This window comes from Aquirufa sp. HETE-40SA, from assembly GCF_054558635.1.
In genome coordinates this window covers 112,837-343,522 of sequence record NZ_JBPXKN010000002.1, presented here as the reverse complement: position 1 = coordinate 343,522, position 230,686 = coordinate 112,837, and the positions used below count along the sequence as shown (strand labels likewise).

General features: G+C 41.8%; 216 protein-coding genes, 1 tRNA gene, 1 pseudogene and 1 riboswitch (2 of these 219 running past the window's edge). Of the genes and pseudogenes, 112 read left to right on the top strand and 106 right to left on the bottom strand.

Going from position 1 to position 230,686, the window contains the following annotated elements:
- Positions 1-234: the start of a F0F1 ATP synthase subunit A gene (atpB, locus tag ACRZ9O_RS06885; protein ID WP_459457658.1), read on the bottom strand. Its footprint begins 819 nt before the window's first position; 234 of the gene's 1,053 nt are visible here — the first part of the coding sequence; it begins with the start codon at positions 232-234; the stop codon falls past the left edge of the window.
- Between the two features lie 510 nt (positions 235-744).
- Positions 745-862: riboswitch (SAM riboswitch) on the top strand.
- 9 nt (positions 863-871) lie between these two features.
- On the opposite strand from atpB, the gene ACRZ9O_RS06880 reads away from it, so the two are divergent.
- Positions 872-1,972 (top strand): homoserine O-acetyltransferase family protein, encoded by a 1,101-nt coding sequence (locus ACRZ9O_RS06880; RefSeq protein ID WP_459457656.1) that lies wholly within the window; start codon positions 872-874, stop codon positions 1,970-1,972.
- Positions 1,956-2,741 carry an SDR family oxidoreductase gene (locus tag ACRZ9O_RS06875; protein WP_459457654.1) on the top strand — a complete coding sequence of 262 codons (786 nt, stop codon included), beginning with the start codon at positions 1,956-1,958 and terminating at the stop codon, positions 2,739-2,741. Before ACRZ9O_RS06880 ends, ACRZ9O_RS06875 begins: the two co-directional genes overlap by 17 nt.
- Here the strand turns inward: ACRZ9O_RS06875 and ACRZ9O_RS06870 are convergent.
- Positions 2,728-3,924 carry a nucleoside permease gene (locus ACRZ9O_RS06870; RefSeq protein ID WP_459457652.1) on the bottom strand — a complete coding sequence of 399 codons (1,197 nt, stop codon included), beginning with the start codon at positions 3,922-3,924 and terminating at the stop codon, positions 2,728-2,730. The genes ACRZ9O_RS06875 and ACRZ9O_RS06870 overlap by 14 nt on opposite strands.
- Before the next feature lie 293 nt (positions 3,925-4,217).
- Between ACRZ9O_RS06870 and ACRZ9O_RS06865 the strand changes: the two genes are divergently transcribed.
- Entirely contained in the window at positions 4,218-4,682 is a 465-nt protein-coding gene (locus ACRZ9O_RS06865) for a DUF3592 domain-containing protein (RefSeq protein ID WP_459457650.1), read from the top strand.
- A 48-nt stretch (positions 4,683-4,730) separates the two neighbouring features.
- Positions 4,731-5,558, top strand: coding sequence for an inositol oxygenase family protein (locus tag ACRZ9O_RS06860; RefSeq protein ID WP_459457648.1), 828 nt, complete (start codon positions 4,731-4,733; stop codon positions 5,556-5,558).
- 370 nt (positions 5,559-5,928) lie between these two features.
- Here the strand turns inward: ACRZ9O_RS06860 and ACRZ9O_RS06855 are convergent, their stop codons facing one another.
- Complete coding sequence (locus tag ACRZ9O_RS06855; RefSeq protein WP_459457647.1) at positions 5,929-6,453, bottom strand: nuclear transport factor 2 family protein; 525 nt, start codon at positions 6,451-6,453, stop codon at positions 5,929-5,931.
- Between the two features lie 11 nt (positions 6,454-6,464).
- Positions 6,465-7,691 carry a serine hydrolase domain-containing protein gene (locus ACRZ9O_RS06850; RefSeq protein ID WP_459457645.1) on the bottom strand — a complete coding sequence of 409 codons (1,227 nt, stop codon included), beginning with the start codon at positions 7,689-7,691 and terminating at the stop codon, positions 6,465-6,467.
- On the opposite strand from ACRZ9O_RS06850, the gene yidD reads away from it, so the two are divergent.
- The 4 genes from yidD to ACRZ9O_RS06830 all read left to right on the top strand — a co-directional run bounded on the left by yidD (position 7,676) and on the right by ACRZ9O_RS06830 (position 15,528).
- A complete protein-coding gene (gene yidD, locus ACRZ9O_RS06845) occupies positions 7,676-7,987 on the top strand; it encodes a membrane protein insertion efficiency factor YidD (protein ID WP_459457643.1) in 312 nt (103 codons plus the stop codon). The genes ACRZ9O_RS06850 and yidD overlap by 16 nt on opposite strands.
- Before the next feature lie 219 nt (positions 7,988-8,206).
- Positions 8,207-11,506, top strand: coding sequence for a VCBS repeat-containing protein (locus ACRZ9O_RS06840; protein WP_459457641.1), 3,300 nt, complete (start codon positions 8,207-8,209; stop codon positions 11,504-11,506).
- 282 nt (positions 11,507-11,788) lie between these two features.
- Positions 11,789-13,576 carry an acyl-CoA dehydrogenase gene (locus tag ACRZ9O_RS06835; protein ID WP_459457639.1) on the top strand — a complete coding sequence of 596 codons (1,788 nt, stop codon included), beginning with the start codon at positions 11,789-11,791 and terminating at the stop codon, positions 13,574-13,576.
- Positions 13,577-13,584: 8 nt separating this feature from the next.
- Positions 13,585-15,528 carry a M1 family metallopeptidase gene (locus tag ACRZ9O_RS06830; protein WP_459457637.1) on the top strand — a complete coding sequence of 648 codons (1,944 nt, stop codon included), beginning with the start codon at positions 13,585-13,587 and terminating at the stop codon, positions 15,526-15,528.
- Between the two features lie 33 nt (positions 15,529-15,561).
- Here the strand turns inward: ACRZ9O_RS06830 and ACRZ9O_RS06825 are convergent, their stop codons facing one another.
- The 4 genes from ACRZ9O_RS06825 to hemA all read right to left on the bottom strand — a co-directional run bounded on the left by ACRZ9O_RS06825 (position 15,562) and on the right by hemA (position 19,472).
- The gene (locus ACRZ9O_RS06825; RefSeq protein ID WP_459457635.1) at positions 15,562-16,419 is read right to left on the bottom strand and encodes a prephenate dehydrogenase; all 858 of its coding nucleotides are present in this window, start codon (positions 16,417-16,419) and stop codon (positions 15,562-15,564) included.
- Entirely contained in the window at positions 16,406-17,584 is a 1,179-nt protein-coding gene (locus ACRZ9O_RS06820; protein ID WP_459457633.1) for a pyridoxal phosphate-dependent aminotransferase, read from the bottom strand. Before ACRZ9O_RS06820 ends, ACRZ9O_RS06825 begins: the two co-directional genes overlap by 14 nt.
- Before the next feature lie 150 nt (positions 17,585-17,734).
- Positions 17,735-18,187: a regulatory protein RecX gene (locus tag ACRZ9O_RS06815; RefSeq protein WP_459457631.1), complete on the bottom strand. Its 453-nt coding sequence runs from the start codon at positions 18,185-18,187 to the stop codon at positions 17,735-17,737.
- A gap of 10 nt (positions 18,188-18,197) precedes the next feature.
- Complete coding sequence (gene hemA / locus ACRZ9O_RS06810) at positions 18,198-19,472, bottom strand: glutamyl-tRNA reductase (RefSeq protein ID WP_459457629.1); 1,275 nt, start codon at positions 19,470-19,472, stop codon at positions 18,198-18,200.
- A gap of 109 nt (positions 19,473-19,581) precedes the next feature.
- Here hemA and ACRZ9O_RS06805 point away from each other — a divergent pair, with 109 nt between their 5' ends.
- From ACRZ9O_RS06805 to ACRZ9O_RS06775, 7 genes are read left to right on the top strand one after another with little or no spacing between them, the layout of a single operon-like run.
- A complete protein-coding gene (locus ACRZ9O_RS06805; protein ID WP_459457627.1) occupies positions 19,582-20,406 on the top strand; it encodes an SDR family oxidoreductase in 825 nt (274 codons plus the stop codon).
- The gene (locus ACRZ9O_RS06800) at positions 20,406-21,362 is read left to right on the top strand and encodes a YheT family hydrolase (RefSeq protein WP_459457625.1); all 957 of its coding nucleotides are present in this window, start codon (positions 20,406-20,408) and stop codon (positions 21,360-21,362) included. The genes ACRZ9O_RS06805 and ACRZ9O_RS06800 overlap by 1 nt, the downstream gene beginning before the upstream one ends.
- Before the next feature lie 11 nt (positions 21,363-21,373).
- Positions 21,374-23,284 (top strand): phosphoglycerate dehydrogenase, encoded by a 1,911-nt coding sequence (gene serA / locus ACRZ9O_RS06795; RefSeq protein ID WP_459457623.1) that lies wholly within the window; start codon positions 21,374-21,376, stop codon positions 23,282-23,284.
- 1 nt (position 23,285) lies between these two features.
- The gene (locus ACRZ9O_RS06790; RefSeq protein WP_459457621.1) at positions 23,286-24,362 is read left to right on the top strand and encodes an aminotransferase class V-fold PLP-dependent enzyme; all 1,077 of its coding nucleotides are present in this window, start codon (positions 23,286-23,288) and stop codon (positions 24,360-24,362) included.
- Between the two features lie 16 nt (positions 24,363-24,378).
- The gene (locus tag ACRZ9O_RS06785) at positions 24,379-25,374 is read left to right on the top strand and encodes a Gfo/Idh/MocA family protein (RefSeq protein WP_459457619.1); all 996 of its coding nucleotides are present in this window, start codon (positions 24,379-24,381) and stop codon (positions 25,372-25,374) included.
- Positions 25,367-26,023: a GDSL-type esterase/lipase family protein gene (locus ACRZ9O_RS06780; RefSeq protein WP_459457617.1), complete on the top strand. Its 657-nt coding sequence runs from the start codon at positions 25,367-25,369 to the stop codon at positions 26,021-26,023. Before ACRZ9O_RS06785 ends, ACRZ9O_RS06780 begins: the two co-directional genes overlap by 8 nt.
- Complete coding sequence (locus ACRZ9O_RS06775) at positions 26,013-26,759, top strand: NUDIX hydrolase (protein ID WP_459457615.1); 747 nt, start codon at positions 26,013-26,015, stop codon at positions 26,757-26,759. Before ACRZ9O_RS06780 ends, ACRZ9O_RS06775 begins: the two co-directional genes overlap by 11 nt.
- Before the next feature lie 6 nt (positions 26,760-26,765).
- On the opposite strand, the gene ACRZ9O_RS06770 is transcribed toward ACRZ9O_RS06775, so the two are convergent.
- A complete protein-coding gene (locus ACRZ9O_RS06770) occupies positions 26,766-27,482 on the bottom strand; it encodes a YebC/PmpR family DNA-binding transcriptional regulator (protein WP_459457613.1) in 717 nt (238 codons plus the stop codon).
- 118 nt (positions 27,483-27,600) lie between these two features.
- On the opposite strand from ACRZ9O_RS06770, the gene ACRZ9O_RS06765 reads away from it, so the two are divergent.
- The 7 genes from ACRZ9O_RS06765 (at position 27,601) to accD (ending at position 35,786) form a co-directional block, all read left to right on the top strand.
- Positions 27,601-29,829, top strand: a complete 2,229-nt coding sequence (locus ACRZ9O_RS06765) for a DUF5916 domain-containing protein (RefSeq protein ID WP_459457611.1) — start codon at positions 27,601-27,603, stop codon at positions 29,827-29,829.
- A gap of 20 nt (positions 29,830-29,849) precedes the next feature.
- Positions 29,850-30,359 (top strand): DUF2911 domain-containing protein, encoded by a 510-nt coding sequence (locus tag ACRZ9O_RS06760; RefSeq protein ID WP_459457609.1) that lies wholly within the window; start codon positions 29,850-29,852, stop codon positions 30,357-30,359.
- A 121-nt stretch (positions 30,360-30,480) separates the two neighbouring features.
- A complete protein-coding gene (locus ACRZ9O_RS06755; protein ID WP_395616991.1) occupies positions 30,481-30,849 on the top strand; it encodes a response regulator in 369 nt (122 codons plus the stop codon).
- Positions 30,850-30,853: 4 nt separating this feature from the next.
- Positions 30,854-31,624, top strand: coding sequence for an MBL fold metallo-hydrolase (locus ACRZ9O_RS06750; RefSeq protein ID WP_459457607.1), 771 nt, complete (start codon positions 30,854-30,856; stop codon positions 31,622-31,624).
- Between the two features lies 1 nt (position 31,625).
- Positions 31,626-32,273, top strand: a complete 648-nt coding sequence (locus ACRZ9O_RS06745; RefSeq protein WP_459457605.1) for an HAD family hydrolase — start codon at positions 31,626-31,628, stop codon at positions 32,271-32,273.
- Complete coding sequence (locus tag ACRZ9O_RS06740; RefSeq protein ID WP_459457603.1) at positions 32,270-34,888, top strand: T9SS type A sorting domain-containing protein; 2,619 nt, start codon at positions 32,270-32,272, stop codon at positions 34,886-34,888. The genes ACRZ9O_RS06745 and ACRZ9O_RS06740 overlap by 4 nt, the downstream gene beginning before the upstream one ends.
- Positions 34,889-34,943: 55 nt before the next feature.
- Positions 34,944-35,786, top strand: a complete 843-nt coding sequence (gene accD, locus ACRZ9O_RS06735; protein WP_459457601.1) for an acetyl-CoA carboxylase, carboxyltransferase subunit beta — start codon at positions 34,944-34,946, stop codon at positions 35,784-35,786.
- 43 nt (positions 35,787-35,829) lie between these two features.
- On the opposite strand, the gene ACRZ9O_RS06730 is transcribed toward accD, so the two are convergent.
- The 3 genes from ACRZ9O_RS06730 to ACRZ9O_RS06720 form a co-directional block, all read right to left on the bottom strand.
- Positions 35,830-36,456, bottom strand: a complete 627-nt coding sequence (locus ACRZ9O_RS06730) for a hypothetical protein (protein WP_459457599.1) — start codon at positions 36,454-36,456, stop codon at positions 35,830-35,832.
- Positions 36,457-36,570: 114 nt separating this feature from the next.
- Positions 36,571-37,389: a zinc ribbon domain-containing protein gene (locus ACRZ9O_RS06725; RefSeq protein ID WP_459457598.1), complete on the bottom strand. Its 819-nt coding sequence runs from the start codon at positions 37,387-37,389 to the stop codon at positions 36,571-36,573.
- A 37-nt stretch (positions 37,390-37,426) separates the two neighbouring features.
- On the bottom strand, positions 37,427-38,518 hold the full coding sequence (locus ACRZ9O_RS06720) for a Nif3-like dinuclear metal center hexameric protein (protein WP_459457596.1): 1,092 nt from the start codon (positions 38,516-38,518) through the stop codon (positions 37,427-37,429).
- Positions 38,519-38,590: 72 nt separating this feature from the next.
- Between ACRZ9O_RS06720 and ACRZ9O_RS06715 the strand changes: the two genes are divergently transcribed.
- Positions 38,591-39,028, top strand: coding sequence for an NUDIX domain-containing protein (locus tag ACRZ9O_RS06715; protein WP_459457594.1), 438 nt, complete (start codon positions 38,591-38,593; stop codon positions 39,026-39,028).
- Here the strand turns inward: ACRZ9O_RS06715 and ACRZ9O_RS06710 are convergent.
- Entirely contained in the window at positions 39,009-40,385 is a 1,377-nt protein-coding gene (locus ACRZ9O_RS06710) for a high affinity choline transporter 1 (RefSeq protein ID WP_459457592.1), read from the bottom strand. The genes ACRZ9O_RS06715 and ACRZ9O_RS06710 overlap by 20 nt on opposite strands.
- A gap of 51 nt (positions 40,386-40,436) precedes the next feature.
- Between ACRZ9O_RS06710 and ACRZ9O_RS06705 the strand changes: the two genes are divergently transcribed.
- Positions 40,437-41,684 carry a D-alanyl-D-alanine carboxypeptidase gene (locus ACRZ9O_RS06705; RefSeq protein WP_459457590.1) on the top strand — a complete coding sequence of 416 codons (1,248 nt, stop codon included), beginning with the start codon at positions 40,437-40,439 and terminating at the stop codon, positions 41,682-41,684.
- A gap of 69 nt (positions 41,685-41,753) precedes the next feature.
- On the opposite strand, the gene ACRZ9O_RS06700 is transcribed toward ACRZ9O_RS06705, so the two are convergent.
- Both ACRZ9O_RS06700 and ACRZ9O_RS06695 read right to left on the bottom strand, forming a co-directional pair.
- A complete protein-coding gene (locus ACRZ9O_RS06700) occupies positions 41,754-43,067 on the bottom strand; it encodes an APC family permease (protein WP_459457588.1) in 1,314 nt (437 codons plus the stop codon).
- Positions 43,057-44,175 carry an endonuclease/exonuclease/phosphatase family protein gene (locus ACRZ9O_RS06695; RefSeq protein ID WP_459457586.1) on the bottom strand — a complete coding sequence of 373 codons (1,119 nt, stop codon included), beginning with the start codon at positions 44,173-44,175 and terminating at the stop codon, positions 43,057-43,059. The genes ACRZ9O_RS06700 and ACRZ9O_RS06695 overlap by 11 nt, the downstream gene beginning before the upstream one ends.
- Before the next feature lie 119 nt (positions 44,176-44,294).
- On the opposite strand from ACRZ9O_RS06695, the gene rpmB reads away from it, so the two are divergent.
- Both rpmB and ACRZ9O_RS06685 read left to right on the top strand, forming a co-directional pair.
- Positions 44,295-44,534 carry a 50S ribosomal protein L28 gene (rpmB, locus tag ACRZ9O_RS06690; protein ID WP_130894998.1) on the top strand — a complete coding sequence of 80 codons (240 nt, stop codon included), beginning with the start codon at positions 44,295-44,297 and terminating at the stop codon, positions 44,532-44,534.
- A gap of 64 nt (positions 44,535-44,598) precedes the next feature.
- Positions 44,599-45,309 carry a HesA/MoeB/ThiF family protein gene (locus ACRZ9O_RS06685; RefSeq protein WP_459457584.1) on the top strand — a complete coding sequence of 237 codons (711 nt, stop codon included), beginning with the start codon at positions 44,599-44,601 and terminating at the stop codon, positions 45,307-45,309.
- On the opposite strand, the gene rimO is transcribed toward ACRZ9O_RS06685, so the two are convergent.
- Positions 45,299-46,621 carry a 30S ribosomal protein S12 methylthiotransferase RimO gene (gene rimO, locus ACRZ9O_RS06680; protein ID WP_459457582.1) on the bottom strand — a complete coding sequence of 441 codons (1,323 nt, stop codon included), beginning with the start codon at positions 46,619-46,621 and terminating at the stop codon, positions 45,299-45,301. The two genes, ACRZ9O_RS06685 and rimO, sit on opposite strands and share 11 nt — an antisense overlap.
- A 112-nt stretch (positions 46,622-46,733) precedes the next feature.
- Here rimO and ACRZ9O_RS06675 point away from each other — a divergent pair, with 112 nt between their 5' ends.
- Positions 46,734-47,441: a 3-keto-disaccharide hydrolase gene (locus ACRZ9O_RS06675; protein WP_459457580.1), complete on the top strand. Its 708-nt coding sequence runs from the start codon at positions 46,734-46,736 to the stop codon at positions 47,439-47,441.
- Positions 47,442-47,487: 46 nt separating this feature from the next.
- Here ACRZ9O_RS06675 and ACRZ9O_RS06670 read toward each other — a convergent pair whose 3' ends face one another.
- Positions 47,488-48,495 carry an SMP-30/gluconolactonase/LRE family protein gene (locus ACRZ9O_RS06670; RefSeq protein WP_459457578.1) on the bottom strand — a complete coding sequence of 336 codons (1,008 nt, stop codon included), beginning with the start codon at positions 48,493-48,495 and terminating at the stop codon, positions 47,488-47,490.
- A gap of 49 nt (positions 48,496-48,544) precedes the next feature.
- On the opposite strand from ACRZ9O_RS06670, the gene prmC reads away from it, so the two are divergent.
- Genes prmC through lpcA form a run of 5 tightly spaced genes read left to right on the top strand, consistent with a single transcriptional unit; the run spans position 48,545 to position 51,800 of the window.
- Positions 48,545-49,390, top strand: a complete 846-nt coding sequence (prmC, locus tag ACRZ9O_RS06665; RefSeq protein WP_459457576.1) for a peptide chain release factor N(5)-glutamine methyltransferase — start codon at positions 48,545-48,547, stop codon at positions 49,388-49,390.
- 51 nt (positions 49,391-49,441) lie between these two features.
- Positions 49,442-50,035, top strand: a complete 594-nt coding sequence (locus ACRZ9O_RS06660; RefSeq protein ID WP_223131202.1) for a LemA family protein — start codon at positions 49,442-49,444, stop codon at positions 50,033-50,035.
- A 2-nt stretch (positions 50,036-50,037) separates the two neighbouring features.
- Positions 50,038-50,460 (top strand): TPM domain-containing protein, encoded by a 423-nt coding sequence (locus tag ACRZ9O_RS06655; protein ID WP_459457573.1) that lies wholly within the window; start codon positions 50,038-50,040, stop codon positions 50,458-50,460.
- 7 nt (positions 50,461-50,467) lie between these two features.
- Positions 50,468-51,214 carry a TPM domain-containing protein gene (locus tag ACRZ9O_RS06650; protein ID WP_459457571.1) on the top strand — a complete coding sequence of 249 codons (747 nt, stop codon included), beginning with the start codon at positions 50,468-50,470 and terminating at the stop codon, positions 51,212-51,214.
- 13 nt (positions 51,215-51,227) lie between these two features.
- The gene (gene lpcA, locus ACRZ9O_RS06645; RefSeq protein WP_459457569.1) at positions 51,228-51,800 is read left to right on the top strand and encodes a D-sedoheptulose 7-phosphate isomerase; all 573 of its coding nucleotides are present in this window, start codon (positions 51,228-51,230) and stop codon (positions 51,798-51,800) included.
- A 1-nt stretch (position 51,801) separates the two neighbouring features.
- Here lpcA and ftsA read toward each other — a convergent pair whose 3' ends face one another.
- From ftsA to rplM, 10 genes are all read right to left on the bottom strand, one after another.
- A complete protein-coding gene (ftsA, locus tag ACRZ9O_RS06640; RefSeq protein ID WP_459457567.1) occupies positions 51,802-53,148 on the bottom strand; it encodes a cell division protein FtsA in 1,347 nt (448 codons plus the stop codon).
- Between the two features lie 45 nt (positions 53,149-53,193).
- Positions 53,194-53,967, bottom strand: coding sequence for a cell division protein FtsQ/DivIB (locus ACRZ9O_RS06635; RefSeq protein WP_459457565.1), 774 nt, complete (start codon positions 53,965-53,967; stop codon positions 53,194-53,196).
- Positions 53,968-53,981: 14 nt separating this feature from the next.
- Positions 53,982-55,358, bottom strand: a complete 1,377-nt coding sequence (gene murC / locus ACRZ9O_RS06630) for a UDP-N-acetylmuramate--L-alanine ligase (protein WP_459457563.1) — start codon at positions 55,356-55,358, stop codon at positions 53,982-53,984.
- On the bottom strand, positions 55,355-56,437 hold the full coding sequence (gene murG, locus ACRZ9O_RS06625; protein ID WP_459457561.1) for an undecaprenyldiphospho-muramoylpentapeptide beta-N-acetylglucosaminyltransferase: 1,083 nt from the start codon (positions 56,435-56,437) through the stop codon (positions 55,355-55,357). Before murG ends, murC begins: the two co-directional genes overlap by 4 nt.
- Positions 56,437-57,612 carry an FtsW/RodA/SpoVE family cell cycle protein gene (locus ACRZ9O_RS06620; protein WP_459457559.1) on the bottom strand — a complete coding sequence of 392 codons (1,176 nt, stop codon included), beginning with the start codon at positions 57,610-57,612 and terminating at the stop codon, positions 56,437-56,439. Before ACRZ9O_RS06620 ends, murG begins: the two co-directional genes overlap by 1 nt.
- Positions 57,605-58,930, bottom strand: a complete 1,326-nt coding sequence (gene murD, locus ACRZ9O_RS06615; RefSeq protein WP_459457557.1) for a UDP-N-acetylmuramoyl-L-alanine--D-glutamate ligase — start codon at positions 58,928-58,930, stop codon at positions 57,605-57,607. The genes ACRZ9O_RS06620 and murD overlap by 8 nt, the downstream gene beginning before the upstream one ends.
- A gap of 151 nt (positions 58,931-59,081) precedes the next feature.
- Positions 59,082-59,915 carry a translation elongation factor Ts gene (tsf, locus tag ACRZ9O_RS06610; RefSeq protein ID WP_459457555.1) on the bottom strand — a complete coding sequence of 278 codons (834 nt, stop codon included), beginning with the start codon at positions 59,913-59,915 and terminating at the stop codon, positions 59,082-59,084.
- An 11-nt stretch (positions 59,916-59,926) separates the two neighbouring features.
- Positions 59,927-60,736 carry a 30S ribosomal protein S2 gene (gene rpsB / locus ACRZ9O_RS06605; RefSeq protein WP_459457553.1) on the bottom strand — a complete coding sequence of 270 codons (810 nt, stop codon included), beginning with the start codon at positions 60,734-60,736 and terminating at the stop codon, positions 59,927-59,929.
- 78 nt (positions 60,737-60,814) lie between these two features.
- Positions 60,815-61,204: a 30S ribosomal protein S9 gene (gene rpsI, locus ACRZ9O_RS06600; protein ID WP_130895016.1), complete on the bottom strand. Its 390-nt coding sequence runs from the start codon at positions 61,202-61,204 to the stop codon at positions 60,815-60,817.
- Positions 61,205-61,218: 14 nt separating this feature from the next.
- Positions 61,219-61,662, bottom strand: a complete 444-nt coding sequence (rplM, locus tag ACRZ9O_RS06595; RefSeq protein ID WP_459457550.1) for a 50S ribosomal protein L13 — start codon at positions 61,660-61,662, stop codon at positions 61,219-61,221.
- A 227-nt stretch (positions 61,663-61,889) separates the two neighbouring features.
- Here rplM and ACRZ9O_RS06590 point away from each other — a divergent pair, with 227 nt between their 5' ends.
- The gene (locus ACRZ9O_RS06590) at positions 61,890-63,251 is read left to right on the top strand and encodes a hypothetical protein (protein ID WP_459457549.1); all 1,362 of its coding nucleotides are present in this window, start codon (positions 61,890-61,892) and stop codon (positions 63,249-63,251) included.
- Positions 63,252-63,300: 49 nt separating this feature from the next.
- On the opposite strand, the gene accC is transcribed toward ACRZ9O_RS06590, so the two are convergent.
- The 7 genes from accC to ACRZ9O_RS06555 all read right to left on the bottom strand — a co-directional run bounded on the left by accC (position 63,301) and on the right by ACRZ9O_RS06555 (position 68,546).
- Positions 63,301-64,644 carry an acetyl-CoA carboxylase biotin carboxylase subunit gene (accC, locus tag ACRZ9O_RS06585; protein ID WP_459457547.1) on the bottom strand — a complete coding sequence of 448 codons (1,344 nt, stop codon included), beginning with the start codon at positions 64,642-64,644 and terminating at the stop codon, positions 63,301-63,303.
- A gap of 3 nt (positions 64,645-64,647) precedes the next feature.
- Positions 64,648-65,118, bottom strand: coding sequence for an acetyl-CoA carboxylase biotin carboxyl carrier protein (gene accB, locus ACRZ9O_RS06580; RefSeq protein WP_459457545.1), 471 nt, complete (start codon positions 65,116-65,118; stop codon positions 64,648-64,650).
- Between the two features lie 35 nt (positions 65,119-65,153).
- Entirely contained in the window at positions 65,154-65,717 is a 564-nt protein-coding gene (gene efp, locus ACRZ9O_RS06575) for an elongation factor P (RefSeq protein ID WP_459457543.1), read from the bottom strand.
- Positions 65,718-65,723: 6 nt separating this feature from the next.
- Complete coding sequence (locus ACRZ9O_RS06570; RefSeq protein ID WP_459457541.1) at positions 65,724-66,725, bottom strand: beta-ketoacyl-ACP synthase III; 1,002 nt, start codon at positions 66,723-66,725, stop codon at positions 65,724-65,726.
- A gap of 5 nt (positions 66,726-66,730) precedes the next feature.
- Entirely contained in the window at positions 66,731-67,675 is a 945-nt protein-coding gene (plsX, locus tag ACRZ9O_RS06565) for a phosphate acyltransferase PlsX (protein WP_459457539.1), read from the bottom strand.
- Between the two features lie 125 nt (positions 67,676-67,800).
- The gene (gene rpmF / locus ACRZ9O_RS06560) at positions 67,801-67,992 is read right to left on the bottom strand and encodes a 50S ribosomal protein L32 (protein WP_130895023.1); all 192 of its coding nucleotides are present in this window, start codon (positions 67,990-67,992) and stop codon (positions 67,801-67,803) included.
- Positions 67,993-68,006: 14 nt separating this feature from the next.
- Positions 68,007-68,546 (bottom strand): YceD family protein, encoded by a 540-nt coding sequence (locus tag ACRZ9O_RS06555; RefSeq protein WP_459457537.1) that lies wholly within the window; start codon positions 68,544-68,546, stop codon positions 68,007-68,009.
- An 88-nt stretch (positions 68,547-68,634) separates the two neighbouring features.
- On the opposite strand from ACRZ9O_RS06555, the gene ACRZ9O_RS06550 reads away from it, so the two are divergent.
- A complete protein-coding gene (locus ACRZ9O_RS06550; RefSeq protein WP_459457535.1) occupies positions 68,635-69,252 on the top strand; it encodes a phosphatase PAP2 family protein in 618 nt (205 codons plus the stop codon).
- Positions 69,230-70,843, top strand: a complete 1,614-nt coding sequence (locus tag ACRZ9O_RS06545; protein WP_459457533.1) for an ArnT family glycosyltransferase — start codon at positions 69,230-69,232, stop codon at positions 70,841-70,843. Before ACRZ9O_RS06550 ends, ACRZ9O_RS06545 begins: the two co-directional genes overlap by 23 nt.
- A gap of 3 nt (positions 70,844-70,846) precedes the next feature.
- Here the strand turns inward: ACRZ9O_RS06545 and ACRZ9O_RS06540 are convergent, their stop codons facing one another.
- Positions 70,847-71,257: a nucleoside-diphosphate kinase gene (locus ACRZ9O_RS06540; RefSeq protein ID WP_459457531.1), complete on the bottom strand. Its 411-nt coding sequence runs from the start codon at positions 71,255-71,257 to the stop codon at positions 70,847-70,849.
- A 70-nt stretch (positions 71,258-71,327) separates the two neighbouring features.
- Here ACRZ9O_RS06540 and ACRZ9O_RS06535 point away from each other — a divergent pair, with 70 nt between their 5' ends.
- The 10 genes from ACRZ9O_RS06535 to ACRZ9O_RS06490 all read left to right on the top strand — a co-directional run bounded on the left by ACRZ9O_RS06535 (position 71,328) and on the right by ACRZ9O_RS06490 (position 81,463).
- On the top strand, positions 71,328-72,356 hold the full coding sequence (locus ACRZ9O_RS06535) for a DHH family phosphoesterase (RefSeq protein ID WP_459457529.1): 1,029 nt from the start codon (positions 71,328-71,330) through the stop codon (positions 72,354-72,356).
- A gap of 10 nt (positions 72,357-72,366) precedes the next feature.
- Positions 72,367-73,206 carry an FKBP-type peptidyl-prolyl cis-trans isomerase gene (locus ACRZ9O_RS06530; protein ID WP_459457527.1) on the top strand — a complete coding sequence of 280 codons (840 nt, stop codon included), beginning with the start codon at positions 72,367-72,369 and terminating at the stop codon, positions 73,204-73,206.
- 4 nt (positions 73,207-73,210) lie between these two features.
- Positions 73,211-74,056: an FKBP-type peptidyl-prolyl cis-trans isomerase gene (locus ACRZ9O_RS06525; protein ID WP_459457525.1), complete on the top strand. Its 846-nt coding sequence runs from the start codon at positions 73,211-73,213 to the stop codon at positions 74,054-74,056.
- A 2-nt stretch (positions 74,057-74,058) separates the two neighbouring features.
- Positions 74,059-74,943 (top strand): FKBP-type peptidyl-prolyl cis-trans isomerase, encoded by an 885-nt coding sequence (locus ACRZ9O_RS06520; protein ID WP_459457523.1) that lies wholly within the window; start codon positions 74,059-74,061, stop codon positions 74,941-74,943.
- Positions 74,943-75,542 carry an RdgB/HAM1 family non-canonical purine NTP pyrophosphatase gene (gene rdgB, locus ACRZ9O_RS06515; RefSeq protein ID WP_459457521.1) on the top strand — a complete coding sequence of 200 codons (600 nt, stop codon included), beginning with the start codon at positions 74,943-74,945 and terminating at the stop codon, positions 75,540-75,542. Before ACRZ9O_RS06520 ends, rdgB begins: the two co-directional genes overlap by 1 nt.
- 55 nt (positions 75,543-75,597) lie before the next feature.
- Positions 75,598-78,117: a DUF5686 and carboxypeptidase-like regulatory domain-containing protein gene (locus ACRZ9O_RS06510; RefSeq protein ID WP_459457519.1), complete on the top strand. Its 2,520-nt coding sequence runs from the start codon at positions 75,598-75,600 to the stop codon at positions 78,115-78,117.
- Positions 78,118-78,220: 103 nt separating this feature from the next.
- Positions 78,221-78,865: a glycerol-3-phosphate 1-O-acyltransferase PlsY gene (plsY, locus tag ACRZ9O_RS06505; RefSeq protein WP_459457517.1), complete on the top strand. Its 645-nt coding sequence runs from the start codon at positions 78,221-78,223 to the stop codon at positions 78,863-78,865.
- A gap of 20 nt (positions 78,866-78,885) precedes the next feature.
- Positions 78,886-80,256, top strand: coding sequence for a dipeptidase (locus ACRZ9O_RS06500; RefSeq protein WP_459457515.1), 1,371 nt, complete (start codon positions 78,886-78,888; stop codon positions 80,254-80,256).
- A gap of 1 nt (position 80,257) precedes the next feature.
- A complete protein-coding gene (gene murQ, locus ACRZ9O_RS06495) occupies positions 80,258-81,082 on the top strand; it encodes an N-acetylmuramic acid 6-phosphate etherase (protein WP_459457513.1) in 825 nt (274 codons plus the stop codon).
- A gap of 57 nt (positions 81,083-81,139) precedes the next feature.
- Positions 81,140-81,463: a c-type cytochrome gene (locus tag ACRZ9O_RS06490; protein WP_459457511.1), complete on the top strand. Its 324-nt coding sequence runs from the start codon at positions 81,140-81,142 to the stop codon at positions 81,461-81,463.
- Positions 81,464-81,514: 51 nt separating this feature from the next.
- Here ACRZ9O_RS06490 and ACRZ9O_RS06485 read toward each other — a convergent pair whose 3' ends face one another.
- The 3 genes from ACRZ9O_RS06485 to yihA are packed head-to-tail and all read right to left on the bottom strand — an operon-like array spanning position 81,515 to position 83,142.
- Positions 81,515-81,991 carry a GNAT family N-acetyltransferase gene (locus tag ACRZ9O_RS06485; protein ID WP_459457509.1) on the bottom strand — a complete coding sequence of 159 codons (477 nt, stop codon included), beginning with the start codon at positions 81,989-81,991 and terminating at the stop codon, positions 81,515-81,517.
- Between the two features lie 5 nt (positions 81,992-81,996).
- Positions 81,997-82,494 carry a DUF5606 family protein gene (locus ACRZ9O_RS06480; protein WP_459457507.1) on the bottom strand — a complete coding sequence of 166 codons (498 nt, stop codon included), beginning with the start codon at positions 82,492-82,494 and terminating at the stop codon, positions 81,997-81,999.
- Between the two features lie 33 nt (positions 82,495-82,527).
- On the bottom strand, positions 82,528-83,142 hold the full coding sequence (yihA, locus tag ACRZ9O_RS06475; RefSeq protein ID WP_459457505.1) for a ribosome biogenesis GTP-binding protein YihA/YsxC: 615 nt from the start codon (positions 83,140-83,142) through the stop codon (positions 82,528-82,530).
- Positions 83,143-83,312: 170 nt separating this feature from the next.
- Between yihA and ACRZ9O_RS06470 the strand changes: the two genes are divergently transcribed.
- Both ACRZ9O_RS06470 and hemE read left to right on the top strand, forming a co-directional pair.
- Positions 83,313-83,681: a four helix bundle protein gene (locus ACRZ9O_RS06470; RefSeq protein WP_459457503.1), complete on the top strand. Its 369-nt coding sequence runs from the start codon at positions 83,313-83,315 to the stop codon at positions 83,679-83,681.
- A 120-nt stretch (positions 83,682-83,801) separates the two neighbouring features.
- Positions 83,802-84,830: a uroporphyrinogen decarboxylase gene (gene hemE / locus ACRZ9O_RS06465; protein WP_459457501.1), complete on the top strand. Its 1,029-nt coding sequence runs from the start codon at positions 83,802-83,804 to the stop codon at positions 84,828-84,830.
- 48 nt (positions 84,831-84,878) lie between these two features.
- Here hemE and guaB read toward each other — a convergent pair whose 3' ends face one another.
- Entirely contained in the window at positions 84,879-86,348 is a 1,470-nt protein-coding gene (gene guaB, locus ACRZ9O_RS06460; RefSeq protein WP_459457499.1) for an IMP dehydrogenase, read from the bottom strand.
- A 152-nt stretch (positions 86,349-86,500) separates the two neighbouring features.
- On the opposite strand from guaB, the gene ACRZ9O_RS06455 reads away from it, so the two are divergent.
- Genes ACRZ9O_RS06455 through ACRZ9O_RS06410 form a run of 10 tightly spaced genes read left to right on the top strand, consistent with a single transcriptional unit; the run spans position 86,501 to position 94,222 of the window.
- Positions 86,501-86,869, top strand: a complete 369-nt coding sequence (locus tag ACRZ9O_RS06455; protein WP_395617049.1) for an NADH-quinone oxidoreductase subunit A — start codon at positions 86,501-86,503, stop codon at positions 86,867-86,869.
- Positions 86,869-87,417 carry an NADH-quinone oxidoreductase subunit B gene (locus tag ACRZ9O_RS06450; RefSeq protein WP_459457496.1) on the top strand — a complete coding sequence of 183 codons (549 nt, stop codon included), beginning with the start codon at positions 86,869-86,871 and terminating at the stop codon, positions 87,415-87,417. The genes ACRZ9O_RS06455 and ACRZ9O_RS06450 overlap by 1 nt, the downstream gene beginning before the upstream one ends.
- Before the next feature lie 2 nt (positions 87,418-87,419).
- Complete coding sequence (locus ACRZ9O_RS06445) at positions 87,420-87,917, top strand: NADH-quinone oxidoreductase subunit C (RefSeq protein WP_459457495.1); 498 nt, start codon at positions 87,420-87,422, stop codon at positions 87,915-87,917.
- A gap of 9 nt (positions 87,918-87,926) precedes the next feature.
- Positions 87,927-89,162 carry an NADH-quinone oxidoreductase subunit D gene (locus ACRZ9O_RS06440; protein WP_459457493.1) on the top strand — a complete coding sequence of 412 codons (1,236 nt, stop codon included), beginning with the start codon at positions 87,927-87,929 and terminating at the stop codon, positions 89,160-89,162.
- Positions 89,163-89,165: 3 nt separating this feature from the next.
- On the top strand, positions 89,166-89,651 hold the full coding sequence (locus tag ACRZ9O_RS06435) for an NADH-quinone oxidoreductase subunit NuoE family protein (RefSeq protein WP_459457491.1): 486 nt from the start codon (positions 89,166-89,168) through the stop codon (positions 89,649-89,651).
- An 8-nt stretch (positions 89,652-89,659) separates the two neighbouring features.
- Positions 89,660-91,000 carry an NADH-quinone oxidoreductase subunit NuoF gene (nuoF, locus tag ACRZ9O_RS06430; protein WP_459457489.1) on the top strand — a complete coding sequence of 447 codons (1,341 nt, stop codon included), beginning with the start codon at positions 89,660-89,662 and terminating at the stop codon, positions 90,998-91,000.
- Positions 91,001-91,020: 20 nt separating this feature from the next.
- Complete coding sequence (locus ACRZ9O_RS06425) at positions 91,021-92,052, top strand: NADH-quinone oxidoreductase subunit G (RefSeq protein WP_459457487.1); 1,032 nt, start codon at positions 91,021-91,023, stop codon at positions 92,050-92,052.
- Positions 92,053-93,177 carry an NADH-quinone oxidoreductase subunit NuoH gene (nuoH, locus tag ACRZ9O_RS06420; RefSeq protein ID WP_459457485.1) on the top strand — a complete coding sequence of 375 codons (1,125 nt, stop codon included), beginning with the start codon at positions 92,053-92,055 and terminating at the stop codon, positions 93,175-93,177.
- Positions 93,178-93,181: 4 nt separating this feature from the next.
- A complete protein-coding gene (locus ACRZ9O_RS06415; protein WP_459457484.1) occupies positions 93,182-93,700 on the top strand; it encodes a NuoI/complex I 23 kDa subunit family protein in 519 nt (172 codons plus the stop codon).
- 6 nt (positions 93,701-93,706) lie between these two features.
- Positions 93,707-94,222: an NADH-quinone oxidoreductase subunit J family protein gene (locus tag ACRZ9O_RS06410; protein ID WP_459457482.1), complete on the top strand. Its 516-nt coding sequence runs from the start codon at positions 93,707-93,709 to the stop codon at positions 94,220-94,222.
- Between the two features lie 277 nt (positions 94,223-94,499).
- Here the strand turns inward: ACRZ9O_RS06410 and ACRZ9O_RS06405 are convergent, their stop codons facing one another.
- On the bottom strand, positions 94,500-95,177 hold the full coding sequence (locus ACRZ9O_RS06405; protein WP_459457480.1) for a hypothetical protein: 678 nt from the start codon (positions 95,175-95,177) through the stop codon (positions 94,500-94,502).
- A gap of 154 nt (positions 95,178-95,331) precedes the next feature.
- Between ACRZ9O_RS06405 and ACRZ9O_RS06400 the strand changes: the two genes are divergently transcribed.
- Both ACRZ9O_RS06400 and ACRZ9O_RS06395 read left to right on the top strand, forming a co-directional pair.
- Positions 95,332-96,387 carry a sensor histidine kinase gene (locus ACRZ9O_RS06400; protein ID WP_459457478.1) on the top strand — a complete coding sequence of 352 codons (1,056 nt, stop codon included), beginning with the start codon at positions 95,332-95,334 and terminating at the stop codon, positions 96,385-96,387.
- Between the two features lie 10 nt (positions 96,388-96,397).
- Positions 96,398-97,105, top strand: a complete 708-nt coding sequence (locus ACRZ9O_RS06395) for a LytR/AlgR family response regulator transcription factor (RefSeq protein ID WP_459457476.1) — start codon at positions 96,398-96,400, stop codon at positions 97,103-97,105.
- On the opposite strand, the gene ACRZ9O_RS06390 is transcribed toward ACRZ9O_RS06395, so the two are convergent.
- The 8 genes from ACRZ9O_RS06390 to ACRZ9O_RS06355 form a co-directional block, all read right to left on the bottom strand.
- The gene (locus ACRZ9O_RS06390) at positions 97,089-98,990 is read right to left on the bottom strand and encodes a TonB-dependent receptor (protein ID WP_459457474.1); all 1,902 of its coding nucleotides are present in this window, start codon (positions 98,988-98,990) and stop codon (positions 97,089-97,091) included. The two genes, ACRZ9O_RS06395 and ACRZ9O_RS06390, sit on opposite strands and share 17 nt — an antisense overlap.
- 1 nt (position 98,991) lies before the next feature.
- Positions 98,992-99,762: a hypothetical protein gene (locus ACRZ9O_RS06385; RefSeq protein WP_459457472.1), complete on the bottom strand. Its 771-nt coding sequence runs from the start codon at positions 99,760-99,762 to the stop codon at positions 98,992-98,994.
- A gap of 20 nt (positions 99,763-99,782) precedes the next feature.
- Positions 99,783-100,547: a glycosyltransferase family 2 protein gene (locus tag ACRZ9O_RS06380; RefSeq protein ID WP_459457470.1), complete on the bottom strand. Its 765-nt coding sequence runs from the start codon at positions 100,545-100,547 to the stop codon at positions 99,783-99,785.
- Positions 100,534-101,739 (bottom strand): glycosyltransferase, encoded by a 1,206-nt coding sequence (locus ACRZ9O_RS06375; protein ID WP_459457468.1) that lies wholly within the window; start codon positions 101,737-101,739, stop codon positions 100,534-100,536. Before ACRZ9O_RS06375 ends, ACRZ9O_RS06380 begins: the two co-directional genes overlap by 14 nt.
- Complete coding sequence (wecB, locus tag ACRZ9O_RS06370; protein WP_459457466.1) at positions 101,739-102,857, bottom strand: non-hydrolyzing UDP-N-acetylglucosamine 2-epimerase; 1,119 nt, start codon at positions 102,855-102,857, stop codon at positions 101,739-101,741. Before wecB ends, ACRZ9O_RS06375 begins: the two co-directional genes overlap by 1 nt.
- A 168-nt stretch (positions 102,858-103,025) precedes the next feature.
- On the bottom strand, positions 103,026-104,243 hold the full coding sequence (locus ACRZ9O_RS06365; RefSeq protein ID WP_459457464.1) for a glycosyltransferase family 4 protein: 1,218 nt from the start codon (positions 104,241-104,243) through the stop codon (positions 103,026-103,028).
- A complete protein-coding gene (locus tag ACRZ9O_RS06360; RefSeq protein WP_459457462.1) occupies positions 104,240-105,736 on the bottom strand; it encodes a lipopolysaccharide biosynthesis protein in 1,497 nt (498 codons plus the stop codon). Before ACRZ9O_RS06360 ends, ACRZ9O_RS06365 begins: the two co-directional genes overlap by 4 nt.
- A gap of 49 nt (positions 105,737-105,785) precedes the next feature.
- Complete coding sequence (locus tag ACRZ9O_RS06355; RefSeq protein WP_459457460.1) at positions 105,786-106,880, bottom strand: glycosyltransferase; 1,095 nt, start codon at positions 106,878-106,880, stop codon at positions 105,786-105,788.
- A gap of 71 nt (positions 106,881-106,951) precedes the next feature.
- Between ACRZ9O_RS06355 and ACRZ9O_RS06350 the strand changes: the two genes are divergently transcribed.
- Positions 106,952-107,878, top strand: a complete 927-nt coding sequence (locus ACRZ9O_RS06350; RefSeq protein ID WP_459457458.1) for an NAD-dependent epimerase/dehydratase family protein — start codon at positions 106,952-106,954, stop codon at positions 107,876-107,878.
- Here the strand turns inward: ACRZ9O_RS06350 and ACRZ9O_RS06345 are convergent.
- Together ACRZ9O_RS06345 and ACRZ9O_RS06340 are read right to left on the bottom strand one after the other, a co-directional pair.
- On the bottom strand, positions 107,865-108,566 hold the full coding sequence (locus ACRZ9O_RS06345) for a class I SAM-dependent methyltransferase (RefSeq protein WP_269001521.1): 702 nt from the start codon (positions 108,564-108,566) through the stop codon (positions 107,865-107,867). The genes ACRZ9O_RS06350 and ACRZ9O_RS06345 overlap by 14 nt on opposite strands.
- Positions 108,556-109,668 carry a hypothetical protein gene (locus ACRZ9O_RS06340; RefSeq protein WP_459457456.1) on the bottom strand — a complete coding sequence of 371 codons (1,113 nt, stop codon included), beginning with the start codon at positions 109,666-109,668 and terminating at the stop codon, positions 108,556-108,558. The genes ACRZ9O_RS06345 and ACRZ9O_RS06340 overlap by 11 nt, the downstream gene beginning before the upstream one ends.
- Before the next feature lie 82 nt (positions 109,669-109,750).
- On the opposite strand from ACRZ9O_RS06340, the gene ACRZ9O_RS06335 reads away from it, so the two are divergent.
- From ACRZ9O_RS06335 to ACRZ9O_RS06310, 6 genes are read left to right on the top strand one after another with little or no spacing between them, the layout of a single operon-like run.
- Positions 109,751-110,992, top strand: a complete 1,242-nt coding sequence (locus tag ACRZ9O_RS06335; RefSeq protein ID WP_459457454.1) for a M16 family metallopeptidase — start codon at positions 109,751-109,753, stop codon at positions 110,990-110,992.
- Positions 110,989-111,468, top strand: coding sequence for a 2-C-methyl-D-erythritol 2,4-cyclodiphosphate synthase (ispF, locus tag ACRZ9O_RS06330; RefSeq protein ID WP_459457452.1), 480 nt, complete (start codon positions 110,989-110,991; stop codon positions 111,466-111,468). Before ACRZ9O_RS06335 ends, ispF begins: the two co-directional genes overlap by 4 nt.
- 1 nt (position 111,469) lies before the next feature.
- Entirely contained in the window at positions 111,470-113,722 is a 2,253-nt protein-coding gene (locus ACRZ9O_RS06325) for a RelA/SpoT family protein (protein WP_459457450.1), read from the top strand.
- A 47-nt stretch (positions 113,723-113,769) separates the two neighbouring features.
- Positions 113,770-114,255, top strand: coding sequence for a Fur family transcriptional regulator (locus ACRZ9O_RS06320; RefSeq protein WP_130895069.1), 486 nt, complete (start codon positions 113,770-113,772; stop codon positions 114,253-114,255).
- Between the two features lie 9 nt (positions 114,256-114,264).
- Positions 114,265-115,545 carry an adenylosuccinate synthase gene (locus ACRZ9O_RS06315; protein ID WP_459457448.1) on the top strand — a complete coding sequence of 427 codons (1,281 nt, stop codon included), beginning with the start codon at positions 114,265-114,267 and terminating at the stop codon, positions 115,543-115,545.
- 9 nt (positions 115,546-115,554) lie between these two features.
- A complete protein-coding gene (locus tag ACRZ9O_RS06310; protein WP_459457446.1) occupies positions 115,555-116,043 on the top strand; it encodes a hypothetical protein in 489 nt (162 codons plus the stop codon).
- A gap of 115 nt (positions 116,044-116,158) precedes the next feature.
- Here the strand turns inward: ACRZ9O_RS06310 and tsaD are convergent, their stop codons facing one another.
- Positions 116,159-117,157 (bottom strand): tRNA (adenosine(37)-N6)-threonylcarbamoyltransferase complex transferase subunit TsaD, encoded by a 999-nt coding sequence (gene tsaD, locus ACRZ9O_RS06305; protein WP_459457444.1) that lies wholly within the window; start codon positions 117,155-117,157, stop codon positions 116,159-116,161.
- Positions 117,158-117,189: 32 nt separating this feature from the next.
- Between tsaD and ACRZ9O_RS06300 the strand changes: the two genes are divergently transcribed.
- A complete protein-coding gene (locus ACRZ9O_RS06300; RefSeq protein WP_459457442.1) occupies positions 117,190-121,671 on the top strand; it encodes a translocation/assembly module TamB domain-containing protein in 4,482 nt (1,493 codons plus the stop codon).
- Between the two features lie 47 nt (positions 121,672-121,718).
- Here ACRZ9O_RS06300 and ACRZ9O_RS06295 read toward each other — a convergent pair whose 3' ends face one another.
- Positions 121,719-122,663 (bottom strand): hypothetical protein, encoded by a 945-nt coding sequence (locus ACRZ9O_RS06295; protein WP_459457440.1) that lies wholly within the window; start codon positions 122,661-122,663, stop codon positions 121,719-121,721.
- Between the two features lie 118 nt (positions 122,664-122,781).
- Here ACRZ9O_RS06295 and nadB point away from each other — a divergent pair, with 118 nt between their 5' ends.
- On the top strand, positions 122,782-124,362 hold the full coding sequence (gene nadB / locus ACRZ9O_RS06290; protein ID WP_459457438.1) for an L-aspartate oxidase: 1,581 nt from the start codon (positions 122,782-122,784) through the stop codon (positions 124,360-124,362).
- On the opposite strand, the gene udk is transcribed toward nadB, so the two are convergent.
- Together udk and ACRZ9O_RS06280 are read right to left on the bottom strand one after the other, a co-directional pair.
- Positions 124,345-124,968 carry a uridine kinase gene (gene udk / locus ACRZ9O_RS06285; protein ID WP_459457436.1) on the bottom strand — a complete coding sequence of 208 codons (624 nt, stop codon included), beginning with the start codon at positions 124,966-124,968 and terminating at the stop codon, positions 124,345-124,347. The two genes, nadB and udk, sit on opposite strands and share 18 nt — an antisense overlap.
- A gap of 60 nt (positions 124,969-125,028) precedes the next feature.
- The gene (locus ACRZ9O_RS06280; RefSeq protein WP_459457434.1) at positions 125,029-125,532 is read right to left on the bottom strand and encodes a hypothetical protein; all 504 of its coding nucleotides are present in this window, start codon (positions 125,530-125,532) and stop codon (positions 125,029-125,031) included.
- A gap of 45 nt (positions 125,533-125,577) precedes the next feature.
- Here ACRZ9O_RS06280 and ACRZ9O_RS06275 point away from each other — a divergent pair, with 45 nt between their 5' ends.
- From ACRZ9O_RS06275 to ACRZ9O_RS06265, 3 genes are read left to right on the top strand one after another with little or no spacing between them, the layout of a single operon-like run.
- Positions 125,578-126,078 carry a gamma carbonic anhydrase family protein gene (locus tag ACRZ9O_RS06275; protein ID WP_459457432.1) on the top strand — a complete coding sequence of 167 codons (501 nt, stop codon included), beginning with the start codon at positions 125,578-125,580 and terminating at the stop codon, positions 126,076-126,078.
- Complete coding sequence (locus tag ACRZ9O_RS06270; protein WP_459457431.1) at positions 126,078-126,527, top strand: SixA phosphatase family protein; 450 nt, start codon at positions 126,078-126,080, stop codon at positions 126,525-126,527. Before ACRZ9O_RS06275 ends, ACRZ9O_RS06270 begins: the two co-directional genes overlap by 1 nt.
- A complete protein-coding gene (locus ACRZ9O_RS06265; RefSeq protein WP_459457429.1) occupies positions 126,524-126,670 on the top strand; it encodes a hypothetical protein in 147 nt (48 codons plus the stop codon). The genes ACRZ9O_RS06270 and ACRZ9O_RS06265 overlap by 4 nt, the downstream gene beginning before the upstream one ends.
- 207 nt (positions 126,671-126,877) lie before the next feature.
- Here ACRZ9O_RS06265 and ACRZ9O_RS06260 read toward each other — a convergent pair whose 3' ends face one another.
- Genes ACRZ9O_RS06260 through ACRZ9O_RS06235 form a run of 6 tightly spaced genes read right to left on the bottom strand, consistent with a single transcriptional unit; the run spans position 126,878 to position 133,178 of the window.
- Entirely contained in the window at positions 126,878-127,405 is a 528-nt protein-coding gene (locus ACRZ9O_RS06260) for a YfiT family bacillithiol transferase (protein ID WP_459457427.1), read from the bottom strand.
- Entirely contained in the window at positions 127,398-129,098 is a 1,701-nt protein-coding gene (locus tag ACRZ9O_RS06255; protein WP_459457425.1) for a D-alanine--D-alanine ligase family protein, read from the bottom strand. Before ACRZ9O_RS06255 ends, ACRZ9O_RS06260 begins: the two co-directional genes overlap by 8 nt.
- A 7-nt stretch (positions 129,099-129,105) precedes the next feature.
- Complete coding sequence (locus ACRZ9O_RS06250; RefSeq protein WP_395618640.1) at positions 129,106-129,348, bottom strand: NifU family protein; 243 nt, start codon at positions 129,346-129,348, stop codon at positions 129,106-129,108.
- A gap of 1 nt (position 129,349) precedes the next feature.
- Positions 129,350-130,432: an Mrp/NBP35 family ATP-binding protein gene (locus ACRZ9O_RS06245; protein ID WP_459457422.1), complete on the bottom strand. Its 1,083-nt coding sequence runs from the start codon at positions 130,430-130,432 to the stop codon at positions 129,350-129,352.
- Positions 130,433-130,455: 23 nt separating this feature from the next.
- Entirely contained in the window at positions 130,456-131,418 is a 963-nt protein-coding gene (locus ACRZ9O_RS06240; protein ID WP_459457420.1) for a GSCFA domain-containing protein, read from the bottom strand.
- Complete coding sequence (locus ACRZ9O_RS06235; RefSeq protein WP_459457418.1) at positions 131,418-133,178, bottom strand: DUF885 domain-containing protein; 1,761 nt, start codon at positions 133,176-133,178, stop codon at positions 131,418-131,420. The genes ACRZ9O_RS06240 and ACRZ9O_RS06235 overlap by 1 nt, the downstream gene beginning before the upstream one ends.
- Before the next feature lie 88 nt (positions 133,179-133,266).
- On the opposite strand from ACRZ9O_RS06235, the gene ACRZ9O_RS06230 reads away from it, so the two are divergent.
- Positions 133,267-135,906 (top strand): MGH1-like glycoside hydrolase domain-containing protein, encoded by a 2,640-nt coding sequence (locus tag ACRZ9O_RS06230; protein ID WP_459457416.1) that lies wholly within the window; start codon positions 133,267-133,269, stop codon positions 135,904-135,906.
- Positions 135,893-136,366: a RidA family protein gene (locus tag ACRZ9O_RS06225; protein WP_459457414.1), complete on the top strand. Its 474-nt coding sequence runs from the start codon at positions 135,893-135,895 to the stop codon at positions 136,364-136,366. The genes ACRZ9O_RS06230 and ACRZ9O_RS06225 overlap by 14 nt, the downstream gene beginning before the upstream one ends.
- Here the strand turns inward: ACRZ9O_RS06225 and nadA are convergent.
- Both nadA and nadC read right to left on the bottom strand, forming a co-directional pair.
- Positions 136,363-137,349 carry a quinolinate synthase NadA gene (gene nadA / locus ACRZ9O_RS06220; RefSeq protein WP_459457412.1) on the bottom strand — a complete coding sequence of 329 codons (987 nt, stop codon included), beginning with the start codon at positions 137,347-137,349 and terminating at the stop codon, positions 136,363-136,365. The two genes, ACRZ9O_RS06225 and nadA, sit on opposite strands and share 4 nt — an antisense overlap.
- Positions 137,346-138,200: a carboxylating nicotinate-nucleotide diphosphorylase gene (gene nadC, locus ACRZ9O_RS06215; protein ID WP_459457410.1), complete on the bottom strand. Its 855-nt coding sequence runs from the start codon at positions 138,198-138,200 to the stop codon at positions 137,346-137,348. The genes nadA and nadC overlap by 4 nt, the downstream gene beginning before the upstream one ends.
- Before the next feature lie 83 nt (positions 138,201-138,283).
- Here nadC and ACRZ9O_RS06210 point away from each other — a divergent pair, with 83 nt between their 5' ends.
- From ACRZ9O_RS06210 to ACRZ9O_RS06195, 4 genes are all read left to right on the top strand, one after another.
- On the top strand, positions 138,284-138,613 hold the full coding sequence (locus ACRZ9O_RS06210) for a hypothetical protein (RefSeq protein WP_459457408.1): 330 nt from the start codon (positions 138,284-138,286) through the stop codon (positions 138,611-138,613).
- 135 nt (positions 138,614-138,748) lie between these two features.
- Positions 138,749-141,679 carry a protein translocase subunit SecDF gene (secDF, locus tag ACRZ9O_RS06205; protein ID WP_459457406.1) on the top strand — a complete coding sequence of 977 codons (2,931 nt, stop codon included), beginning with the start codon at positions 138,749-138,751 and terminating at the stop codon, positions 141,677-141,679.
- Positions 141,680-141,745: 66 nt separating this feature from the next.
- A complete protein-coding gene (locus ACRZ9O_RS06200; RefSeq protein WP_395618630.1) occupies positions 141,746-143,194 on the top strand; it encodes an amino acid permease in 1,449 nt (482 codons plus the stop codon).
- A 106-nt stretch (positions 143,195-143,300) separates the two neighbouring features.
- Entirely contained in the window at positions 143,301-144,893 is a 1,593-nt protein-coding gene (locus ACRZ9O_RS06195) for a peptide chain release factor 3 (protein ID WP_459457404.1), read from the top strand.
- Here the strand turns inward: ACRZ9O_RS06195 and ACRZ9O_RS06190 are convergent.
- The 7 genes from ACRZ9O_RS06190 to ACRZ9O_RS06160 form a co-directional block, all read right to left on the bottom strand.
- Positions 144,885-146,081, bottom strand: a complete 1,197-nt coding sequence (locus ACRZ9O_RS06190) for a Gfo/Idh/MocA family protein (protein WP_459457402.1) — start codon at positions 146,079-146,081, stop codon at positions 144,885-144,887. The genes ACRZ9O_RS06195 and ACRZ9O_RS06190 overlap by 9 nt on opposite strands.
- Positions 146,081-146,896 carry a phytanoyl-CoA dioxygenase family protein gene (locus tag ACRZ9O_RS06185; RefSeq protein ID WP_459457400.1) on the bottom strand — a complete coding sequence of 272 codons (816 nt, stop codon included), beginning with the start codon at positions 146,894-146,896 and terminating at the stop codon, positions 146,081-146,083. The genes ACRZ9O_RS06190 and ACRZ9O_RS06185 overlap by 1 nt, the downstream gene beginning before the upstream one ends.
- 202 nt (positions 146,897-147,098) lie before the next feature.
- A complete protein-coding gene (locus ACRZ9O_RS06180; RefSeq protein ID WP_459457398.1) occupies positions 147,099-147,281 on the bottom strand; it encodes a hypothetical protein in 183 nt (60 codons plus the stop codon).
- A complete protein-coding gene (locus tag ACRZ9O_RS06175; RefSeq protein WP_459457396.1) occupies positions 147,278-147,727 on the bottom strand; it encodes a PIN domain-containing protein in 450 nt (149 codons plus the stop codon). The genes ACRZ9O_RS06180 and ACRZ9O_RS06175 overlap by 4 nt, the downstream gene beginning before the upstream one ends.
- A gap of 227 nt (positions 147,728-147,954) precedes the next feature.
- Positions 147,955-149,691, bottom strand: coding sequence for a phospho-sugar mutase (locus ACRZ9O_RS06170; RefSeq protein ID WP_459457394.1), 1,737 nt, complete (start codon positions 149,689-149,691; stop codon positions 147,955-147,957).
- Position 149,692: 1 nt separating this feature from the next.
- A complete protein-coding gene (dapF, locus tag ACRZ9O_RS06165; RefSeq protein ID WP_459457392.1) occupies positions 149,693-150,466 on the bottom strand; it encodes a diaminopimelate epimerase in 774 nt (257 codons plus the stop codon).
- A gap of 8 nt (positions 150,467-150,474) precedes the next feature.
- A complete protein-coding gene (locus ACRZ9O_RS06160) occupies positions 150,475-151,002 on the bottom strand; it encodes a DinB family protein (protein WP_459457390.1) in 528 nt (175 codons plus the stop codon).
- 75 nt (positions 151,003-151,077) lie between these two features.
- On the opposite strand from ACRZ9O_RS06160, the gene ACRZ9O_RS06155 reads away from it, so the two are divergent.
- Positions 151,078-151,154, top strand: a tRNA-Asp gene (locus tag ACRZ9O_RS06155).
- Positions 151,155-151,724: 570 nt separating this feature from the next.
- Here the strand turns inward: ACRZ9O_RS06155 and ACRZ9O_RS06150 are convergent.
- Positions 151,725-152,636 (bottom strand): helix-turn-helix domain-containing protein, encoded by a 912-nt coding sequence (locus ACRZ9O_RS06150; protein ID WP_459457388.1) that lies wholly within the window; start codon positions 152,634-152,636, stop codon positions 151,725-151,727.
- A 150-nt stretch (positions 152,637-152,786) separates the two neighbouring features.
- Here ACRZ9O_RS06150 and ACRZ9O_RS06145 point away from each other — a divergent pair, with 150 nt between their 5' ends.
- Genes ACRZ9O_RS06145 through ACRZ9O_RS06125 form a run of 5 tightly spaced genes read left to right on the top strand, consistent with a single transcriptional unit; the run spans position 152,787 to position 156,901 of the window.
- Positions 152,787-153,236: a nuclear transport factor 2 family protein gene (locus tag ACRZ9O_RS06145; protein ID WP_459457386.1), complete on the top strand. Its 450-nt coding sequence runs from the start codon at positions 152,787-152,789 to the stop codon at positions 153,234-153,236.
- 5 nt (positions 153,237-153,241) lie between these two features.
- Positions 153,242-153,691: a nuclear transport factor 2 family protein gene (locus ACRZ9O_RS06140; protein ID WP_459457384.1), complete on the top strand. Its 450-nt coding sequence runs from the start codon at positions 153,242-153,244 to the stop codon at positions 153,689-153,691.
- 45 nt (positions 153,692-153,736) lie between these two features.
- On the top strand, positions 153,737-154,195 hold the full coding sequence (locus tag ACRZ9O_RS06135; RefSeq protein WP_459458023.1) for a (2Fe-2S)-binding protein: 459 nt from the start codon (positions 153,737-153,739) through the stop codon (positions 154,193-154,195).
- Positions 154,192-156,432 (top strand): xanthine dehydrogenase family protein molybdopterin-binding subunit, encoded by a 2,241-nt coding sequence (locus tag ACRZ9O_RS06130; RefSeq protein ID WP_459457382.1) that lies wholly within the window; start codon positions 154,192-154,194, stop codon positions 156,430-156,432. Before ACRZ9O_RS06135 ends, ACRZ9O_RS06130 begins: the two co-directional genes overlap by 4 nt.
- A 7-nt stretch (positions 156,433-156,439) precedes the next feature.
- The gene (locus ACRZ9O_RS06125) at positions 156,440-156,901 is read left to right on the top strand and encodes a cupin domain-containing protein (RefSeq protein ID WP_459457380.1); all 462 of its coding nucleotides are present in this window, start codon (positions 156,440-156,442) and stop codon (positions 156,899-156,901) included.
- 330 nt (positions 156,902-157,231) lie between these two features.
- Here ACRZ9O_RS06125 and ACRZ9O_RS06120 read toward each other — a convergent pair whose 3' ends face one another.
- From ACRZ9O_RS06120 to ACRZ9O_RS06105, 4 genes are all read right to left on the bottom strand, one after another.
- Positions 157,232-157,888: a nucleotidyl transferase AbiEii/AbiGii toxin family protein gene (locus ACRZ9O_RS06120; protein ID WP_459457379.1), complete on the bottom strand. Its 657-nt coding sequence runs from the start codon at positions 157,886-157,888 to the stop codon at positions 157,232-157,234.
- Positions 157,854-158,375 (bottom strand): helix-turn-helix transcriptional regulator, encoded by a 522-nt coding sequence (locus tag ACRZ9O_RS06115; protein WP_459457377.1) that lies wholly within the window; start codon positions 158,373-158,375, stop codon positions 157,854-157,856. The genes ACRZ9O_RS06120 and ACRZ9O_RS06115 overlap by 35 nt, the downstream gene beginning before the upstream one ends.
- A gap of 52 nt (positions 158,376-158,427) precedes the next feature.
- Positions 158,428-160,614 carry a B12-binding domain-containing radical SAM protein gene (locus ACRZ9O_RS06110; RefSeq protein WP_459457375.1) on the bottom strand — a complete coding sequence of 729 codons (2,187 nt, stop codon included), beginning with the start codon at positions 160,612-160,614 and terminating at the stop codon, positions 158,428-158,430.
- 210 nt (positions 160,615-160,824) lie between these two features.
- Positions 160,825-166,506, bottom strand: coding sequence for a T9SS type A sorting domain-containing protein (locus ACRZ9O_RS06105; protein WP_459457373.1), 5,682 nt, complete (start codon positions 166,504-166,506; stop codon positions 160,825-160,827).
- 128 nt (positions 166,507-166,634) lie between these two features.
- On the opposite strand from ACRZ9O_RS06105, the gene ACRZ9O_RS06100 reads away from it, so the two are divergent.
- Positions 166,635-167,507, top strand: a complete 873-nt coding sequence (locus tag ACRZ9O_RS06100) for a PIG-L deacetylase family protein (protein ID WP_459457372.1) — start codon at positions 166,635-166,637, stop codon at positions 167,505-167,507.
- Here the strand turns inward: ACRZ9O_RS06100 and ACRZ9O_RS06095 are convergent.
- Positions 167,504-168,202, bottom strand: a complete 699-nt coding sequence (locus ACRZ9O_RS06095; protein ID WP_459457371.1) for an alpha/beta hydrolase — start codon at positions 168,200-168,202, stop codon at positions 167,504-167,506. The genes ACRZ9O_RS06100 and ACRZ9O_RS06095 overlap by 4 nt on opposite strands.
- Positions 168,202-169,512 carry a flavin-containing monooxygenase gene (locus tag ACRZ9O_RS06090; protein ID WP_459457369.1) on the bottom strand — a complete coding sequence of 437 codons (1,311 nt, stop codon included), beginning with the start codon at positions 169,510-169,512 and terminating at the stop codon, positions 168,202-168,204. The genes ACRZ9O_RS06095 and ACRZ9O_RS06090 overlap by 1 nt, the downstream gene beginning before the upstream one ends.
- Before the next feature lie 312 nt (positions 169,513-169,824).
- Between ACRZ9O_RS06090 and ACRZ9O_RS06085 the strand changes: the two genes are divergently transcribed.
- The gene (locus ACRZ9O_RS06085; RefSeq protein ID WP_459457367.1) at positions 169,825-170,811 is read left to right on the top strand and encodes a sterol desaturase family protein; all 987 of its coding nucleotides are present in this window, start codon (positions 169,825-169,827) and stop codon (positions 170,809-170,811) included.
- On the opposite strand, the gene ACRZ9O_RS06080 is transcribed toward ACRZ9O_RS06085, so the two are convergent.
- Positions 170,802-173,180 (bottom strand): zinc-dependent metalloprotease, encoded by a 2,379-nt coding sequence (locus ACRZ9O_RS06080; RefSeq protein ID WP_459457365.1) that lies wholly within the window; start codon positions 173,178-173,180, stop codon positions 170,802-170,804. The genes ACRZ9O_RS06085 and ACRZ9O_RS06080 overlap by 10 nt on opposite strands.
- Before the next feature lie 60 nt (positions 173,181-173,240).
- Positions 173,241-174,191, bottom strand: a complete 951-nt coding sequence (locus tag ACRZ9O_RS06075) for a phytanoyl-CoA dioxygenase family protein (protein WP_459457363.1) — start codon at positions 174,189-174,191, stop codon at positions 173,241-173,243.
- Between the two features lie 115 nt (positions 174,192-174,306).
- Here ACRZ9O_RS06075 and ACRZ9O_RS06070 point away from each other — a divergent pair, with 115 nt between their 5' ends.
- Positions 174,307-175,152 carry a helix-turn-helix domain-containing protein gene (locus tag ACRZ9O_RS06070; RefSeq protein WP_459457361.1) on the top strand — a complete coding sequence of 282 codons (846 nt, stop codon included), beginning with the start codon at positions 174,307-174,309 and terminating at the stop codon, positions 175,150-175,152.
- On the opposite strand, the gene ACRZ9O_RS06065 is transcribed toward ACRZ9O_RS06070, so the two are convergent.
- Positions 175,144-176,100, bottom strand: a complete 957-nt coding sequence (locus ACRZ9O_RS06065; RefSeq protein WP_459457359.1) for a Fic family protein — start codon at positions 176,098-176,100, stop codon at positions 175,144-175,146. The genes ACRZ9O_RS06070 and ACRZ9O_RS06065 overlap by 9 nt on opposite strands.
- Positions 176,101-176,329: 229 nt before the next feature.
- On the opposite strand from ACRZ9O_RS06065, the gene ACRZ9O_RS06060 reads away from it, so the two are divergent.
- Entirely contained in the window at positions 176,330-176,821 is a 492-nt protein-coding gene (locus ACRZ9O_RS06060) for an ester cyclase (RefSeq protein WP_459457357.1), read from the top strand.
- A 22-nt stretch (positions 176,822-176,843) separates the two neighbouring features.
- Here ACRZ9O_RS06060 and ACRZ9O_RS06055 read toward each other — a convergent pair whose 3' ends face one another.
- Positions 176,844-178,025 (bottom strand): helix-turn-helix domain-containing protein, encoded by a 1,182-nt coding sequence (locus tag ACRZ9O_RS06055; protein ID WP_459457355.1) that lies wholly within the window; start codon positions 178,023-178,025, stop codon positions 176,844-176,846.
- Between the two features lie 50 nt (positions 178,026-178,075).
- Here ACRZ9O_RS06055 and ACRZ9O_RS06050 point away from each other — a divergent pair, with 50 nt between their 5' ends.
- Positions 178,076-179,425: a 3-oxoacid CoA-transferase gene (locus ACRZ9O_RS06050; RefSeq protein ID WP_459457353.1), complete on the top strand. Its 1,350-nt coding sequence runs from the start codon at positions 178,076-178,078 to the stop codon at positions 179,423-179,425.
- Here the strand turns inward: ACRZ9O_RS06050 and ACRZ9O_RS06045 are convergent.
- From ACRZ9O_RS06045 to ACRZ9O_RS06035, 3 genes are all read right to left on the bottom strand, one after another.
- Complete coding sequence (locus ACRZ9O_RS06045) at positions 179,422-180,816, bottom strand: Gfo/Idh/MocA family oxidoreductase (RefSeq protein WP_459457351.1); 1,395 nt, start codon at positions 180,814-180,816, stop codon at positions 179,422-179,424. The two genes, ACRZ9O_RS06050 and ACRZ9O_RS06045, sit on opposite strands and share 4 nt — an antisense overlap.
- Positions 180,817-180,860: 44 nt before the next feature.
- Positions 180,861-181,787 carry a sugar phosphate isomerase/epimerase family protein gene (locus tag ACRZ9O_RS06040; protein WP_459457349.1) on the bottom strand — a complete coding sequence of 309 codons (927 nt, stop codon included), beginning with the start codon at positions 181,785-181,787 and terminating at the stop codon, positions 180,861-180,863.
- 151 nt (positions 181,788-181,938) lie between these two features.
- The gene (locus tag ACRZ9O_RS06035; RefSeq protein ID WP_459457346.1) at positions 181,939-182,991 is read right to left on the bottom strand and encodes a helix-turn-helix transcriptional regulator; all 1,053 of its coding nucleotides are present in this window, start codon (positions 182,989-182,991) and stop codon (positions 181,939-181,941) included.
- Positions 182,992-183,076: 85 nt separating this feature from the next.
- On the opposite strand from ACRZ9O_RS06035, the gene ACRZ9O_RS06030 reads away from it, so the two are divergent.
- Entirely contained in the window at positions 183,077-183,352 is a 276-nt protein-coding gene (locus tag ACRZ9O_RS06030; protein ID WP_459457344.1) for a hypothetical protein, read from the top strand.
- Between the two features lie 176 nt (positions 183,353-183,528).
- Entirely contained in the window at positions 183,529-183,879 is a 351-nt protein-coding gene (locus ACRZ9O_RS06025) for a hypothetical protein (RefSeq protein ID WP_459457342.1), read from the top strand.
- Positions 183,880-184,019: 140 nt separating this feature from the next.
- On the opposite strand, the gene ACRZ9O_RS06020 is transcribed toward ACRZ9O_RS06025, so the two are convergent.
- From ACRZ9O_RS06020 to ACRZ9O_RS06005, 4 genes are read right to left on the bottom strand one after another with little or no spacing between them, the layout of a single operon-like run.
- Positions 184,020-184,739, bottom strand: a complete 720-nt coding sequence (locus tag ACRZ9O_RS06020) for a hypothetical protein (RefSeq protein ID WP_459457340.1) — start codon at positions 184,737-184,739, stop codon at positions 184,020-184,022.
- Positions 184,736-185,272: a YceI family protein gene (locus tag ACRZ9O_RS06015; RefSeq protein ID WP_459457338.1), complete on the bottom strand. Its 537-nt coding sequence runs from the start codon at positions 185,270-185,272 to the stop codon at positions 184,736-184,738. The genes ACRZ9O_RS06020 and ACRZ9O_RS06015 overlap by 4 nt, the downstream gene beginning before the upstream one ends.
- Positions 185,269-186,180, bottom strand: coding sequence for a DUF5777 family beta-barrel protein (locus tag ACRZ9O_RS06010; protein ID WP_459457336.1), 912 nt, complete (start codon positions 186,178-186,180; stop codon positions 185,269-185,271). Before ACRZ9O_RS06010 ends, ACRZ9O_RS06015 begins: the two co-directional genes overlap by 4 nt.
- The gene (locus ACRZ9O_RS06005; RefSeq protein ID WP_459457334.1) at positions 186,180-186,611 is read right to left on the bottom strand and encodes a Rieske 2Fe-2S domain-containing protein; all 432 of its coding nucleotides are present in this window, start codon (positions 186,609-186,611) and stop codon (positions 186,180-186,182) included. The genes ACRZ9O_RS06010 and ACRZ9O_RS06005 overlap by 1 nt, the downstream gene beginning before the upstream one ends.
- A 133-nt stretch (positions 186,612-186,744) precedes the next feature.
- Between ACRZ9O_RS06005 and ACRZ9O_RS06000 the strand changes: the two genes are divergently transcribed.
- Together ACRZ9O_RS06000 and ACRZ9O_RS05995 are read left to right on the top strand one after the other, a co-directional pair.
- On the top strand, positions 186,745-187,341 hold the full coding sequence (locus ACRZ9O_RS06000; protein ID WP_459457332.1) for a DUF4956 domain-containing protein: 597 nt from the start codon (positions 186,745-186,747) through the stop codon (positions 187,339-187,341).
- A 16-nt stretch (positions 187,342-187,357) separates the two neighbouring features.
- Complete coding sequence (locus tag ACRZ9O_RS05995) at positions 187,358-189,448, top strand: TonB-dependent receptor domain-containing protein (RefSeq protein WP_459457330.1); 2,091 nt, start codon at positions 187,358-187,360, stop codon at positions 189,446-189,448.
- 290 nt (positions 189,449-189,738) lie between these two features.
- On the opposite strand, the gene ACRZ9O_RS05990 is transcribed toward ACRZ9O_RS05995, so the two are convergent.
- Together ACRZ9O_RS05990 and ACRZ9O_RS05985 are read right to left on the bottom strand one after the other, a co-directional pair.
- Positions 189,739-192,168 carry a TonB-dependent receptor gene (locus ACRZ9O_RS05990; protein ID WP_459457328.1) on the bottom strand — a complete coding sequence of 810 codons (2,430 nt, stop codon included), beginning with the start codon at positions 192,166-192,168 and terminating at the stop codon, positions 189,739-189,741.
- Between the two features lie 381 nt (positions 192,169-192,549).
- Complete coding sequence (locus ACRZ9O_RS05985; protein ID WP_459457326.1) at positions 192,550-193,953, bottom strand: PQQ-dependent sugar dehydrogenase; 1,404 nt, start codon at positions 193,951-193,953, stop codon at positions 192,550-192,552.
- Positions 193,954-194,030: 77 nt separating this feature from the next.
- Here ACRZ9O_RS05985 and ACRZ9O_RS05980 point away from each other — a divergent pair, with 77 nt between their 5' ends.
- From ACRZ9O_RS05980 to ACRZ9O_RS05970, 3 genes are read left to right on the top strand one after another with little or no spacing between them, the layout of a single operon-like run.
- Positions 194,031-196,679 (top strand): M14 family metallopeptidase, encoded by a 2,649-nt coding sequence (locus ACRZ9O_RS05980; RefSeq protein WP_459457324.1) that lies wholly within the window; start codon positions 194,031-194,033, stop codon positions 196,677-196,679.
- Positions 196,663-197,592 (top strand): alpha/beta hydrolase, encoded by a 930-nt coding sequence (locus ACRZ9O_RS05975; RefSeq protein ID WP_459457322.1) that lies wholly within the window; start codon positions 196,663-196,665, stop codon positions 197,590-197,592. Before ACRZ9O_RS05980 ends, ACRZ9O_RS05975 begins: the two co-directional genes overlap by 17 nt.
- Before the next feature lie 38 nt (positions 197,593-197,630).
- The gene (locus ACRZ9O_RS05970; RefSeq protein WP_459457320.1) at positions 197,631-199,229 is read left to right on the top strand and encodes a carboxylesterase/lipase family protein; all 1,599 of its coding nucleotides are present in this window, start codon (positions 197,631-197,633) and stop codon (positions 199,227-199,229) included.
- Positions 199,230-199,279: 50 nt separating this feature from the next.
- On the opposite strand, the gene ACRZ9O_RS05965 is transcribed toward ACRZ9O_RS05970, so the two are convergent.
- Positions 199,280-199,543: a heavy-metal-associated domain-containing protein gene (locus ACRZ9O_RS05965; protein WP_459457318.1), complete on the bottom strand. Its 264-nt coding sequence runs from the start codon at positions 199,541-199,543 to the stop codon at positions 199,280-199,282.
- A 74-nt stretch (positions 199,544-199,617) separates the two neighbouring features.
- On the opposite strand from ACRZ9O_RS05965, the gene ACRZ9O_RS05960 reads away from it, so the two are divergent.
- The gene (locus tag ACRZ9O_RS05960) at positions 199,618-200,235 is read left to right on the top strand and encodes a flavin reductase family protein (protein ID WP_459457316.1); all 618 of its coding nucleotides are present in this window, start codon (positions 199,618-199,620) and stop codon (positions 200,233-200,235) included.
- A complete protein-coding gene (locus tag ACRZ9O_RS05955; protein ID WP_459457314.1) occupies positions 200,219-200,674 on the top strand; it encodes a DinB family protein in 456 nt (151 codons plus the stop codon). Before ACRZ9O_RS05960 ends, ACRZ9O_RS05955 begins: the two co-directional genes overlap by 17 nt.
- Here ACRZ9O_RS05955 and ACRZ9O_RS05950 read toward each other — a convergent pair.
- Both ACRZ9O_RS05950 and ACRZ9O_RS05945 read right to left on the bottom strand, forming a co-directional pair.
- Positions 200,649-201,875, bottom strand: coding sequence for a BaiN/RdsA family NAD(P)/FAD-dependent oxidoreductase (locus tag ACRZ9O_RS05950; RefSeq protein WP_459457312.1), 1,227 nt, complete (start codon positions 201,873-201,875; stop codon positions 200,649-200,651). The two genes, ACRZ9O_RS05955 and ACRZ9O_RS05950, sit on opposite strands and share 26 nt — an antisense overlap.
- Positions 201,872-202,207 carry a cupin domain-containing protein gene (locus tag ACRZ9O_RS05945; protein ID WP_459457310.1) on the bottom strand — a complete coding sequence of 112 codons (336 nt, stop codon included), beginning with the start codon at positions 202,205-202,207 and terminating at the stop codon, positions 201,872-201,874. Before ACRZ9O_RS05945 ends, ACRZ9O_RS05950 begins: the two co-directional genes overlap by 4 nt.
- 70 nt (positions 202,208-202,277) lie before the next feature.
- On the opposite strand from ACRZ9O_RS05945, the gene ACRZ9O_RS05940 reads away from it, so the two are divergent.
- The gene (locus ACRZ9O_RS05940) at positions 202,278-203,177 is read left to right on the top strand and encodes a PIG-L family deacetylase (RefSeq protein WP_459457308.1); all 900 of its coding nucleotides are present in this window, start codon (positions 202,278-202,280) and stop codon (positions 203,175-203,177) included.
- A gap of 70 nt (positions 203,178-203,247) precedes the next feature.
- Here ACRZ9O_RS05940 and ACRZ9O_RS05935 read toward each other — a convergent pair whose 3' ends face one another.
- From ACRZ9O_RS05935 to ACRZ9O_RS05910, 6 genes are all read right to left on the bottom strand, one after another.
- Positions 203,248-204,471, bottom strand: a complete 1,224-nt coding sequence (locus ACRZ9O_RS05935; protein ID WP_459457306.1) for a serine hydrolase domain-containing protein — start codon at positions 204,469-204,471, stop codon at positions 203,248-203,250.
- Positions 204,472-204,481: 10 nt separating this feature from the next.
- Positions 204,482-205,744 (bottom strand): prolyl oligopeptidase family serine peptidase, encoded by a 1,263-nt coding sequence (locus ACRZ9O_RS05930; protein ID WP_459457304.1) that lies wholly within the window; start codon positions 205,742-205,744, stop codon positions 204,482-204,484.
- Positions 205,745-205,840: 96 nt separating this feature from the next.
- Positions 205,841-206,566: a bacteriorhodopsin-like gene (locus ACRZ9O_RS05925; RefSeq protein WP_395618453.1), complete on the bottom strand. Its 726-nt coding sequence runs from the start codon at positions 206,564-206,566 to the stop codon at positions 205,841-205,843.
- Between the two features lie 105 nt (positions 206,567-206,671).
- A complete protein-coding gene (locus ACRZ9O_RS05920; RefSeq protein WP_459457302.1) occupies positions 206,672-207,514 on the bottom strand; it encodes a Brp/Blh family beta-carotene 15,15'-dioxygenase in 843 nt (280 codons plus the stop codon).
- Positions 207,511-208,614 (bottom strand): lycopene cyclase family protein, encoded by a 1,104-nt coding sequence (locus ACRZ9O_RS05915; protein ID WP_459457300.1) that lies wholly within the window; start codon positions 208,612-208,614, stop codon positions 207,511-207,513. The genes ACRZ9O_RS05920 and ACRZ9O_RS05915 overlap by 4 nt, the downstream gene beginning before the upstream one ends.
- A gap of 63 nt (positions 208,615-208,677) precedes the next feature.
- Positions 208,678-208,869, bottom strand: coding sequence for a hypothetical protein (locus tag ACRZ9O_RS05910; RefSeq protein ID WP_459457298.1), 192 nt, complete (start codon positions 208,867-208,869; stop codon positions 208,678-208,680).
- A 63-nt stretch (positions 208,870-208,932) separates the two neighbouring features.
- Here ACRZ9O_RS05910 and ACRZ9O_RS05905 point away from each other — a divergent pair, with 63 nt between their 5' ends.
- The gene (locus ACRZ9O_RS05905; protein WP_459457296.1) at positions 208,933-209,775 is read left to right on the top strand and encodes a sugar phosphate isomerase/epimerase family protein; all 843 of its coding nucleotides are present in this window, start codon (positions 208,933-208,935) and stop codon (positions 209,773-209,775) included.
- Here the strand turns inward: ACRZ9O_RS05905 and ACRZ9O_RS05900 are convergent.
- From ACRZ9O_RS05900 to ACRZ9O_RS05880, 5 genes are all read right to left on the bottom strand, one after another.
- Positions 209,747-210,766, bottom strand: a complete 1,020-nt coding sequence (locus ACRZ9O_RS05900) for an endo-1,4-beta-xylanase (RefSeq protein WP_459457294.1) — start codon at positions 210,764-210,766, stop codon at positions 209,747-209,749. The genes ACRZ9O_RS05905 and ACRZ9O_RS05900 overlap by 29 nt on opposite strands.
- A 53-nt stretch (positions 210,767-210,819) precedes the next feature.
- Positions 210,820-213,069, bottom strand: a complete 2,250-nt coding sequence (locus tag ACRZ9O_RS05895) for a glycosyltransferase (protein ID WP_459457292.1) — start codon at positions 213,067-213,069, stop codon at positions 210,820-210,822.
- Positions 213,070-213,073: 4 nt separating this feature from the next.
- Complete coding sequence (locus ACRZ9O_RS05890) at positions 213,074-214,099, bottom strand: glycoside hydrolase family 130 protein (protein WP_459457290.1); 1,026 nt, start codon at positions 214,097-214,099, stop codon at positions 213,074-213,076.
- A gap of 152 nt (positions 214,100-214,251) precedes the next feature.
- Positions 214,252-215,256, bottom strand: coding sequence for a proline iminopeptidase-family hydrolase (locus tag ACRZ9O_RS05885; protein ID WP_459457288.1), 1,005 nt, complete (start codon positions 215,254-215,256; stop codon positions 214,252-214,254).
- Between the two features lie 121 nt (positions 215,257-215,377).
- The gene (locus ACRZ9O_RS05880; protein WP_459457286.1) at positions 215,378-216,103 is read right to left on the bottom strand and encodes a hypothetical protein; all 726 of its coding nucleotides are present in this window, start codon (positions 216,101-216,103) and stop codon (positions 215,378-215,380) included.
- A 127-nt stretch (positions 216,104-216,230) separates the two neighbouring features.
- On the opposite strand from ACRZ9O_RS05880, the gene ACRZ9O_RS05875 reads away from it, so the two are divergent.
- From ACRZ9O_RS05875 to ACRZ9O_RS05865, 3 genes are all read left to right on the top strand, one after another.
- On the top strand, positions 216,231-217,397 hold the full coding sequence (locus ACRZ9O_RS05875) for a helix-turn-helix domain-containing protein (RefSeq protein ID WP_459457284.1): 1,167 nt from the start codon (positions 216,231-216,233) through the stop codon (positions 217,395-217,397).
- 82 nt (positions 217,398-217,479) lie between these two features.
- Positions 217,480-218,133 carry a glycosyltransferase family 2 protein gene (locus ACRZ9O_RS05870; protein WP_459457282.1) on the top strand — a complete coding sequence of 218 codons (654 nt, stop codon included), beginning with the start codon at positions 217,480-217,482 and terminating at the stop codon, positions 218,131-218,133.
- A gap of 2 nt (positions 218,134-218,135) precedes the next feature.
- Positions 218,136-218,870 (top strand): hypothetical protein, encoded by a 735-nt coding sequence (locus ACRZ9O_RS05865; protein WP_459457280.1) that lies wholly within the window; start codon positions 218,136-218,138, stop codon positions 218,868-218,870.
- 2 nt (positions 218,871-218,872) lie between these two features.
- On the opposite strand, the gene ACRZ9O_RS05860 is transcribed toward ACRZ9O_RS05865, so the two are convergent.
- Positions 218,873-220,015, bottom strand: a complete 1,143-nt coding sequence (locus ACRZ9O_RS05860; protein WP_459457278.1) for a dipeptidase — start codon at positions 220,013-220,015, stop codon at positions 218,873-218,875.
- A 237-nt stretch (positions 220,016-220,252) separates the two neighbouring features.
- On the opposite strand from ACRZ9O_RS05860, the gene ACRZ9O_RS05855 reads away from it, so the two are divergent.
- The 10 genes and pseudogenes from ACRZ9O_RS05855 to ACRZ9O_RS05810 all read left to right on the top strand — a co-directional run bounded on the left by ACRZ9O_RS05855 (position 220,253) and on the right by ACRZ9O_RS05810 (position 229,114).
- On the top strand, positions 220,253-220,396 hold the full coding sequence (locus ACRZ9O_RS05855; protein WP_459457276.1) for a hypothetical protein: 144 nt from the start codon (positions 220,253-220,255) through the stop codon (positions 220,394-220,396).
- A gap of 10 nt (positions 220,397-220,406) precedes the next feature.
- Positions 220,407-220,616: pseudogene (locus ACRZ9O_RS05850) on the top strand (4a-hydroxytetrahydrobiopterin dehydratase); the annotation flags it as partial.
- 16 nt (positions 220,617-220,632) lie between these two features.
- Complete coding sequence (locus ACRZ9O_RS05845) at positions 220,633-221,076, top strand: hypothetical protein (RefSeq protein ID WP_459458029.1); 444 nt, start codon at positions 220,633-220,635, stop codon at positions 221,074-221,076.
- A gap of 5 nt (positions 221,077-221,081) precedes the next feature.
- Complete coding sequence (locus ACRZ9O_RS05840; protein ID WP_459457275.1) at positions 221,082-222,296, top strand: serine hydrolase domain-containing protein; 1,215 nt, start codon at positions 221,082-221,084, stop codon at positions 222,294-222,296.
- 95 nt (positions 222,297-222,391) lie between these two features.
- Positions 222,392-224,485 carry a PQQ-dependent dehydrogenase, methanol/ethanol family gene (locus tag ACRZ9O_RS05835; protein ID WP_459457274.1) on the top strand — a complete coding sequence of 698 codons (2,094 nt, stop codon included), beginning with the start codon at positions 222,392-222,394 and terminating at the stop codon, positions 224,483-224,485.
- Positions 224,486-224,506: 21 nt separating this feature from the next.
- Positions 224,507-225,709: a serine hydrolase domain-containing protein gene (locus ACRZ9O_RS05830; RefSeq protein WP_459457272.1), complete on the top strand. Its 1,203-nt coding sequence runs from the start codon at positions 224,507-224,509 to the stop codon at positions 225,707-225,709.
- Positions 225,710-225,716: 7 nt separating this feature from the next.
- Positions 225,717-226,997 carry a serine hydrolase domain-containing protein gene (locus tag ACRZ9O_RS05825; protein ID WP_459457270.1) on the top strand — a complete coding sequence of 427 codons (1,281 nt, stop codon included), beginning with the start codon at positions 225,717-225,719 and terminating at the stop codon, positions 226,995-226,997.
- A 200-nt stretch (positions 226,998-227,197) separates the two neighbouring features.
- Positions 227,198-228,412 (top strand): glycoside hydrolase family 71/99 protein, encoded by a 1,215-nt coding sequence (locus ACRZ9O_RS05820; protein ID WP_459457268.1) that lies wholly within the window; start codon positions 227,198-227,200, stop codon positions 228,410-228,412.
- 163 nt (positions 228,413-228,575) lie between these two features.
- Positions 228,576-228,806, top strand: coding sequence for a hypothetical protein (locus ACRZ9O_RS05815; protein ID WP_459457266.1), 231 nt, complete (start codon positions 228,576-228,578; stop codon positions 228,804-228,806).
- The gene (locus ACRZ9O_RS05810; RefSeq protein ID WP_459457264.1) at positions 228,806-229,114 is read left to right on the top strand and encodes a type II toxin-antitoxin system RelE/ParE family toxin; all 309 of its coding nucleotides are present in this window, start codon (positions 228,806-228,808) and stop codon (positions 229,112-229,114) included. The genes ACRZ9O_RS05815 and ACRZ9O_RS05810 overlap by 1 nt, the downstream gene beginning before the upstream one ends.
- Positions 229,115-229,131: 17 nt before the next feature.
- Here the strand turns inward: ACRZ9O_RS05810 and ACRZ9O_RS05805 are convergent, their stop codons facing one another.
- Positions 229,132-229,512, bottom strand: a complete 381-nt coding sequence (locus tag ACRZ9O_RS05805; RefSeq protein WP_459457262.1) for a PH domain-containing protein — start codon at positions 229,510-229,512, stop codon at positions 229,132-229,134.
- Positions 229,513-229,572: 60 nt separating this feature from the next.
- Positions 229,573-230,686 carry the 3' portion of a Gfo/Idh/MocA family protein gene (locus ACRZ9O_RS05800; RefSeq protein ID WP_459457260.1) on the bottom strand. It continues 224 nt past the right edge of the window, so only the last 1,114 of its 1,338 coding nucleotides appear in the window; its start codon lies off the right edge, out of view — the gene reads right to left on this strand; its stop codon occupies positions 229,573-229,575.

The following is a 230,686-nucleotide window of genomic DNA, read 5'->3' as shown; positions in this document are numbered from 1 at the left end:
ACAAGGCAAAGGTAGCGTAGCATGAAAATGACCCACAGTGAAGAAGTGCCATTCGTGTTCATCTGCGATGTGGTGAAGAATTAATTTACCTGGATCGAATTTCTCTGATTTAGCCTCAGCTGGAGCAGCTGTTTCTTTCACCTCAGAAGTAGGAGCTGCAGCGGGTTCATTTGCGAACGCCGATAAGCTAATAAAACTAAGGAATAGCCCTAGTAGGATATTCGAAAAGTACATTTTTTGTATTGAAGTCTTAACCTGCATCTGAAATATTAATCTTGCTATTTTCTAAAAACGTCGCAAGTTACGAAGCAAACCAAAAATTTCAAAATTTGTGCAACATAAATAGAGTACAAAAAAGTTGCTGGCGAACAAGACCATGTTTGGGGTGTGGATATAGGCGAAATATCCAATGAAAACGACGCTTAAAATAAATCGAATAGAGAGGGTAAGCATTTGAAATGGAATGTATTTCTCCCCGTCGTTTTTCGACCCCAGATTGGCGAGGTTAAATGTTAAATAGGTTTGGAAAAATTGAAAGACAAAGATGAATTTCAGCTCAGGGTGAAGGTAGGGTAGCAAGGACGTTTGAGCTAAAGCCCAAAGAATACCCCCTAAAATCCCATAAAAAACGGCCATTTTTAACATAGGGCAAATATCGTCAGAAAGGAATTAATGGGCAAAGTTTTTGGAAAAAAGCGATTTCGGCTGTTACTTGCAAGTTCAAATCAAAAAGCCTCGCTGATTGATTTATAAAGAAGAAGGGAGAGACTAGGCTCAATGAACTTCTGGCAACCCGTCTGCAAATGTAGACCCCGGTGCTAATTCCTACCCCAGGCGGTGCCTGTTTAGGGAAATATAAACCATTTTGTGCATGCAAGCTGAGTTTCATCATTTTCATTCTGCGTCCCCATTTGCCCTTGAATTAGGGGGAGAATTACCTGCATTAGATTTAGCATACCAAACCTGGGGCAAAATCAACGCAAAAAAGGACAATGTCGTGTGGATTTGCCATGCCTTCACTGGAAGTCACGATGTGGCAGAATGGTGGCAAGGCCTAGTGGGCCCGGGTAAACTGTTCAATCCAGAAAATAATTTAATCGTCTGTGTCAATATTTTAGGTTCGCATTACGGTTCTTCAGGTCCCTTAACGGTGGATCCGAGAACGTGCATGCCTTATTTTCACTCCTTTCCGGATGTAACGATTCGTGATGTGGTGTCGAGCTTCGAGATCCTTCGCAAGGAATTAAAAATTAATCGCATCAAAACGTGCATCGGTGGATCTTTGGGTGGCCAGCAAGCCGTGGAATGGGCGATTATGAATCCAGGTTTGATCGAAAATTTGATTTTAGTGGCAACGAATGCGATTCATTCGCCTTGGGGCATTGCCTTTAATGAGTCCCAAAGAATGGCCATCGAAGTCGATCCAACTTGGAAAGAATCGCAACCTAAGGCCGGCTTAGAGGGTATGAAGGCCGCACGCGCGACAGCCCTTATCTCGTATCGTAATTACGAAACTTACCTGATTACCCAAGCCAGAAAGGAGAATTCCTACGGTTCCTCTTTGCGCGCGGTTTCCTATCAGCGCTACCAAGGCGAAAAATTAGCCCAGCGTTTTAATGCCTTTTCGTATTTCCAATTATCAAAGATGATGGATACGCAAGATGTGGGTCGAAACCGCGGTGGTGCTATCGCCGCATTGAAACTGATTCAGTCTAAAACGCTCGTTATCGGCATTAAATCCGATGCCTTGTTCCCCATCGTGGAGCAAGAGTTTTTAGCCAAATACATTCCTGGTGCCTCTTTCCAAGTCATCGATTCCTTGTATGGACACGATGGATTCTTAATTGAAAGTGGATTAATGACCAAAGCCGTTCGTTTATGGCAGAAATTACAACGCCTCGAAGTGAATCCGATGGCCGATTTCTTCCAAGCCTTAGAAGCAAAACTCGCATCCCATGAAATTTCACAATAAAGTTGTTTGGATTACGGGCGCGTCGTCCGGAATTGGTGAGGCGTTAGCCTATGCTTTTGCTGCAGAAGGCGCGCTTTTAGTGTTATCTGCTCGAAGAGAAGAAGAGTTGCAGCGAGTGGCCAAAGCCTGCGGCAATGCCTACGTGCTTCCGTTCGATATGCTTTCATTATCAGAGCACGCTGATCGCGTGCAAGATGTGATTCAAACCTATGGTCGCATTGATTATTTGGTTTTGAATGCCGGGGTTTCTCAACGGTCTTTTGTGAAAGACACGGAATTCGACGTCTATCGACGCCTTTTTGAGGTGAATTTCTTCTCGATTGTCTCCTTAACACAGACTGTTTTGCCTGTCTTTACTGCTCAACAATCGGGTGTTTTCGTTCCGATTGCCTCGGTTGCTGGACGAATTTCTACTCCACGCAGGGCCGCTTATGGTGCGACGAAACACGCGTTAATTGGATTCTTTGATTCCGTTCGGGCGGAAGTTTTCAATGATGGGATTCGCGTGACCACGATTTTGCCGGGTTACATCAAGACGAATATCTCCCTTCACGCGATGAACGAGAAAGGGGAGGCTTACGGAAAGATGGATCCGAATCAGGCCAAAGGCTTAGATCCTAACTTCACCGCACAGAAAATCTTGCAAGCTATTCTAGCTCAGAAAAACGAATTCTTTGTAGGCGGTTTCCTCGAAGGTTTTGGCCTATTTATGAAGCGCTTCTTTCCTTCGATCGTACCTTTTATGCTGCGGAAGATTAAGAATACGTAGGTTTTGCTTTGTTTTCACTAAAGAAGAATACGAACAGTAATAATACCACACCAGCAATGGCAGCTGGGACCATCCAAACCGCTTGCCAATCCTTCACGTCATTCACCGTATAGTAATCGAGAACGATGCCTGAAAGCTTCGAACCGATACCCATACCGATTCCATAAGTCGCGAAAGTGATTAAGCCTTGCGCTGAGTTTTTAATTTTCTCGCCCGCTTTTTGGTCCGTATAAATTTGTCCCGTCACAAAGAAGAAATCGTAACAAACTCCGTGTAAGATAATTCCGATGTACAAGATCCATTCGCTCGAAATTCCATCACCGTAACCGAAACAAAGGAAGCGAATAATCCACGCAACCAGTCCCACAACTAGCATCTTCTTCACCCCTAAGCGCGTAAAGGCTATCGGAATCAACAACATAAAAATCACCTCAGATGCCTGTCCTAAGGACATTTTATTCTCCACATTGCTCATGTGCGAATCCGTTAAGGATGGATTTGCCATTGCATAATAGAACGACAAAGGAATGCAGATCAAAATGGAAGAGATAAAGAAAATCAAGAAGGAGCGATCTTTGAACAATTTCAACGCATCTAATCCTAAAATCTGTGCCACTGACGCATTTTTATCGGCTTTAGGAGGGGTATTCGGTAGGGTAAAAGAGTAGATTCCTAACAGGAAGGACGTGTACATCGCAATCTCAAATATGGCTACCTTGTCTCCCAAAGCATAAAAACCGATGATATTTGTCACCACAATCCAAGCGATAGTTCCGGTCACCCGAATGCTCGGAAATTCTTTCTCCGGATTAGACATCTGGTTCATCGCAATCGAATTCGATAAGGCTAAATTAGGGGCAAAACAAAGTGTATAGGCCAAAATATACCAAAAGAAGGTCTCTGGATCCCTCTCTAAACTTAAAAAATAAAGGATAACTCCACCCAGAATATTCAAAAAGCCCATCACTTTTTGGGCTGCGAAGAATCGATCAGAAATTAAGCCCACAAAAAAGGGGGCGAAGATGGAGGCGATGGCAAAAGTGGTGTAGGCGTTTCCCACTTGGTCGCCTGTTGCATGTAAATTATCGAGTAAGTATTTACTCATTTGGCCGTACCAGGCGCCCCATCCGAAGAACATCAGGAACATCATGGACATGAGTTGGAATTTTACGCTACTTTTCATCTTTTTTGAGGTTTAGAGAGACCAAAAATACAAATTTGTCTGATATTTAAAATTTTCTGAAAATATATTTTTAGGCTATTTTGTCGATTTTCTACTACTTGTTTTTAGTAATTCTACCATTTTTTTCAAAGATCAGTCTGTTTTTGAATCATGTTTTTTCAAATAATATAAAAATCTTATTTTATCCTATTAAAATACAACTTGAACACTAATTTGAAGTAAACTCTACTTATTTGATAATCAGTATTATTTGTCGTTTTTTTGAATGTTGAATTGTTTTCAGCACCCCTGTTATGTTTGGAATCTTATTAATATCAGCTCGGCCTACTGGCGAATTTCACGGATCGATGCCCTTGTTCTTGGGTGCGTTCACGGTGATCTCGTTGGCGTTGATTGGTTTTGGTATTGTCCTTTTCAAAAAGCGTAAAGAGTGGGTGCACAATTCTAAGATGACCTACGGTAAAATCGTTGAAATCTCGAAACGTTATTCACGTGATGACCACAGCGGCCGATTCCCCATCTATTTCCCCATCGTCTCTTACTATGTGAATGGATTAGAATTTAGGCGTGAAGCGGATAAAGGTTTGGCCAAAACCTGCGAAATAGGACAAGAAATCCCCGTTCGTTACCTTTCAGAGAACCCCTACGAGGCATCTTTAGCCGAAAATACGGTACCGGGATTAAATCCATCTATCTTTTTTGTGATGGGTCTTTTAATGTTAGCAAGTGCGATCATTCTATTAATCCTGAAGGCATAATTTTATTTTTCCATCGCTTTCAGTAAATTAGTTCCAAAATCTAGGACTATGGAAACCCCTGTTAAAGAAAAAGAGCAATTCAGAAATTACGATCAAGGTGATATCACCGCCGCCGTAAAAGAGCACTACCGTAAAATGCGCTCCCGCCAAACATACGAATATGTTCAACGTATGAAGGCTAAATACCTCACTTTCGAACGCCCTATGGACCTTTGGGAAATGATGGAGCGCTTAAACGTCCTCATCGATGTTTCCGATCCAGATTTAAACCTCCCTAACATCATTCACCTCTTGCAATCTGCCGAAGGCATGCGCGCGGATAATCGCCCTGATTGGATGCAGTTAGTAGGTTTAATACATGATTTAGGAAAAGCGATGTACCTTTTCGGATCTGACGAAGACGGCACCTCACAAGCGGAGCAATGGGGATTAGTAGGCGATGTATTCGTCGTAGGTTGTAAACTACCAGACTCTTGTGTCTATCCAGAATTTAACGCATTAAATCCGGACATGCAAGACCCACGTTACAATACCGAATTAGGTATTTACGAAGCGGGCTGCGGTCTTGATAATGTCCACCTCGCTTGGGGACATGATGAATATTTATTCCAGGTATTAACTAATCACAAAGAAAACACCATCCCAGAAGCAGGAATGGCCATGATTCGCTACCACTCCTTCTATCCATGGCACTCAGGCGGCAGCTACAAAGCTCTATTGAACGATAAAGACGCACAATATCTCGAGTGGATTCGCGATTTTAATCAATACGATTTGTATACCAAATCCCCGGTGATCCCGGTGTATGAGGAGTTGAAGGCATATTATAAGCCGATTGCGGAGAAATATCTCGGCAGTGGTCCTATTTATTGGTAGTTCTTGAGAGGCTCCTGAAAAACGTCGCTAGCAAATGTTTTTTGCGGAGCCTCTCAAGAACTATCCAAAATAAAAAGGGCTCTTTGCCTCGATTCTCTTTTACTGTATAAAACTAAAATGCCCCTTGAAAACGGCGCGAGCACATGTTTTCTACGGGGCATCTTAGTTTTATTCTCTTTCCAGAGATAAATCTTCTTCTCCCTGCTACAAAACATGTGCTTGCGTCACAAAAAAAAGTGCTCCTTGAAAACGGCGCGAGCACATGTTTTCTGCGGAGCACTTTATTTTTATTCTCTTTCCAGAGATAAAACAATTTAGGGGTTCAGAAATCATGTGCTTGCGCCGTTTTAAGAACCCCTAAATTATTTTATCACCATCCATCATCCTTCTTCGGCTTCACCGCCGCCGAATTCGGTTTCTTCGCTGCTGGTGCTGGAGCAACTTTAGTGGATACACTTTTCGTACCCTGGCTACTCGCAACAGACACATCTAAACCCACCCGGCTGTAGACACGGCAAACGATTTTCCATTCTTCGTTAATTTTCATCAGACTTAACAAGTCTATGTATTTAAAGTCATCGAACTTGAATTCCACTGTAGCGATAGCTGAAGTTCCAGCATAAGAATAGTTTACGAGTGCTCCAGTGGCTTTTGCTCCACCTGCAGGCATGCCAGAGATAAATTTGCGCAAGGGCGTATCTGCTATTTTTCCAGTGGATGTATTCAAATTTCTTAGTAAGGCATTGCTCGCAAAAGCACGCCCTAAACTAGCCGTATCCCCTTTAGTGAAACCTTCTGTGTAAGAATTGATGGCGGATTTGATTCCTTCATCTTCTGATTGAGCGAATGTGGATAAACCCACGAGGCAAAAAAGTGCAACAAATATATTTTTCATAGTATGTTAATTTAGTTTCCTCCTGATGCTTCGTTCTCAGCTGGGAGATTTTCTCCTTTTAAGAAAAACTTTGCTTTTTCAGGATATAATATAGATTGTACGATATTGACTTTGGCCAAAGAATGATTCGCCATATTGCCCAAAATAATAATGGCTGAATTATCTTTTTGATTATGCAAGTAATAGTTTTTAAATCCGTGCCACCAACCGGTGTGGTAAGTTAGCCATTCGCCATTTTCTAGTTGTTTTAAACGCCAACCTAATCCGTAGTTTGTGGTTAAAACCTTTGGCTTTGTGTGCTGCGGGGTGAATGCTTCAGCTAAAGAACTTAATTTGACGACTGTTTCTGAATTCAATGCCTGATCCCAAAGAAACATGTCCTCAACCGTTGAATAGATTCCTTTATCACCCGTTACGCCATCTAAATGATCGAATCCGACCACCGCAAGTCCCGAACGTTTCGGTTGATATCCGGTAGCGGACGTTTTTAGTAATTCAGGATGCAGTGGATCATAAACAAAAGACTCGGTCATGCCCGCTGGTGTAAATATATTTTCTTTCACATATTCTCTAAAACCTTTGCCACTTAATCGCTCTACGATGTAGGCAAGTAATATGTAATTGGTATTGTTATAGTGAAATTGGCGATTCGGGTGGTAATCTATGCCTGGTTTTATTTTAATAAATAGTTCAACGACTTTAGCATTCGTTAATGGAGCTTTCTTATCATAATATTTGTCTAAACAATAAGCATAATTAGCAAGTCCAGATTTGTGAGTCAATAAACTGCGAATGGTGATACTGGAATCGTATGGAAAGCCTGGGATGTGTTGTTCCACTCGATCATCCAGCTTCAGTTTTCCTTGTTCCATTAATTGCAGGATAGAGACAGCGGTGAATTGCTTCGAGACAGAAGCTAATTGAAAGGGCGTACGTGTATTTAGTTGTGCTTTTGTGAAATTATTAGCAATGCCAAAAGCTCTTTTGTAAATGATTTTGCCGTATTGGGCGACTAAAACCGTTCCGTTAAAACCGGTATTTTTCTGAAGCGTTTTGAAGAAGGTGTCTAACTTAATCGCTTTTTGTTGGGCGATCTTAGGGTCAAATAATCGAGCGATGCTGTCGTTTCTCTTTTCTACGGCACTGTTTTTGGTAAAAAAATGACCTGGAATATTATTGCAGGAGGCCATGCAGAATAAGGTTGCGAAAATACCAAGAGCCAATGACCTACGATTCATATGCGAAATTGCGAAATGTATTTGTTAAATTTAAAAGCAATTTAATCAGAAAAGGCCTTATTTCAAACCCCATGTTCCAGCGGATATTTGTTTTCTTTTTTCTTGTCCTTATCCGAATTTACCAGGGTATGATTTCCCCCTTTCTGCCTAACTCTTGTCGCTATACTCCTACCTGTTCAACCTATGCGAAAGAGGCTCTTCAGAAACATGGATTAGTCAGGGGATTGCAGCTGACATTCAAACGAATTTCTAGTTGCCATCCTTGGGGTGGGAGCGGGCATGATCCGGTACCCTAATCGTAAATTAACTGTATAAGACCGTAGGGTTTTTATAATTGCTATTATCATATGATTTGTTGATAGTATTAGATTCTACCAAAAGTTATTTTTCAAAAAAAACAATATTGAAAAAACACAATCGAATGTGCGCTGTTTTAGTTATTTGGGGTCAGTCATTTTGTATTATATACTCCCTGTATTATGTATTTTTGTGTCGCACTAAATCCAGCTTTTAGGATGAAAAATGTACGTATTATCACCCTACTTTCCCTTGTTTTATTCTCCTGTTCTACTAAGGAGGATACCCTTTTCGAAGAGTTGTCCCCAGGGCAAACAGGTATCGATTTTGTGAACCGAAGTTTAGAGAAAAAAGAGTTTAACATTTTCAATTACCGAAACTTTTATAATGGAGGTGGTGTGGCGATAGGAGATGTGAATAATGATGGTTTATCCGATCTTTTTGTGACCTCAAATTTCGAAGACAATAAGCTGTATTTGAATAAAGGGGAGATGAAGTTTGAAGATATTACCGTGAAGGCAGGTATTGTGGAAAAAAAGTTTTGGTCTACAGGTGCAACGTTTGCAGATGTAAATGGGGATGGCTTGATTGATATCTATGTGTGTAATTCAGGCTCTCGTGACCAAAGAGGGAATCAATTGTATATTAATCAAGGAATAAAAGGGGGAGTGCCTACATTTAAGGATCAGGCTAAAGAAGCTGGTTTAGTGGATGGCGGTTTTTCTAACCATGCAGCTTTCTTTGATTACGACCGAGATGGTGATTTAGATATGTATTTATTGAATAATAGTTTTAATCCGATTGATAAATTAGGGTATAAAAACTTACGTCAAGAGAGAGATAAGTTAGGTGGGGATAAGTTGTTTAGAAATGATAGCAAAGACGGGAAAGAGCTTCATTATACAGATGTGTCTGAGTCTGCGGGGATTTACGGTAGTTTGATTGGTTTTGGATTAGGAATTACAATAGGCGATGTGAATAATGACAACTGGCCTGATATTTATATTTCGAATGATTTCTTCGAGCGGGATTACTTATATATTAATCAGCAAAATGGAACGTTCAAAGAGGATTTAGAAAATGAAATGCCGCATGTTTCGCTGAGCTCGATGGGGGCTGATATGGCCGATTTGAACGATGATGGCTTTATGGACATCTTTGTTTCAGATATGTTACCAGGAGATGATCGTCGGTTGAAGACGACGTCCGTTTTTGAAGGGAATAATATTGTAGAGTTAAAGAAAAAGCGCGGTTTTTGGTATCAGTACATGCGCAATAACTTGCAATTGAATAATGGTGATGGAACATTCTCTGAAGTAGGACAATTAGCCGGTGTGCATGCGACTGATTGGAGTTGGGGTGCCTTGATTTTCGATATGGACAATGACGGCAGGAAGGATATTTTCGTAGCGAATGGGATTGCTAAAGATTTAACAGATCAAGATTTCGTAGATTTTTTAGGAGATCCCCATACAATGCAACAGATGCTGGACGGAAAAAAATTCGATTATAAGGAGTTTACAGACAAAATCTCTTCAGTACCTATTCCGAATTATGCCTATAAGAACGAGGGGGATTTGAAATTCACGAATCAAGTCAAGGCTTGGGGTTTAGCTGGTCCAGGTTTTTCAAATGGTTCAGCTTATGGGGATTTAGATAACGATGGCGATTTGGATTTAGTGGTAAATAATATCAACGCCCCCCTATCAGTTTTTAAGAATAAGACAAATGAGAAATTAAAGAACCATTTTTTGACTGTGCATTTAAAAGGAGTTAGTCGTAATTTAAATGGGATTGGAGCACGAGTAACGGTTTATCAAAAAGGTGGAATGAAAGTCTTACACCAAATGCCTAACCGTGGTTTTCAGTCATCTAGCGACCATCAAATGGTATTTGGCTTAGGCGAAAATGGGGCGATAGATTCCTTAGTTGTTTTGTGGCCAAACGATAAGATGGAAACGATTAAATCACTTAAATCAAATCAAGTGATTACGCTTAAGCAGGAAAATGCTAAAGAGATTTTTCATTTTAATAAGTTGAATCAGTCATCGATTTTTACAGATGTAACTTCTGGTGCTTTGAATTATTTACACGTGGAAAGTAAGTTTAATGATTACGACCGGGATGTGTTATTAAAACAAAAGTATTCCACGCAAGGCCCTGCTCTTGCGGTAGGAGATGTAAATGGAGATGGCTTAGAAGATCTTTATTTAGGAGGTGCGGCTGGTCAAGGTAAGCACTTATTTATTCAAAAGGCAGGAGGTAAATTTGTGAATTCTCCTCAAGTTGATTTTAGTTTAGACCAAACGGCAGAAAATACAGATGCGATTTTTTTCGATGCGGATAATGACGGAGATTTAGACTTGTTCGTGGTGACGGGAAGTAATGAGTTCAAAGAAAATGCACCTGAATTACGGGACCTTTTATACTTAAATGACGGCAAAGGAAATATGAAACGAGATGTTCGTTTTCCACTGATTTATGAGAATGGGTCGAGCGTTTCTGCCGCTGATTACGACAAGGATGGCGATCTCGATTTATTTGTGGGTACTCGCATGGTGAATTCGAAGTATGGCCAAAGCGCACAAAGTCATTTGTTTATTAATGACGGAAACGGTGGCTTTAAAAATCAAACAAAGCGCTTTATGCCACAAGTGAACGAGCTTGGAATGGTGACTGATTCCGAATGGTCAGATGTGAATGGGGATGGATATCTCGATTTAGTAGTGACACAAGATTGGGGACCAGTGGTTGTATTTAAAAATGAAAGAGGCAGAAAATTAACGAAGCAAAAGCCTGTGGCTGGATCTGAAGGACTTTGGTCTTGTGTAAAGCCGGCGGATATTGATGGCGATGGTGATATGGATTTTTTACTCGGAAACTTTGGCCTAAATACAAAAATTAAAGCCTCCGCTGCATTTCCAGCTTACCTGCATGCAGGAGATTTCGATAAAAATGGCTCTATTGAGCAACTGATTTCGAGTGTGACCGAGGATGGCAATACCTATCCGATGGTGTTAAAAGGAGAATTGCAACGAGCTCTTCCGATGATAAAAAAGAAATTTATCAAGTACAGTGATTACGCGAACAAAACGGTGGATGAACTATTTACGGAGGAACAACGTAAAGGGGCGACTATTCGTCAAATTACCACGACTCAATCTTCTTTTATGATCAACGATGGTAAAGGAAACTTCACCTTGCAGGCAATGCCATACCAGGCGCAATATTCGCCAATTAAAGCCATCGAAACGGGGGATTTTAACAAAGATGGGAAGCTTGATATTTTATTAGCAGGCAATTTCTTTGATTCGCTACCAGAATGGGGGCGTTTCGACGCAAACTATGGAATCATGCTTGAAGGACTAGGTAAAGGTAAGTTCACAGTGAAATTATCTAAGCAAACTGGATTTAGAACTTTTGGTCAAGTCCGTCATATTTCCCTCGTAAAAGGGGGCAAACGTACGTATGTGGTGTTAGCTAAAAACGGTGACAAAGCCCAACTATTTAACTATTAGAAAAAAGTATATTACTAATTTTCCTCTGTTATTTATGAAAAGATGTTTTGCTTTATGAAAAAAAAGTAGCAGAAAAGGCCCACATCTACTTCTCCATTAACATGACAAAAATCAAGTATTTCAAAAACCTTGATTACCTCTATTTTTATTACATTAAGGGGTTTTCGCTAGTGTCAATAGAGTGATAACTTCTGGGATATTCCTTCCCTTCATTATAAAACTAGTATGCTTGCATAATAAATTTTTTCTCTGCAAATTTGTTCCAACCTAAACGTTATAACAATGGCAAAAGAATACGATCGTCGCAACCTAGACTTTATTTTAAACGAAGTTTTTGATACTGCTTCTCTGTGTAATTATCCTCGTTACGCAGATTATACCCCAGACATGTTTACTATGGTATTAGACTCAGCGGAAGCCATTGCTGAGAAATACTTGCGTCCTATCTACGTAGATTCAGATCGCAAAGCAGCTGAATTAGTGGATGGAGTCGTACAAGTTCACCCGGGAATTGAACCTTATATGAAGGAGATGGGCGAATCGGGTATGATCGGCTGTACGTTTGACATAGAACATGGAGGTCAGCAAGTACCTTCGATGATCGGTGGGGCACACGAATTCATTCGCGGTGCTGCTCATAATTCAGCAGTGATGTTTACGGGATTATCCCATGGGGCAGCACATCTGATTGCCTCTTTTGGTTCGAAGGAATTAGCTGATACCTATGTTCCTAATATGCTTTCGGGCAAGTGGGCGGGCACGATGTGTTTAACCGAGCCTCAGGCTGGAAGCTCCTTGAATGATGCATCTACTTCTGCTAAAGATTTAGGAGATGGAACCTATGCCATTAAAGGTCAAAAAATATTTATTTCAGGAGGGGATAATCACTTCTCTGAAAATATCATACACTTAGTGTTAGCCCGTTTAGAGGGTGCTCCTGCAGGAACGAAAGGGATTTCCCTTTTTGTAGTTCCTAAGAAGCGCATCGAAAATGGTGCATTAGTGAATAACGAAGTGGTTTCTTTAGGCGTTTATCATAAGATGGGCCAAAAAGCCACTCCAGCCCTTCACCTTTCTTTTGGTGATAAAGGCAATTCAATCGGCTATTTAGTGGGCGAACCGAATAGAGGTTTGTCTTACATGTTCCAAATGATGAACGAAGCCCGCTTAGGTGTGGGTATGGGTGGAGCCTACATTGCTTCAGCTGCGTACCATGCTTCGAAGCAATATGCGAACGAGCGCGCTCAAGGTCGTTTATTAACAAACAAAGACCCGAATACACCTCCTACGTTGATCAAAAATCACCCAGATGTACAGCGCATGTTGTATTTCCAAAAAGCGATTGTGGAAGGATCCATGGGTCTTTTATTCCAATGCTTTATGTGGGATGATTTAGCAAAAAGCTTAGAGGGCGATGAGAAAAAAGAAGCCCAAATGATGCTTGACTTAATGACCACGGTAGCAAAAACGTATCCAGCCGAAATGGGAACCTTAGCCGTGAATCAAGGATTGCAAGTTTTAGGAGGCTACGGTTATACCGAAGACTTCCCATTAGAGCAAATGGCGCGCGATGTGCGGATTATGTCCATCTATGAAGGTACCACAGGAATTCACGGATTAACCTTATTAGGTCGTGGTATTCCAGCAAACAATGGAGCGGCCTTGCAGACTTTAGGAAAATTAGTTTTCGCAGATATCGCGGTGGCTAAAGGACACGAAAGTATAGCAAAATATGCAGCCATGTTAGAGAAGGAATTAGCCAATTTAACTTCGGTGACGATGCACAAATTAGGATTCGCTATGAAAGGTGAAATCGACGTATTCTTAGCAGATTCTACTTTGTATATGGAATTGTTTGGCCTAATTACGGTGGCTTGGCAATGGTTAAAGCAAGGTCACGTGGCAGCGGCTGCCCTGGCTAAAGGTGGCTTGAGCAAAGAGGATGAGGCGTTCTATACAGATAAGATCCATACGATGAAATTCTTCTACCACTACGAGGTGCCTAAGGCTTTAGGTTTATCGCAACGTTTGATGGATGAAGAAGTATTAACTATTTTTGATAACAAATAAGAACTAAAATGTTTAAAAAACACGTATTTCTGGGCCTAGCGCTGTTATTATCGACTGTGGCATTAGCTCAAAGCAAGTATTCCGCGTATGAATTATTTCACCCGCTTTGGAATTATGGACCTGTTTCCCCGATGCGTTCTGCAGCGGGTGTTCCAGGCCCAGGTTACTGGCAAAACTCTGCTGATTATAAGATTGCCGTTTCATTAGATGATGTGGCAAACAAAATCACGGGGGATGTGGAGATTACTTACAAGAATAATTCGCCAGATAAATTGCCCTTTTTGTGGTTGCAATTAGACCAAAACAGCTTCAATACCCAGTCTCGCGGAGGCAAGACGACGCCTATTTCGGGTGGACGTTTTGGGAATTTAGCGTTTGATGGTGGTTACAAAATCGAGAGTGTTACAATCGATGGCAAGCCGGCTAATTTCATCGTAGAAGACACACGGATGCAGATTCGTCTTGTTTCTCCTCTAGCGGAAAAAGTGGGAACGGCGAAAATCAAAATTGCTTATTCATTCACTTCTCCGGAGAATGCTTCGGATAGAATGGGTATTCAGCAAACCAAAAATGGTGCGATCTACACGGTGGCGCAGTGGTTCCCACGTGTTTGTGTGTACGACGACATCGAAGGATGGAACGTATTGCCTTACTTGGGTGCGGGCGAGTTCTATTTAGAATACGGTAATTTCGAGTATTCCATCAATGCGCCTGCTTCACACATTGTGGTGGGTTCAGGTGAATTGTTGAATCCAACGGAAGTTTATACGGCTGATCAGGTGAAGAAATGGGCTGCTGCAGCTAATTCAGAGACCACCGTCGTGATACGTTCAGCGGCTGAAGTGACGGATCCCGCTTCTCGTCCGGCGAAAGATCGTTTGACGTGGAAGTTTAAGTGTACTAATGCGCGTGACGTGGCTTTTGCTTCATCTAAGGCGTTTATCTTAGACGCTTGCCGCATCAATTTGCCAAGTGGCAAGAAGTCGATGGCCGTTTCTGTTTATCCGGTTGAGTCAGACGGGAAAGATGCGTGGGCACGTTCATCGGAATATGTAAAAGCATCCATTGAGCATTATTCAAATTGGTTATACGAGTATACTTATCCTGTGGCGACTAACGTAGCCGGTATTGTTTCTGGAATGGAATATCCAGGCATCATTTTTTGTGGATACAAGGACAAGACCGCTTCTTTATGGGGCGTGACGGACCATGAATTTGGCCATAACTGGTTCCCGATGATTGTGGGTAATAACGAGCGTAAATTCGCTTGGATGGATGAAGGGTTCAATACCTTCATTAATTTCTACTCAACAGATGCCTTTAATAAAGGAGAATACAAGAACCGCAAATTTGATATGCACGCGATCGCGAAATCCATGTTCCGCGAAACAGCAGATCCGATTATGTCGATTCCAGATGTGATCCAAACGCGTAATTTAGGCTGGGAGGCTTATAATAAGCCAGGTTTTGGCTTACGCATCTTGCGTGAAAATATCTTAGGAGCTGATCGTTTTGATTATGCTTTTAAAAATTATATCAACAAATGGGCGTTCAAACACCCTACACCTATGGATTTCTTCCGCGCAATGGAAGATGGAGCTGGGGAGGATTTAGGATGGTTCTGGAAAGCTTGGTTCTATGAGCTTTGGAGACTTGACCAATCAGTGAAAGATGTGGATTATGTAGAGCAAGATCCTGCTAAAGGTGCTGTGATTACGATTGAAAACTTAGACAAGATGGCGATGCCAGTTGTGGTGGAAGTGGAATTAACGAGCGGAGAAAAAGAACGCTTTACGTTCCCGGTAGAGATTTGGCAGAGAGGTTCTAGCTGGACGTTCCGCACTTCAACGAAGCTGCCAATTAAATCGGTGGTGGTTGATCCAGATCATTCCTTCCCGGATATGGATTCCAAAAATAATACCTGGAAGCCGATGAGTATTCGCACTAGATAATGAAAAAGCCCTTGCAGTTTGCAAGGGCTTTTTTTATCCTTTTAAGATTCGTCCGATATCATTCGCCTTTCCTAATTCCTGCTTTAGCTTATCGTAGCTGCCAGAAAGCATCAGGCCTTTGTATTTCAACAGGGTGTTGATGTATTCGTCCAAAACGTCCAGCAAGTTCTCTTGGTTCTGGTGGAAAATTTGGCTCCAGGTTTCTGGGGAAGATTTTGCCAAACGCACAGTGGATTCGAAACCGGTGGAGGCTAGTTCGAAAATGCGGGCTTCGTTCTTCTCTTTCTCTAATACCGTGTTCGCTAGGGCGAAAGAACAGATGTGAGAGATGTGCGAAATATAAGCTGTGTGCATATCATGTTCGATAGAACCCATATAGATGAGGTTCATCTCTAAGCCGCTGCGGTATAAATCTTCGATTAAGGCAACGGCAGCGGGGTCGCTGAGTTCTTTGTCGCAAATAACACCCCGTTTACCCACGAATAAGCCTTGGACGGCCGCCTCAGGACCAGAGAATTCGGTTCCGGCCATTGGGTGGGTGGAAACGAATTGTGCTCTTTTGGGGTGGTTTTGTAAAGCCTCGAAAACCGGGGTTTTAGTAGAACCTACCTCAATGATCACTTTTCCAGGTTTTAGCGCATCTAATACCGATGGAATCAGCGCCACTAACAGGTCAACTGGAATCGCGCAAACGAAGACGTCCACTTGGTCGATGGCCTCTTGCCAAGTGGCGATGCGGTCGACTAGTCCAAGCTCTAATGCTTTTTTCTGGTGTTCGGGATTGGTATCGATACCGACGATTTCGGAGGCCCAGCCACTCTTGCGAAGACCGAGTGCGATGGATCCTCCAATTAATCCGATACCGATGATGCCTACTTTAGGAGATGCCATTGCTGTGGTTTTTGATGCGATCAATCGCTTGTGAGAAAACGGATTCTTGTGCGCAAAGCGAGATGCGGATATAGCCGTCGCCTTGCGTTCCGAAGATTCCACCCGGCGTAATAAACACCGCGTTTTCGTCTAAAATTTTATCTGATAATTCGTAGCCAGAGGCGAATGAAGCTGGGATTTTGGCCCAAACAAACATCCCCGACTGTGCCGGATCATACACGCAATCGAGTAAGTCTAATAGTTCAAATACGAGTTTTTGGCGCGAACGGTAAATGCGGTTTTGATTCTCAAACCACGCGCTGTCCGCAGAAAGAGCTTTAACTGCCGCTTGCTGCAAAGGCAAGAACATCCCAGAATCCATATTAGATTTGAACTTCAATACTGGGGCTAAAAATTCTGCTTTCCCAAAAGCCGCCCCAATTCTCCATCCCGCCATATTGTGGGACTTCGAAAGGGAATTTAATTCGATCGCGACATCTTGCATCCCCGGAATCGAAAGCATGCTCATCGGTTTTTCGTTCAGGATGAAGCTGTAGGGATTGTCGTTCACTAATAAGATCGAATGGCGAATAGCGAAATCGCGCAACTCGGTGAAGAATTCCACCGTTGCTTGCGCTCCGGTAGGCATGTGCGGGTAGTTGACCCACATGATTTTGACTTTGGAAAGATCACGCTTTTCTAACGCCTTTAAATCAGGTAACCAACCCGTGGAGGCAGATAATTCATAGCTTTCTACCGTCGCACCGGCTAAAGAACAAGCCGCCGAATAGGTAGGGTAGCCTGGATTGGGGATCAAACTCACGTCACCCTTTTCTAGATAGGCCATGGCGATGTGCATGATCCCTTCTTTGGAACCAATCAAGGGTAAAATTTCTGAAGAGGGATTAACTGTTACGCCGTAATGGGTAGCGTAAAATGATGCGAAAGCCTCGCGCAAAGCAGGAATACCTTGGTAACCTTGGTAGGCATGGTTGGCTGGATTTGCCGCGCTCTCCGTTAAAGCCGCGATGGTCTCAGAAGACGGCGCTAAATCAGGAGATCCAATACCTAAGTTAATGATAGGTACGCCGGATTCCTTTAAAGCCGCGATCTGCTTCAATTTCTTGGAGAAATAGTATTCCTCCACGCTGTTTAAGCGGCTCGCCGCTGTGATGTGTAAGCTCATAAAACAAAAAACCGACGTAAAGTCGGCTGATATAATTGACAAAAAACTATATAACCGATTAGGCAGCGTTGTAATAACCTGCGTAATAATACCCTGCTAAATAGTTGATTGCGTGTGAATGCATATGCCAAAGGTAGGAAAAAATTACTTTTATGCAAATAGAGGCTTCAATAGCTCGCGAATGAGGGAGGATTCGTAGCCTTTGGATAGCCCAAAGTTATAACACTTTTGGTAGCGCTGCGGGGAAGTACCCGTTTTAATCTCGTCCCTTTTTTTCTGTAAGATAGCACGGGCTTTCTCGATGTAATCCGCATCATCGATGCCATCCCAGGCAGAAGCTAAAAGTGAGGCTGAGATGCCTCGCTTGCGTAGTTCGTAGTTGATTTTCGTGCGACCCCAGCTTTTTTGATTGAACTTCGAGCGGACAAAGATTTCGACAAAACGCGCCTCATTCAGGTAGTTGTTTTCGCGAAGCCACGTTAAATACGAAGGGTAATCAGAGTGCGAAACCTCGAAAGTCTTCATCTTCTGCTCTAATTCTAGGACGCATCTTTCCTGGTAGGCGCAATAGCGGGCCAGCTTTTGGAGAATCTCGCTATTCATAAGGGAAGATTTAAGATTCGATTTCTTCGAAACTCTCAAGGTTGAACAGGTCGTTCAGGACATCCACCATTTTGTCTGAATCCCCACGCTTGCAAGCAGCTTTTAGGTGGATGATGGGTTGTTTGATGATTTTTTGGACTAAACCAGCCGTGATTTTCTCCAGCTTCTCGGTCTCTTCTTTCGTCAAACCTTTCATGTGGCGGTTCATCTCCTCCTTACGGATTTGCTCCAGCGCATTTTTCAATTTGTGGATGGTAGGCGAAACCTCCATCTCTTTAGACCAATCATTAAAGCTAACAATGCTCTCTTCGATGATGGTACGTACATCCGGAATAGAGGCTAAGCGAGTGGCCAAAGCCTCATCCGCACGCTCCTTCAAGGTGTCAATATTGTATAAAAGGACCCCATTAATCTTCTCGATGCCATCTTCGATGCTACGCGGCACAGAAAGGTCGATGAAGTATTTAAAGGATAATAATTGCAATTTCTTAATCTCTGCCTGCGTGATCATCGGGCTATCCGTGCGAACAGACGAGATAATGATGTCAGCTGCGGCGATTTCTTTCCACAAGTCAGCGATAGGAGCGACTCTGAAAAGCTCTTTTCCAGCGGCAATCTTCTCTGCTTTTTCGATCGTACGGTTCATAATGGTGAACTCAGCAAAATCCTTTTCTTCCATATTTTTGCACACATCTAAACCGATTTCTCCTAATCCTAGGATTAAGACTTTCGGGTTTGGAAGGGCTTGAGAAAGTTCTTCAGCTAAGGCTACGGTGGCATAAGAGACAGAGGCCGCTCCATCGCGGAACGAAGTTTCTTGGGCTACGCGCTTGTTAGAGTAGAAGATGGTATGCATCAAACGGTGTAAATATGGACCAGCCATATTTAAATCTGCCGCTTGTTGGTAGGCTTTCTTGATTTGGTTCGGGATTTGTAAATCCCCCACTACTTTTGACTGCAAGCCGGTCGCTACTTCGAATAAATGGCGCAGAGAATCCTCTGTTTCGTCCATTTGCTTGAAATAACCTAGGTATTCGGCGGTGTTCGTTAAGCCTTTTTCGATTAAGAAAGCTTTGATTAAGTCGGTCGAGATATCGCGATCAGACGTATAATAGAACTCCGTGCGGTTGCAGGTAGAGACAATTAATAATTCATTTAGGCCAAAAAGATCCTTGCACTTCACATAAAATCCTTTGCTCTCGTCTTCGTTCAACGCTAACATCTCGCGGATGGCGAGTGGCGCAGTACGGTGTGAAAGGCTGACGGATTTAAAAGGTAAAATCATTTATGTCTTAAGCGTGATTATTAATTCACAAAAGTACAATGCAAAAGTTTAAAATGTATCTGTCTTTGAAAGAAAATCGTAATTTAGATGAAGAAAAAATAAGAACTATATGCACTTCAAAAATAAGACGGTCTTTATCACAGGAGGATCCCGCGGAATTGGATTAGAGATTGCAAAAAAATTAGCTTCAGAGGGCGCAAACATCGTTATTGCGGCTAAAACTTCCGAACCACATCCTAAATTGCCAGGTACGATTCACACGGCGGCGGCTGAAATTGAGGCGGCTGGCGGAAAGGCTTTGGCCTGTATGGTAGACATTCGTGACGAAAATCAGGTTTTAGCAGCGGTGAAATTAGCCGTCGAGACCTTTGGAGGCATTGATATCCTGATCAACAACGCATCTGCGATTCAGCTCACGGGTACTTTAAGTACCGAGATGAAGAAATATGATTTGATGAATCAGGTCAACACGCGCGGAACGTATTTGTGTGCTCAGGCTTGTTTACCTTATTTGTTGAAATCTGATAATCCGCACGTTTTAACGCTTTCTCCTCCTTTAAATGTGGAGGCGCGCTGGTTTGAGAATCATGTGGCGTATTCGATTGCCAAATTTGGGATGTCTCTATGTACCCTCGGAATGGCGTCGGAGTTTAAAGGGAAAGTTGCCTTTAATTCACTTTGGCCTAAAACCATTATTGCGACTGCTGCCATCGAATTCGCGGTGGGTAATGCGTCTATGATGCAATTAGGGCGCAAGGCTAGTATTATGGCGGATGCGGCTGCGGCGATTTTACAGAAGGATGCGAAGACGGTTACAGGAAATTTCTATATTGATGAGGATGTATTGCGCGCTGAAGGAGTAACCGATTTTGCTGAATACCGCGTGAATCCGAATACACCAGAAAATCAATTATTGCCTGACTTTTTCATTTAATGTTAGAAAATTACACCCCGCCACTTTGGTTACCGGACGGGCATACACAAAGTATTTATCCCTCCCTTTTTCGGAAAGTGACTCTTTCGGAAACGCCACGGCGCGAACGGTTGACGACTCCAGATCAAGATTTCTTGGATGTCGATTGGTATGGTGGTCCGCTTTCAGAGAAACCTCTATTAATTGTGTCCCACGGTTTGGAGGGATCAAGCGATCGCCAATATGTGACAGGTTTGATTCACAAGATGAAAGGGATGAACGCGCTGGCTTGGAATTACCGAAGCTGTTCAGGCGAGCCCAATAAGAATCTACGTTTTTACCACAGTGGGGCGACGGATGATTTGGACTTCATTATTAAGTTAGCGATTGAACGCGGGGCAAAAGATATCTATCTCGCTGGATTTAGTCTAGGGGGCAACTTAACCTTGAAATGGTTAGGCGAACAGGGCAAAAATCCTCCCCCAATGATTCGAAAAGCTGTCGCATTTTCCGTACCTTTGCACCTTTCGTCGAGTAGCAAACAGTTAGCTAAGCGAGAAAACAGACTCTACACTCATCGATTTCTACAAACTCTCATTAAAAAAGTCAAGGAAAAGTCCGCGCGCTATCCTCAGGATATTACCGTGGAGATGATTGATTCGATAAAGAGTTTAGTGGATTTTGACGATGTGATCACAGGGCCTTTACACGGGTTTAAAGACGGGGAAGACTATTACGAAAAGAGTAGCTCCTTGTATTTTTTGGATCAGATTAACGTACCCACTTTAATCGTGAATGCAAAAAATGACCCATTTTTATCGGCGGAATGTATTCCGGAATCTTTTGTGAAGACCTTGGACTTTGTCCAATTAGACGCACAGGAAAAAGGAGGGCATTGTGGTTTTTATCCGAAGAATTACCAGGGTTATACTTGGTCGGAAAATCGCGCCGAAACTTGGTTTAATAAAAGCGTTTAGAAAATAATAACATGCCTACAGCTCAAGCAGAACCTTTAAAAATTGTCATTGATTTCGATAGCACGTTCACGAAAGTGGAGGGGCTCGATGAATTAGCGAGAATCGCGCTTCAGGGAAATCCGAAGCAGGCGGAGATCGTGGGAAAGATTAAGGATATCACCGACCAAGGAATGGTAGGGGCCTATTCTTTCGCCGATTCTTTACGTGATCGCGTCGCTTTATTGCCGGCGAATCGCTCGCACGTGGATCAATTGATCGTCTTTTTAAAAGGTAAAATCTCGGAGTCATTTAAGCGCAACAAGGATTTTCTAGAAGAAAATGCCGCACAAATTTTAATCGTTTCCTCAGGTTTCAAAGACTTTATCGTTCCCGTGGTGAAAGAGATGGGCATCCCAGCGGAGAACGTATACGCGAATACGTTCTCGTATGATGCGGAAGGAAATATTACTGGTTACGATGCGGACAATTTATTGTCTCAGGATAAAGGTAAAGTTCGCTTATTGCAATCATTGCAATTAGAAGGCGAGGTTTACGTGATCGGTGATGGTATCACGGATTACGAATTACGTGAGTCAGGTTTAGCAAATAAATTCTTTGCGTTCACGGAGAATGTTTCGCGCAAGGCGGTGACGGACAAAGCGGATTACGTAGTTCCATCTCTAGATGAGTTCTTGTATATCAACGGTTTAAGCCGTGCGCAATCGTATCCTAAATCAAGAATCAAAGTTCTTTTATTAGAAAACGTGCACCCTGGTGCCGTGCAAGCTTTCAAGAAAGAAGGTTTCCAAGTGGAGCTTTTGAAAGGCGCTTTGGATGAGGATGAATTGATCGAGAAGATCAAGGACGTGTCCATCTTCGGTTTGCGTTCGAAGACGAATTTGACGAAAAAGGTATTAGAACATCCCAATGCCTCTCGTTTGATGTGTGTGGGTGCTTTCTGTATAGGTACGAACCAAATTGATTTAGTAGAATGTGAGAAACGCGGAATCGCGGTGTTTAATGCGCCGTATTCGAATACGCGTTCGGTAGTGGAATTGTCGATCGGTTTGATGGTGATGTTAACGCGTAATATCTTCGAGAAATCGACGAAAATGCACGTGGGTGTTTGGGATAAATCAGCGACGAATTCGTACGAGATTAGAGGTAAGAAAATTGGTTTAGTGGGTTATGGAAGCATCGGTACGCAGATTTCCGTGATTGCGGAGGCGCTGGGTATGGAGGTTTACTTCTATGATATCGTCGATAAATTAGCCTTAGGTAATGCCAAAAAATGCAAAAGCTTACAGGAATTGTTGTCCCAAGTGGATTTTGTGAGTTTACACGTGGACGGCCGCAAGTCGAACACGAACATTATCGGCAAAGAGCAATTCTCTTGGATGAAAGACAATGCCATTTTCTTGAATTTGTCGCGTGGGCACGTGGTCGAAATTCCGGCTTTAGTGGAGGCGATCAAGTCGGGTAAAGTGTGGGGCGCAGCGATTGACGTATTCCCGTATGAGCCGAAGACGAATGACGAAGAGTTTTTGAACGAATTGCGCGGTTTGCCTAACGTGATTTTGACGCCGCACATCGGTGGTAGCACAGAGGAAGCGCAGCAAAATATTGGGGAGTTTGTTCCAGCGAAGTTATTGCAATTCATTAATAATGGTAGCACGTATGGTTCGGTGAACTTCCCTGAATTGCAATTGCCGCCGTTAGAGGATGCGCACCGTTTGTTGCATATTCACCACAATGTACCTGGGATTTTGGCCCAAATCAACCAAATCTTCGCTAAATACCACGTAAACATTATTGGTCAATACTTGAAGACGACAGAAAATACGGGTTATGTGATTACGGATGTGGCCAAAGAATACTCGGATGAAATCGTGAGTGAATTGAGGCTGATCGATAACACCATTAAGTTTAGAATGTTATATTAATATGAGCACTTTTTTCACCCCAGGCCCTGCGGCCTTGTTTCCTACGGTTCAGTCCCATTATATGGAGGCTTTTCGTTTAAACCTCGGTTCGATTTCCCATCGTTCTGCGGCTTTCCGTAAGATCTACCAGCACGCAGACGAGCAATTGCGCGAATTATTCGCCTTGCCTAAGAGCCACGCGGTCTTGTTTACGGGATCTGCGACGGAGGTGTGGGAGCGTATCATTATGAATACAGTAGAACACGAGAGTTTTCACCTAGTGAATGGCTCGTTCTCGAAGAAGTTTTTCGATTTTTCTAAAGACCTGCACAAGTATGCGAATTCGATTCACAAGCCGTTTGGCGAGGGTTTCGATGCTTCAGAGGTGGAAGTTCCGGAATATGCGGAATTGATTTGCTGCACAGCGAACGAAACGAGTTCTGGTGTGCAGATGAAGGCTTCAGAGATTCACAAGATTAAAAAAGCGAACAAGGATAAGTTTGTGGCGGTGGATATGGTTTCCTCTGCGCCTTACCCAAATTTAGATTTTGGATTAGTAGACTCAGCCTTTTTTAGTGTCCAAAAATCATTCGGAATGCCTGCCGGTTTAGGTGTTTGGTTTGCGAATGAGGCGATGCTAGAGAAGTCAGAGCGTATGAAAAAACACGAGGGTATTGTGGGGACGTATCACTCGTTGCCAAGCCTTTGGGAAAATTACAAGAACTTCGAAACGCCAGAAACTCCTAACGTGATGGCGATTTATGTGTTAGGCAAAGTGGCGGAGGATTTTAACCGAATCGGTGTGGAGAATTTGCGCAAGGAGACGGATAAAAAAGCGAAAGCTTTGTATGATTTTGCGAAGAAATCGGATAACTTCGAAATATTCGTGGAGAACGAAAATCACCGTTCGGCGACCGTTGTGGTATTAAATTGCAAGGAAGGCTCGTCTAAAGTGATCAATACAATTAAAGAAAGAAGCGATATGATTATAGGGGCTGGATATGGCAAATTGAAGGAAACCCAAATTAGAATCGCGAATTTTCCAGCAGTAAATTTTGACCAAGTTCAGGCTTTAATAACTGAATTAGGTTCACTTTAATAATAAACCTAGGACTATGAAAAATGGAACACCCATTCGTTGGGGTATATTAGCATGCGGCGGTATAGCCCGCAAATTTGCAGACGATTTAGCCTTTGTTAAAGATGGTTATTTAGCGGCTGTTTCCTCCAGAGATATTTCCCGTGCAGAAGAGTTTGCCTCCCATTATGGGCCAGATGTAAAATGCTTTGGTTCGTATGAGGCGATGTTGTCAAGCGGCGAAATCGATGTGGTTTACATTGCCTCTCCGCACGGATTGCACCACGAGCACACGCTTTTGTGTTTGAATGCGGGACTTCCTGTCTTGTGTGAAAAAGCCTTTGCGATCAATTCGAAGCAAGTGGCAGAAATGATTCAGACGGCGCGTGATAAGAAGATCTTCTTAATGGAGGCTTTGTGGACACGTTTCCATCCCTCTATCGTGAAACTGCAAGAGATTCTAGCTTCGGGTGTGATCGGAGATATCGTTCACCTAGCAGCAGACTTTGGTTTCCATGCACCCTACGATGCGGAGGCACGTTGGTTTAATCCAGCGTTGACCGGCGGGTCTTTATTAGACATCGGTATTTACCCTTTATTTATCTCCAAATTCGTGTTAGGAAATCCTTTAGAAATGAAGGCGACTGGCGTAATGGCACCTACTGGAGTGGATATGAATACGTCCATCGCTTTGAAATATAGTTCAGGAGTGACTGCTACCTTGTTCTCCACCTTTGCCACGAAGACGGATACGACCTGTGAAATTCACGGAACAAAGGGTAAAATCCACATGCATTCGCGTTTCCATGAGACGAAAGGTATTACCGTAACGATCCATGAAACAGAGCAAGAGACGTTCTATGAAACGGAGCGTTTAGGCTGGGGATATAGCTACGAAGCGGAGGCAGTTCAATCTGATTTACGCGCGGGTCGTACGGAAAATGCCTTGATGACGCATGCTTTCAGTACGGAATTAATGGCTTTATTAGATGAAATTCGTTCTCAAATCGGTTTAAAATATCCAAATGAATAAGATCCTTCTTTTCCTATTATTGTCTTTCGGCGTTTTCGCGCAGAAGCCTCTAGACCGTTTTGAAAAAGAAATTATAGCTTTTGAAAAGCTAGATTCTATTGCCATGCCGGCCAAAGGAATGAAATTATTCATCGGCTCTTCTAGTTTTCGTTTGTGGAAAAGCTTTGATACGGACATGAAGGGGATGAATGCGCTTAACCGTGGTTTTGGTGGGAGTACCTTGAAAGAAGCCTTGTTTTATTTCGATCGAATGGTGGCGAAATACCAGCCTTCTTGGGTGTTTATGTACGAAGGTGATAATGATATTACCTCTGGTACGAGTCCAGAAGAGATTGTATCGCAATTCGAAGAGTTTTCTGCCCGTTTAGCGAAGCAGGTTCCAGGGGCGAAACTCGTTTTCGTTTCTGCCCGCCCTAGTTTAGCTCGCGAGGCATTGAAGGCGAAACAACAGGATTTAAACCAGCGCATCGTTAGCATCGCGGCAAAAAAGAAAGGGCATTATGTCATCGATATGCACTCACCATTTTATAATCCGGACGGTACTTTGATGCAGGATATTTTTGTGGCAGATCGTTTACACCTGAATGAAAAGGGGTATGTGATTTTTGCGAAACAAATACAAAACTTTCTTCAAAAGTATGCCAAATAGGGACGTACTAAAGGGGGATTGGTTGCCGAATATATCGGTCGATTGCGTCATTTTTGGATTTCAAGAGAATCAATTAAAGGTACTTTTGTTGAAGTTTAGAAACAATGAAGTTTGGTCATTGCCAGGTGGATTTATTGGTAAAGAAGAGGATGCAGATGATGCCGCCAAGCGCGTCTTGTGGCAGCGTACTGGTTTAGAAAATATCTATTTACAGCAATTCTACACCTTTGGCGATCTGAAAAGAAACATCGGTGCCATCGAGAAGCACGAGGAGATTAATCTCGCTATGGGGCGCTCATTAGAAGATTTAAAATGGTTATCTAATCGCTATATCACCTTAGGCTATTATGCCTTAGTCGAATACTCAAAAGTAAGGGTCACCCTGAATGATGTGTCAGATGATTCCGCTTGGATGGATGTCGATCAGATCCCTTCTTTGTTTTTAGATCACAATGCGATAATTAGTAAGGGATTAGCCCATTTGCGTACTTCGATTGATTCGCATTTAGCCGCCTTTAATTTATTGCCGGAGACATTCACGATGTCTGAATTACAACAGGTCTATGAGACGATTCTAGGAAAAGTGTTAGTGCGTACGAATTTCCAACGCAAGATGTTGAGCTTGGATATTTTAGAACGTATTGAAAAGAAATATACGGGAGGCGCTCACAAGGCCCCTTATTTGTATCGTTTGGACAAGAAAAAAGCGGAGGCTTTTTTGTCCTCCGCTTCTTAATTTAGATTAACCCATATTGTGGTAGACGTTCTGCACATCATCATCTTCCTCTAGACGCTCGATGAGCTTTTCTACATCGGCTATTTGTTCCTCTGTTAGTTCTTTTGTCTCATCTGGAATCCGTTCGAAATCGGCTCCCATTAATTCAAATCCTTTTTCCTCTAGGAATTTTTGGATAGCACCAAAAGCTGTGAACTCCCCATAGATATTAATTTGATTCGTCTCCTCATCTAAGAAAACTTCATCACCCCCTAAGTCAATTAGGTCGAATTCTAATTCTTCTAAATCGATTTCCGGTTTAGCCGCGATTTTAAATACGGATTTACGGGTGAAGATGAAATCTAACATCCCTGTCGTCCCTAAGCTTCCGCCACATTTTGTGAAAGACGACCGAATATTCGCTACCGTACGGTTGATATTATCTGTTGTTGTTTCTACTAGGATGGCGATACCATGTAGCGCATATCCTTCGTATACGATCTCTTTGTAGTCCTCTTGGTCCTTAGAAGTCGCGCGTTTGATAGCCCGCTCTACGTTTTCCTTCGGCATATTCACTGCCTTCGCGTTTTGGATGATCGCACGTAAACGAGAGTTTGACGTGGGATCACCACCTCCAGATTTTACAGCAATCACAATATCCTTACCGATTTTGGTAAAGGTTTTGGCCATTTGACCCCAACGTTTGAATTTTCTCGCTTTTCTAAATTCGAAGGCTCTTCCCATAGTTCATTATTTTGAAATGCAAAAATAAAACAAGCTGATGGAATTATGCTATCGATTCAAAAAAAAATCCCCCTACAGCTCCTCACTGATAGCTAAGAAATTTGTCTAAATTGCAGGAATGAAAAAATATATCTGGTTCTTTTTTATTTTGTTTTCTACTTCGCTATTTGGCCAAAAGAAGAACGAAAACTTTCAAATGCTCATCAAAAAAACCACGGGTCCCATTAAAGTGGATGGAATCATCGATGAAAATGCGTGGTTTCAGTCCGCGGCTGTGAGTGATTTTATGATGTGTAATCCCTTTGATTCACTTTGTGCCCAAGTACGTACAGATGTAAAGATGACTTATGACGATAAATACATTTATATTTCTGCAGAGTGTTTTTTGAAAGAACCTGGCGCCTTTGTAGTGGAATCCATGAAACGAGATTTTGGTTTTGGCGTAAATGATAACTTTTTAGTTTTTATAGATACGTTTGAAGATAAGACCACTGGATTTGCTTTTGGGGCGAATGCTGCGGGTGCTCAATGGGATGGCCAAATGTCTGAGGGATCTAAGGTTAATTTGAATTGGGATAATAAATGGGAATCAGCTACGACTTACAAGCGAGATTCATGGATTTTCGAAGCCGCAATTCCTTTTAAGTCCATTCGCTATAAAGGAAATGTGAGTCGCTGGGGAATTAATTTTTCTCGCTATGATTTAAAGGCGAAAGAAAAGTCTGCCTGGGCTCCCGTGCCTCGGCAGTTTCCGACGGCTTCCTTAGCCTTTGCTGGAGTTCTGCTTTGGGATACTCCACCGCCTACGCCTAAAAAGAATATCTCTTTGATTCCTTATGTATTATCAGGTGGGACAGCAAATTATGAGTCTAAAGACCCAGCTTCCATGCGTAATCAGATAGGGGGAGACATTAAGGTCGCGATTAATTCTGGTTTAAATTTAGATATGACCTTGAATCCAGATTTCTCGCAGGTTGATGTAGATAGGCAACAGACGAATCTGGATCGATTTGAGCTTTTTTATCCGGAGAAAAGACAATTTTTTATTGAAAATTCTGATCTCTTTGACGGATTTGGTATAGAGAGCATTCGGCCCTTCTTCTCTCGAAGAATCGGCATTGCTTTGAATCCTAAAACGGGAATTTACGAGCAAACTCCCATTACCTATGGAGCCCGTTTGAGTGGTAAATTAAACCAAGATTGGCGGATTGGGGTTTTGAATGTGCAGTCTGAGCAGAATGTGGAGAAGGGGGTACCTACCCAAAACTATTCCATGGTTGCTCTACAACGCAAGGTATTCGCGCGCTCTAACTTTGGGGCTTATATGGTCAATAAACAATCGTTTATTAATACAGATTTGCAGCGTTCAAATGGCTTCCAAGCCTATAATCGAGATCTTGGGTTTGAGTATAATTTGGCATCTGCAGATAATTTTTGGACAGGAACGCTTTTTTATGCGAACACGATTAGTCCTTTGCAAAAGGATAGGAGCTTTGCTCAAGCGGCTTCTTTAGCCTATAAAGACAATAACTGGGCATTTGGAATTAAAGAATCCTGGGTAGGGGAGAATTATAATCCTGAAACAGGCTATGTGCCTCGGGTGAATTTTTTACAAACACAGCTCGATGCTGCCAAGAATTTTTATCCTAAAAACAAATCAACCAACCTTTTTTATACCACACTTTCAGCCATGAGTATGGCTTATTGGAATAACCAAGGTACTTTTACAGACAATACAAGCTATGTTGCGTTTGAGGGAACGATGAAGGATCGTTCAAATTTTGGCACCTATCTTTCATATGATTATGTGAAATTATTATATGATTTTGATGCGACTCGGATGGGGAATACCGCCATAAAAAAGGGGACAGAACATGACTGGTACGCATTGAATCTACGCTATATGTCTTCTCCCATTAAATTATTCACCTATACGCTTAGCTCCCGTTTTGGAGGGTATTATGGGAAAGGATGGCGTACTGGAATTACGGCTGATATTGGCTATCGATTCCAGCCATATGGAAGCGTTTCTGTCGCATTAGATTATAATGATATTGTGGACGTGGAGATTCCAGGAACAGAAGCGATGGCAGCGAAGAAAGTATCCTCTAATTTTTGGATTATTCGACCTAAAATTGATATCACTTTCACGAACAAATTATTCTTTGCGACCTTCTTTCAAATTAACCAGCAAACAAAAAATGTCAATTTAAATGCACGTCTTCAATGGCGATATAAGCCAGCATCTGATCTGTTTTTAGTGTATACTGACAACTATTTTCCGGAAATTATGCAAATTCGCAACCGCTCTGTGGTGTTGAAATTGAATTATTGGCTTAATTTGTAATCAAAATAAAAAAATAAACTATGAAGAAGTACTTATTACTATTGACTTGCTTGGTGTCTTTCAGTGTTTTAGCACAGAAAGCAGTTCCATCACCTCCTGCCGTTGCTTCACAAAAAGTGGGTAATACGGAAGTAATGATTAAATATGCACAACCTTCGACGAAAGGCCGTTTGGTTTTCGGTAAAAAAGAGGCGAAAGCATTAGTGCCTTATGGTGAAGTTTGGAGAACAGGAGCGAACGATGCGACTACTTTCGAAATTTCAAACGATATCACGGTTCAAGGGAAAACTTTAGCTAAAGGCATTTATTCTTTATTCTCGATTCCAGGTGAGTCAGAATGGACGATCATCTTTAACAAAGAAGCTAAAATGTGGGGAGCCTATACCTACAAAGAAGCAAACGACGTTCTTCGTGTAAAAGCTCGTGTTAGTGAGCATGCGCATACAGAAAAATTCACAATCGGAATTACGGCTGCTGGCCAAGTGACTTTAGATTGGGATAAATCATCTGTTTCTTTTTACTTGAAATAAAATCAAGAAGTTGATAAAAAAGCGGTTCAGAAATGGGTCGCTTTTTTTATTGCCAAAATTCGTTTGAAATACACATTCCTTTGGCTATTTTTACTCGCAATTGACGATAAATAAAGAATATATGAAAAAGGTATTGATAGCGGAAGATAGCTCAGTAATCCAAAATTTAGCGAAGAAGATTTTAGAATTTCAAAATTTTGAGATCCACGCCGTGAAAAACGGACAACAAGTATTAGATGAATTAGCGAAAGCTGAATTCGATATTATCTTACTTGATATCAATATGCCTGTAATGGATGGTATGGATTGTGCTCGTTCTGTACGTGCGCTAGCGGATAAGAAAAAGGCTGCCATACCCATGATCGCGATTACAGGAAATGCGCGCAATTACTCAATGGATGATTTCAAAGCGGCTGGATTCAATGATTTCTTAGCTAAACCCTTGAACTTCGATTCATTGGTTTCTCAGGTGAAAGCCTTAACGGAATAAGCTGATGTCCCCTTCTAAAGTAACGTTTTTAGGAACGGGAACTTCGCAGGGGATTCCGATGATTGCTTGTAACTGTTCAGTTTGTCAGTCTACAGACGAGCGAGACAAGCGCCTACGTGTTTCGATTCATGTCGAAATAGGTGGTAAGAGTTTTATCATTGATACGGGTCCTGATTTTCGTCAGCAGGTACTTCGGGCCGGAATTAAGCGTCTGGATGCCGTACTTTATACACATGAACACAAAGATCATACTGCAGGAATGGATGATGTGCGTGGATTTAATTTTCACCAACAATCTTCGATTCCCTTGTATGCACGCGCTCAGGTCATAGCACAGTTGAAGCAGGAGTTTGCCTATGCTTTTGGAGATAATAAATACCCGGGTGTACCAGAAATTGATGTCTATGAAATCGATGGTGAGCCATTCACTGTGCAAGGAATTGATATACAACCCGTATTTGTAAAGCATTATTATTTAGATGTGCTTGGCTTTCGTTTTGGGAATTTCGCCTACGTAACAGATGCGAATTCCATCGAACCGAAGGAGCAGGATAAATTACGTGATTTAGATGTCTTAGTTATTAATGCCTTGCGCAAGACCTCCCACATCTCTCATTATACCTTAGCAGAAGCGCTAGAATTGATCGCTGATTTAAAGCCTAAAAAGGCCTACATAACACACATTAGCCATCAAATGGGGCTACATGCTGAAGTAAATAAAGAGTTGCCACCTAACGTTTCATTAGCCTATGATGGGCTTATTTTAAACTTATAATATGTCATTGAAAGCTGTTTTGTTCGATATGGATGGCGTAATCGTAGATAATCTACCTTTTCACGTAGAGGCATGGTTGCTTTTTTGCGAGCGCAATGGTATTCCATTGACTCGCGAAGTGTTTTATAAAGAGCTGAATGGGATGAATTCGAAGGATACTTTTGAATGGTTCTACAAAAAGGAGATGACGCGTTCCGAGGTGGAAAAGTTAGAGGAAGAGAAGGAATTACTTTACCGCGGATTTTATGCTGCGCATAGAAAGCCAGCGGAAGGACTAGTGTCTTTTTTACAGGATTTGCGATCAAGAGGTATTAAAACAGCCTTGGCTACCTCAGCGGGTCCTGGAAATATAGATTTTATTGTGGATGGCTTAGGTATTCGAGATCAGTTTGACGCTATAATTGGTGGGGCGGAAGTCAAAAAAGGGAAGCCTGATCCAGAGATATACGTGAAAGCGGCATCGCTTGTAGGTGTTGCACCGGAAGATTGTTGGGTGATTGAGGATTCCCTTCAAGGGATTGCCTCTGGACTTGCCGCCGGTGCCCGTGTGGTCGGAATAACGACTTCCCATACTGCGGAGGAATTAGCTCATACACAGGTAATAGCCTCTAATTTTGTTGGTTTATATGAAAAAATAGCAGCCTTATGAGAATTCTGTCAGTTTTATACTTGTGTATTAGTTTTGCGGCTTTCTCTCAAAAGGGACGTCCTAAGATGGAAATGGTACCTGGCATCATGATTAAGGAATATACCCCTGAATTCATGGGCTTGAAACGCGATTTGCCAGAAGGATATACGGAATCAATGCGCGCAATTTTAGCTCAAGCAGAGGCGATTAAACTCGAATCAACTTCTCAAACCAAGGCCTCGGCAACCATTAATTTAACTTTTGAAACACCTCCTCCTGCAGATATAAAAGCTGTTTTTGAAAAAGCAGCGACCACCTGGTCAACTGTATTTTCATCAGATATACCCATAAATATTTATGTAAAATGGGCACCATTAGCAGCCAATGTATTAGGAAGTGCGGGGACCACAGCCAATATTCGAAATTTTGTGGGGGCTAATCGTTTAAATACATTTTATCCCATTGCCTTAGCAGAGAAAATGGCGCATAAAAACTTGAATGGGACGAATGCTGAAGTTGTGGCAACCTTTAATTCTGACTTCAAAGATTGGTATATTGGAACGTCTGGAGTACCTGCAACCACCCAAATCGACCTTTATTCAGTTGTTTTACATGAGATTGGTCACGGACTAGGCTTTATTGGTCAAATATCTGTTGAGGATGGTAAGGCAGGTTACGGTTATCCGGGAATTTTTGACCAATATTTGATTAACTCTGCAAAAGCTTCATTAACGGATACCACTAAGTTTAAAAATCCATCAACGGCGCTCTATAGTCAAATTATTTCTAATGATATTAGTTTATCCTCTCCTTCCATTTTAAACGCGAATGGGGGCGTAGCTAAAATGTATGCTCCCACTACTTATAAGGAAGGGTCTAGTATTTACCATGTGGACCAAGCGACCTACGGCGTAACAAGTCCTAATGCCTTAATGACACCTGCTATTGCGCGAGGTGAGGTTACCCATACGATAGGCCCTATTGTCAGTTCTGCCTTTAATGATTTTGGGTGGTATTCATCTAATTTGATAGGGGAGGAATATAGTGATACAGAGGATCAAGCGACTGATAAAATTTTTACTGTGAAAGTGTATTCGGATACGCTTTGGGATGAATCCTCTTTAAAGCTTTATTTGGCCATTAATTCGAATACATTTAATCCCATTTCTGCATTTTCAAAATCAGGAAATACCTATTCCTATACCTTGCCTAAAAGTACTACACCTCGAAATATCAAGTATTACTGGTATGCTCAGGAAAAATCTGGCAAGAAATTTGTTACCCCAGCTGAAGCGCCACTCATAACGGGAACACCTTATGGCAGTTATTTTGAGTTCAATATAGCGCCGGACACGACTAAACCAGAGGTGGTATATACTAACTCATTGAAATATGTATTCAGCTCACAAAATGTAATTCCTTTGCCTACTCTGCTAGCTGCCGATAACATTGGCATTGATACGGTTTACATGGAGTACGCTATCAATAATGGAGCCTTGATTCGAAAAGGGTTCAAGAAAGTTGCTGGATTTTCTTATAGTTATTCGAATAGTTTTGATTTTGCGGCAGGCTTTTTGAAAGCAGGTGATGTGATTAAATACCGAATTATTGTAAAGGACAAGGCAAAAACCGCTAATATTGTCACGCTTCCTGCTAACGGCACTTTCGATTTTACGGTCCTTAGTTTGCAAGCTCCCGCGGCGAGTTATAGTCAAAACTTTGATTCAACTCCCTCTTCCGATTTTTATTTAAAAGGCTTTAGTTTTGTAAAGCCGACTGGTTTTTCATCTACAGGATTGCATAGTGAACATCCATATGCGGATGGGACCGAGGAATCCTATGATGGTGCTGGGGGATCAGATCAGTTCACTAATAGCGATGCCATCTTGTTGAAGCCAATTACGGTTCGAGCAGACTCGGCGAAAATTTCTTTTGATGAAGTGGTATTGGTAGAACCTGGAGAAGAAGGAGCTTCCTTTTTAAATATAAATGGAACCGTTAATCGAGAATTTTTTGATTATGTGACGGTGCAAGCTTCAAAAGATGCGGGCAAAAATTGGTTTAATTTAATCAATGGCTGGGATTCGAATCATTCCCCACTTTGGTTAGGCGTATATAATTCTGGTACTGATGCAAAAGGGAATTCAACAGGATTGGGTACATCTACTTTGGTTATAAAAAGGGAAATTGACTTGCTTTCCTCTGGCATAATTAAAGCAGGAGATCAAGTAGTCTTTCGTTTTCGATTACATGCGGATGTAGGTGCACATGGCTGGGGATGGGCGATTGATAATTTAACTATTCAAGGAGAAGTAGCTTCGCCGCCACCTCCGCCGCCGCCACCACCATTGGTTTTAGCGACTGAGCCTGTTGCGTATTCTGCTGAATTGCAGGTAACACCTAATCCATCATCACAGGTTATTCGGGTGAGATTAAGCGTAGGTTCTAAAGATGAGCAAATACAAGCTGGGATTCTAAATGCTTCAGGACAGTGGGTTCAGCAAGAAAGCTTACAATTGAAAGGCGGAATGTTAGATAAGCAATTTGACATTTCGACTCTGCCAACTGGAATGTATTTTGTTCAGGTAATCGTGAATAGAAGCGTATATTATAAGCGAATTATTGTGGTTCGCTAAGGCCTACCAAAGCTTTTTACTTATCTTTGTAGTCTTAATCATTAAAATTAGCCCTATGTCTTGGTTTTCAAGAAAAGAAAAAGGAATTGTTACCCCCACCGCTTCTAAGTTAGATGCTCCGGATGGTTTATGGTACCAGTGTCCTTCTTGTAAAAAAGCGATTCATACGCGCGAACACCGCCTGTTTGCCTATACTTGTTCGGGTTGTAATTACCACGAAAAAATAGGTTCTCAAGACTATTTCGAGTTATTATTTGATAATTCTCTTTATACCGAATTAGATCCCATGATGGGTTCTGGAGATCCCTTGGAGTTTACGGATACAAAAAAATACACGGATCGAATTAAGGCAACAGAATATAGCACGGGCTTGAAAGATGCGGTTAGAACAGCTCACGGAGAAATCAACGGTTTGCCTATCTGTATTTCAGCGATGGACTTTAATTTCATTGGTGGATCGATGGGATCCGTGGTGGGAGAGAAGATCACACGCGGAATGCGCCATTCGTTAGAAACAGGCAAGCCATTCTTAATGATCTCTCGTTCCGGTGGCGCCCGAATGATGGAGGCTGGTTTCTCTTTAATGCAGATGGCCAAAACCTCTTCTCTAATCGCCCTCCTGGCAGAAGCTAAAATTCCTTATATCTCCTTGATGACCAATCCGACCACCGGTGGTGTGACGGCATCCTTTGCGATGCTAGGTGATTTTAATATCGCCGAGCCAGGTGCTTTGATTGGCTTTGCTGGCCCACGTGTTATCAAAGAAACCATCGGTAAGGATTTGCCTAAAGGATTCCAAAGTTCTGAATTCGTCGAAGAGCATGGCTTCTTAGATTTCATCGTAGATCGCAAAGATTTAAAAGACAAATTGAGTTCCTTATTGGGGATGTTGAAATAAAGAAAAAGCCAGCTGTTTAGCTGGCTTTTTTGTTGTAGATCCTTTATGCGTTTTTTTCATGTAACCAATTCAGGTATTCTTCCTGCGAATTAAAGGCAATCATATTTATCTCCTCATTAAGCACTTTTTTCCAACAATTTTTATAGATGGAAAGTAAAACCAACATATTTTTAGAATAGGGCTCATGAATGGTTAGTTTGCCTTCTTTTGAATTAATATTTATTCTCATGGAAGATTCACCTTCCTCTACTAACTCGATATCTTCTACTGAATCCCAAGAGCAAATCAGGTGCAATTCACTTTTTTCTTGGTAGTTACTATATAATCCATCCCTATTTACGTACAAGAAGCCAGATAATTCTTTGTCAGATACGTCGACTAAAGAGGTGAAAAAGAAAGGGTTGTGATTATCCGTTTCGTACCCTAATTCACTTAAGGCAGTTTTTATATATACTAAAGAAGCTAAGGCGTTTTCGTTCTTTATTTTCGCGGAAGCAGTGGCTACTAACTCATCTTTATCTAAGTCAAAATCTTCCAAATTAATTTCAGTAGAGTCAGAATCGTCAGCCATGACAAAATCAGCCCAATTGATTTCAGGGGAGTTAGAATTAGTATCTATTTTGATGTTTTGGTCCCCTAATTCAGTTTTTTCTTTTTTCGTCGGACTCATTTTTGCTTATATTCTGAATTCATAGCATTTAAGTTAGTGACAAAAATGATTGATTTTACCCACAAAAAAAAGCCCGCTATCTCTAGCGGGCTTTTTCATCTAAAATGGTAAAGACTATTCTTCGATCACTGCTGCGGCTACCGCTGCAGCCGGTGCTGCTTTCGCACGAGATTTCTTTTCTTTTTCTGGAGCTGGGATTACATCTTCAACACCTGCGAATACGCGTCCACAATGCTCGCAAACTAAGATTTTCTTCTTGTCTTTGATATCTGTTTGACGTTGCGGTGGCACAGAGCTAAAACATCCACCACAAGCACCACGCTTCACTAAAACAACTGCAAGGCCGTTACGTGCGTTGTCGCGTAATTTTGTGTATGATTTTAACAAGCGCTCGTCTACCGTTTTCACTGCTTTCTCGCGATCTTTTAATGATTTCTGCTCCTCTTCCTCGCTCTCAGCAATGATTACTTGTAATTCATTTTGCTTGATCTCAAGATCTTTTTTGCGTTCGAACAAGTTCGATTCTACTGAAGCGATTTCGTCGTTTTTGTTCAAAACTTTAAAATCGATTTCTTTAATACGCTTATCTGCAATTTCCATCTCGATTCCTTGCAATTCAATTTCTTTAGAAATTGCATCGAATTCGCGGTTATTGCGCACATTCATTTGTTGTTCCTTGTACTTAATGATTAAGTTATCAGAGTTTTTCTTTGCGATTCTGTAGTTAGCGATTTGCTCTTCAAAATCAGCTATGTCTTGTTGGAATTTAGCCAAACGAGTTTCTAAACCCATGATCTCATCTTCTAAATCACGAACTTCTTCCGGTAAATCACCGCGTACTTTCTTGATATTATCTAACGTTGAATCAATGGTTTGAAGCTTTAAAAGGGCCTCTAACTTTTGGGCAATCGTTGTTTCGGTAACTGTAGCCATTATTCTAATTTATTTGAATTGTCTAACCTCTCTCGTTTTAAGCGAAACGTACCGGATTGGTATTGGTTTCACTTTTCAGAACGGCAAAATTACTAATTTTTTTTGATAAATAATCATGTATCGCCTCAATAATCATGACTTCAGATTCGTAATGCCCCACATCGAGGAGTAAACATTGATTTTCTGCGTCAAAAAATTCATGGTACTTGATATCTGAAGTGATATAGGCATCACAACTTTGTTTCATCGCCTCTTTGATTAAGAAACTTCCTGCGCCACCACAAACTGCCACTCTTGAAATAGGTCCCTTAGGTAAAGCGGTATGCTTCAGGGCTTGAAGTCCTAAGCGCTTTTTGACAAATACTAAAAACTCTTTCGGCGAAAGCGACTTTTCTAAATTTCCTACAAAGCCAGAGCCCACATTTTCCCAGGAATTATTAAGAGAATAAATGGAATATGCGACCTCCTCATACGGATGAGCTGATTTTAAAGCCGTCAAAATAGCACTAGTTAGGTGAGTAGGAAAAATCATTTCTATCTTTACTTCGTTTACCTCAGATAAAACATTAGCTGTTCCCGTGTGTGGATTCGCTTCCGTCGATGGTTGAAAACGACCCAAACCTTCAGATGTAAAGCTGCAAGAAGAATATTCACCAATGTTTCCTGCTCCAGCTGTATGCAGCGCCTCCCTTACGGAGTGTTCATGTGTTGCTGGAACATAATAATGCAGAGCCTTCAAGGCATCGCGCATCGGTTTTAGCACTTGCCCTTTGATACCTAATTTACCAGCTAAATGATAGCTAACACCCAGTGGAGCATGATCTATATTTGTGTGTGAGGCGTAGAGAGCAATATTATTCTGAATGGCTTTAATGACAGTTCTTTCGACATACGAAGCGCCGGTGATTCGTTTTAAACCGGTGAAAATGATGGGGTGGTGGGAAATGATCAGGTTGCAACCTTTATTGATGGCCTCTTCTACTATATCTTCCGTACAATCTAGGCTGATTAATACGCCTTTGACTTCGGAAGAAGCATCACCCACTAGTAATCCTGCGTTATCATAGGATTCTTGCCAGGCTAGAGGTGCCCAAGCTTCCATCTTCTGACAAATTTCTCTTATTTGCATGCTATACGTTCATTTTGACTGCAATTTAGGAAATCTAATGGTATATTTATCTTTTCAAATTTTGTAAATCTCATGCGAATTAGACCAGCTGCCCTCATCATCGAAAATAATCACGTGCTTTTCATGCGCTATGATTATCCGGGAGGGAGCAAGTTTGCTTTACCAGGTGGGAATGTGGATGCTGGAGAGACCTTTCCAGTCACTATAGCCCGCGAGTGCGAAGAAGAACTCGGCATAGAGGTGGAAGTGCATGATTTGCTTTTTACAGGTCAGGTGCATGCCACAGATGATTACAGTGCGTGTTTACATCTTATTTTCGAAGGAGATATTGTAGGAGGCATCCCGCTCATTCAAGCGGGTGAAACAACGGCTGATGATCTAGTATGGGTGCCCGTGGATAAAATCGCAGAATTAACTATTTATCCTTCTATCAACGACGCAATCCTAGATTATGTGCATACCGGAAAGAAAGGGCAATATCTGGGCACGCTTAAACAGATTTGGCTTTAATTTGGTTTCCTAGCAGTAAACCGATGAGTCCTGCAGCTAATCCATACCAAACTGCTGGAATTTCCGATGGGCTGATAAAGTGAAAATATCCCCAAAAAACCAATCCCAACACCATACTCAAATGACTTCCCCAGGGAGTCGTACGTTTCCACCAGAGACCGGCATTCAGTGGTATAAAGAGGGAAACAAGACTGAAGGCTGAGGCTTCTCCTACTAATTCGAAGATATTTTGACGTTCAATGGCCATAATGATGCAGGCTAATGTCACCAGCACTAGGGAAATCCGAATAAATAATAACACGATTTTATCTGATGGACGCTTCATTAAAGGTTTCAATATATTTTCCCCTAATACGGAAGCGGGAGCTAAAATAGCCCCGGAAGTGGTACTCAATAAAGCGGATAAAAGAGCCCCTAAAAACAATACCTGCATGGCTCTTGGCGTAAATTTCATCACTAAGGTGGGGATCAATAATTCATCTTCTGAAAGCAAAGTAGGATATAATCGAACGGCAATGAATGCGATTAATAAGGGTAAGAGAGCCACCGTCAAATACATCGCACCTGCAGCAATGCTGGCTTTTGCAGCGATTTTCTCATTCTTGGCAGACATCACCCGCTGGAAAATATCTTGCTGCGGAATAGAGCCAAAACCGATAGTGATCCAAGCTGCGCCATACACAAGCCAATCTTTCCAGGTATTTTCTATAGGAATAGCTCGGAAGAAATTTTTCGGTTGTGTAGAGATGAGTTGATTGAAATCTGGGACTTTGGCCCATAACAAATAGGCTAAAAATAAGAGCCCAACGATTAGGATTATGTTGTGAAAAAAGTCCGTCACGGAGATCGACCACATGCCTCCTAGCAAGGTATAGGCCATGACTAATAAGGCGCCAATGATAATGCCTGTTTCAACTGAGATGGGCAATAAAAGATGCATGGTCAACCCTAAAGCCACTAATTGTGCTGAGATCCAGCCGAAATACGACGGAATCATAATGATCGCCGAAAGCTTTTCTGAGAAGGCCCCAAACCGCAAACGGAAGTAATCACTAAAGGTCAAAACTGGTAGAGGATACAGTTTTCGAGCATAAATGGCTCCCACTAAAAATAGGCCGAGAGCAGCTCCAAACGGTTCTTCAATAATAGCTAAAACACCACCATGAACGAATTCTTTAGGAGCTCCCAAGATGGTTTCGGACCCAAACCAGGTCGCAAAAGTCACCATCGTGGCTAAGGCAAAGGGTAAGGAACGTCCCGCTAACACGAAATCCTGCGTAGAGTGCACCTTTTTGCTGGCCCACCAGCCAACGGCCAGGTTCAGCGCAAGGTAAAAAATGACAAAGCCTACCAGCATTCTTTTGATTAAATTGAGCTCAAAAATACGAAAACCTTTTACCTTTAGTGTATGAAAAATTTCGCCTTTATATTCCTGCTGGCTTTGGTAGGTTGCCAAAGCTCCCATTTGCAGATCGCCTACACTGAATCTAGCCTAGCTCAGCGGGCCAGTGGCGTCATGATTAAGGACCTCGCGACCGGTAAAGTGCTTTTCGAGAAAAACGCAGATCAATACTTTATGCCGGCTTCTAATATGAAGCTACTGACCTTTTTACAGGCAAATCGAATATTAGGTAGCCAAATACCCTCCTTCAAATACCGCGAAACAAAAGATACCCTCTTTTTTTGGGGAACAGGGGACATTTCTAATCTTCATCCCACGATCAAAAATACCGCTTTACGCGATTTCTTAGCTGCCTCTTCGAAGGTTTTAGTCTATGGTTCTCCCTTAAAGCAGATTCCAGTGATGGGTTCTGGATGGGCTTGGGATGATTACAATGACCATTATTCGGCGGAGATTTCGGATATGCCCTTGTATGCAAACCTGGTGAATTTTTCGGCAGCAGCTAAGAGATGGCGAATAATGCCGGATGCTTTTGAGGCAGTTTCTAAGACGGGATCGACACAGGAGGTAAGAAGAAATCGCCTAAGTAATCAGTTTGAGTTGCCGGTAGTACAGACCCAGAAATATCCATCTCAAGATGTGCCATTCATTACTTCCCCTGAAATGACGGCCTTTCTTTTGACCGATACTCTACATAAATCAGTAGAGACGATGCCACTGGCAGTTCATCCAGATGCGCGGATTTTCTATGCTGGGAAGATGGATAGTTTATACCTGCCTATGTTGCACGAAAGTGATAATTCAGTGGCTGAGCAGTTGCTCGTGATGATCGCCGCAGAGAAAGGTTGGGATCCGACAAAAGTAATTGAAAATTTAAAGAAAGAGCCTGGTAATGAATTTTTGAAGGATATTCGCTGGGTCGATGGATCCGGATTATCGAGGTATGATTTAGTAAGGCCAAAGGATTTCATCTACATTCTAGAGACGCTAGCTAAAGAAGTTGCTCCTGATCGATTGTATACTTTGCTGCCGGAAGCGAGTAAGACCGGAACCATGCGCAATGTGCAAGATCTGAATCCGGGTGTTCGCATTTGGGCGAAATCGGGTTCATTTGGGAATACCTATGACCTTTCTGGTTATTATCTGACCAAAGAAGGAAAAACACTCGCCTTCTCCATATTATCTAATTTAGGTAATAGCCCAGTTAAGGATATAAAGAATTCGGTGGTGGAGTTTTTGAAAGCCATTCACTAAAATAGAGTAGAGATAATAGAGTATAGAGAAGAGATAAAATCTCGAGTTAAACCATCTATAATCTCTACTCTATACTCTATTATCTCTACTCTCCATTCTTCGGTAAACTAAATAGCTCACCCCCACAAACCCCACCACATACACCACACTACCCAGATTCGTCACCAAGGTTCCGATCAAAAAAAGGCATGAAATGATGACTAATATCCAAGGCAACACTGGGTAGCCCCAAGCTAGATAAGGTCGTTTTAAGTTCGGTTCAGTCGCGCGAAGGCGCAATAAGGAGGCGAATCCGGCTAAATAACTAGCCACGAAAAAGAAGGTTGCGATATCAGAAAGGCGTTCGTTTATTTCCTTGCCTGCTAATAAAAAAATACAAGCGGAGAAAACGGTTAAATGGGTCGCTGTCGTAGGGGAGCCTGCTGAGTTCACTTTTTCGGCTTGTTTAAAAAATAGACCATCACGGCTCATGGAATAAATAACGCGCGGGGCAAACATCACTTGCGTGTTTAAAATACCTAAAATGCTGAGCATTAAAAAGACCGTAATCCAACGACCCATATCTGCTCCAAATAACAACTTCATGGCATCTGCTGCCGCTAATTTACTCGTTGAAAGTGTTTCAAGGGGTAGGCTGTACAGGATGCCGACGTTGATTAATAAATAGATTACAGCGACGGTGATGACGCCAATAAACATCGATTTTGGCATCGATTTAACAGGATCTTTATTCTCTTCTGTGAAATAACTGGCTGTATGCCAGCCGTCAAAAGCGTAAAAAATCGATAAGAGGGCTGTCATGATTCCAGTCGTTAAAGGTAATCCCGTGGGTGCTGTAGTTTTCTGCAAGAAAACGCCACCATCACCGTATGCAAAACAGATGGCTATGAAAATCATCAAGGCGACAGCTTTAATGCCGCTGAGCCATTCTTGGGATTTGCCAGCCATGACGACGCCTAGTTGATGGAAAAACCACAACAGAGCAAGAATTCCGATGGCACAATAAACTAAATAGGGGCTTAAACTGGGGAAAACGATGATGAGGTATTCACTGAAAGTATAGGATCCGAAGCCTAAGGCGGTGACGGTTCCTAGCCAGCTCGTGAGGCCCACTAAGAATCCTATGTAGCGGCCAAATGCACGTTCTGCATAGCCATACCAGGAACCTGCTTTGGGAATCGATAAGCTTAACTCCAAAAGGCAACTTACACCTAGTAAAGCATAAAGGGCTACTAAGGCCCATAAACTAAGAATTAAGGCGGGATCATGCAAAGAGGCAGCAATGGGCCCTGGTTTACGCAAGATGCCGGTTCCAACGGTTCCGCCGAGTGTGACAGCGACGCCGAAACCTGTGCCTAAGACTTTCCAGAGCTTATTTTCCATTCAATATGTATTGACCTACGGTAGGGAAGTGGTCGGAGTATTTTATGTTTCGCAGGGTTTGGAAATTGACAGCTTTCCATTCGTCTGAGAAGAATTGATCGTCAATGCGAACTAAATAGGGGCTGCGATTTAAGGTAAAACCAAAGCCGGATCCCGCTTCTTCAAAGGAATTTTTCAAGCGTTCTCGAATCGTTCCATAGGCCCAGCCAGATGGCGTTTCATTTAAATCACCTACCACTATGATGGGATAGGGGCTTTTTTGGATAAGGCGATTGATCTGATCCATCTCCTTTTTGTGCTCAATAAAGCCCTTGCGGAGTGAGGAAATGATACCGCGTCCTTCTTTTTTCGCATCCGTATAATCTTGTAAACGAATCTTCGAGGTCATCTTATTCACCCGAATGCCCATGGACCACAGCTGTAAGTTGATCACCCGAATGGTGTCTTGATCCTTCACAATATCAGTTAACAGATATCCGTTCGCTGAATTATCAAATTGCACACCTTCTTCATGGATGATGGGGTATTTTGAAAATACGACAAGCCCCATTTTTTCGTGGGTATCAAATAATTGCTTTTTCAGTGGAATGAAGGCGTAGTGTGGGTATTTTTCCTTCAAGAAAGAGACCGTGTGGTATGCCTTGCGATCCGAATGGGAATAGAATTCCTGAAAACATTTGATGTCCGCATCGTAATCACGGATGAATTTTTTGAGATCTTCTAGCTCTTCTTTTTTGGCCTCATACTCATTTGAATACATGCCAAAAACATTATAACTCATCACTGTCAACGGTTTTTGTAAGGTGGCCACCGTTGAATTGAAACTAATCGTTCTCCCGATAAATCCATAGCCGAGCAACAGGACGATCAAGGGTAAAAGCGCTCGCTTCGCTCGCTGAAAAACCCAATAAATCAACGAGAAGAAGCACAATAATTGCGCGTATGGCATGGTCATCATGATAAAGCCGGCAAACCAATGCTCTACGATGAGAGAATAACTTAATAGATAGGTCAAAAGCGTGTAAAGGCATAATGGCAGGGTGCCTAACCAGATCAAGGAAGAGATGATTTTTTTCTTTAACGGTGCCTTCGTATTTCGCTTAGCCATGTCCAAAGATACACATTGTCTTGCATTTTATAAATTTTCAAAAGAGGTTTGGGTTATTTCAAAATATTTTCTAATTTTGCAATCCCTTTAGGAAAGAACAATTTTAAATACTAGATACGATGGCAAAGGTTTGTCAAATTACAGGACGCAAAACTCAAGTAGGAAACAACGTTTCTCACGCTAATAACAAGACTAAGCGTAAGTTCTACCCGAACTTACAGACGAAGAAATTTTTCTTAGAGTCAGAAGGTGTTTGGGTTCGTATGAAAGTTTCTGCGAAAGCAATTCGCACAATCAACAAGAACGGTTTCGAAAAAACTTTAATCGCTGCAGCTCGTAAGGGTACGTTAAGCGTTTAGTTTTCAAAATAATTATCGAAATTAGCCTTCCTGAAATTCAGGGAGGCTTTTTTTATTTACACCTATGCTATCTGATTTAGAATTCGAACGCTACCGCAAACAGCTGAATCTGCCGGAATGGCGGAAACAGCAACAGATGCGCTTAAAAGAATCGAAGATTCTTGTCGTGGGAGCGGGAGGTTTGGGCTGTGGAGCTTTGCCTTTTCTAGCGGCGGCTGGCGTGGGATCAATCACGATTCTAGATGCGGACGTAATTGAATTATCAAACCTAGCCCGTCAAGTATTGTATAAGACGGATGATGTAGGTGCCTCGAAGGCCTTGAAATCAGCAGAGGCATTGCAAGCCTTGAATCCAACCATCACCATCCAGGGAATCGCAGAGAATTTAACGCCAGATAACGCGCGCGCGAACATTGCACAACATACTTTAGTGATCGATTGCACGGATAATTTTAAAACACGTTATTTAATTAATGATACATGCGCGGGGTTGAAGAAGCCTTTCGTTTATGGGGCCATTCATGCTTGGGAAGGTCAATTTGCGGTATTTCATCCGGCTGGTCCTTCGTATCGTTCGCTGTTTCCAGTGGAACCTAGTCCACAAGAAATACCGTCCTGCGATGAAGTAGGGGTGTTAGGTGTATTGCCAGGAATCATTGGTTTATTGCAGGCTAAAGAAGCCATCTTCTACCTCGCTGGCTTTGAATCTCCTGCTCAAAAAGGTTTGATGACTTTAGATCTGCGCGACATGCGCCTGAGTTCTTTTACGCTATAATATCGCCGTATAAGTCGAACTCTTCGGCTTTATTAATCTTCACGTTCACAAAATCACCCAATCGCGCGTATTGTTCAGCAGGGATTAAGACTTCATTATCCACTTCGGGAGAATCGAATTCGGTGCGTCCTACGAAGTAACCGCTTTCTTTGCGGTCTACCATCACTTTCAGTGTTTGGCCTACTTTCTCTTGATTTAACTCCTCAGAAATTCCTTGCTGTACCGCCATAATCTCGTCTGAACGGAATTGCTTCACCTCTTCAGGCACATCATCGTTCACGAGGTAAGCATGCGTATTTTCCTCGTGGCTATAATTAAAGATACCTAAACGGTCGAAACGCATACGCTCCACGAATGAATAGGTTTCCTCGAAGTCCTCTTCCGTTTCGCCCGGATAACCTGATATCAATGTCGTTCTCAGGGCGATCCCTGGTACTTTCTCGCGAATGGTGTGAATTAATTCCTCCGTTTTCTCACGCGTGATTCCACGGCGCATGTGCTTTAACATCGCATCTGAACCACTTTGGAGTGGCATGTCGAGGTATTTACAGATGTTGTCGCGCTCCGCCATCGTGTCCAGAATTTCCAGAGGAAAACCAGCCGGGTAGGCGTATTGCAAGCGGATCCATTCGATGCCATTGACATCCGATAAACGCTCTAAAAGTTCTTTTAATTTTCTGCCAGATTTCCCTTCACCTTTCAGGTCTAAGCCGTAGAAAGTGAGGTCTTGGGCGATTAATATCAATTCTTTAGTGCCTTTCTTTGCTAAGGAGTTAGCTTCCTTCACTAATTCCTCCATCGGTGTCGAAACGTGTTTTCCACGCATCAAGGGAATCGCACAGAATGAGCAAGGGCGATCGCAGCCTTCCGCAATCTTTAAATAAGCATAGTGCGCTGGGGTCGTCAATAAACGCTCACCCACTAATTCATGTTTATAATCCGCTTTTAGTGCCTTTAATAAACGAGGTAATTCATTTGTTCCAAAGAAGGAGTCCACCATCGGGATTTCTCTCTCTAAATCATCTTTATAGCGGTGTGATAGACAACCGGTTACGTATAATTTGTCGATTTTACCCGCTTCTTTCGCGTCTGCATAGCGCAAGATGGTATCGATCGACTCTTGTTTGGCATTATCAATAAACCCACATGTATTAATCACGACGATGTTTGCCTTGTCCTTTTTCGCTTCATGCGTTACCTCTAAACCATTCCCTTTTAATTGGGTGTAGAGTACTTCAGAATCGACTAGATTCTTAGAACAACCGAGGGTGATGATGTTGATGGAGGGCTTTGGGGCTACTTTGGTCTTCATGGATTTTTATATCAGCCCGCAATTTACAAAGATTTGGAGCTAAAATTACGCGCACTAGATACAATTGTTAAAGACTTTTAGTAGTATTGTAAAAATCATAAACCTAATTAACATGAACAAAATAGTTTTAACCTGCGCAGCTGTCTGCTTCGCATTTGTGTCTTTTAGCCAAGGAATGAATGAGCTAACTAAGGCAGAAAAGAAAAATGGCACTCAATTACTTTTTGATGGTAAAACCTTCACAGGCTGGCATAGCTTCGGTAAAGGTGAAAAAGTAGGCTCCTCTTGGACCATTGAAGATGGTGTGATTGGTTTTGATGCTGCGAAGAAAGATGGTGGTGATTTAGTGACTAACGAGTCTTTTGATAATTATGATTTCACTGTTGATTGGAAAATTTCTGTCAATGGTAATTCAGGCATTATTTTCAACGTGAATGATGATTCGAAGAAATACCATGCGACGTATGTAACGGGTCCAGAAATGCAGGTTTTACACGATGAAGGCCACCCAGATGGAAAAATCAATAAACACAATTCAGGTGATTTATATGATTTGATCAAATCATCCGTAAATGTGACGAAGCCTGTGGGTGAGTGGAATACCGCGCGAATTGTTAATAATAGAGGCTTATTGCAACTGTATTTAAATGGATCTAAAGTAGTGGAGACTCGTACGGATGATCAAAATTGGAAGGATATGATTGCTGGATCTAAGTTCAAAGGAATGACAGATTTTGGCAAGGTGATGAAAGGACATATTGCTTTGCAAGATCACGGAAATAAAGTGTGGTTTAGAAACATTAAGATTAGAAAGTTATAAGAAAATGAAAGGCCTCGATTTTGCGATCGAGGCCTTTTTTATGGGCTTAATGAAGTCCTTTCGTCTTCGTCTTCACCCTCAACAGATTCATCTTAGAGGTAATAAACAAGGTCGAACCATCTTCCCCAAAATTGACATTCGAATTCGGATTCCCCGTCTCAATACGTCCCAGTAATTTACCAGCCGGACTAATGATCAAAATTCCTCCTGGACCTGTCGTCCAGATGTTCCCTTGTTGATCCAATTTCATTCCATCGTAACCTCCTCGGATTCCTTGTTTAGCAAGTTCTGCGGCATCAAAAAACACGGATGGCTCGCCTAGGTTCCCTTTTTGATCTACCGGAAAGGCTAGAATATGGGATTCTTTCGGTTCTGAGGATCCTACATAGAGGATACTTTCGTCTAGATTCATTGCGAGGCCATTCGGTCTGGCCATCTGGTCGTATTGCAAGCTCAATTCGCCTTTTTTAGCTATGCGGTACACGCCTTGATAAGCTAATTCCTTTGCCGGTTCTTCTTTCCCACGACCTGGCAGGCCATAGGGAGGATCGGTGAAATAATAGTCACCGTTCTTTGCTTGGATGACGTCGTTCGGGCTGTTGAGTTTTTTACTATCCCATAATCCGGTGAGGGATTTTTTTGATTCGGGTTTTCCCAAAGGCATTTCAGCAATTCTACGATTCCCGTGTTCGGCTGAAACTAGGTTTCCTTTTTGGTTTATAATCAAGCCATTCGCGCCAGGTTCATATGAATAATAGGTAGAGCCTGAGTAACCAGATGGCGTTAAATAAAGCACAGCCCCTTTGTCTGCCGTCCATTGGTAAATCTTATTTTCAGGTACATCGGAGAATAATAGATATCCACCTTTCTTCACCCAAACCGGACCTTCGGACCAAGTATAGCCCTCAGCTACAATTTCAATTGGTGAGGAGGGGTCGATTAAGGTTTTTACTGATTCATCGTAGACATGAATCTTCCCAATTGTTTTGTATTGCGCTTGCACGGTTGCCTGTATTCCTAGGATTGTGATGAGCGGTAGTATTAATTTTTTCATAGCGTTTTCATCGGTTTATAATTTGTAAATTTACCCAAATTCTCCACAAATGAAATTGATTGCCAGTCCTATTCTAATCCAACAAATAACCGATGCAATTTCTACGCATTATGAGCCTTCCGAGGCCCGTGCGATTGCCTTTCGTTGCCTTGACTTGGGATGGAATTTAAGTTCGATGGATATTATTTTGAAAAAAGAGGTGGACTTGCCGGAGGATTGGTCATCGCGTTTAGCGCGTCTGGCCGCTGGCGAACCCTTGCAATACGTGATGGGCAAGACCTATTTTCGAGATCATTTATTTTCCGTTAATTCAGAGACCTTGATTCCAAGACCGGAGACGGAGGAATTGGTCGATCTCGTTTTAAGTCGTGCTACAGAGAATGCCTCGGTTTTAGATGTGGGGACAGGATCTGGTTGTATACCCATTTCCTTGAAATTAGAAAGGCCGTCTCTACAGGTAGAGGCTTGGGATATTTCCGAAGGAGCATTGACGATGGCACGCCAGAATGCAAACGCCTTACAAGTTGAAGTAGAATTTAAACAGCATGATATTTTCTCCTGGCCTACCTCGGCAGGCTCTTGGGATGTGATTGTTTCCAATCCTCCCTATGTGACGGAAGAGGAGAAAAAGGAGATGGCGAATCATGTGTTAGCACATGAGCCCCATTTGGCCTTATTTGTACCGAATGACGATGCGTTGAAATATTATGTGGCGCTGGCTGATTTTGCTCAGGAGCGTTTGCGGGCTGGGGGTTATCTATTTCTAGAAATTAACCAGTATTTTGGAACTCAAACGGTAGAGCTCTTGTTTAGCAAGGGTTTCCAAGAAGTCAAGCTATTGCAAGACTTCAAGGGGAATGACCGGATGATTGTGGCGCAAAAATCAGGTCTTTAAAATTTAAATAGTATTTTTGTTTCAGCTTAAAACCAATTAAAATTTATCAAGATGAATAAGACAGTATGGATTGTTTTGGGAGTAATTGCTCTCGTAATTTTTTGGGGTGTAGGTTCACGTAATAGTATGGCTACATCAGATCAGGACGTGAAAGCTAAATGGGCTAATGTGCAAAGTGCATACCAGCGTCGTGCGGATTTAATTCCGAACTTAGTGAAGACAGTACAAGGTGTGGCGAATTTCGAGAAATCAACGTTAACAGCGGTGATCGAAGCGCGTGCTAGTGCAACACAGATGAAATTAGATTCAAAGGATTTAAGTCCAGAGAATTTGCAAAAATACCAAGCGGCTCAATCTTCTTTAGGAGGTGCTTTATCGCGTTTGATGGTGGTAGCTGAAAACTACCCACAATTAAAGGCAACAGAGAACTTCTCTGAATTGCAAGCGCAATTAGAAGGAACAGAAAACCGTATCAAAGAAGAGCGTGATAATTTCAACACGGCTGTTCAAGGTTACAATACCTTAATCGTTACTTTTCCCAATAACTTAATCGCTTCTTTCTCCGGATTTGCAGAGAAAGGATTCTTCCAAGCGGAAGCTGGTTCAGAGAAAGCACCAGAAGTTAATTTTGACGAGAAGAAATAAGGATGTTGTCAATAGAGCACCAAAACCTGATTTTGCAAGCCATCCACGACGCTGAATTACAGACGTCTGGAGAGATTCGTGTACACGTAGAAAGCCATTGCGCCGGCAATCCGATTGATCGGGCGACGGAGGTATTCTTTCAGCTAGGTATGCAGAAGACGGATTTGCAGAATGGGGTTTTGGTGTATCTGGCCATCAAAGACCGCAAGTTTAGTATCATTGGGGATAAAGGAATCGATGCGAAAGTGCCAGCGGAGTTTTGGGAAACGATTCGCGATGAAATGCGTGCTTATTTAATTAAGAATGAATTCGGGGCTGGCCTAGCTCACGGTGTAAGGCGCACGGGAGAAGTTTTGAAGGCCTTTTTTCCCTATGAAAAGGGAGATGTCAATGAATTGTCCAACGAAATCTCTTTTGGCATCTAATCTCATTATGCGGAAAATCGTCCTACTTTTATTGCTATTTAGTTCTTTTGCCTACGCTCAAGAAGGCATTCCTGCAAAACCGAATGGTTACATTCTAGATGAAGCAGGGCTATTAAATCCAGAAGAGGAGAATGCACTCGAGCAGAAAATGCGTGGCTATGCAGACTCTACTTCTACTCAGTTTGCCATCGTATTAGTCAATTCAACGAACGGACGCGATCCTTACGATTACGCAATCGATATTGGTAAAGGCTGGGGTGTTGGCCAAAAAGGTAAAAACAACGGCGTAGTCATCCTTGTAGCTATGCAAGATCGCAAGCTGCGTATTGTGACTGGTCGTGGCATTGAAGATGTCTTACCGGATGCTGTTTGCAAAAGAATCATTAATCGGATTTTAAAACCCACTTTCAAGGCAGGTGTCTATTACCAGGGCTTAGATGAAGCGACCACCGAAATGATGCGTCGAGCAAGTGGGGAGTTTAAGAATGAGGACAGTGGGGAAGGAGAACAAGGAATTCCTCCCGTCTTACTTATATTCTTGTTATTTCTCATCATTGCCATCATTAATGCGGTTCGTAATCGCGGAGGCAAAGGAGGTCCAGGTTCTCGCGGAGGCGGAATGTTTTTCCCACCTATCTTCTTAGGTGGTGGAGATTATGGTCGCGGAGGCTCTGGTGGTGGAGGCGGAGGATTTGATTTCGGCGGCTTTGGCGGAGGAGACTTCGGCGGAGGCGGTGCAGGAGGCGATTTTTAATTATCTTTGCACTATGAATAATCTGATTACCCAATCCCTGCAAGAGTCTCAACAAGTTTTAGCTGATTTTTTAGCGAACCCTGCGAAGATAGAAGCCATTGAAAAGGCGGCTGATGTATTAGTGGATGCCTTGAAAAAGGGGAATAAAATCTTGTCTTGTGGAAACGGAGGGAGCCATTGCGATGCGATGCATTTCGCAGAGGAATTATCAGGACGTTACCGGGAGAATCGCCCGGCTTTAGCAGCGATGGCAATTTCAGATCCTTCACATATTTCTTGTGTGAGCAATGACTTTGGATATAACTATATCTTTTCTCGCTTCATCGAAGGCTTAGGAAACAAAGGTGATGTACTAGTAGGTATTTCAACCTCCGGAAATTCAGCGAATATTATGGAGGCAGTGAAAGCTGCTCAAGCGAAAGGAATGGAAGTTATTCTCTTAACGGGCAAAGATGGCGGACAATTAGCTGCCTATGGTTGCCACGAAATACGAGTGGACCACTTCGGTTACGCGGATCGCATTCAAGAAATCCACATCAAAGTGATCCACATATTGATTCAATTGATTGAATCTAAGTTATTCTAGCTTAATACGAGGCGTCTCCACCCTCATCATCACCCATCACCACATCCACCATTTTGCGGAATAGGTCGCCGATACGCGGCGCAGGTTTTGACGATTTAGATTCACTATACCCCGTTTCTTTAGCCATCTCTTTTATAGGAGCGCTTGCCATTGGGGCATCTTCAGCTTCAGCCGTTTCTTGCTGATCATAATATACCTGAACTAAGCCAATTACTGTAGCATAAGAAGGATCTTTGATCTCTGTCGCTATGGCTGGGTTAGCTGAAGTGGCATTCGGATCTCCGATGCGGGCGTCCAAACCCGTGAATTTTTGGAACAATTCATCGATATACGGAAGTTGTGCTCCGCCACCCGTTAATACTAAGCCTGCTTTCAGGTTCTTGATATCTGTTTGTTTTGAAATTTCAGCCACTAGAATGGCTGCTAATTCTTTCAATCGCTCCTCTATGATAATAGCCAAGTTCTTCACAGAAACAGGTGTAGGCTTACGACCCGCAATACCTGGAATCATTACGACTTCGCTTACTGGAATGTCTTTTTGAATGGCTGAGCCAAAACGGACCTTTAAGGTTTCCGCGTGATCACGGGAGATATCTAATCCCGATTGAATATCATCTGTTAGTAAATCGCCTCCCCAGTTTAATACAGTGGCATGCTTTAAACGGTTGTTTTGAAAAATACTGATCTCCGTAGTTCCACTTCCTAGATCCACTAGGACAACTCCTTCTTGCTTCTCTTCTTTATTTAAAACCGAACTTGCCGTCGCTAAAGAACTGAAATAGACATTTCCTTTCTTTAAGTGCTTTGTCTCTGCAGATTTCAAACATTGCGTTAACAAGTCATTCTTGCTTGGATTAGCAGAGATGAAGACGAAATAGGCTTGAATTTTTTGGCCAATTTGTCCGATAGGATCCAACGTTTCTGGCAAATTGCCTACCTTGAAACCAATCGGTAAGGTATGTAGAACACAGGGGTTTTTATCTGCAAAAGTACGTTTAGCTTCCTCAAAAAGGCTCATCACCTCGTTGTTAGATACCGCTTCTCTTTCGTTTTTACGTATTTTAGACAGACTGAAAGGCTGGACTTTAATGTGTGATCCTGACAAGTTCGATGCAAAGAAATGTTCCGAATTCTTTCCGTCTAAGACGTGCGAAATTTGGTCCATTGCCTCTGAAATCGCTGCAGTTGTTTTATTGATGTTGACAATCTCTCCATTCAACACATTGTTGCTATTTATGGAAGATCCTGTGGCTAAAATCTCTAATCGGCCTCGGTCGTTTTGCTTACCTGCGATCGCTCTGACGTGAGAGCTACCAATATCTAAACCGATAATTAAGTCGTTACGCATTATAGTTTTTTTGTAGAACGGGTATTAAATTAAAACATTTGGTCATTATTCGCAAATAAGCTGATTCTTATATTTCAGCTGCACCCAGCTGTATTTATTCCAGCCTTTATTCGGGATAATTTTTTGATAGAATATGAACAATTTTTTAAACTTGTTTTCAATATTGATGGGTAGTCCAAAATCAATTCTTGTCGTTCCTATGGTCGGAATTAACACGATTCCACCGTCTTTAGCGACAATGATTTGAGAGATCTGAGCTTTCCAAAATTCATTATTTTCAATGAATTGAAAAAATGGAATTAACGTTTTTCCTCGCTTGTCCTGCAAGTCCCGCTTGCCATCGAAGTAAGCACCTCCAGTGACTATAATTCGGGGAGTAAATAATGGACTGGTACCGATGAATTTTCCATCCTCTGATATGTATTGATCTGGATAAGGGGAAGTTCCTACGGTGGAACGTACGATTCTGGCGATGGGTTTATACTCTTTTACTGAAACAGAGATGACTCCGCTGAAATCATGGTGTGCTTCACAGGATTTCACCAGGGGTATGCGTTTAATTCGTTCCTCTATTTTACGCAGGGAGATTTGGGTAATTGGTTTGTCTAAAAAGTACTCCGTCCCTTGCTCAGATACCATTAATTTGATGTCTTTCTTGCTTAAAAGGGCCTTTTCGTTTTCAGAGTCAAGTGTGATTTCTACTCCTTTGCAAACGACTTCATTAAAACTGATCTCCGCAAATACGACAGCAGATAGCACCAGGGTGAATAGAATTACCATCCCGATTACTTGCTTGATTAACGCCGCGTTTGCCTTCATTTTAAAAAATTATACTAAGATAAGCTCAATTTTAAATCATTCAAAAGAAGATCGATATCTCCTGCACCCATCGTTACTAATAATTTCGGTTTTTTAGCGTCGATCACTTGTAATAAGTCCGTTTTAGAGATAACCTGTTTATTTTTTAAATCGATTTTGCCTAATAACCAATCCGATGTAACGCCTTCCATAGGCAATTCGCGTGCTGGATAAATATCCAATAAATAAACTTCATCGGCGATGGCTAAGCTTTTGGCAAAGTCATCAATAAAGTCTCTCGTTCTAGAGAATAAATGCGGCTGAAAAACGGCCGTTATTTTTTCTCCCGGGTAAAGTGCCTTAACCGAGTTTAGACAAGCTGCTATTTCTGTAGGATGGTGTGCATAATCATCGATCATAACGTGCTCATCTGATTCTACATGGTATTCGAAGCGGCGTTTAACACCTAGGAAAGAAGCAATGCCTATTTTGATCTCTTCACCAGTTACACCTACCTGCATCGCTAAAGCAGCGGCGGCTAAGGCATTTTCGATGTTGTGAAATCCCGGAATACGCATCGGTATATTAAGCACCTCGCCTCCAGGGTAGCTCATGTCAAAAATCATTCGGTGATCTTCGATCCGGATGTTATGCGCCTTGAAGTCACCTGTATCAATTCCAAAAGTGGTGTCTCCTAATTCAGAATGCAAAGTCAAGCCCTTTTTTTGGATGAAAAAGCCTTCTGACTTGATTTGGTTGACAAACAATTGGAAACTCTCTAAAACGGAATCACCATCTCCATAGATGTCTAGGTGATCCGCATCTGTCGAAGTGACTACGGCAGCTTGTGGATGCAAGGTCAGGAAAGATCGGTCGTACTCATCTGCCTCGACCACACACACGATATTTTCTTTAGAGTGGTTGGGGATGAAGTTAGTTCCATAATTCACTGTAATCCCTCCTAAAAATGCAGTTACATTTTTCTTAGCGCTGATTAACAAATGGGTTAAAAGCGACGAAGTCGTCGTTTTTCCATGGGTTCCAGCTACCGCGAGGGTAGGGATCTGTTGGGTAATCCAACCTAAAATTTCCGATCGCTTGTAGAGGCGGATACCTTTGGAAAGTAAATAATTCATCTCCACATGATCTTTCGGAATCGCTGGAGTATAGATAAACAAGCTATGCTCCACATCTTCTAGGCATGCTGCGGGAATTAAATCGATAGCGTCTTCATAGTGAATTACCATGCCCTCCTCCGCTAATTTCTTCGTCAAGGGACTCTCTGTCTTATCGTAACCTGCTACCGGAAATCCATTGTGCAAGAACCAGCGCGCGATCGCTGACATACCGATTCCACCTATTCCTAAAAAATAGACTTGTTTTAAATCGCTTAGGCTTAACTCTTTCTTCATGCGTGTAAAATGGATTGGGCAATTTCGTGGGCTGCGTTTGGCTTAGCTAAACGAAGACTATTTTTTTCTAGGGTAGTCAAATCTGATTGAAGTGCTGTTAACGCCTCTGTGATTAAATTTTCTTTCACTTCTGCGTCACGCACAAGAATGGCTGCGTTTTGTGAAACGAGGCTTTTCGCATTCTCGGTTTGGTGATCTTCTGCGGCACTCGGAAGTGGGACTAGGATACTCGCTTTGCCGATCAAGCAAATTTCAGAGACTGAAGAGGCTCCGGCTCTGGATATGACTAAATCGGCCATGGCATAGGCTAGATCCATTTCGTAGATAAAAGCAGATACGTAGGTATTTTTATGTCCACTAGCAGCTTGCTTGGCTGTAGATTCAAAAGCAATACCAGTCTGCCAAATTACTTGCACCCCAGCATCTGTTAATCGGTCTAAGCCAGCTAGGATTCCTTGGTTGATCGTGCGTGCTCCTTGGCTACCACCGATGATTAAAATCGTTTTTTTGGAAGGGTCTAAGCTGAAATGCACTGCTGCCTGTGCTTTTTTGCCTGCAGCATCGATTAAGTCCTTGCGAACAGGATTCCCACTGAGCGTAATTTTATGCGCAGGGAAGAATTTTTCCATGCCTGGATAAGCCACAAAAATATGCTCCGCCTTCGCTGCCAATGCCTTATTGGTAATACCGGCGAAGGAATTTTGTTCTTGAATGTAATAAGGGATACCTAAAAACCGCGCAGCTAATAAGAGCGGACCAGAAGCATAACCTCCTACGCCTACAGCGACATCTGGCTTGAAATTTTGGATGATTCTAAGGGATTTCCAGAGGCTCATGAATAACTTGAAAGGGAAGAATACATTCTTCCAAACCTGCGTTCGTTGGATGCCTACAATGGGAAGACCGATGATTTGAAAGCCAGCTTTAGGTACTTTCTCCATTTCCATTTTTCCTTCAGCCCCTACGAACAAGAATTCCAAAGAAGGGTCGATTTCCTTCATCGCATTCGCGATCGAAATGGCTGGGTAAATATGTCCCCCCGTTCCTCCTCCTGAAATGATGACGCGTTTAATAGGCATTAGGCGAGGGCAGAGGGTTGAGCAGGTTCCGGATCTTTATCCTTACTAACGGCTAAAATCAGGCCAATAGAAATAGCTGTAAATATCAATGAGGTTCCCCCGGCTGAAATCATCGGCATCGGTTGGCCTGTAACTGGACCTGCATCCACAGCCACCAGCATATTAATGAAAGCCTGGAAGACGATGGAGAAGGTTAATCCGGCAGACAATAAGCCTCCAAACGGTTTATTACTATACTGAATGGCCTTCGCCCCTCGGTACATAAAAATCAGAAACAAGAGCGGAATAGCGAGCCCTCCGACAATCCCATATTCTTCAATGATAATGGCATAAACGAAATCGGATTCTGCCTGGGATAAGATATACCGCTGCTGGCTTTTTCCTGGCCCTTTGGGATGAATCGCACCGGTCGCAATGGCGTATAGACTTCGGGTGATTTGGTAATCCTCGTTCTTTGCCTTATTTGCCTTGGTTTCATTTTTGCCAATACTTTGGACATAGTTTTCAATCCTGGTTTTTACCGTTTGGGCTCTTTGACCAATTCCTAAGGAAACCACCGTTATTCCAATGATGGCAACAGCTGTGATAATTAAAACAATTTGTTTTGCAGGAACTCGCCCAAAGAACATCAGGATGATACTTGTTAAGAAAATCAAAACGCTTGTCGAAAAGTTCGAAAGCATAATCAAAAAGCAAGAAATTCCAATCTTGAATAGCATGCGAATAAACATCACGGTGTTATAAGATTCCGGGTCAGCCTGTTTAGAGGAAAAGTCTTTTGCTAAGCTCGTAATCAGGCATAATTTAACCATATCCGAGGGCATAAATGAAATAGGGCCTAACTGAACCCAGCGGTTTGCACCTCCTTTTGTGGCTCCAAAAATATAGGCGACCATCACGAGGCCCCAAGATAAGAACAAGGCTAAATCGCTAAACTTAGCCACCCGGCTATAGTTTGATTTAGAGAAATAGGACATTAAATAGAACGAAATGCCTAAAATAACCAAGGTTTTAATGAAACTCGAGAGTGGCTCAAAAGGTCCATCCATCGTCAGCTTCGCCTTCGCAGAGAACTGAATCAATAATCCAAACGCATTTAAAATAAATACGATCAACCAAATCTTATAATCCCCTTTCAGGTGCTCTTGAAAAAAGGCTCTGATTTTACTATCCATGGATCAAACGTTTAACAGTGCTTTTAAATTGATCTCCTCGATCTTCATAATTTTTAAATAAATCGAAACTAGCACAGGCAGGAGAGAGCAAAACTACATCACCAGAGGTAGCCCATTCCATTCCTTTTTTTACAGCGTTTTCTAAAGAGTCTGTTGCAAAAAGTTGTGGAACCATGCCGCCAAAATGAGTCTCTAACTTCGCATTATCTGTTCCTAAGCAAATGAGCCCTTTGACTTTTTCCTTCACTAGTGGATCTAAAACTTCATATTCATTTCCTTTGTCCACTCCTCCCATAATCAAGATTAAAGGTTGTTTATAGCTATTTAAGGCATAATAAACCGCATCGACATTCGTTGCTTTGGAATCATTGATGAATTCAACTCCATCCCAGACACCACACGATTCTAAACGATGCGGTGCATTTTCGAAGGATGCTAAGGAATGTAGCATTTGTGTAAATGATACACCTGCCTCGTGTGCCGCTAACATAGCGACTGCCATGTTGATGGCATTATGCGGACCTTTCAGTGGAGCATCTGCTAAATTGAGCTCAGTTCCTTCGAATTGAATTTTGTCCGCCGTAATATAGGCGTCTGCTTTTGTGTTGAAACTAACCGTTTTTACACGCGCACTTGCTGAAATATAAGCTAGGTTTGCCTTTAGCACTTCGTCATCTGCCCAAAATACGCAACTTGTATTAGCGTCCGCATTTTGGAATATCCGAAACTTAGAGGCAATATAATTTTCAAATTTGTATTCGTAGCGATCTAGGTGATCCGGAGTAATATTTAATAATACGGCTACATCTGGTTTGAATTGGAAGCAGCGATCTAATTGGAAGCTGGAAATTTCTAGGACATACACCTCGTGCTGATCTTCCATCACTTGCTTCGCGAAACTCTGGCCGATATTACCTGCTAAACCTACTTTAAGGCCCGCTGATTTCAAGAAATGATACGTCAGCAGGGTAGTGGTCGTTTTTCCATTCGATCCCGTGATGGCTACGATTTTGGCCTTCGTATAACGGGCAGCAAATTCTATTTCTGAAACTAAAGAAATTCCTTTTGCCTTGATGGCCTTAACAATATCTGTTTTCTCTGGAATACCGGGGCTGATAATGATCTCGTCCGATGTTAAAATACGGTCTAATGAGTGAGTTCCGGTCTCGAATTCAATCTGATTTTCACGAAGTGTCTCTTGATAGGTCGACTTCAGCACTCCGGAGTCAGACAAGAATACATCAAACCCTTTTGATTTAGCCAATAGAGCGGCTCCTACACCACTTTCTCCTCCACCTAAGATGCTGATTAATGCCATTCGTGCGTTGAAATTTTCAGAAATTAAATTCAACTACAAGTTAGAAAATGTCCCGCATTCTATCAACCCCAAATGTGCTTCCAGTGGATTTTTTCTAACAAAAAAAAGACCCACCGTTTCGGGTGGGTCTTTCCAATAAATTCTCGAGGAATTAAACCAAAGAGATACGTTTGAACGATGAAATCGTTAAACCTTTCTGTGTTTGCTCTAATAGTTGACGAATCGTGATCGATGAGTCTTTTACGAATTGTTGGTTTAATAAAGTAGATTCTTTGTAGAACTTCTCTAATTTACCAACCGCAATTTTCTCTAGCATCGCCTCAGGCTTACCTTCTTGACGTGCTTGATCTTTTCCGATTTCGATTTCTCTTTCAATCGTTTCTGCATCTACGCCATCCTTGTCTAAAGCGACAGGTTTCATAGCGGTGATTTGCATGGCGATATCTTTACCTACTTCAGATACATCTACTCCTTGAACGTTTTCGAATGCTACTAAAACACCGATTTTGTTATTTGAGTGAATGTAAGAAACCACTTTCTCCGCTGATACGTTTTCGTAAGCGGCTAATGTGATTTTTTCTCCAATTTTACCTGTTAGCTCGATGATGTGACCTTCTACTGAACGTCCATCTGCTAATGGCTCAGCTAATAAATCATGCGCTGAAGGAGCGTGAGACGCTGCTGCTTTGTCAATGATTGTTTTCGCTAAGTTATTGAAGTCTGCTACTTTAGAAACTGGTTCAGTTTCGCAAGCTAAAGCAATTAATTTACCATTTGAGTGATCCGCATTAAGTGCTACTAAAACAACACCTTCATTTGTTTCATTGTCCGCACGTTTCGCTGCTACTTTTTGACCTGCTTTACGAAGGATATCTACTGCTGCTTCGAAGTCACCATCGGCTTCAGTCAAAGCTTTCTTGCAATCCATCATTCCTGCGCCAGTCATTTGGCGTAACTTATTAACGTCTGCTGCTGTAATTGACATGTTATGAATATTTATTCTTGTTCTGCTTCTTTTTCGTATTTCGCCGCTACCTTAGCTGCCTCTTGTGAATCGTCGTCCGCTGCTTTTTTAGCTTCTACTTCTTCCGCCTCACGAGCATCATCCTTATCTTGCTTTCTTTCAGCTAGACCTTCTTCGATCGCTTTAGAAATAGCTGTGATGATGATAGAGATAGACTTGTAAGCATCGTCATTCGCTGGGATAGGATAGTCAACTAAGTCTGGGTTAGAGTTTGTATCACACATAGCGAAAACTGGGATACCTAATTTCTTAGCCTCAGAAACCGCAATGTGCTCACGCTTAACGTCAACAATGAATAAAGCCGCTGGAAGGCGAGTTAATTCAGTGATACCGCCTAACACACGCTTTAATTTTTCTTCTTCACGAGTTAACATTAAACGCTCACGCTTAGCGATTGTCTTTACGATAACTTCGTCTTTTAACATTTTATCAATGCTAGACATCTTCTTGATAGACTTACGTACAGTCGCGAAGTTAGTCAACATACCACCTAACCAACGGTCAGTTACGTACGGCATTTTTAATTTATCTGCCTCTGTCGTCACAATTTCTTGTGCTTGCTTCTTCGTTGCAACGAACATCACCTTACGGCCTGAACGTACAATAGAACGAAGAGCTGCTGAAGCTTCTTCTAAGGAAGAGATAGTTTTATTAAGATCAATGATGTGGATACCATTTTTCTCCATAAAGATGTATGGAGCCATTTTAGGATCCCACTTACGAGTCAAGTGACCGAAGTGAACGCCTGCGTCAAGCAAGTCGTTGTAGCTTAATTGTGCCATTTTGGTTGTTTAAATGTGTGAATAATAAAAAGGTGGAAAAGGCATCGGCAACAGACAAGCCTTTTCCACGAACAAATCTTAACGCTTAGAGAATTGGAATCTCTTACGAGCTTTCGCACGTCCTGGTTTCTTACGCTCCACCATACGTGGGTCACGAGTTAAGAAGCCTTCTTTTTTCAAAGGAGAACGTAATTCAGCATCTTGCGTTTGAAGTGCACGTGAAATCGCCATACGAAGCGCTTCAGCCTGTCCTTTGATTCCACCGCCATCTACGTTAGCTGTTACATCAAATGAACCTACTGTGTTCGTTAAAGCGAAAGGTTGATTAACAACAATCTGAAGAATTTCAGATGGGAAGTAATCAGCTAATACACGGCCGTTGATTTTAATCTGGCCTTTACCTGGTGTCATCGAAATACGCGCTACTGCCGTCTTTCTTCTACCGATTTTACTTGTTATTTCTGCCATTTTCTTAGTGTCCGTTAAAAGGTAAGTGCTTTAGGTTGTTGAGCTGCGTGAGGATGTTCTGGTCCTGCATAAACGAATAGGTTGTTGAATAATTCACGACCTAAACGATTTTTAGGTAACATACCTTTCACCGCTGATTCTACAACACCTCTTGGGTTTTTAACTAAAACCTCACGTGGAGTTGCGAAACGTTGACCACCTGGGTAACCCGTGTGACGGATATACACCTTGTCTGTCATTTTCTTACCAGTTAAGCGAATTTTGTCCGCGTTGATAACGATCACTTGATCGCCGCAATCAACGTGTGGAGTGTAAGAAGGCTTGTGCTTTCCACGAATAATTTTCGCAATTTCAGAACAAACACGTCCCAAAACTTGATTTTCAGCATCTACAACAAACCAAGCTTTCTGTACAGTAGCTTTGTTTGCGGAGATGGTTTTGTAACTTAAAGTATCCACTTGTTTATAATTTAACTGTTTGAATCGTTTCCACCTAGACCACGGAATTTGTCTAAAGGAATTGATTATGACCTATTTTATCTTTCAAACGGGCATTCAATCGAAAAATGGGAGTGCAAATTTATAAAATCTTCATTTGATATGCAAGTGTCTAATTTAAAATGTTTTGCGCAAAGGAATTAATTGAAAAATAACGAACTTTATAACCTTTTACAGTTCTATTAGTCATGAAGAAAATTACGGTCTACTTATTCCTTACACTTTTGTCCTGTCAGGCTTTGGTAGCACAGGTTCATTTCGCAGGAATGATGTCGACGAAACGGGTGGGAATGTTTAATGCAGCCTACAATCCTGCTGAATTAACGAATTTGACCAATAAGGTAGAATTCAATTTATTAGGGACCTCTCTTTCCTTTGGAAATAATAAGATGTCGATTTCGGATATACGAAGTGGAAAGTCGGCGCAAAGTGCCCTTTTTTCCTCTGGTACACCCTTGGCATTAGATGTTAACGTTGAATTTTTAGGCCCAAGTGTAGGATTTAGATATAAAAAATGGGGTTTTGGGGTACTTACTAAAGCATTCCTTAAAGCCAATATTATCGATTTAGATGTGGATTTAATGAATTCAATTTATAGTAATGCCCTATTGACCTTAGGGACATTTCCCTTGTCGAATCGATACAATCAACGCATTAACTCCTCGAGTTGGGGACAAGTTAATTTTGCTGCTTCTCGGAAGATTGTAGATAAGGCAAATCATCAATTGAGCGCAGGTTTCGCCATGTCGCTTCTCTTTCCGGCTTCTTATGCGAACATCGGGCTTACTAAGTTTTCTGGAACCATTAAATATAATTTATTTCCACCACAGGCTAATTTGATAAATACATCTACTAAGTTGAATTTAGCCTATACGAGTAATTTTGCCAAAAGCTTTGCGAATCCAAGTGATTTCACCAGTGCGATTTGGGGTGAATTTGGTGGCGTTGCAATTGATTTTGGATTGTCTTATCAATATCTGAATGACAAAAAAGTTCCCCTTATTAGTGTGGGGGCATCTGTTAAGAACTTAGGAAGTTTAGTTTATCAGGCTAAAAAGATTAATTCGGTAGACTACACTGTTAATATTCCAGCTCCCACTACGGCTAAACCTGGATTTAATTTATTCAGTCTGGCAACTATTTCTAGCTTAACCCAACTAGAGGGGCTTTTGATTTCAAGTGGTTATATGACGAAAGAAGGTCAATCCAATTCAGATGTTCCGATAAAATTGCCTACAACTGTGCAAGCTTATGCCTCTATTCGGGCGCTTAATCGATTGAATCTAGATGTGAACGCACAATACAACGTTAGGCAAGGGGAAGGAAATAAAGAGATTACGAGTCCTAACACCTTTACTGTCATTCCCCGTTTTCAGACAAAATATTTTGAAATTTATACACCCTGGACTAACCATGAGGTGACAGGAATTAATGGTGGATTGGGAATTCGAGTAGCTGGTTTTTACTTAGGTTCAGGTTCTATCATCACGGCTTTGCAGAGCAATAGCAAACAGATGGATGTCTTTGCCGGCTATCAAATAGGTTTCTAATAAAAAAGGGAGACCTTTTGGGCCTCCCTTTTCTTTTTAATACGGAAAATTATAAGTCACTCAAATCGAAACTTTCCATGAAAGCCGTCGTGAATTGACCCGACTTAAACGTAGGGTCATCCATTAACTTGATGTGGAAAGGAATCGTTGTTTTGATACCTTCGATCACGAATTCTTGCAAAGCACGCTTCATGCGAAGAAGAACTTCTTCACGGCTTTGGCCCGAAACAATCACTTTCGCAATCATGGAATCGTAATTCGGTGGAATCGTATAACCTGAATAGACGTGAGAATCAATGCGAACGCCGTGGCCGCCTGGAAGGTGAAGATTCGTGATCTTACCTGGCGATGGACGGAAACCGTTCGCTGGATCTTCTGCATTAATCCGGCATTCTAGAGCGAATAATTTAGGGAAGTAGTTTTGGCCCGAAATCGGAATACCTGCTGCTACCTTGATTTGCTCCTTAATTAAATCGAAATCCGTAACTTCTTCCGTGATCGGGTGCTCTACTTGGATACGGGTATTCATCTCCATGAAGTAGAAATCTCCGTTTTTGTCCACTAAGAACTCAATAGTACCCGCGCCTTCGTAACCGATGGCTGTAGCACCTGCAATTGCTGCCTCACCCATTTTCTTGCGCAATTCTTCCGAAAGGGCAGGGGATGGAGTTTCTTCGCACAATTTTTGGTGACGACGCTGAATCGAGCAATCGCGTTCTGATAAGTGACATGCTTTGCCAAACTTATCTCCCACAATCTGAATCTCAATGTGACGAGGCTCTTCCACGAATTTCTCCATGTACATCGCATCGTTTCCAAAAGCCGCCGCTGATTCCATCTTCGCATCTTCCCATAATTTGTCAAATTCTGACTCCTCCCGGATGATACGCATTCCACGGCCACCACCACCCGCCGTAGCCTTGATGATTACTGGGTATTTAATGGCTTTTGCTAATTCTTTTGCTTCTTCTACGGTGTCGATCAAGCCGTCAGAACCGGGAATAACCGGAACTCCTGCCTTCTTCATCGTGTCTTTCGCTGTGGCTTTGTCCCCCATCGAATTAATCATGTCCGCCGAAGCGCCGATGAACTTAATCCCATGTTCTGAACAAATACGCGAGAATTCCGCGTTCTCAGAAAGAAATCCGTAACCCGGGTGTATCGCATCTGCTCCAGTTACTTCTGCAGCCGAAATGATCGCGGGAATACTCAAATAAGATTGTCTGCTGGGCGGCGGTCCGATACAAACGGCCTCATCCGCAAAGCGAACGTGTAAACTGTCGCGATCGGCGGTAGAGAAAACGGCCACCGTTTTGATGCCCATCTCCTTACAAGTCCGAATAATACGCAAGGCAATTTCCCCGCGATTCGCTATTAATATCTTTTTAAACATAGATTACGCTTTTTCAACCACGAATAAAGGCTGATCAAATTCTACTGGACTCGCATTATCAACTAAGATCTTAACGATCTTTCCAGAGATCTCTGAATCGATTTCGTTAAATAATTTCATCGCTTCGATCACACACAAGGTCTTCCCAGGAGCGATTTCTGATCCTACTTCTACGAAATTATCTTTATCTGGACCAGCTGCGCGGTAGAATGTACCGATCATAGGTGATTTAACTGTGTATAAGTTATCTGCCACGGGAGCCGGTGCTGCTGCAACTGGAGCCGCTGGTGCTGCCGCCGCCGGAGCTGGGGAAACTGGAGCCGCCGCTGGTGCTGCTGAAACCACACTAACTACCGGTGCTGCTTCTCCGTGTTTCTTAACAGAAACTTTTAAACCTTCTGTTTCGATGCTAACCTCAGCTAATGGAGATTTAGCGATATAATCGAGTAATCGTTGAATTTCTTTAGTATCCATTCTTTTTGTTAATTAAACGCTACAAAGGTAGCTAATTATTTTACACGCTCAGCGTATGAATAGGTTCTTGTATCTACTTTAATTACTTCATCTTGTCCGATGAAAATAGGCACGGTGATCGTTGCTCCTGTTTCCACCGTGGCTGGTTTTTTAGGAGAGTTAGCCGTATCGCCACGAACGCCTGGCTCCGTGTAAGTTACCTTCAATTCTACGAATGGAGGCAATTCACAAGATAAAGCGGCATCGTTTTCTGTATTGATCAAAATCTCTACTTCTTGTCCTTCTTTCATCAAATCTGCCATTACACAAAGGTTTTCACCTAATAGGATTTGCTCAAAAGATTCTTGGTCCATGAAGTTATAGCCAAACTCATCTTTGTAGATGAATTGGAATTTTCTGCGCTCCACACGTACAGGATAAATGTTTACCCCTGAGTTAAAGGTATTATCGATTACTTTCCCTGAAGTTAAAGAACGTAATTTAGTCCGAACGAATGCTGGGCCTTTTCCTGGTTTTACGTGAAGGAATTCAATGATCGAGTATAAGTCGTCATTGTATTTAATCACCATGCCATTTTTAATGTCTGCTGTAGTTGCCATTTCTTATTATTTAGGGTCGTATGCCCATTTAACGTAAGCTGATCCCCATGTGAAACCTCCACCGAAGGCCGCTAAGATCAGATTATCTCCTTTTTTTAGTTTGTTTTCGTAATCCCAAAGACAAAGCGGAATTGTCGCCGCCGTCGTATTTCCATATTTCTGGATGTTCAACATCACTTTATCATCACTCACACCCATGCGATTTGCTGTCGCATCAATGATACGTTTGTTCGCTTGGTGCGGAACTAAGTATTTAATATCATCACCCGTTAAGTGATTGCGCTCCATGATTTCTGCCGAAACATCTGCCATACGCGTCACCGCAAATTTAAATACGGATTGCCCTTCTTGGCGAATGTAATGCCATTTTGCTTCCACTGTTTCCACTGTAGGAGGGTAGGCGCTACCGCCGCCTTTTTGCATTAAGGACTCACATCCTTCTCCATCAGATTTCAAGATAAAGTCTTGTACGCCTAAACCTTCGAAATTCGGTTCTAACATCACCGCTGCCGCGCCATCTCCAAAAAGAATGCACGTCGTACGATCCGTATAATCCACAATCGAAGACATTTTGTCCGCACCCACTACCACGATTTTCTTGTAACGACCTGATTCGATGAAGGCGGTACCTGCACCTAAGGCGTTCAAGAAACCAGAACAAGCTGCTGCTAAGTCAAAGGAAGCCGTTTCACGGATGCCTACTGCCTTGCAGATCAAGTTCGAAGCGGAAGGGAAAAAGTAATCTGGAGTGACCGTCGCGCAGATGACCATATCTACCTCTTCGGGTTTGGTATTGGTTTTCTTCAAGAGATCCTCTACCGCTTTAGCCCCCATAAAAGACGTTCCCAGGCCTTCGCCTTTCAATATACGTCTTTCTTTGATGCCGGTGCGAGAAGTGATCCACTCGTCGTTTGTATCAATAATTTTTTCTAATTCTTGATTCGTCAGCACATAATCCGGTACATATCCTGCGACTCCGGTGATGGCTGCACTTATTTTTTGGCTCATAATGATTATATGTTCTCGATGGCGGCCTTAATCTTTCCGCAAACATCTGATTCTACGACGGATCTACATAATTTGATCATGTTTTTGATTGCCAAAGGACTCGACGCCCCGTGCGCAATAATCACATTCCCGTTAATCCCGATAATCGGGCTACCGCCGTATTTTTCGTAATTCGTATTTTCCACAAAGTCATTCGTGATTCCTTGGTCTTTCATTATTTTGTACAGGGATTCGCCCATCTTCAAAATAATGTTTCCCGTAAATCCATCCGTCACAATCACATCTGCTTTGTTCTTAAAAAAGTCTTTTCCCTCTAAATTTCCAATGAAGTTGATCTTCTTGTTCTCTTTCAAAAGGGCATGGGTTGCAAGTGTAAGGATACTTCCTTTCTGCTCTTCTTCACCTATATTCATTAAACCTACGCGCGGGGCTTTCTTGCCAGTCGTTGCTTCAAAGTATACCGATCCTAAAAGAGCGAATTGATCTAGCATCTCAGGCTTGCAATCTGCATTAGCGCCAATATCTAGCATTAGAGCATAGGTGCCGTCCTCTTGTGGAACGAAACCAGCAATCGCTGGGCGAGAAATTCCTTCGATGGTTTTTACAGAAAATAAAGATCCGACCATCATCGCGCCGGTATTTCCTGCTGAAGCAAAGACGTCTGCTTTGCCTTCTTTTAAAAGATGAAACCCAACTCCGATGCTGGAATTGGGTTTTTGAGATAGTGCCTTAGTCGGATGTTCACCCATTTCAATTACTTGATCTGCAGGAATGATGACAATTTGCTTGCCAGCATACCCGTGTTTCGCTACTAATTGCTCAATGGTGTCCTGAGGACCTACGGCTAATATGGTGTCGTCGTTTGAAAGACTTGGTAACGCTAAAAGTATTCCTTCTATTACAGCTTCTGGAGCATAATCCCCACCCATCACATCAACGGCTATTTTCATTTAATTATGTTTAATTACTAAAGCTTTTGGCAAAAATAGCATTAAATTTAGTCAAAAAATAGCATTTTAACGGGATTTTTTCAGGTTCTCTGAAAAAAGGTGTAAAGCTGCAGTCTATCAGGGAATTACTTAACCGTGAATCCTTCTACGATCATTTTTCCTTTGTAGAACAAGTTACCTTCATGTACGTGAGCACGGTGGTAAAGGTGAGTTTCGCCTGTTTGAGGATCTACTCCTAAATGCTTAGGAGTCCCGAAATCATGCGCTCTTCTTGTATCACGACGAGTAGTAGAGATTTTTCTTTTAGGATGTGCCATGGTATTGTTATTTATTAATTATTGTCTGTTAATTTTTTTAATGCTGCCCATCTAGGATCCATTTCTGGCTCTTGATCAGCTTTATTTTCATCTTCTGGGTCTGTTGTATAAATCAACTCCCCATCTACATGCTCTTCTAAAGGTTTCACAAACCGCGGGTGCAACTTTTTCATGGGCACCTGCAAGGCAATGAAATCAAATAAATCTTGCGATAAATCTAATTTAGGCGACTTTCTATCTAACAAGAATAAATTGTCTCCCATATCCTCATTGTGATCCGAATATTTATAAATTATCTTCTCATCAAGGTGGATGGTGAATTCAAATTCCTCATTTGATCTGTCGCAAATTAATTTCAAATGGCCCTCAATTTCCAGTCTTACCTGAATCATGGTGGCCGATTTATCTAACGTCGCTTTTGCGTTAAATTCGCCTTTTTGAACCCATTCCTGCTCGAAAGCAGCGAAAAATTCATCATTCCCAGTGAAGGAATACGGGTATACTTTATCCTCTAAAGAAAGTATCGGTATCTGGTATGCTTCTAGGACGTTCATTTTCACTCTTGGGTAAAAAAGAATGCGAAATTACGAAAATATTCGAAAACAGCAATAGTTGCGCTGAACAAATTCGTAATTTCGAGGCATGAAGCATTGGAGTCCGGCTGTGAAAGCTTTTTTAGGGATCTTTATTTTTTACGAAGTACTCGGTTGGTTTTTTGTCAGCGCCTACCAGCGTCTCGATCAGCTTCAGCTCATCAACGAAAATAACTCCCCTCTTGCAGACATGACCTTTCAAGCGTTGACTGCAACGGCTGAAGTCGTTCTGCCTATTTTACTTTTGATTTACTTGTTTCGTTTTCAAAAAGCCTATGCTTTGCCTTATGTCTTTTCGTATGCCTTGTCTACGGGTTTGATTCAGGGATTAAAGCATCTGGTATTTACGGATGCGTTGCGTCCTCTGGCTTATTTTGCTAGTTCCGGTGTTAAATGGCATCTTGTTCCAGGCTTATTGATTAGCGAATACAATTCGATGCCTTCAGGTCACACGGGTGCAGCCTTTTTTATGTTCTTTTGGGTGGCGGTGCTGTTGCGTCGCTGGTTTTGGGGAGCGCTGGCAGGTTTAATCGCCGTAGGTGTGGCCTACTCTAGAGTCTATTTATTTCAACATTTTCCGGTGGACACCCTGGTGGGAGCAGCCATCGGACTAGGCTCTTCGGCCTTATTTTATTCGATTCACTATGCTAAGAGCGGTTCAAAGTAAACCTTACCTTTTCTGGGCGCTCGTGGGAGCGGCAGTCTATATTCCTTTTTTAGGGTCGACCCATTTGTTCGACTGGGATGAGGTTAATTTTGCGGAGTCTGCGAGGGAGATGATCGTGACGGGGGATTTTTTAAGCGTCCAAATTAACTTTCAGCCCTTCTGGGAGAAGCCGCCTTTATTCCTTTGGTTGCAGGCTTTGAGTTTTATGGCCTTTGATTCGTTTTCGGGACAATCGGATATTTCGATGGAATTTGCTGCGCGTTTTCCCAATGCGATCATTGGGATTGTGACACTTTGGGCGCTTCACGCGATTGGGAAGAAGACCTGGGGCGCTAATTTTGGGAATCTATGGGCCTTCTCTTATTTGGTTGCCATTACACCACATGTGTATGCGAGTTCCGGAATTATCGATCCGCTTTTCAATTTATTGATATTTTTAGGTGTCTATTTTTTTTCGGAGTTCTTTCAGGATTCGACGCGCTTTAGAAATGTCCTATTCGCTGGGATTTCGATTGGTTTAGCCTTGTTGACCAAAGGTCCCGCGGCTTTGCTCCTCTGGGCTTTGACCCTCCTGTTCGTCGGAATTCTGTACCGTTCTCGGGTGAACAAGCGGTTGTTTATGGGGGCGGTGCTTGCGGGATTGATCTCTTTATTTTTCTTTGTGGCTTGGTATGGTTTGATTGCCTACAAGTTTGGCTGGCAGATCATTGAAGATTTCTTTAGCTACCAGGTACGCTTGATGACTACCGGGGATGCCGGACATGGTCAGCCGTTTTATTACCATTTTGTAATCTTGTTGATCGGTTGTTTCCCCGTATCTATTTGGGCGGGGGCTCGGTTGTTTCGTTGGGAGCGCGAGGAATTAGACTTCTCGAACTGGATGAAAGTCTTGTTTTGGGTGGTTTTGATTCTGTTCAGTATTGTGAAGACGAAAATTGTACACTATTCCTCCATGTGTTGGATTCCGTTGACTTATTTCTCTGCTGTGGTACTGCAAGAATGGCAGGCAGGTGGATTTCGCTTTAATTGGAAGTACAACACGGCGATCGGCTTTGTGGGATTACTTTTAGCAATGGTGTTAACGGCGGTTCCATTAATTGGCCAAAACGCGGGCCTCATCGCTCCTTACATCAAAGACGTATTCGTGCAAGGTAATTTGCAGGCGCCGGTGTATTGGGCAGGATGGGAATTTTTGATCGGTGTTGCGTTTGCGGCTGTTGTGATTTATTACTTGTTGACAAAGAAGTTGCATACCTTAATGGCAGCTTCGTTAGTAACGATTATGGCTTATATGGCGATAGTTGTGCCTAAAATTGAAGGATATACGCAGGCGACCGTGATTGATTTTTATATCGCGAAAGCTGGCCAAAAAGTCTACATCGAACCCATCGGATTCAAGTCCTACGCGCACCTTTTGTATTTTCAAAAGCCCGCAGGGAGTCCCGCGGGCGATGAATTATTGACGGCGAAAAAGCTGGATAGACCGGCTTATTTCATTCTGAAAGCGGATGCAGAGGATAAATTCAAATACCACCCGAACTTGATCTTCCTAAAAGAAGAGAATGGATTTTTATTCTACAAGCACCGCTAAAATTTAAACTCCTGGGAAGAAGAACGCACCCTCAATAGCTGCATTCTCATTAGAATCTGATCCGTGGATCGCATTGGCTTCAATCGATTTGGCAAATAAACGGCGGATAGTGCCCTCTGCAGCTTGAGCTGGGTTTGTGGCTCCTATTAGTGCACGGAAATCCTCCACTGCATTCTCTTTCTCTAAAATCATTGGGATGATTTCGCTTTGCGACATGTAATCACACAGGCTTTGATAGAAAGGACGCTCGTTGTGAACCGCGTAAAATTGACCGGCTTGTTCAGGAGTCATTTTTAATTTTGTCATCGCAAGAATTTTAAATCCTGCTTTTTCAATTTGTTGAATGATGGGACCAGTATTGCCGTCTGCAACTGCATCTGGCTTGATCATAGTGAAAGTTCTATTTGTAGGCATTGGCATAATTTTCTACAAATTTATCTCTAACTTTGCGTTCGCCCAAATTTATTTCTGGCAAGCCCATTATATGACCTCCATCTCTGAGTTAAAAGCCCAACTTATTCCTGGTACGAAAGCCGTGATCACTGCCCATTACAATCCGGATTCGGATGCAATTGGCTCTACTCTCGCTTTTCAGGGGTATTTAGTTAAAAAAGGTATTCAGGCAACGGTGGCGGTACCCTCTGCCGTGTCGGCTAATCTAAAGTGGATGCCCGGAGCTGCTGATATCTTGGCTTATGACGAGCTGGTTCACAAGGTGCAAATCGATGCCTTAGTGGAGGAAGCTGATTTTATTTTCTGTTTGGATTTCTCAGGCATCCAAAGATTGCATAATATGGCACCTTTGGTGCGTAAGTCGAGAGCTAAAAAGGTGGTAATTGATCACCACTTGGATCCGGAAGATTTTGGCGATTATTATTACCATCGAACCGTTGCGGCCTCTACGTGTGAATTAATCTATGATTTAATCCTCGAATGGGGGGATGAAAGTTTGCTAGATCCATCGATAGGCTCTTGCCTTTATTCAGGTATTATGACCGATACAGGGTCATTCCGACATCCTAATACAACAGCACATGTACATACTGTGGTGGCTGCTCTTATCCGTTTAGGTGTGAATACAAACGAAGTGCATCGCAAGGTATTTGATTCGTCTAGTATCGATCGTTTGAAGTTTATCGGTCACGTTTTGGGCCAAAGAATGGACTACCTACCCGAGTATCATCTGGCATTTATGTGGATTACAGCCGAGGATTTAACAAAATTTAATTCCCAAGCGGGAGATACGGAAGGTATCGTAAATTATGGTTTACAAATTGCCGGATGTGTTTGGTCAATTCTGATGATTGAGCGTCCTGATGGCGTTAAGCTATCTTTTAGATCAATAGAACCTTTCGCCGTAAATGAATTCGCCTCTAAATACTTTGAAGGTGGTGGACATAAGAATGCTTCAGGTGGACGTTTTTCTACGGGAACTTTAAAAGATGCGAAGAAAAAACTAATGGAAGTGTTACCTTTGTACCTTTCTGAAATTAATCGAGTTAAAAATATCTAAAATCTATATCATGCGTAAACAACTAGCAGTAATATTTGTAGCGGCACTGGCACTAGCTTCGTGTAACAAAGTCGAAGTAATAGAGGGTGTTAAAATCCAAAAACATGAACATGACGACGCTGCTCCTAATTTAAAAGAAGGGGATATCATCACGTTTGATTTAGTGATTAAAAATGAGGCTGATTCTGTCATTAAGGATTCTCGTAAAGAAGGTAAGCCTTTGCAAGATTTAGTGCCACCTATGCCAATCCCAGGCACATTTAAAGGTTCATTTGAGAATGGTTTACGTTTATTAGCCGTTGGCGATAGTGCTACGATCTTCGTTCCTGTAGATAGTTTATTCAAAGATGGTCAACAACAGATTCCTCCTTTCTTGAAGCGCGGAACAGATGTTCGTTTCATTGTCAAAATCAAAAAATCGCAAACACGCGCAGAATTTGAGAAGGAAATGAAAAAGTTAGCAGCTGAGCAAATGGGTAAAGATTCTCAATCAATTGATGGATTTATCGCTAGTACAGGTAAGAAGTTCACTAAAACGGCCTCTGGTCTTTATGTGGCTATTTCTAACCCAGGTGCAGGTGAAAGTCCTAAAATGGGAGAATCATGGGAAGTGAATTATATTGGTTCTTTTTTAGATGGTAAAGAATTTGATAAAGGGGCAGCTGTCACTCTACCTCCAGTGGGACAATTAGTTCCAGGATTTAACGAAGCGATGATGTTATTGAAAAAAGGGGGTAAAGGAATGTTTATTATTCCTTCTTCTTTAGGATATGGTATTCAAGGTGCACCTCCCCGTATTCCTGCAGATGCTATTTTAGTATTTGAATTAGAAATATTGTCTAAGAAATAATTGAATGAAAGTTTTCGGATTCTTATTTATTGCTTTTTTTACGTTTTCCTGTCTATCTGATATCGCCTATGAAGATGACGTGAAAGCGACTGAAAATGAAAAACAGATTTTAGCCTATTTTGCTTCTCAAAGCCAAAATCCAACCGCTTTAGCGAATGGAGGTTATTATTTTGTTACTAAGTCGAATCCATCAGGAGAATTAGCGTCCAAAGGTGACTCACTTTTTGTACATTATGAGTTCTCGAACCTGGCAACAGGTAAGGTGCTAGATAGTACAGATAGGGCGGCTAATTCTCCTTATTTCTTTCGCTATGGTTTTGGAAACCCAATTTTCGTCAATTTAATGACAGCCTTGCGAGAGGGAGAGCAAGCCACCCTAATTTTACCCGGAACGGCGCAAGCTTTTCCTGATTTGCCTGCATACACCCCACTACTGGTGAAGGTGAAATCATACGTCGTTCGTACGCAAGATGATTTGATACGTGAATTCATCACACAGTATAAGTATTCTGTTACGGAAGCCCAAACGGATGGGTTGCGTTATATTCGCTTAAAGGCGGGTACTGGCGACATTCCAGCATCAGGGAAAATCGTAAAAGTTAAATACACAGGGCGCTTCTTAAATACCAAGGCTTTTGACGGAAATATGTCTCGTTCGGATAGTTTAAGTGTAACAATCGGTGGAACAGAAACAGTTAAAGGCTTCCAAAAAGGTATTGAGAAAATGCGTCTAGGAGAAAAAGCAGTCCTTATTTTTCCATCCTCATTAGGATATGGAGCTGCGGGTAATGCTAGTATTCCTGGAAACACTCCTTTATTTTTCGAAGTTTATATCGCTAAAATTCAATAAGTATGTTGAAGTATATCTTTTTCATTTTTTCATTTTTCGTGGTTTTATCTAGTTGTTCCGTTGAAAATGTTGCCGAACAAGAGCAACTAAATGACGAAGCAGAAATTCAAAACTATATCACTCAAGCTAAATTAGTGAATATGTTGAAGACGGCAGATGGGATGTACTATTCCATTAAGCCATCCGGAGTGACTAAAGTACCTGTTACTACTGATTTAGTCACGTTAAACTATAAACTTTATCTGCTTGATGGTACCTTAATTGACTCGACTAATGCACCTGATAAGCAGTTTAAATCCGTCGTTTATGGAGTTTCTCAAAGCATATTTACTCCCATGATTCAATTGATGAAGCAAGGGGACAAGGGAACTTTTTTATTGCCTTCAAGCTTAGCTTTTGGATCTATTTCAATTGGAAACGTTCCTGCCAATGCGTCACTTAGAGCAGAAGTAGAAGTTGTCTCTATTCGTACTGAAACAGAACAGATTACAGACATGAAAAACCTATATGGTTTTAAAAAACCAGAAATTACAAGCTCTGGTATGGTTTTTGAGAAAACCCTTGAATCAACCACTGAACCGGCTATAAGCACGGGTAAAACGGTGACCGTAAAATACCTAGGTCGATTAGGCTATGGAACGGTAAAAGTAGACGCGACTACCAATAAATTAGTTTTTGATTCTAAGTTTGGTGAGGGTCAATTTACATTTATTACGGGTACGAATCAGGTGATTAAAGGTTTTGAAGAGGCTGTCTTAAAAATGAAATTAAATGAGACGGCGAAAGTTATATTACCAAGTAGCATCGCCTATGGTGCGAATGGTAATGCCACGATACCAGGCTATTCTCCATTATACTTTGAAATTGAAGTAGTTTCCGTGCAATAATGCTCCCTGTTCTCTATTTAGCTACCCAAAACAGGCACAAAGTAGAAGAACTGAGCGCTTTGTTGAAAGATAATTTCGAAATTCGTGATTTAAGCACTCTATCGCTTACAGAAGAGATTCCTGAAACAGGGAAAACACTTGCGGAAAACTCGCTTCAAAAAGCCCGATATATTGCGGAAAAATTTCAAGTTACTTGTTTAGCTGACGATTCCGGTTTAGAGGTAGAGGCACTAGGTGGAGCGCCTGGCGTCTATTCCGCTCGCTACGCCGGAGAACCGAAGGACGATCAAGCGAATCTTCAATTACTCCTTACTAACCTTACTGGAAAAGCGAATCGGCGAGCACGTTTTGTGACAGTATTGACCTATTACGCTATTGGTACTTACTCTTCCTTTGAAGGGGAGATTCAAGGTAACATTGTAGAGGCACCTCGGGGAACTCAGGGTTTTGGTTACGATCCTGTTTTTCAACCTGAATACGAGACACGTACTTTTGCCGAAATGAGCTTAGCCGAAAAAAACCTGATTGCACACAGAGCTCGTGCTTTGGAGAAATTCATTAATTACCTAGACGAAACACAGAAATGTGCCGACGAATAGCAGAATATTGGCCTAGCTTGCTATTTTTGTAGTGTTTGCATACTAAATCCCCACAATGAAATTGAAAATCAGCTTATTGCTGTCGTTTTTCTTTTACTTAACGGCTATACCCTCTTTTGGTCAATTTGTGATCAAAGGACGCGTTTCGGATGCGAAGAATGGTGACCCAATTCCATTTGCTTCAGTGGGTTTAGTAGGGGTAAGTCAAGGAGCTACCACTAATTTTCAAGGCGAGTTTACGTTAAATTCAAAATATTCTGCCGATAGTCTTTTTGCCTCCTTCGTAGGGTATAAAAAGCGCGTCAAGAAAATAACGCGTGGGGCTAAATTACAGGAAATAGACTTCCAGTTAGAACCGACTGGACGCGAAATGGCGGAGGTAATTGTCTATTCGGGTGAAAATCCTGCCTTTAAAATTCTGCGTGGCGTTGTTCGCAACCGTGAAAAGAACGATCGTTCTAAGCTCACCGCATACGAATATGATTCCTATGCGAAGATGGAACTCGATGTAGATAATATCTCGGAGAAATTCAAGGAAAAAAAAGTAATGAAAGACATTGCTCAGGCTATTAAGAAATTTGAAAAAATAGCTGGAGAGGATGGAAAGCTAGTTATTCCTACTTATATCTCAGAATCTGTAGGGAAGTTTTATTATTTAGAGAGTCCACAACGAAAAAAGGAGATAATAACCAAGACTAATATTAAAGGAGTCGGTGTTAAGGATGGCTCCTTAATTTCACAACTAGTGGGGGGGAATTTAGTGGCTAATTATAATTTCTATCAAAACTATGTTGGCTTTTTTGGAAAGGATTTTGCAAGTCCTATTGGAGATAACTGGAAAGGTAATTATAGCTTCTTTTTAGGGGATACAGTGAATGTGGATGGCCATGTGTGCTATCAGATGGATTTCGATCCTAAAAATCCGATGGACTTGGTTTTCAGGGGCCAAATGTGGATAGATACGACTTCCTTTGCTTTGGTACAAATCGATGCGACTGTAGAGAAAGGAGCTAATTTAAATTTCATTGATAAGATAAAGATCTCTCAGGATTTAGAACAAACTAGCTCAGGGTCTTGGTTACCGGCAAGAACTCGATTCCTAATCGACTTGGAAGAAATAACCAAAGGTAGCGCGGGGATGTTATTGAAGATGTATATCTCTAATAAAGATTTTGTCGTCAATAAACCTCATGAATTAGGCTTTTATGATTTAACTACCGAGGTAGCTGAGGACGCGATGCAACCTAATCCAGAATTTTGGAAATATGCGCGGCATGAACCACTAAGCACGCAAGATTTGATGGCATCGGCATTAATTGATTCAGTGCAGAATCTTCCTATTGTTCGAACTTATGTGGAAATTGCCGAGATTATTTTGAGTGGATATAAGAAGTTTAATGATATTGAGGTAGGCCCTTATGTTTCAAGTTTTGCCATCAATAAAGTGGAAGGTGCTCGGTTTCGATTAGGTTTTAGAACAAACACTAACTTTGATAAACATTGGATTTTACGAGGCAATGTGGGTTTTGGGACAAAAGATTTAGTGCCCAAATATTCAGCAGAGGTAAATTACATCTTCTCTAAAAAGAAGTGGACGGTGGCTGGAATCAGACATTCTTATGATTTAGAGCGTGTAGGTTTAACTCCGGAATTAATTGGTGACAACAAATTATTCTATGTTTTCACGCGATGGGGAGCTTTTTCAGGGGCTTTCTTTCGACGCGAATCAGAAGCCTTTTTTTCCACTGAGCTTTCCAAAGGTTTGACGGTAACAACTTCTTTGAATACTCGCTCATTTGATCCTTTATTTCGTTTTCAATACCGTTTAAATCCGGAATTAGGGAGGGAATCTGCCGTTCAGGATTATTTTCAGGAGACTTTTGCCACACTGGAGATACGATTCGCTAAAAACGAGACATTCATCATGAATGGAAATGAGCGGATTACCTTAGCGACGAAGCGTATACCCGTCATTACATTGAAATACCAGCATGGATTTAAAGGTTTCTTGGGTGGAGATTTTACGTATGACCGCGTGACCTTGAAAGCCTACCAGACCTTCCGCTTAGGTTCCATAGGTCGTTCTGATTATACTTTATCAGCAGGCTATACACCGTCTAATTTACCTGCTCCGCTATTATTCCCGCATTTAGGGAATGAAACTTTCTTCTTTATACGTTCCGCTTATTCAACCATGAATTATTTTGAATTTGTGAGCGATCAATATGCTTCTATTCAATACAATCATAATTTTGATGGATTATTGTTTAACCGTATCCCTTTAATTAAGAAATTGAAATGGCGTTTAATCGCTTCAGGAAATATCTTGATGGGTAGTCAACGATCTGCCAATCGCGATATCATGAAAGATGTAAATAGTCCTTTGCGCTCAAAATTCCTCGATCAATATACCTTTGATTCATTAGATCCGAACAAGCCTTTTGCTGAAGTTGGTTATGGTATCGATAACATTTTCAAGATATTACGTATTCAAGCCTTTCATCGCTTGACCTATTTAGATCATGGAAATCCGCAACGATTTAGATTGATGGCTTCAGTTAATTTCTCTTTTTAGAACATTATAAAGATGAAAGTTTAAACATTTCAAGAATGTTTTTACTCTATTTGATTTCATAAACTCGTCGACCTATATTTACACGGTTACAACCATTCTAAATATGCTATTCATACTTGTGGGCCTATCAATACTAAGCTACCTGTTAGGCTCTATACCTACAGCGATTTGGTATGCAGCTCGCTACCATGGCATCGATATACGTCAGCATGGAAGTGGTAACGCAGGGGCAACCAACACGTTTCGCGTATTGGGTAAAAAAGCGGGTTCAATCGTTTTATTTGTGGATTCCTTAAAGGGTTTTGCTGCAGCTAGTTTGGCGACTGTACTTTATACATTCGGATTAGTGGATTGGGAATCGTGTGTGACCTTAAAGATATTGTTCGGTTTCTTAGCCATTATTGGTCATTTATTACCTGTCTTCTGTGATTTCAAAGGGGGAAAAGGAGTAGCAACCACCTTAGGGATGGTTATAGCTTTACATCCTCAAGCGGCATTTGCAAGTAGCCTTGTTTTCTTAGTCGTTTTTGCGATTTCACATTATGTTTCTTTAGGTTCGATGATCACCTCATTAGTCTTTCCATTACTACTTCAATTTGGGGTATTTGGGAAGGAATTGCCGATTTTGATTTATTTTGGATTTATTATTTCCTTTTTAGTGATTTTTACACACCGTAAAAATATTGGACGAATCATTTCAGGAACGGAAAATCGGATGTATCTTATTCCCCGAAAAGGACGTTTATAGCCTTTCTATCTTCATTTATTATGCAATCAACACACGAATTTATTGCCGCTCAAAAGGATCGGTTTTTAGCGGAGCTATTAGACTTATTACGTATTCCTTCGATTTCAGCAGATCCAGCCTACGCTGGTGATGTGCGTAAGGCCGCTGAATGGGTAGCGAATAATTTGCGTCAGGCCGGAGCAGATCAGGTGAGATTAGAAGAAACCCCAGGTTATCCGATTGTATATGGGGAGAAAATGGTGGATCCTTCAGCGCCTACGGTCTTAGTCTATGGGCATTATGATGTGCAACCCGCGGATCCTTTGGAGCTTTGGGATAATCCTCCCTTTGAACCAGTGCTTAAAGACGACGTGATTTATGCACGGGGAGCTTGTGACGATAAAGGTCAGGTCTTTATGCATTTGAAAGCATTTGAAGCGATGTTAGCCTCGGGTCAGCTAGCTTGTAATGTGAAATTCATGATAGAGGGGGAGGAAGAAGTGGGGTCGGATAATTTAGGCAACTTCGTTGAAGCAAATAAAGACTTGCTAAAGGCAGATGTGATCTTGATTTCGGATACGGCCATTATTGCAAATGACATTCCGTCCATTGATGTGGGTTTACGCGGATTGAGTTATATGGAAGTGGAAGTGCAGGGCCCGAACCGAGATTTACATTCAGGTGTGTATGGCGGTGCTGTAGCTAATCCAATTAATATTTTATGCCAAATGATTTCCTCGATGCACGATGAATTCAATCACATCACCATCCCAGGTTTTTACGATGGGGTGATGGAGGTGAGTGCGGCAGATAGAGCAGCGATGGCACAGACACCTTTTGATTTAGAGGCTTACCAAAAAGATTTAGGCATTGATACCGTTTACGGCGAAAAAGGATTTACTACCATTGAGCGGGCATCCATTCGCCCTACGCTAGATGTAAATGGGATTTGGGGAGGATATACAGGCGAAGGAGCGAAGACGGTTTTACCGTCGAAGGCTTATGCCAAAATCTCTATGCGACTAGTGCCTAATCAGTCTTCTGCTGAAATTACTCGTTTATTTACAGAACACTTTAAAGCGATAGCACCTAAAGGCGTAAAGGTAAAAGTGACAGCTCATCATGGTGGAGAAGGTTATTTGATGCCTACGGATAGCATTGCTTTTCAGGCTGCATCGGATGCGATGGCTACTACGTTTGGGAAACTACCGGTGCCCACCCGTGGAGGAGGAAGTATTCCGATTGTAGCCTTGTTCGAAAAGGAATTAGGGATCAAGTCAATTTTGATGGGCTTTGGCTTAGATTCAGACGCCATTCACTCGCCTAATGAGCATTATGGGCTATTTAATTTTTACAAAGGGATAGAAACGATTCCTCATTTCTTCCAAAACTTCGCATCATTATCGAAATAATATGGGGGAAAATTTAAGTGCTTTAGCAACAGAATCTACCTCTACGTATGACAATTTAGAGCAGCAATCGGTAGATACGATTTTGCGTCAAATTAACGTGGAGGACAAAACAGTCCCCTTAGCGGTGGAGAAAGTAATTCCCTCGATTGAGGCTTTAGTGCATGAAATCGTCAAGCGAATGAAGCAAGGCGGTCGTCTTTTTTACATCGGTGCCGGAACTTCTGGTCGCTTAGGCGTGGTGGATGCATCTGAATGCCCACCTACTTATGGCGTTCCTCATGACTGGGTTATTGGCTTAATTGCAGGCGGCGATTCTGCGATTCGCAAAGCGGTAGAGAATGCGGAAGATGATGAAAAACAAGCTTGGCTTGATATGGAGGCCTATGGTATCGACGAACTAGATACGGTAGTAGGAATTGCGGCATCAGGAAGAACACCCTACGTGATTGGAGGTTTACGCGATGCGAATGCACGCGGAATTTTGACTGGATGTATCGTTTGTAACGCAGGAAGTCCTGTAGCAGCAGAAGCAAAATATCCTATCGAAGTGGTGGTAGGTCCTGAGTATGTTACAGGAAGTACCCGAATGAAGTCTGGAACAGCCCAAAAACTCGTATTAAACATGTTATCCACCGCCGTCATGATTCAATTGGGTCGTGTAAGAGGGAACAAAATGGTGGATATGCAGTTAAGTAATCACAAATTAGTCTTACGTGCCATTCGAATGGTTCGCGAAGCTACGGGTGTAAGTGATGAGTTAGCAGCGGAACTTTTGGAAAAACATGGCAGTGTTAGAAATGCAGTAGATGTAATTCAGGCAAAATAAATTGGGATTATAGCGCTTTAATCCCTTAATTTGTAGCATTAAAATCAAATACCTCTTATGAAAAACAGAATAAACCTTATTTTAACTTTCGTGTTCGGAACAATGGCTTTGGGCTTTCAAGCAAAAGCAGAAGATTTTCCAGCAGATATCAAGCCTTTAATGACTAAGTATACTTGTTTTGCATGTCATAAAGTAGACACACGTTTAGTGGGTCCAGCTTATAAAGATGTGGCTAAGAAGAAATATTCAGTAGATAAGATTGTTGCTTTAATAGGAAAGCCACAGCCATCTAACTGGCCAGGATATCCTCCAATGGCGCCAATGACCGTGCCTAAAGAGGATGCAGTTAAATTAGCGAAGTACATTAACTCGTTGAAATAATTGATCAATTAGCATAAAAAAAGCCCTCGAGATAATCGAGGGCTTTTTTATTTATAAGGCTTTTAGCATCCAGATATCGCAACCGCAATGTCCACTATTTCCCAAGGGACTCTCAAGTGGCTTGAAGCCTACCTTTTCATAGATCGAAACCGCTTTTTCAAGTTCTGGCATTGATTCTAAGTAGACTTGGGTGTACGCGTTATCTTTAGCCCAACTCAACGATTTCTCCATCAGTTGCTTACCTAAGCCGGTTCCTCTTGCTTCTTTCGAAACATATAGCTTAACGAGTTCACACGTTCCGTCCGGTAAATTATCTGTAGGGTAGATCCCACATCCACCCACAACCACTTCGTCTATTGTGGCAACGTAATAAAATGAGCCTGGGGTACGAAACAATTCATACAAAGCATCTGTGGTAGGGTCAAAATAGACCGTTCCTGGTTTATTCGCCCCAAATTCCGCCAATGCTGTACGAATTACCTTCGCCAGTGCTTCATTGTCTCCGTGTTCGATGGGCCGAATTTGCATGTGGTTTATTTTGCAGCTTTCTTCGCAGCGGGCTTCTTTTCTGCTTTTTCAGCTGGAGCAGCTTTTTCTGCCTTAGGAGCCTTTTCAACTTTCGCTGCTACAGGAAATAACTCAGGCGCGTTTGCTACCAAAATTAAGTACCAGCTTAATATTTTTTTGATGTCTGACGCGAATACGCGGTCTGTATCATAGTTAGCAACAACCGTAGCCAAGGTGCTAAATAATTCAGCATCACTCGCTTTTTTTGCTTCGATAGGTAAAACGCCATTGAATTTAGCGTGGATTTGCAAGAACAAATCTGCTAAAGGTAACGTGCTATCTTGGTGATCATCTAAATACAATGAGATGTCTTTTAACACAGAAATACGTGTTTGTCCACCTACCACTGATTTTTGTTTTGCGGCGTCCAAAGTCTCCACAATCACACCCGTACGCGTCGGTTTTAACACTTTGTATAATCCACTTTTTCCCGAGATATGGGCAACTTCATTCAATAAATCCATGTTATTTAGCTTGTTATGGGGGCAAAAATAGTACTATTTCCCTATTCTGTAAGGAGATGTTTGAATTAATTCGTTAATAGAGGCCAAAATTTCCTCCCGACCCACATGCTTCTCAGCCGATGTAATAAAAAGGGGAGGCAGTTCATCCCACATGTCTAAAAGGAAGTTTTTATACACCTCAACACTCTCATTTACTTGCTTTTGGGACAATTTATCTGCTTTCGTAAACACAATATAAAACGGAATTTCATCCTCGACCATGCGGCTCATAAATTCAATATCCACTGCCTGAGGCTTCAAACGAATATCCACTAACACAAACAAACAGGTCAAATTCTCCCGATGAATCAAGTAATCAAAGATCATTTTCTCAAACTCCTTCCTTTTCTCCTTACTGACTTTGGCAAAACCATAACCCGGTAAATCCACTAAATACCACTTCTCATCAATGATGAAGTGATTAATTAATTGCGTTTTTCCAGGTGTCTGCGATGTTTTCGCTAAACCTTTATGAAAGGTCAACGAATTAATCAACGATGATTTTCCCACATTGGAGCGACCAATAAAGGCAAATTCAGGATATTTTGCCGGAGGGCAATTCTTAAAGTCGGTGTTACTGGTAACGAATTTAGCGTTAATCTGAGCCATAGGGCGGGTGATGATGAGGGACAAAGGTAAGGAAAATAGTCAGAAGTCCGGAGGGAGGGAGTCCGAAAGGAGGTAGTCCGAAGTCCGGAGGGGATTAGTCAGAAGTCCTTAGGGGTTTATCAGATTACTGATACAATAGATAATCTAAAAATCGTTTAGGGAATAAACTTATGCGAGTTTCTAGGTTTGAGGATTTACTTGTTTGGCAAAAATCTATTAATCAATCTGTATTAATATATAGATTGTACGCAAAAAATTTAGATTGGGGTTTTAAAAATCAAATCCAAAGGGCCTCCGTCTCTATTGCTAATAATATTGCAGAAGGATTTGATAGAAGTTCAGACAAAGAGTTTAAAAGATTTTTATTTATCGCATTAGGTTCAGCGAGTGAAGTACGATCTATGAATTATTTAGCTTTAAAATTAAACTATATTTCAACCGATGAATACAATGATTGTAATTATCAACTAATTGAAATTTCAAAAATGCTTAACGGACTATCGCGGTCGCTGAACCGAAACGAAGTAAAATATCTCTAATTCCTTCCTGACTCTTTTCCTCCGGACTCCGGACTCCCTTCCTCCGGACTAATCGCCTTCGGACTTTTTCCCTTCGGACTCTTTCCCTTCGGACTATTTTCCCTTAACTTTGCGTCAGATATGGAAAAACTACAAAACGATCTACTTCTTCGTGCCGCGCAGGGTTTACCTGTGGAGCGAATCCCGGTTTGGGTGATGCGTCAGGCAGGGAGGATTTTACCAGAATATAGAGCTGTAAGGGCGAAAGCGGGTTCATTTATTGGTCTAGCGACGCATCCAGAAATGGCGGCGGAGGTGACGATTCAGCCGGTGACGCGTTTTGGTGTGGATGCGGCGATTATCTTTTCGGATATTTTGGTGGTGCCGGAGGCGATGGGTTTACCGTATTTGATGGAGGAGCAGAAGGGTCCGATTTTTCCGGAGGTGATTCGGTCGAAGGCGGATTTGGCGAAGATTCGGGACGCGAATCCGGAACAGGATTTGAAGTATGTGTTAGATGCGATTAAGATCGTGAAGAAGGAATTGGCTGGCAAGGTGCCTTTAATTGGATTTGCCGGTGCACCTTTCACGATTTTCTGTTATATGGTGGAGGGAAAAGGGTCGAAGACGTTTTCGCAGGCCAAAAAGATGTTATATGCTGAGCCTGAGTTAGCGCACGCTTTGTTGCAAAAGATTACGGATTCTACGATTTCGTATTTGAAGGCGCAGGTGGCGGCTGGGGCTAATTTAGTTCAGATTTTTGATTCATGGGCGGGAATTTTATCGCCAGCGCAGTATTCGGTGTTTTCAACTCCTTATTTAAAGCAAATTTGTGATGCAGTGACGGAAGTTCCGGTGACACTTTTTGCCAAAGGAGCTTTCTTCGCTCGCGAGGAAATGGCTGCACTTAATTGTGCGACGATTGGTTTGGATTGGAATATGGATATTGCAGAATCACGTCGTTTAGTGGGACCTAACAAGACTTTACAAGGAAATTTAGATCCTTGTGCCTTATATGGTGATTTCAAGACGGTGGAAGCGGAGACTAAGAAGATGATTGACCAATTTGGGACGCAGCGTTACATTGCTAATCTTGGTCATGGAGTTTATCCGGACATTGACCCAGACAAGGTCCAGTGTTTTGTGGATACGATTCAGAATTATAAATAAAAAAAGCCTCGCGATGAACGAGGCTTTTTCTATGAATAAGCTAAAATCTTATTTCGCCGAATAGTTAGGCGCTTCTTTCGAGATGCTCACATCGTGTGGGTGACTTTCTTTCACACCGGCTGAAGTGATTTTCACGAACTTCGCTTGTTGCATCGCTTCGATTGAAGAAGCTCCACAATAACCCATGCCGGCTTTTAGTCCACCGACCATTTGGTATAAAATCTCCGTTACCGAACCTTTGAACGGTACGCGACCTACGATTCCTTCCGGAACTAACTTTTTGATATCGTCTTCCGCGTCTTGGAAATAGCGGTCTTTCGATCCGTCTTCCATAGCCTCTAAAGAGCCCATTCCACGGTATGATTTGAATTTACGTCCTTCTAAAATGATCATCTCACCTGGTGCTTCGTCTGTTCCAGCTAGAAGAGAACCAATCATGACGGTGCTAGCGCCGCCTGCGATGGCTTTGGCCACATCACCTGAATACCGAATACCTCCGTCAGCAATGACTGGGACATCGTATTTTTGTAAAGCTTTGGCCGCTTCATAAACGGCTGTCAATTGCGGCATACCCACACCTGCAATGATACGGGTGGTGCAAATACTTCCTGGACCTACACCCACTTTCACCGCATCTGCTCCTGCTTCCGCTAAGGCAACAGCCGCATCGCCTGTCGCGATGTTACCCACGATCACATCCAAGGTAGGGAATGCTTTCTTTACTGATTTCAAGGCATCAATAACACCTTTCGAGTGACCGTGCGCGGTATCGATACTGATAACATCGACGCCTACTTGCACTAAGGCTTGCACGCGGTCTAATAAATCAGGCGTTACACCTACGGCGGCACCTACGCGAAGGCGGCCTAGGGAATCTTTCGATGCCAAAGGGTGTGACTTGCGTTTTAATATATCCTTGTAAGTAATTAAACCAATCAACTTTCCATTCTGGTCGATGATCGGTAATTTTTCGATTTTGTATTCTTGCAAAATGCTTTCGGCCTCTTCCATGCTGATTCCTTCTTTGGCCGTAATCAAATTATCCTTCGTCATGATCTCATTCACAGGACGGGCGGTTTGCTTTTGGAAACGTAAATCACGGTTCGTCAAAATTCCCACCAAGCGACCATCGTTATCAATCACTGGGATACCTCCGATCTTGAATTCCTTCATGATGCGTTGTGCATCACCTAAAGTAGAGTTGTCTTTCAAGGTCACAGGATCGATGATCATGCCTGACTCAGAACGCTTTACCTTCCGAACTTGTGCCGCTTGCTGCGCAATTGTCATGTTCTTGTGGATGATTCCGATGCCACCTTCTTGCGCCAAGGCGATAGCTAAATCGGCTTCCGTAACGGTGTCCATCGCAGCGGAAACAATCGGAATGTTTAACCAAATGTTACGCGTAAGGCGAGAGGAAGTACTTACTTCGCGGGGCAAAACCTCGGAATAAGCGGGAAGCAAAAGTACGTCGTCGTACGTTAAGGCTTCAAAAAGAAATTTGGTGGAATCAAGCATAGCAAATAATTTGAACCGGGTGTTGAATGAGTGCCCTTATTTGCAGGACAAAATTACACGAAATTTCTCAAATATTTCAATCCTTTTCTGAATTTTTCTCTCAGATTTAGATTTTTAGCTGTAAATTGCGGCTTGAATTTTAAGCCTTCGTAATGAACTATCAACCTCAGGATTTTCTTCCTATTTTTGTTCAGCTAGCAGCTGCTTTGGCATTTATCGTCGCTACGATGTTAGCCACTCACGCATTAGGTCCTAAAAGACATTCTAAAGCGAAAGATGATACTTTCGAATGTGGGATTGAATCGATTGGTGATGCGCGTACCCCTATCTCAGTTAAGTATTTTCTAGTAGCCATTCTTTTTGTGCTATTCGATATAGAAATCGTCTTCATGTATCCATGGGCAGTGAATTTTAAAGAATTGTCTTGGAATGGATTTTATGAGATGTTAGTATTTATGGGCTTGCTTCTAGTAGGCTTTTTGTACGTATTGAAAAAAGGAATTTTAAAGTGGGAGAAATAATGAGTGATTCAACAGTTCAAGTAGCTGAAGCGCCTCCAGGAGTAGAGGGAGCTGGTTTTTTCGCTACGTCTTTAGATAGTTTAGTGGGTTTAGCGCGCGCTAATTCACTTTGGCCTTTACCATTCGCGACTTCATGCTGCGGTATTGAGTTTATGTCTACGATGGCATCCCATTATGATATCGGACGTTTTGGTGCGGAGCGTTTAAGTTTCTCTGCCCGTCAAGCGGACGTTTTGATGGTGATGGGAACCATCTCTAAGAAGATGGCACCGGTTGTAAAACAGGTATATCTCCAAATGGCTGAGCCACGTTGGGTATTATCGGTAGGGGCTTGTGCTTGTTCTGGAGGTATTTTTGATACGTATTCTGTTCTACAAGGAATTGACCGTATTATCCCAGTGGATGTTTATGTGCCAGGTTGCCCACCACGTCCGGAGCAAATTTTGGATGGTTTTATGCAGATCCAAGAATTAGCGAAGAAGGAAACTACACGCAGACGTAACGAACCAGAATACAAAGCTTTATTAGCTTCTTACGGAATCGAATAAATATGAACGATAAGATAATAGAAGCGCTTCTAGCGCAGTTTGGTGAGGAGGGTGTGTATGGAATAGGGGAGTCACATGGCATTTTGCAGGTGACCACGGAAGTAGAGAATATCGTTCCGATGATCCACTTCTTGTATGCACACCCAGTATTTAAGTTTCAATTTTTGACGGATTTGGCTGGAATTCATTTTCCGGAGGCCAAAGGTCAGGAATTAGGAGTGATCTACCACTTACATTCTTTGGAAAACAACGTGCGTCTTTGGATTAAGGCCTATGCGCCTATCGAAGCGCCTATTTTCCCTACGATCACCGGCCTTTTTGCTACGGCTAACTGGATGGAGCGCGAGGCGTTTGATTTTTATGGTATCATCTTTGAAGGTCACCCTAATTTGACCCGTATCCTAAATATGGACGAGATGGATTACCACCCGATGCGTAAAGAATATCCGCTAGAGGATGCGACGCGTCACGATAAGATTGATGAATTGTTTGGACGATAATAAATAGACATGTCTGATATAGCTTTAGTAAACAGCCCTAATGTAGGATTAGATAAAACACAAAAAGGGGGACCTTATGTGAATGAATTATCTACGTTAAACTTAGGTCCTACGCACCCAGCGACACACGGTATCTTCCAAAATATCTTAACGATGGACGGAGAAACGATCGTTGATGCGGAGCAAACCGTGGGTTATATCCACCGGGCCTTTGAGAAAATCGCAGAACGTCGTCCTTTCTATCAAATCACGACTTTAACAGACCGCATGAACTACTGTTCAGCTCCTATTAACAATATGGGCTGGCACATGACGGTAGAAAAATTGTTAGGCATCGAAGTTCCGAAGCGCGCGCAATACATGCGTGTGATCATGATGGAACTGGCACGTCTAACGGATCACATTGTGTGTAATTCCATCTTAGCGGTAGACACCGGAGCCTTAACGGGTTTCTTGTATGTATACCAATGGAGAGAGTTCATCTACGAGATTTATGAGGAGATGTGCGGTGCACGTCTGACGACGAATATGGGTCGTTTTGGTGGTATGGAGCGTGATTTCACGCCTGTAGCAATCGAAAAAATCCAAAAATTATTAAAAGAACTACCAGCGGCTTTGAAGGAATTCGAAGGCATGGTGATGCGTAACCGTATCTTCATGGACCGTACCCAAAACGTGGGCGGGATTTCTGCCGAACGCGCTTTGAACTACGGATTTACAGGTCCTAATTTACGTGCGGCGGGTGTGGATTACGATGTCCGTTCATTGAATCCTTATTCATCTTACGAAGATTTTGAATTCGATGTGCCGGTAGGTACAAAAGGCGATACGTATGATCGTTTCTTAGTGCGGGAAGAGGAGATGTGGCAAAGTTTGCGCATCATCCAACAGGCGATGGACAACCTTCCGGAAGGTCCATACCACGCAGATGCGCCGCATTATTATTTACCAGATAAGCAAGACGTCTACCATAATATGGAGGCCTTGATCTACCACTTCAAAATTGTGATGGGAGAGATCGATGCACCGGTAGGAGAAGTTTACCATTCAGTAGAAGGCGGAAACGGGGAATTAGGTTTCCACTTGGTTTCTGACGGAGGTCGTACGCCCTACCGTTTGAAATTCCGTCGTCCCGGATTTATATATTACCAGGCTTTCCCAGAGATGATCAAGGGAACCACCCTTTCAGATGCGATCGTAACGATGTCATCGATGAACGTAATTGCAGGAGAGTTAGATACTTAAGACATGAGCAAGATTGTTTTCCCAGCAGAAACGCTGGAATTAGTTAAAAAGATTATCACCCGCTATCCGGAAGGGAAGCAGAAGTCGGCCATTTTACCGATCCTTCACTTAGCGCAAGCTGAGTGGAAGTGGTGCTCGCCAGAGGTGATGGATTATGTAGCGACCCTAATGGACATCAGTCCGATCGAGGTGTACGAGGTAGCGTCATTCTATACGATGTTCCACTTAGAGCCGGTAGGAGAACATGTGATTGAGTATTGCCGGACGGGTCCTTGTTGCTTAATGGGTGGTGTGGAAGTATACGATCACTTGAAGAAACGTTTGAAGATTAATACGGGCGAAACGACCAAAGATGGCAAGTTTACCATCAAAGAAGTGGAGTGTTTAGCCGCTTGTGGATGGGGTCCTGTATTCCAAATCCGCGAAAAATACTACATGCACCTAACGAACGAGAAGGTGGATGAAATTATAGATGAATTGAGCAAATAAGGCCTAGGATGAAGATATTAACCGAACATATAGACGTACCTAACATCGACACGATAGACGTGTTTATGAAACATGGTGGGTATTCAGCGGTCAAAAAAGCACTTAAGAAAATGACCCCTGACGAGGTAACTGAAGAGGTGAAGAAGTCAGGTCTTCGTGGTCGTGGAGGCGCAGGTTTCCCAATGGGCATGAAGTGGTCATTCTTAGCGAAACCAGAGGGGGTACCTCGTTATTTAGTGTGTAATGCCGACGAATCAGAGCCTGGTACGTTCAAGGACCACTATTTGATGTGGAAATCCCCACATACCTTGATCGAAGGAATGATTGTTTCTTCGTTTGCATTAGGAGCAAACACCTCCTACATCTACGTACGTGGTGAGTTAATGTATGTGATTGCTATTTTAGAAAAAGCCATTCAAGAGGCGTATGATAAAGGATTATTAGGAAAGAATATCTTAGGTTCAGGTTACGATCTTGATCTATTTGTTCAACCGGGTGGTGGAGCTTATATCTGTGGAGAAGAAACCGCTTTATTAGAATCTTTAGAGGGTAAAAGAGGTAATCCTCGTAATAAGCCACCTTTCCCAGCGGTGAAAGGTTTATGGCAATGTCCTACGGTAGTGAATAACGTAGAATCTATCGCGGCCACTTCGTGGATCGTGAATAACGGAGGCGATGCGTATGCAGCGATCGGTGTAGGACGTAGTACAGGAACGAAATTAATCTCGGCTTCTGGTCACATTAAGAAACCAGGTGTTTATGAGATCCCATTAGGGATTACGGTCGAAGATTTCATCTATTCGGATGAATGGTGCGGCGGTATTCGCGATGGACATAAATTAAAAGCAGTCGTGGCCGGTGGTTCGTCTGTGCCTATCTTGCCAGCCGAGTTAATCTTAACCACTGCAGCTGGAGAGAAGCGTTTGATGACTTATGAATCTTTATCGGATGGTGGTTTTGCTACCGGTACGATGTTAGGTTCTGGTGGTTTTGTGGTGATGGATGAGACAGCTTGTATCGTTCATAATACCTTGACATTTGCGAAGTTCTACCACCACGAGTCATGTGGACAATGTTCTCCATGCCGCGAAGGTACAGGTTGGATGGACAAGGTATTAAACCGCATCGAGCACGGTCAAGGCCGCAAAGAAGACATCGATTTGTTAGTCGATGTAGCGAAGAAAATTGAAGGAAATACGATTTGTCCATTAGGGGATGCGGCGTCTTGGCCAGTGGCTGCGGCGATTCGCCATTTCCGCGATGAGTTCGAGTGGCATATTGAACACCCAGAATTAGCGACAAAACCAGGCGCGGTATTTATGCGCAAGGGGGCTAGTTGGACAAAATAATTTGGCAGAAATTAACGAATATGAAAGTTACGATAGATAATATCACCCTTGAGGTAGAACCAGGAACCACCATTATGCAGGCAGCTCGCATGATCGGGCCTGAGGTTGCTCCGCCAGCTATGTGCTATTATGAGCCTTTGAAAGGTTCAGGTGGAAAATGCCGTGCTTGTTTAGTGAAGGTGACGGCGGGTTCAGAAAAAGATCCTCGTCCCATGCCTAAATTAGTTCCAGCCTGCATAACAGCCGTTCAAGACGGGATGATCGTAGAAAATACGGTGAATGAAGACGTGTTAGAAACACGCAAGGGCATTGTAGAATTCTTGTTATTAAATCACCCATTGGATTGCCCCGTGTGTGACCAAGCCGGTGAATGTCACTTGCAAGACTTCTCGTTCGAGCACGGTGTTTCATCGACGCGTACAGTAGAAGAGCGTAATACATTCGAGCCGACGGATTTAGGTCCCAATATTCAATTACACATGAACCGTTGCATCTTGTGCTACCGTTGCGTATATACAGCGGATCAAATCACGGATGGCCGTGTTCACGGTGTTATGAATCGTGGTGATCACGCAGAAATTAGTACCTATATCGAAAAAGCGATTGATAACGACTTCTCTGGTAACGTAATTGATGTGTGTCCGGTGGGCGCTTTGACAGACAAAACCTACCGTTTCAAGAGCCGTGTTTGGTTCTCGAAGCCAGTAGATGCGCATTGCGAGTGTGAGAAATGCTCGGGTAAAGCGACAATTTGGTACAAAGGGGAGGAAGTAATTCGTATAACGGGTCGTAAGAACATGTGGGGTGAAGTAACTGATTTCATTTGTAATGGCTGTCGTTTTGACAAGAAAAAGACGTCTGATTGGGTGATCGAAGGACCGACCAATGTGTCTCGTCATTCGGTGATTTCAGCGAATAAATATGGTGCGAATTTGATTAAGCCAGCGTTCCCAGTGTTACAGGCGGCGCGCGATTACAAGCAAATCAATGACGATCGTGACCGTAGTTTTTTAGGCATTCAACCTGCTTTACCTAAATCTAAAAAGAAATAGATGGACTTATTTAATTCAGTTTTTATTGCCAAAGCTTCCTTCATTGGGGTCATCTTCTTGATCACCTTAGGTGTCGCAGCTTATTCAACGTATTTCGAGCGTAAGATCGCGGCTTTCATGCAAGACCGTATTGGTCCAGATCGTGCGGGTCCTTTTGGTATTTTGCAGCCTTTAGCGGATGCGGTGAAGATGTTCATGAAGGAGGATTTCATTCCAGCAAACTCGAACAAATGGTTGTTCATAATGGGTCCTTGTTTGTCCATGTTGACGGCGTTGATGACCTCGGCAGTGGTTCCTTTTGGGGATACCATCACGATGGGTGACGTAACGTTTGACTTGCAAGGTATCGATGTGAATATCGGTATTCTTTGGGTATTCGGAATTGTTTCTCTTGGTGTTTATGGCATCTTGATCGGTGGCTGGGCATCTAATAACAAGTATTCTTTATTAGGCGCGATTCGTGCTGCTTCCCAAAATATCTCCTATGAATTAGCGATGGGTCTTTCGATCATCGCGATTTTGATGATGACAGGATCTCTTTCAACGAAGGCAATTGTGGAGGCTCAGCAAAATGGTCATTGGAACATCTTGTACCAACCGATGGGCTTTATTATCTTCTTAATTTGTGCCTTTGCGGAGTGTAACCGTACGCCATTTGACTTACCGGAGTGTGAGACTGAATTAATTGGTGGATATCACACGGAATACTCTTCTATGAAATTAGGCTTTTATTTGTTCGCGGAATATATCAATATGTTTATTTCGGGAGCAGTAATGGCTACGCTTTATTTTGGCGGTTACGATTATCCAGGTATTGATTTTGTGACGGCTCAATTAGGTGCTACGGCAGCTACATTGATCGGAGCAGGCGCCTTGATTGGAAAGGCTTTGGCCTTCGTATTCATCTTTATGTGGGTGCGCTGGACTTTACCTCGTTTCCGCTACGATCAATTAATGGGCTTAGGCTGGTCAGGCTTAATTCCATTAGCGATGTTCAATATCGTAGTAACTGGATTAGGCGTTTTATTAGATCAACAGATTCTGATTGGAATCGGTGGAGTGGTTGTTTTCATCGCAGGTATCGTGGTGTACGATCAATTATTTGTGAAGAAAAAATTAGCATAGCGATATGAAATTAAGTAACCGAACGAAGGTAGTCGAGCAAGGCGAAATGACTTTAGCGGAACGTATGTATCTTCCTGCCATCGTAGGGGGTATGGCGACCACGTTAAAGCACTTTTTCTCTAAAACGGTGACCATTCGTTACCCAGAGCAAACACGTTATTTAGGTCCGATTTACCGTGGTCAGCACATCTTGAAGAAGGATGAGCAAGGGGCAGAACGTTGTACGGCTTGTGGTCTTTGTGCCGTGGCTTGTCCAGCGGAGGCCATCTCGATGGTCGCTGAAGAGCGCAAGAAGGGTGAAGAGAAATTGTACCGGGAAGAGAAGTATGCCAAAGTATACGAGATCAACATGCTTCGTTGCATTTTCTGTGGTCTTTGCGAGGAGGCTTGTCCTAAAGAGGCGATCTTCTTACGCCACGATCAAATGGTTCCTGTATTCAACAGCCGCGATGAGGTGATTTACGGGAAAGATAAATTAGTTGAAAAAATGGACCAACGCTATTTGCGTGAGGGCTGGAAATAAATTCTTATGGAGATTTCTAATATTTGGTATTTTCTTTCAGGTTTAACTTTACTTAGCGCCCTCATGGTCGTTTTAGCGAAGAACCCGATTCACTCAGTCTTGTACTTAGTGTTTACTTTCTTTTGCATTTCAGGTCACTACGTACTGTTAAATGCCCAGTTCTTGATGGCAGTAAACATCATCGTTTACGCTGGAGCCATCATGGTTTTATTCCTATTCGTGATCATGATGTTTGATCTGCGCAAAAACCAACCGGAATCTAAATCCAACCTAACGAAGCTGGCTGGCTCTGTAGTGGCAGGCTCCTTATTAGTGGTTTTAATTGCTTTAGTGCGTCAAAACAATATGGTTCCGCCTCGTGCAACAGGATTTGTTTCCCAAACAGGTATGGTGGAAACCTTGGGTAAAGTCTTATATTCCGAATACTTATTGCCTTTCGAGCTGGTGTCCATCTTGTTCTTTGTGGCAATGGTGGGTGCGGTGTTATTGGGAAAACGCGAAGCCGGTGAAAGGAATTTTTAATTTTGTCATTCCAAAATGCGCTACGCGATATTTTCTGAATGACAAAATCAAAAATTCTCTACCATTTAAAGCACAAAGAATAAAGTTTGTATTAAAAAAGGGAACCTTCGGGTTCCCTTTTTTAATGATTACAAGCAACACATTTCACATACGTATCCGCGCAGCGGATTCCGACTTTGTTCTTTGTGCTTTATATCTATACTCTCTACTCTATTATCTATAATCTAATTTGTGCTCTATGCTTTAAATCTATACTCTATAATCTCTACTCTATTATCTAGTGAGCATTCGCGGAGCGAATGCGTTTGTTAAAAACCCCCACCTTCACCCCAAGTGTTCCAGCTGCTCTTGACATTCCTGGTGTTTTTTCTTCACCAAAAGCGAAGCGGTAATTAGCCCCACCGAACACTTTCACGTATTTGAATACATTGACTTCAAGATTAATTCCTGGCTGTACACCCAAAGTGCCATTCTCTCTCCTATCATTTCTATTCATTCTCCTTTTCGTTCCAGGTTGAGGAACATAAGCAGGATAGGCAATATTATCATTCTTTGGCATTTCTTCTTGTATGCGACCTATCGCTAGAGGAAAGCTTAAATGGAATACTTTGTTTGCCATAGGCGTTACTTCGATAGTTAAAGCATTGAAGCGTTGACGATCATCTGTACCCATCATCCCATTACGATCATTGCGGCGAGGCATAGAATTGAACGAGGCGATACCTAGGGATAATTTGTTGTTTAAATGTACTTGTAAGCCCATCCCACGTTCTGGACCTTCTTTGCCAAAAAGGACTTGAGATTGAAGTGAAATACCGATAGATGTTAATTTATGAGGCTTGAAAAGAGTTTTCATCTGAGAGGAGGTGTCTTTTCTGATTTTAATTAAGGTTTCTTGGCCAAATGATTGAAAGCCAATGAACAGCAAGAATATAAGGCGAATGGAATGTTTCATGTCTTTAATTTTTTTACGAATGTACGAATTATCCCGTTTCAATAATGCCATTTAGATACAAAGGCATTATTAGAAGATTAAAGGACCTATTCTATCGATGTAGAGTGGAGGAGGATTCCCCTTAATTGGCTAGATTTGTAAAAATCATCGTTGTATGTGGCAGGCAATTAATTATCGGAAAACCAAGCGCACCTTTCAGGTGTTGTTTAACCTGATTCTTTGGGGAATGTGGATTGGTCTACCTTTATTAAGCCCAGTTCATCAAACGCATGAAGTTGCTCATCCGCATCCTCACGATAATCCGGAATTTTCAGAACATATCTGGTTGGAATTAATGACGGTGATGCCCTTATTCTATGTAATCACGTTGGTGCTGATTCCATTTGTATTTAAGAAGAAAGGAATTTGGGTGTTTTTCGCCGTTTTGATAGTCACTAATGTGGGCTTCTTTTTACTACAATCGTTGTTTCATCACTTGTTTTTGGAATTTGAGCATGAACACGGTACAGCCCCAGAGATTTTGGGGGTATTCCCGCTCATCATGGTGTCCGCCATCGCTTCTGCTTATGGTTTATTGCTAGAGTTTTTAGAACAAGATGCGAATAAGGAAGAACAGAAAAGTGAGCAATTGAAATCTGAATTAGCTTTTTTACGCTCTCAGATTAGTCCTCACTTTATCTTTAACATTTTGAATAGTATTGTCTATTTGATACGGACTAAAGCCTCTGAAAAAGCGGAGGATGTAACGATGCGCTTATCCTCATTGATGCGCTACATGTTATATGATTCAGACCAAACAATGGTTCCCTTGACGAATGAATTAGCGTATTTGGAGAATTATATTGACCTCCAGAAAATGCGTTTTGACGGTAATGTTGATTTTAATTTTTTAGTGAAAGGAGATGGTGCTGGGCATATGATTGAGCCCATGTTATTGATCCCTTTTGTAGAAAATGCGGTAAAACACGGTGTGGGCATAGTAGATAAACCTTTTATCTATGTGACTCTTGAGACGACAGAACATGGATTATATTTTCTTGTGAAGAATAAAAAGGGGAAAGAGGAGCAAGTATTTAAGGACCCTAGTTCTGGAATTGGGTTGAAGAATGTCAAACGTCGATTGGAATTATTATACCCTAAAAAACACGTATTAACGATTGAAGAGGATGAGATAAATTTTTCCGTGGAACTAAACCTAACTTTGAAATAAGATGGTAAAAATGAATTGCATTGTCGTGGACGACGAAGTGATGGGCCGTAAATTACTAGAAGAAAATGTGAAGCAAATTCCCTTTTTGAATTTAGTTGGTTCTTGTTCTAATGCGTTCGAGGCGATGGAAGTGCTCCAAAAAGAACAGGTCGATTTATTGTTCTTAGATATCCAAATGCCAGGCTTATTAGGGACGTCGTTCTTGTCTTCTTTGGCCGTCAAACCGCTCGTCATTTTTGTAACTGCTTATGCGAATTATGCAGTAGAAAGTTATAATCTAGATGCGGTTGATTATCTAATGAAACCGGTAAGTCTTGATCGTTTCGCGCTAAGTGCAAACAAGGCATATCATATTTTTGTAGGTAAAAATGTGGTAGGGAAAGATCCTTTAGAAGATTTCTTTTTTGTGAATGTGGAGTATTCGCTTGTTCGAATTTCAGTACCTACTGTGACCCACGTGGAAGGATTGAAAGATTATGTGAAGATTTTTGTGGAGGGAGAGCGCTATCCCATTTTGACGAAGCAGACAATGAAAAGTGTCGAGGCAAAAATAATGCCTCATGGTTTTATGCGCATTCACAAATCGTTCATTGTGAATCTACAGAAGATCGAAACCATAAAGCAACAGCGAATTAAAATTGGGAATTACGAAATAGCGGTTAGCGATTCTCACATCGGAGAATTGATGGAGCGGTTAAACGCTAGTAGGCTAGGTTAAGTTGTAGTCCAATATGAAAGTTTCGGCCGGGAGATGGATTGTAAAAGCGTCCACCTGTGGCATTTAAATCCGGACCTGATGAGTAGCGCTCATCTCCAAGATTATCAGCAGTTGCCCATAAAGTCCAACGTTTTCTAGCATAACTTATTTTTGTATTCCAAAGCCGATACGAACCCATTTGCTCCGTATTTGCATCATTCAGGTATTGGTAATCCACAAATTGAAAATTCTGCATCAGACTCAAACCAGAGGGATGTCGCCAAAGAAGTGTCGTTGCTTGTTGATAAGGAGTTGTTCCTGTTAAGAAATTGCCATTCGCAAATCGAAAATTTTGCCAAGTATGGGATTGTTCTAAAGTCAATGTCGGATGAATCATCCAGGTGCTGCTAAGTTCCAAACCTTGCTGGGTCGTAGAACCAGCGTTCGTAAAATAGTCTGATCCATCGGCTGCTCTTCTTATCACGATGGTTTCGTCCAGATTAAATTGATATACACTTACATCCCACGTGAATTTATCGTATTTGCCTCGGTAAGTTATTTCGTGGTTCCAGCCTTTTTCAGCCTTTAATGCGGTGTTTATCACGCCTGTGGATGGGCGCATTTCTGAAATGCTGGGAGGCGAATACCCATGGGCGACTTTGGCGACAATACTTTGATGCGCCCCTAATTTGCGCAAGACCGCAAGGCGAGGAGAGAAGATGGCTTCGTTCCCGATATACTCCGTCCAATAGCTGCTCAAGCTACCAGAGAAAGTAAAGAGCCAATTCGTTAATCCGGCATATTCATTTTGCAAGAATAGGCTTCCTTGCTGGACATGGGTATTTTGGGTTAATTGCAGGGTGTCTTTAACTCCATTTCGATTGCCAAAAGTCGAACTATTCATCTGACCTGCTTGGTATTCAAATCCAAGGTCGCTATTGATAATCCCTTTTCGATGAAGCACTCCACGCGTGGAATAATTGGGTTCCTCGCGAATTTCATAGTTCCTAATCGTTGGATTTTCTACCCTATTTACTTGAAGCGATTGGCTGAAATCCCAGGCCCATTGCGGATTTAGCACCTGAGCAGCACGCGCGCTCACTCCAAAACTTTTGATGTAAAAGGTAGCTCCTTGTTGTTGTGCACTTTTGAAAATACCTGCAGCCGGTCTAGCCTGTATAGGATTTGCCAGAAATTGAGCTTTGGTTAAGCCTCCAGGGGTTTGGTAAGCTAAATCTACATAATAGGTGCTCAAATCTAGATTTAACTCTTTCGCGAAACTGTGGTGAAATTCATATGAAATCCATTGCTTCTTCATCGCAGACTGTGCTCGATAACCCTCTTGCTGATTAAAGGAGGCGTGTAATCGCAGGTTTTCAGTAGAGACATCCACGGCCGTCTTTATTCCTCCTAAGGTATGGTAAACGGTCTCAGCGCTCAATAAATTTCCTCGTGGGGCACTTTCAAATAATAAAGCGCCTCCTGTTCCAGCGCCGTAAATGCCGGCTGATGGGCCTTTTGTTACGGTGAGCGAAGAAAATATAGCTGGTTCTAAGAGTGAAATATAGGTGTTGTTACCTGCGTCAGTAAATGGAATCTGGTTCCAATATACTTTCGTGTTTCTAACCCCAAAAGGGGCCCTTAACGAACTACCTCGAATAGCTATTCGATAACTACCCGGCGATCTTTCTTCCATTCGCACGCCCGCCATCGAATTGAGTGTAGAAACAAAATGAGTTGAGCTGAGACGCTGAAGATCTTTGCTTTGTATAAAGGCATCTGGAGTTAACAAGGGGCTTCGTTTTTGTTCGAAAACATAGACTTTGACTTCTTCTAATATTTTCGTTGTATCAGTTTGGGCTAAAGTCGGATAACAAAAAAGGAGGATTAGGGCTATTTTCTTCATCCTAGAAGAAATAAGTAAGAAGCGTGGAAGGAATGATGGCTTGAGAAGCCTCGATTGACTTTGATTTAGGATTTTCTGCACTGGCTAAATTAAGGGATTCTAGGTTTAACGTCCATCCATAATTTCCTTTTGAAATTTGAATCTTGGCCTTGAAATTCAGTGATTTATTAGAAACCAAGGATTGATATGGTATGCCTATATAGCGCCCATACAAAGTTACCTGATCATATAAAGGCTGAAAGACTTGTGCTTGTAAATGGATGGTTGTTTTACCTGGTTTTACGAAGCCCATCCCAGCACTAATCCCGTGCAAGGAATATTTCTCTTCTTCGATATATTCTGACTTCAAAGAGCTAATTTTTCTAGCTAAAGATCGGGAATATAAACTTAAAACAGGGGATAGGTGAATCTGTTTTTTATTCTTGTTTGTATTCCAAATGAAGCCAGCTTCTGCTTCTGCTCCACGGTATTTTGCCTGCAATACTTCGTTAGATTGAATAGGTTGATTGAAATTATTGATTGGAGGTTCGATGAAAGTATACGTACTTCGGTCTAACGATGTTCCAGCAATATTTCCCATTGTTTTTAGAGCAATGAATTGTTTGTTATTTTTTTCTGGATTTTGGAATGAAATTTCAGCTGCTAAATCGATGGTCATTTGTTGTTCATGCCAAGAAATATAGGATGATCCGATACTTGAATTAAATCGAATTTTTTGGCCAAAACTAAAATAGCTGATCGCAAGAAAAAGAAGGATTATGCGAAATCTCATAGGCACAAATATAGGTGATATTACCAATATTTGCCCTGTTTCTTCAAGGCAAAAATCAATCCTCTAGTAATGATTACCAAGTGGTTGATTAAATTAGGTAGTAAGCCAAAATGTGATTTTAATACCTGGTATCTTTCCTCCCAAGATCTCTTCAAATTCTGCACAGATGCGCCTCCCATCAAATAGGTGCAAATAGGAGTGACGGATTTTAAAATGTGCTGGCTTTTTTTCAAAACCTGTATCTCCCAATCGATATCAGAACTTAGCTTATATTCCAGATTAAATAAGGGAGCCATGCTACGCTTCGCAATGAAAGCCTGGTGGCAAACCAACATGCCATAACGGAAATTTCGCCAAGTTAAATTAATGGGCAAACGATGTGGTGTCACCTCACTGCGCAAGCCTAAAGATTGGCCGTCGTTATTTACAAAAACTGCCTCTCCGTACAGGACATCCGGATTTTCTCCCAGTTCTTGTAAAATAGTTTTCAATGTCGTCGCCGATGCAAAAGTGTCACCCGCATTCAAAAACAGGATATAATCCCCTTTTGCGAGTTGCATCCCCTTATTCATCGCATCGTAAATTCCCTTGTCTTTCTCAGAAATGAGTTGATTAATCTGGGCTTTATTCGCTTCTATGATAGCTAATGTTCGATCTTTTGACGCCCCATCCACCACGATATAATCGATTTCCTCCGCACAACCTTGTTCGAATACACTTTTTAGTGTGCGTTCGATATAGGCCTCTGCCTGGTAGGTGATGGTGATGATGCTAAGCTTGGGCATAATAGGCGAGGTGTTGCTGGGCAACGATGGTTTGATCGTATAATTGTAGCGCGCGTTCCCTAGATTTTGTTCCAGCCGTAGTAGACTCGAGGCACCAGTTGATGCCTTTTGCCAAATCTGCCGGGTCAAATGCCTGGGCCACATAGCCAGTCACTTCGTGTTCTATCATTTCTGGGATTCCTCCCACTTCGAATCCGACGCAGGCCGTGCCACAAGCCATGGCTTCCATAATCGTATTGGGTAAATTTTCTTCCAAAGAGGGCGTGACAAAGACATCCGCCGCGGCATAAATATCGCGCATTCTGGCTGGGTCTGAAACCTGCCCAAAATTATGTGCTTTCAAAGGTAATTCCTCCGTCATCTTTCCACCCACGATCAGCAGCTCGGTCGTAGTGGCATCCAAATACTGCAGAGCTTCTTTTAACAGATGAAATCCTTTAGCCGGTGCATTCACTCGCATCGCCACGAAAAGGACAAATTTCTTATTCGGATCTAATCCTAAGCTAGATGCATTAGGCGAAAAGAATTCCGTATCAATCGCATTCGGGATGGTTTTTATATCATGACCTCTCAAAATGCTACTTTGCCTCGCTCTATTTCCCAGCCAATCGCTGCAAGTGATGATATGTAGGTTTTTCTCCGCAAACCCAGTTTTCTTCGCCTCCCACATTCTATACGAAAGATCAGCCGGATTCGGATTTTTCAAGAATTTACAATCCCCACAGCTTTGTTGAAAATGCTCGCAATTCCCACTGTGGTGACAGCCTCCAGTGAAGGCCCACATATCGTGCAGGGTCCAGAAAACTGGTTTGTTAAGCTTGGTCAGTTGAGCAATATCGCTCACAGATAAAAAGCCAAAATTCACCCAATGCAAATGAACAATATCTGCCTGTTGAATTAGCGGATGTCTTGAAATATCACTCCCAAAAACGCCCGGATTGAAAAGGAATCTGATCGATTTGTCTTTCTCGAAACGCAAAAAGAACAAGCGTTCTGCAATGAATTTTAACCAAGAAATCAGGCCATTACCGAATTTTTGGGCGCTAGATTTGCTCCCTTTTTCTCTTACAAGGTAGTCGACTTGATGTCCCTCTTTTTCCAAAGCCACTTTTAATCTGCCCGCCGCAATCCCAGCCCCGCCATTGCTGTCGTGGTAGGAAAGGAGGACGATATGTAGCTTTTTGGCAGACATTAAGCAAAAATTTCAGCTAGTTGAGCGGCTATTCTTTCGGCTGCTTTTCCATCCCAAAGCGGAGGAATACTTCCTTTCTTCACCTTGCCCGCCAATATCTCCTGTAAGGCTGCATAGGTTTTCTTCGGGTCTAAATCAGACAATAATTGGTTTGTTCCTAAAGTAACCGTTATCGGCCGTTCCGTCGAATCGCGAAAAGTTAAGCATGGGACGCCTAAGTAAGTCGTTTCCTCTTGAATACCGCCTGAATCGGTTAAGATCGCCGTCGCATTCGACATCAATTGAATGAATTCTAAATAGCCCAAAGGCTCCGTCATAATCAAGTTTTGCACCTGATCTAATCGCTCCGCTAAGCCAAATTTCTCCATATGTGCCCGTGTTCTCGGATGGATGGGAAAGATGATTTTCGTCTCCGTGCTGCTTAATTCAATTAATTCTAGAATGGATTCAAGACCATTTTTCGTGTCCACGTTCGCTGGGCGGTGCATGGTCATGACGATATAGTCGGCAGTCGATAGTCCGGAGTCCGAAGTCGTTAGGCCGAGGTCTTCCAAAATCGTAGTAGTTTTTGCTTTCTCTTGGTAGCGCACCAGCGAGTCAATCATCACATTGCCGGAGAAGAAAACGCGCTCATCTGCCACTCCTTCATTTTTCAAGTGTTGCAACCCGCTTTCCTCTGTCACAAATAAATAATCCGCCACGCTATCCGTCAAGATTCGATTTAATTCCTCTGGCATCGTTCGGTCAAAGCTGCGTAAACCTGCCTCTACGTGAGCGACTTTAATGCCCATCTTGATGGCAACTAAGGTACAGGCCAAAGTTGAAGTAACATCCCCCACCACAATAATCAAATCCGGTTTTTCGGCTTCTACGATTTTCTCGAAGGCCACCATAATCTTCGCCGTCACTTCCGTGTGGCTTCCACCCCCAATGCCTAAAAAGAAATCCGGTGTAGGTAATTCCAGTTGCGTAAAAAACACATCACTCATCTTCGCGTCAAAATGCTGACCTGTATGAACAATCTTCGACGTCCAGCCTGTTAACTTTTGGATCGCACGATGTAGCGGTGCTACTTTCATGAAATTGGGGCGAGCGCCTACGACTTGAATTACTTTCATTTATACCTATTTAAAATTCTAATTTACAAAGTTTAGATTAGAGATAAGAGAGTAAAGAGTAGAGATATTGTTCTCTATTATCTATACTCTATAATCTCTGCTCTGCCTTCGGACTAAGCGACCAAGTCGCGACTAAGCCGAAGGCGACTAGCGACTAGTGACTAGCGACTAGTGACTAGCGACTAGCGACTGCCGACTGCCCACTGTCCACTTGAACGCCTCCATATAATTCCCCAGCACCGAATGTATATTAATCTCTTTCTCAATAATCTCCCTCGAACGTTGTCCCATTAAAGAAATGTTTTCGGGATGAGCGAATAATTGCTCGATCACTTTTTGCAAACTTTCTAATGATCCCGATTCAAAGTAATGGCCGTTATATCCATCGCGTACTAATCGTTTTTCGGTGCCATCTGCCACGGAACAAACGACGGGTTTCGAGAAACACATCGCTTCATTAATGGACAAGCCACCCATGCCGGCTAAGACATAGATTCCGGATTCGCAGGTGATTTTGCCTAGTTCTTTGGGGTCATAAATACCTCCGTGGAATTTTATAAAATCGTAGCCTGAAGCCTGCGCTCTTAAAGTTTCCAGCTCCGGCCCGTCACCCACAATGCTGAGTTCGGTCTGCGGGTAATTCGCACGTAAAGCAATCGTCGCTTCGATTAATAAATCGACCTGCTTCCATTTGACTAGACGTCCAATATGCAAAAGTCGGAATGGATTAGCGGCAACGTCTTTTAATTCATTAGCCGTGTCCAATAGTGCATCCGTATCCGGCGAATTTGCGGTGATAAATACTTTCTCTGTCGGAACGCCATAACTGGCATGCAAGGCCACTGCTTCATCTAAATAATTGATGTGGGCGTCTACTAGATTAGAGAAACGCTTTCTCGTTTCGCGCACGATGAAGAATTTTAATCGGGCCAAAAGAGAGGGATTCGACTGGTGCGCTTGGTTGTTTTCCGTTACCCCGCCACCTTGTAAATAATAGGAAATGGCGTTGTTATAATGGGGGACTTGAAATGGAATCTCTTTGGAAATAAGCGCCACTTTGTGCTTGCGCAGGAAGCGGTACCAGCCGGGATAAAAAACGAAAGAGGCTTGGTAGGGCCAGTTGACCATTAAGACGTCTGGTTTTTCTGCCAAAATCAATTCTTTCAACCCGCGGAAAAACTTCTTCCCATAATAGGTCGTGTATTCCTCGCGACGAAAGACCTTGAATTCAATGCCTTTGTCTGACGTATATACTCCAGCGCCCAGCGTAGCCCCTTTTTCTGTGGGCACCACCACGCAAACCTCCACCCCATAATCGCGTTGCAATTTGTTTAGGACTAGGTTATAATAGTGTGGCAGGCCACCGGCCAGGGACATTATTTTCATTTCTTAAACCAATTAGTAACAAGCTCGCTGATGTCAGGAGAAAGTTTAAATTTCGTGACGGCTAGGATAAATAATCCACCTATCGCTGCACTTCGAATTCCCACATTTAGTAGCCAAGCAATCAAAGGGCTGCCTTCGATGACCGGGATTTGGGAAACAACAAGGTAGATTAACACACTAACAATCAGAATTCCGAGGGATCTAACATCAAACGGTTGCAAGTCTAGTTTCCACCAGATGAAGCCAAATTTCAATACATTATAGCCCGCCAAAGCCAATAGGGAAGCTAAAGCAGCTCCGTTATACGAATAAATAGGAATCAGAATCAAATTACCAACCACTAAACCTACCGCGAGAATGATGTAGAAGAGGAGGTCGTAGCGGTAATATTTGGAGTTAATCAACACCTCTGAATTCAGGCCAGTTCCCATATCGATGATCTTGCTTAAACCCACCATCAGCACGACCCAGCGGCCTGCTTCGTAGATTTCGTGGCGTGGAATGATGGTGTAGATGAAGTCCAAATTACACCAGATCAATAGGAATAAAACGCAGCCGATGAGGAGGAGATTCAGGGAGGATTTTTGGTAAATATCCTGAATATTTTCGCGGTCATTACGGCTCCAAGCTTGCGCTAAAATGGGTGCAGCAATCGCTGCAATCACATTCCGAGGAATCGAAATCATGATCGCCATTCGGGAATTAATGTCAAAAATCGCCGTCGTGCTCAATCCGCCCATATAGGCCGGCAACATGATCTTTTCGATGTGCTGAATGAGGGTAAAACTCGCCCCTGCTAATATCACCCAGCCACCATACGAAAGCATTTCTTTGAAAACCGGGGTGCGCAAAAAGGAAAAATCGACCTTCGTATAAAAACGTTTCAGCTGCTTAATGTAGGCTAATAAACCCGCAACCGCCACCACATAGGATAGGGTTATCGCTAAAATCAATTGGTTGAATGTCAAATAGCCGAGAGCAAAAGCAATGACTAAAACTCCATTAGAAATCCGTAGATACAATTCCCGGATAATTGCCGGCACCACAATGCGCAGATGCACTCGGGCATAGGCTTCGAGCACACTCATATAGAGGTAACTAGCTGTTAGCGGAATAATATAATAGAAATACTGGGGTAATAGCGGCGAATTCGTGCCATATGCCTCGAAAAACAATGGTTTTAAGGCTAAATATCCTAACACAAAAAGTGTTAAACCGAATAGCGGCGCGACGAGCAGAAAGGTGAAAAACCCTTTATGTCCATTCGCCGGATCATCGAAATGCGGAAAAAAGCGCACCGCAATATGCGGAATTCCTAGTTGGGTAAACGAAGCAAAAATAAGGGGAATGCTGACTAAGGCTCCGGCAATTAAGCCCACCTGTTCCTGCGAAAGAAATTTATTGTAGAGGAAGATTACGTTAAAAGTCCCAATCGCTGTACCCAAATAGGTAACGATTGAACCCTTTAAACTTTGTCGAATGACGATCCCCATGCCTTGTTTTGAATGTAATTTACAAAAATACGATTTTGCGGGGCATTCTTTATACGAGAAGACCTTTGATTTTCGCCGAGAGCTTTACCACATCATATTGCTCCTCCATGTGTTTGCGAGCTGCGACACCCAAGGCACGCGTAGCCGCGGAATCTGAGGCTAAGGATTTCAGTGCAGCAGCCATTCCCTCCACATCATGTTCATCCACCAAAAGCCCCGTTTTCCCCTCGATGACCGCATCCGGAATACCGGCGTGTCTCGTGGAACAAATGGCTAATCCACAAGCGGATGCCTCTAAAATAGCCACAGGAGTTCCCTCAGAATCTCCACTTGGTGTTAAGACTGAATGTTGAATGAATACGTTTGATTCCTGCAACAAGGGCAAATAGTCGGATTGTCCCATGGCTCCTAGGAAATGGATATTACCAGAGAGTCCATGCGCGGAAACATACGCTTTCGCTTCTTCCCACAAAGGTCCATCGCCCACCATCCGTAATTGGGCTTGGGGGAAATCACGCAACAACATTTCAAAGGCTTGGATGCTTTTCAAAGATCCTTTTTTCTCTGCAAATCTTGCCACAGAAATAACGTTGAATCCATCTTTCGGAGTACCAGGGATAAACCTAGACGTATCGACGCCGCAAGGAATGACATGTAAATTGGGTAATGGACCGGCGATTTCTTCCAAGTTCGCTCGCATGGATTCAGCCACACAGATAATAGCTTTTGCCTTAGGTAAACTGAGGGCGTAACGCGCACCATAAGTCGCTAAAGTCTTTTTCTCTGCTGCATCGAATCCTAAAAAGACAACCGAATAAGGAATACCTTCTGCTAGACAAGCCTCGTAGATATTCGTGCCTAAAGGACCGTAATTCGCTAAGAAGGCGTCTACTTTATGGACGCGCAAAAAGCGTCTAAGGTAATGGGTATAAATCTTTTGATAAAGGCCAGGAATGATGCGGCGCAATACACCTCTCATCGCTAGAATAGAAAAGGGAAACGAAAAGAGGGATCCACCCGCCTTTAATCTGCTCGGTTGCCAGCCCTCGTACAAGACGTGAATGGGTTCTAATTGATTGATCTGCTCTTCGATAAAGGTCTCGGAGTACGAAAAGAAATTAGAGCGGGCAATGATTAAACGCATTCAGGGCTGATTTTTAATGCAAAACCGAAATTAGCTAAATTTTTCGGCTATTTTTACAGCAAATACGCGTCATGGAGAAAAATTTAGTCGTAGGGGGAAGTGGTTTTTTGGGCTTGAATTGGCTGGCTTATTTGCAGCAACACGGTGCAGATAACGAGGTCGTAGTTTTCGCGCACGAAAAACCCGAGGGCGTTATATTTCCGTCATTTGTGACGTTTGTGGTGGGGGATTATGCGGATGCGACAGCTTTGGACGACTTATTTAGTGCCCATCATTTTGATCGTGTATTTCATTTTGCCTCTTCCATTATACCTGCCATTTCATCTGAAAATATTCGCCAAGACATCGAATCTAACTTGTTGCCTACCATCGGTTTGATGGAGATGATGAAGAAACACCAGGTGTCTAAATTACTTTATCTATCCACCGGTGGGGCAGTTTATGGGAATGTAACGGAAGAAAAAGTGAAGGAAGATTATCCTTGCAAGCCTATTTCATCTTACGGAATTATCAAGCTAGCTGTGGAGCATTACATCGAATTGTATGCGAAATTATACCAGATTGATTACTTGATTTTGCGCTTGTCGAATCCATTCGGGGAGTTTCATCGCTCGCCTAAACAGGGAGTAATAAATATTGCCGTTCGCAAGGCGCTGAAAGGAGAGGTGATGGCGGTTTGGGGAGATGGGTCGCAGGCCAAAGATTATATCTACGCCGCTGACATCGGTCAAGCCATCGATGGTTTGATCAAGGCTGGTGTCAAAAATGAAACGATCAATGTGGGCTCAGGCGAATCGCTCAGCTTGAACGAGATAATAAATCGCATTCAAGTGAAACTACCCGCATTTCAAGTCGAATACAAAGACGCAAAGTTGACGGATGTGCAGAGAATCTGCTTAGATACGTCGAAATTAGCGGCGAAAATGAACTGGAACATTACTTCTTTCGAAACTGCCCTCGAAGCCACCATCGCTTACGAAAAAGCTAGACTTTCTTAGCCACGAGCACAAACGTGCAGGCATCCTCGTTGCGGGATTTAGCCGTGATGATCTTATCGAAAAAGATGATCAGTGGCTGCAGTACTAGGGACAACAAGAATCGCAACGGCTTAGGCAATTTGAACAAAAGACCATCTTGGAATAATTGCAATCCCATCGCGGAGCGGCCTAGAATTCCCTCGAAATAAACTACCTCAAATCCCGCTTCGCGTACTATTTTCTGAAGGCCCGTCGAAGTCCAACGCCAAAAATCCGTCGGATCCGGGTGGAACATCCAATACCCGTGAGTCGATAAGATCAATTTGCCCTCTTTTTCTAAAATGCGATGAGCTTCTTTCAAATAGGCTTTCGGGTCTTCCACGTGTTCCAATACTTGCGTAGATAAGACGAAACCTACGCTTTCCTCTGGCATATCGATGATTCCGGCGGGGTCTACCACTACGTCTGCTTTGGTATTGTACGCTAAATCCAGACCTATGTATTGTTCTACAAATGGAGTGAAAAGTGGCTCATAGGGCTTGTTTCCACAACCATAATCGGCCAGTAATTGATGCGGTGAATTGCGAACATACAAAGCAATGACGCGTTCTAATTGCTTGCGCAACTGGATTAGATAGTAATAACGTGCGGACATTCGGCCCGTGATTTTAGGGTATAGACGTTCAATTCCGGCCTCTCTACTTTCCATGTGATAGTCGTTTATATTCGATTAGGGAGTTTTTATACTCAATAAAATCCGCTGATGTGCGAAGGTATTTTCTAAATAAAGTAAGCTTTCTTTCGCGGTATGAAATGCGGGCCAAACCTAAATATGCCAGGCCACGAATATCTTTTGTGAGCCGTTCTTCGAAAGGGAAGGCGATGGATTTTGTATACCAAAACTCGGCCTTTTTTAAATCTTTTCGTTCCACTTCCTCCCGCATTCCGCGCAGGGCATAGGCAGCACCCGTGTAATAGGGATTTTTCAAAGCTTCCATTCTTTCAAGGTAAGATTCTGCTTCTTGAAATTTTCCAGTCAACGTAAGTAATTCAGCTCTTTGCAATAAATACCAGTGGTTCTTGGGAAAGTTATCACTTAGGATTTGATTATAGACCAAAGCCCGTAAAGGATTTCCTTCGTATTTATTTTGTACATAACCCATATAAAATAAGCATTCGTTTTTCACGAAAATGGTCCGTTTAATTCCTGCTTCTAACTGAGCAAGACCAAGTCGTTTATTTCCATCCTGGAATAAAAACATAAAGGGTTTTAAGACGGGATGTAATTCTGGATAAGCAACGCTGTAATAATTATACATTCCCGTAGAATATAGAAATTCGGGCTGTTTGTCGGAATTCTTTAGGCCAATTTTCAGGAAGCTATAGGCCTTCTTCGCATAGTTAACTACTTTCATAAAGTTTTGCTCATCTGCTTCGTAGGCTGCTAAAAATCCCAATGAGGCCGTACAGAAAAACGATGCCTCTAAGTCATTCTCATCTTTTTCGTATAATTCTTGAGCTAACTCATAGGCCTTTTCGAGATGGGCTAAGTAAGTACGACTCTGTGCAGGATGATCCTTCAACGGAAAGTATTGTTGCTCCCATTGCATCGCAAGCAATAAATAGGCCGCTGGGTGTCGTGGGTATTTGGTTTTTAGGTTATTAAAAATGAGTGCGGATTCTTTGAATTCGTATTGGTATAAGTTCGTCAAACCTTGGGTGATTTGGGATTTCGCGAGAGGGTCTTGGAGGATTTGGGCCTGCAATCTCATCGAAAGAAAAAGGAAAAGTAAGAGTGCAACCCGAATCATGTGAAATGTTTAGCCTGCAAATTTAGTTAAGCTCTGTGGTTTTTGGGTCGATTTTTTTACTTTTGTTTATAAACCCTAAGACATGATTTCATTCGAAGAATTTACCCTCGCTAACGGCCTTAAAGTCATTGTGCACGAAGACCGGGACACGACGATGGCGGTGGTAGATGTGATCTACAATGTAGGTTCCCGGGATGAAGACGAAAACCTGACGGGTTTTGCGCATTTGTTCGAGCATTTGATGTTCGGTGGATCTGAAAACATTCCGTCCTTCGATACGCCCTTGCAAAAAGTAGGCGGCGAGAACAATGCCTTTACCACCCCAGATTTAACGAATTACTATATTTCGGTTCCAGCTCAAAACATCGAAACGGCCTTCTGGCTTGAATCGGACCGGATGAAGCAATTAGCTTTTAACACGCAAAGCCTCGAAACACAGCGCAAAGTCGTGATAGAGGAATTCAAGCAACGTTATTTGAATCAGCCCTACGGCGATGTGTGGCTGAAGTTTAGACCTTTGATTTACAACAATCATCCGTACCGCTGGCCTACGATTGGTGCTGGTATTCAGCACATTGAGGAGGCCCAGATGAGTGATGTGAAAGCTTTTTTCCAAAAGCACTACGTACCCTCTAATGCCACACTAGTCGTTGCTGGTAAGGTAAAAGTGTCCGAGGTAAAAGCTTTAGCCGAAAAATGGTTCGCACCCATTCCAGGTGGCGTGAAGCCACAGCGCAATCTGCCGCAAGAACCGGTGCAAATAGAAAACCGGGCAATGGAAATTGTCGCTGACGTACCGGCGAATCGCCTGTATAAAGCCTATCCCGTGATCGGTCGCTATGAACCGGGTTACCACGCGATTGATTTGATGGCGGATTTATTAGGTAGAGGAGAGTCTTCTTATTTATACGAGCATTTAGTTCAAAAGCAGCGTATTTTCGACACGATTGGGACTTATCAAACGAGTTCCATCGATCCGGGCCTATTGATTATTCAAGGTCAGGTGAGTGATGATGTGACGATCGAGGAGGCTGAAGAAGCATTAGAGAAGGCGATACAGAATTTTGCGACTTCGAAAATTGCCGAGAAAGACTTGCAGATGGTTAAGAACCAATCGGAGGCGAGTTTGGTTTTTGGGGAAGTGGAAGTGCTGAATCGGGCAATGAATTTAGCCATGGCCGCGAATGCGGGCGATGCGAATTTAGTCAACACGGAAGCGGATAAGATCGCGGAAGTGCAGACGCAAGATTTGGAAAAATGGGCTCAGCGCTTGTTTATTCAAGGGAAATCGAATACCTTAAAGTATAAAAAAATAGCCAAATGAAAATTCGCGTAGGACAAGGGTACGATGTGCATCGCTGGGTAGAAGGACGTCCTTGTATCTTGGGTGGTGTGGAAATTCCTTCAGAGAAGGGGCCTTTGGGTCATTCCGATGCCGACCTAGTTTGCCACGTATTATGCGATGCTCTTCTAGGGGCCGCGAATATGCGCAATATTGGGTATCATTTTTCAGATAAAGATCCGATGTGGAAGGGAGTTGCTTCCACGCTTTTGTTAAAGAAAGTGATGGAGATGATTCGCGAAGCTGGTTGGGAATTGTCGAATGCGGACGTAACCGTGATCTTAGATCAACCCAAGTTGAATCCGATTATCCCTGCTATTAAAGATAATTTAGCCCTGGTGATGGGTGTGGAAGTAGACCAAATTTCGGTTAAAGCAACCACCTCAGAAGGCTTGGGTTTTGTGGGTAGAGCAGAAGGTGTTTCTGCGATGGCTGTGGCCCTTATTCAGAAAGATTAAGATGCAGATAGATTTAGAAAAGGAACGTTTAGAGATTTTGAAGCGCTACCGCAAGTTACTGCGGACGGCTAAGCCTTTTTTAAAAGACGATGATGCGAAGCAAATCAAAAAAGCCTTCTTGATTTCTTCGGAGGCGCACAAAGATATGCGTCGCAAATCCGGCGAGCCATATATTTACCATCCTTTAGCCGTTGCCCAAATTTGTGTGGAGGAAATCGGTTTAGGAACTACGTCGATTATTGCGGCTTTGTTGCATGATGTGGTGGAGGATACGGATACGACTTTGGCAGAAATTGAAAAACAATTCAATCCTAAGATTGCCTCCATTATCGATGGACTAACGAAAATTGCCGGTACGTTTGAATATGGAACATCGCAACAGGCGGAGAATTTTCGGAAGATGTTATTGACGCTTTCGGATGATATTCGCGTGATCTTAATTAAGCTCGCGGATCGTCTGCACAACATGCGGACACTGACGAGTATGGCGAAGGAAAAGCAGTTGAAAATTGCCTCTGAAACCATCTATTTGTATGCACCATTGGCTCACCGCTTGGGTTTGAATGCGTTTAAATCTGAGTTAGAGGATTTAGGATTAAAGCATACCGAGCCGGAAGCTTATAAGGAAATCGCTCATAATTTGATGGAAAATAAGCGAAGCAGAGAAAGCTTTGTGGAAAATTTTATCAAGCCTATTAAGAAGACGTTGGACGATCGAGGTTTGAATTATACCATCAAAGGTCGCCCCAAATCCATCTTTTCTATTTACAATAAAATTAAAAAAGGCAATACGCCTTTTGAGAAAATATACGATCTTTTTGCGGTACGTGTCGTGTTAGACGTGCCCGTGGAGCGCGAAAAATCGGATTGCTGGGAAGTATATTCCGTAGTCACGGATCATTATCGACCTAATCCGAGTCGTTTGAAGGATTGGGTTTCCACTCCTAAATCGAATGGTTACGAGTCATTGCACACCACGGTGATGAGTATGCCTTTTGGGCAAGACAAAGAAGGTCGCTGGGTAGAGGTCCAGATTCGTTCTAAGCGAATGGACGAAATTGCGGAGAAAGGGGTGGCAGCACACTTTAAGTACAAAGGCACAGACACGCGGACGAGCGAGGCGTTTGAGTCATGGCTGTCTCAAGTTCGGGAAGCCATCGAGGCGAATGACAAAAGCCAGTCGGCCGTGGAATTAGTGGAGGACATCAAGAACTCGCTTTACCATGAGGAGGTTTTTGTCTTTAGTCCGAAAGGGAAATTGATTGTCTTGCAATCCGGTGCTACTGCTTTGGACTTTGCTTTTGAGATTCACTCAGAAGTGGGCGCCCGTTGCATAGGTGCCAAAGTAGGAGGTAAACTCGTTCCCTTATCACACAAATTAGCGAACGGAGATCAAATCGAGATATTAACATCCTCTAAGCAAAAACCGTCAGAAGACTGGTTGCGCATCGTGTTTACAACGAAGGCAAAAGCGCGGATCAAGGACTTCATCAAGGAGGAGAATAAATCACACCTGATTAAGGGTCGCGATTTAATTGAACATCGCTTGAAACATCTAGGTTTTCCTCTTTTGACTTTAGAAATCACGAATCAGTTGCGCGCTTATTTTAATGCCAAAGATGCGAATGATTTATTCTACCGTTTTGGTAAAGCCTACATCAACATTGATCAACTCAAGCACTGGAAATTGGATCGTGAATTACATGAAAGAAAGCAGGCAGAGAAATCAATCCAAGCGCCTATCGTGGATAGCAAATCCTTCAGAAAGGAGATGCAAGAGTACCACAAGGAGCGCAAGGAATCTGATACCTTATTGATTGGAGAGGACATGGATAAGGTAGATTATACCTTAGCGAAGTGCTGCAATCCGATTTCGGGGGATGAAGTTTTTGGCTTTGTGACCATCAATGAGGGGATCAAAATACACCGAGCCGCTTGCCCTAACTCACCTGAATTACTTTCGCGCCACGGGGACCGCGTCATTAAGGCACAATGGACTTCTCAAATCTCCATGTCTTTTGTCGTTGATTTGATTATCCGAGGTATCGATCGCGTAGGCTTGGTGAACGACGTAACCCGCTTGATTTCAGAGAAGTTGCAAGTCAATATTACGGGTCTGAACATTGGGGTGAAAGATGGACTATTTGAGGGCCAAATATCACTTATGGTACAAGACACCGATCACCTCGATAGCTTAAGCGCAGAAATGGAACAAGTTCCTGGCGTAATTGAAGTGGAGCGAAAAGTTTCTTAGTTTTTGTCCGTTATTTTTGCTTATTTTACGTCGTTTTTTTTCCATAAATGTCCCAAGAATTAGATAAACTCGATTCAGTAAAAAAGATCTTCACTGCCTACCTGGAAAACAAGGGTTTGCGGAAGACTCCGGAACGCTTTGCGATCCTGGAAGAGATCTATTTACGGGACGATCACTTTGATGTGGAGGAGTTGTACATCTCCATGAAAAACAAGAAATACCAAGTATCTAGGGCTACCGTTTACAATACGCTCGATGTGTTAGTGGAATGCGATTTAGTGGTGAAACACCAGTTTGGTCGCAACCAAGCACAATTCGAGAAGTCCTATGGACGTCGTCAACACGATCATTTAATCTGTACCGATTGCCACAAAGTCACGGAATTTTGTGATCCTCGCGTACAAACCATCCAAAGTTTAGTAGGCGAAATGCTGCAATTCAATGTAATGCACCATTCCCTTATTTTTTACGGTTCTTGTACGAACAAGAATTGTGAACACCGAGCAAATTACCAAGCAAGAAATCAAGAATAAAACAATATTATGGCAGTTGATGTATTATTAGGCTTACAATGGGGTGATGAAGGAAAAGGAAAGATCGTAGACGTTCTAGCACCCAAGTATCAAGTAGTTGCGCGTTTTCAAGGCGGACCTAACGCGGGTCACACCTTAGAATTCGACGGATTTAAGCACGTTTTGCATCAAATTCCATCTGGAATTTTCCGCCAAGAAGTTCAAAACATCATCGGTAACGGGGTGGTTTTGGATCCCATCATCTTCAAAAAAGAAATTGACGGTTTAGCGCATTTCAACCTAGACTTACGCAAGAACTTAGAGATCTCGAAGAAAGCATCCATCATCTTGCCTACCCACCGTTTATTAGACGCGGCATACGAAAAGGCAAAAGGGGATGCAAAAATCGGTTCTACTTTGAAAGGAATCGGTCCTACTTATACGGATAAAATCTCTCGCCAGGGATTACGTGTAGGAGATATGATTTCACCTGATTTTTCTGCCAAATACAACGCATTAGTTGATCGCCACAAAGCGATTTTGGACGTATATAAATTTGAATACGATTTAGCGGCAGCGGAGAAAGAATTCTTCGAAGCCGTTGCTTTCATGAAAGAATTCCACTTAGTGGATTCAGAATATTCTGTGAACCACGCCATCGACGCAGGGAAAACGATCCTAGCTGAGGGCGCACAAGGTTCACTTTTGGACGTAGACTTCGGTTCTTATCCATTTGTAACTTCATCAAATACAATTACCGCGGGTGCTTGTACCGGTTTAGGTGTGGCGCCTAAAAACATCGGTGAGGTTTTCGGTATCTTCAAAGCCTATGCGACTCGCGTAGGTTCTGGCCCATTCCCTACGGAATTAGAAGACGAAGTAGGCGAGCGCATGCGGGTGGAGGGCCGTGAATTCGGTTCGACAACTGGTCGTCCGCGCCGTTGTGGTTGGATCGATTTGCCAGCCTTGAAATACGCCATGATGATTAATGGGGTAACTCAATTAATCATGATGAAGGCGGACGTTTTGAATATCTTTGACGAGATTCAAGTGTGTACGGCTTACGAAATGCCGGACGGTTCGATTACAGACCAAATCCCTTTCGAGATCACCGACATCAAAGTAAAGCCGGTGTACGAAACTTTAAAGGGTTGGGCTTGTAGCCTAGAAGGCATGCGCGATTTTAACGAATTGCCAGTAGAACTAGCGGATTACATCAAATTCTTAGAAAAACACTTGAACCTACCTATTAACTTCATCTCGACAGGTCCAGACCGCGAGGCTTGTGTGTTAAGAGGTTCATTAGCATAAACCATCAAAATGGAGGGGATTTCATTAGCTGATTTGTACAAATTCGACGAGATCTATTGGGTCCCGCAGGATAAGTCAGAGGCGCAGCTAGCGGAATCCCCTGCTGTTGTTATGGTGGAGGAAGCTATTGCGGCAGTTAAGCCTAAGGTCTCCACTCCTTGGGTCGTTGTAGGCCAAATCGCCGAAGCCGAACTAGCTCGTTTAAAACTCATTTTCTCTGCCCCTCCTTTAGTGTTAGGACCCGCTGATTGGTCAGTCTACACGCCTTCGGACGAAGAACCAAGCTTTACTGAATTCCTGAAAGAGACGAGCGCAAAACGCTATATCTTTATCGGTCAGCAACCAGCTGTTTGGCAAGGGGAGTTGCCTACCACCGAAATCGATACGATCGAATCCAAATTAGTCTATTTCTTTCCACGCTATATTTCGTCGCTGACGGATGCGGATAAGACGCTGAAGATGGAGTTTTGGAATGCGCTTAAACAGATTAAAGAGTAGAGAGTATAGAGTATAGAATAGAGATAAGAGAGTACAGAGAGGAGATTAGAGATAATAGAGAAGAGAAGATAGGAGATGAATCATCTCTACTCTATACTCTCTACTCTATACTCTCCTACAGCGCATACCTCGCTAACGGACTCACATCCTGCCCACAAAACTCCCCCGCTTCTGCTTTAAAATGCCCCGCCATGGCGATCATTCCCGCGTTATCCGTGCAGTAACTGAAGGCTGGGATGAAAACCTCCCAACCCATTTCAGTGCCCATCTCTTGAAGTCGTGTGCGCAAACCTGAGTTGGCAGAAACGCCGCCGGCGATGGCGATTTGGGTGCAGTTCATTTCCTTCATCGCTTTTTTCGTTTTGCGAAGGAGCATGTCGATGAGGGTTTTTTGGACGGAGGCGCAGATGTCTGCTTTGTTTTCTTCGATGAAGTTGGGGTTATTTTTGACCTCTTTTTGGAGGAAATATAAAATGGCGGTTTTGATGCCAGAGAAGCTAAAGTTCAAGCCGGGCATTTCACCTAGTGAGAAGGGGAAGCGGTCGGGGTTACCCTCTTTGGCCAACTTATCAATTAATGGGCCACCTGGATAAGGTAGTCCGATCAGTTTTGCAGTTTTGTCAAAGGCTTCACCCACGGCATCATCCTGCGTTTCGCCAATGACCTCCATGTCGAGTGCCGATTTTACCCAAACCAATTGCGTGTGGCCGCCACTCACGGTAAGGCAAAGGAAGGGAAAAGAGGGCTTGGGATCCTCAATAAAATGCGCCAAAACGTGCGCCTGCATATGATTTACTTCGATTAAGGGAATGTTTAGGCTAAGTGCCAGCGATTTCGCAAATGAGGTGCCGATTAATAAAGCTCCTAAAAGCCCAGGACCCCTTGTGAAGGCAATGGCATTCAGTTCATTTTTGTTTATATTTGCTTTTTGCAGGGCCTCTGTCACGACAGGGATGATCGATTTTTGATGAGCTCTGCTGGCTAATTCGGGAACGACGCCACCCCATTCCGTATGGATGAGTTGTGTCGAGATGATGTTAGACTTCAAAACGCCGTCCACCATGACGGCAGCCGAAGTTTCATCACAAGAAGATTCAATAGCCAGTAGCTTCATAAGAATAGAATTCTGCGCAAAAATACGGCAATATGGTCAAATATCTCAAAATCTTCGTCAAAACAATCCTCTACGGGTTGCTGGGGATTTTTTTGATGATTTTTGCAACCATTCTTCTCCTCAGAGCTCCCGTTAACCAAACCTTACTAGCCAATTATTTAACACCTAAAGTCGAAAAGGCGATCGGCTATCCCGTTAAAATGCAGGGTATCCAGGTCAAGTTTTTCGATGAGGTCAGTATCAAAGGCTTGGAGGTAAAAGACCCTTGGGGTGCTAAAATGATTCAAATCGATCAGTTGGATGTAAATTTTAGCATTACACATTTATTTCTTCAGCCGGGCAAACCTAGTCTTGATTATGCTCGTTTGACACGCCCAAATGTACATTTGATATTCGAAAAGAAGACGGGTAAAATGAACATCGAGGAGTTTATTTTGCGTCTCGAAAATTGGATTACGGGTGGAGTAAAAGCAACAAAAAAGGGTCCATCGTCGATTTTTACCATACCGGAAGCCGAGGTGATTGATGGGGCTTTTTCATTAGATGATAACACGGTGAAGAGTGAAGCGACTCGCCGTCATTTCGATATTTCGCACTTTACCTTAGCGAAGGTTTATTCCAAAGTCAAGAATTTTTACATCAAAAACGATACACTAGGACTTCAAGCGATTGGTTTGCGGACAAAGGATCCTTTGACAGGTTTTGACGTAAAAAGTCTGGACACCAAGTTTATGATTTCGGATCACCAAATGCGCTTTGATCAATTGGATTTGCGTTTTAATGACTCCCGTGTGACACGTAAATTTGTGGTGAATTACCGCGACATGCGCTCGATGACACGTTGGATTACGGACGTGGATATGCAAGCGGATTTCAATGGTGCGCAGGTGAAAGGGGAAGATTTAGGGCGCTTTGTGGAGGCGATGTATGAATACAAGGGAATGTATCGTCTGAAGGGTGCACTGAGTGGTACAGTAGCGAAACTGGATTTGAAAAAATTTGAATTAGGCTTCGGCTCGAAGAGTGTCTTGCGCGGGGATTTTAATTTCAAAGGTTTGCCGAATGTGGATAAGACGGAGATGGATTTTACCATGCGTTCGTCGTTATTTTATCCTCAGGATTTAGGGACCTATATTACCAAGCCAGCTGCAGAAAATATGGTTATTTTAGGCCCTGTAGCCTTCGATGGACTATTCAAAGGGAACAATAAAGTATTTAGGACAGCCGGTAAATTGAAGACGGGACTAGGGTATGTAGAGGCGGATGTCAAAATGAATTTGAAAGACTCAATGGCCTTTTCGCGTTACGATGGGAAGATCAAATTGCAGAAATTTAAGCTGGGTAAGCTTTTGGGTTTGGAGTCTGTATTAGGGACTTTAGATGCAGAAGGAAGTTTGAAAGGAAGTGGCTTTGCAAAGAAATCGGCTAATATTGATTTTGATGGCAAGGTGTCAGAAATCTTTTTCAACAAATACCTCTACCACAAAATTAGCTTAAAAGGGAATTTTCAAAAGCAATTATTCAAGGGAGATGTAAGCTCGAAAGACACAAATTTAGTTGCCACTATGTCAGGATTAATTGACTTACGTACTTCCAAGCCTGTGTATCAAATGCAAGGTGAAATCACCCATGCGAATCTGCATAACATCCATTTGCTGGATCCTCAGTTGAGCTTGTCTACTGATTTTGAATTAGATTTTAAGGGGGATCATTTTGATGATTTAGAGGGTCGCACCGTGTTTTATAATTCAACTTTGCAAACCCCTGATAAGCCTGATTTGCATGTCGAATTAGTGACGCTTACTTCTGAAAATGGACCTGGTGAAAAGCGCCATTATAAGTTAACTTCAGACCTCATTTCCGCTGAAATTAGTGGAGAGTTTACCCCGAGTGTTTTACAAGCCCAACTAGGACAATTAACGAATGAATATGCTCTTTATTTCCAAAAAGGAGCTGACGAGCGCTGGGGTTATTATGCCACTCGTCGCCATGAAATTGAAACAAAATACAAGGCCGATTTTACTGTTATATGCCACCGGGCAGATCCAATTTTGGCTCGTTTTTTTCCATCGGTTCAGATCGGGGAAAATACCGTATTCTCTGGAAATATATCGAAAGGGAGAACACTTTCTGTTAGCTTAGAAGCTTACCCAGACACCTTGGTTTTTGGTGGATACCGCTTCTATCAATCCGTATTTTCTTTCCAAAGTTCGAAATTCTTAGGTGCTCCTGAAGTATCTTCTAGTCTTGTTTTTTCCTCTAGAAAACAACAATTGAATTTCTTAACTCCTACAGAGAATTTCAAATTAGATGCGCTTTGGGATCAAAATCGCATCAATTTTGGTCTTGATTTTAAACAGCAAGGAGAAGAGAACTCGGCGCATTTAGCCGGTGCTTGGGCCTTTGAGGACGAGGGGTTATCCTTGAAATTCAAGGATACCTATTTCCGTATTTTAGGTCAAGATTGGGCCATGGAACCTGCGAACAAAATCACCATTCAAGGCCAGGAATGGAAAGCAGATCGCGTTTTGGTGGCTAACCAAAATCAATCTATTTCCCTGCAAGGAAGTCTTTCGAATGATACGACAGAGACCATCAAATTACGTGCAAATCATTTCCAATTATCCACGTTAAAACCCTTGTTTGCTACTAAGACGACCGGGGAATTAAACGGTGAAATTGCCATTCAAGATTGGTACAAAAATACACGTTTAGATTCCTGGATATTAGTGGATTCTTTACGTTTAAACAAGTTTTATATTGGGAATTTACAGGGTGTGGGGACCTATTTGGCAGATGATAAAAAGATGGATTTAAATCTTAATTTAAACCGCCTTGGGGAATCTGTCTTGTCATTAACTGGAACGTATCTTCCTTATGAGGAGGAGCAAAAGTTGAATATGGAGACCGAGTTAAATCAGACGGATTTACAGATTTTGGAGCCATTTACAGAAGGTGTTTTCTCCGACTTGAAGGGGTCTGCATCGGGTAATTTGCATATAGGAGGATTGCCGACGAAACCGGAGATAACCGGAGATATCGTGTTTTTGAAAGCGGGAGCAGTGTTTGATTATTTGAAAACATCGATGTCTGTATCGGATACAGTGAGCTTTACTCCGCGAAAGATTTTTGCCAAAAATTGGAAAGTCTTAGATACGGAAGGCAATAAAGCCTTAGTCAATACGACGCTTCAGTTTCCTGAGGGGAAACCCTTTGAACTAGACATTCAGGCAAACCTTGATCATTATAAACTCTTAAATACGAGTAGAGGGCCTAGTTCGATTTATTATGGTTTAGGTTATGCGTCTGGTCCTATGCGGGTATCTGGATCAGTGGACAACTTGATCGTTTCGGCAGATTTAAAGACCGAAAAAGGGACAAGGTTATTCATTCCTTTAGATCGGGAGGAGGATGCAACAGAGGCGGAAGATTATAGTTTTGTTAGTGAATTAACAGATGCGGATGTAGCGGTAGCCGCTGCTGCTGTATCCACGAAATTGCAGGAAGATGGAATAACACTTGACTTGCGTTTAGCTTTGACACCGGAGGCTTACGGTGAGGTGCAGTTTGATGCTAAGAAAGGCGACGTAATGCGCATGTATGGAGCGGGTGATATCAAGATGAATTTGGATAAAAAAGGAGCCTTTAAAATGGTGGGTGACTATGCCATTGACCAAGGAGATTATACCTTTACTCTTCAAAACTTGATTAATAAAAAATTCGCCATTCAACGCGGTTCTAGGATCTCGTGGACGGGTGATCCATTAGAGGCTAACGTGAATATCAAGGCCATTTATACTCAGTATGCCTCCTTGTTTCCCATCTTGTTAGATACGACGAATAAGGGTAATTTGCCGGAGTTTAAGCGTCGTTATCCGGTAGATGTGACCATTAGTTTACAAGATCGATTATTGTCTCCTCGGGTCAATTTTGATATAGGAATTCGGGATTATCCGAAGGACATGACCTTGAATGGGGCGGTGACTGCTTTCACGAATCGGATTAAAACAGATGATCAGGAGTTAACACGTCAGGTGAGTAATATCTTGTTGTTTGGGCAATTGGTTTCTCCTTTTGGGGGAAGCGGTTTGGCCTTGGGGAATTTGATGGGGAATTTTACGGAGATGCTATCTAATCAGTTAAGTAATTTGGCCTCTAAAATCAACAAAGACCTAGATATTTCGGTCTCTTTAGGCGGTGGTGCCTTGAACCAAGATATACTTTCGAATTTACAGTTACGTGCTTCTTATAACTTTAATGATCGCTTGCGTATAACCCGTAGTGGTGGATTTACCGATGCTCGAAATCAAACAAGTCCTCAAATATTATTGGGGGATTGGGCGCTAGAATGGTTTGTGAAACCGGATGGCAGTTTGCGTCTAAAGACGTATAATCGAAATGTACAGACCACTATCTTAGGCTCGTTTAACTCGTATCAAATCAATCAAACTTTAGGAGCCAGCTTACTTTACAATAAGGGTTTCAATACCTTCTTTTGGCAGAAGAAGAAATAAAAAAGGCCACCCTTTCGGATGGCCCATTTTAATTTTTTTAGTAGAGATTATTTAACCTCAAATGCGCCTGTTCCTATTTGGAAACCTTCTGCATATAATTCAACAGAATACTTACCAGGCTTGTATACCACTGGACCACGAGGGTAGGTAACGGCTACTGTTTGGCCATCATTTGTATATTCAAATGTTTGCTTAGTCGTGTAGGCTAACTCTTTTCCATTTTGAGTCATACGGCCAGAACCGATCGCTTCATCCGATAAAGTAGCGCCTTCAGAGTCTAACACACGAATGTAAACGGTCTTGTTTTCTAACTTCGTTATAGGGTTCGTTGCTAAGCTAAAAACCACCTTCAGTTTCTCGATTTTCTTTCCATTCAAACGAGTTCTTTCAGTCTCTTTTCCTTTTGCATTAACCGCTAACACTTTCACATTTTGCGCTTTCAAAGCAGCTGCAATGCTAACTTTGCGGGCTAATTCTTTGTTCTTTTCGCTTACCGAAGTTAGTGTATCAGCTAACGTTTTGTTTTGGTTTTTTAATCCAGAATTCTCTGTATTTAACGTTGTATTCTGAGTTGTTAACGTTTGGTTGTTTTCTGTTAAAATCCCGTTTTGCTTTTTCAACTCAACGATTTCGCCATCCTTTGTGGTCAACACGGCATTGTATTCTTTGATCTTCGCTTCATAAGAGGCAATAGAAGCTCTATTTGAACTTTTTAAAGAAGCTTTATCTTGTTCTAATTGTGCTTTCAAAGCTTCTAAGTCAGCTACTTGACCACCTAAAGATTTGATTTCAGCGATTTTAGCATCTAATTGAGTAGAGATTGAATCTAAAGAAGTACGTGTATTAGCTAGTTCAGTTGCTTTTTGTTCAATTTGTGTAGCTTGGTCTTTCGTCGTTTGATACGAACGGAAGTACAAAACTCCCAATACTGCCGTTAGCACAGCTAAGACAATTAGGGCAGTTTTTGAATTGTTATTAGGCGATTGTTCCATTTGTTATAAATTGATTTTTAAGGGTTTATATAATTTACAGGCGCAAAAGTACAAAATAAAGTCCACATTTCGGTTTGAAGGCTCTTTTTGATTAATTTGCATACCTTATTCATATCCTATGCCTACATACGACTTCATTGTCATCGGTTCTGGAATTGCAGGATTATCCTACACGGTAAAGGTGGCGGACTATTTTCAGCAACGCCAAATTCCTATCAAAATTGCTTTGATAACGAAGACCGTTGCAGAAGAAACGAATACAAAATACGCGCAAGGTGGAATTGCAACCGTTTGGGATACAGCGGATTCATTCGAAAAACATATCGACGATACGATGGTGGCGGGGGACTTTGTGAGTGATCGCAAAGTGGTGGAAATCGTGGTAAAAGAGGCGCCAGAACGCCTCAAGGAATTGATCGAATATGGCACGGAATTTGATCGCCAAGCAGATGGTAGTTTTGATTTGGTTAAAGAAGGAGGCCACTCGGATAAGCGCATTTTGCACCACAAGGATTCGACTGGAAATGAAATAGAAAGGGCATTATTAGCAAAAGTTAAATCCTATCCTTCGGTTGATTTTTTCACACATTATTTCGCCGTAGATTTAATTACCCAGCACCATTTAGGGGAGAAAGTGACGAAAGATACGCCGGGTAAGAAGTGTTTTGGGGTCTATGTTTTGAACCTCAAGACGAATAAAATTGAAACTTTTTTAGGAAAAACCACGCTTCTTGCGACGGGTGGAATCGGTCAAGTCTATCAATCGACAACGAATCCCACGATTGCGACTGGGGACGGAATCGCGATGGCCTATCGGGCGAAAGCCTTTGTTCAAGGAATGGAATTCATTCAATTTCACCCTACAGCCTTATTTAATCCAGGTAAGAAACCATCGTTCTTAATTTCGGAAGCGGTACGTGGTCACGGGGGAATTTTGAAGAATCAAGACGGGTCTACTTTCATGGAGAAATACGATGCGCGACTGTCTTTAGCCCCTCGGGATATTGTGGCTCGAGCGATCGATTCAGAGATGAAAAAGAATGGAACGGACCATGTATTCTTGGATACCCGTCACATTCCGAAAGAAGAAATTTTGCAGCATTTCCCGATGATTTATAACCACTGCTTGCAGGTGTTAGGCATCGATATGTCCAAAGATATGATTCCAGTCGTTCCCGCACAGCATTATTTATGTGGCGGAATTATTGTGAATGAATATAGCCAAACCAATATAGAAAACTTGTATGCCGCTGGCGAATGTTCGTTTACGGGCTTGCATGGAGCAAATCGTTTGGCATCTAATTCTCTCTTGGAAGCGATCGTTTATGCACACCGCGCATTCGAAAAATCGGTTTCCGAGTACGGCACGCAGGTCTTGCCGGAAGGCATTCCTTCTTGGAATGATGATGGCACACGTCATCCGGAGGAGATGGTCTTAGTAACAGAGATGACTCGTGAGCTTGAGTCAATCATGTCAAATTACGTGGGAATTGTTCGGACGGATCGCCGTTTGAAACGAGCCTACGATCGTTTGGAATTAATCTATTTAGAGCATGAGGAATTGTACCGTCAATCGAAAATCACAGTGCCTTTATGCGAATTAAGAAATATGATTAATGTGGCCTATTTGATTATCAAACACGCGCGGGCACAACAGGAAAACAAAGGTTTGCACTATAACCTAGATCTGATTCTTTAGGTAAGAAACGATTACATCCAGTCCTTTTTCGAAGTGGTGGTTGTTCGGGATCACGATATCGCAGCTACGTTTGTGAGGACGAATGTATTCCTCGTAAGTCGGTTTTACGTGGTATTTCCAGCGGTACATTACATCCTGTAAATCGTATCCGCGCTCTTCATTATCACGTTTGATTCTGCGCTTTAATTTAATTTTATCTTGTGCGTCGATGAATATTTTGAGGTCCAAAAGTTGGGCCACCTCCGGGAAGTGAAACACAAAAATTCCCTCTACCACCAGGATTTTACGCGGATGAAAATGCAACATGTCAGGCACTTTCTCCGTGTTATTAAAGGTGTATTCGACACGACTGACTACCTCTCCATTCCGTAAACGTTCGATGTCAGCTGCAAAAGCTTTGTCATCAATGGCCCCTGGAAGATCGAAGTTCTCAATTCCGTTGTGATCTTTGGTTTGGTGTTCGATGGGCCGGTAATAATTATCCTGGGACAAAAGGCAAATGTCATCCGTCTGGAACTGCTCCATTAATCGACTTAAAAAGAGGGTTTTACCTGAGGCACTACCTCCGGTGATACCGATAATAAAGGGACGTTCGATTGTTGACATGTCTGATTAATTCCGCTGCAAATTTGCGAAAAGGATTTTATTTAAGCTAAAAAACGACTTTCATTTTCGGAATTTGAGGTAAACGGCTACTTCGTCTTTCATTTCTGTGGCCACATGGTGAAGTCCTATACGCTCGAATTCTTCAATGATTTCTGTTTCGAAAAATAAGTCTTTCCCACATCCATCGTGTTGTAATCGCTCTATTTTGGAGACTTCTTCTTCGATGATGACGGTACCGCCGTCGGTTAAGGCATTGAATATTTTCGCCAGCATTTCTGTTCGGTTCTCGAACTCATGCCAGGCATTAAATATCCAGATTTGATTTTTTCTTTCAAGCTTCGCTGGATTTACCTCCATTTCTGTCTTCCAGGCTAAACCCGTTTTCTCTGAGAAATAGTCAATGCTATCTTGTATATCCTCTTCATTTACCAGCGGATCCACCAGTGCTAAATGCGCTACAGGATAATGCATGCATAATCCCACTTCCCACCAGCCATACCCACAACCTATAGAAGCGATATGATCTTGTTTTTGCCAAAGCCCAAATTCGTAGAATTCTTTCATCGATTCGCAATTTAAGGTATATTTGGCCAATAAAATAAAAAGCATATGGCGATTTTTATTGCACCGACGGCCAGCGTAATGGGCCGTGTATTTATTTCCAAGGATGTATCAGTTTGGTATGGCGCTGTGATTCGGGCAGATGTGGAGGAAATACATTTAGGAGAAGGCTGCAATATCCAGGATAATGCCGTTTTGCATGCAGATGAGGGCGATAAAACCATTATCGGGCCTAATGTAACGGTTGGTCATGGAGCGATAGTACATGGTGCTGAAATAGGCGAGGGGAGCTTAATAGGTATGCAAGCAACGATTTTAAATAGGGCCAAAGTAGGCAAATATTGCCTCATTGGCGCACATGCCTTAGTTACTGAAGGAATGGAAATCCCTGACTATTCCCTCGTTTTAGGAACTCCCGCTAAAGTCGTGAAGACCCTAAATGAAGACCAAATTAATCGATTGAAATTCGGACCACCGCATTATGTAAAAATGGGTGCCGAACACAAATCAGGCAAATACCCCTTATTAACCGCAGCAGATTTCGAATAATGGAACTCATACTCATTCGCCACGCTCATGCGGGCCCACATACCGCTGACGATAAGGGTCGCCATCTCTCGGAAAGAGGTATTGAAGAAGCACTTCTATTAGGAGAATGGATGCATTTGAAGCAATTTCCGGCAGGATTTTGGTTGATTTCCGATGCCATTCGCACACGCGAAACGGCCGAATTACTAGGTAAGCCCTTCTCAGAATTCGAGTTCTCAGAATTTTGGTATATCTCCAGCTGCCCCGATTATTTAAATGAAATCACAAAGCGAACTGAGCCTATTCTTTATCTAGTAGCTCATAATCCGTCTATTTCCTATCTAGCTTCTTATTTAACCGGTGAGATGATCCAAATGGAAACCGCCGGTTGTGTATCTTTGCACTTCCCAGGTCTTAATTCCTGGTCAGAAATCACCAAAGGCTCCGGCATTATTTCTCATCAACTATGAACAAGAACCAAAAAATCTTTCGCTGGGTTTTAATACTTTTTACGCTGTTGATGATTGCGTTAGCGGTGCAGATGGCAGTGAATACGACGGCGCCATGGAATAAAAAAGCGGCTTTAAAATCCAGAAATCGTCCTGCGGAATGATTTCTTAGATTTTTAACCCGTTTTTTATCTGGAGAGCTAACGTGTCTAACGCATAAAAATAGGGGCTTTTGCCCCTATTATATTTTATTCTAAATGCATCGCCGCAGGCGATTCAAACTCTATGCTTTATTCTTTGTGCTTTATGCTTTAAAAGAGTGCTTTATTCTTTAAAAAGAAATCTCTACTCTATACTCTCTTATCTCTACTCTAAAGAACCGAAGCAATATGACGAAGGTGATGCTCACAATGCCACGCATAAATCCCCAAAACCTTATCGAGCTGATACGTTATTCCGCGTTCAGGGTGCAAATAGGTTTTCTTCCAATCGGACTCTTTCATCGTTTCCATTAAGTATACCCAGCGTAAATGTACGTAGCGCAATCCTTCGATGGACCAAGCGATAGGTGCTTGATTGCCGTCTGGCATAGAAGCCCAATCGTCTTCGCTGTAAGGTTTAATAGTGGGGTTGTCTTCCGTTAGGGCCATTTTGAAACGGATGTAGCTGTTCATGTGGCTATCCATTAAATGGTGGATTACTTTGCGAGCTGACCAGCCGCCTTCGCGGTAAGGTTTCTCTAATAACGTTTCATCAACACCCTTTAATAGCGCAGTTAAATCGTCAGCAGTCGTTGCGATTGTTTTAATCCAAGCAGCTCTAATCTCAGGAGTAATGACCTCAGGCTGTTTGTATTTCCCTATCGGGTATTGCAATGGGTTAAGTTCTGTACTAGACATTCGTATAAAATTTAGTGATGTCGATAGCTGCCTCTCTAGTGTGTGCAATCAAGGGATGAACTCCCGTTTTGATCGCTTCTAACATTTCTTTGGCCGTATCTTTACTTAAATGAGCGACGTGCAAGGCAAGTAATGTTTCGCCTTCTTCGATTTCCAAAGGAGTACAAACACGGACGTTCTCCGTTCCAAGAGCAGCTAGTTCTGCTGCTTGAGACTTGATGGCTTGGAAGCTAGCTTCTAATGCTTCATCATTTGAGCCACTAATCTCTAAAACTTGGACTTCTTTTGCAGCTTTGGCTTGCAAGGAGGCTGCAATTGCCTCATCTAAGCCTTTTAATTGCTGGCATAAGACAAAGTAGTTTTTGCCGGTTCTTAAACGCTCGCGGATGGATTGACGAATGAAGTAGGTCAAAGAATCTGTCACGTTCAGCCCGATTTCGGCCATTTGCTTGAAGATTAATGAGCTAGGTGACATACCTGGAATGGTGTTAGGATCGTGTAAAACGACCACACCATTAGTGTCTAGGAATCCGTCGATGCGGGTGCAAACCCCAAATCCCAAGTCTTCAAACGCTTGTTTTACCTGTGCTTGGATCACTTGGAGGTGAGCTAGACTGGCGTGCATGGGGATGCGTTTGCGGGTTAATTTCGATTTGTATTTGGCATTAAAATCAAACACTTCTACTGATTCGTCTATGACGATTTCGGTGGGAGGGAGTGCCACCGCTTCTCCAGCTGGTGTTTGGATCACGCCGCAGCTGAATTCGTTTCCGTTCACGAAGGATTCCAATAAGATGGCATCCTCCGAGTGAATGGATTGGATGCTAGCTTTTGTAACGGTATGCGTGAAGTATTCTCGAAGGGATTCTAAAAGGTCTGCGGGGTGGTGGTAAACTTGTTTTTGGAACACGACTGGGAATCCGATTCCTTCGTCTAGGTTGACCATTTTTTGTAATAAAGTTACCTGTGCCTCATCGTCTAATTTAATCCACTCTTCCCGGTAAATTTCCTCGATAAAAAGACACTTTTTGATGGCTTTATCGAAGACTTCGAGTGAATCTTCCTTCACAAAGGCAAGGCCGATGGAGGATCCTTGGTGTGGGGCTTTGGCCACAAAAGGGATACCGATTTCTTTCTTTACTTGCTCGAAAAGAGTTTCGCGACCATACTTGTTATAATCATCACGCTGCAAAACAAAGAATTTCTTCTCCAGGCCTACCGATTTCTGTAGCCATTCGTTTTGCTTCGCCTTATCAATACCGATGGCCGAGCCTAAAAGACCTGGGCCTGAATAAGGAATGTTATACCATTCTAAAAGCCCTTGAATACTGCCGTCTTCAGCGCCTGGACCGTGCATCGCGATGAAGGCAAAGTCAAAGTGCTTCGAAAATTCAGCTGGTTGGATAATCGTTCCGACCTCTTGTAAAAGTGCAGTTGCATCTGCATCTGGCAAAGATTCGATGTAGACGTTGAAAGGAGCTGTTTGAAGTCGTTGCGGGGGGTAAAAAGAGCGAATAGACTCCTCAAAAATGAGTTCTTCCTTGATCAAGATGAAGTTCCCTAAACTATCCACGAAAACGGGGATAGGTTGAAACAAGGCCTTGTTCAGGTGGGCCATCGCTGTTTTGCCTCCTAAAAAACTGATTTCCCGTTCACGCGCGGGGCCGCCAAAAAATATTCCTATCCGCATCATGTGCCTTTTAGGGTTTTACTTCTTCTACTGCTGTTATTTCTGGGACATCTCTGCGGATGGCCTCTTCTACGCCTGCTCTAAACGTCATGGTGGACATATTGCAGGATTGGCAATTGCCCGTTAATGCTAGTTTAAGTACATTATCGGGAGTGATTTCAACAACTTCCACATTGCCTCCGTCTGCCACTAAATAGGGTCGAATACTGTCTAGCGCTGTTTGAATACGAGCATGTAGTGGGTGATTTTCCATATTAAGAGGCTTGATTATTTGCGTTCGAGATAGCAACTTGTTGGGCTAAATTGGCGGCGATGCTAGCAAAAGCATCAGCACTAGGGCCTTCAGTTGAAGCAATGGGCTTTCCATCGTCACCCGCTTCGCGAATAGCTTGAATTAATGGAACCTCCCCTAAGAAAGGAACCGCATATTTTTCGGCTAATTGCTTTCCGCCATCCTTGCCAAACAAATAGTATTTGTTTTCAGGCAATTCAGCCGGAGTGAAATAGGCCATATTTTCAACTAATCCTAATAAAGGTACGTTGATGCCGGCTTGTTTAAAGAAGGCTAAACCTTTAGTAGCATCAGATAGGGCGACTTTTTGAGGTGTCGTTACGATTACTGCACCAGTAAGTTTGATTAGCTGAACTAAAGTTAAGTGGATATCAGAGGTTCCGGGAGGGAGGTCGATTAGTAAATAGTCTAATTCGTCCCAGTTTGTATCTCCAAAAAACTGACGCAAAGCCTGCGTCATCATTGGTCCTCTCCACGGCACAGGACTTTCGCTCGGAGCTAAAAAACCCATCGAGATCATCTTAATGCCATATTGCATGATCGGTTGAATGCGATTCTTGCCGTCTACCTCTGTTACTAGAGGCTGCAAATCTTCTGCGCCAAACATCACGGGAATCGAAGGTCCAGAAATGTCTGCGTCTAAAATACCCACTTTCGCCCCAGCATTTTTCAAGGCCATGGCTAAGTTCGCCGTTACGGTAGATTTTCCTACGCCACCTTTTCCGGAGGCAATGGCAATCACATTTTTAACGCCAGGAATTAATGGATCTTTCGAGGTAAGTGAAGTTACCTCAGCTGTCATATTGATGACGATTTTTAAGTCTGGATGCACTAAGTTGTGAATCGCATCCTCGCAATCTTTTCTAATCTTCTCTTTTAGTGGGCAGGCAGGTGTTGTTAATACAACGGTGAAACGAACTTCCCCTACGCCTAATTCCACGTCTTTAATCATATTCAAGGTCACTAAATCCTTCTTCAGATCTGGCTCTTGAACGGTACTTAAGGCACCTAATATAATCTCTTTGCTTACGCTTAATTCTCCCATGAATCTCTTTTCCTTTTCAAACCTCAAATATAGGTGTTTTTTATTTCATGCGCGACGTATTCGGCGATTTTGCACGTATCTATTTCTTGGTATTTTTCGGCATTTAATTCCGCTAATAACACTTCTAAAACACGACGGTGATCGAATAATTTCGACGGATGGGGTCTGTGTGCCAAAGTCCGGTAGATCGAATCCCATCGCTTCGCAATCATCTGTAGTTCTGGGTCGAAATAGGTCGACATAAATCGTCCCCATATATATTCTTGCGCTTGCTCGTTCGGGTGGATCATATCTGCCTCATAAAAGCGATAGTCCCGCAATTCATCCAACATAATCTCATAGGCTGGAAAATAATGAACGTTTTCAAATTGTTTAGCAACCATATCAGCCGCCACGCGCAGTGTCGATTTTGAAACCTGGTTCTCAGGCATGCCCTCTTTTGTGTGACGAACGGGGGAAATGGTCAGAACGACTTGCGTCGTAGCTGGGAGAGTGGAGTGTAGAGAGCAAAAATTTGAAACGATCTCATCCACGGTTGAAAGTCGTTTTTCAAAACGCTCTACTGGCATCTTGTGGCAGTTAGCAACTGTTTTATTTAGATGTTTGTCAAAATAACTAAATGAAGTTCCCCAGGTTAGGATTAAAAAGTCAGTGGAACCGACAAAGGAAGAGACCTCTGTTGCCACCGAACGAATGTCCGCCATCAACTCTGACGAGGAAGAGGCTGTGAATATAGAATGGTAATCCGGGTGCAAAAAATACCCGCCGTGTTCATATAAATCCTCGGAAACCTCCCCTGATAAAGCCCTAGAAATGGCAAATGGATGAAACAAGGTGCCAAAAGGCTGTGTCATCACCCCGAGTAGTAATTTACTTAAGCGCGCGCCCATCGAGGCTGCGAAGCAAGATCCCATTGTCAGCACCTTGCTCCTGTGATTCAAGAGCGAAGGTGCTGGTGGTATGGGGAATGTTGTCGTAAAATTCATTATTTCACGGAAGTCGCCCAAGCATTCATTTTGGTTTCCAAAACGTCTAAAGGCATATTTCCATCCTTTAACAATTCGTCATGGAAATCAGATAACTTGAATTTAGAGCCCATTTCTTTCGTCAAGCGATCGCGAATCTCACGAATCTTTAAGGCACCGATTTTGTAGCTTAATGCTTGCGCAGGGATCGCCATGTAACGCTCGATTTCCGCAACAGTCCCCTCTTCGCTTAATGGTTCATTGTCCATCATATACTTAATTGCTTCTTCGCGGGTCATGTTTTTCGAGTGCATTCCAGCATCTACTACTAATCGAATAGCGCGGTGCATTTCATCGCCTAGTGCGCCCATATATTGGTATGGATCCGTGTAAAGACCTAATTCTTTTCCTAGACTTTCTGTGTATAATGCCCAACCTTCTGCATAAGCTGAGTTGCCTCCGAAGCGGCGGAACTTAGGTAAATCGCCATTTTCTTGCTGCAAGCTGATTTGGTAATGGTGGCCAGGAATCGCTTCGTGTAAGAATAAACTTTCCATTCCAGAAGTAAAGTTGAATTTTTTAGCGTCCAAAATAGGCACATAGAAAATGCCCGGGCGCGTTCCGTCTTCTGATCCTTGGAAGTATTCTGCAGACGCAGAAGCGGCACGGAAGGCTTCTGTTTGGCGTATTTCAAATGGTGTTTTAGGTACACGTCCAAACATGGTCTTTAAAGATGGTTCCATCTTCTTGTGAATCGCGTGGAATGCAGCTAAAACCTCTGCTGGTGTTTTGTATGGATAGAATTTAGGATCCGTCTTCATGTGATCGAAGAATTCACCTAAGGTTCCTTTGAAACCTACGGCATTCTTCGTTTTCTCCATTTCCGTACGAATACGTTTTACCTCACTTAAGCCCGTTTGGTAGATTTCATCCGCTGGTTTGTCTGTCGTTGTCAGCACTCGGATTAAGTATTGGTAATAAGCTGCTCCATTTTTTATGGCGCTTATACCTGTGCTGGTACGCGCTTTTGGTAGGTATTCATCTTGAATAAATGTAGCTAAGCGAGCATAAACCGGTAAGATTTCGTTTTGTATCGTTGCGGAATATTCTGCTGTGATGCGTTTTTTATCCGCCTCAGAAAAAGAGGCTGGGAATTGCTTCAAAGGACCATAAAAAGTCGATTCTTTAATATCCTTTACTGCAAAAGAGCTTAATTGTGGAATGATTTTAACGACCAAAGCTTTTGGCAATACATAACCTTCCTTCATTCCTCTACGGAAATAAATAATCGATGAATCTAAGTAAGCAACGCCTTTTTTCATTCGCTTGCCCCAGTTATCATAATCCTTCACCGTCTTGAACGGCTGCATGACTTGACCTGAACCTAATTGTGCGAAGGTGAGGTGAAAACCGTAGAATTGGTTTAAAGGAGCCAAGTTATCAGGGTAAGTCAATCCTTCTAAACCTAATTTAATGTCGCGTGTCAATAAATCGTAAGTGATTTGATCGTTTGCATTTAAATCTGCGCGATTAAGTGCGGCTAGTGATTTTTCATATTTTACGAGCAATTCTTTGATTAATGCGCGGTGACTATCCGTAAAATCGATGTTTAATTGATCATTATAGCGATTATCACCGTTTGCTGTGGCAGCAGTAGGATTGAGTTTTAATTGATCTTCGTAGTAATCGCCCACGATTTTAGCTAATTCGGAAGAGGGTTGATCTGACTTTTTACAAGAGAAAAAAGACAAAACAAGACATAAATAGAGTAGTTTTTTCATAGTGAATTGGATGATTTTAGAGGCAATTTACGTAAATTGGTCATTGCATTTATACCTAAGTTAAGAAATTATACATTAAACATTTACTATGTCAGGATTGGGAGCGGAGCGCGCACGGTTACAATTACGAAACGATAATAAAGGCTGGAAAAAATGGGGTCCCTATTTGACGGAACGTCAATGGGGGACGGTGAGAGAGGATTATTCGGCTCATGGAAATGCGTGGGGTACGATTACACATGATATGGCTCGTTCGAAGGCCTATCGCTGGGGTGAAGAAGGAATCGGGGGTATTTCTGATAATAAACAACATGTTTGCTTTGCGTTCGCTTTTTGGAACCACCGGGATCACATCTTGAAAGAGCGGTTTTTTGGTCTAACTGGTGCGGAATCGAATCACGGGGAGGACGTGAAGGAATTATATTATTACCTGGATTCGACGCCTACGCATTCTTACCAAAAAATGCTGTACAAATATCCGCAGCATACTTTTCCCTACCAGAAACTGATTGATGAGTCGCAAAAGCGTAACCGGAAAGAACCGGAATACGAACTATTGGATACGGGGATTTTTGACACGAATGAATACTTCGATATTTCAATGGAATATGCGAAGGCAGACGAACAAGATATTTTGATTAAAGTAACCGTGGAAAACCGCTCGAAAGTGGCGGCGCCCATCACAGTGTTGCCTACCATTTGGTATCGCAATACCTGGTGCTGGGGTTACGAGAAATACAATTACAAGCCTCTTTTAACTGGTGTAGGCAATTCCTTCATCGAAGTCGATCACCGCGTGGTGGGTCGCTTTAAATTGTATGCGGAAGATGCGGATGAATTTCTTTTCTGTGACAATGAGACCAATTTTCAGCGCTTACATAACTCCCCCAATAATTCCCATTTTACGAAAGACGGGATTAATGAATATGTAGTAAATAAGAATAAACACGCGGTCAATCCGAACCACATTGGGACAAAAGCTTCCGTAAAATACACGGATAAAATTCCGGCGGGAGGAAAGAAAGTCTATCGTTTGCGTTTGAGTAATGTGACGCAAAGGGATCCATTCGCTGATTTTGACCAAATATTCGAAGATCGAATCATCGATGCCGATCAATTCTATGCGGAATTGCAGAAAGGAATTGAGGACGAGAATCTGCGTACAATTCAGCGCCAAGCATACGCTGGGATGCTGTGGACGAAACAGTGGTATTACTATAATGTGTTCGAATGGATTAAGGGAGATCCATCGATGCCTAAACCGCATGAGAGCCGTAAACATGGACGAAATAGCACCTGGAGGCACATGTATGCGGCGAACATTTTATCGATGCCGGATAAATGGGAGTACCCTTGGTTTGCGGCCTGGGATTTAGCGTTCCATACCTTGCCTTTGGCCAGATTAGATCCTGATTTTGCCAAAAGACAGCTAGCCGTTATCCTCCGCGAATATTACATGCACCCGAACGGCCAAATCCCAGCCTACGAATGGTCCTTCTCCGATGTTAATCCTCCTGTACATGCCTGGGCAACCTGGAAAGTATACGAGATCGACAAAGAAATGAATGGCGGAAAAGGGGACGTGGTCTTCTTAGAACGCATTTTCCATAAGTTATTATTGAACTTCACCTGGTGGGTGAACCTGAAAGATGAAGGAGGAAATAATATTTTTGGGGGTGGATTCTTAGGAATGGATAACATCGGTGTGTTTGATCGTTCCGCTAAATTACCCACCGGTGGGCACTTAGAGCAAGCAGACGGAACGGGTTGGATGGCGATGTATAGCTTAAATATGTTGCGCATAGCCTGTGAAATCGCGATTGAAAATCCGGTGTACCAAGATATGGCCTCGAAATTTTTTGAGCACTTCCTACACATCGCCGGAGCGATGCAATCGATCGGTGGCGATCTGAATCTTTGGGATGAGGACGACCAATTCTATTATGATATGTTGCATAAGGAGGATGGGTCAGCAGAATTATTGAAAGTACGCTCCATGGTAGGATTGATTCCACTCTTTGCCGTAGAAACGTTAACCGCTGAGATGTTAGAGAAATTGCCAGCTTTCAAACGCCGCGTGGAATGGGTATTAGCTAATCGTCCAGACCTAGCGAATTTGATTTCGCGCTGGTATGAACCGGGAAAAGGAGAAAGTCGATTGCTTTCGATTTTGCGTGGTCACCGGATGAAGATGATTATGAAAAGGATGTTTGATGAGAGTGAATTCTTGTCAGATTTTGGCATTAGAACCTTATCAAAATACCATAAAGAAAACCCATATCAATTTACCTATGAGGGGGGGACGCTGCAGGTCGAATATACACCAGCAGAATCTACGGGTGATATGTTTGGAGGAAATTCGAACTGGCGTGGACCTATTTGGTTCCCGATGAACTACTTGATTTTAGATTCCTTATCGAAATTCTCTGACTATTATGGATCGGATTACGAGGTAGAATTCCCCACAAATTCTGGGGAAATGATGAACATTAAAGATGCCGCTCGCGGGGTATCCGAACGTTTACTGGCTATGTTCGTTCCTGGTAAAGACGGTAAAACGCCGATGTACGGTGAATACAAGAAATTCCAAGATCCCCATTTTAAAGACTCACACCTCTTCTTCGAATACTTCGACGGAGATACCGGAAAAGGATTAGGCGCAAACCACCAAACGGGTTGGACGGGCTTAATCTCCGAAATAATCAGACAATTACATGGTAAAAACTAGTCCAGAAGAAAACTTTGCGGCCTTAGGCCTCACACTTCCACCCGCTCCTAAACCATTAGGGGTTTACAAACCGGGTTTACAAGTAGATCATTTTTACTATGTTTCAGGACATGGTACCGTGCAGACGGATGGCTCTTTGATCATCGGTCGCATCGGAAAAGACTTAGATATAGAGGAAGGTAAATTAGCAGCGCGCCAGGTGGGTTTAGCGATTTTGGCCACTTTAAAAGCACAATTAGGTTCCTTGAATCGCATCAAACGCGTCATCAAAGTCCTCGGAATGGTCAATGCGACGGAAGATTTTCAGCGTCACCCTTACGTCATCAATGGTTGTAGTGAATTATTCGCCCAAGTTTGGGGAGAAGAAAATGGCATAGGCGTTCGTTCCGCGGTGGGAATGGGGACTTTGCCAGATAATATTCCGGTAGAAATCGAAGCCGTTTTCGAGTTAAACGACTAAGCTGAAATAGTTAACATTGCTTTCAAGGCTTTATAGGCTGGAACGCGTGTTTCTTCGGCTAAATGGATCTCAGGTAATTCGTAATACAAAGCGTTGTACAATTTCTCTAGCGTATTCATTTTCATATACGGACACTCGCTGCAAGCGCAGGTGTTTTGCTCGTTTGCAGGTGCCGGAATCAAGTGCTTATGCGGCACAGACTGCTTCATCTTGTGTAAGATGCCCGCCTCTGTAGCCACGATGAAGGTGGAATTAGGTGACGTTTCCACGAATTTCAATAGAGCTGTCGTCGAACCTACATAGTCCGCTTCTTTTAAAATTACTTCCTTGCATTCCGGGTGCGCGATCAATAAGGCATCCGGGTATTCTTGTTTTAATACGGCTAATTTCTCTAATGAGATATCGATGTGCACCATGCAAGCGCCTTCCCAAAGAATCAATTCACGTCCCGTCTTGTGAGCCACATAGCGACCTAAGTTCGCGTCTGGAGCAAAGATGATTTCGCGATCCGCCGGAATGGATTCGACGATTTGAACCGCATTCGAGGAAGTACAAATGATGTCCGTCATCGCCTTGATATCGGCTGAACAGTTGATATAGGAAACGACAACAGCATTCGGGTGCTTCGCTTTTAATGCAGCAAATTCAGCCACTGGCACAGAATCTGCTAGGGAACAACCTGCGTTGAAGTCAGGTACTACTACTTTCTTTGTCGGATTTAAGATTTTCGCCGTTTCCCCCATGAAATGAACGCCACAGAAGACGATTAAATCAGCTTCCGTTTTCTCTGCCGCCTGGGATAAACCTAAGCTATCGCCTACGTAATCCGCCAGTTCTTGGATTTCACCATCCACATAGTAGTGTGCTAAAATCACCGCATTTTTCTCCTTCTTTAAACGTTGGATTTCAGTGATTAATTCAACTCCTTTCGGGGTAGAACGGGCGATGTAGCCCACTGCAGTTGCTTCTTCAGTTAAATTCATTTCGCTTTCAGACTTAAATCTAAACTTTTTACCTGGTGGGTTAAAGCCCCCACAGAAATATAATCGACCCCGGTTTCGCCATAGGCGCGAAGTGTTTTTTCGTTGATACCACCAGAAGCTTCAGTAGGGAACCGTCCGTTAATTTTGCGAATTGCATCGCGGAGGCGATCCGGTGAAAAATTATCTAACATAATACGTTTTACTCCGCCTATCGCTAGTACTTCATCTAATTCAGATTCATTTCTCACCTCGATCATGACATCAATCGGTTTCGCTAAGGTCTTATTATAGCTGAACGCTTTGTCTAAAGCTGCTTTAATTCCCCCCGCAAAATCCACGTGATTATCTTTGATCAAGATCATATCGAACAATCCATAGCGGTGATTAACCGCTCCACCTATCTTGCAGGCCCATTTTTCTGCCAAACGGAAATTAGGTGTCGTCTTTCTCGTATCTAATAATTTAGCTCGGGTTCCTTCTAAAATGTTGACTAAAGAACGCGTATAGGTCGCAATTCCAGACATCCGTTGCATGCAATTCAGGACTAAACGCTCTGCTCTTAAAATGGATTGAGAGGATCCGCTTACTTCTAAAACAACTTGTCCTGGCTCTATCCAGGTTCCATCTGTGATAAAAACCTGAACCTGTAATGAGGCATCTACTTCTGTAAATATAGCCTGAGCCAATTCTACTCCAGCCAGAACGCCTCGATCTTTCACTTTTAATTCTGCCGTACCCACTGCGTCTGCTGGCACTGTAGAAAGAGAGGTGTGATCACCTTCGCCTATATCTTCCCGGAGGGCAGATTGAATGAAGGCGCGGACATAAGCTGGTTCTGTGTATGAAAACATGTGGCGGTTTTAACGCTCCAAAATTACGAAAATTACCCGTAGAATTGATTTCTAAGAAAAATATCCTATTTTTGCTACTCACAATGCAAAAGAAGGTTAAAATATCCCATCTTATTCTGTTTATCCCCGTGCTATTTTGGCTCGTGGCTAAGCCTATTTCACTGTTCGCAGTAGAAACAGGAGCAGTAAAGACGGAGAAGACTTCTAAGCAAACGATTGTCAAGGCAGAACAGAACGTTTATCAATCTGCAACCAACCTACAACTCGATTTTCCCCAAGATTGGAACTTCACGAGCCCTACGGAAATCTTCGTTGCGCGCTCGATGCAAGCCATCAAATTGCCTACATTCACTCATCGTACGCAATTTTTACGCATTTTATTTACCCAATTTATAGCCACTCTGGCGCCGTGAGGCAATGAGTCCGAAGGGAATGAGTCCGAAGTCCGGAGGGGATAAGTCCATAAGGAGGTAGTCCGAAGTCCGGAGGCACCATTCACCATTTACCATTTATTTACCATTTACCATTCACCATTAACCATTTAAGTTATGCGTTACAAAAGTGCCATTATTTGGCTGTCTACCATTATTTCAGCCTTATGTATTTTCTTCCTTTCGTTTACGTGGAAGTCTAATCAATTAAAAGAACAAGCCATCCAATATGCTACTTCAGCAGATGGTAAAGTAGATGCGGCGAAGCGTTTACATTTCATTGATTCCCTTTGGAAACAACCCGTATATATCGGATATACTTTACAAGAAGTGACTCAGTATGCGTTGCAAAAAGGTCTTGACTTAGAAGGTGGTTTGCATGCGGTTTTAGAGGTTTCTCCAGCGGAAATCTTGCGTGCTTTATCAGGTAAGTCAAACGATCCAGCATTCGAAAAAGCATTAGCAGCGGCGGGTGCGGCGCAAGCGACTTCGACTAAATCGTTTAACGAATTGTTCTACGAAGAATTCGCGAAGGCAGCTCCTAACCAAACTTTGGCATCCGTATTCGCTAATTCAGTGAACCGCGGTAAAATCTCGTCTACATCGACTGATTCACAAGTGAAGAAGGTGATCGATGCAGAGATTGACGGTGCAGTGGATCGCGTTTATAAGATCATCCAAGCACGTATCGATAAATTCGGTGTAGCTAACCCGAATATTCAACGTCTTCCAGGTACGAACCGTATTCAGGTAGAATTACCAGGTGTGGAGAATCCAGAGCGTGCGCGCAAGTTATTATCAGGTGCAGCGAAATTAGAATTCGTAGAATGCTATGAATTGAACGAATATGGCGGTGGATTAAATGCGCTAGGTGATTTATTAGACAGAGAAGCAAAAGCTCCAGTGGCGGCTGCACCAGCGGCGGCTCCAGCAGCTAAGGATACGGCGACTAATGCATTAGCTAATAAATTAGCGGCAGCTCCAGCTACGAAAGATTCAGGAAAAGCGAAAGCAGATACGTCTGCAGGTTCGGCTTTGGCGAAATTATTCTTGCCTTTAGGAAACAGCATCGGTGTATATGTAAAAGATACGGCTCGTGTAAATGCTTTATTTGCGCGTGCAGAGGTGAAAGCGATGTTCCCAGCTAACTTAACGTTTGCTTGGGCAGCGAAAGGAATTCCAGCTAAGAATGGCGACGAAATCCTTTCTTTAGAGGCATTGAAAAAAGGCGAAGGTCAATCAGCTCCATTAGAGGGTGATGTGATTACCGATGCAGCGCAAGATTTCGATCAAGCGGGTCGTGCAGAAGTAACGATGGCGATGAACGGAACGGGTGCTCGTATTTGGAAAAACTTAACAGGTGCTAATATTGGACGTCGTATCGCGATCGTTTTAGATGGTTATGTGTATTCTGCTCCAGTGATTAATGGTGAGATTCCAGGTGGTCGTTCTTCGATCTCCGGAAGCTTCACAGTAGAAGAGGCAAAAGACTTAGCGAACGTATTGAAAGCAGGTAAATTACCAGCTCCTACGCGTATCGTGGAAGATGCGTTTATCGGTCCATCTTTAGGGGCTGAGTCGATCAACCAAGGGTATATGTCCATGGCTTTGGGATTATTATTAGTGATTGTCTTTATGATCGGTTACTATGGTACTCCAGGTTGGATGGCAAACTTAGCCTTGTTCTTTAACGTCTTCTTTATCGCAGGTGTTTTAGTCCAAATCCAAGCAGCTTTAACGCTTCCAGGTATCGCAGGTATCGTATTAACCTTAGGTATGGCGGTCGATGCGAACGTATTGATTAACGAGCGTATTCGTGAGGAATTACACAAAGGAAAAGGCTTATTGGATGCGATTAACGTAGGTTACGAGAAAGCATTGAGCGCGATTTTGGATGGTAACATCACGACGATATTGATCGGTGTGATCTTGATTATTTTCGGGTCAGGTTCTGTGAAAGGCTTCGGAGTAACACTTTGTATTGGTCTTGTAACGTCTGTATTTACAGCGGTTTATATTTCCCACATCTTAGTGGATTGGATGGCGAAACGTGCGATCAAAGCAGGTAAAGAGAAAGAAATGACATTCGAAACATTTATTTCACGTGATCTATTCAAAGGAATGAACTTCGATTTCATCGGAAAGCGTAAGTATTCGTATTGGTTCTCTTGGTCATTAATCGCTGTAGGTGCTATCGTTTTATTCATGCAAGGTGGATTTAACTTAGGTGTGGATTTCAAAGGTGGTCGTTCGTACGTAGTTGAGTTCAATCAAGCGGTTCCGACTGACAAAGTGAAGGAAGCTTTAGCGGATGATTTCGGTGGAAAAGGCGTAGAGGTGAAGACCTTTAACGGTGCTACGAAATTAAAAGTTACGACGTCTTACTTAGTAGAAGATGAGTCTATGACCGCGAATAATACAGTTCGTACAGCTTTAGAAACAGGTTTGAAGCAATTCTCTGCACAAGGACCTAAGGTTCTTTCGGAGTCCAAAGTAGGAGCGACGGTGGCCGATGATATTTTGACACAATCATTCGTGTCCATCTTCTATGCCTTGATCGCGATCTTTATCTACATCTTGATTCGTTTCCGTAAATGGCAATATTCATTAGGTGGTATTGTAGCCTTAGTTCACGATACGCTAGTGGTATTAGGTATGGTAGGTATCGTTCGTTTGTTTGGCTTCGAATTAGAAATCGACCAAGTATTTATCGCGGCGGTATTAACGGTGATTGGTTATTCGATCAATGATACCGTGGTCGTATTTGACCGTATCCGCGAGGAGATCGGATTGGATGCTGATTTAGGTAACAAAGAATTGATGATCAAAACGATTAACGAATCGATTAACCACACGATGTCTCGTACGGTAATGACAGCGACTACGGTATTCTTGGTAGTAACGGTGTTATTAATCTTCGGTGGTGACGTGTTAAGAGGTTTCTCTTTCGCGATGTTTATCGGGGTTGTGTTCGGTGCTTATTCGTCTATTTTCGTGGCGGCACCGATTGTGATTGACTTCGGAACTTCGAAGAAAGAAAAGAAATAATTTGTTCTGCTGGTTGCTCGAAGGGGTGACCAGCATTTTTTATATTTCATCTAATTTAAATCGACTATGAATAACAGCATTTGGAGAAAGAAACCCATGCATATGTTTGAGCAAGACATGCAAAAAAGTGAGCTCAAGCGTGTATTAGGTAAATGGAGTTTGACTGCGATCGGTATCGGTGCGATCATCGGTGGTGGAGTTTTCGTTTTAACAGGTACGGCGGCGCATTACCATGCGGGTCCAGCCTTAGCTTTATCCTTCGTGATTGCAGGGATTGGCTGTATTTTCGCGGCACTTTGCTATGCAGAGTTTGCAGCGATGTTGCCGGTAGAAGGTAGCGCCTATGCGTATGCTTATGGAACGGTAGGGGAGTTATTTGCGTGGATTATCGGTTGGGGATTGATCCTTGAATATGCGATGGGTGCGATGACGGTCGCCGTGAGTTGGTCTGGATATTTTAATAAACTCCTCCATCTCTTCGGGATACATTTACCAGCTAATTTAACGAATGATCCGGTTACCTTCGGTGGTGCTGCGGTGAATTTACCGGCTTTAGTGATTGTGTGGTTTGTGACTTGGATTCTCGTAAAGGGTATCAAAGAAGCAGCGAGCGCTAACAACTTAATCGTAGTCTTGAAAGTAGCCGTGATCCTTTTTGTGATCATCATGGGTGCGTTCTATATCGATGTAGCGAACTGGACTCCGTTCATTCCGGAAGAGACATTAGTGAAACACGAAAGTGGTGAAATGCTTCCGGCTTATGGCTGGGGTGGTATCATCTCAGGAGCGTCTGCGATCTTCTTTGCCTATATCGGTTTTGATGCTGTGTCTACACAAGCTGGCGAGGCGATCAATCCGAAGAAGGATATGCCTTTCGCGATCATTGCGTCACTTTTAATTTGTACGGTATTATACATCGCGGTTTCTTTAGTGTTAACGGGGATGATGAATTACAAAGATATCACGGGTGATGCGTTAAAGGCTCCAGTAGCTTTTGCATTTGATCAAGCGGGTCAACCTTGGGCCGTATTTGTTATCACAGCAGCAGCGACAGCCGGTTTATTATCGGTCATGTTAGTGATGATGTTAGGTCAAACGCGTGTGTTCTTGGGCATGGCGAAAGATGGGTTATTGCCAAAATTCTTCGCAGAGGTTCACCCTACGTTCAAAACTCCTTATAAGTCAACCATCTTAGTAGGAGCTGTTGTTTCTATTGTAGCCGGTTTCACTCCAATTTCATTATTAGGAGATATGACGAGTTTCGGTACGTTATTTGCCTTCACGATGGTGTGTTTAGCCGTTTGGATTCTTCGTTTCAGAGATCCAAACCGTGACCGACCATTCAAAGTGTCTGGCTTAAATATTATCGCTCCACTAGGTATCATAGTGAACACCTTCTTAATCTTGAACTTAGGCCGCACAGCGCAAATCTTTGCTATTGCGTGGTTATTGTTTGGATTAGTGGTTTACTTCTTGTACGGTAGACCCAAGTCTCACTTGAATACGAGAGAGTAATTCTTTCAATGAAAAGGAGCCGGGGCGACAGCCCCGGCTTTTTTTTGCCCTTTTAATTCCCCCTATTTTAGCGTATTTTTGCACCTTGATTTTTAATGAAGAACGAATGAGTCAGATTGTAACTGAAATTGCGAAACGCAGAACCTTTGGGATTATTTCTCACCCCGATGCTGGTAAAACCACATTGACGGAGAAATTGCTTCTCTTCGGGGGAGCGATCCAAACAGCCGGTGCCGTAAAATCGAACAAGATTAAGAAAGGCGCTACTTCTGACTTTATGGAGATTGAGCGTCAGCGTGGAATCTCGGTCGCGACCTCGGTAATGACCTTCGAGTACAATCAATTAAAAATCAACATCCTGGATACGCCAGGTCACAAGGACTTCGCAGAAGATACGTATCGTACTTTAACGGCGGTGGATTCTGTGATTTTGGTGATAGACTGTGTGAAGGGTGTGGAGGAGCAAACGGAGCGTTTAATGGAGGTTTGCCGGATGCGCAAGACTCCCGTGATCATCTTCATTAATAAGATGGACCGCGAAGGCCAAAACCCGTTTGATCTTTTGGACGAATTAGAACAAAAATTAGGCATCTCGGTGCGCCCATTGACTTGGCCTATTAATATGGGCCAAAACTTCAAAGGCGTATATAACCTGATGGAGAAATCACTGAATTTATTCTCAGCGAATAAGACCAAAATTGAAAAAGAAGTCGTCGCTGTCGACATCGATTCCCCTGATTTAGATGCTCGCGTGGGTGACCGCGATGCGAATCAATTGCGTGAAGACGTCGAGTTAATCGACGGAGTTTACGAACCCTTTGATCGCAACGATTACCTTTCTGGTGATATAGCTCCTGTTTTCTTCGGCTCTGCTGTGAATAACTTTGGCGTTCAAGAACTATTAGATACATTTACCCGCATCGCACCGTCTACGCAAGCGCGTGGAACGGATATCCGTACCGTGGAACCAGAAGAGAAGAAATTCACTGGATTCATCTTCAAAATCCACGCGAACCTAGACCCGAAACACCGCGATAGAATCGCCTTCTTGCGTATCTGCTCCGGTACTTTCAAACGTAATACCTTCTACCAACATATTCGCTTAAAGAAGAACGTTCGTTTCGCAAATCCCTACAACTTCATGGCTCAAGATAAAGAGGTCATCGAAGAAGGCTTCCCGGGCGACGTAGTGGGTCTATACGATACAGGTAATTTCAAAATCGGTGACACCCTCACAGAGGGCGAAGTATTGAACTACCAAGGCATTCCATCCTTCTCTCCTGAAATCTTCAAGGAGTTAATTAATCTAGATCCGATGAAGGCCAAACAGCTCGAAAAAGGGATCGACCAATTAACGGACGAAGGGGTGGCTCAATTATTCTTGCAACCGCAGCTCGGAAACCGTAAGATCGTGGGCACGGTAGGAGAACTTCAATACGAAGTAATTCAATACCGTTTAGAGCATGAATATGGCGCGAAGTGTCGTTTCGAAGGAATGTCTGTTACTAAAGCCTGCTGGATCACTTCTGAAGACCCGAAGAAACTCCAAGAATTCGTTCGCCTAAAAGGCCAAAACATCGCCCAAGACAAAGACGGCAATTACGTATTCTTAGCGGAATCTGACTGGATTCTTCGCATGAATCAAACGAACAATCCGGAGATTGTATTCCACTTTACCAGCGAATTTAAATTAGCTTAATTGCGTTATTTCTGAGATAACACCGGTTGATTTATCTTTCACGATAATTTTCTTGTCGCCATTCGGAAGAATTTCTTCTTTGATGAGCCAATGCTTTTCATCGTAATCCTGGTAGACAGACGGCTTCGTTAGTCCTCTTTTTCCACGCCATTCTGGGAGTTGAACAGGTTCCCAAAGTTTTGTTTTGGCAGATTTATAAGCGGCATCAATGATCGCATTGACTACATATCCATCATAAAACGTTTCGCGCGGTTGAAGCCCTTTTTCATAAGCATCGAACATATCATTGAACATCGTAGGATAGCCTAACTCGTGCGCTTCATCGCCCACCGGAAATTGCCAACCTACGTTCGTTTCTGCTTTTTCGGCCACATAATTATCTGTATTCCCACTCGTAAACATCTCAAAACCTGTCCTTAGGAATGAATTAACCCAAATAGTCCCTTCGGTCCCCATCACCTCATCCCGCAAGTCCATTCCGCCTCTAAACGTCCAGGAAACTTCAAATTGACCGATGGCCCCATTCTCATATTTAACCAAACCGATCGCGTGATCTTCCGCATCAATCGGTTTTACCTGCGTATCTGCCCAGCACATAACCTCCACTGGAAGCACATCCTTACCGATAAAATTACGCGCAATCTCGATGCAATGACAACCTAAATCAATCACGGCACCACCACCCGCTTTCTCCATATCCCAAAACCAATCGGCATGTGGTCCAGGATGTGTCTCTCTGGATTTTGCCCAAAGAACTCTTCCTATCGCCCCATCTTCCACACTTTTAACTGATTTTAAAAATTTAGGCGTATAACACAAGTCTTCTAAATACCCCGCAAAAACACCCGCTTTTTCACAGGCCAACGTCATGCGCAGCGCTTCTTCAGCCGTTCGGCCTAAGGGTTTTGTGCACAATACCGCCTTTTTATGTTTCACGCAAAGCATGACCGCTTCTTCGTGCAAATAGTTAGGTAAGGCAATAACAACAAATTCAGATTCCGCATGCGCAATCGCATCCTCCATTTCGGTACAATAATGAGGAACGTCATAATCCTTCGCAAACCGAGCGGCTGTGGATTCCTTTCTTGAATAAACGACGGTGACGCTATCTTTGCTTCGTCTGCCACAAAGGGATTCGGCATAGAATCTACCAATGAAACCTCCACCCAGAATACATATTTTAGCCATTATTTGTTAATTTTTAACGTGATCTCTTCTTCTTTAGCCAGGAAGTCCGCTCCAATCACTGCTTTCTTTCCGCTTTCTAAAATGGCCTCATCTGGCACCATATGGATAGGAGTAATACAGGATAAATTTTTCTCTAAAAACGGTTTGTTTGACGCTAAATTATAGGCCGATATAACGGACCAACGTGCATTATCGGACAAATTCGCTTCTGATCTATGTAGCAAATTTGGATGGAAAAAAAGCACATCCCCCGCCTTTAATTCGCAATAGACAAGTTCTGAAACCTTCTCCGCCTCTTCCACAAAAACCATATCAGCGCCTTGTTGTTCACCCGCAAAATGGTGTTCAATTCGCTGCATATGATGCGTTCCTTTTAGTACTTGAAGGCAGCCATTTTGAATCGTCGCATCCGTCAACGCAATCATCACCGATAGCATCGACTCAGGAAAAAGAAACCCATTTTTATACCAATAGCCATAATCCTGATGCCATTCCCAAGCACCACCTACGCGCGGTTCTTTCTGCATGACTTTGGAGTGAAAATGACAAACCTCACCTTCACCCAATAGGCTTTGAACGGAAGTAACCATCCGCTTGCAACGCGACATCAGTCCAAAAGAATCATCTCCTGCCGTAAACCAAAGCGTCAATTTTGTTTTTTTACCTGTTTGATCATTCAGGTCAAAGGCGTGATTAACAACGGATTCATCCGTCGCCACCTGAAATAACAGGTCAATTTCCTCTTTAGAAAAAAAGTGGGGAACCTGGATATAACCATCCTGCTTGTAGGCAAGGATTTGAGATTCAGTTAACATAGTTTTCGGTTTTGTTGGCTGAATTTATGGATTATTTCAATAGGTTGTATCCCGGGTTTGGAAGATAATAGAGTAGAGATTATAGATTAAAGCATAAAGAATAGAGCACAAAGAATAAAGTTGGAATCTCCTGCGGAGATGAACGTTAGAAATGTTTCTGAATAAATAAAAATGGGACCTAAGCCCCTTTTTTATTAAATCTTTATTCTTTATGCTCTATGCTTTGTGCTTTGATTTTTAATTCATACTCCTTGCTAGCTATTGCAAGTCTTGATAAAATTTGTTTAGGTGTCAAATCTTTCATCTCAAGACTGATTTTTGTTTTGATACGACGGAAAGTTTTAACTGTGTCAAAACATTCATTTACTTGCAATTCCTTTTTCATATGATTTCCCTTGGGGATTTAATTGGAATTTTAACGTAACCATAGGCTGAATTTACGTGATTATAACCAGTAATTCTATCTGAGTTTACAATATGTTTGAAGTTCCAGCTTAAGAGCGCATCTACTCCATATAAAGTAGCTGTAGCGATATGAATGCAGTCGTCCAAACTTGTATAGCCCACTACCTCGTGTTTAATATAATGGGCTGCTAATTCGAGACACTCTGGAGTTACTATAATTTTATGTTTGAATTCTATTGGGATTTTTTCTACCAATTTACTTATTCGACTTGGAGCTTGAATTAATTCTTCTTCGCATAAATCAGAGTAGATGCACAAAATTTTACCTTCTAATACAAGATCAAAAATTTGCTTCGTTTCTTTAGAAAATTCTGGATCAAAAAATCCACCGAATATGGAAGTATCAAAATAGTAGCGCTGAATCATTTGAGAAATTAAATGTTCAGCAATGAAATCAAATTTTAATTGGTGGGAATAGATCTAACTGATAATCTAGTTCAATTATCATTCTTTTTGTAACACAGAAAATATTGAAAGCACAAAGCATAAAGTTGGAATCTCCTGCGGAGATGAAAGTAAGATTGTAGATTAGAGAGAATAGAGTATAGATTAAAAAATCCACCATCTCTACTCTCTACTCTATAATCTCTACTCTACACCAACCCTAAATCCCCCTGAATCACCCCCACCTTCTTCTGCAACTCCGCATACACTTTGAAGAAGTCTGCCGCAGAAGCTAAAGGAGCGTTTACAGAAACATAAAACTTGATTTTAGGCTCCGTACCCGATGGACGAGCGGAAACTTTCGATCCGTCGGCTAGAATTAATTGAATCACATTCGAAGCTTCGATGCCTAAACCTACTTTAATAGGTGTTGTTTCGCCAGTTAATAGATCCGTTGAAACTAATCCTTCGTAGTCCAAAACGCGAACTGGTTTAGAGCCTGCCACGGTGGCTGGGACGTTCGAGCGTAAGTTGATCATCATTTGTTTGATCTCCTCGGCGCCTGCTTTTCCTTTTTTGGTCAATGAAATAAGGCCCTCGTAGTAGAAATTGTTTTCTACGTACATCTCGGCTAGGAAGTCGAAGAGCGATTTGCCCTGATCTTTCGCGTAAGCTGTTAATTCTGCGATCATCGCGCATGAGGCCACCGCGTCTTTATCGCGGACGGCATCGCCGATTAAATAGCCGTAAGACTCTTCTCCGCCGCCTAGGAACTTTTCTTTTCCTTCTAATTCGCGGATGACTTGGGCGATGTATTTGAATCCGGTCAGGGTATTATAGCAAGGCACGCCTTTAGAAGCGCACATTTTGTCGATTAAATCGGTCGTTACGATCGTTTTCGCGGCGAACTCGTTGCCCTTTAAATCCGATACTTTTAACAAGTAATACAGGATTAGACTGGCCATTTGGTTCCCGTTTAACAGGGCCCATTCGCCGTCTGGGCTTTTCACAGCGGCTCCCACGCGGTCTGCGTCGGGGTCTGTGGCGATGACGAGGTCGGCATCGATTTCTTTGGCCTTGTTTAATGCCAAAGTCAAGGCTTCTTTCTCCTCCGGATTCGGGTAGATCACCGTAGGGAAGTTTCCGTTCGGAATCGCCTGCTCTTCTACAACCGTCACCGCTTCGAACCCTAATAATTTTAACGCAGGTGGAACTAACGTAATTCCCGTTCCGTGAATAGGGGAGAAGACGATTTTAAGGTCTTTTTGGCGTTTGATCACTTCCGGCTGGCGGCAGTTAACTAGTATCGTTTGTAAGTAGGCCTCGTCGATTGTGCTATCTAATAGGTGCAATAAGGCATCGTTTCCTTCGAATTTAATGTCTGCAATACTCGTGATGGCGTTCACCTCTTTCACGATGTTTTTGTCGTGAGGGGCAACGACCTGAGATCCATCAGACCAATAGGCCTTGTAGCCGTTGTATTCTTTGGGGTTATGCGACGCCGTGATCACTAATCCTGCTTGGCAGCCTAAATGGCGCACCGTGAAGGAAAGTTGTGGGGTGGGACGCAAAGCTGGGAATAAATAGACTTCAATTCCGTTTGCTGTGAAAATATCTGCAGCAATCCGCGTGAATTCGGGTGAATTGTTACGGGAATCGTGTGCGATGGCAACTTTGATTTTTTGGCCTGGTAAAGAGGCATTCAGGTAGTTCGCAAAGCCTTGAGTGGCAGCGCCTACCGTGTATTTGTTCATTCGATTCGAGCCTACACCCATTTCACCGCGCATCCCACCTGTCCCAAATTCCAGGGATTTGTAGAACGAGTCCGTCAAAGTCGTTTGGTCGCCTTTCGCGATCAAATCTTGAATAGTTGCCTTGGTATCAGCGTCGTAAGGGCCTGAAAGCCATTGGTCAATCGTTTGTTGCGTGGTCGAATCTAAGGTCATATTATGCGGAAATTGTGCCGGAAAAAACTTGTTTAGCCGGGCCGATCAAGAAAATATTGGTAAAACCGGTGATGGCGTCGCCGTCGAAATTGACCGCTAACTCGCCACCTAGGGTTTTGATTTTAATAGGAGTTTGTACGTTTTTAAATGTTTTGGCCACTAAAGCCGCCGCCGTCACGCCCGTACCACACGAATACGTTTCGTCTTCCACGCCGCGTTCGTAGGTGCGCACGAAGAGGGTTTGGTCATCTAATTTTTCAACGAAGTTTGCATTCGTACCATTAATAGGCTGGTATGCCTCGGAGTAGCGAATCGCTGCGCCCGTGTTTTTGACATCATAAAACTGCACCTGGTTCGTAAAACGCACGAAATGGGGAGAACCCGTATTCGTGAAATAGTCATCGTTGTGCTGTTCGATTCCCGGAACATCCATCATTTGCAAGGAGATGGTCTCTGGAGTAATATAGGCCAAATGCGGTCCATCTACTGCGATAAAGTTTGCCTTATCTGTAACGATACCTAGGTCAGCCGCAAAACGAACTAAACAGCGTCCGCCATTACCACACATCGTTCCCTCGGTCCCATCTGAATTATAGTAAATCATTCTGAAATTATAGCCCTCTGCTTCTTGCAAAAGCATAAATCCATCAGCCCCTATTCCAAAACGGCGGTGGCATAATAAAGCAATCTCCTCCTGATTCAGGCCAAAAGTCTTTGAGCGGTCGTCGACCACCACAAAATCATTTCCAGTTCCTTGGTATTTGTAAAAATGCATGGGGCAATTTAAGAAATTTGGCTCAAATACCGCTCCTTAATTATCCTAAGGTGATGTTTTTCATGTCCAGCGATCATCCAAGCCCAGGCTCTTGCACTGGTTTTTTTGCCGTTCGCTTCACCCATTTGGTTCCAGTGTTTCGTCGAGAAAGAATGTAAAAGCGCTAATGTGGCTGTTCTTGTAGCTTTGTACTGCGCCACAATAGCTTCCGCATCTTGTGTTTCATATTCCGAGGCAGCTTGGTACTCATTTTCATCAAAACCTGGTAAGGGTGTTTTTTCACCTCTGGATATCGCCAAAACCCGGTATGATACAATCCTTTCTGTATCCACCATATGGCCTAACAAACCCTTTAGGCTCCACTTTCCAGGGGCATAGGCTTTGTCTGCCTGACTTTTATCTGCGTTTTCAAAGATTTCAATCAATTCATTGTATTGATTATTGAACACTTCAAACAAATTTTCATCTGCCTCAAAGTTCAGATATTCAGCGAAGTACGGAGCATTCGGGTATTCATAGCTAGCAGGTACGTGCATATTTTCTTATTTTTTTAATCAAAGGTATTGTTTCAAAGCATAAATTCCCTAATTTTGTGCCACTAATTACAAGACGGTCCGGTAGTTCAGTTGGTTAGAATACATGCCTGTCACGCATGGGGTCGCGGGTTCGAGTCCCGTCCGGACCGCCAACTACAAATTAAGTCTCTGATTTTCAGGGACTTTTTTTATGCCCGGTGCTAAATGGGGTGCTACAAATGGGATTTTAACAAAATCACTAGAAGTATAAAATAATGTAGAAGTTAATAGATTTGATAACTCTATCGAACCTATCACCACTAACACAAACAAACATCATTTGATTAACATAGAGCTAATTTGACGCCTTTGATTGGAACTGCCAAAGATCGAACTTCATTTAAAATGAAACGATGTAAATCATTTAACTCTAATTTACGTCAATGGTATGATGTTTAGGCTGTAAGAATATTTTCATCTTGACCCCAATGAAAATAGAATTATTGAAAGATCACCGAAAGACCTAATGTATGTTATCTCGATATTAGGTATGTTTCATAATTGAATGCTGGAATTTGAGAATGAAGGTAGTTATAAGATAGTTTATTTAATATAGTATAAACTATTTACCCACTCGATCTAATAATTGCTGTGAATATGGTTTCCTAATTTGAATTTCTCATTAAACTATAGTTATCAAAGCAGAATCCCTTATTGGAGAATGTAAAATAAGGTATTAAGAATTAATTCAATGACCTATACTCATTGGGCGTTTGACCCACGCGTTGTTTGAACAAGCGCGTGAAATGTTGTGGATATTTGAAGCCCATTTCAAACGCAATTTCATTGATCGTTTTTTCGGATTCAAATACACGGTTTTTTGCCACGTCGATGGTCTTGTTTTGTATGTAGTCCTTGGCCGTTATACCGGTTTCTCTTTTGACCAAATCTCCAAAGTAATTAGCCGACAAATGCAGGGCATTCGCGAAATAACTAACGGATGGGATGCCGTAAACTTGGGCTTGATCAGATTCAAAATAGTTGTTCATTAAGGTTTCGAATCGTTCCAAAATACCCTTGTTCACATGTTCCCGCGTGATGAATTGTCGGTCGTAGAACCTCTGGCAATAACCTAAAAACAATTCGATGTTTGAGACAATCAACTTCTTCGAATGCTTATCAATGGGTTGCTTGAGCTCGAATTCGATTTTGGCAAAACAGTCCAATATCATTTGGCGCTCATCATCGGATAAGTGTAATGCCTCGTGGGATTCGTAATTGAAGAATTTATACTGGGACATATTTCGACCCAAACTTGTTCCTATCAGCAAGTCGGGGTGAAAGATTAATCCATGTCCCATGGGTTGGTAGGGAATCTTTGTATTTTGGATTTCTGCCACCTGACCCGGAGCGAAAAAAACTAAAGTACCGGCTTGGTAATCATAGGTATGTCGGCCGTACCGAATGTCGCCACATTGGACATCCTTTAATATAACGCTATATAGACCATATTGAAATCGAATGGTATCTGCATCGCCCCAATCACGGATGTTTGCTTTGGAATAGTCCAAAACAGACACTAGGGGATGAAGAGTCTTGTGATTGTTATTACTGTTGAATTCTGCAATATTATTAATGAGCAAGTTTTTTTCCATAGGAATTGAATTGAATGATCGAATTTACCAATTATCGAATAGATGTAAACTTCGAATATTCTCAATCCGTAAAAATGGTAGAAAATCCCGGAATTTATCTACTTGGTTGTTCGAAGGAAGTTTGAAATTTGTAGCATAAACAATAAATCTATGAAATCAATCGCATTATTCTTGAGCATTATGCTCTTGATACTCACCAATGCTTTCGCGCAAACAAATTCGGACGAAACGATCAAACAATTATCGAAAGATAAGTGGCAATGGATGGCCAACAAAGATGCCGATAAGTTGGCGGATTTGTTTGATGAAAAGTGCGAGTTTGTTCACATGGGAGGAACTTGGGGGAAAGCGCGTGAAGTGGATATCATCAAAGCTGGTTTTATTTGGTATAAACAAGCGGAAGTGTATTCTACCAATGTAAAATTCTATAGCACTACGGCCATTTTATTGAGCGATATCGATTTAGTTGCACAAGTAGGGGGAAACGTTGTGACGAATCCATTTATGGTAACTGAAGTATATGTATTGGAAAATAATACATGGAAAATGGCTCAATTAACATTCTCTCATTTATCTCGACCAGTTAAATTAAAACAATAAAACACATGAAAAAGCTAGTATTCTTATTGAGCATCTTGCTCGTTTCTATTTCATCTTCCTTTGCACAGACCGCTGCAGAAAAAGAATTGATCCAATTGTCGATGAACAAGTGGCAATGGATGTCAGACAAGGACGTCGATAAACTAGAAAAACTGTTCGATGCTAAAGCCAAATTCGTTCACATGAGCGGAACTTGGAAGAAAGACGAAGAATTGGACATCATTAAAACGGGGCGCATTTGGTATAAAAAAGCGACAGTGAAAGATACAGCGGTGGAGATCGTAGGGAATGCAGCGATCGTTTGGAATCGCATTACATTAGATGCTATCGTGCGGGAACAAGTGGCGGTTACGGAGTTTACGGTGACGGAAGTCTACCAAAAACAAGGGAATGATTGGAAGATGCTCGCATTGACATTTAGTAGCGTGCGTGATACGCATCAGATAAAACATTAAATTTGAATATATTTGCTTCGATTCTCCTAATTCACCACGACTATGATCAAGAAATATTCCGTTAAGATTAACAAGAAAGTCCACCAGGCAGAGGCGGATGAAAATATGCCCCTTTTGTGGGTGCTACGTGACATCCTAGGCATGGAAGGTACGAAATACGGTTGCGGTGTCGGCTCTTGCGGCGCTTGCACAGTACACTTAAATGGCGACGCTGTTCGCTCCTGTCAATTGCCCATTTCGGCTTTAGCGGGTATGGAAATCACCACTATCGAAGGTTTGTCAGCGAAAGGCGATCACCCCGTTCAAAAAGCGTGGGTGGATGTGGACGTCGCGCAATGCGGTTATTGTCAGTCTGGCCAAATCATGAGCGCCGCGGCTCTCTTGAAAAACACACCTAATCCAACGGAAGAAGATATTGAAAACTTCATGACGGGCAATATTTGCCGTTGTGGAACCTATACGCGTATCAAAAAAGCCATTCAACTAGCCGCTGCGAAATCATGAAAAAGACAGACTCAAATCTCAGCAGACGCTCGTTCTTGAAAGTAACATCGCTATCCGGAGGAGGCATGATGCTAGGTATTTCATGGTTCGCGAGTGCAAAACCAGAAGACAGTCTAGCAGAATTGAATATCGAACCCGTATGGCAAGAGGTGACTAGTTTCATCAAAATCGCATCGGATAATTCGATCAAAATATTCTCTCCTAATCCCGAGTTTGGCCAAAATGTGATGACCTCTTTACCGATGTTAATTGCAGAGGAATTAGATGTGGATTGGAAGCAAGTGGAAGTGGAACAAGGGAATTACGATCCTAAAGCTTTCCCGCGCCAGTTTACCGGAGGTAGCCAAGGTATTCGCATGGCTTGGAAGCAATTGCGGACGGTAGGTTCAGCAGCGCGTCAGATGATTTTGACGGCGGCCAGCCAGGCATGGAATTTACCTGTTTCGGAATTGACCACCGCAAACGGAATGATCACGCACGCGTTCAGTGGCAAGTCAGAAACCTACGGAACTTTTGCTGCTGCAGCTGCGAAATTACCGGTCCCGAAGAACATTGTCTTGAAAGGAAATCAATCGTTCCGCTTAATCGGTACCCCACAAAAGAATGTAGTAGCACCCAAAATTGCACAAGGAAAACCCTTGTTCGGGATGGATTACCGCGAGGCGGGGATGTTAATTGCGATGACCGAACGGCCACCGGCTTTTGGTATGCGATTGAAATCATTCGATGTAACCGCAGCGAAGAAGATGCCGGGAATCGTGGATATTTTCCCGATCAAAGTCTTTAATGATGATCACAAATTTGGGGGTTTTGATACGCGTTCGTTCAACGAAGTAATTGCCGTCGTGGGCAAGTCTACTTGGGATGTGATGAACGCACGCAAGAAAATCAAGGCCGTGTGGGAAATAGCTCCGGAAAGAAAGGAGATGGGCGTGAATAACCGTGAAACAACGGTTCCTTCAGGCTTAGAAAGTACAACAAAACATTATGCTCAAATGCTCGAAATGAGCAAAAAGCCAGGCGTGATTGAGCGAAAAGATGGAGATCCAGAAAAGGCATTTGCGGAGGCGAAACACGTAATTGAGCGTACCTACACTGCGCCATTTTTGGCACATAATATCATGGAACCGACGAACACGTTTGCACATTATGTGGGCGATAAAGTTCGTTTCGTTGCGCCTATCCAAATCCCAGATTGGATTATGCCAGCCATCGTTACTCGTTTAGGCATTCCGAAGGAAAACATATCGATTGAATTAGTGCGGATGGGCGGCGGTTTTGGTCGTCGTGCGTATGGTCACTACATGATCGAGGCGGCCTTGATTTCTAAGCAAGCGAATGCACCCGTTAAATTAATTTACTCGCGGGAGGATGATGTGAGTGCGGGTATTTACCGTCCGTCCTACCAGTTGACCTACCGCGCAGCTTTCGATGAAAACAAGAAGCTGATTGCTTTTCATGCCAAAGGTGGTGGCGTTCCTGAATCCCCTTTACATGCCAATCGTTTTCCGGCAGGAGCGATTGATAATTACCTAGCGGAGAGTTTTGTGATTCCATCGAACATTACGATTGGCGCTTTCCGTGCCCCTCGTTCGAACTTTAACGCGGCGGCGGAACAGTCGTTCTTGGATGAGATTTCGGAGTACATGGGTAAGGATCCGATTGCGTTCCGTTTGGAATTATTGCAGCGGGCTAAAGATAACCCGGTAGGCAAAACCAACGATTACGATGCGAGCCGCTATATGGGCGTGTTGGAATTAGTGCGCGAAAAATCGGGCTGGGGAAAACAGGAAAACGCGGGTAAAAAACGCGGGGTTTCAGCGTATTTCTGCCACAATTCCTATGCGGCACAGGTCATCGATTTACAGGTGAAAGGCGACCAAGTGACGGTTGACCAAGTAACGACAGCCTTGGATTGCGGTGTAGTTGTGAATCCGGAAGGGGCGAAAAACATGGCCGAGGGTGCGGCGATTGACGGAATTGGCAATGCCTTGTTTGGACAGTTGACGTTAACAGATGGTAAAACGGATCAAAAGAATTTTGACACTTATCGCATGATTCGTCACAATGAGGCACCGAAGAATATCGATGTGCATTTTGTGAAAAACGAAATTGATCCGACAGGATTAGGAGAGCCTCCATTCCCTCCGATTTTTGGGGCGATGGCGAATGCATTGTATCAGGCGACGGGGAAGCGTTTTTACCAACAGCCTTTTCAGCCACATTTAAATGGGTAGATGATATATGAAAAATGTCGTTATTATAATTCATTTGGTGATTTCAATTTTAGTATCATTTCAAACTACCGCTCAAAGTTCAGAAAAACCTTTGCAAGGTAATTGGTCAAAAGGTCCCTCTGAAAGGTTCATTGGCGATGTTTGGGTAGAATATTTCATTAACGATTCGGAAAGTGACTTCCTTGCTTCTAGGGTTTTATTTGAACCTAAAGCTCGAAGCAATTGGCATAAACATACTGGCAAACAAATTATTTTTGGAGTGGATGGAGAAGGATATTTTAAAGAAAAGGGTAAGCCAATGATTCAACTAAAAAAGGGGGATTTAGTAGAAATTCTTCCTGGTGTCATTCATTCTCATGGTTCTTTAAATAAACAATTTATTCAAGGTGTCATGATGAATGGTATTTCAAAAAAAGAATCTACTGTGTGGCTGAATCCTGTTATAGAGGAAGAGTTGTACGAAAAATAATGGTTGAACATATCACTTATTAAGAGGAGCAGTAATCAAAAAGAGGTTATAAACTTCTTACAATTAAAAGGGTGATTAATTCTTTTAAAACCTAATCAACCAGAATGGACTTATATTTTTTGGAAGTATAGGGGTGGTGCTAAAACCGAAGCAGAACTACCTGATTTGATACAATTTCGATACAATTAGATTAACCAATATAATACCTACACTATTATATTTTGACGTTTTTGTCCGATTTGAGTTCAGTCAGATTTGTTTCATTCCCACCGTCCGGACCGCCAACTAAGAAAAAAGCTTCAAAGAAATTTGAAGCTTTTTTGTTTTCCATCAGGTAAGATTGAGTCTAGTAACGATCTCGTTAAAATCATCTTTTATAAATTCCCAATATTTACCCCTTAAGCAAATAGGGTTTAGGTCGTCATCCGCATATTCAAAATTGGTTAAATTTTTGATCACGGTATTATTGTCATGGGAATACGGATAGCGCTTTTCATGTAATGTTATCATTTGTGGGATACTGAACCGTGCAAGTAATTCATGTAAATCCCAGAAGTCTTTTTTCCTACCACCTCTTTGAATAACATCCATTTTCATCGCAATAATTTCTTCAATTGAAGCCATTCGAATGGTGTCAATTACAATAAAGGGTTGGATAAATGGGTCTGTATAAAAAACATCTAATTTGACGGAATGTTCTTTGTCTTCTCCTATAAAGTAGGCTTTTCCAAGAGCTGGAGGCATGGTTGAGGTCGCGACATAATTGAATCGCTGTCTCAAAGAATAATCAATTTGATCAAAGTCTATATCTCCATAGTTGATATCACTAAATAAATCGATATCGATTGATTCTCGGTGACCTATTTGTAAACTTAAAGCGGTACCACCTACTAAGCGAAAAGTATCAAAAATGGGGGTACTCATAACAATGAAAATGCTTTTTTTCAACAACTCATTTATCGTGTTGAAGTATAGCGTTTTCATCATTAGGTTTGGAATAAAGGGTATAGGGTGCTCCTGTTTGTTGTTTTAAGGCCTCAGTGATGATTGCAGCACCATAGAATTGCTTGATTTCATTTATCTCAAGCTCATTTCCTCGTTCAAATATGCGTCGAATAACCGCATTCTTTTGCTTATTCCAATCGATTTGACTGATATCCGTATCCCAAAATACTGATTTTCTGATATTGGCTATAGTAGGTGTAGTCGGCTTGATTTTTTTCTTCTCCTCCTGAATTTCAAAGTAGGTTTGTAGTAATGCCAAAGTCCCCTCTTCTAAATCGAGTTGTCGTTCAATTTTTAGAGCTAAAGCGGTATTTAAATTTCGCTTGCCTTTTGTGATAGCATTTAGTGTTTGTGGGTGCTCCCCGATAGATAGGGCAAAAGGGCGTTGAGAGAGTGCTCTTTTTTTTAATTCCCGTTTTAAAATAATCCCGGGATGGATGCCTTTAAATTTTGAAATGAAGGAGTTCATAATTCAAATGTAAACAAAATTGTTTACAAATGAATATTTTGGGAATAGTGATTTACACCACCAATAAGCCCATCTCCCTTAACTCCTCCACCGTTTCACCCTCCCAGAAAATGGTAAAGTCGCCTAAACCTGCTTTGGCATATTCCTTTTCAAACTCTTCAAATATCCAGGTTTTGTTTGGTCCCACCGAAATATGCCACAAGGTATTCAAAAGCCATGAACCCAATTTCTCTGGCACAAGCAATTCCACTTCATCTCTTCCCATACTCAATTGAAGGATGGATTTTCCTCGAGAGGTCTTGCCTAAAGTAGGAACTGGGCCGAGCCAACAAATTTTGGCATTGGGTTTAGGCAACGATTCTGCCGTAGGAGCTAGAATGCGCTTAATGTAGTTTTTAGGTATTTGCGTGCGGGGAATTTTGAAATCAAACCATTCCTGAAGCGGCATATCTAATCCGATGCCGTGCATATAATTGAACAAGGATTTCTTTAGGCCCTCACTAAACCGGGCATGATCTGTACCCGTTGGATCCTCATGCTCTAAATCGTTATTTGCGAAGCTTCCTGGTTCAGGATTTAAGATCTGTATCTGATAAGCATCCGGATTTAGACCTACGGGACTATGCGCCGTAAGAGCAAATTGATGCCAAAATCCCGAATGCATCACCCCATTCTCCACCAGCTGACGAACTACTTCCAGTGAATCTACTGTCTCTTGCGCGGTTTGGGTAGGGAATCCATACATCAAATAGGCATGAACTAAGATACCGGCCTGTGTAAAATGATCGGCAACTTGGGCCACCTGAGCCACGGTTACGCCTTTATCAATTAGTTCTAGCAATCGATCCGAAGCGACTTCTAAACCGCCCGAAACGGCTATACAGCCTGATCGAACGAGTAATTGGCATAAATCCTTCGTAAAACTCTTCTCAAATCGAATATTTGTCCACCAAACAACGGTCAAATCCCTGCGTATAATCTCTATCGCCACATCGCGCATCAAGGCCGGCGGTGCAGCTTCATCCACGAAATGAAAACCATTATTTCCCGTTTGTTGAATCATCGCCTCGATGCGATCTACTAACAGTTGAGCCGTGGTGGCCTCGTAATCTTTGATATAGGATAAAGAGATATCGCAGAACGTACATTTGCCCCAATAACACCCATGTGCCAGGGTCAATTTATTCCATCTACCATCGCTCCACAAGCGGTGCATCGGATTCGCGATCTCTATGACGGATAAGTAGTTGTCTATAGGTAAATCGGAGTAATCCGGAATACCCACATCCTTCTGCTTTACGTCAGCCTCTTTTGACCCATTTAGGTAAGTCACTACACCATCGAGGCAACAAAAAGTACGTTTTAAATCTTTTAATTCTCGCGAACCTTTTAAATGCTCCAGCAAATTCAATAAAGGTGTTTCCCCGTCATCTAGCGTGATAAAGTCGACATATTCAAACAAGCGCGGCTCTTGCAAGGAACGTAATTCCGTATTCGCATACCCGCCACCAAAGGCGACTTTGATCGTAGGATGGTGTTTTTTAATCCATTGCCCACAACGCAAAGCACTATATAAATTACCTGGAAACGGCGCGGTGATGGCGACTAGATTGGGTTTTTCGGCTTTGATTTTGGCATCTAATAATTCAACCAATAACTCGTCGATGTAAGTCAATGGCGCGTTCAATGCTTGGTTTAACTCCTGAAAACTCGAGGCTGATCTTCCTAGGCGCTCCGCATAGCGGCTAAACCCAAAATGCGGATCTACCGCATCAATAATTAAATCAGAAATATCTTCTAAGTAGAGCGTGGCTAAATGCCTCGCTTTATCCCGCACGCCCATGCTCCCAAAGGCCCATTCTAAATCTGTTACTTGCTGAAAGCGAGACGCTTCCGGCAAGTAGTTTTGCTCTGCAATGACGTGCGCAAGTGTGGGATTTTTATCGTGTAAAAAGGAAATGACCGGGTCAATAGTGCGAATGTAGGACTGCTTTAATCGCAGCATTCGCTCAGCGTTAGCGTTTAAATTTTTGCCTGAATCTTCAATGTGGGCAAATAACTGTTTGAGTCCTTCAGCGGAAAAAAGCTGCAGAATGACTTCTAAACCTAAATCAACCTGATAGGAAGCAATGTCTTTGGTATTCAAAAAACCCTTCAAATAGGCCGTCGCTGGGTAGGGCGTATTTAACTGGGTAAAAGGAGGGGTAATGAAAAATACCTTCGGGTCTTTTGAGCTCATGCGCCTCAAAAGTAATGAAAAGCGCTAAAACAAAAAACAGGCCATCTATTGATAGCCTGCTTTCTTTTTTTCTCTTTTTTCATCTTTTTTCTCCTTCGGAGTTTTAGCGGGTTCTTTCTTTGCCGCCTTTTGGGAATTCATGCCTTTGGCCATCTTATTGGGGTTTAGGAAGGCAAGGTCGGGAAATTATTTGAAATGTTTAATACTATTTTATTGAATCTTACTTATTTTAATCGCTTTCGCATTTGAATTATCGTTCGACTCTAAGTGTAGCATATAATTACCCCCATTTAAATGGCTAAGATCTATAATTTCGCCATTCAACACGGCTTGTTTTTTGTAATGTATCGATCCCGTCATATCCATGACTTTCACATGAGCTGTTTTTCCAAATTCAACAGGGAAATTTACCTTAAATCGATTTGAGAATGGATTAGGGGCAACTTGAACTTGTTCTAAAATGGTTTCTTCTGCGGAAGTGACCACTACATTATAGGGGCTACTAATTGTACTTTCACAAGGAGTAATCACTTTTACTGTATAATCACCACTCTTTGTAGGTACAATCGTTTTCTGTGTAGCATTATCTATTTTAACGTCATTAAAATACCATTGAATTCCAGTTGAAGCGCTTGAACTTAGACTTCCGTTCACGTCTAAGGTTATTGTAGGAGTAGGTGGTATGGGGTTAACCACAACGGTGACATTGGAACTAAAGGCGCTACTACAATCGCTGGTGTATGCTTTTACTTTATATACGCCTGATGCGGTAACCGTATAGGTAGTAGAGTTTGAGTTATTAATCGCATTTCCATTAAGGAACCATTGGTTATTAGGTGTTCCGTTACTTGTCAGAATTACATTATTACCTGCACAGAAAGTAAGTGAAGAGGAGTTAGAAACTGTTGGAGTTGCAACAACAGCTAATTTAGTTACTGATAAACTATCTGTTTTAGTTTCACAGCCTAAACTATCTACTTTCGTAATTAAGACTTTTTGTGTTTCAAGAAACGACTTAGCAGTTACGTTTAAGGTATCTATTTTTGTGCCAAAATACCAAACATATTTATCACCTTTCAGACTATTTGTAATGGACAATTTAAGTGTATCACTTGCGCAAAAGCTGTATTTTGTTGTGTTCAATATAGGCTTTGGTGCATTCTCGCAGAACAATTTAGTTGCGTAAGTTTTTATTTTTTCATCATACGTATCTATTGCAAAAACTTTATACGTCGCGTTCGCGAAGCTGCTTCCTTCTAACGGAATTCTAAAGCCAGTAATCGTAGTCTTGTTTTTCGAATTATCGTAGCTGTAGTTGATATTCTCATCAAACACAACTGTTTTTTTCAATACTTTATTGACATAAAGTTCATAGCCATATTTTAATCCACTTATGATATTTCCGTTTACACGATGTTCATTTAAATTGATATCTACAGAATTAGATAACGTTAATTCAAAACCCTTGAAATTTCCACCGTCTACTTTTGTTTCAGTAATAATGGAGAAAGGGAATGGGGCTATATTCTTTTTGCTTAAGATCATATCCACCTTTTTTAGGTAAATATCGTTTTGGACAGGTAGGGTAAACGGTACTGTATAACTCACTCCACTAGAATCAGGGATTGAAGAATTGAAACTCATGGTTAATAAGTGTTCAGTACTATTCACCTCAGTAGGATTTAAAAAGGGAGGATCGTAAGTAAATGGTTTACTATTTAATTGAGGTTCAGAGAAAAAAGGTTTGTGCGTAATTAATTTCCCTGCATCTTTTACGACAAATTTTTGTAAAAAACGGTAATCAAGACCTATATAGGCTGTATCACTGGGGAAAGTGGATTTTGAAAAATCATATAATGATACAAAACTATTTACGGGATTACCTTCAAAGGCGATTCTTGATTCACTAATCTTATAGTTACTTACAGGGGAATAATTTAAATCAGATTTTGTATAAACACTTAAGTAATCTGGTTGCCATGAGGTAAGTAATTCTAGTTTTCCATCCTTATCAATATCGTGCAGCGAATAGGTGTTTAATCCAGTAAACGATTCTAGACGCAATGTTTTTTCATTCACCTTTAATTCTCCATTATCATTAAACAAATTGAAATCAGAGCTTTTGATATTTTGAGGGTAATTGAAGTTTTCAATAGTTGCTAAATCAGTCAATTTATATTTACCCTGACTGTCCTGTTTGAAATAGTACAAGGTATTAATTTTGCCATTCCAACTTGGGTATTTTAAAAATTGCTTTATACCTCCCCCTTCTGGATAAGGCATGTTGCCTAATTGAGGGTAAATATCTGTTATCCCATCTCCATCTACATCGAGTAAATAAACCCTTCCGCTATTATCTAGTGAAAGCGTCTTATTTTCGTTATTGGAAAAGAATTCAGAGGTTACATTCGTTAAATTTTTGTTTACTACTTCATAAACCCTAAAATATTGCATGGTAGTCCCCTCATTAAAATTAGTTGTCCCTACTAATTTTTGTACAGGTGATCCATATTGATCACTATAATAGAACAATAATAAATTTCGATTTGATTTATTGGGCAATACTTTGACGTCCTTAGGCTCAATAGACCAATTAGGATCTTCTAAGAATTCGGCTGCATTAAAGATTTTCTTAAATGATACGGAATTTGTCTGAAAATTGAAATCCAAATAGCCAAACTCTCTGTCAGGTGTTAAGTTCGCCGTGAATGAATTTCCTTTTGAAATAGAGGTAAGAACCTCTTTTTCATTATCATTATCCATATTTAATGCATACAATACATTACCTTCTTGAATACCAAAGTTTCCAATACTATTAATGTCCATTATGTCTGCAAATAATGTTCCATTACCTTGGTTTTTGTAAACTATGATATTCTGAAAATTTGAATCGTAATTATTTGTAAAATTCTCTATGTTATTAAAGGTGTTTCTGGCTGAAATGACAATGTCTAAATCTCCATCACCATCAATATCAGTTGTGGAGCTAGCCTGCGGCCAAAGAAAGCGAACAACATCTTTCTTGATATTATCCGAATAAGTCAATTTTGTTTTAGTTACATCATTAATGACACCGTTGGTAATTTCATAGACTCTAGGGGTAAACCACAAAACATCATTGTCAAAATAATAGTCTTCAAACTTAGTAAAACCTTTAGATTGGTAATATAAATCAAAGTTATTTACACCTATTTGATACAAAGGCGTAGGGTCTTGAAATGTATAGTTAAATACATATTTTTTACTGCTCAATGAATCATAAACGACTTTTGTTCCGTCCGCAAGAATCACATCTTTTTTCTCCATTGTGAATTTATAATCTGATGCTATAGATCCTTTCAGGTAAACTCTAGGATTCCCAGCTGGAAGATCCCAGGCTCCATCTAAATATTCTTTCGCTCTCATCATGATGTCGAATTTCCCATCTAGATCATAATCTTCTAGTCTATTGCCAAAGTAATTTAATCCATCCAAACCTTCCGTTTGGTACATAATATGATTGTAGCCATTATTCGCTTGGTCTGGCATAAGATAGCGGAAGGTAGATGGCGAACTTCCGTTTCTGAAATTGTTTTGTGACGGTTGTGGAGTTACATTTTCAAGTACATCTACTACATTAAACGTTCTTTCAATAATGGTAAATGTATTATAACGGGTATTCGTAACTTTTATGGGAACGACTATTTTTTTGGTTTTAATGGTCTCAAAATCAATCGCGGCTTTAATAAATAATTTATTGCCTGATAATCCGATGAAGTCATTTGGCTCAACTAATGAAAAGGTAAAATCAGCAATTGAAATAGGACTACTAACAGAGATGGTATCTATGTTTGAATTAACTGCGGTATTTTCTTTTAGATCGATCAATTTTGAATTGAATTGAAAATCTACTGTAGGCTGTAAAAGTTGATCTGTATTATTCCCTGTGATTAATATCTCATTCTTTCCATCTTTGTCAAAATCGTGAAACATAAATTGACCATTAGAATAAGTTTCGTTTATTTTAATTGAATTTTGCTTACCTGTTGAATTGTCATCAGCATAACTAATTAAATTACCTAAACGCTTAATCTGGTATTTTGAATTAACTAAGTCGAAATATTGAAATCCGGTATAGTTATTCCAATAGCCATACCATCCTCCTGTTGGAAACCAGGAGTAATAAGCAGGATCATAGGTATTGAAGTAGGGGATTATCTCTAATTCTGGATCAGCGTCCATATTCACAAATTGAAAGTTGCCTCCGTTTTTGGAAGAGACTTTAATATTATTTGTTGTACCTTCAAAATAGGAGGATGTCTGATCTATAATACTCCCTGTTGATGTAATTTCGACTATTCTATAGTATTGCTGGGATGGGTGTGGGTTTTCATTGTCTACGGTTGAAAATTCTTTTGCAAAGCAAAAAACCACTTCTTGTGTGCCATTTTTATTGATATCTTCCGCATAAACGTCACTTAAAACATAGTTCAAGTAGTTGTCCTTTGAAGGATTATCGTTGTAAGGGACGAAGTCTTGTAATGCATTGAATGTAAAACCTTTATTCTTATTGTTTAAGGCATAAACAATACGATTTGGCTTTTTCTCTCCAGACATTTTTTCTAGACTAAAAATTAAGTCACCGTATCCATCATTATTGACATCCACTAAATAGGGTAGCATTGTTGAAATGCGTCTTTGAAATCCCTCTGACATAAAATCAGCGACATCTGAATTCAAAACCTTCGTTAACGAAAACTGGTAGTTTGTGTTTTCCATTCGCCAAACACCTTCGCTTACAACAATGATATCATTGTCTCCATCTTTTTCTATATCTCCCGCGCTTCCAAAAAGTGACGCGGATAAAGGAATGCCATCTGGTACTAGGTTTCTTTTATCTACTAATTTCCCATTAGATATTTCATAAAAAGTTAATTTCTTTAAATACATTAACTTGTTGTAGGAGGAAGCAGTATCCCCTTTAAAATCAATGTTATCGACTAATCCTGCTGATGCAGCAAATTGAGGAAGAAGGGGGTCAGGGGATTGATGGTATCCTTCACCCCATCCTATTATTTCTTTTTTGCCATCATTGTTTAAATCAATAATTGAAGCCCGATTTACATTGTGAAACATGCTTGCTGGCTGACTATTAGGATATGACATATTCTCATTGTCATTTCTGATGTTGAAGGTATTGTCTGTATTCTTTGTTAAGTACTTGTATAAAGGAATATACATTCCCCCTGTGTTGAAAAAATTGCCATTGTAAAAGGCATTATTTGTAGCTAGTATAAAATCATCAATTTTGTCATTATTTAGATCATCGAAAATTAAGAAGGGACTATAGCTAAATGGCATAATCATGTTATAGTTGAAATTCCCCTTTTGATTGGCATAATTAGAGACTAAATTTCTTGGAAGTATTTGACGCTTATAAGTCCCATTATTGACTAAGTAGTAATCTTGATTTGATGCTTTATTAAAAACATAGACCTTATTCGATATTCCTGGTTTTTTTCTGGAACTTATATAGAGTATCGGATGAAATTCATTTCCAGTGGCCTCTTTTGCTGCAAGTATGTCAATGGTGAATCTAGATCCAGTTACGCCGTCTTTTCCTCTTTTAATTACCGCATTGCTTGTTTGAAGAAAATTATTGAAAAAGGGATAATCTGGGGTTGTTGAAATATAAAGGTCTAGCCCATTTAGGCTTACATCTGAAATGTCTAATTCGACAGCGCTTTGATTATAAAGCGTTAGATTTGATGGGTTTTGGCCATTGATTAAAATTTTATCAGAAGCGAAAGTAACCTTGTAAGTTGTTCCAAAATCGACTGAAGCATTTTGTCCAAAACAAGTTATAGCGACCAAAGAAAGGGTAGTAACTGCGAAAAACGTAATTAGTTTCATGATCATGAATTTGAATGATTACGTCGAATTTAATTATCCGAATAAAAAAATCCGAGAACAATTTATTTAATGGTATCTCTTTATTTATTCTACTTTATTCCCTAACATTGAACACTAAACCTATGAAAATGAAAAACTTAATCGTATGCTTATGCCTATGCTTTAGCTTGGGCATTCAGGCGCAAACTAAGCCATTGCGTATTATCTTTATTGGAGCTCACCCAGATGATTGTGATATAAAAGGGGGCGGTACAGCAGCCTTGTTTGTAGAAATGGGTCACCAAGTGAAGTTTTTATCCGTTACCAATGGGGATGCAGGTCACCAGTCTCAGGGAGGCGGAATGTTAGCTAAACGTCGGATTGCGGAAACGAAGGAAGTGGCTAAGCGTTTGGGGGTTTCGTATGATGTGTTAGATAATCACGATGGGGAGTTGTTACCCACTTTAGAAATTCGATTGCAAATTATTCGTAAAATCAGGGAATGGAAGGCGGATGTTGTCATTGCTCCTCGGTCTAATGATTACCATCCTGATCATCGCTATACGGGCGTTTTAGTGCAGGATGCCGCCTTTATGGTGGGAGTTCCCAATGTCGCTCCAGACATAGAACCTTTGCGAAAAAATCCAGTCTTCTTATATTTTCAAGATAATTTCAAAAAGCCCAATCCTTTTCAAGCCGATATTGCTGTCGATATCACACCAGTGATTGAAAAGAAAATAGCCGGATTAGATGCGCATCAATCGCAGTTTTATGAGTGGTTGCCTTGGGTAGGAAATTATGAAGAAGAGGTTCCCAAAGACCCATCGAAATACAAGGCTTACTTGTTGCAAAAGCGGGTTTCGAAGCCTAATCAAGAAGTGCAAAAGTCCCTCGAAAAATGGTATGGAGCGACTCGTGCAGCTAAAGCGCTTTATGCGGAGGCCTTTGAAATTTGTGAATATGGCACGCAACCTACTGAAGCCGATATTCGAAGATTGTTTCCTATGTTAAAAGCGGATTAAATCCACTCGAGTATCACTTTGGCTGTTTTCTCAAAATCCTCATCGAGCATTAAATCGTGTGACCCGCCTTCGATGATTTCGAGTTTTGCAGCGTAGCGATTAGCTGTTTGGGCGAACTCCTTTACTGTTATCAATTGATCTTGTGAGCCGCCGATTACTAACAATGGTGTGGTGATTTTATGGGAAATGGGAACAACTAAACCGAGGAAGGCGAGGAAGGATTCTGCACACATAAAGGGTGAGAATCGATCTGCGATTTTGGGATCATTAAACATGAGTAGTGGATACTTGCGAAAAACGCCTATTAGGTCACCTGTGAACAAATAAGGGAGAGTACCTAAGTGCTTAAAAATCACTCGAAGACTAGCGAATAAAGCACCTGTAGGAGGTACAGATGACATCAAAATGGCCTTTTTGCAGGAACCTGTTTTCAGAAAGCGTTGCAGAATCATTCCGCCCATAGAATGACCGATAATGATAGGAGGGTGATCTAATTTTGCTACGGCCTGATGCAGCGCTTGAACATACTCGTTTAAAGCATACGAAATGCGCTGTGTACTTCCCGGCGTTTCATGGCCAGGAAGATTAATTGCGATGCAGTTATACCCTAATTTCTCAAAATAAGGGATAAAATGTTCTTCCCAGCACCAAGCGCCGTGGCACATACCATGAACGAACACAATCGTCTCTTTCATTAGACCGCAGATTTGCTAACGTAATCTTTAGGCAAATGCTTTTTCAATTGTTTTACAAATAAATGAAAATCAACCGTGATCGTGTGTCGTGGTGTTTTGATTTGATGGAGGTGTGGATGGGTGACCTCTCTTTGGCATAATTCAGCAATATTTTCTGGTCTTTTCCAAAGCCCTTTAATCGCCCTCGCCGCAATTTTACTTTGCAATTCTGAACCCGGCCAAATGCAACCTAAAGGCTGGAACATGCCTACAAAATACAGATTGTCATATTTTTCATGCAACATTTTCAAATATAAAGGCACATCTCCTTCACTATAATTCAGGAAGTCTTTTCGGAAAAAGGGATGCTCTAAAATATACCCAGTGCAGGCAATAATGGTATCAAATTCTTCTACTGATCCATCTTTAAAATGAACGTTTTTGCCTTCAAAATGATCGATATCGGGCTTAGGGAATACCTTGCCGTGCCTTACTTTATACAATAATTCTTCATTGATCGTGGGATGCGTACCTGTGATAGCATGCTCAGGCTCAGGAAGTCCATAATTTTCATTCGATCCTGAGAAAATCTTAACGGATAATTCCGATAAGAAAAATTTCAGACGCGTAGGTAGCCAAGCTAACCCTGAAGCCACTACATCACTTGGTTTTCCAAACAAAAACTTAGGCACAATCCGGTAGCCTCTTCTCCAGCTAATACTCGTTTTTTTGCTCACACGACTCGTCTCTACCGCCACATCGCAGGCTGAATTGCCGCCTCCAATGACTAATATGCGTTGATCGCGAAATGGTTCGGCTTTTTTGAATTCATGTGAATGCATCAAATTGCCAGTAAACTCGCCTGGATAATAGGGCATTCTAGGCAGCCAATGGTGGCCATTACATACTACAAGGTGGGTAAATGTTTCGGTTTTTTCGATGCCATTATGCTCTGTTTTCACTACCCAATTTTGGGCTTCATCCAGCTCACACGATTTCACTAACGTGCTGAATTGAATGTGTGGATATAGATTGAAATGGGCTGTATAAGCTTGAAAATAACGTCTCAATTGATCGTGTGATGGATAATCTGGCATCCCTTTTTCAAAGTCATCGAACGTAAAATCTTCGTATTGCGATAGGGTTTTCGAACTAATGATGTGCGTCGTCTCAAAAACACTGGAGTGCCCCGTTTTCTCATTATAGACCCAGTTACCTCCTACTTGGGTATTGAATTCGTAACAAATTGTCTCCAGGCCTTGATCTACTAGGTTTTTCAATGCGGTGATTCCGGAAGGGCCGGCACCGATTACGCACACTTTTTGCATCATTTATTCTCTTTTGCCAAATATAATAAATTGCTTTCTCTAAAAAAGCATCGATTCAAAGTCAATGACGGAAAGAGTAATGCTTATTTAGATAAATTGGATCCTCGGAAAGTATTGATTTTTAAAATTGAATGGTTCTCTTTTTGGTAAAATGGAATAAGTGACTTTGATTATAAATGATTTATTCGTGTCTTTGGTAAATAAATCTCAGATTTATCAAGTCAAATTCAAGTCGACTTTTAGAATTTGGTGATTCCTAAAGGCGCTTGTTTAGGATAGGGTTTTAAAATAAAGGCAATAAATAGTAGTCAATAGATGGAAATTTTCTCAATCATTATCGAACAATTCAAAGGTTTTCTGAATTACCGGGGTCTAGTAGAGCTTATTCAAAAAGGGGATTATACTATTTTTCAGACCTATGATGGGATCGTACAATTGATCGCACCCTTACTTCCCGCAATATTACTTATCGAGTTTTTCAGGGGAGTGATTTTTTCCAAACTGAAGCTAGTGGATTACAAGATTTCCTTTTTCACCTACGTATTTAATTCGGTCATTGGTCGATTTATTTCGATCGGGATGATCATGTATTGCATTGGATTATTAGAGGGTAAATCCTTGTGGATTTTGCCTATGAATGCTTGGGGTTTTGTTTTAGGCTATGTTGCTTGGGAATTTGGTCATTTTTGGTACCATTTCTTGGCGCACAAAGTGCGCTTATTTTGGTGTTTACATTCCACACATCATGCTCCTTCTTCTATGAATTTGTCCATATCGTGGGCACACTTCTTTTTAGAAGGGCCCTATGCTGACATAATTCGAACGTCCATTTGTATGGTTTTAGGTGTGCCGCCAGTCATGCTTTTTGCTATTATGTTTATTGATGGCACTTGGGGTACATTTATACATATAGGAGATACTGTGATCAAAAAGGCAGATTTAGGAGTTTTGGGAAGATTCATTTTGACCCCCTCTCATCACCGCGTACATCATGCGAAGAACCTGAACTATATGGATACCAATTATTGCAATTTGTTAAATATTTGGGATCGTATTTTCAAAACCTACCAACCAGAATTAGCAGAGGAAAAAGTGGTTTATGGGATTACACGTGAAGTAGACCCTGGAAATTTTAGTGATGCTTACTTCGGAGAAATTGTCCTATTAGCTAAAGATATTTATCAAGCTCCCGGATTACTAAATAAAGTAAAATACCTCTTTATGCCACCCGGATGGTCTCATACGGGTGATCATAAAACGGTTAAGGCCATGCGCGCTTCTCAGATTACGGCTCATTCATAGCAATCCATCCCTATCGGCGCACCATCCGGAATCGCCGGCGTCTGCATCGGTTTCCAATCGGCTGGATTCGCTTTGAATTGATCTATGGTTTGTACGAGATAGGCCGCATAGGCGCCTGTTTTCTTGCTGTAGACATTCCGGACGTTTTTTACAGAAGAGGCTACATCTGCTGCAGCTAAAGGAGAAATAGTAGGCGCGTTCAACACATTTAATAGCGAAGAAACAACTTTAAAATTGATGGTCTCCTGCGTGGCTTGTAAATAAAGATCTGAATGGGAAGTAAATAGAGTGGCCTGCAATAAAGCATTCAAAGTCTCTGCAACCCCTAGTTGCTGCGCATTCACCGCTTTATTGCCCGCTAATCGCGAAAGGCGATCTGGATGCAATAAGAAGTCCAACGTAAAATCTGCTGCTGATTCCACAGCTCCGAATGGATCAAAGGTGATACCCGTCTTCCCTTTAAAGGACTCCCGTGTACGTTCATTGTTGAAGGCACGGGGAGGGAATAAGGCTAATTTTTCTTTTGGGATCGCTAGTGTGCGTGCATCCAAAGTCAGGGTAACCGCTTTTAACGCTTGCGTTTGTAAGGCCACTGAAGCTGGTTCCAGGACTAATTCCTTGCCACCTCTCACCGCGTAATTGTACTCGGATCCGCCTATGATTTTTGTGGTCGCTTCCGTCTGGTAGCGATGTAAGAAATACAAGGGAACGAAGACGTCCTCTAAGTGGGAATAGGTCTCGTTCGGTCGGATGTTGTTAACGGAGAAGTTGGCGATGGCCTTTTTGCGGACTTGCAAAATGTGCTGAAGTTCATCTACAATCGTTTTTCCATTGTCCCAAAGGTGGGCATAAATATGCGCTCCACCCGGGTTGCGGGCGTCGGAGTCGGTGATGAAGCGAAGACCTTTGGCATAAGCTTTATCTATTACTTGATTTAATTCAGCTGTCGTTTTGTGGTCACCATAGGCATAGTCAACGGATACTTTGTCCCAATCGCCTATTTTCGTGTCATAGGCATGGCTGAAGTCCATTTGATCGCCTTTGAAATCGATCTGTGGATGGGGATAATCCATCACACTGGTATTCTCGCGGGCACTAGCCGCATAATTATGAGCAAAGCCTATCGTATGGCCTATTTCATGCGCCGAGAGTTGTCTAATGCGGGCCAAAGCCATCGCCATCATCGGTCCATTCGCTGAGCCATCAACCGCAAAAGGGGCGTTCATTAACGCCTGCGCAATCAAGAAATCTTGGCGGATTCTCAGGCTACCTAAACTCACGTGACCTTTCATGATTTCTCCCGTGCGAGGGTCTGTTATGCTAGAGCCATAGCTCCATCCGCGCGTGGAACGGTGCACCCATTGGATCACATGGTAGCGCACATCCATCGGATCTGCGTCTTCTGGCATTAATTTGACTTGGAAAGCATCTTTGTAACCGATGGCTTCGAATGCCTGGTTCCACCAGCGGCCACCTTCCATCAAGGCAGAGCGAACTGGTTCCGGAGTGCCGTTATCTAAGTAATAGATGATCGGTTTAACTGCCTCGCTGACCGCTGCTTTCGGGTCTTTTTTCTCCAAACGGTGGCGTGTAATCCACTGCTTCAATACCACCTCATTGACCGGCGAAGAATAGTCTTGGAACGAGATCGCATTCGCTCCTGAACGGGCATCAAATAAACGCGGGGTGTACTTATTGTCTGGTAATTCAATGAAGGAATGGTGCTCTACCACTGTCACATAATCCGCATTTGGTGCTACAGAACGAATTTCTGCCCCTGTGCCATTGCCGGCAAAAGTCAGACGCGCCTCGAATTCGGTGTTTTTTGGGAAGGATTTTGTGCGTTCTAATGCCAAAGAACTTTTGGACTTATCTAAACTATACGACCCCTGTTTCGCCTGCGTCAAGCGCTTTAATACCCCATGTGCATCTTGCATCAGGAAATCGGTGATGTCGATTAAATAGGCACCATCAGAGGCGCTCTCGATTTTAAATCCGTACAATACGGACTTTGCGAAGGCCTGCTGCACGGATAATTTCTCCAAAGGATTACTTGTATTCGCCCGATATTGAGTGTTAGGCTGTACTAAGAAGATTTTGTTTCCTTGTTTCTCGAAGAAAACTACCTGCTCGTTTCCGAGTTGACCGCGGTCTAAGCCCAAGTCATTGTTTCCTACGCCTTGCGCGAGGGAATAGGTATAAAGAAACTCTTCGTTGAGTTTTTTGACCTCTAAAAAGATCTTATCGTTTGACTCGTCGTAATAGAAGTTGAAATAACCCGTGTGGGCTTTCATTGATTTGACTTTCTCCGCGATTTGGGCGGTTGCGCTAAGGCTAATTAGGACGAATAGGAGTAGCAGTTTTTTCATATCCCAATTTAGACATTTACGCGAAAAAGAAAAAGCCCGAATAAATTCGAGCTTTCAAAATTACCAGCGATCTAATCCTAGAATCTTTTTGCCTAATGCATTCAGTCTAGCCGTTTCGTATTTCGTTTGTTCCCATTTGCGCGGATCACCTGGAAAGGCATAGCCCTCTGGAGCGATGCGATCACGCCATGAGTTTACGCGCCATTCTTTTAACGACTCGTTGTCTTCTTCCGCTGGCATCATGGAGATATATTGTGCACAACGCACTTGGTCACTATTATTCGCTCGGATACCATGTGGCTGTAAGCTATTGAAAATTAATAGATCACCAGCTTCAAGTGTCACTTTAGTAGGTGTAAATGCTGAGGTGTCAGGAAGAAAACGATTACGGTCTTCTGGTTGCGTTAATTTCCATGTGTCATAGTTTCGGAATAATTCTGGGATGCATTGGAAGCCTCCCATATTCTCGTCTAATTGATCTGCCAAAGCTAAAACGCCTTGGACATTCACTGGCTTTGTTTCCGGATCATAATCCCAGTGAATAAAAGCCTTGTATTCGTGGCCTGGACGTATAGGGAAATTCAAATTCGCTCTATCAATGGTTACCCATAATTTCTCGGTACCCCAAATATCCGCAAATGCATCGCATACCCGCTGCGTCGACCGATTATCCCATTGCAATTGGCTATTATAACATTCTACCATTCCGGTGTTTGCGAGCTCCTTCATTTTCATTTCAGCGCGTGGTGCGGTATACCAAGTAGATGGATCATTGGGATCTTTTTCCTCAAACTCATATAAAAATGCGGCCGTTTTTAAGGCTTGCTCGCGCGACACGGCCTGCTTAATAATCACATAACCATTATGCTTCCAAAAGGCCCAATCTTCCTCGCTTAACACACGTAGTGGTTCGCCGTTTGAACGGTCATTTAATTTGATCGTACTACTTTTAGCAGTGGATGGATTGCCCGGAATATCGTAGTGGCCGTTGTTAGGGATGTCAGTTTTCATAGGTTCTTGTTTATGTTCCAAAGGTAGATTCTGTAAGTCACCTTTTTTTCTGCTCTATTGATAATTATTTGTACTGTATTGATATATTTATTCGATATTTAGCTATTTTAGGCAAATGAAATTGAATCTAGAGCAAATTCACCCGGATAATGACAGTTCCTTTAGGTTCTTATTAACGCCTAAATTGAACGAAGTTTTCTATTGGCATTTTCACCCTGAAATTGAATTAGTGTATGTGGAGGCGGACAAAGGAATCCGGCACATTGGAGAACATATATCGACTTATGAAGGATGTGATTTGGCCTTAATCGGTTCCTATATTCCGCATTTGAATTTCGATTATGGTGTAAAGGCAACCGTGGAAACCGTGGTGATTCAATTTCCGGAGACCTATTTCGAAAGTGGCTTGATCCGAATTCCGGAATTAAAAAGAGTAGTGGATTTGATGGAACGTGCGAAAAGTGGCCTTGCTTTTACAGGGGAGACGAAGCGAATCGCAGGTATTCGCTTGAAAAAATTAGAACATTTGGATCGCTTTCATCAATTTATGGAGTTGATGAGCATTTTCCAGTTTTTGGCAGAATCAGACGAATATGTGGATCTAGATGTTCGCCCCATTTCAAGCCAAACCATCCTCAAGCAACAAGAGCGGATGCACCGTATACACCAATTCGTCGAAACTAATTTCCAAAAACCCATCGACACCCAGCAAATCGCCGATGAGGTAAACCTTACCTTACCCGCCTTTTGTCGTTATTTTAAGAAAACGACGAAACTCACCTACACAGACTTTGTCAACCAATACCGGATTCAATACGCGAAAAAACTCTTGATTCAAGATAAGAATGTGACGGAGGCTTGCTTCGAATCTGGCTTCGAGAGTCTTTCCTATTTTAATCGGATCTTCAAGAAATGGACAGGGGAGACGCCGTCTGGATTTAGGAAACAGCGATTAAAATAAGACGCGATAGCGTGTGGCATTTCTTTCGCCATAGGCATAAAACAACTGAAGAGATACTCCTTTTTTCAAATCTCTGCTTGCCGTTGCAGTAGATAGATTTCTAAAAACGCGTTGGTAATCTTTGCGGGAAAAGTCTTTCATACCGATAAAAATAAAGTATTCGATGCGTTCCGTTTCAGATAAAACCACATTAGTCGTTTTCAATAAATGCGCTAAGGATTTGTCCAAAACCCCTAACATATATTCGATAAACGGAGTGGATTGTCCAGCAGCGTCACTTTGGGCGAGTGCTAGGTAATAGTCGGTTTGAGAGGAAGCTATAATTGTTTCAAAAGGCAAGAATTCGAAAATGGGATGCGATGTAGATAAGATGACAGATTGCCAAAACCGTCCCATCCGACCATTCCCATCTATAAAAGGATGAATAAACTCTAGCTCATAATGAAATACACAACTTTTGATCAGAAGCGGATCAGGATCATCTGCCACATATTGAAAAAGATCGTTCATTAAATATGCGACACGATCTGCCGGTGGAGCAATGTGTGTTAGCATTTTTTCTTTCGCGATTCCTACGGATCTATTGCGGTATTCCCCTGGATTTGTCACCAGACCTTGCATTAAAATACGATGTGCGCTTAAAAGTGAATCGCTTTTTACCGGGTTAAACTCGTTCCAAAGTTCATATAAAGCAAGCGCATTTTGGACTTCTTTTTGATCTCTTTCAAAACCAATCAATACTTTCCCTTCGTCGATTGCTTGTACCTGTGATTCACTTAGTGAATTTCCCTCGATGCCTAAGGTCGCCTGAATCGTTTTTATTCGATTCTCCTTCCTCAACTTAGGAGATTGTTTGTCCAAATAATGTGCGGAGGCTTCTCCTATCTTCTGGGAAATCGAAACAACTAAATTCAGTATGGAGGCGGTAATAGTGTAGGGTGGCTTCATGATAGTATCATATGATACTATCAAAGGTAAAATAAAAGGCCGAAGAATAACGTCCTCTGGCTTCTTGATTATGTTTTGATTAGGAGAGCAAGTACGCGCGAAGCAGGAGACTTTGAAAGAAATGCAACCATGGATTTGTTCCCAAATGCGCAAATGGGAACAAATGATTTTTGGATTTTTTTGTGCAGCTGGGATGCGTTTCTATTTTTGGTAAACAAAAAACAACAAAATGAAAAAAATTATTCTATCTCTTTGTGTGGTGGCGGGATTATTCTCCTGCACATCAGAAGCGGATCAAAAGGCAAAACTTGGTGCAGCGAATATGGCCTTTTATACGCGTGTTTTTGATGTGGCAGTGAATGAAGGTCGCACGGATATCTTTGATTCTGCCTATGTGGATGATGCAGTTTTGCACACCGTTCCTGAAGTAAAAGGTAAGGTAAATGCAAAAGCCTATTATTCGAATTATGTGACGGGCTTTTCTGAACGCCAATTTATCGTGAAAGAAATGTTTGCTGACGGCGATAAATTAGTGAAGTATTGGCAGTTCAAAGGAAAGCATACAGGTACTTTCTTTGGCATTCCGGCGACAGGCAAGACAGTGGATGTGACTGGTTGTACTATTGCCAAAATGAAAGATGGAAAGATTGCTGAAGAGCAAGATTTCATGGATAACATGGTCTTTATGCAGCAATTAGGCCTTCTGCCAGCAGCACAATAAAAACAATTGGAATGGTGGGAGCTTAGGCTCCTGCCTTTTCTTTAATATCCACAGAAGGGGTCACTCCTTTGCGTGACTTGAAGGCATCGATGAATTTCGAACGCGACACGAAGCCAGCATCGGTTGAGATGGCTTCAATAGTGATCTTTTTTGCATTGCCCTCCTCTATTAATTGACAGGCATATTCAATACGCAAGTCATTTTTCCATTCTCCAAACGTCTTCTCTAAATCCTTGTTAAAGTAGGTAGAAAGAAAACGCTCCGGCATTTTTAGGTCAAAGGACATTTGGGATAAAGAAAAATCTTTCTTCACAAAGGGATGCATGTTCAGATAGTTCTCTAAATCTTTGTCAAATTCTCTGGGAAAGACCGTTCTCTTAGGCAAACTAGTTTTGATTTCCTGTAAAATGTTTGATTCACTTAATTCTACCTCGTAGGAAACGTTACCATAGAGGATTTTAGGAAAGAGAAATAAGATGAAGTTTTGGACAAAAAATCCACCTCCACAAATTGCAAAGAAACGCTCTTCACTAAATATGATATGAGAAGGAATGCCTAAAATCGCGTAGTTATGTGAATATATCGTTAACATGTGACCTAGGTTATTCCCCGCGATAACCATTTGTAAAAAGATCAAAGAGAAAATCCATTTTTGAATCAATCGATGATTCGAAGGTAATGAGCCGTATTTATTTAATAAATACCTTTTCTTCCAAAAGAAATAAATGATCGAGGCAAGGCAATACAGCATTAAATGGATGGATCGACCTACTAAGATCTGCTCAAAAGTCACCCATTGGAAATTCAAATGATAATCTTCTGTAATATTCACAATCTCATGCGCCATCGCCGTCTTGGTCGCTAGCGGTAAAGTCGTGAAAGGTAAAGTGGCTAGCCCAACGAAAACTGTTGGAATCAGATGCAGTAAATCATATCTATGTAGTCGCTTGTTCTCCGAAACCGTGTTTTTGATATATAAAAATAAGGCAGGTCCTAACAAAAAGGAAAGTGGTAAGAAATGCACAAAACAGATGCCTTCCCAGAACACTATTTTGCTATAATGCAAGCCAAAATAGACCATCAAAACGGAATTACAGCACAGGAAAAATAAGGCCAAAAAGGTATTGGATCTATTTAAAGAACTTAAATAGTACAAGAGTATGAAGGAGGTAAAAATGCCGAACAGCGGAGCTAATATTGCCAAAACCTGATATTAATCAGTCTCAAGATAATGATATATGTTTAATTTCCCCAATGAACAAAGTTTACGCTACCGCTTTTGACGCTCTTTCTGATGTCACTTCAGGTTCCTCCATGTTATTTGGAGGTTTTGGTTTAACGGGAATTCCGGAAAATGCGATCGATGCTCTACTGGCTGCAGGTACCTCAGAAATTCTGTGTATTTCGAATGAAGCAGGAATCGAAGGTTTTGGACTTTGTAAATTAATTGCCTCGCGCGCCATCAAAAAGCTAACCTGCTCTTTTGTGGGAGAAAATCATTTGTTAGAAGAATTAATCCTGGCTGGTCATCTGAAAGTAGAGTTAGTCCCTCAAGGAACCTTAGCCGAACGCATTCGCAGTGGAGGTGCAGGCATTCCTGCTTTTTATACGCCTGCGGGGGTGGGAACTGAAGTGGCAGAGGGGAAAGAGGTCCGCGTTTTTGAAGGGAAGAAATACTTGTTAGAAACGGCTATCACGGCCGATTATGCTTTTGTGAAAGCGTGGAAAGGAGATACCGAAGGCAACTTAATTTACAAAGGAACCTCTCAGAACTTCAATCCCGTCATGGCGCCTGCGGGTCGCATCACCATCGCCGAAGTAGAAGAATTAGTTCCTGCTGGCAGCTTAGATCCAAACGAAATTCATACACCTGGGATCTATGTCCAACGGATTTTTCAAGGTGCTGGGTACGTGAAACCGATCGAACACTTTGGTGCAAAGCCACATGCAGAGGAGGAACAAAAAGAAATCATCGCCAGAAGACTCGCGAAAGAAATCAAAGATGGCGACTATGTTAATCTAGGCATCGGCATCCCGACACTCGTCTCGAACCATATTCCAGAAGGCATAAAAGTCACCTTGCAATCGGAGAATGGGTTGTTGGGAATCGGACCTTTGGCCTTGCCGGGTCAGGAAGATCCAGATTTAATCAATGCGAGTAAGCGAGCGATCACGATTATACCAGGTGGATCCTTTTTCAGTTCTGCGGAAAGTTTTGCCATGATTCGAGGTGATCATGTGGACGTGACCATCTTAGGTGGAATGCAAGTCTCTGAAAATGGAGATTTAGCAAACTGGAAAATACCTGGAAAAATGGTCAAAGGAATGGGAGGGGCGATGGATTTAGTCGCTTCGGCAGATAAGGTTATCATAGCGATGCTACATCAGTCCTCAGATGGTAAATCAAAATTAGTTGCTTCCTGCGATTTACCCTTAACCGGTGAGCGATGCGTCACCCGGGTTATCACGAATTTAGCCGTTATAGATATAAACCCCGAAGGCGGCTTTGTTTTAAAAGAGCGCGCCCCCGGGGTTTCAATAGAACAGATTAAAGCAGCCACTGCTGGACGATTGCTCATCCCTGATGTGGTACCAGAATTTTAGATTTTATAGTATTGCTCCCAACCTTTTCTTGGAGGTGCACCTACTAATAGTGAATTCGCAAGAGAGTTGTTGGTGATTTGTTTTGTCTTGCGATCGAATTGAAGTTTCGTATTCAATTTTTGGGCCATAACACCTAGCGAGAACACTTGGCTTAATGGACCTGCGATTTCGAAGGGTGAACGGGTTTTTTCTTGACCCATACATGCTTTTAAGAAGTTCGCGTAGTGGTTTGAAGGGCTTGCTTGAACTTCCGGTAATTTCAAATCTTTTGCTGCGTCGCCTAAGATCGAAAGCGTACTTCCATGCGATCCACCTTTGAACGTTAAATACTTGCTGTAAATAATTTTACCTGGATTTAATTTAGCAGGCTGGATTTTTCCATTGCCAGCTGGTGGGATATTCGGATCTAATTCATTTGTTCCATAATTCGCTGGAACTGGTGGAATATTGTTCAAGCCATCATACCAAGTAATATCCATGGCAGGCATGTTTTTGCGTTCCGGGAATTTAAACTGAATCGTGGACGACATCGGATAGAAGAAATTGTTGTGACCATCTGCCCTTAGCATATTGATTTCAGTAGGCAAGCCTAAGTCCAAAAACTCATGTGCCGTATCCATAATATGGGCCCCCCAGTCACCTAGTGCACCTAAACCATAGTCAAACCAGCAGCGCCATTGGCCGTTCACAAAATCTTTTTGGTAATCATGTGGTTGTACTACACCTTGCCAAATATCCCAATCTAACGTAGAGGGTACCGATTCGGCATCTGGGAATTTAGTGATTTTAGGATCCCATTTGTGCCAACGACGCGGCGAATTCATATGGGCGCTCATCGATGTCACATCCTTGATAATGCCCGCTTCTTTCCAAGCCTTGAATTGGAAATAATTTCCTTCCGAGTGACCTTGGTTACCCATTTGAGTCACTACTTTCGGGTGCTTACGCGCCGCGGCCATCATCAATTCAATTTCATGGAAGGTACGCGCCATTGGTTTCTCCACAAACACATGTTTGCCTAATCCTAGCGCCATCATCGTAATAGGGAAGTGGGAATGATCCGGAACACCGATAGAAACGGCTTCAATTTTCGATCCCATTTTGTCGAACATCTGACGAAAATCTTGGAAACGAGGTACATCAGGGAATTTTTCTAAGACCTTTAATGTCTGAGGAGCACCCATATCTACATCACAAAGAGCGACGATATTCGCCAGGCCCGTATTGTAAAGTGACATGACATCCAAGCCACCTTGATTACCGATACCGATACAAGCTAAATTGACTTTTTCGCCCGGCAATTTCGAAAGTATATTAGGGAAAGCTGCTGCAGCTCCTAAAAGGCCAGCATTCTTAAGGAAGTCCCGGCGTGAATTTTGTTGATTAATCATAGGAATACATAGGTTTGTCTGTTAAAGTCAAAAATGCAGCGAATCTACTTAGCTAATGCTTTTCGTAAAAGTTCCACACTTTTTCGAACGCCCGATTTCGGATCTTCCTTTCCTTCAAATTCGATGGAGATGTAGCCATGGTAGTTCACTTCCTTCAAAATTTTAACAATTCTGTCATAATCAAGGTCTAATGAATACCATTCTCCTCCACCATAATAGGTTTTAGCCTGCACAAAACTCGCGCGTGGAGCCACCATCTTGAGTTTATCATACGGATCTTCTAAGAAATTCCCCGTATCCATTAATAACCCGAGCCACGGTGAGTTCACCGTATCTTGGATTCGAATCATGCCTTCTGGCGTAGATCCTAAACCCCAGTGGTTTTCTAAGGCTAATAAAACGCCACATTCTTCCGCTTTTTTCAAACATTGTTGAATGCCGTCCACGCACCATTTGTATCCATCATCTTCGGTATAGCCAGGCAGAATGGGTTCGACTCCTCTGTTTTTCATTAAGTCGTCAAAGGATTTGATCGTATTCCATCTCCCTGTATTCAAACGGAGGCAGGGAATACCCATCTTATAAGCTAGTTCAATGCAGTGATTTGTGTGATCCACGTGTTTTTTTAGTTCCTCTTTATCAGGTGTGACAAAGCCCTGGTGGATCGAAAGGCAGGTCATCGCGATGCCATTTACGAAGGCATGCTTTTTAAGTTTCTGGAGATAAGCGTTGTCTTCGCTTTCCATTTGGCGATGTAACACATCGATTCCTTCTAATCCGAGTGCAGCAGCCTCATCAATTACTTTTTCAATGGGGAATTTATCTCCCTTAAAATGCCAATAGGAATAGCTGGAGACACTTAATTTAATAGAAGGTTGTAAACTAGGTTTAGCAGGAATTGCTTGGGAGGAAGGAATTCCGCTGAGGCCACCTGCTAACAGGGAGCTCTGGATAAAATCACGTCTTTGCATCTTTTTATAGGTTTAGAAAACCTAAGTTAAAAAAAAAGATGAAAGAAAAGTTCTTTCATCTTGATGCACACCAAACCACTAATTGATTTTGTAATAAGCGAAGGTAGACCTATTTCTCGATTATCAAACACGACTCTCTCATATTATCAGTTTACTGATAAAGCTGAAGGGCTTTTTTGAGTTTTTTTTGTAGCTGTTCTTTTAAATAAATGGGTTCAATTACCTGTAATTCAGTGGCATACCTGAAAAGAAAATTTTCTACATCTTTATTTATTTCAATGGTAAGTTCGAATAATTGTTCGTCTATTTGAATTTGTGAGGGATGTATGGAGTATTTGGGTAAGTAATCTTTAATCCATGAATCGTCCTGAACTCGTAAGATAATTTTTTCGGCTTCCCGAGCCCCCCGGAATAAGCCGAGGCTTTTTTTGAAAAAGTCACTTGGCTGAAAAGAGGGGTGTATGCGCGTTTTATGAGGTAAACTACTGAAACGAAGGGTGTCTATTCTGTCCAAAGCGAACAGTCGAAGTTGATCATATGAAATCTTGGTGACCGTTTCCTTTTGATCGATTTCTTGGAACAACAAATACCAGCCTGTATACCATCCGTTATTGTATTCCTTGATTAGTAGGGGCAAGCAATGAATCGTTTTCACCTTAGAGTTAGCCGTTAAACCTTTGTGCGTTATTTTGATCAACTGTTTTCCTGCTATTGCGTCTACCAGGAATTTTACGTGTTCAGATCCAGATCTATCACCTTCATTAATGAGTTCGATGGCCGGCCAGTGCGCGATTTCTTCGTGTTTTATGAGGTTGTTTTCCAAAGAGATCGCCCGCAACTTATTCACAATTCCATTCCCATTACCGCCCGTAAATAAATGTTTATTAAAATCGATAATGGAAGCGATTTGATCTAATTCCTTTTCTGAAAAAGAGGGATAAGCACTGATGTCATCGCGGATATAGTAAAAGCGATTTTCTGATTTCGAATAGCGAATTAAGTCCCCCTCTGATTCCTCTAAGCTGGGATATCTTTCCGCTAATTTTTCCTTCAATGCCTTGATGTCGCGGCTAAAACTCCGCTCGCTATAGCTTAGCTGGTCAAAGTGTTCTGTAAAATACGAGCTAACCGTTAACGCTCGCATCGGAAATGTTTTACGCAGAAATAGGTTGTTGAGCTCTTTAAGCCGATCGGTGGTGTTCATGACCCTAAACTAGTGATTTATTTATAAGCCGCCAACTATTGGCGTACTACTGTCGCAATTTTGGGTAAACAAAAACGAAAACACGATGAAAAATTTCAAAGCATTATTAATCATTCCTTTCTTCTTCTATGCAACGGAAGGTTATTTGAAAGCATTCAAAATGGATGGCATGGGTTTGATGGTTAAATTATTAGTATCCTTCAATTTTTTAGTTTGTGTGGGATTAGCCATGGCAGATTTTCAGTTTTTTGGTAATTCAGACCTCGATGGATTTTATACCCAAATTGCGCTATTGGAATTCATTTATTTACTATTCGGTTTTGGTCTTCATTTCTTCGCTGGTCTGGCGGAGAATGAATAGATAACCGTTTAATAAATATTTGTAAGATTTCAGTAATTATTTCATAATTATTTATTGCGTTTTGAACTTTCAAAAGAGCAGATTAAAAATCAACGATTCTAAACATTGTGCTATATACAATGAAAGAAACTAGTAGCCATAATTTTTGATTTAGGCCAATATAAAGTACAATAATTATGAAAAAGTACCTTGTTCTATTTTTTGCCTCGATTACATTGCTAGCTAGCTGTAAAATTGAGGATTTATTAAATCCGGCGGTGATTGTGACACAACCGGCAACAGACATCACGGGTACTACGGCAGTGTTACATGGTGACTTAGTTAGTTTATCTACTACAGGCGCGGGCACAGCAAATGCTGAAAGAGGATTCATTTATACGAATCTGAATATGACGCCTACTTTGCAAGATAATAAAATAGCCGTAGGTTCTGGATTAGGAAAATACAGTTATCTTTTGCAAAATTTAAAAACCAATAGTGTAGTAAATGTATTTTGTTTAGTTCAGATAATCAAAAAAACTTATTAATCGGTTATAACATGTTATAACATAATATAACATAGATTCATAATACGCTTCTTAATGAGCGATAACGAACGTAAAAATTGATAAAAATCAGGAGAGTTACGAAACGTGTAAAATATAAATTTAAATAGTTAGCTATCTATTTAATTATTAAACATTCCCTTGGCGATCCACGCTTTGATCTGATTGATTTCGCAGGCGCCTAGTTTTGATGTACTGGATGGCATAGGTTTGTAGCCGGCCGCATGGGTAATGGATCCCATAAGTCGACCATTTGTAGCATAAACTTTTACTGCAACATAAGTGGATAAATCAATGCCAGCGGATGGGCTAGTTGCACTGTGGCAACCCACACAATAGGTTTTTAGGACGGGCGAAACGGATGAGCTAAAGCTTACATTGGCCGTATCACAAGTTACTGTATTAGAGCAAGAATTGTTTTTCGCTCCTTGTTGAATCCATTTTAAAATGAGTCCTTTGTTTGTTGAACTAAATTCAGATGCGGGAGCAGGTGGCATTCGATCTTCACTGTTCGCGAAAAGGCATTTGTATAAATCACTGGAGGCAGGGGAAGATACTTTCACCTCGCGCATGATGTTTGTATAATCCGTTAAAATTACACCCTCTTTGCGGCTAATCACATCATGACAACCGCTCATGGCACAATTCGAGGTAATGAGCGGTAAAATGGTTTGATTGAAATAGACGGTATCAGGGCTACAGTTAGTGACAACAGGGGTGGTCACGACGGGTGGTATAGTCGAGGTGTCGATTGAAATAGGCTTGACGGGTATAGGGATATTTTTGTCATTTAAACAAGACAATACGAGTAAGAAAACTGCTACAAATCCGATTTTTTTCATTTCTTGGTATAATTGATTTTGCTAGAAACCTTGATCACCTCAGCGATTTTCGCAAAAACAATTTTAGGAATGCGCACATTATAATCGACTAGTTTCACATCAAATACGCAAGTAAGCGCTAGACTAGTACCTGTCGAAATAATGGTTCCCTTTAATTCGATGGGACGAGTTATGCCGTGAATAGTGGCTGATCCCGAAGCTGTGATAGGGTAGGTCCCTGCTACACTTAGATTTACAGACTCTTTAATTTTACCTTTAAAGGTGGCGGAGGGAAATTTTTCGCTCTCTAAATAGTTTTCATTGAAATGCTCTTGCATTAATTTGTTCGGAAACACGAAATTGGTGACGCGCATTTGAACAGCCACTTCATTCGTCGTGGTATTTATAATACTGCTAACGGATTTGTTGACGGCATCAATATCTTCTAAGGGTGTTTTAGAAAAGAAGGATACCTCGCCAGTGGTGGTCATGTATAATTGTGCTTTGGATTGGAATCCAATAAATAAAAGAGCTAGTAGGAGTAATTTTTTCATTTTTTCTTAGGTTCTAAACTGAATGTACGGGCTACGTTAAAGCCATAAAAGATGTCTCCAGCGCCCCAGGTACCTAGTGTTTGGCCTATAAAATGTTTCTCCGTCATACCTCTGGAGTTAGTCAAATGCAATTGGAAGACGTGTCCGCCTGTTTCAATATCAAAACCGAGTGAAAAAGAATCTTGGTAAGGGTAGGCTACGCCTGCTCCTTCTTCATAATCTTCTTTATCTACTATATTTTTATAATACTCTGCCGAAATGCTCAAGCGATTCGTGACTTTATACCTTCCACCAAAACCCATCGATAGCATATTATTATCTAGGTATATTGATTCGGATAAATTATTGTGCAACACAGTAGGCATTAATTGAAGAGATAATTTATCTGAAAATTTGCAGGCGATTAGAAGTTGACCAAAATAGGATTGGCGTTGCAAATTATTTTGGTAGCGCATCACATTTCCACTAGTTGTGGTGTAACCAGTGGGCATCGTATTGGTTGTCATACCCCCGTACAGGGTGGCCGTTACGGGCATTTTACTTGATTGCGCTAGTACCTTGTATTTAGCATAGAAGTCGTACGTTTTTTCGATGGTTGAACGACCCATTCCTAACAATAGTTTATCCGTTAAGGAATACTCGAGGCCTAAACGAATTTTGGCCTCATCTAGACCAAAAAAATTATCAATAAATCCTGAATTTACAGAGCCGAAGCGGTGTGAAATCCAGAAATTCAAATGCTGCTTCGCAAGTGTTTCCACCGTTTGGCCATTAATGAGGCGTGTACCCTTAAAAGTAGCCTGGGTATACGTAACTTTTTTCGCATCCTCTTTTTCGAGCATGGCTAAAAGATCATCCTGAGCGAACAGCGGAGTGCTAAAAACGAGGAGTAGGAGTATTTTTTTCATTAAGAGAATACACGAAGGTTAGTTCCTGATAAGGTGGTTTGATAGGCTTTGATTCCTCTGCTACCATTTGCATTGGTTCCCACTCCACTAGTTGAAAAAGTGGCCCCGTGTTGAGTGCAGTAAAACTCGGTACCGTTGTAAATGACATTGGCCTTATTCTCATGTGAGCAAACTTGAGTAACAGCTGCGAAAGAAGTGCTTGAAACGCGCGCAATGACGATACCATTTGAGATGACGTAATTTCCTGCCGTGTTTAATTTACTGTACACAGCATTTGTAAGATCTAAGGTAAAATCTATACTGCTGGCTGGAGTAACGTCCTCGTTTTTACAGGAACTTAGGCTGGAAACACCGCAGTAAACGGCTAAAAGAGAGGCCCCTTTAAAACCTAATGATTTTAAGAATTCGAGGCGTTTGATTTTGTTTTCCATCCGGACTCAGGGTTTTAGGGCGAAATTTATACAATATAACGGGTTAAATTCCTGATTGTTATCAGGAGTAGTCTTAAATAGATAAAATGTGGTTTAAATCTTTTTGGTTATATTTGAAGATAATTCAGAACAAATGCTAGAAAATTTCCTTCTTCGATACGCGCTTAATTTGCTTTTCACGTTCATCGTTGTGCGTTTCATTTATTACCCGAAATACCGAAATAACGACTTCGTTTTCACCTTTTTCTTATTTAATACGATTCTTTTCGTGCTTTGTTACCTATTAGCAGAGGCGGATTTGAAGTTTGGTTTTGCCTTTGGATTGTTTGCTTTGTTCTCTATGTTTCGCTACCGGACAGTCACCGTTCCGATCGGTGAAATGGGTTATTTTTTCTTAGTGGTGACGCTCGGAATAATTAATTCCTTAGCCTCATTAGTGAATCTGGAGATGCTTTTGGTGGCGAATTCGGTATTGGTTGCCATGACTTTTTTACTAGGCAGAACTTTATCGCTGACGCATGAGAATTACCAAACTTTAAACTACGATAATCTGGGTTTAATCAAACCAGCAGAACGAGCAGAATTACTCAAGGATTTAACAGAAAGAACTGGATATGTGATTCACAAAGTACAGGTGGTTAAAGTGGATTATCAACGTGGAATTGCGCAATTAAGGGTGTATTATTTTTCCAAAGAAAATGAGTCCGCTCCACTCGAAGTAGATGCATAAAATTCTCTTTTTTCTAGTGCCCTTTTCGCTTGCGGCGCAAGTCGATTCAACGCGCACTTTGAAGGAGGTAAAAGTCGAGGGAATTCGGTCTGAATTATCCACTGACCCTTCGAAAAAAGTGTACCAAGTAGGGGCTAATTTGACGAATTTAGGAGGTAATCTGTTTGACATTTTAAGTAATATCCCCTCCATTTATGTCACGAGTGATGGCCACATCACCTACCGTGGAAACCAAAATTTAACACTATTTTTTGATGGTTTGCCGGCAGGGATTGTGAGTTCATCCCGCGCAAATGCGTTAAGCCTTTATCCGGCTGATCAGATCGATCGCATTGAAATTCTGTCGAATCCTGGAGCCAAATACACGGCCGAAGGAAGTTCAGGGATATTGAATATTGTATTGAAAAAAGGGACAAAATCAGAGTCCCTTCGAATTAATTCGAATGTAGGAACGAACGACAAATATGCCCTCTCTGCTACCTATGTTAAAGGTGTGAAGCGTTGGACTCATTTGATTGACCTTAATTTGCGCCAAAACAGCAGAAACAATTACCAGTCCTTGTACCGGGAAAATCAAAGTAGATTTGGCTATTCTCAAATCACCCAAAACACGGATGAAATCAACCGGGATTACAATCAATCCCTTCGTCTAAACTCCACTTATACACTCAGCAAAGACCGCAGTATAGGCATGTCTTTTATCGGTCGGCTTTCGAGAGATCACAATTCAGAAACGCGCTATAATAAAAGTGAGTTTGTTAGTACGGCTGATCGTCTGTATGCGCGCGAGGCAGATAAAAAAGGGAGTGATTATGGCCTCGATTTAAATCTGTTTTACAACCCGAGTGCGAACGGAAAAATCGATTTTTTATGGATTAGCAATCAAGGATCAGACGCGAACCAATTTTATCAGCACTATTTCTACGAGAATTTTGACACCCCTAACCCAAACATTCCAGAGCGTTTTGAGCGCTCTGCGGCCTCTAGCCAAAACTCCACTCTCCTACTCCAGGGCGACTGGACTAAAACGATTTCGCCCCGCCTGAAAGTAGACTATGGCTTTCGATTTAATTCTCGGTTTTTCACAAATGACTTTCGCTATGAAAGATTAAAAGAGGAACTATATGAACGTGATTTGGCAAGATCTAATGGATTCGACTACCAAGAGCACGTGCAAGCCGCCTACCTCTCGCAAGCCTATAAAAGTGCAAAATGGAATGTGGATGCTGGCCTGAGGTTAGAGGCGACAGAAATAGCCGGTGGAGTCAAGCAAAACTACGTGAATTTGTTTCCCGCTTTATCCATACTCCATCTCGTTTCTAACACAGAATCGATTTCTTTTGGGCTTTCTACTCGCATTACACGGCCTAGTTATAAATCCTTAAATCCATTTATTTCTTTTGCAGATCCGCTGAATTTAAACTCAGGGAATCCTAATTTAAAGCCAGAAAGAACACTTTTGCTAGAATTAGCTCACAATAAAGATTTTAAATCGCTGTCTGTATCGAACATTTTATTTTACCGAGAGATCACAGGATTAGTAGGGAGGGTGAGGACATTTTTAGGAGGGGATACCACTTTGACTCGCTATGAAAATATCTCCAAATCCCGTGCCTGGGGTTTCGAGAATATATCCACTTGGTCCATCACGAAGAACTATAAAGTCACCTTGAATTCATCTATTTTTCAAACGGACTTAGAAGGCTTGATTAATAACACAGAAGTGTCTTTGAATCGTTGGAGTTGGAATACGCGTTTGAACCAACAATTTAAATGGAACAAGCAGTGGTCCGCTCAAATATCTGGGATATTTCAATCTGAACAAATTAATCCTTTTGGCATTATTCAACCCTTTTATACGGTGGATTTTGGGGTCAAAAAGGATTTTGGCAAACTCTCCATTAATGCCCGCGTAAATGATATTTTTGATACCCAAAAAACCGTCTACGACTCCCGCCCCTTCGGTCTAATCAGTGACATAGTACGTAAAAAGGAAACCCGCATTTTCTTTATTGGCTTCACTTACAAGCTTGAAACCAAGAAGATGAAAGAAGCGCGGGAGAGGAGGAGGGTTAACGAAGAAGAAGTTGAAGTAGATGATTTTTAATCATCTACTTCAACTTCTTCTTCGAGATTAGAGATTATAGAGTATAGAGAAGAGATGTCCGGAGTATTCCCAGAGAGTTTTTTTAATTGTAAATCACAAAATTATTGCGCAGCACAATTTTAGATTTACAATAAAAAGGATGAGTTATTTTTACGCAATTCGTTTTAAACTTTAATCTCTTTTTTAAAATTAGAGAAGAGATGTTCGACTTATTTTTAGAGAGTTTTTTTAATTGTAAATCACAAAATTATTGCGCAGCACAATTTTAGATTTACAATTAAAAAGACGAGTTATTTACTCTTTACTCTACTCTTCTCCGCATCCAATCCCGTCGCTCTCTCTCTCGCCCCTTTGATGGACATATTCCCAAAACGGTAAGAGAAATTCAAGCGGACTACGCGGGAATCTTGTTGGGGACGCACAACGATATCTAAGTCCCCGTATTTAATAAACACATTGGGGTTAGAGGTATAAAGCACGTCTTGTGCATTCAATCGGATGACTCCGCGTTTTTTCAATACCGTTTTTTGGATTCCAAGATTGAGCGATCCACCTGCCCCAAAAATAAAGGCACTTTCTAATCCACCAGTGAAATAATTTCCACCGATTTCGAAGTGGTATTCTTTTGGTAAGGTAAAGATGTGGTTCGTGTTGAAATAGAACTGGTTATTAGCTGGACTTAGGTTCGCATTTTCCACTTTTCCTACGAGTTCAGCTCGATTAAAGTAGATGTCAGTATTACTGCTCCACCATTTTGCAATAGGGATGGGTAGTGAAAAACCAAGGCTATAATTCGTTCTCTCTGCCATGTTAGCCGTTGTCTGGTAGGATTTTCGCGCCTCTGTGTCTTGCTTTAGGATTTCAGTGATCACATTAGTGGTATGACTGTAGCCTAAAATGGTACTGAATGCCCCCATAAAGGTGTGGCTGAATTCTACCGAATTGGTTAACTGAGGAGTTAACATCGGATTACCCACTTTAAAGGTATAATTATCTAAGAAGAACACAAAAGGATTCAAATCGCCGTAGCTTGGACGATCGATTCGACGTGAAAAGTTCAAGCTGAGACTGTGGTTTTTGGACAGATCATATTGAAAAAAAGCACTCGGAAATAATTGAGCATAATCGCGGTGGAATGTCGAGTCTTTCGAGTCCGCTGTGTAGGCTTGAGACAAGCCATCGGCTACAGTCCACTCCCCACGTAATCCGATTTGGTAACTGAATTTACCGATGGCGCGTTCTGTGTTCAGGTAGGCCGCGTGAATCTGTTCTTCATAGACGAAATGATTGCTTTGGCCCGTTAAAAAAGTAAAGGCAGGTGCCCCTTCGTTTTTGCCTTGGAAACGTAAATCATTATCCGTTTTCACATAGGAAGATTTTAAGCCAGCGCCCCACTTTGACTTGAGGAATGAGGGGAGGACATAATCTAGTTTGAAGGAATATTGATCTACAAAGGATTGAGAATTGTTCAACAAGAGAGAGTCAGGACGCAAGGTACTGAAGTTTCCGCCTTGAAATTGCGATCTTAAATTTGAACCACTATTATCCACAAAACGCGCATAATCTAAGTCGATGGTCAACTCACGGCCAGTGCTGTCGTAGGCATGCTTAAAGTTGAAGTTAGTCGCGTAATTATGGCTTGGATTGTCTACTGTATTGTAGGTATTTAGTCTGGATAAGGCCGTCCCATTACCAGTATATTGAATCGTCTGATTTAATCCATTATCAATGACAAATTGGTTGATATTTGCGGAAGCCAAAATCCCCAAGGTCGTTTTCTTCGAATAATACCAATCCACACCCCCTTTTAATTGGGTTGTCTGGTTCTCATTTTTAAAAGCAAATCCGTTCTCCCAAATTTCATTTTGGGCTTTGAAATTACGCGTTAAATTATTGCGCTCTAACGTTGTTCTATTGACGACGGATCCATTTCCAAACCAGTTCCAGCCATTCTTTCGGTAATTCAAATTCACCCCCGTGCTTTGGCGGGAATAAATACCTTGTGCTATTGTTGCATTCGCCGAACCATTCAAACCAATGTTCGAATTCTTTTTCAACTTGATATTGATAATTCCTCCCGTTCCTGCCGCATCATAACGCGACGACGGGTTAGCCATGATCTCTAGCTGAGAGATTTGGTCTGCTGGTAAATTCTTTAGATAATTCGCTAAATCTGCGCCTGTCAAGTAGGAAATTTTTCCATCAATCATGATCGATGCGCCCGATTTCCCGCGCAAAGAAATATTGCCATCCTTGTCCACGATCACACCCGGTGAACGCTCTAACAATTCCATGGTGGTGTTTCCCGCCGCCATCGCTGAATTCTCTACATTAACGATCGTCTTGTCGAGCTTTTTTTCGATGAACGGTTTCGTAGCAGTTACCTTCACTTCGGCTAATTCCGTACTCAATGGTAAAAGCGTAATGATGCCTAATTCGATTTGTGTATCGGCCAATATCTCATCTAAGGTGATTTTGGTGGGTTTAAAACCCGTTGATTGAATAGTTAAATTGAATTTACCCAGAGGTAATTTAGTAACCTGTAATTCGCCATTTTCATTCGTATTCATACCCTTTAACAGGCTTGAATCGGTTGTTTTCTTCAATAGAACCGTTGCAAAAGGCAGCGCTTCTTTATTGGAATCTTGTAAACGTAGGTGTAAGGAATTTTGGCCAAAAGCCGTAATAGAACAAAATAGTAATAAAATCAAAATTCTCATGTAAGCAATTAATTAATGAAAAACGAAGATGCAATTTCCATTAAAAAGGTTGCACTGTGAAAAGGAGAATGATAAGCGGTAATTTTTGATTTCAAATTCAAAAAATGTGCTGCGCACTATTTTTACGCACTTCGTTTCATACTTCTCTAAATTTAAGAGTAGATAAAAGAGAATAGATTGAATGCAAATAGATTCAATTATTGAAGATTATTTGCTTGGTCTTACAAGAAATTATTGCAAAGCATAAAGCACAAAGCACAAAGATGGATTCATTAAAAGGGCCACAGCCCTTTTTTTGAATAGAATAGGAATTGAATTAATCATCTCCTCTCTATACTCTATAATCTCTAATCTTCTTTATTCTTTGTGCTTTATGCTTTATTAGTTTAAAACCGTAGGTTTTAAACGGAACACCATCCCCGGACTCTCCACCCCAATATACAAATACCCATCGCGGCCTTGCTGTACATTACGCATACGGCCCACGTTTAACAAGACCTTCTCTTGCTTAACTACCTTGTTGTTCTTCATCTCCACACGGTTCAAATAATTGAAACGTAAAGAGCCGATCATCAAGTTGCCTTTCCAAGCCGGGTATTTATCACCAGTTACAAAAGTTAATCCAGATGGGGCGATGGAAGGGATGAAATAGGAAACAGGTTGCTCCATGCCCTCTTTTTTAGAGATTGCTGAAATCGGTTTTCCATCGTAATTAATACCATAGGTGATGACTGGCCAACCATAATTTTTACCAGGTTGAATCAGGTTGATTTCATCACCGCCACGAGGACCGTGCTCGGTCTCCCAAATGTCACCCGTCCAAGGATTTGTAGTTAAACCTTGTGGGTTTCTTTGGCCATACGAATAGATGCTCGGGTGATCTGAATTCTTATATGGATTGTCAGCAGGAACCGTACCATCGTCATTTAAACGGTGAATTTTTCCGTTATCGTTATCTAAATTTTGTGGGAATACTTTCTCCATTCCGCGTTCTCCCACAGAGAAGAAAATATGTCCTTGTTTGTCAAAAGTGATGCGAGATCCGTAGTGGTAAGAGGTTTTCGTGTAAGGTTTCGCCTCGAAAATCTCCTGTGCTTCTACCCACTTATTATCTTTGATTTTTCCACGAACGATGGCCGTTGTGTTTACTTTGGCCCCATCCTCCATTTTAAATTTAGAGTACGACAGATAGATCCATCCATTCTTTTCAAATTGCGGGTGAAGCTTGACATCTAATAAACCACCTTGACCTTGCGCAAACACTTCTGGAGTTCCTGTGATCGCTGTTTTGTTGCGATTTTGGTCCACTAAATACAATACGCCAGAGCGATCCGTGATCAAATAATCATTGGAAGGTAATTGGGCGAAACCCCAAGGGCTTTCGAAACCTGTCGCGATTGTGTCCAAAGCGATAGTCATCCCCTCTGATTTGAAGATGTTCGAAGTCGGTTTATTCGCGAATTTATATTGTTCCACACCGGCTAAGTTTTCGACGATCAGATCTGCTAATTTTTCGATTTCTTTAGGAGTCAAAACCTCTTTCCAGGTAGGCATTCCTGCTTCAGGATACCCATTCGTAATACTGTTTAAGATGTCTGATTTTTTGTCTCCGTGTTTCCATTTGCGGTCCACGAACGCTTCCACTTTTTCACCGTGGCAAGACGCGCAATATTTGGTGTAATTAACCTCTGCAGGTTCTTCTGTAACAGCAGGAGCCTTTGTTAAGGACATCATGCTCAAAGCGGCCATCGCAATCAGGCCAATAAAGGATACTTTTTTATTCATAGCTACGTAAATTTACGGCCACTAAGCTAAATATTAATTTCTATATTTCTATCTTTAAAGCTTACCTGATTTAAACTATGAAAAAAATCTTACTCCTATTCTTATTTGCGTCGTTGACTGTAAGCGCGCAGGTTCCTAGTCCTAAATCGCATTTTGGCTTTAACATAGGCGATAACTACCATTTAGCTACGTTTACGCAGACAGAAGGCTACCTAAAAAAGGTGGCTGCGTCCTCTAATCGCGTGAAATTACAGTCGATTGGGAAGACCGAAGAGGGAAGAAATCAATACATGGTGATCGTTTCTGATCCCGCGAATATTAAGAATTTAGCGAAATACAAGGCGATTTCGCAGCGCTTAGCGCGAGCGGAAGGTTTGTCTGAGCAGGAGGCTAAGGCTTTGGCCAAAGAAGGAAAGGCCATCGTCTGGATCGACGGTGGTTTACACGCCACCGAAACAGTGGGAATTCACCAGTGGATCGAGTCGATCTACCAGTTTACCACACGCAATGACGAGGAAACAAAACGTATTCTTCAAAACACGATCATCCTTTTCGTCCACGCGAACCCAGATGGCCAGGAGCTTGTATCTAATTGGTACATGCGCAAGGCGGATACCTTGAAACGCTCAACAGATAACTTACCTCGTTTATACGAGAAATATATCGGACACGATAATAACCGCGATTTCTACATGATGAACATGAGCGAGACGACGAATATGTCTCGCCAACAATACATTGAGTGGATGCCTCAAATCCTGTACAACCACCACCAAACAGGCCCAGCAGGAACGGTAGTCGCTGGTCCACCTTACCGCGATCCATTCAACTATGTCTATGATCCATTATTAATCACGGGGATAGATGCTTTAGGCGCTGCCATGAGTTCACGTTTGAACGCGGAGGGAAAACCAGGCTACACGATGAAATCGGGTTCTGTTTATTCGACCTGGTGGAACGGTGGATTACGCACTACAGCTTATTACCACAATATCATCGGTTTATTAACCGAGATCATCGGTGATCCGACACCATCAACCATTCCTTTAGTTCCCAGTCGTTTGATTCCTAATTCGGCCACTCCATTTCCGATTACACCGCGCAAATGGTTCTTCAAGAACTCGATCGATTACTCGCTTTCTTTGAATTATGCCGTCTTAAATTATGCGACGCGTTACCGCGAAGAGGTGTTAATGAACATTTACAAGATGGGTAAGAAATCCATTGATTTAGGTTCACAGGATTACTGGACAATGTCTCCTAATAAAGTGGAGAAATTAGCGGAAGTTTCTGGTGGTAATTACAAATCCAAAGCAGATAGTTTGTATGCGCTGGTCTATAAAAATCCGAAGACGCGTGATGCGCGTGCCTATATTCTTAGCGCAGATCAATCTACTTCTAGCATTGCATTTATAAACATCTTGATCAAGAGCGGTATTCGTATCGAAAAGGCGACTAAAGCCTTTGAAGCAAATGGTAAATCCTATCCAGCTGGCTCTTATGTTGTGAAAACGAACCAAGCCTTTCGTGCACATGTGCTCGATATGTTCGAGCCACAAGATCACCCGAATGACTTCCAATACCCAGGTGGCCCTCCGGTACGTCCTTATGACGCCGCTGGTTGGACTCCTGCTTATACGATGGGGGTTCAATTTGACCGAGTTTTGGAAGACGTAAATGGACCCTTCGAAACAGTTCCTTACGGAGAAATTCAAAAGGCAAAGCCTGCGTTTGCTACCGGGGCCTATTATTCTTTCTCTACTTCAGATAATGCCTCCTTCACTTTGTTGAATGATCTATTAAAAGCGGGTATCGAAGTGTCGAAAAACGCTTCGGCATTTTATGTAAAGCACAGTGCGGCTGCGGCAGATATTTTAGCGAAAGCCTCTGTAAAAACACAAGCTTTAAGCGCTTTGCCTGCTAACGTTTCGGCTAAGGTAGGAACTAAGAGAGTTGGTCTTTGGGATACCTATGGCGGATCAATGCCTTCAGGTTGGTTACGTTGGATTTTAGAACAACACCATTTTGATTTCAAATTGGTTTATGCAAAAGAGATTGATAAAGGTGGCATGCGTTCGAAATTCGATGTCTTGATTTTTGTCAAAGGAGCCATACCAGGCTCACGACCAGAACCAGCGGGTGAATGGGTTGAAAAAGAGCCAATAGAAGCGGAGATTCCATCTGAATTCCATGAAACGATGGGTAAAATTACGGTCGCAAAATCGGTCCCTGCTTTAAAGGCTTTCTTGGAAGAAGGTGGAGATATTATCACGATTGGGTCTAGTTCGAATTTGGCTTATCACTTAAATCTGCCGGTGAAGAATGCCCTAATAGAGATGGTGGCTGGGAAAGAGCGTAATTTGCCAGGTGAGAAATTTTATATTCCGGGTAGTGTCATGCAAGTGGCTGTGGATCAAAGTTCACCAGCAAATTGGGGAATGGCGCCTACAGCAGATGTCATTTTTGCGGCTAGCCCGGTATTCAAATTAGCTCCTGAGGCGATTTCTCACGGTGTACTGACTCCATTAGCTTGGTTTGCCTCTGAGAAGACATTGAGAAGTGGCTGGGCTTTTGGCCAGGTCTACTTACAAGATGGTGTGGCCGCATTCCAAGCGAAAGTGGGCAAAGGAAATTTATTCGTGTATGGTCCAGAGGTAACGTTTAGAGGCCAAACACACAGCACATTCAAAATGGTATTCAATCAATTATATGAAAACGATCGCTAAGATTATTGGGGGTATTTTTATTGCTCTTTTCGCTGTCATTCTATTTTTTGCAGAAAGCGACCGCCCTGTAGAGGAATTAATTCCTTTGTATGCGAACAAAGATTCTAAATTCATGCCTATTATGGGGATGAAGGTGCATTACCGGGATGAGGGTGTAGCAAATGATACCTTACCTCTTATTTTATTGCATGGAATGTCGTCTTCTTTGAATACCTGGGATAGTGTGGTGATTGATTTGAAACAGCATAGACGGGTGATAAGTCTTGATTTGCCTGGTTTTGCCTTAACGGGACCTTCTCCAGAAATGGCCTATAATTTTCCGTATTATTCGAAGTTTATTGATTCCTTTGCCACTCGATTAAACATCAATCGATTCATTTTAGTAGGTAATTCGATGGGAGGTGCGATATCTTGGAACTATGCACTTCACAATCCATCTCGCTTAGCTAAAATGATCTTAGTTGATGCAGCGGGTTATCCGAAGAAAGGGGAGAGTGGATCACTTGGATTTAAGTTAGCTTCTACTCCGGTAATCAACAATTTGTTATTATACGTAACCCCTAAGGCTTTAGTGCGCAAGAGCTTAGAGACCGTTTATTATGATCAGACTCGGGTGACAGACGAACAAGTAGAGCGCTTCCACGATGTCGCGATTAGAGCGGGAAATAGAGAGGCAGCTTTACTGATTTTCAAAGGTTCATTTAAAGGTAACCCAGAAAGCATAAAAGAAATCAAGACGCCCACGTTAATCTTGTGGGGAGACAAAGACAACCTAATCGGGGTGAATAACGTCGATAACTTCTTGAAAGATATTAAAGGGAGTAAGGCCGAAATCTACAAAAACATAGGTCACGTACCTATGGAGGAAGTGCCTGGTAAGGTGGCTGCTTCGATTTTGGGTTTTGTTAACTAAATGAAGAAACTAATTCTATAAACTATAAAATAAATCTAATGAAGAAATTTACAGTTGTCTGTGCGCTATTGCTCACCTCAGTAGGCTTGAAAGCACAAATCACCACAGGAAAAGAGGTGGCTGTCGTGGCAACTGATGCTGGGAAGGTTCGAGGCTATATACACAGTGGTATTTATAATTATAAGGGTATTCCCTACGCGGAGGCCGCTCGATTCGAGGCACCTCATAAGCCCAAACCTTGGGCAGGTGTTCGCTCTTCTATGTCCTATGGCCCAGTTTCACCTTTATTAGATGAAACAACTCAAGTACAAGACGAGTCAGAATTCGTATTCAACCACAATTGGGGTTATACGAATGAAGATTGTATGCGCATTAATGTGTGGACTCCAGGTATCAATGATGGCAAGAAGCGTCCGGTGATGTTCTGGATTCACGGTGGTGGATTTACGGCTGGTTCTTCTATTGAATTGCCGTCTTATGATGGAGAGAATTTGGCCAAAAAAGGAGACGTCGTAGTCGTTTCCATTTCCCACCGTTTGAACATCACGGGTTATTTAGATTTATCGGCATACGGTGATAAGTACAAATACTCGGCGAACAACAGCGTGTTAGATATGCGTGCGGCTTTGGAATGGGTAAAAGAAAACATCGGCTCTTTCGGGGGTGATGCGAAAAACGTAACCATCTTCGGTCAATCCGGTGGCGGCGCGAAAGTGAATACCTTGATGGCGATGCCGTCAGCAAAGGGTTTATTCAGCAAGGCGATCAACCAAAGTGGTTCTTTCCGTTCAAATATGCTAGATAAAGCAACGACTCAAAGTATTACAGCGGAAGTCTTGAAAACACTTAACATCCCAGTTGCGAAAGTGGATAGCCTTCAAACTATTCCTTATCCTGTCTTAGCAAACGCTGGCAAGAAAGCTTTAGCAAACATCGCGGCACAAATGAAGGCAGCAGGAAAACCAGTAGTTGGATTTGGACTAAGCTGGGGTCCATCCGTGGACGGCGACTTATTGCCTTACGAGTTATTCTCGAAAGAGGCATTCGAATTATCTAAAGAGGTGCCCTTGTTAATCGGAACTGTGAAGAATGAATTCATGCCTTCGATCATGACAGGGATGTCTGATGCCACAGCTGAACAAGTAGATGCGTATTTAAAGAGAACTTATGGCAATAAAGCGGAGGCATTCAAAGCAGCTGTGAAAAAAGCCTATCCGAATGATACGAAGCCATCTGATTTAATGGATGTGGACGTGATGTTCCGACCTGGTGCAGTGGTTCAGGCAAAGGAGAAATCGGCCTTGAAAGCAGCTCCCGTTTACATGTACTTAATGACCTGGCAATCGCCCGTGATGGATGGCAAATACAAGGCTTTCCATTGTATGGAATTACCTTTCTGTTTCAATAATATCGCGCGTTGCGAGGAGATGACAGGTGGCGGGAAAGAAGCCTATTTGTTAGCGGATCGTATGAGTTCTTCTTGGATTAACTTTGCTAAAACAGGAAATCCAGGTCACAAAGGACTTCCGACTTGGCCTACCTTCGATACAGTGAATACAGCCACGATGCACTTTAACAACACCTGCGAAATAAAACCGCAATTAGATGCAGAGCTCTATAGCTTAATCGCTCGATAATTAAAAGGCCCTTGATTTTTCAAGGGCCTTTTCTTTTATTAAAAGAATGATTAGCTCATTTTACCTATCGCACAACTGACATAGGATTTGGCTTGCTTGAATAAGCTATTATCTCCTTTTTGTGGGTAACCCATACTGTTTAATGAATCGAGAACCTCGCTTAGCTCATACTTATGACCCATTAGACTGATCTTTTCCGCCTCCTTATCAATCTCTACTTTTACAATACCCTTGATTTTTAATAGGGCATGCTTGATGCTGGTCATGCATCCGGCACATTTGATGTTTTCTACGAAAATCTCTTGCGTTTTCATGGTGTTATTATTTGTTTAGTCAAATGTAGCCTATCTTTAGGCCACAAAAAGTGATTTAAGTCACTTCTACCTTTATGAGCAAACATTTTTCACTTTCTGAACTCCAAACTTGGGACCGCTTTGATCGCGCTAACTTTATCAACTCTTTGAGTGGATTTAAGAGCTTATCACTGATCGGGACGGTGAATGGTAAAGGCATTTCTAATCTCGCCGTGTTTAGTAACATAGTTCATTTAGGAGCGGATCCTGCTTTGATCGGGTTTATTAATCGTCCTTTGTCTGCTGCACCGCATACTATCCAAAATATCCAAGAAACTGGTTTTTACACCGTGAATTTAGTGACGGAATCGATGTACAAGCAAGCACACCAGACGAGTGCAAAATACCCAGATGGGGTTTCGGAATTTGAGATGACAGGCTTGACGGAGGAATTCCGCAAAGGATGTATCGCGCCCTTCGTGGCGGAATCTCCCGTACAATATGTGTTGAAATTTGAGCAGTTGATGTCCATTGAATTGAATAATACTTTTTTAGTAATTGGGTCATTGCAGCACGCCTATGTGCCGGCTGGAATTCAGGAGGAGGATGGCTTTTTGGATTTGGCCAAAGCCGGTATCTTAACCTCACTAGGCACCTCCGGCTATTACAAAACCGATAAAATTGATAACTTGCCGTATGCAAAAACTACGTAAGCAATTAGACGAATTAGAAAGCTATATTCCGCAACTTGAAGTGAGGAATGATGCCATTTCAGCTTCCACTGTAGGCTGGCAAATTGAACATGATTTGCTTGTCATCAGCTCGGTCATCGAAGGGGTGAAGAGATCTGATCCTGCAGCTTATAAATGGCAATTTAAGCCTTTAAAATACGTGGTTTTATGGCGCGGTGTTATCCCTAGAGGAAAAGTGGGCGCGCCTAAATTAGTGACGCCAGGCGAAATCACGCAAGATACATTGCATGCTCATATTGCGCTATGTCGTCAACGTTTAGTTGAATTAGAGCAAGTAGAAGCCGGTAATTATTTCACCCATCCGTTTTTTGGGGATTTGAAAAAGAAGGAAACTTTTCGGTTTTTATATGTGCACACAGAACATCACTTAAAAATTATTCGGGAGATACTGGCGAGCTAGCACTTTTTCCGGCAATAAATCCGGTAGTCCACGCAGATTGAAAATTGAATCCGCCGGTGATGCCATCGATGTCCATGATTTCTCCAGCAAAGAAGAGTCCTGGACATTTTTTGCTTTCCATGGTTTGGACGCTGATATCCTGTAAGTCTACTCCACCTGCAGTCACAAATTCTTCTTTAAAGGTAGTTTTTCCCTGTACGACATAGCGGTCGTTAATCAAGGTATTGATCAATTTATTGAGCGCCTTGCCTCCTAATTCATTCCAGCGGAGGCTGGATTTGATTTCATTTTTTTCGAGTAGATATACCCAAAGACGATTCGGCATCGCAAAGGGATTCAAATTGGCCATCATTTTGGCCCCATGCTCTTTTATGGTATGGCTGATTTGAGCTCTCAATTCCTCTTCTTTCGTATCATCTAGCCAGTTCACGAGGATGGCACATTGGTATTCTTTTTCTGCCAAAATTCGGGCTCCCCAAGCCGATAACTGCAAAATGGCTGGGCCGCTCATTCCCCAGTGTGTGACTAAAAGAGGTCCTTTGCCTAGTAATTTTTGGCCTTCAATTCGTACCCGCGCTTTCTCCACCACGATACCCATTAAATCCCTAATCGGTTCTTGTGGCATGTTAAATGTAAATAGAGATGGGACTGGTGGAATGATTTGATGACCTACGTTTTCTAGCCAAATCAATCCAGACATCTTAGGCTGACCGCCCGTCGTCACAATCACCCGGTCTGCGTCGTATTCCGTATCCCGGCAATGGATGCGAAAGCCTTTCTGCGTGGGCTTTATCTCATCTACCGATTGACTGCTATGCAGATTGATGTGCAAACGCCTAGCTTCGGACATAAAGCAGTCAATGATGGTTTGGGAATCGTTAGAAAGGGGAAAAATGCAGTTATCATGGTAGGTCTTCAAAGCTACGCCTCGCGCCTCTAGCCATTCGACCATAGAGGACGCATTAAAGACCTCAAAAGCTTTGCGCAGGAACTTCTCCCCACGGGGGTAATTTTCTGACAGCACGCGGGAATTAAAGGTGGCATTAGTGACATTGCACCGACCACCACCGGATATCTTCACCTTCCCTAAAAACTTGGATGTTTTCTCTAGGATGGTTACTTCTGCATCAGGATTGTGTTCTTTAGCAGAAATGGCTGCAAAAAATCCAGCGGCCCCACCACCTATGACGATTATTTTCATGGAATAAAATCTGCGCGTAGGGGATTAAATGAGTCTACTAAAACGCCTTCCTCAAGCGCCACAACACCGTGGTCGATAGATGGAGGTATAAAGAAAACGTCACCTTGTTTCAGGATCTTTTTTTTATCTCCTATGATCACCTCAAAAACCCCACTTTCCACATACGAACCTTGGGTATGGATATGTTGGTGTATCGCTCCCACTCCTCCTTTTTTGAAATGCACCTTCACGATCATGAGCCCATCATTATAGGCCATGATTTTGCGTTTGCAATACTCATCTAGGATTTCCCATTCGATCTCAGCGTCTTTGATCCAGTGCGTTCTACTCATGCACAAAAATAAGACAATTTGTCGAATGCATAATTTTTTCTATTATTGTCAAAATATAAACCTCCTAACTATGAAAAATCGATTTATTAAAGCCTTCATTTACAGCTTTTTATGCATAGCATTTTTTCAAGTTTCCGCACAAGGCCCTAAGGTATTAGTCGTAACTGCACACCCAGATGATGAAACGGGTTTCTCTGTTAGCATATTTAAAATCACCCACGAGTTAAAAGGAACAGTGGACATGGCGGTGATGACAGATGGGGGTGGTGGATTTGCGGATTCACAATTAGGCGCCATGTATTATGGATTAAACTTAACAGATTCTGTAACGGCTAGAAATCACCTGCCTTTAATTCGTAAACAAGAAATTCTGGATGCCGCAAAGATCATGGGTATGCGGAATATCTATTTTATGGAACAGCCAGATGACTGGTATACGACGGATCCAACACCCTATATTTCGGGTAAAAATTGGAATATTCCACACGTGGAAAGCCGAATGGATAATCTATTAAAAGACCAAAACTATGATTTTGTCATCACCATGTTGCCTCATGCTGGTCAACACGGTCACCATAAAACAGCGGTATTGATGGGTCTAAGAGCGGTGCAGCGTTTCAAAGGGCCTAAGAAGCCTATTATCATTGCTGGTAGCCCAATGAATCTGAATGCTAAACCAGTCGAATTTACCGAATTAGCGGGATTTCCCGAGACAAAAATAAAGCCTGGAACACCTACCTTCACTTTGAACCGTGCCTTCCGATTTAAGGAGAACGATAAGTTAAGTTATAAAATCGTAGCTGACTGGGTGATCTCAGTGTATAAATCTCAGGGGGCTATTCAAGAAGGCGCGATTCACAAAACCGATTTAGAGACCTACCGTTACTTCGATATAAATGATGCTACGGGAATAAATAAAGTGGAAAAGCTGTTTAAAGATTTAGCGAAATCAGGATTTCCTGCTCCATAAAAATGCACCGTGAAATAGTGCCGTAATAATGCTATAAAAAAGCCGGGTTGTGATGCCCGGCTTTCTTTATTTAATCTGCCAAAGTCTGGTAGACCATTTGGCGTAAACTATTGTGGTATTCCCAAGTGAAATGGCTCTCCTGAGTCATGAATAAGCCAATTAACTTTTCTTTCGGATCAATGAAGAAATGGGTATTGTTAGCGCCTCCCCAAAAGAATAAACCCTTAGATGCAGGCGTTTTCGTAGCTGGGCCATCGGTAACAACGGCGAAACCAAGACCCCATCCTGTTCCAGGTAATTCTGGATAGAAGTCTCCTGTGTGATTTGCGGTCATTAATTCGATTGTCTTGCGGCTTAAGTATTGCTTGCCTTTATAGGTTCCGCCGGCTAGTAGCATTTGGCAGAAAGTCGCATAATCTGAGACAGAAGAGAACAAGCCGTTTACTCCACTCCAAACCGTTACATTTTCAAATGGAGGCTGTATTGTAGCAACGGAAAGGTTGCCATTATTGTTCTTGGTATGCACAGGCACAATCTTAGATTGCTCCTCTTTAGGTACATTATACCCGGTATGTTTCATCTCCAAAGGATCAAAAATTCGAGCCTTTAAAAATTCATTCACACTCATTCCAGTGAATTTTTCGATCAAAACGCAAAGCACATCAGGACCCGCGCTATAGTTCCATTCCGTTCCTGGTTGAGCCACTAAAGGAAATTTGGTCATCACAGCTACGCGTTCTTGAATCGTTTTAAAGCCTGGATTGAAATAGGCATTTCTGAATCTGTTCTGAACGGGGTTTTGGTTTAAACCATGCGTTAATCCACCACTGTGACTTAATAATTGGGTCATGGTGATTTGCGACTTGAGGGAATCCGTAGGTGCGTAAGCGTCATCATAGCTGCTTCGCGCGACGCGTAAATTTTTAAATTCCGGTAAATATTTCGATACCGGATCATTTAATTTAAAATACCCTTCTTCATAGAGCATCATAAATGCAACAGAGATGATGGGCTTCGTCATCGACTGGATATAGAATAAATCATCCGTTGTCATGGGTGTTTTTGTTGCTACATTTTTGTATCCTATAGCCCCTTGATGTACCACCTGGCCATTGTGAATGATCATCGTTACGGCGCCGGGAATATTCCCTTTGTCCATTTCGGATTGAACAAATTTTTCTAATCGTTTAACGCGATCGACATTAATGCCGGCAACGATTTTAGGTGCTTGTGCACTGATTTCGCCTACGAATAGAAGGCTGAATAGAACGAGGATTAGTTTAGTAAGTTTCATATTGTTTAGATTATTTTACTTTTTTCTGTGCTGCCATCCATTCCATGATGGTGACAGGCTTTCCGTTTATGCGAACAGGGGAACCATCCAGGTCTGTTCTTGGAAGGTTTTCGTGGAGATAAACCCACGACCAATGGCCATTGTATTCGAAACTTTTACCACCATAGAAATTAGTGATGTCATTTACGTGATCGTAATACGTGAAGTGTACATTTTTAGCTCCTGCCTTGCGTAAACGGTCAAATACAGGCACAACCGTAATGTCAGGGATGGTGGTTCTGTCATCTTTAGAGTGCACAAACCAAATGGGTACATTCTTTATCTTTTGAATATCACTTTCAGGGATGTATTCTGATTTGTAGGCCAAAGCGCTAATGTAGCCCGCTGCAAAATAATCAGGATGTAAGAAGATCAATTTCAAAGCCATGTAGCCTCCATTTGAACAACCTCCCACATATATGCGGCTAGGGTCGATACCTGGATTTGCTTTGACATAATCCTTAATTAAGGCCATCAAACCTTCATTGTAAATATCATTATCTTTTCCTTGCGTTCCCACTCCTTGTGCATTGTGCATCCAGGCTCCTGGGCATTGCGGGGATAAGACGTAGGCTCCTTCAAAAATCGATTGGATACCTTCTGCGGCGTAGTTTGCTGCTTTATTTCCTAAAAGAGGAACCGTAGGGTCCGTCCCACCTTCGCCACCCCCATGAAGCCAGATGATTAAAGGTGCTTTGTCCTTCTTCACTTTAGGTGTAAAGGTTGCGTAGGACATCGTTAATTTTTCACTATAGGTGTATTTACCAGTCAAGTCAAATTGATCAATCATGGGCATAATTTTGCCCGTTGACGTATCCCATACATTTCCCGTTTTAGGGTGCACAATTGTTAGGGAATAATCAACCCAAACATTCCCTTTACTTCTTAAGTATTGAAAAGGGGAGCTAATAGGTAGCTGAGGTCCTACCGATAAAACAAGCGTGATGTTTTTACCTGTCTTCACCTTTTCACCTTTTTCATCCGAAACATAGGCGCTTACAATATCTCGCTTATTTTCTTGATCTGAAATCGGACCTGTGCTCAATTTTCGGCTAGCATAAACGGTATATTCTGCTGCATTCACTTTAGAAGTAGTGTCATCGAGAGACAAAATGACTTTGTTTACACCTGCACCCCAGTCGAATCCTTCGACGACGATTTTATAGGTGCCGGATGGTTTTGCTAGTGCGCTGTAAGTAATCAGCGAGAGCAATAATAGGATGATTTTTTTCATAGGTTTATAGGATAATAAAGGTTCTAAGCTAGCTAATTTTTTGGCATAAAAAAAGGGGATGATCGATGACCACCCCCTTCCTTTTAGAAATATAAATTATTTCGCTTCTGCAGCTGTTGCTCCTTTTGCAATAGAGTAAACAACTAAACCGAAACCAATTTTATTTACAGCATCAGCAATGTTATATGCTAAGTCAATGTTTCCAGCGAATCCTGATAACAAGTTACCTGGTAACATCATGTAGCCGATTGGATAGATTGCCCAACCTACTAATGTGAACCAACGCATTACTTTGAAACCTGATTGAACCTCAGCGTTAGTAGAAGCTGCTGCTAACTTAGAAGCCTCACCCATGTAGATTTCATAGATGATTAGCGCCCATCCTAATGTAGAAATGATTCCCCACATTACGTTTTGCTCAGGCACTACAGCCTCTCCGATGTAACCTGCTACTAGCATAACTACAGATCCGAAGATTAAACGAGATAACATTCCTGTCTTAGCGCCTGCTGGCTTTAAAATCAAGAAATACTCAATACACATTAACGGAACAGTTAACGTCCAGTCAATGTAACGGAATTGCGTTGGAGACTCGTGTGTCTCTAACCAAACACCGCGCATGTAGAAATAATGCACAGCCGCAATAAAGGTGATCAAAGCAGAAATCAATAAAGATGTTTTCCACTTATCGTTTACTGTACCTCTCTCTACAATGAAGAAGATCGAAGCAGCAAGCATCGACATATAACCTGTAAAGAAGGTGAAGCCGATGTAATCTCCAGCAGCTAAGCTGCCATCCAATAAAATGTTTAATGTTTCCATAAAAAATAAGGATTTAAAGTGATACTGTTTAAACTTATGATGTCGGCAATTGTTTTCAAATATTGTAAAAAAAATTTAAAAAAAAATAAAAATTGTCCAAAATGTTCAAATTGGCCGTTTTATTAATTTGTGCATAAGTAAAAAATGCGGGAGGGTCAATAAAGAAAGAAAGATAAAAATGGGATATACCTGTAAGTTATTGGCAATCAATTTCATATAGACAATTCCAAGCAAAAAGGCTCCTATGGAAAATGGGATAAGTTTTTTATATAATTCCCAGATTTTCATTTTTAAGTGATTTCTCATGCCTTCAAAACTAGTGATGGCATGGCAACAAGAAAAATAGCAAATAAATGCCGGTATTAGTGGCAGGGAAAAACCGATCACTAAAGCAAAAAAAGTATTCAAAAAGGGATGAAAATTTTTCTTTTGGAACCCAAAACTCAGAAAAAATAGACTGAAAAGAAGAGAAAAAGGAGGTAGATTCTTAGGTAAATTTACCTGCATCGAGGTCGTAATTTCTAAAACTTCTGACCAATGACTAACGAGAATGAACGACAAAATTCCGGACCCGAGGCAAATCGTTTTGACGAGATTTAGCCAGGTATTTGTAGGCTCGACCGGATGTACATCTTCCATATCTCCGAAATGAAATACACTGATAGCGATGAAAATGATAAATCCGACCACCGGTGTAATGAACCAAAGGGCTGCATAGGCCAGCATGATACCCAGGTAATAAACGATAAAATGCTTTAAATGAAAGGTGAGATTTTCTCTGGAAGCAATTTTTTGAGCAATTAAATGGTCGCCTGCCCCGTGAGGGATTCCGATAAGTAGGAGCAATGATCCACAAATTATTAGATCAATGGAGCTTGACCAAGGACCTAACAGTAAGTAGGCAGCTAGATAGATTAAAGTGACGAAGGCCCCAATGTAGTTTTTCATTTTAACAGATGTTTAATGAAAAGGGGGATGTCTAATTGGGAAAGCAAACCTATGTCATTTAGTAGCGAACTTTTATCGTCTAGAAAACGAAGAATCTTAGGAGTTTGAACTCTTGTAAACAGCCTATCCATCACTTCTGGAATTTTATTCATTTCGTTTTGCATGATTTTTAAAAGCATTTTATCATAAAAACGAAACCTTTTGGGCACTTTTATGGAACGATTTTGGGCTCGATATATAGCATCTTGGTGCATTCGGGTAAAGGCATATCCAGTAGAAGCTTTCATGTTTCCTCCAGCTGCGCCTATCGTGAAAACTCGCCCATTTTTTATTTGTGTTTTGCCTCCCATCGGAATAGTTCCAGCCTCAATGGATATAATTTTGTATTTCTGGGAGCCATAGTGGTTAGTTACATAGTTTTGCCAAATAGATTCATAGGCCTCTTTGTCATAAGGTAATTGTGTAAATACCGTGGTTTCAATTAGTGCTTTTGTTTTGCTAAAGGGCAATATATAATGGAATACAGCCATTTCTGGAGTAGAAACGGGTAGGCTGAAATCCATTAAGGTCATAGAATATTCGTCTAAAATAGGCTCTTCAAACTCAATGAATTTTCCACTAAAATGCTGGTAGATGAGTGCGGGATCTTCCGATTTCTGAGGTCTAGAATCAGCCACTCGCTTAGCATAGTAAGAGGAATCATCTTCACAAACAATGGAATGCAGATCGCCCCCTTCTTGTATTTCTTTTACCCAGCTTTTTACTAATGTAATGTTCGGATTCGCTGGAATGAATTCATTAAAAAAATAGTCAAAAAACCGATCAGAGGAGATATAATTATATTGAAGAGGAGTAATTTTCGAATGTAAGGTTTTTCCAGAACTTGTTCTGTAGGTCATGGAATGCCATGATTTTTCGACTAAAAAGGGGAAGCAACTCGAGGATTTATCCTCCCAAAAACACCAGCTTTTCGTGGAACGATCCCCTGAATCCAGCAGTAAAATTTTTTGTTCAGGATCAACTTGTGTCAGTTCATATAATAACTGTAATCCGGATGCCCCTGCACCTATAATCGCAATATCGTATATGTGTGTAGGCATCAATATGATTATTGAAATAAAAAATTGTACAAATTAAACTAGAATTTTTGAAATTTGTTTAGCCTATCTGTATTTAGCGGCTTCGATGACTAGGCAAAGACCCGCTTGGAAAATGAGCAGGGCACCTGTTCCGTAATAGAACCAGTCACCCCCTTGAAATTTTGTGATTCCTGCGTCGATAGCCATGGAAAGTCCACTTCCTGTCAGAATCAGGCCGAAGGATGCCTGAAGGATCCATTTTGATTTATTTTTCATTTTGGTGAATGCATTTAATTCGGTGTATTTTACTAGATTTAATGGTATAAACCTATCTAAAATATGAAAAAATGTAGTTTACTATGCTTGCTGCTGCTTTCGCAGGCCATTTTTGGGCAACAACGATTTAGCAAAGCATTGAAAGATATGCCAGGCGTCGTTTCATTTACGTTTAGAAATGATTTTAGCAAGGATGTCCCGGGGACGTTGGATTATATCAAGCAGATGGGCATTTCTAACATCGAGTTTTCGAATTTGTTCGGTAAAACAGCCTCTGAAATGAGGGCTTTATTAGATGCGAGAGGGATGGTTTGTACAAGCTATGGTGTTTATTATGATGCTTTGACAAATAAAACAGATGCGGTAATTCGAGATGCAAAGACGCTAGGTGCGGAATTTGTGCGGGTGGGAATGATTCCACACAAAGGTGAATTTACTGTTCAGCAGGCAGATGCCGCCGTGAAAGACTTTAATCGAGTGGGTCAACAACTAAAGGAGAGTGGTATTGAATTCAGTTACCACAACCATGGTTACGATTTTACGCCATATGAAAACGGAACCTTGTATGACTATTTGATCCAAAATACCAATCCCGCTTATGTTTCCTTCGAACTTGATATCCTTTGGGTGCATCAATTTGGTCAAGATCCCGTGGCTTATCTGAAGAAATATCCGAATCGATTTAGGTTGATGCACGTAAAGGATTTGAAAAAGGGATTAGCTGTGGGATTGGATGTGAAGACTTCACCAGAAAACGATGTGCCTTTAGGTTCGGGTCAAATCGATGTTAAAAAAATCTTGAAGCAGGCTAAAAAGAGCTCGGTAAAGTATTATTATCTGGAAGATGAAAATTCAAATGCTCGAGCGCAGGTGCCACTTAGTTTAGCTTATTTAAAGACTTTGTAAGTTCGGTATAGGCTGGTTTTTTGGCATAATTCTCATCAAACAAAAGAGGGTATTCTTTCGGTCTCTTGAAATAACCGCGTAACCAGGAATCCTTATCTGAAATGTTCCAAAAAGTGATGCCGTATTGTTGCTTTATCGGGATGCTTTGGAAGGATTTGAAAAGTAATTTGAATAGTTCCATTTGAGCGGCTGAGGCTTTCTCATCGTACACGAATTCAGGATTATTCTTCGGATTGACCGCTACGTCTACCTCTGAAAAATGAACGGCTAATCCTGTTTGAGCTGATTTAGTAATTACTTCCTCGATTTCTTTTCGCTTCGAATCTACATTAATGTGCATTTGCAAACCGATTCCGTGAATGGGAATTTGACGGCTTTTTAGATCCGCCACAAGGTTAAGAATGGCCTGCATCTTTTTAGGATGGCCATCTTGTCCGTAATCATTGTAAAAAAGCGTGGCATTGGGATCTGCCTCGTGAGCCCAAAGGAAGCTTTTGGCAATATAATCGGGAATATGATCCGCCCAAAGAGAAGAACGCAAACTGCCGTCGTCTAAGAAGGACTCGTTCACCACATCCCATCCGGAAACCTTGCCTTTGTAATGGGAAACGACCGTTTGAATGTGATGCTTTAGTAGATCCTCCCAGGCTTTTTGATCGCCTTTGAAATCCTTCATCCACTGAGGGACCTGATTATGCCAAACCAAGGTGTGCCCATGGATACGCTTGCCAGTCGCCGAAGCAAATGCCACAATTTCATCCCCTTTCGAGAAGTCAAAACGGTCGGCTGCCGGATGGGCCAGCATCATTTTCATGTGATTTTCGGCGGTTAAGCTTGTAAATTCATTGCTAGCGATGCCTCTATAGGCTTCGTTTTCAGAAAGTAATCGAGGATTCACAGAAGCGCCTAGGCGAAAGGCGATTGCGTCTTTTAATAAGTTTTGGGCGTTTGCTATAGTAGAAAGGCCTAAGAGTAAGACGATTAGTTTCATATTAAGCAGGTTTGATGCTCCAAAGTAGAAAAAATGTTCGAGAAATTCTATCCTTAATGATTCACCATAATTTTCAATGAATTTTGCTTGATTTTTTCCATCGTTTGTCGAGCTAATAAATAGCTAATGGTCGATTCTGCCCCTTGATTTAAGTTCACATTTTCCCGTTCTAATCCATCATAGCAACCTCCTGTGCAGGGATTGTACATAATTTGGTGTAAATGATTTCGCCCTAAGAACCAATCGAAGGCTAACTGCATTTTTTCGCGGTAATTTTCATCTAAATACACTTGATAAAAAGCATGCAAAGCTAAAATAGTATAACTAACATCGATGGCCTGCTCGCCACCAACCTGAGAAAGGGCTTTCGTGTGAGCTTGATATGGTTTTTTATCGTTTTCACTCCAGTATTCATTAGAAATCACATGAATACCTTGGGAGTCGAAGATGTGCTTTAATAAGAATTCAAAGGTTTGAAGTGCCATTTGTTGATAGCGTCTTTCGCCGCTCGCAAGTCCGGCTAATAACATTGCCTCTGGTAATAAACTATTAGCATAGGTCAACGAATATTCGAACCATTCCCAATTTTCGGCTGCTTCATGGGCGTACATTGCCGCTAAACGTTCGGCAAATAAATCAATTAAAGGAAGATTTTCTGGCTTATTAGCATAGTAAAGTCCTTTAATTAGGAAGGCCATTGCTCGAGTAGAATGTATATCCTCAATGCATAAAATAGCCTTTGTAAAAATCATGTCTGCTTGAGAAACAATAGATTTAGGTAAGGTATCTTTTTTAGAAAGCACAAATCCTAAAGCCCAAAGGGTGCGACCTATGGAATCTTCCAGATTTACCTCTTCGTTTTGGGTTGTAAACTGTCTTTCATAAGAAACATAATTTAGGAAGGTACCGCTGGGTTGCTGGCAGAATTGAATAAAGTCTAGGTAAATGCGAACCAAGGCCAGGTCATTTGAACTTTCGGATGCAGTATATTGCTCGCACATGGCTATCAGCGCCCTGGCATTATCATCGATAGTATAACCCGATAATGGATCTGGTTCATTGATATGAGAGAATTGAAGCATCCCGAAAGCAGTGGTTAATCGTTCCATCTGCATCAGGTTAATGGATGGATTTCTAAACTTAAATTCAAAAATAGGACCTCCTATTTTTTGGAATAAATTAACATGAAGAATAGCTGAATTTTCCCAAGCGGAATGCGCCATACTTTGTAGCGAATTGATGCGCATTTGGGTTCGCAAGGGTTTATTTTCCAGTAATTGAATAGCTGCTTTTGCTAATTGTTGAGGTTGATCAAAGTCAATCATTACCCCCATATCAGCCGTTAATACCTCTTCCACATGTGGAATACGAGTTGAAATAACTGGACATCCACTGCTGATAGCATAGGAAAAAGTGCCACTTACTGCTTGATTAGGGTCATTCGAGGTAAAAAGATAGATGTCAGTTAGGGTTAAGTATTCAAGTAATTCTGGGGTAGGTAGGAAATAATTAATCCATCTCACCTGTTCCTGAAGGCCAAGTTGTAGAATCATTTCTTCTAAATAATGTCGATAACTTTCCCCGTCTCTTGCTACTGTGTTAGGATGGGTCTTACCTATTATAAGAAAAATAGTAGAGGGAATTTTTTGTATGATCGCTGGCAAAGCCTGCAAAGTAGTCTCGATGCTTTTACTGGATCCAATAAAGCCAAAGGTGGATAATACGGTCTTACCTTCTAACTGAAATTCCCGCTTCAACTCCTCTTTGTTTGTATGTTCTAATAGATGCGTTCCATGAGGAATAACGGTAATTTTTTCAGCAGGAATTTCATAGTCTCTCTGCAAAATTTCTGCCGATGAATGAGTCATCACAACTAGTGAAGTGGCTTGTTTAGCATAGTTTTTAACTAAATTTTTATGATCCTCATTGGGTCTAGGTAAAACCGTATGGAACGCAATTATAATTGGTTGGTCAATGGAATTCAATAATGCTTCTAGATGGTTTTTGTGTGATTCAAATAGGCCAAATTCGTGCTGAAGCACCACTAGTTTGATATTTTTATCTGCATTAAGTTCTTGTGATAAAGCTATATAAGAATTAGCATCATCGGCGACTAAAAGACAGCGAGGATCAGTAGGGTAGTCGTGTTTTTGGTCTGAATTTTCCACCGCACAAATTCGAATTTCAAAACTATCTTGGTAGGTAGTGATGATGGCTTGAATTAAGTCATGAGTGTAGGTTGCTATGCCGCATTCACGAGGCGAAGAGGTGGAAATGAAAAGGATTTCTGGTAAGGCTGTCATGTGATTAGGTTGTTTTTAAGTCGGTTAATAATGAACTTAAGCTGAGTGATGCGCAGGCAATACGTTCATCTGCTGCACCGTAATAGATATAGAGGGTGTCATTTTGCACAATTGCTCCTGTCGGGAAACAAACATTGTTGACAAACCCTGTTTTTTCGTACTCTTCTTCGGGGGAAAATAAGGGGATTTTTAGTCGACCTATTTCAATGAGGGGATTATCTAGATCAAATAAGGCCGCACAAGCTGAATATATGTAGCCATGAATCGTATCATGAACCCCATGGTAAATTAAAAGCCATCCCTCTGCCGTTTCAATGGGTGGGCAACCGCCGCCTATATAACTAGCCTCGTGTGGATATTTGGCCGTCATCATAATCCAGTCATTAAGATGGAGAAAATAATTTTGCCAAAACTCCACCGTCAATTCAGCCAGTTCATTAACGATAACTAGTTGTATGTCAGGTTTTACGCGGTGAAGGAAATGAAATTTCTCATTGATCTTCCGAGGGAAGAAAACGACATTTTTGTCCCAAAGAATGGCTTTCTCATTTGCCGGCCTTGATTGAGTAAATGGATTATTATAGCGGACATATTTTTCGTTTATTTTTTTTCGAGATTCCGCTAAAATCCGAAACGCTTCGAAGCTAATGACGGGAACTATGATGCCTAGTTTTTTGAAGCTAACTAAATCAGTAGAGATGGCTAGTGCCCCTAATGCCGAAATACCATCATAGGCGGTATAGCTAAGGTAGAAGGTGCCATCAATTTGGCAAATTCTGGGATCTTCTAATCCTTGAGATTCATAGTCGAATTGCGGAAATAAAATGGGGACATCCATTCGGTATTCCACTGAAGTAGGATCTGATAGTTGAGCATATCCTATGGTTGAATTATTACCTTGTCTTACGGCACGATAAAAAAGGTGAATTTTGCCGCCGGACTTAATGACCGCTGGATTCATTACGCCCAGGTTTTCAAAACCAAGTGTTGTTTTTTCTAGTAAGACTCCTTCTTTTTTAATAGTGTTCATTTTTTCAAATAGGATTGCTTTATAGAAAAAACCTTTTGCGAGTAAGGTAGACCAATTAAACAGGACGGACTATGATTTTAGCCATTCCTGCTGAAAGTCATAAAAAAAGGCCACCTCGTGAGAAGTGGCCTTTCCTTGTTAAATGGATTGAATTATTTCCCATTTACCTTCTTGATGAACGAAATGACGCCGTTCATGTAGATTTTTTGGTCATCCCACATCGCTAAGTGGCTGCCGTTAGGACAATATAAATAGGAGCCGTTTTGGACTAATTTACTTTGTTCCTCCATGGCCTTAGGATCCATCGTATCGTATTTTGCACCTACCATGAGGGTAGGTACGTAGATTTCTTTCAGACGGTTTTTGATATCCCATTTTTCCAAAAGTCCGCTAATCCCGAACTCACTCGGCCCTTGCATTCGAACATAAACGGCACTATTTCCGTGCTTAAAGGTGCGATTCAAGGCATCTGGCCATTCTTTTAAACGGCAAATATGTTTTTGGTAGAAATTAGGGATTAATAGTTCCATGTAGCGCGGATTATTGAAATCCTTTTTTGCCTCGATAGCTCTAACCTCTGCTAAAACTGTTGGATCCATTTGTTTCGCTAAAACCTCCTCCGCATACTTCCCATATTCAGGGGCACTTGCTACCATATTAGATACCACAAGACCTTTGATATGCTTTTGGTATTTCAGCGCATATTCCATGCCTAAAATGCCGCCCCATGAATTTCCGACAACGTAAAAATTAGTGGAATCTGCTCCTATCGCCTTGCGTACTTGCTCTACCTCTTCCACAAAACGCTCTGTTTTCCAAAGGGTTGAGTCTGTCGGTTGATCACTGTAATAGGAGCCTAGCTGGTCGTATTCGTAGAATTCGAAGCCCTCTCTTTGGAAAAAAGTCTCAAAACATTCCATGTATTCATGCGTCATCGCTGGACCACCATGTAATAAGAGGATTTTGATCTTAGGGTTATTTCCAAAACGCTTCGTCCACACCTTAAAAGTACCGGCAGAGGTTTGAATAGGAATCATTTTAACCCCACCAGCTTCTAAGCTGTCAGGATAGGTGAAGTAGTTAGACACCGTTTCTCCGCTTTTCGTGCAGGAAGAAAGGGTAAAAATCGATAAGGCAATGAGTAAGAGTTTGTTCATCGTTTTTTTTTCTTAAACATACTATTTCTAAGAAGTATATGAAAATTTTTGTTGTTCCTAAATCGGAAAAGGGACCCAAAAAGACCCATTAAGGGCCTTTTTAAAAATGAAGTAAACAGAATTACTTAGAAGATAAATCAGGTTGTAACGTCATATAGGTAGTTTCATTTTCTACCACATAGGTGCGCATGATAGCCATATCCTTCTCGTAGGCGCCTTTGCCATAAACTTCGTCGTAAGCAGTTTTTAGTGTAGACATTTCATCTAATTCTTTCCAGCCATTAGGGAAGCGGCGTGAGAAAACTAAGCGGTTTTGTCCAGATGTAGTGTAAGTAGCGATTTTCATACCTACTTTATCCCAAACCTTCGGTAAGCGCTTTATAACATCCCAAAACTCTTGGGCTGGCGCATATCGTATGGTAAGAAAATTTGAACGCACTTTATCCGTTACCTCTTTCATGGGGCTATTGCTGTATTCAGCTCTGTAAGTGATGATTTCGCCACCAGTTACTCCCTCTAAAAAGGGGGAAACCTTTAGGTAGAAATCGCTTGCAGCTTCAGAGTTAGCTGTGGTAGCGCTTAAAGCGTCGCGTTGTTCCCAAGAAAGTCCACGGTTATAAATAGCAAGTACTTCATTATGGTGGCTTCCTCCAGTTAGATTGAAAACAATCCACGATAGAGGTGTGCCTGCTTTTCTGAATTTAGCTACATGGTTTTTTAATGCCTCATTAAATGCAGCTCGCTGGCCAGTTTTTACTTTGTAATACTGAAAGTTAGCAGTAGAGGCTTGAGCAAAGACTGCCGCTGTTAACAAACAAAAGGAGGAAATTAGAATTAGTTTTTTCATGGCTTAATCATGTTTAAGGTGAAGCCCAAATTTTCACCTTTTACTTGATTCTGGGAGATTATTTAACTTGTATTTTGTCCATTTTTAGGTAATTTTTGTCTATAATTCAGAAGTTAACCAGAAAATTATGTTTGAGTTTGTGCCTTATTTATCCTTTTTGACAAGTGGAATAGGCCTTTTATTCATCAGTTATTTGATTGTCCGCTTTCCGCGAATTCCTCAGGTATATTTATTGGGATGGATTATTTTTTCATTGGTGTTTTTGGAATTTTACATTTATGCATTAACCTCAAAGCATATTTACCAAATGCTTTTTATCCTTAGGACGCCTAATATTATTCGGATTTTTTTACCTGTGGTGCTTTATTGGTATGTGCGAAGCATGCTGCTGCCGGGATCGAAAACCAAGGCTAAATTATACCTGCATTTTCTATTTCCTATATTGCTGACCATTGGAGTTGCGCCAGATTTGTTTTTATCTGTGGCGGAAAAGACTGCCATTTTAGACCAATATTATGCCCAAAATAAGTACTTCATATCCACTCCCATGGGCTGGATTCCAGCCGGATTTGTACAACCAGTTTCCATCGTTTTTGGTATCGTTTACGGATTGATTTGCTTGTTTTTAATTTGGAAAACAAAACAAAAAATGGGGGCACAATATGCCTATATCAATAGGCAATCGATGAATTGGCTGAATTTATTGAGTGGAGCAGTTACGATTTATTTTTTACTTCAATTCTACCAGTACCTTAATTTGTTTTTCAATAATTCCTTCGATCCTCCGTCTCAATTCATCAAATGTGTGATTGGGATTTCACTTTTCACCTATTTTATTACCACGCCTAATGTGCAGGAAAATATGGATGGCTGCATTGTGCCTAAAAAAAAGGGGACACCTTCTATCGATGAAATTAAACCTGAGCTTCTGTCAGAAATGCAGTCGGATAAGGATGCAATAAAATTTGATGTTCAGCTGAAAAAGGACAAGGATTATTTAGAGTCCGATTTTGACTTAGCTGCCATGGCTAAATCGATGGATATACAGGCCACTAAATTATCGAAGCTGATTAAAAAATACTATGGTATTTCTTTCACAGAATACATTAATCGACTTCGCATACACAATTTTCTATTACAACGTGATTCCTTTGATCAGTATACATTAGAAACGTATATGTACCAAAGTGGTTTCGCTAATCGATCGACATTCTATGCTGCCTTTAAAAAATATGTAGGAGTGAATCCTAGTTTTTATCTAAAGGAAATGTCAAATGATCAAACTGATATTTAATAGAACATAACAATTTGCTATTTTATAATTGACTACATTTGCCTCCGATAAGGCCTATTTTGGCGAAACTTATAAGTAGGTCATGCCTAAGAATGTTAAAATATCGGTGTTGATGGCCGTTTACAATACGGACTTTCAATTAACCAAAAGAGCCATTGATTCTGTTTTACAGCAAGATTTTCAGGATTTTGAGTTGATCATCATCGACGATGGGAGTAAGGGGAATGACCGCAAAGCCTTGCTAGAATATGTGGAGGCTCACGAAGAAAAAATCATCTATATTCGCCATAGTAACCGCGGTCAGGCGGAATCCATCAATCGGGGAGTATTAATCAGTGTAGGGGATTTTATCACCATCTTAGATAGTGATGATGAGTACAAGCCCTACCATTTAAGCACTTGTTTACAGGAGATTGAAAACGTGGATTTGATTTGTTCTACCGCAGAAACGGTGGTGGACACGGTGGAAGATTATTATGTTCCTGATAAAAATGATTTAAGTAAGCCCATTCACTTGGATGATGCGGTGCTTTTTGGGACCTTATTTGGCCATCAAAAAGTATTTAAAAGCATTGACTTTAAAGGTGGTTTTGCGGCGGATTCAGCTTTTTTTGAGCGCGCTGAGATTGAGTTTAAAACGAAGAAGGTATTCCAAAGATCCTACATCTATTACCGCAATAATCCGAACAGTACCTGCGCCTTATTGAAGCAAGAACTCCTTTTGACCGCTAATTAAACATGCAGCATCTTGTATTAGCGTGCCACATAACGGGGGTGTATGATGTGAATCGGAACATGACGCTAGCAGATGATTCCTATGAACTCGTAAGGGAATGGGCGGAATCAGTGGCCGCAGCGAAACTGAAAGGCGTCATTTTTCACAATAGTTTTTCTGACCAGAACTGTGCGCGTTATGAGAATGAGTATATTTCTTTCGAACGCATTTGCTATAATCCCCAGTATAATCCGAATGTCTACCGCTATTTTGTGTACCGCGATTATCTTGCTACGATTACGGATGTTCAGGGTGTTTTTGTGACAGATGTATCAGATGTGACTTTGGCTCAAAACCCCTTCGTTCATCCCTTATTTACTGCTAACCCAGCTGCTCTTTTCTGCGGTGATGAGCCTAAAACCTTACATAATGACTGGATGCTGGCGCATGCGGAACACCTTCGCGGGCAAATTTCCGATTATAGTGCCTATGAGGAACGGTTTGCGTCTGAGGTGCTTTTAAATTGCGGTGTCTTTGGTGGTTCGTTTCCGATCTTTTTTGATTTTCTGCAGCAATTGTGTGCCTTGCACTCAACCTATAATCACGCGAATAAGTCTGCTTACACAGGTGACATGGGTGCCTTTAATTACCTAGCTCGAACACGCTTTAATGACAATTTATTCCACGGTTCTCCCGTAAATACCGTTTTCAAATTCTACGAAAACGACCGAACCGATTGCTGGTTCAGGCATAAATAAAACTAGTTATTTGCCTTATATACGCGTAAAAAATTACCCCCTAATACCTTTTTGATATCCTTGTTCGAATAGCCTCGCGCGATTAGAGCCTGAGTAAAAAGAGGATAATCAAGTACTGTTTTCAGCTGCTTTGGAGCCGAATTAATGCCATCAAAATCAGAGCCTAATCCCACGTGATCTACCCCAATGAGTTTTACGATGTGGTCAAAATGCTTCATCAATTGTTCTAGGTCTGGTTTGATGGCTCCACTCTCTTGTGGGTATTTATCCGAAACGACGGTGAAAGCATATTCCGTTTGCATGCCCGATTTGATTAAGGAATCGATTTCAGCGGCATGAATTTTACGAAAGGCCGCATCTTTTTTGGAAAAATCAATATCCACAAATCCAGAAAAGAAGTTCAAATGGATGACTCCTCCATTCTTTCCGATGGCGATAATTTGATCGTCTTTCAGATTTCTAGAAACGGGACAAATGCTGTAAGCGTTGCTGTGAGAAGCAATGATAGGTTTTTTCGTCGTACTGATGACATCCCAAAACGTCGCCTCACCCACATGCGAAACATCCACAATCATGCCCAGTTGGTTCATTTTTTGCACGACCGTTTTGCCAAAATCCGTCAGTCCCTTCTTCCCCTTAAAATCCGGATTTTTCTCATCCGCATGGGAGCTCGCCCAGCCAGGAGAATTATTCCAAGTCAGGGTCATGTAGCGAACCCCGCGGTTGTAGAATGTCTCTAGTTTCTGCAGATCACCATCGATCATGTGCCCGCCTTCGACGCCGAATTGTGCTACTAACTTTTGCTCTTTTAAGGCGCGCTTGATGTCTTTCCAAGTTTTGGCAATCACCATTTTATCCGGATTTCTCGCTGCCACCGCATACAAACTATCCATCTCGCGCATGGCCCATGCGTAAGGATTCGCCTTCTGCCCATCACACCAAACCGAAAACAGCTGGTAATCCACCCCGCCCTTCTTAAATCGCGCTAAATCCGAGTGATTTATCCCACTTAAATCCTGATCTAATGACACATTCTTCTCTATGCAGGCCGTCAAGCAATCGTTGTGGGTATCGACTAGAATAGATTTGAAATGGATGTCTTGCGCGAACGTGGCAAAGGAAAGGAAGAGAAAAAGGTATTTCATGGGTTTAATTAATTGCGTTTCAAATTATCAGTTTTATCTGGATATACAAAGTAGGCGCTATAAATCAGGCATTACTAATTTGTTTCATATATATTTGCCATTGGTAGATGAGTGGTTTCTATATGATAATTCCAACTTAGTTACGGAGTTAATGGCAGAGAAAACAAGAGAAAAATTCGTAATCATTTACAACTTAGAAAAATGGCAACAGCTAAATCAAGTCTAGTGAAAAAAAATATGTCTACCTCAGAAAAGTTGGAGATAGGCATGAAACGCGTAAAAGCGGACCTCATCGCCTTCAAAAAAGCGAAGAATTCGGAATTAGTGGTGATGCAGGGCGATAAAATCGTTCACATTAAACCGGAAGACATCCCCAATTAATTCCATTTTGATGACTACCTGGAAAACAACGAATCAATCCCTCGAGAAAACCTTCGAATTCAAAACATTTGAAGATGCGATGCAATTCATGCAGGACGCCACCCCTTTTATCAGCAAGACGGATCATCACCCTACTTGGTCGAACACCTACAATCGGGTGCAGGTAACCATTACAACACACGATGCAGGTAATCAAGTGACGGAAAAAGATCATGCATTAGCGAATTATTTAAGCGATGAAAAAATTACTACTACTCTTATTATTGGGTCCATATATACTAAATGCTCAACAAAAATCGGCAGACGAAGACCAAATCAAAGCCGTCATTTTAAAAACCTTTTCTGCGATGAAAGCCGTGGATTCTGTTGCCTTGAAATCTTGTTTCACGAGCACTGCTTTATTGCAGATTAGTCAGATTAAGCCGGAAGGGAATTCGGTAAGAGATCTTCCTGTATCGAAATTTGTCCAAAGTGTTTCGTCCAGAAAACCTGGTGAAATGGATGAGCGCGTGCTTTCTTGGGGGCCTATCTTGATAGATCATGAAATTGCAACCGCCTGGGTTCCCTATGAATTTTACCTGAATGGGAAATTCTCACACAAAGGAGTGGATGTTTTTTTACTCGTAAAAACGGGCAATGAATTTAAAATTCAGACGCTCTTATACAACATGCAGAAGTAGTCCCTATGAAAAAAATCCTCTTTGTTTTAGTAGCGTTTGCAGCGTGGAATGCTTCGGCCCAGAAGGGAGTCTATTATCCATCAGCTAAAAATTGGGAACATAAGTCGCCCGCTTTTTTTAACATCGATACCAATAAAGTAAATGAGGCGGTGAATTTTGCCATCGCACACGAAACATCCCAGCCTAAGAATTTATGGCTTTCTCAAGCGATGCAATTTGGGAAAGAACCGTTTTCTGACCCGATTGGGCCTATGGCTGATCGTGGTCCATCGGCAGGAATCATCATTTACAAGGGATATATTATTGCGGAATGGGGAAATCCTTCATCGGTAGAGATGGCACACAGTGTGACGAAAAGTATGGTTTCCTCTGTGGTGGGTCTCGCGTATGATAAAGGATTAATTAGTGCTTTAGATGACAAAGTGTTTAGCTATTTGCCGCCTATTGAGGTAGCGAACGAGGAGGCTCAGTTAACTGAAAATCCAATCGCTAGAAAATCATTTATCTATCCATTTGAGACGGAGCACAACCGAAAAATTAGTTGGGATCATTTGTTAAGACAAACGAGCGATTGGGAAGGGGTATTGTGGGGTAAGCCCGATTGGGCGGATCGGCCTTCGGATAAAGTAGCTGAATGGACCACCAGAAAGCGATTTGAACCCGGAACGGTATTTAAGTACAACGATACGCGTGTAAATGCGTTGGCCTTGGCGGCGACCTTGGTTTGGCGTAAACCCTTACCGGAAGTATTGCGCGAAAATGTGATGAACCCTATCGGAGCCTCGAATACGTGGGCCTGGACAGGTTATAAAAATGCCTGGATAGTTGTGGATGGGAAAATGATACAATCGGTGAGTGGGGGAGGACATTTTGGGGGTGGAATGTTTATTAATGCATATGATATGGGCAGATTAGGTTTATTGACTTTGCGCAAAGGCAATTGGAATGGGAAGCAAATTTTATCCGAAGATTGGATTCGAAAAGCGACCATACCTACTACTGCAAATACGGGTTATGGCTTCATGAATTACTTTTTAAACACGGATCGCAAGATGTATCCCTCTGCTCCTGCCACTTCTTATGCACATATTGGAAATGGAACGAATGCGATTTATGTGGATCAGGAGAATGATTTAGTGGCAGTAGTGAGGTGGATTGATGATAAATCGATGGATGGTTTTCTCCAAAGATTGTTGAGTGCATTGCCACAAAAGAGGTAATCTAATTTTAATAGGCATATTTTTTATTGTCAAAATTAATTTAGTATTATTGGTATACAAAAGAAACCAATAACCTGTTCTTTAACCTTAATACTATGAAAAAACTTGTTCTGCTGTTCACAGCGGCTGTTCTTTTTATTTGCAGCATCGCATTTATCACAAAATCTCTTCCTGGCAGTACGTTGCACATTGCAAAAGTCGTGGGTGCCGTTCAAGATCTACAATTAGCGACTATTGATGACAATTCTGGTGATTGGTTAACGTATGGCCGAAATTATGGAGAAGAGCGCTTTAGCCCTTTGGGACAAATTACAAAAGATAATGTCAGCCAATTAGGCTTAGCATGGAGCTTAAATTTAGGCACAAAACGGGGTATTGAAGGAACACCGTTAGTGGTGGACGGTATCATGTTTTTGAGTGGGCCGTGGAGCGTGGTGTATGCGATTGATGTACGAAAAGGAAAGATATTATGGACCTATGACCCGCAAGTACCTAAAGGCTTTGGCGAAAAAGCGTGTTGCGATGTGGTAAATCGTGGTTTGGCGATGTACAAAGGGAATATATTTGTGGGGACATTAGATGGACGTCTAGTTTCGATCAATGCCGCCACTGGTAAGAAGAAATGGGAAGTATTATCTGTTTCACATGACCGCTCCTATACGATTACAGGTGCGCCTCGCGTCATGGATGGCAAGGTAATTATTGGAAATAGTGGCGCGGAATACGGTGTGAGAGGATATGTGACGGCATACGATGCAATGACAGGAAAGAAGATTTGGCGATTCTTTACTGTTCCTGGGAATCCGGCGAATGGATTTGAGCATCCGGAGATGAAGGAAGCCGCTAAAACCTGGAATGGAGAATGGTGGAAATACGGTGGTGGCGGAACTGCTTGGGATGCCTTTGCATACGATCCTAAACTAAAACTCATTTATGTAGGTACGGGAAATGGATCCCCTTGGAATAGAGAAATTAGAAGCCCAGGTGGCGGAGATAACTTATACCTTTCGTCTATTTTAGCAATTCATGCAGAGACAGGAAAGTTAAAATGGCATTACCAAACCACACCAGGTGATTCATGGGATTTTACAGCGGTACAACAAATCATTTTGACCCAATTAGAAATCAAAGGCAAAAAGCGCGAAGTGTTGATGCAGGCACCTAAAAACGGTTTCTTCTATGTCTTAGATCGAAATACAGGGGAGTTATTATCAGCAGAGCCATATGTTTATGTGAACTGGGCTTCTAAAGTGGATATAAAAACGGGTCGTCCAGTGGAAAATCCAAATGCACGCTATGTAAAGAGTAATGAACAGATTTATCCGAGTCCATTTGGTGGACATAATTGGCAGGCGATGGCCTTTAACCCTAAAACTAATTTAGTTTACATCCCGGCTAGAGAACAATCTTGGAATTTCGGAAACCAAATAGATTTTGTCTATGACAAAGACCATTGGAGTACTGGAAATAAGAGTAATCCAGCTAATCCCACAAATAAAGACCCAAATGGCCCTAAATCATATGGAAAGTTAATCGCCTGGGATCCCGTTTTAAATAAAGAGGTTTGGCATAAAGCGGAGAAAACAGGATGGAATTCAGGTGTTCTTACTACATCAGATTTAGTTTTTCAAGGAAACGCAGAGGGTGATTTTAACGCTTTAGATGCCAGGACGGGAAAAGTACTTTGGACTAAAAATTTAGGCACGGGGATTGTTGCACCTCCAATTACGTATTTAGTGGATGGGGTTCAATATGTGACTATCGCTGTAGGCTGGGGAGGAGTGATGGGATTATCTAGTAGAAGTACGGAACAGATAAATCCAGGGACGGTATACACCTTTGCTATCGGTAAAAATGTAGCGATGCCAGTGTATGAAAAGGAGCCAAAGAAGGAATATTTAACCTTACCTGTCGAAATTTCAGACGAGCAAGTCGCGAAAGGTGCAAGTTTATTTGGTAAATATTGTGGACCATGCCATAACCTAAATGCAGGAAATCCCGGAGGAAATATTCCTAATTTAACTTATTCTCATCCGGATATTATGGGGGCATTCCAACAAATTGTAGGAGATGGTATTTTCTTGCCAAAAGGAATGCCGAAGTTCGGAGGAAGATTAAATAACGACGACATATCGAACATCAAAGGCTATATTCTAGCTACCGCGAAGAAAAACAGAGAGAAAAAATAAACATTCTAAAGAAATTACTATATGAAAATTTTATCTACCGCAATTGCCCTCGTTCTATTCGTCAATTCATCCCTAAATGCGCAGTTTAAAAGGAAAAATGAGATTGATAATTTGTTAACAAGTATATCCAAAAATAATCCTTTGCCCACCTACGTTGCAGGAGGCGTTAATAAAAAAGGGGTATTTTATCAATATAATCACGGTAACAAAATTTGGTCGGGAAAAACGCCTATCAACGAAAACCATATCTTCCGAATTTATTCCATGACGAAGGCTATCACTTCGGTAGCTGCTTTGCAATTAGTGGAACAAGGTAAATTGCAATTAGATGAGCCTTTGGACAAATTAATGCCAGAAATGGCTTCGATTCCAATTCTAACGAAGGATGGGAAATTAGTGAAGGCAACAAAATCAATCACCTTAAGACATTTATTAACTCATACGGCTGGATTTGGTTATCCATTCTTTAGTGATGGATTAGATAAATTCGCAAAGAATATGCCGGCAAATTATACGTATTCGGATTTGCCAAGGTTATTCGAATCAGGATCAAGCTGGCAATATGGAACAAGTACGGATTGGGTAGGAAAGATTGTGGAGAAAGTATCTGGCAAGGACCTGGAAACCTATTTCCGGGATCATATCTTACAACCTCTAGGGATGAGCAGAACGTTCTTTAATGTACCGAATGATTTGGTGAGTGAGATTTCCACCTTTGGTCAATTAGCTGGCGATCACTTTGTAGCTGACACCGTTTCTCAGTATAAGGATTTACATCTAAAGACCTTTAGTGGCGGCGGGGGTCTATTTAGTACCTTTAAGGATTACGCTCAATTTATTAGATGTATTCTAAATGATGGAACGTTAAATAACCACCAGATCATTAAAAAATCAACGGTTGATTTGATGTTTACCAATAACATAGGAGATTTATTTACCACCGTAACGGATCCTTCTCCTAATTATTCCTTTTTAATAAATCCCAAAACTACCTTTTTAGGGGCTAATAAATATAGTGTTGCTTGGGCGATTGACCAAATAGGAAGAAAGAATATCCAGAATGCAGGAACGGCCTATTGGTGTGGTGTTGGAAATACTTTTTATAGCATAGATCGTAAAAAAGGTGAGGCGGTTCTGTTTTTCAGTAATTCGTTCCCGCTTGGCAATTCGTTTACGGAAGAGCTGTTTTATAATGCGGAAGGAGCTATTTATAATCTTAAATAAACCTACTATGAAAGTTATTTCATCTATCCTCGCAGTACTATTTTGCATCCACTTAGCAACTGCTCAAATCCCTAAAATAGCTTCTCCTGCAGAAGTAAAGGCATTAGGATTCGATCAGAAAGTATTTGATGCATTTGAAAGTGAGGTCGAAAAATCCATTCAAAAGAAAGAAATCGCTGGAGCAGTTACTTTGGTTGCTAGAAAAGGGAAAATCGTGCATTTTGAAGCCAAAGGCCAGTCTCAGATCGAAGCCAATATTCCCATGAAAAAGGATGCTATTTTTCGAATAGCCTCTATGACTAAACCCATTGCAACTTTGGCTTTGTTGCTATTAGTGGAAGAAGGTAAGTGTAATCCCGATGAACCCATTAGTAAGTATTTGCCTGAATTTGCGTCCCAGCAAATTATGATTTCCAAAGATAGTGTCAATGGTATGTTGATTTATAAGACAAGAGAAGCTACAAAGCCGATGTTGATTCGCCACGCATTAACACATACTACTGGCCAACCAAGTGCGTATGGAGGTAATATGCCAGAAGCCTATGAAGCTATTTCAAAAAATATAGAGAAAAGTACTATTGAAATTTTTGTCAAGAAGTTAGCGAGATTACCATTGACGCATGAACCCGGTGAAGGGTGGATTTATGGCTCAGGTTTGTTAATTGCTGGACGTTTAATTGAAGTCATAAGCGGAATGCCTTTCCAAGATTTTGTTCAGAAACGTATCTTGGATCCGATGGAAATGAAGGATACACATTTCTATTTAGAGCCAAAGGATGCGCCACGATTTACCACCTATTATCAGCCGGATGGCAAAGGGAACATGTCGATCATTGATCCTGGTTCAGAAAAAAGTGCTCGAATAAGTGGACCTAAGACTTTTTATTCGGGCGGAGGTGGATTGACTTCAACGGCAATGGATTATTTTAAATTTTGTCAAATGGTTATTCAAGATGGAGAATATAATGGAGTTCGCATAGCAAAACCGGCTACCATTGCCCTGATGAAGACGGATCAATTACCGTTGAATATAGATGCGGTACTAACCATAAAAGATGATTTGAAGAATCATGGTTTCACTTTTGGCTATGGAATTAAGCGCAGAGAAGTAGGTGAAGATCCTAGACCAGCTGGAACCATTTCTTGGGGTGGATCCACGGGGCCTACCTTTTTTATTGATTTAAAACACGAGATCGTTGCTATGGTCATGTATCAAACGCCAATGACTTTTCAAATTGATTTCAAAAAGAATTTTAGCAACTGGATGATGAAGAGTTTGATTAATTAATATGATTGATGCCCCTAAGGTTGCACTAGAAATAGGGGCTTTTTATTTCTACCGTATTTCTTTTATTTAAAGGAAGTTTTTTATGTATGTTTGGGGAACCTACAAGTAAGAAAAGTCATGTAAGTGTTTGATGGTGGATAGCTAGTAGGGAATCAACGTTTTAAATTCTACACTTTATCAAACAAATTTCATTTTCCTGCTTGGCGCTATTGATTTTTGCTTCTTGCTCGAAAGAACAACTAGCGCCCGCCGTTATAACACCATCTAATTCAGTGGATTCTGCCGCTTATTCCACTGGCCGTAAATCGAATTCAACGAAGGTATTAATGCATTACATGCCCTGGTTTGAAACCAATACAAGTAGTGCTAATGGGAAGTGGGGCTTGCATTGGACCATGGCAAATAAAGATCCTAATGTCTTTGTGGATGGCTTTCCAGGGAAAAGGCAAATTGCGTCTTTTTATTACCCGATGATAGGGGCCTATCATTCAGGCGATTCCGAAGTGATCGAATACCATTTATTATTGATGAAGTATGCGGGCGTGGATGCCGTTGTCATCGATTGGTATGGTACCCATGATCTATATGATTACAAAATCAACTTTGAAAATACGGATCAGTTGGTCAAAAGGACGGCAGAAATTGGCCTGGAATTCGGTGTCGTATATGAACCCTATATCAATACGAATGTAGAGAATGTAACAGGCCAAAGTAAGTCATTGGCCGCTATTGATGACATGAATTTTCTGCGGGATAATTATTTTAACCAAAAAAATTATTTGAAGATAAATGGGGAAAATGCATTCATGGTTTTTGGCAATAATTATACGGCCACTGAATGGAACGCGATATTTAAGACATCAGGGGTAACACCCAGGTCTTATTTTTTACAAAATATAAGCTCTAACTTATCTGCAATCAATCCTACTCCCGGAGAATTTTTCTGGGTGAATTCTTCAGATGCAGCAGGCCAAAAAAGTTGGAATAACAGTTTTCAAGGGCCAAAAATTAGTGGTGCCTATCCTGGATTTAAAGATTATTATATCCAAGGTGGGTGGACAAATAGTCACCTGAATTGGGAGATAGATGTGAGCGCATCCACTTTAAGAGAGAGACTTAGTGTAGTGAAAAGTTTGAATTCGAATGTGGTCCAAATTCAAACTTTCAATGATTTTGGAGAGGGGACTATGATGGAGCCCACGGTTGAATTAGGCTTTTCCTTTTTAAATGAACTTCAACTCTTCACCGGTGTGCAATACACGACTAAAGAATTAGAGCTGGTTTATAAGTATTACATGCTGAGGACGAAATATAAATCGACTGTTTCGGATGCTAAGGCAAAAGAGATCTTTAATCTATTAAATACCTATAAGGTGGCTGAGGCAGAGAAATTGATTAATCAGTATTATAAATAAGATTTTAGTACTCCAGTTCTTCTTCGAAGAGCTTGATTAACACCTTGGCTTTTTGAAGCTGCATTTTTTTGTAAAAGTTGAAGAAGTTATCAATTTCTTGATTAGCTTAAATCCATATTCTCTCGTGTTTTTTTGTATGTTTGTTAAAATAAGCATTTGACCTATGACAACCTCAGCGATTAAAAAGCAAGTAGATAATTATCTGCCTTTGTTGCCTAAAGGTCAACAATCATTAGTTTTAGAGGTTATCAAAAGTTTAATTGAAGAGGTTAGTTCATCTGATCGAATTGATAAAACTCAATACAACAAAGAAATTGATGCAGCCGTAGCAAGAATGGATGCAGGTGATTTTATTTCGCATAAGGATGCTTTGGATGAATTATCCAAATTGTAATGAATCCTAAATACACGGTTATTTGGGAAGGAAAGGCATTAGAAGAATTTAAAACAATCCTTACCTATCTGCATAATCAAAGTTTAAATGCTTCAAGAATAGTTAAACTCAAAATGCTCGATCGGGTGGAGTTGCTGAAATCTAATCCAAGATTAGCAGAAGCAGATAAACTAAAAAGTCACCCAAATTCGAATTTCCATGCCTTTGTTGTTTTTAGTTATAGATTGACTTATCAAATTATGGAGGAAGAAAAACTTATCAGAATTTTAAGGATAAGACATACGAGCAAGGAGCCTCTTAATTATTAACCCAAACCCAATCCTCTTTATTTCAACACGTGAAACGCCAGCACATTCTGCACGTCATATACATTTACTGATTTATTAAATTGCTTGATGATGCTGGGTTGTGCTTCACCGGAGATCCAAATCTTTAATTCTGCATCAAGGTCAAATGTTCCAGCTGTTTCGATGCTGAAGCGCGAGATACTTTTGTAATTAATGGATTTGTATTCCGTCTTGGATCCAGTTAAGCCTTGTTTATCTACTAGAATTAGGCGCTTGGAAGTAAAGATAAAGGTGTCTCTGATGAGTTTGAAGCCTAGTTCGATGTCTTCGCCTTCGATGAGAAGTTTGCCAAAATCTTTGATTAAATCCTCCTTGCTAACTGTACCTGCGTTACCTAAAAGAGCTGAAAATAGTCCCATGATTGTTTGATTAGTGAGTGATAAAAAAGCCACCTCCATCGAGGTGGCTTTTGAATTTAATTAAAAGTAGGTTGTTTTTCCAGGTATTGCCGCTGCGTACAATCCATTTGCGTCTGGTTTTGAAGGCATATCCGCATCCCAGGCGAACCGCGATGGGGCGATATTGATGCCTGAATTGATTGCTTTATCCCATTCAATTACTTGCCCAGAATAGGTGGCCATTCGGCCTAAAATGGATGTCATGGTCGAGTAAGCGCCATTTTCCGCATCTGCATATTTGTATTCTCCAGCGGCTACCGTCGCCCACAATTCGTCGTGTTCGGTTTGGTAGGGATTGTTTTCCTTTGTCTTTTTATCAAATGCGTATTGCACATTTCCTTTGGAATCAAAGATCTTAGCCTCATCAAAATGTACTTTCCCTTTTGTTCCTATAACGAGCTCATCTACTTTCGCCCAGGTACCTGGAATGTGTCTACATTGGCTGTTTAAGATCGTTCCGTCTGCATATTCAAATTCGACGATGTGGTGATCGAAAATTTCGCCAAAATCTTTGCCCTTCCGCACCTCGCGACCACCTGTTCCGCGTGCACGCACTGGGTACCCGTTTTTCACCCAATTGATGACATCAATGTTATGAATATGTTGTTCTGTGATGTGATCCCCACAGATCCAGTTAAAATAGTACCAATTTCGTAATTGATAATCCATCTCGGTTTGGCCCTCTTTGCGTGGTTTTACCCAAACCCCGTCATTATTCCACCAGCAAGAGGCAGAAACCACATCGCCGATCTGTCCATCTTGAATGCGCTTCATGAGCGCTCTGTAAGAATTTTGGTAATGACGTTGTAAACCTACCACGACATTTAACTTCTTTTGTTTGGCGATTTTAGCTGCGTTTAACACGCGTTGGATACCGGCTGGGTCAGTAGCTACTGGTTTTTCCATGAAAATCTGCTTGCCTTGTGCAACCGCTTCTTCGAAGTGCATGGGGCGGAAACCTGGAGGAGTTGTTAGAATTACTACATCGGCTAATTCCATGGCCTTTTTATAGCCGTCAAATCCGGTGAACTTTCTTTCCTCTGACACATTTACCTTTTTGCTGATGGGTACCGCTTTAGCGGAAGTGTCTTTGTCTCTTGATTTCATCAAGTTCATATAGCAATCGTCCAAACGA

Bases quoted from the DNA above. Each gene is read 5' to 3' on its own strand.
- ACRZ9O_RS06880 (WP_459457656.1), top strand. From the start codon at position 872: ATGCAAGCTGAGTTTCATCATTTTCATTCTGCGTCCCCATTTGCCCTT.
- ACRZ9O_RS06875 (WP_459457654.1), top strand. From the start codon at position 1,956: ATGAAATTTCACAATAAAGTTGTTTGGATTACGGGCGCGTCGTCCGGA.
- ACRZ9O_RS06870 (WP_459457652.1), bottom strand. From the start codon at position 3,924: ATGAAAAGTAGCGTAAAATTCCAACTCATGTCCATGATGTTCCTGATG.
- ACRZ9O_RS06865 (WP_459457650.1), top strand. From the start codon at position 4,218: ATGTTTGGAATCTTATTAATATCAGCTCGGCCTACTGGCGAATTTCAC.
- ACRZ9O_RS06860 (WP_459457648.1), top strand. From the start codon at position 4,731: ATGGAAACCCCTGTTAAAGAAAAAGAGCAATTCAGAAATTACGATCAA.
- ACRZ9O_RS06855 (WP_459457647.1), bottom strand. From the start codon at position 6,453: ATGAAAAATATATTTGTTGCACTTTTTTGCCTCGTGGGTTTATCCACA.
- yidD (WP_459457643.1), top strand. From the start codon at position 7,676: ATGACCTACGATTCATATGCGAAATTGCGAAATGTATTTGTTAAATTT.
- ACRZ9O_RS06850 (WP_459457645.1), bottom strand. From the start codon at position 7,691: ATGAATCGTAGGTCATTGGCTCTTGGTATTTTCGCAACCTTATTCTGC.
- ACRZ9O_RS06840 (WP_459457641.1), top strand. From the start codon at position 8,207: ATGAAAAATGTACGTATTATCACCCTACTTTCCCTTGTTTTATTCTCC.
- ACRZ9O_RS06835 (WP_459457639.1), top strand. From the start codon at position 11,789: ATGGCAAAAGAATACGATCGTCGCAACCTAGACTTTATTTTAAACGAA.
- ACRZ9O_RS06830 (WP_459457637.1), top strand. From the start codon at position 13,585: ATGTTTAAAAAACACGTATTTCTGGGCCTAGCGCTGTTATTATCGACT.
- ACRZ9O_RS06825 (WP_459457635.1), bottom strand. From the start codon at position 16,419: ATGGCATCTCCTAAAGTAGGCATCATCGGTATCGGATTAATTGGAGGA.
- ACRZ9O_RS06820 (WP_459457633.1), bottom strand. From the start codon at position 17,584: ATGAGCTTACACATCACAGCGGCGAGCCGCTTAAACAGCGTGGAGGAA.
- ACRZ9O_RS06815 (WP_459457631.1), bottom strand. From the start codon at position 18,187: ATGAATAGCGAGATTCTCCAAAAGCTGGCCCGCTATTGCGCCTACCAG.
- hemA (WP_459457629.1), bottom strand. From the start codon at position 19,472: ATGATTTTACCTTTTAAATCCGTCAGCCTTTCACACCGTACTGCGCCA.
- ACRZ9O_RS06805 (WP_459457627.1), top strand. From the start codon at position 19,582: ATGCACTTCAAAAATAAGACGGTCTTTATCACAGGAGGATCCCGCGGA.
- ACRZ9O_RS06800 (WP_459457625.1), top strand. From the start codon at position 20,406: ATGTTAGAAAATTACACCCCGCCACTTTGGTTACCGGACGGGCATACA.
- serA (WP_459457623.1), top strand. From the start codon at position 21,374: ATGCCTACAGCTCAAGCAGAACCTTTAAAAATTGTCATTGATTTCGAT.
- ACRZ9O_RS06790 (WP_459457621.1), top strand. From the start codon at position 23,286: ATGAGCACTTTTTTCACCCCAGGCCCTGCGGCCTTGTTTCCTACGGTT.
- ACRZ9O_RS06785 (WP_459457619.1), top strand. From the start codon at position 24,379: ATGAAAAATGGAACACCCATTCGTTGGGGTATATTAGCATGCGGCGGT.
- ACRZ9O_RS06780 (WP_459457617.1), top strand. From the start codon at position 25,367: ATGAATAAGATCCTTCTTTTCCTATTATTGTCTTTCGGCGTTTTCGCG.
- ACRZ9O_RS06775 (WP_459457615.1), top strand. From the start codon at position 26,013: ATGCCAAATAGGGACGTACTAAAGGGGGATTGGTTGCCGAATATATCG.
- ACRZ9O_RS06770 (WP_459457613.1), bottom strand. From the start codon at position 27,482: ATGGGAAGAGCCTTCGAATTTAGAAAAGCGAGAAAATTCAAACGTTGG.
- ACRZ9O_RS06765 (WP_459457611.1), top strand. From the start codon at position 27,601: ATGAAAAAATATATCTGGTTCTTTTTTATTTTGTTTTCTACTTCGCTA.
- ACRZ9O_RS06760 (WP_459457609.1), top strand. From the start codon at position 29,850: ATGAAGAAGTACTTATTACTATTGACTTGCTTGGTGTCTTTCAGTGTT.
- ACRZ9O_RS06755 (WP_395616991.1), top strand. From the start codon at position 30,481: ATGAAAAAGGTATTGATAGCGGAAGATAGCTCAGTAATCCAAAATTTA.
- ACRZ9O_RS06750 (WP_459457607.1), top strand. From the start codon at position 30,854: ATGTCCCCTTCTAAAGTAACGTTTTTAGGAACGGGAACTTCGCAGGGG.
- ACRZ9O_RS06745 (WP_459457605.1), top strand. From the start codon at position 31,626: ATGTCATTGAAAGCTGTTTTGTTCGATATGGATGGCGTAATCGTAGAT.
- ACRZ9O_RS06740 (WP_459457603.1), top strand. From the start codon at position 32,270: ATGAGAATTCTGTCAGTTTTATACTTGTGTATTAGTTTTGCGGCTTTC.
- accD (WP_459457601.1), top strand. From the start codon at position 34,944: ATGTCTTGGTTTTCAAGAAAAGAAAAAGGAATTGTTACCCCCACCGCT.
- ACRZ9O_RS06730 (WP_459457599.1), bottom strand. From the start codon at position 36,456: ATGAGTCCGACGAAAAAAGAAAAAACTGAATTAGGGGACCAAAACATC.
- ACRZ9O_RS06725 (WP_459457598.1), bottom strand. From the start codon at position 37,389: ATGGCTACAGTTACCGAAACAACGATTGCCCAAAAGTTAGAGGCCCTT.
- ACRZ9O_RS06720 (WP_459457596.1), bottom strand. From the start codon at position 38,518: ATGCAAATAAGAGAAATTTGTCAGAAGATGGAAGCTTGGGCACCTCTA.
- ACRZ9O_RS06715 (WP_459457594.1), top strand. From the start codon at position 38,591: ATGCGAATTAGACCAGCTGCCCTCATCATCGAAAATAATCACGTGCTT.
- ACRZ9O_RS06710 (WP_459457592.1), bottom strand. From the start codon at position 40,385: ATGCTGGTAGGCTTTGTCATTTTTTACCTTGCGCTGAACCTGGCCGTT.
- ACRZ9O_RS06705 (WP_459457590.1), top strand. From the start codon at position 40,437: ATGAAAAATTTCGCCTTTATATTCCTGCTGGCTTTGGTAGGTTGCCAA.
- ACRZ9O_RS06700 (WP_459457588.1), bottom strand. From the start codon at position 43,067: ATGGAAAATAAGCTCTGGAAAGTCTTAGGCACAGGTTTCGGCGTCGCT.
- ACRZ9O_RS06695 (WP_459457586.1), bottom strand. From the start codon at position 44,175: ATGGCTAAGCGAAATACGAAGGCACCGTTAAAGAAAAAAATCATCTCT.
- rpmB (WP_130894998.1), top strand. From the start codon at position 44,295: ATGGCAAAGGTTTGTCAAATTACAGGACGCAAAACTCAAGTAGGAAAC.
- ACRZ9O_RS06685 (WP_459457584.1), top strand. From the start codon at position 44,599: ATGCTATCTGATTTAGAATTCGAACGCTACCGCAAACAGCTGAATCTG.
- rimO (WP_459457582.1), bottom strand. From the start codon at position 46,621: ATGAAGACCAAAGTAGCCCCAAAGCCCTCCATCAACATCATCACCCTC.
- ACRZ9O_RS06675 (WP_459457580.1), top strand. From the start codon at position 46,734: ATGAACAAAATAGTTTTAACCTGCGCAGCTGTCTGCTTCGCATTTGTG.
- ACRZ9O_RS06670 (WP_459457578.1), bottom strand. From the start codon at position 48,495: ATGAAAAAATTAATACTACCGCTCATCACAATCCTAGGAATACAGGCA.
- prmC (WP_459457576.1), top strand. From the start codon at position 48,545: ATGAAATTGATTGCCAGTCCTATTCTAATCCAACAAATAACCGATGCA.
- ACRZ9O_RS06660 (WP_223131202.1), top strand. From the start codon at position 49,442: ATGAATAAGACAGTATGGATTGTTTTGGGAGTAATTGCTCTCGTAATT.
- ACRZ9O_RS06655 (WP_459457573.1), top strand. From the start codon at position 50,038: ATGTTGTCAATAGAGCACCAAAACCTGATTTTGCAAGCCATCCACGAC.
- ACRZ9O_RS06650 (WP_459457571.1), top strand. From the start codon at position 50,468: ATGCGGAAAATCGTCCTACTTTTATTGCTATTTAGTTCTTTTGCCTAC.
- lpcA (WP_459457569.1), top strand. From the start codon at position 51,228: ATGAATAATCTGATTACCCAATCCCTGCAAGAGTCTCAACAAGTTTTA.
- ftsA (WP_459457567.1), bottom strand. From the start codon at position 53,148: ATGCGTAACGACTTAATTATCGGTTTAGATATTGGTAGCTCTCACGTC.
- ACRZ9O_RS06635 (WP_459457565.1), bottom strand. From the start codon at position 53,967: ATGAAGGCAAACGCGGCGTTAATCAAGCAAGTAATCGGGATGGTAATT.
- murC (WP_459457563.1), bottom strand. From the start codon at position 55,358: ATGAAGAAAGAGTTAAGCCTAAGCGATTTAAAACAAGTCTATTTTTTA.
- murG (WP_459457561.1), bottom strand. From the start codon at position 56,437: ATGCCTATTAAACGCGTCATCATTTCAGGAGGAGGAACGGGGGGACAT.
- ACRZ9O_RS06620 (WP_459457559.1), bottom strand. From the start codon at position 57,612: ATGGATAGTAAAATCAGAGCCTTTTTTCAAGAGCACCTGAAAGGGGAT.
- murD (WP_459457557.1), bottom strand. From the start codon at position 58,930: ATGGCATTAATCAGCATCTTAGGTGGAGGAGAAAGTGGTGTAGGAGCC.
- tsf (WP_459457555.1), bottom strand. From the start codon at position 59,915: ATGTCAATTACAGCAGCAGACGTTAATAAGTTACGCCAAATGACTGGC.
- rpsB (WP_459457553.1), bottom strand. From the start codon at position 60,736: ATGGCACAATTAAGCTACAACGACTTGCTTGACGCAGGCGTTCACTTC.
- rpsI (WP_130895016.1), bottom strand. From the start codon at position 61,204: ATGGCAGAAATAACAAGTAAAATCGGTAGAAGAAAGACGGCAGTAGCG.
- ACRZ9O_RS06590 (WP_459457549.1), top strand. From the start codon at position 61,890: ATGAAGAAAATTACGGTCTACTTATTCCTTACACTTTTGTCCTGTCAG.
- accC (WP_459457547.1), bottom strand. From the start codon at position 64,644: ATGTTTAAAAAGATATTAATAGCGAATCGCGGGGAAATTGCCTTGCGT.
- accB (WP_459457545.1), bottom strand. From the start codon at position 65,118: ATGGATACTAAAGAAATTCAACGATTACTCGATTATATCGCTAAATCT.
- efp (WP_459457543.1), bottom strand. From the start codon at position 65,717: ATGGCAACTACAGCAGACATTAAAAATGGCATGGTGATTAAATACAAT.
- ACRZ9O_RS06570 (WP_459457541.1), bottom strand. From the start codon at position 66,725: ATGAGCCAAAAAATAAGTGCAGCCATCACCGGAGTCGCAGGATATGTA.
- plsX (WP_459457539.1), bottom strand. From the start codon at position 67,675: ATGAAAATAGCCGTTGATGTGATGGGTGGGGATTATGCTCCAGAAGCT.
- rpmF (WP_130895023.1), bottom strand. From the start codon at position 67,992: ATGGCACATCCTAAAAGAAAAATCTCTACTACTCGTCGTGATACAAGA.
- ACRZ9O_RS06555 (WP_459457537.1), bottom strand. From the start codon at position 68,546: ATGAACGTCCTAGAAGCATACCAGATACCGATACTTTCTTTAGAGGAT.
- ACRZ9O_RS06550 (WP_459457535.1), top strand. From the start codon at position 68,635: ATGAAGCATTGGAGTCCGGCTGTGAAAGCTTTTTTAGGGATCTTTATT.
- ACRZ9O_RS06545 (WP_459457533.1), top strand. From the start codon at position 69,230: ATGCTAAGAGCGGTTCAAAGTAAACCTTACCTTTTCTGGGCGCTCGTG.
- ACRZ9O_RS06540 (WP_459457531.1), bottom strand. From the start codon at position 71,257: ATGCCTACAAATAGAACTTTCACTATGATCAAGCCAGATGCAGTTGCA.
- ACRZ9O_RS06535 (WP_459457529.1), top strand. From the start codon at position 71,328: ATGACCTCCATCTCTGAGTTAAAAGCCCAACTTATTCCTGGTACGAAA.
- ACRZ9O_RS06530 (WP_459457527.1), top strand. From the start codon at position 72,367: ATGCGTAAACAACTAGCAGTAATATTTGTAGCGGCACTGGCACTAGCT.
- ACRZ9O_RS06525 (WP_459457525.1), top strand. From the start codon at position 73,211: ATGAAAGTTTTCGGATTCTTATTTATTGCTTTTTTTACGTTTTCCTGT.
- ACRZ9O_RS06520 (WP_459457523.1), top strand. From the start codon at position 74,059: ATGTTGAAGTATATCTTTTTCATTTTTTCATTTTTCGTGGTTTTATCT.
- rdgB (WP_459457521.1), top strand. From the start codon at position 74,943: ATGCTCCCTGTTCTCTATTTAGCTACCCAAAACAGGCACAAAGTAGAA.
- ACRZ9O_RS06510 (WP_459457519.1), top strand. From the start codon at position 75,598: ATGAAATTGAAAATCAGCTTATTGCTGTCGTTTTTCTTTTACTTAACG.
- plsY (WP_459457517.1), top strand. From the start codon at position 78,221: ATGCTATTCATACTTGTGGGCCTATCAATACTAAGCTACCTGTTAGGC.
- ACRZ9O_RS06500 (WP_459457515.1), top strand. From the start codon at position 78,886: ATGCAATCAACACACGAATTTATTGCCGCTCAAAAGGATCGGTTTTTA.
- murQ (WP_459457513.1), top strand. From the start codon at position 80,258: ATGGGGGAAAATTTAAGTGCTTTAGCAACAGAATCTACCTCTACGTAT.
- ACRZ9O_RS06490 (WP_459457511.1), top strand. From the start codon at position 81,140: ATGAAAAACAGAATAAACCTTATTTTAACTTTCGTGTTCGGAACAATG.
- ACRZ9O_RS06485 (WP_459457509.1), bottom strand. From the start codon at position 81,991: ATGCAAATTCGGCCCATCGAACACGGAGACAATGAAGCACTGGCGAAG.
- ACRZ9O_RS06480 (WP_459457507.1), bottom strand. From the start codon at position 82,494: ATGGATTTATTGAATGAAGTTGCCCATATCTCGGGAAAAAGTGGATTA.
- yihA (WP_459457505.1), bottom strand. From the start codon at position 83,142: ATGGCTCAGATTAACGCTAAATTCGTTACCAGTAACACCGACTTTAAG.
- ACRZ9O_RS06470 (WP_459457503.1), top strand. From the start codon at position 83,313: ATGCGAGTTTCTAGGTTTGAGGATTTACTTGTTTGGCAAAAATCTATT.
- hemE (WP_459457501.1), top strand. From the start codon at position 83,802: ATGGAAAAACTACAAAACGATCTACTTCTTCGTGCCGCGCAGGGTTTA.
- guaB (WP_459457499.1), bottom strand. From the start codon at position 86,348: ATGCTTGATTCCACCAAATTTCTTTTTGAAGCCTTAACGTACGACGAC.
- ACRZ9O_RS06455 (WP_395617049.1), top strand. From the start codon at position 86,501: ATGAACTATCAACCTCAGGATTTTCTTCCTATTTTTGTTCAGCTAGCA.
- ACRZ9O_RS06450 (WP_459457496.1), top strand. From the start codon at position 86,869: ATGAGTGATTCAACAGTTCAAGTAGCTGAAGCGCCTCCAGGAGTAGAG.
- ACRZ9O_RS06445 (WP_459457495.1), top strand. From the start codon at position 87,420: ATGAACGATAAGATAATAGAAGCGCTTCTAGCGCAGTTTGGTGAGGAG.
- ACRZ9O_RS06440 (WP_459457493.1), top strand. From the start codon at position 87,927: ATGTCTGATATAGCTTTAGTAAACAGCCCTAATGTAGGATTAGATAAA.
- ACRZ9O_RS06435 (WP_459457491.1), top strand. From the start codon at position 89,166: ATGAGCAAGATTGTTTTCCCAGCAGAAACGCTGGAATTAGTTAAAAAG.
- nuoF (WP_459457489.1), top strand. From the start codon at position 89,660: ATGAAGATATTAACCGAACATATAGACGTACCTAACATCGACACGATA.
- ACRZ9O_RS06425 (WP_459457487.1), top strand. From the start codon at position 91,021: ATGAAAGTTACGATAGATAATATCACCCTTGAGGTAGAACCAGGAACC.
- nuoH (WP_459457485.1), top strand. From the start codon at position 92,053: ATGGACTTATTTAATTCAGTTTTTATTGCCAAAGCTTCCTTCATTGGG.
- ACRZ9O_RS06415 (WP_459457484.1), top strand. From the start codon at position 93,182: ATGAAATTAAGTAACCGAACGAAGGTAGTCGAGCAAGGCGAAATGACT.
- ACRZ9O_RS06410 (WP_459457482.1), top strand. From the start codon at position 93,707: ATGGAGATTTCTAATATTTGGTATTTTCTTTCAGGTTTAACTTTACTT.
- ACRZ9O_RS06405 (WP_459457480.1), bottom strand. From the start codon at position 95,177: ATGAAACATTCCATTCGCCTTATATTCTTGCTGTTCATTGGCTTTCAA.
- ACRZ9O_RS06400 (WP_459457478.1), top strand. From the start codon at position 95,332: ATGTGGCAGGCAATTAATTATCGGAAAACCAAGCGCACCTTTCAGGTG.
- ACRZ9O_RS06395 (WP_459457476.1), top strand. From the start codon at position 96,398: ATGAATTGCATTGTCGTGGACGACGAAGTGATGGGCCGTAAATTACTA.
- ACRZ9O_RS06390 (WP_459457474.1), bottom strand. From the start codon at position 98,990: ATGAAGAAAATAGCCCTAATCCTCCTTTTTTGTTATCCGACTTTAGCC.
- ACRZ9O_RS06385 (WP_459457472.1), bottom strand. From the start codon at position 99,762: ATGAGATTTCGCATAATCCTTCTTTTTCTTGCGATCAGCTATTTTAGT.
- ACRZ9O_RS06380 (WP_459457470.1), bottom strand. From the start codon at position 100,547: ATGCCCAAGCTTAGCATCATCACCATCACCTACCAGGCAGAGGCCTAT.
- ACRZ9O_RS06375 (WP_459457468.1), bottom strand. From the start codon at position 101,739: ATGTCTGCCAAAAAGCTACATATCGTCCTCCTTTCCTACCACGACAGC.
- wecB (WP_459457466.1), bottom strand. From the start codon at position 102,857: ATGAAAGTAATTCAAGTCGTAGGCGCTCGCCCCAATTTCATGAAAGTA.
- ACRZ9O_RS06365 (WP_459457464.1), bottom strand. From the start codon at position 104,243: ATGAAAATAATGTCCCTGGCCGGTGGCCTGCCACACTATTATAACCTA.
- ACRZ9O_RS06360 (WP_459457462.1), bottom strand. From the start codon at position 105,736: ATGGGGATCGTCATTCGACAAAGTTTAAAGGGTTCAATCGTTACCTAT.
- ACRZ9O_RS06355 (WP_459457460.1), bottom strand. From the start codon at position 106,880: ATGCGTTTAATCATTGCCCGCTCTAATTTCTTTTCGTACTCCGAGACC.
- ACRZ9O_RS06350 (WP_459457458.1), top strand. From the start codon at position 106,952: ATGGAGAAAAATTTAGTCGTAGGGGGAAGTGGTTTTTTGGGCTTGAAT.
- ACRZ9O_RS06345 (WP_269001521.1), bottom strand. From the start codon at position 108,566: ATGGAAAGTAGAGAGGCCGGAATTGAACGTCTATACCCTAAAATCACG.
- ACRZ9O_RS06340 (WP_459457456.1), bottom strand. From the start codon at position 109,668: ATGATTCGGGTTGCACTCTTACTTTTCCTTTTTCTTTCGATGAGATTG.
- ACRZ9O_RS06335 (WP_459457454.1), top strand. From the start codon at position 109,751: ATGATTTCATTCGAAGAATTTACCCTCGCTAACGGCCTTAAAGTCATT.
- ispF (WP_459457452.1), top strand. From the start codon at position 110,989: ATGAAAATTCGCGTAGGACAAGGGTACGATGTGCATCGCTGGGTAGAA.
- ACRZ9O_RS06325 (WP_459457450.1), top strand. From the start codon at position 111,470: ATGCAGATAGATTTAGAAAAGGAACGTTTAGAGATTTTGAAGCGCTAC.
- ACRZ9O_RS06320 (WP_130895069.1), top strand. From the start codon at position 113,770: ATGTCCCAAGAATTAGATAAACTCGATTCAGTAAAAAAGATCTTCACT.
- ACRZ9O_RS06315 (WP_459457448.1), top strand. From the start codon at position 114,265: ATGGCAGTTGATGTATTATTAGGCTTACAATGGGGTGATGAAGGAAAA.
- ACRZ9O_RS06310 (WP_459457446.1), top strand. From the start codon at position 115,555: ATGGAGGGGATTTCATTAGCTGATTTGTACAAATTCGACGAGATCTAT.
- tsaD (WP_459457444.1), bottom strand. From the start codon at position 117,157: ATGAAGCTACTGGCTATTGAATCTTCTTGTGATGAAACTTCGGCTGCC.
- ACRZ9O_RS06300 (WP_459457442.1), top strand. From the start codon at position 117,190: ATGGTCAAATATCTCAAAATCTTCGTCAAAACAATCCTCTACGGGTTG.
- ACRZ9O_RS06295 (WP_459457440.1), bottom strand. From the start codon at position 122,663: ATGGAACAATCGCCTAATAACAATTCAAAAACTGCCCTAATTGTCTTA.
- nadB (WP_459457438.1), top strand. From the start codon at position 122,782: ATGCCTACATACGACTTCATTGTCATCGGTTCTGGAATTGCAGGATTA.
- udk (WP_459457436.1), bottom strand. From the start codon at position 124,968: ATGTCAACAATCGAACGTCCCTTTATTATCGGTATCACCGGAGGTAGT.
- ACRZ9O_RS06280 (WP_459457434.1), bottom strand. From the start codon at position 125,532: ATGAAAGAATTCTACGAATTTGGGCTTTGGCAAAAACAAGATCATATC.
- ACRZ9O_RS06275 (WP_459457432.1), top strand. From the start codon at position 125,578: ATGGCGATTTTTATTGCACCGACGGCCAGCGTAATGGGCCGTGTATTT.
- ACRZ9O_RS06270 (WP_459457431.1), top strand. From the start codon at position 126,078: ATGGAACTCATACTCATTCGCCACGCTCATGCGGGCCCACATACCGCT.
- ACRZ9O_RS06265 (WP_459457429.1), top strand. From the start codon at position 126,524: ATGAACAAGAACCAAAAAATCTTTCGCTGGGTTTTAATACTTTTTACG.
- ACRZ9O_RS06260 (WP_459457427.1), bottom strand. From the start codon at position 127,405: ATGTCTAGTACAGAACTTAACCCATTGCAATACCCGATAGGGAAATAC.
- ACRZ9O_RS06255 (WP_459457425.1), bottom strand. From the start codon at position 129,098: ATGATGCGGATAGGAATATTTTTTGGCGGCCCCGCGCGTGAACGGGAA.
- ACRZ9O_RS06250 (WP_395618640.1), bottom strand. From the start codon at position 129,348: ATGGAAAATCACCCACTACATGCTCGTATTCAAACAGCGCTAGACAGT.
- ACRZ9O_RS06245 (WP_459457422.1), bottom strand. From the start codon at position 130,432: ATGGGAGAATTAAGCGTAAGCAAAGAGATTATATTAGGTGCCTTAAGT.
- ACRZ9O_RS06240 (WP_459457420.1), bottom strand. From the start codon at position 131,418: ATGAATTTTACGACAACATTCCCCATACCACCAGCACCTTCGCTCTTG.
- ACRZ9O_RS06235 (WP_459457418.1), bottom strand. From the start codon at position 133,178: ATGAAAAAACTACTCTATTTATGTCTTGTTTTGTCTTTTTTCTCTTGT.
- ACRZ9O_RS06230 (WP_459457416.1), top strand. From the start codon at position 133,267: ATGTCAGGATTGGGAGCGGAGCGCGCACGGTTACAATTACGAAACGAT.
- ACRZ9O_RS06225 (WP_459457414.1), top strand. From the start codon at position 135,893: ATGGTAAAAACTAGTCCAGAAGAAAACTTTGCGGCCTTAGGCCTCACA.
- nadA (WP_459457412.1), bottom strand. From the start codon at position 137,349: ATGAATTTAACTGAAGAAGCAACTGCAGTGGGCTACATCGCCCGTTCT.
- nadC (WP_459457410.1), bottom strand. From the start codon at position 138,200: ATGTTTTCATACACAGAACCAGCTTATGTCCGCGCCTTCATTCAATCT.
- ACRZ9O_RS06210 (WP_459457408.1), top strand. From the start codon at position 138,284: ATGCAAAAGAAGGTTAAAATATCCCATCTTATTCTGTTTATCCCCGTG.
- secDF (WP_459457406.1), top strand. From the start codon at position 138,749: ATGCGTTACAAAAGTGCCATTATTTGGCTGTCTACCATTATTTCAGCC.
- ACRZ9O_RS06200 (WP_395618630.1), top strand. From the start codon at position 141,746: ATGAATAACAGCATTTGGAGAAAGAAACCCATGCATATGTTTGAGCAA.
- ACRZ9O_RS06195 (WP_459457404.1), top strand. From the start codon at position 143,301: ATGAGTCAGATTGTAACTGAAATTGCGAAACGCAGAACCTTTGGGATT.
- ACRZ9O_RS06190 (WP_459457402.1), bottom strand. From the start codon at position 146,081: ATGGCTAAAATATGTATTCTGGGTGGAGGTTTCATTGGTAGATTCTAT.
- ACRZ9O_RS06185 (WP_459457400.1), bottom strand. From the start codon at position 146,896: ATGTTAACTGAATCTCAAATCCTTGCCTACAAGCAGGATGGTTATATC.
- ACRZ9O_RS06180 (WP_459457398.1), bottom strand. From the start codon at position 147,281: ATGAAAAAGGAATTGCAAGTAAATGAATGTTTTGACACAGTTAAAACT.
- ACRZ9O_RS06175 (WP_459457396.1), bottom strand. From the start codon at position 147,727: ATGATTCAGCGCTACTATTTTGATACTTCCATATTCGGTGGATTTTTT.
- ACRZ9O_RS06170 (WP_459457394.1), bottom strand. From the start codon at position 149,691: ATGACCTTAGATTCGACCACGCAACAAACGATTGACCAATGGCTTTCA.
- dapF (WP_459457392.1), bottom strand. From the start codon at position 150,466: ATGCATTTTTACAAATACCAAGGAACTGGAAATGATTTTGTGGTGGTC.
- ACRZ9O_RS06160 (WP_459457390.1), bottom strand. From the start codon at position 151,002: ATGCACGTACCTGCTAGCTATGAATACCCGAATGCTCCGTACTTCGCT.
- ACRZ9O_RS06150 (WP_459457388.1), bottom strand. From the start codon at position 152,636: ATGGAAAAAAACTTGCTCATTAATAATATTGCAGAATTCAACAGTAAT.
- ACRZ9O_RS06145 (WP_459457386.1), top strand. From the start codon at position 152,787: ATGAAATCAATCGCATTATTCTTGAGCATTATGCTCTTGATACTCACC.
- ACRZ9O_RS06140 (WP_459457384.1), top strand. From the start codon at position 153,242: ATGAAAAAGCTAGTATTCTTATTGAGCATCTTGCTCGTTTCTATTTCA.
- ACRZ9O_RS06130 (WP_459457382.1), top strand. From the start codon at position 154,192: ATGAAAAAGACAGACTCAAATCTCAGCAGACGCTCGTTCTTGAAAGTA.
- ACRZ9O_RS06125 (WP_459457380.1), top strand. From the start codon at position 156,440: ATGAAAAATGTCGTTATTATAATTCATTTGGTGATTTCAATTTTAGTA.
- ACRZ9O_RS06120 (WP_459457379.1), bottom strand. From the start codon at position 157,888: ATGATGAAAACGCTATACTTCAACACGATAAATGAGTTGTTGAAAAAA.
- ACRZ9O_RS06115 (WP_459457377.1), bottom strand. From the start codon at position 158,375: ATGAACTCCTTCATTTCAAAATTTAAAGGCATCCATCCCGGGATTATT.
- ACRZ9O_RS06110 (WP_459457375.1), bottom strand. From the start codon at position 160,614: ATGAGCTCAAAAGACCCGAAGGTATTTTTCATTACCCCTCCTTTTACC.
- ACRZ9O_RS06105 (WP_459457373.1), bottom strand. From the start codon at position 166,506: ATGAAACTAATTACGTTTTTCGCAGTTACTACCCTTTCTTTGGTCGCT.
- ACRZ9O_RS06100 (WP_459457372.1), top strand. From the start codon at position 166,635: ATGAAAAACTTAATCGTATGCTTATGCCTATGCTTTAGCTTGGGCATT.
- ACRZ9O_RS06095 (WP_459457371.1), bottom strand. From the start codon at position 168,202: ATGAAAGAGACGATTGTGTTCGTTCATGGTATGTGCCACGGCGCTTGG.
- ACRZ9O_RS06090 (WP_459457369.1), bottom strand. From the start codon at position 169,512: ATGATGCAAAAAGTGTGCGTAATCGGTGCCGGCCCTTCCGGAATCACC.
- ACRZ9O_RS06085 (WP_459457367.1), top strand. From the start codon at position 169,825: ATGGAAATTTTCTCAATCATTATCGAACAATTCAAAGGTTTTCTGAAT.
- ACRZ9O_RS06080 (WP_459457365.1), bottom strand. From the start codon at position 173,180: ATGAAAAAACTGCTACTCCTATTCGTCCTAATTAGCCTTAGCGCAACC.
- ACRZ9O_RS06075 (WP_459457363.1), bottom strand. From the start codon at position 174,191: ATGAAAACTGACATCCCTAACAACGGCCACTACGATATTCCGGGCAAT.
- ACRZ9O_RS06070 (WP_459457361.1), top strand. From the start codon at position 174,307: ATGAAATTGAATCTAGAGCAAATTCACCCGGATAATGACAGTTCCTTT.
- ACRZ9O_RS06065 (WP_459457359.1), bottom strand. From the start codon at position 176,100: ATGAAGCCACCCTACACTATTACCGCCTCCATACTGAATTTAGTTGTT.
- ACRZ9O_RS06060 (WP_459457357.1), top strand. From the start codon at position 176,330: ATGAAAAAAATTATTCTATCTCTTTGTGTGGTGGCGGGATTATTCTCC.
- ACRZ9O_RS06050 (WP_459457353.1), top strand. From the start codon at position 178,076: ATGAACAAAGTTTACGCTACCGCTTTTGACGCTCTTTCTGATGTCACT.
- ACRZ9O_RS06045 (WP_459457351.1), bottom strand. From the start codon at position 180,816: ATGATTAATCAACAAAATTCACGCCGGGACTTCCTTAAGAATGCTGGC.
- ACRZ9O_RS06040 (WP_459457349.1), bottom strand. From the start codon at position 181,787: ATGCAAAGACGTGATTTTATCCAGAGCTCCCTGTTAGCAGGTGGCCTC.
- ACRZ9O_RS06035 (WP_459457346.1), bottom strand. From the start codon at position 182,991: ATGAACACCACCGATCGGCTTAAAGAGCTCAACAACCTATTTCTGCGT.
- ACRZ9O_RS06030 (WP_459457344.1), top strand. From the start codon at position 183,077: ATGAAAAATTTCAAAGCATTATTAATCATTCCTTTCTTCTTCTATGCA.
- ACRZ9O_RS06025 (WP_459457342.1), top strand. From the start codon at position 183,529: ATGAAAAAGTACCTTGTTCTATTTTTTGCCTCGATTACATTGCTAGCT.
- ACRZ9O_RS06020 (WP_459457340.1), bottom strand. From the start codon at position 184,739: ATGAAAAAAATCGGATTTGTAGCAGTTTTCTTACTCGTATTGTCTTGT.
- ACRZ9O_RS06015 (WP_459457338.1), bottom strand. From the start codon at position 185,272: ATGAAAAAATTACTCCTACTAGCTCTTTTATTTATTGGATTCCAATCC.
- ACRZ9O_RS06010 (WP_459457336.1), bottom strand. From the start codon at position 186,180: ATGAAAAAAATACTCCTACTCCTCGTTTTTAGCACTCCGCTGTTCGCT.
- ACRZ9O_RS06005 (WP_459457334.1), bottom strand. From the start codon at position 186,611: ATGGAAAACAAAATCAAACGCCTCGAATTCTTAAAATCATTAGGTTTT.
- ACRZ9O_RS06000 (WP_459457332.1), top strand. From the start codon at position 186,745: ATGCTAGAAAATTTCCTTCTTCGATACGCGCTTAATTTGCTTTTCACG.
- ACRZ9O_RS05990 (WP_459457328.1), bottom strand. From the start codon at position 192,168: ATGAGAATTTTGATTTTATTACTATTTTGTTCTATTACGGCTTTTGGC.
- ACRZ9O_RS05985 (WP_459457326.1), bottom strand. From the start codon at position 193,953: ATGAATAAAAAAGTATCCTTTATTGGCCTGATTGCGATGGCCGCTTTG.
- ACRZ9O_RS05980 (WP_459457324.1), top strand. From the start codon at position 194,031: ATGAAAAAAATCTTACTCCTATTCTTATTTGCGTCGTTGACTGTAAGC.
- ACRZ9O_RS05975 (WP_459457322.1), top strand. From the start codon at position 196,663: ATGAAAACGATCGCTAAGATTATTGGGGGTATTTTTATTGCTCTTTTC.
- ACRZ9O_RS05970 (WP_459457320.1), top strand. From the start codon at position 197,631: ATGAAGAAATTTACAGTTGTCTGTGCGCTATTGCTCACCTCAGTAGGC.
- ACRZ9O_RS05965 (WP_459457318.1), bottom strand. From the start codon at position 199,543: ATGAAAACGCAAGAGATTTTCGTAGAAAACATCAAATGTGCCGGATGC.
- ACRZ9O_RS05960 (WP_459457316.1), top strand. From the start codon at position 199,618: ATGAGCAAACATTTTTCACTTTCTGAACTCCAAACTTGGGACCGCTTT.
- ACRZ9O_RS05955 (WP_459457314.1), top strand. From the start codon at position 200,219: ATGCAAAAACTACGTAAGCAATTAGACGAATTAGAAAGCTATATTCCG.
- ACRZ9O_RS05950 (WP_459457312.1), bottom strand. From the start codon at position 201,875: ATGAAAATAATCGTCATAGGTGGTGGGGCCGCTGGATTTTTTGCAGCC.
- ACRZ9O_RS05945 (WP_459457310.1), bottom strand. From the start codon at position 202,207: ATGAGTAGAACGCACTGGATCAAAGACGCTGAGATCGAATGGGAAATC.
- ACRZ9O_RS05940 (WP_459457308.1), top strand. From the start codon at position 202,278: ATGAAAAATCGATTTATTAAAGCCTTCATTTACAGCTTTTTATGCATA.
- ACRZ9O_RS05935 (WP_459457306.1), bottom strand. From the start codon at position 204,471: ATGAAACTTACTAAACTAATCCTCGTTCTATTCAGCCTTCTATTCGTA.
- ACRZ9O_RS05930 (WP_459457304.1), bottom strand. From the start codon at position 205,744: ATGAAAAAAATCATCCTATTATTGCTCTCGCTGATTACTTACAGCGCA.
- ACRZ9O_RS05925 (WP_395618453.1), bottom strand. From the start codon at position 206,566: ATGGAAACATTAAACATTTTATTGGATGGCAGCTTAGCTGCTGGAGAT.
- ACRZ9O_RS05920 (WP_459457302.1), bottom strand. From the start codon at position 207,514: ATGAAAAACTACATTGGGGCCTTCGTCACTTTAATCTATCTAGCTGCC.
- ACRZ9O_RS05915 (WP_459457300.1), bottom strand. From the start codon at position 208,614: ATGCCTACACACATATACGATATTGCGATTATAGGTGCAGGGGCATCC.
- ACRZ9O_RS05910 (WP_459457298.1), bottom strand. From the start codon at position 208,869: ATGAAAAATAAATCAAAATGGATCCTTCAGGCATCCTTCGGCCTGATT.
- ACRZ9O_RS05905 (WP_459457296.1), top strand. From the start codon at position 208,933: ATGAAAAAATGTAGTTTACTATGCTTGCTGCTGCTTTCGCAGGCCATT.
- ACRZ9O_RS05900 (WP_459457294.1), bottom strand. From the start codon at position 210,766: ATGAAACTAATCGTCTTACTCTTAGGCCTTTCTACTATAGCAAACGCC.
- ACRZ9O_RS05895 (WP_459457292.1), bottom strand. From the start codon at position 213,069: ATGACAGCCTTACCAGAAATCCTTTTCATTTCCACCTCTTCGCCTCGT.
- ACRZ9O_RS05890 (WP_459457290.1), bottom strand. From the start codon at position 214,099: ATGAACACTATTAAAAAAGAAGGAGTCTTACTAGAAAAAACAACACTT.
- ACRZ9O_RS05885 (WP_459457288.1), bottom strand. From the start codon at position 215,256: ATGAACAAACTCTTACTCATTGCCTTATCGATTTTTACCCTTTCTTCC.
- ACRZ9O_RS05880 (WP_459457286.1), bottom strand. From the start codon at position 216,103: ATGAAAAAACTAATTCTAATTTCCTCCTTTTGTTTGTTAACAGCGGCA.
- ACRZ9O_RS05875 (WP_459457284.1), top strand. From the start codon at position 216,231: ATGTTTGAGTTTGTGCCTTATTTATCCTTTTTGACAAGTGGAATAGGC.
- ACRZ9O_RS05870 (WP_459457282.1), top strand. From the start codon at position 217,480: ATGCCTAAGAATGTTAAAATATCGGTGTTGATGGCCGTTTACAATACG.
- ACRZ9O_RS05865 (WP_459457280.1), top strand. From the start codon at position 218,136: ATGCAGCATCTTGTATTAGCGTGCCACATAACGGGGGTGTATGATGTG.
- ACRZ9O_RS05860 (WP_459457278.1), bottom strand. From the start codon at position 220,015: ATGAAATACCTTTTTCTCTTCCTTTCCTTTGCCACGTTCGCGCAAGAC.
- ACRZ9O_RS05855 (WP_459457276.1), top strand. From the start codon at position 220,253: ATGTCTACCTCAGAAAAGTTGGAGATAGGCATGAAACGCGTAAAAGCG.
- ACRZ9O_RS05845 (WP_459458029.1), top strand. From the start codon at position 220,633: ATGAAAAAATTACTACTACTCTTATTATTGGGTCCATATATACTAAAT.
- ACRZ9O_RS05840 (WP_459457275.1), top strand. From the start codon at position 221,082: ATGAAAAAAATCCTCTTTGTTTTAGTAGCGTTTGCAGCGTGGAATGCT.
- ACRZ9O_RS05835 (WP_459457274.1), top strand. From the start codon at position 222,392: ATGAAAAAACTTGTTCTGCTGTTCACAGCGGCTGTTCTTTTTATTTGC.
- ACRZ9O_RS05830 (WP_459457272.1), top strand. From the start codon at position 224,507: ATGAAAATTTTATCTACCGCAATTGCCCTCGTTCTATTCGTCAATTCA.
- ACRZ9O_RS05825 (WP_459457270.1), top strand. From the start codon at position 225,717: ATGAAAGTTATTTCATCTATCCTCGCAGTACTATTTTGCATCCACTTA.
- ACRZ9O_RS05815 (WP_459457266.1), top strand. From the start codon at position 228,576: ATGACAACCTCAGCGATTAAAAAGCAAGTAGATAATTATCTGCCTTTG.
- ACRZ9O_RS05810 (WP_459457264.1), top strand. From the start codon at position 228,806: ATGAATCCTAAATACACGGTTATTTGGGAAGGAAAGGCATTAGAAGAA.
- ACRZ9O_RS05805 (WP_459457262.1), bottom strand. From the start codon at position 229,512: ATGGGACTATTTTCAGCTCTTTTAGGTAACGCAGGTACAGTTAGCAAG.